Here is a 230,686-nt window from a genome sequence, read left to right on the forward strand (position 1 = left end):
TTGCGGGTGGCCGGATGGTAGATGTCGAACGGGATCTCGTGTTCCTTGTCGCCCCAGTCGTTGGTCAGATGGTTGTACATTTCGACCGGATCCCAGATGATGTAGGCGAGGAACGAGACGGTGTACTCGTGCATCGGGGTCGCACCGGTGACAGTGACCGTATGGGCCGCCGCGTCAACCGTCCAGTTCGCCGGGTCCACGACGGCGCCGGTGGTACGGTCGACGACCTCCCAGTATCTGGCCGGGTCGGCGTCGTAGTTCGGAGTGAGCTGTTCGGCGAAGAACCCGACCATGAGGTCGATGGTCACAGTGTCGGTTTCGGCGAGTTCGCGCTGGGTGAGCAGATAGACCTGCGGGGTCTCGTCCATGTGCAGGGTGATCCACTCGTTGTGGGCGCGAGTCGGGAAGTACGCGCTGTAGATCTTCTTGCCGAGCGCGCGCACGGCGTCGTCGAGCTGGGTGCCGTCCGAGTTGCGGATCGCGTCCGCGCCCCACAGGTCGGCAAGCTCCTTGGTCTTCTCGGCGAAGTTCGATTCGCTCGGAAGGGTGAAACGTCCGGTGGTCATGAAGTATTGCTCCTTTGCAACGATTCTTGGCTCCCCTTGCTAGGGGAGCTGTCAGCCGAAGACTGACTGAGGGGTAGCCGCACCCCATATGTTCGACACGTGTTCCCTCCCCCAGTCAGCTTCGCTGACAGCCCCCTCATCTGAGGGGGCCAAGGAGGAAATACGCAATTAAGGACTCGCGCTGCGCTCGGGCTCAATGCTGCCTTCGCTTGCCTATCGGCTCGCTCAGGCTGACGCTACGGGAAGCCCACCGGGCTTCCCGCTTAACTCATCAGCCTTTAACGGCACCTGCGGCGAGGCCGGCCTGCCAGTAGCGCTGGAGGCCGAGGAAGAGGATGATCACGGGCAGCACGCCGAGCAGCGCGCCCATCATGAGGGCGCCGCGCTCGTTGAACGTGGCGAGCGAGACCATGCCGTACAGGCCGAGCGTGACTGGCTTCAACGTGTCCGCCGAGATCATCATGAGCGGCAGCAGGAAGTTGTTCCATGTCGCGACGAACAGGAACAGGAAGATCGTCACCATCGCCGGCGCGAGGATGCGCAGCACGATCGTGAAGAAGATCCTCGCCTCGCTGGCACCGTCGATGCGCGCGGCCTCAAGCAGTTCGTTCGGCACCGAGGTCTGCGCGTACACGCGGCCAAGGAAGAAGCCGAACGGCGAGACACAGCACGGGATGATGACGGCGAGCATCGTATCGGTCAGGTGCATCGCGTGGAAGATCGAGTACTGCGGGATGGTCAGCAGCGCGGCCGGCATGAGCATGCAGCCCATGATGACGCCGATGGCGAGGTTCTTGCCGCGGAAGTTGAACTTGGCGGTGGCGTAGCCGGCCATGACGGCGACGAGCGTGCCGACCGCGGCCGAGACGCCCGAGTAGATCAGGGAGTTCAGCACCCAACGCCAGAAGTTGCCGCGCGTCCAGCCCAGTAGCTTGCCGTAGTTGGTGGCGATCGCGTTCGGCAGGCCCTCAATACCGACGGCGAACCATAGGCCGTTGCTACCGGTCATCTGACTGGGCGTCTTCGTGGACGCGATGACCGCCCAGTAGATCGGGAACAGGAAGTAGATGAGCGTCAGCACCAGCACGACGATCGTGACGGTTTTGACGGCCGCGGACGGCTGCATGGAACGCGGCAGGTCGTTGGCATGCAGGTCGCGGATGCGGTCGGCCTTTTTGCGCGCGCGCAGGGCGGCGCGCTCCTTGGGGGTCATGCTGCTCATTCCTGGTTCACCTTCCTTTCTGCGAGGGCATACAGCGCGGCGAGGATGCCGGCGATGAGCGCCATGACGATGGCGATGGCGGAGGCGGGGCCATCGCCGCTCGGGGTGAGGGTGCCGCGCGAAGTGTAGAGGGCCATCATCATCGGCGTGAACGACTTGGAGATGCTCGGGTCGGACACGGACATGATCTCCGGCTCGTTGAACAGCTGGATGGTGCCGACGATCGACAGCAGCATGGCGAGCAGGGCGGCGGCGCGCACGTTCGGCAGCTTGATGCGCATGGCGATCTGGAATCCGTTCGCGCCGTCGATGCGGGCCGCCTCGTACAGGTCGTGCGGGATGGCCTGCAGCGCGGCGAGGAAGATCAGCATGTTGTAGCCGGTGAACGTCCAGGTGGTGATGTTGGCCATCGAGCCGATCACGATATTCTTGGCGAAGAAGTCGACGTTGATGCCGATGGCCGCAAGTCCCTTGACGATCGGCGAGATCTGGCCGTTGTACAGGAACACCCAGATGATCGACGCGACGACTCCGGGGATCGCGTACGGCAGGAAGTAGCCGAGGCGGAACACGGTGACGCGCTTGACGATGAACGAGTCGAGCAGCATGGCGAGCGCCAATGCGGCGATGATCATGAACGGCACCTGGATGAGCGTGTAGAGCAGCACGCGGCCGATGCCGGACCAGAACGCGTTGGAGGTGACGACGTACTGGAAGTTCTGCAGTCCTACGAACTTGTTGACGAGCTTGCCTCCGCCGTACGCGCCGCCCCCTTCGGCGACCTGACGGAAGAAGCTGGAGTAGATGGCCCAGACGATGGGCAGGATGAAGACGAGCGCGAACAGGATGGCGAACGGGGCCATGAAGCCCCAGCCGGTGCGGTTCTCGCGCTTGGCGGCGTCGGAGCGCTTCGGCTTGGACGATGGTCCGGCCTTGGTGGCGTTCGCCGCATGCGTGGTGTCAGTCATGGGAACGACCTTTGCTTTCGAAGATACGATGCGATGCATAAGGAAAGGCCGGAGCGTTGGACTCCGGCCTTTCTTCAGATGGTGTGGGAACGGCTGTCATCTGCCGGAAAAGGACCGGTCAGCAACCTGTTCGTCACTCCTTGACGGACAGGTTGAGGTTCTTCAGCGTGTCGATGGAGGTCGTCTGCGCAACGGAGAAGATGTCCTCGACCTTGCCGGAGCCGTCGACGGCCTTGGCCGCGGTCGTGTTCATCGCGGTGGCGACGGCGGAGAAGCCCGGCATGTAGGTGAAGTCGCCCATGTTGTTGTTCGCGGTCTTGAACTCGGCCATGATGTCCTGGCCGCCGAAGAACTCGGCCCACTTCTCGGGGGTCTCGGCGTCGGCGGTGGTGGCGGCCGGCACGAGGCCTTGGGAGACGAGATCGGAGATCTGGGTGTTGAACCAGTCGAGGAACTCCATGGCCTCCTTCGGGTGCTTGGAGGTCTTGAGCACCGCGACGCCGGAGCCGCCGTCGGGACCGGTCTTGCCGTCGTTGCCGAACCAGTCGCCAAGCTGGGCAACCTGCCAGTCGCCGGCGCCGGTCTCGCCGGCGGAGGCCATGAACAGCGGGGCCTCCCATGCGGCGGCGACGGTGCCGATCAGCGAGCCGTCCTGCAGCGAGGCGTCGAAGGAAGCGTCCCAACGGGCGTTGGTGGTGGCGGCCTTCGCGTCGATAAGCTGCTGGTAGAGGTCGGCGACGGCCTTGGAGCCGTCGGTTTCGGTGTTGACGACCCACGCGTCGTCCACGACCTTGTACCAGCCGCCGGAGGCGCCGGCCAGGCCGGAGATCATGTTGCCGGCCTCATCGGGCTGGTAGGACATGATGTACTTGCCCGCGGCCGCGGCCTTCTTGGCGGAGGCGATCATCTCGTCGGCGGTCTTCGGCACGGAGATGCCGAGCTTGTCGAATTCGGCCTTGTTATAGAAGTAGACGAGAGGGCCGGTGTCCTGCGGCAGACCGAAGTACTTGCCGCCGACCTGCATGAGCGAGTACGGGCCGGACGCGAAGTGATCCTTGTACTGCTCGGCATACTGGGTGACGTCCTGCAGCATGTCCTTGGTGAAAACTTCGGGAAGCTCGGCGTAGCCGACCTGCGCCAGATCGGGCGCGTTGTCGTTCTTGACGTCGGTCTCGAGCTTCTTGATCATCTCGGAGGCCTTGCCGTCGAACTTGGTGGCCTTGACCTGGATTTCGGGATGCTCTTTGTTCCACTTGGCGACGATGTCGTTGACGAGCACCATGCCGTCGTTGTCAGGCAGACGATGCATGTAGGTGATGTTCACCACGCCGCCGTCGGACGAGTCGCCGCCCGCGTTGTTGTTGTCGTTGGTGGTCGAGCCGCAGCCCGCGAGTCCCACGGACAGTGCGGCCACCGCGGCCAGGGACGCCATCATTCGTTTGTTGACCATTGTTCCTACTCCTCTATGAGATGGGAGCCACCGCTTCGTTGCGGCAACTACGATGTAAATATAGAGGCTTGACGGTTATTTGTCAACTATCTTTACATGAACAGCGTGTCATCGGTAAATCCGCGGAATATCAACGATATTTCACATTACACACCGACCTAAATACCATAAGTTAATTAGCTTTACTATAACATCGTTAACAATAATGGCGGGGTTGCGCCGGCCAGTCTTCTAGTCAGCCGATGCAACCCCGCCACCGCAACCTGACGGATACGCGCAAACGCCCCGCATCACGCATGGGCCGCGGCCACGGCGGCCCGCACGACATAGCGGTCAGTGCGTTCGAGCGGCGTGTCACCGCCGCCACCGGGTCCGCCCTGCGCCGACACCAGCGTCTTGGCCGACAGGTGCACGGCGTCCACGCCGGTCGAGCGGATATCGCCGATGCGGTCGACCTTCACGCCGCCACCGGCCTCAATCTGGATGCGGCCTGCCGCGTGATGCACCAGCGCGCGCAGCCGGTCAAGCCCCTCGGGCACGCTCGGCGCGCCGCCCGACGTGAGCACACGGTCGTAGCCCAGCTCAATCAACGTGTCGAGCGCCAAGAACTGGTCGGGCACCATGTCGAACGCGCGATGGAACGTAACCTGCACGTGGCGGTTGCAACGCCGGGCCTCCTCGTGCGCGGCATCGACCAGTTGCGCGGCGAAGTCCACGTCGATGCGCCCGCTTTCCGCCAGCCCTCCGACCACCACGCCCCGCGCGCCGGCGAGAATGGCCGATTTCACGTCGATCAACTGTACCCGCTTCTCGCGCTCGTCGAACACAAACGATCCGGCCCGCGACCGGATGAGCACCTGCACGCCTTGAGGCACCCCCACATGGGCGCACAGCTGGATCATGCCGTAGCTGGGCGTCAGCCCGCCCGTGGCGCCGAGCGCCGAACACAGTTCGATGCGGTCCGCCCCTTCCTGCAACGCGACGACGGCACCGTCGACATCCTGCACTGCGATTTCCAGCGTCGTCATCTTCTTCTCCTTAACATCCGCGCCGTCAGCCCCGACGACGCCAGCAATACCGGTTCTGCCAGCGTATCATCGTCCGTCCGACCCACGGCCCGGCACGACACGCCGAACGGGTTCGATTTGGCACTCGAGATTAACCGCGTTAATATATCAATCAAGTTCAGATTCAAGGAAGATGTGCGACGAAGCTGGACACAAGGAGGTGAAGGACACATGAACGCAACCGCGACCGCATCGCAGGCATCCATTTCGGAATCCAACCGTTCCCGCATCCTTCAGCACCTCTATCATAACGGCATCAGCTCGCGCGCGCAGATCGCCAAGGCGCTCGAACTGACCCCCGCGGCCATCACCAAGATCACCGCCCGTCTGCTGGAAGCCGGCATCATCACCGAGACCGGCGACCTCGAAGGCATCAAGAACCGCCGTTCCATCGGCCTCAAGCTCGACACCGCGCTGTTCCACGTCGTCGGCGTGAAGTTCGCCCGCAGCCTCGTGGAGATCGGCCTGTTCGATCTCGCTGGCAACCGCATCAGCCTCGAGGATCTGCCCACCGTCAGCGACAGCACCATCCCCGCCACGATCCGGTCCATCCACGAGCACGTCAACCGGCTCCTCGCCGCCGACGACGAGATCGTCGCGATCGGCATCGCCGTACCCGGCCCCTACCTGCGCGACCAGGGCCGCACCGCCGTCGTCTCCTCCATGGCCGGCTGGCGTTCCGTCAACTTCATCGAAGAATTCGCCGACGCGTTCCCCGTGCCGGTCTACATCGAGCAGGACGCCCGCGCGGGCGCGCTCGCCCAGTATCTGTTCGACCGCGACAGCACCTGCGAGAACCTCGCCTACTACCTGATCGGCGAGGGCGTGGGGCTGGGCGTGATCGACAACGGCCGGCTCATCGACGGCGCCCAGGGCGCCGCCACCGAAATCGGCCACATCAGCGTCGACGTGCACGGCATCCCCTGCGACTGCGGCAACGTCGGCTGCCTCGAACGCTACTGCTCCGCGGTGGCCGTACACGAGCAGATCGTCGCGAACGATCTCGTGCCGGGCGCCGCGAACATGACGCACACCGAGGCATGCCGCGCCCTGTTCGCCGCCGCGAACGACGGCGACGAGCGCTCGCTCGATCTCGTGCACCGCATCGGCCGTTACGCCGGCTACGGCTGCGTGACAATCCTCAACGCCTACAACCCCGAGCGCATCGTCATCGGCGACATCGTCTCCGAAGCCGGGCGGCCACTGCTCGACGCGATCCTCGAAACCGTGGCCGAACGCGCGATTCCCGACATCGCGCAGGCCACCACCATCACCCTGTCGCCGCTGCCCACCGACGCGACCGTCACCGGCGCGGCGGCCGTGGCGATCACCGAATTTTTGGAGCACCCCTCGGTGTTCTTCGACGACGTCTAACCGCGTCGCCGGCCTACACGGCAAACCCCAAACAACCAACTGTCGACGCCAACCGCGCCAACCATAGAAAGGAACCATCATGTCCAAGCCAATCGTGCTGTCCCTCGGCGAACTCCTGTGGGATATGCTGCCCACCGGCAAGCGCGCGGGCGGCGCCCCCGTCAACTTCGCCTACCACGCGATGATGAACGGCACCGAAGGCTGGTCCATCAGCGCCGTCGGCGAGGACGAGCTCGGCGACGAGCTGCTCGTCGAGGCCGAGAAGGCCGGCATCCACACCATCATCCAGCGCAACGCCTGGCCGACCTCCACCGTCGAGGTCGCGCTGAAGAACGGCATCCCGGAGTACACCATCGTCAAGGGCGTCGCCTGGGATCACCTGCTGCTCACCCGTCAGCTCATCGAGGTCGCCGAACAGGCCGACGCCGTCTGCTTCGGCACGCTGGGCCTGCGCTCCCAGGAGTCGCACGACACCATCGTCGAGCTGCTCAAGCACACCAAGGCCTCCGCGATGAAGTTCTTCGACATCAACCTGCGCGGCGACCACTACTCCAAGGAGCTCATCGAGGAGCTGCTCGGCTACGCCACCGTGTTCAAGATCAACGACGCCGAACTGCTGCTCCTGCGCGACATGTTCGACATCCGCGGCACCTCCGACGACGAGGCCTGCCGTTGGTTCATGACCGAATACGGCCTGGACTACGTGATCCTGACCGGCGGTTCGACCTTCTCGACCATCATCTCCAAGAACGGCGAATCCTCCACGCTCAACACCCCGCACGTCGAGGTCAACGACACCGTGGGCGCCGGCGACTCCTTCTCCGGCACGTTCACCGCGAAGATCCTGCTCGGCAGCACCCTCGCCGAGGCCCACCGCGCGGCCGTCAACACCGCCGCCTTCGTGTGCACCCAGGCCGGCGCGTGGCCGAAGTACCCGGAAGTCATGCCGGACTACCTCGCCGAAGCCGCCGAGTGACGCAGTACGGTTCCCGTGGACGCGCGCATCGCCACGCGCCCACGGGAACCGTTCGGGCCGACGATGACGCCGGCCCCTCCCCTTTCGTTTCATCGAAATTCAACGCGAATCCCCCTTTTCCTAGGCCATTCGCGTCCCCGAACCAGACATCGTCAGTCGAAAACCCAACAATCACACAAACAAAGGAGTAATCATGGCCATTCAGGACACCGTCACGGGCGTGCAGCACGTCGGCATCCCGACCACCGATCTCGAAGGCACCATCGCCTACTACGAGAAGCTCGGCTTCACGTGCCTCGGCATCTACCCGAACGGCGAGGACCGCTGCACCTTCCTGCGCCTGAACAACCTCACCCTCGAGGTGTGGACGATGGACCCGACCCCGATGGAGAACGGCGCGATCAACCACTTCGCGCTCGACTCCACCGACATCGAGGCGTCGTTCGCCGAGGCGCAGAAGCTCGGCCTGAACTTCGTCGAAGGCTCCATCCAGCACATCGACACGTTCTGGGAGCACGGCATCCGCTACTTCAACGTGCTCGGCCCGAACCACGAGGTCATCGAGTTCTGCCAGATCATGTAGCCGCACGCCCGCCGCAAGCGGGTCGCACCGGCCTTTCCCCATCACACCACGCCGGCGTCCACGCAGCGTCGCGAACGCCGGCGAACCATGACACCAGTGTTTTCCAAAAAGGGATTTAAAAAGGGATAACAGGGATTCACTATGAGCAACACAACCTCCGCAAAGACGCCGTGGGTGGAGAGCCCCGACGGATACCTTGACCGCACGCCGGTCCTCCAGTTCGCCATGACCTCAGTGCTGTTCGCCTTCTGGGCGATCGCCTCCAGCCTCAACGACGTGCTGATCACCCAGTTCAAGCCCGTGTTCGAGCTGACCGACATGCAGACCGCCCTCGTGCAGAGCGCGTTCTACGCCGGCTACTTCATCATCGCCATCCCCGCCTCGCTGTTCATCAAGCGCACCAGCTACAAGGTCGGCATCATGACCGGCCTCGCGTTCTTCGCGCTCGGCTGCTTCATCTTCTTCCCGGCCTCACGCCTGATCACGTACGAGATCTTCCTGTTCGCCATCTTCGTCGAGGCGATCGGCCTGAGCTTCCTCGAGACTTCGGCCGACACGTACGCCACGCTGCTCGGCCCGAAGCGCCTGAGCACGCTGCGCCTGAACGTCGCGCAGACCATGAACGCGCTCGGCCTGCTGACCGGCGTGCTGCTCGGCAAGTACTTCGTGTTCCAGGACTCCAACCTGCACACCGAGATGGAGAAGCTGCGCAAGACCAACCCGCAGGCCGCGCTCGACCTCGCCTCCGAGCAGCTCGGCCGCACGCTGCAGCCGTACATCGTCGTCATGATCGTCATGCTCGTGTTCATCGTGCTGTTCGCGATCGTCAGGTTCCCGAAGTGCCGCCCGCAGACCAAGGAAGGCGACGTGGCCAAGGCCACGCTCGGCGAGACGATGACCTATCTCGGTCACAACGGCCGCTTCTGGCAGGGCATCGCCGTGCAGTTCATCTACATCGGCGCGCAGACCGGCATCTGGTCGTTCACCATGCGTCTGGCGCTGAACGTGTCCGAACAGGCCGGCGCCCCGATCTCCGACCGCGAGTCCGCGAACTACATGATGATCAGCTACATCATCTTCTTCGTCGGCCGTATCTCCGCCTCCTACTTCCTGTCGAAGTTCCGTGAGACGCGCGTGCTCGCCATCTACATGATCGTCGGCTGCGTGGTGCTCATCGGCACGGCCTTCGTGCCCGGCATGGCGTCCGTCTGGCTCGCGGTGCTCGTCTCCCTGTTCCTGGGACCGGGCTGGCCGACGATCTACTCGCGTACGCTCAAGACCGTCGAGGACCGCCGTCACACCGAGACCGCCGGCGCGATCATCGTGATGGCGCTGGTCGGCGGCGCGATCCTGCCGATGGCTCAGGGCGCGCTCTCCGACGCGGTGAACATGCAGTTCTCGTTCATCCTGCCGGCCATCGAGCTGCTCATCGTCGGCCTGTACTTCGTCTCCGAATTCAAGCGCGACAAGTACACCCCGGCCCAGCTCAAGGCCATGACCGAGGACGGCGAGATCGCCAACTGATCCGCCCGGATCGCCGGTCTTCCGCCTTCCCCAAGCTCCACCACTCCCCTTGCCGGTATCGCTCCCGGCAAGGGGAGTTTTTCGTATCCTGCGTGATGCGTGGCGTGTCGGACTACTAAAGCGGTTTAGAATAGTGCCGTACCAATTGATTAATCTCGTTAACAAAGAAGTTGGACCGGATATGACCTACACCGAAGTACCGCAGTCCGTCGCCGCGTTCATGCAGCGCATCACCGACCTGTGCGGCACCGAACACGCACGATGGGCCGAGAACTTCAACGCATGCTTCGCCAACACGCTGCTCACCACCGTCAAGCGCCACGAGGACGGCACCACGTTCCTGCTCACCGGCGACATCCCGGCCATGTGGCTGCGCGATTCGACCGCGCAGGTGCGCCCGTACCTGGTGATCGCCAAGGACGACCCGGACCTGTCCGACATGATCGCCGGACTCGTACGCCAGCAGTTCCGCTTCATCGCCATCGACCCGTACGCGAACGCGTTCAACGAGGAGCCGAACGGGCACACCTGGGACCCGAACGACCGGTCGGACTTCTCCAGCCCGTGGCTGTGGGAGCGCAAGTACGAGGTGGATTCGCTGTGCTATCCGATCCAGCTCGCGTGGCTGCTGTATCAGAATACCGGCCGCACCGACCATTTCGACGCCGGGTTCGTCGCCGGCGTGCGCCGCATCCTCGACGTGTTCGAGACCGAGCAGGACCACGCGGCGCGCTCATCGTACTTCTTCGTGCGCGACTGCGACATCCCCACCGAATCGCTCGCCAACGACGGCAAAGGCTCCCCCGTGGCCGTCACCGGCATGACATGGTCGGGATTCCGTCCGAGCGACGATGCCTGCACGTACCACTATCTGGTACCGGCGAACATGTTCGTCGTCGTGGTCATGGACTATCTCGAACGCATCTTCGGCGGCGGCATCCTTGACGACCCCGAGATCGCCGCTCGCGCGAAGACGCTGCGCGGGTCGGTCCGCGACGGCATCGAACGGTATGCGAAGACCGTCAACCGCGACGGCGAGACGATCTGGGCGTTCGAGACCGACGGACTCGGTCATTACAACATTATGGACGACAGCAACGTGCCGAGCCTGATGGCCGCTCCGTACCTCGGATTCTGCGAGCCGGACGATCCGACGTATCTGGCGACGCGACGCACGCTGCTGAGCGACGAGAACCCGTACTACTACGAAGGCAGGCATCTGCGCGGCATCGGCTCGCCGCACACGCCGCCGCGTTACGTGTGGCCGATCGCGCTGGCGATCGAGGCGATGACCAGCGGCGATCGCGACGTCGAGGAACGGATTCTCGATCGGCTCGTCGCCACCGACGCCGGCACGCACCTCATGCACGAGGGCATCGACGTGGACGATCCGACGAAATACACACGCGAATGGTTCAGCTGGTCGAACATGATGTTCTGCGAGCTGGTCATGGACTACTTCGGCATTCGCGTCACACGATGACGGTATTGTGGAAAGCGTTTTCCGTATTATTCGGTAACGGCGACATCGTGGCGACCGGGCAGCGCCGGACGCGCGAGACCGTCACTCCATCCAAGGAAGGAAAGATATGAGCACCAATCCCAAGTACACGCTCGACACCGAGGCCAACCGCATCTTCATGGCGTCCGAAACGTATGAGCTGCTGAATTTCGGTAAGGGCTTCCCGGCCGCGGTCGGCGGCTCCGGCTGGCTGAACTCCGACGGCACGATCGACCCGTCGCACGGCGAGGAGACGTGGATTACCAGCCGCATGGCGCACGTCTACTCGATCGGCGAGATGCTGGGCTACCCGGGTGCGGGCGAGCTGGCCGACAAGGCGCTCAATGGCCTGACGGGCGTGCTGCACGACGACGAGAACGGCGGCTGGTACCCGCAGGTGCATGAGGACGGCACCCCGGAGCCGGGCAAGGTCTGCTACGCGCACGCGTTCGTGATCCTCGCCGCGTCCTCCGCGCTGCTGGCCGGCCGCCCGGGCGCCAAGGAGCTGCTCGACGAGGCGCTGGCGACCTACGACAAGCACTTCTGGGATGAGAAGATCGGCCTAGCGGTCGATACGTGGAACACCGAGTTCACCGAGCTCGATCCATACCGCGGCCTTAATGCGAACATGCACACCACCGAGGCGTTCCTCGCCGTGGCCGACGCCACCGGCGACAACTCCTACCGCGTGCGCGCCGGCCGCATCATCGACCATGTGATCGGCTGGGCCAAGGACAACGAGTGGCGCATCCCGGAGCACTTCGCCTCCGACTGGACCGTCGAGCTCGAGTTCAACGCCGACAAGAAGGACGACCAGTTCAAGCCGTACGGCGCCACCCCGGGCCACGGCATCGAATGGGCGCGTCTGATCACGCAGTGGGCACTCAGCTCGTTCGCGAACCTCGACGGCGCAGCCCCCTACATCGAGGCTGCCGAGCACCTGTTCGCCCGCGCCGTGGTCGACGCGTGGAACGCGGACGGCACCGTGGGCCTCGCGTACACGACCGATTGGAACGGCAAGCCGGTGGTCACCGACCGCATGCACTGGACGCTGGCCGAGTCGCTCAACACGTCCGCGACGCTCTACGCGGCGACTGGCAAGGACGAGTACGCGCAGTGGTACGCCACGTTCGCGCAGTACGTCGACGAGCATGTGATCGATCACGAGGGAGGCTCGTGGTTCCATCAGCTCGACAAGGACAACCACGTGATCGGCACCGTGTGGCCGGGCAAGTCCGACCTGTACCACGCGTTCCAGTCCACGCTCATCCCGTTCCTCGACCCGGCGGTGTCCATCGCCACCGCGGTCAAGAACGCGCAGTGATCCGACTTACCTCTCCCTTTCCTCTATGACGGGAGGGCGGCACCGCCTGACCAGCGGTGCCGCCCTCCCGATTTTTGTATGCGATCAGCGTTCGGAAGACATGTTCGACAACATGCTTCCGGCACGGCTCAGTACGTCTTGATGCCGAGATCGATCGTCAGCACGATGCCGGCGATGACGGCGGCGACGCGCATGACGTTCGCGGGGATGTGCCGCGTGATCGGCGGCGCGATGTAGCCGCCGATGAAGCAGCCGATGCACAGCATGATCGCGGCCGGCCAATCAACCACGCCGCGCACGATGAACACGACGGACGCGGTGATGTTCGCGCCCGTGCCGATCAGCGTCTTCAGCGCGTTGATCTTGTGGAACGGGCCGATCTTGGCCGCGTCGAGCACCGCCAGCGCGACGGTGCCGGCACCGGCGCCGAAGTAGCCGCTGTAGACGGCCACGGCGACCACGCCGAGCCACACCCACCATTTGTCGTCGCGCAACGGCTGGACGGGCTGGTCCAGAGCGCCCGGCGTCTTGCCTTCCAATTGCGCTTGCGCCGCCGCGGCGGCCTGCTTGGCCTGCATGCGCCCGCGTGGGTTGAACGCGATCACCAGCGAGCTGAACAGGATCAATGCCGGCGCGAGGTATTCGAACACCTTCGGGTCAAGGGCGAGCAGCAGGATCGCGCCCAATACGCCGCCCACCGCGCCGATCGCAATGTATACGACGGAACGCAGCGTCTGACCCTTGAGCTCCTTGCGCGCGCCCAACATCCCACCGATGCCGGTGCCGACCACGCCGACCGTATTGGTGGCGTTGGCCAGCACCGGTGGGATGCCGAGCGCAAGCAGCGCCGGATAGGAGACGAGCGAGGACGCGCCCACCGCATAGCCGACGAATCCCGCGCCGACGCCGGCCAGCAGGATCAGCAACAACGTCAATATCGAAAATCCCGCGACCACAGCAGCCCTCCTCCGATACTTGCGGCCAAGTTGCCGCAACCTTGAGCGAGGATACGCCACTCAGGTCTTTCCCGTCCGTTTTGCGCGGTATATGGACAGGCTCCAGTATGCCGAAATGGGCGAAATCGAATTCGATTTCGCCCATTTCGGCATACGAGGTTACCACACTACGATGGCGTGGATCAGTGCACCGGCCAGTACGGGGCCACTTCCCGGTCGAACGCGTCGGAGACGCGCTTGGCGACCTCGTCGAACGGCGTGTTCCACACGGTCTGGTTGAAGATCTCGCATTCGATGTCGCCGCGCCAGCCGGTGGCGGCCACGGCTTCGGTCAGCGGCTTGAAGTCGATCATGCCCTCACCCATGTAGTGACGGCTCAGCAGCACGTCCTTCTCGAACGGCGTGCGGTAGTCGCACACCTGATAGGTGGCGATGCGGCCTTCGCGGCCCGCTCGTGCGATCGAATCGAGCACCTGCGGATCCCAGAAGATGTGGAACGTGTCGACGGTCACGCCCACGGCCTTCGGATCGAACGACGAGGCGATGTCGAGCGCCTGGCCGAGCGTGGACACGCACGCGCGGTCGGTGCAGTACATCGGGTGCAGCGGTTCGATGGCGAGCGTGACGCCGGCATCGAGCGCGTCCTTCTCGAGTTCGAACAGCGCGTCCTCGATGCGGCCGCGTGCGCCGGCGAGGTCCTTGGAGCCTTCTGGCAGTCCACCGACGACGAGCACGAGCGCCTTGCAGCCGAACGCGGCGGTCTCCTCGATGAGCTTGCGGTTGTCGTCGATGGAGGCGCGGCGGGCCGGGCCTTCGGGCATGGTGAAGAAGCCGCCGCGGCACATGGTGGACACGCGCAGGCCGGAGTCGGCGACCATCTTGACGGCTTCCTTGAGGCCCACGGCCTCGACCGGCTCGCGCCACAGGCCGACGCTCTGGTATCCGGCCTTGGTGAGCGTGTCGATGGTCTGCTTCAGGTCGGCGTGCTTGATCGTCGCCTGGTTCATGGACAGAATCGGATTGGTCATGATTGCAACATCCTTTCAATGATTGTCACGTCTGCCGAGCGTTGGAATTACTGTCATGTCGACCGAGCGTCAGCGAGCGGAGACATCTTTGCAGCGGTTTCCTTCCGCCGCTTCGTCATCGGCCGACATAACGCCGATCAGCGAATCCCGTTGATGGCGAGGAACGCGTTCCAGCGTTCGGCGGCGAGTTCGAGCTGCTCGAACGCACCGCAGTCGTTGGCAAGTTCGACGACGCGGCTCAGGTTCGGCAGGCTGCGCGCGGACTGCAGCCCCCCGACCATCTGGAAGACGGGCTGGTGGCCGTTGAGCCAGCTCATGAACGAGACGGAGGTCTTGTAGAACTCGGTCGGATGGACGAACACCTGCTGGGCGAGCGCCTGCGTGGGTTCGAGGATGCGCAGGTATTCCGCTTCGTCGCCGCGATCCAATGCCTGGATGGCGGCGGAGGCGTGCGGGGCGAGCACGCTGAACGCGCCAAGCAGCGCGTTGGAATGCATGACGACGCGGCCGCCGGTGCGCGGGTCGTCCTGCTCCGCGTCCTTGATGAGGTCGACGTAGTGGAAGTCGTCGCCGGTGAGCATCATCGTGCCTTCGGGCAGCATAGCGCGCATGTAGCGTTCGGAGTCGGCGTCGAGCAGCGACATCTTCACGCCGCGCACCTTGCCCGGATTGTGTTCGATGATGGTGAGCACGGTCTTGGACGCCTCATGCCAGTCGGAAGAGCCGAAGTAGCCGTGCAGCTGCGCGTCGAAGACCTCGCCGAGCCAGTGCAGGATGACCGGCTGCTTGGCCGCGCCGATCACTTCGTCGTACACCGTGATGTAGTCGGCCGCGGACCGTGCGGTGCGGCACAGGTGACGCGAGCACATGATGACCGGACCGTCGCCGGCCTCCTCGCACACGTTCAGCTGTTCGAGATAGGCGTCGACGATCTGGGCGAGCGTATAGTCGCCGCCCTGCTTGAGCTGGTCGGTGTTGACACCGACCGACACGAGGTCGGCGACGCTTCTGCCCCAGCCTTCCTTGGCCGCGTATTCACGGGCGGCCGCACCGGAACGGCGCATAAGCTCGGCGGTGGCGGCCCAGTCCATGCCGAGATTGCGCTGCGCGGTGTCCATACAGTCGGCGACGCCGAGGCCCCACGACCAGACCATGCGACGGAAGCCGATCGTCGCATCCCAGTCGACTTCGGCCGGCCGGCCCGGCGTGTTGTCTGCCCATGCGAGCGGCACGACGTGCGCCGCCGCGTAGGCGACGCGCGAGGTGAGCGGGCGCGTCGGCTTGGCGAACGCGGTGGCCGGGTTCGCCTCGACCGTGCGCGTCGCGCCGTTCTTGTCGATCAATGTGAATGCAGTCATATCATTCCCTTCCATGCAGCAATCCCATACGTCAATCCAACGAACCGGACTTCGCAATGTGCGCGCGGGCATCGTGATCGCGCGCACATTGCGAAGTCGGCCCCTCGTCTCGCGTCGCCGACCACGCCGATCAGCGGATCAGTAACGGCCTTCCGGAACCAGCACCTTCGCACCCTTGGCGGCGGATTCGTAGCCGAGTTCGGCCAGCCGCACGCCGCGCGCGCCGGAGGCGAAGTCGTACGGGTAGTCGGTGCCTTCGGCGAGCGAGCGGATGAATTCCTCCCACTGCGCCTTGAAGCCGTTCTCGAACGTCTCGTCGGTGTTGATCTCCTGCCAGCCGGCCATATAGTCGTGCGGATCCGGCACGTCCGGGTTCCAGAACGCCTTCGGGGTGACGTCGCGCACCTGGATCTCCGCGCCGAACAGGCCGACGACAGCGGAGCCGCGCGTGCCGTCGATCTGGAATTCGAGCAGTTCGTTGCGGTAGACGCGCGTGTTCCACGAGGAGTTCATCTGCACGGTGATGCCGTTGTCCAGTTCGAAGATCGCATAGGCGGCATCCTCGGCGGTAGCGTCGTACTTGTTGCCCTGCTCGTCCCAGCGTTCGGGGATCTCGGTCTTCGCCTCGGCGTAGACGGACTTGATGTGGCCGAACAGGCCCTCGATCACGTAGTTCCAGTGCGGGAACATGTCGGAGATGATGCCGCCGCCGAGTTCCTTCTTGTAGTTCCAGCTCGGGCGCTGCGATGCGCGCCAGTCGCCTTCGAACACCCAGTAGCCGAATTCGCCGTGCACCGACAGGATGCGTCCGAAGAAGCCGGAGTTGATCAGGCGGCGCAGCTTCAACAGGCCGGGCAGGAACAGTTTGTCGTGCACGACGCCGGTCTTGACGCCGGCCTTCTCGGCCAGTTCGACGAGTTCGCGCGCGTCCTCATAGGTTTCGGCGATCGGCTTTTCGGTGTAGATGTCCTTGCCGGCGGCGATGGCCTTCTTGATCGCGTCCGGTCGGGCGGAGGTGACGAGGAAGTCGGCGTACAGCGGGTATGCCGGGTCGGCGAGCACCGAGTCGAGGTCAGTGGTGTACTTGAGGCCGCCGTGCTTCTCGGAGGCTTCTTTGAGTTTGGATTCGTGGCGTCCGACGAGGATCGGATCGAGCTGGACGCGAGAGCCGTCCGCGAGTTCCACGCCTCCCTGTTCGATGATGGGCAGGATGGAGCGGCACAGGTGCTGCCGGTATCCCATGCGTCCGGTCGCACCGTTCAGAATCACGCCGATGGTCTTGTCTGCCATGTCCGTTCGTTTCCTTTCATTGATTGCGGCTTTGCAGTCACGGTCTTCTGTCTTGCGCTCAGCCGATGCCGACCGGCGGCGATCCGTCGCACAGCTTTTCGGTAAGCGCTTTCCATTGCTTACCAATATACACACCGGCAACCTGTTGGGCAAATCACAGAAACGCCGACGGCAGCACGCATCTCCACATCAATCCTCGATCGACAGTCTCGGTAAGCGATTTCGAAAACATATGTTCTCGGCAGGCATAGGGCACGTCCTCCCAGCATCGCGGCCTGCAACGAGCCACTCGCACTGCGCAAAGGCGATCGTGAGCGCCTACGCTTCATGGCCTTCATAGCAGACCAATGGATTGCATTCCGGACAACCGCGAGCAGGTCAGGAAATACGATCCAAGGCGCAGAAATCACCTGCGGAGGAGCAAAGAAGACGACCGTCCCGCACACCACGCGCACACCGCGATTCATCTAGGGTCCGGCAGCGCCCGGGGTGCAAGGCGAAAACCAGGCATTAGCACGACATGTCCGGCACAGGGTGTTCAACAAGGCTGGGCAGAGACCGAAACGGCATCGCCTGAATAAGAGAACCTGACGCGCAGGAGGAATTACGGCTCGCACGCCTTTCGCCCCTGGCGCGACTTTCCGGCCAATCTTTTACAAGTCGTATAATATTTGGCATCGGTTTTGATATGGAGGGGTCATGGGCGAATATGTGCGGCATGGGCAGCGTCAGTCGGATCTGATTCTCGACTGCGCCGAGGATCTGTTCCTGCGGGACGGCGTGGATGTCGTGTCCATTTCCGACATCGCCCGGGCCAGCGGTGTTTCCAGGCCCACCGTCTACCGGTATTTCAATACCAAAGAGGATATCTTCTGGGCGGTGTATTACCGCTTGCAGTCCTCATGCATGAAGGAGCTGACGGAACGACTGACCGCAGCGCCGGACACGTATCACCGATTCGTCGCCTACGTCGAGGTCATGTATAAGACGTTCGACGGGAACGAGCGTTATCTACTGGCCCAGGACATCTTCATGAGCAAGTACATCCGGGCCAGCGAGGATCCGCATGCCACGTTCTGGGACAATCCCTACAACACGTCGGGGATCCGCCCGGGCGGGATCATGCGCTATTTCGTGGATTTTCACGACGGGAGCGTAAAAGGTTCCCTCGATCCGACGACCACCGTCGTGTCGTTCGCGTATGGGGTGTCGTCGTGCATGGCCGTGTGTTTCAAGAGCCGCCGGGCGATCCCGGTGAAGTACGGCGTGGATCCGGTGGACGTGCTGCGCACCCAGATGACGTGGATGCTGGATTCGGTCAGGGCGTGAGCCCTTGGGAGCGTCTATTCGTCGACGAGGCGTGCGCGCACCCGGTTCACGGTGTCGTCTCCCACGCCGCACGCGTGCAGGTACGCCTCGACGGATCCGTATCCGTCGACGTATTCGTAGGCTTGGCGGATGGTGTTCGCGTTCGACAGCATTTCGGGCGGGATGTCGTCCATGTCTATCGGATAGTCGGAGGCAATCGAGTCAAGGAACCGTTGGTCGTTGAGGATGTACGACTGCGTGGTCTGGTAGTTGGCTTCGATGTCAGCGACCTGCACGCCGGCGATCATCAGCAGGAGCATTGACAGCACGCCGGTGCGGTCTTTGCCGGCCGCGCAGTGGAAAAGTATGGCCCCGGCGGGCGCCTTGTCGCCGATGTATTCGATGAGGTTCCTGACGACGTCCTTGCGCTGGTCAAGCAGTTGGACATAGAAGTCGCCGATCGTATACGCGTTGCCCCGGTCTCTGAGTTTGACGGTCGCGTCGTCGATGTCGCCGACCATGAACGATATGTGATGGTAGTCGATGTCGGGATCGTCTTTCATCACGTCCGGGTGTCTGACGGTTTCCTCCTCGGAGCGCAGGTCGATAACCGAGCGGATCCCGTAGTCGCGGAGGGTGGCCACGTCGGCGGGGCTGAGCGTGGACTGGTCTCCCCCGCGCAGGAATCTTCCCCATCGCGTGGCCAGCCCGTCCGAGGTGGGGTATCCCCCCAGGTCGCGTACGTTGCATGAGTTCTCGAGCGGTATGCGTCGCAGCGGTGTCGCGGATCGCATGTCTTGTGTTCCTTTCTATGTCAGTCGGTTTTCATGGCCTTGCGGATTGTGAGCGAGAGGGCTTCGAAGAGCATCATGGTCAGGTAGACGACGACGATGATCGTGCTGATCTCCGCGTAGTCGAAGCGCATGATGGCCTTGTTGAGCATGCTTCCCACGCCGGTGACGCCGAGCATGCCCAGGGATATGCCCGCGGCTACATCGGTTTCGAAGCAGATCGCGACCCATGCGATCAGCTTCGGCATGACGGATTGTGTCACGCCTTTGAGCGTGATGTCGTGCCATCTCGCGCCGGTCGCCTTCAACGCCTCGATGTGGCGGTCCCCGTCCTCTTCGAGTGCTGATACGAAGCTGCGGGTCAGGTATCCGACCGTCGGGAACAGCAGTCCGATGACGCCGCCGGTGTTGCCGAATCCGACGGCGGCCACGACGATGAGCACCCATACGAGCATGGGAACGGCCCTGATGACGGCGATCACGGCCTTGATGGCCGCGGCCAGTATGGGACATGGCGTGGTGTTGCGTGCCGCGAACGTGGCGAGCACGTAGGCGATGAGGGCGCCGATGACGAGCGCCGCGAACGCGAGGCTGATGCTGATGAGGGTTTGCAGGACGATTTCGGGTATTTTGGCGGGTGCGAACGCGATCATGCGTCGCGCCACGCTGCCGAAGTTGCCCAGGCGTTTGGTGAATTTGCCGATATCGAGGCCGACGCCCCACAGGCTCACCGCGAACACGGCGATTAATGCGATGGCCGCGAGGGTTCGTCTTGCGATGGTGGCGGGACTGGTGATGGTGATGTTATCGTTCATTTGATGCTCGACCTTATCGTGTTCGTCATGAGTTCGGTGATCAGAACGATGGCGATGACGATGATCATGATCGCCAAGGCTTCCCGGTATTTAAACAGCCTGATGGCGGTTTGGATCTGCACGCCGATGCCTCCGGCGCCCACCATGCCGAGGATGGTGGAGGCACGGATGTTGAGCTCGAACGAGTAGAGGGTCCAGTTGACGAACGCGGGCATGAACATGGGCATCAGGCCGTGCCAGAGGATCTGCGCGCGGCTTGCCCCGGTCGCGGCCAGCGCTTCGCCGGCGCGTCCGGACAGTTCGGTCAGACTTTCACCGTAGCTACGCGCGAGGAAGCCGAGAGATGAGACCGTCAGGGCGAGCAGGCCGACGATGTTGCCGACTCCGAACGCGTAGACGAACAGGCTGGCCCATACGAGGACGGGGATGTTGCGCATGAGGGATGCTATCGCCCGCGCGAGCCATCGCAGCGGTTTGAACGGGTTCGCGGCCTCGCTCATGAGGATGCCCAAAGCCAGGGCGAGCAGTGTCGACAGGTAGGTGCCAACAACGGCGAAGAGCACGGTCTGAATCGCGTATGGCAGGTAGTGCGCGATGTTCGTGAAGTCGGGAGGGAGGAACTTGCGGGCGAAGAAGACCGCGAATTGCGGGAACGAGGATACGATGTCGACGGGTTTGACCTCGAGGTATGCGAGGGCGGCCAGGAAGGCGGCGAGCAGACCGGCCGCAGTCAAGCTCCCCCGGTATCGGCCAAGACGCTCGCTGATCGTCGGGTTCATGGTCTGGCCCCCTGCAGCGTCATTTGCTCCTCCTTGCCTTCGTAGATGGAGGCGATGGTCTTGTCGTCCAGTCCCCTTGGGGATCCGTCGTAGACGATGCGCCCCTGTTTGATGCCGATGATGCGGGTTGCGTATCGTTTGGCGAAGTCGACCTGGTGGAGGTTGACCAGGCAGGTGAGATTGCGCTCCCCGGTGGCCTCGACGAGCGAGTCCATGACGACGTGGGCCGATTTCGGGTCGAGGGACGCGATGGGTTCATCGGCGAGCAGGAGTTTGGGGTGCTGGATGAGCGACCGGCAGATGCCGACCCTTTGTTTCTGCCCGCCGGATAGGTCGCCGGCCCTTTTGTGCATCTGGTCCCTGAGACCGGTGTGTTCGAGGAGTTCGGCGGCCTCGCGGATGTCGTCGCGAGCATAGAGTCCGAGCAGACTGCGAGCGAACGTCATCCGGCCGAGGCAACCGTGCAGCACGTTTTTGATAACGCTGGTACGGTCGATGAGGTTGTAGTCCTGGAACACCATGCCGATGTGGCTACGTTCGATTCTGAGCGCCCGCCCTTTGAGAGTTTCCATGTGGACACCGTCGAAGACCATGCTGCCGGAGGTGGGGTCGATCATCCTGTTGATGCATCGGATGAACGTGGATTTGCCGGCGCCCGAGGGACCGATGACTACGACGAACTCGCCCTTGGCGAAGTCGGCGTTCACATCGTCCAACGCCTTGGTTTTGCCATCGTAGGTCTTCGACAGGTGCCGTATGGACAGGAGCGTGTCCTTGCCCATCATTTGCTCCCGAGGTCGATATGGAGCAGGTCGAGGAGTTCCTTCGAGGATTTGTAGTCGTCCTCGGTGACGGGCACGAATCTGATGTCCTTGCTGCCGTGAACGGTCTCGAAGTATTCGGGGTCGTCGTAGGAGAGGAAGAACTCCTTGAGCTTCGCCTTGAGGTCAGCGGGCAGGTCCTTGCGCACCACATACGCGGGGTTCGGGATGGTGTCGGTCTTGTCGATGACCTTGATCTTCGACGCGTCGAGCTGGCCGGCCTTCTCCATCTGGGTCATCACGCTGGCCGCGACCGCGGCGGCGTCGTAGTCGCCCATTTCGACGCCCTTGGCGGAGGTGGTGTGGTTGCCGGAGAACGCGACGGTGCTGAAGAAGTATCCGCCGGATTCGAGCTTGTCGGGGTCAAGGCCGAGTTTCTTGACAAGGTACGCCTTCGGGTACAGGTAGCCGGACGAGGACGCCTGATCGACGAACGCGAACGACTTGCCCTTGAGATCCTTGAGACTGTTGATATCGCCCCTGTCCGCATTGGTGATGAACGCGGTGTGGTAATCCTCAGCGGTCGGCGTGGACACGAGCAGTTCGGCTCCGGCCCGCTCCTTGGCCTGGAAGTAGCTCATCGGACTGACGAGCATGACGTCGACCTTCTTGTTGGCCATGCCCTCGACGCCCGCGGTGTAGTCGGCGTTGTCGAAGCTGTCGACCTTGATGCCAAGAGCCTTCTCCATGGCTTGCGCGAACTTCTCGTGTTCGCCGTCCGTGCCCGGGTTGTTCTCATTGGGCATCTGGGCGACGACGATGTGGTCGGGCCAGTCAGGATGCTCCTTGTTCGCGGTCGCTGCGCCGGCCTGCGTGCAGCCGGCCAAGATCATGGCCGCGGCAGCCATGACGGCGATGGCTGCGATGGTTTTGCTCAGGTGTTTCATGGGATTCTCTTTCCTCTTGTCGTTCACCTTGCAAGACCAAATATACGATACAAATTTTTACATGGTGTAAGAATTTGTTGAATGGGACATGAACATCTCGGCAACGCCCGATGCCGGACTCCACCAAGGCTTCCCGTCGCCGCCCGTTTGCTCAACGGACGCCCGGCGCCGAATTGGTTGCAGCACATGGGGATCCGACCAACGCGCAGCCACGCGAGCTTGACATCGCCCGTCATTAGGTTTAACGTAAAACACAGTTGTTGAGTAAGGCGTGACTGTTCACGCACGTCAAAGGAGAGACTCGTGGGCCAGCTGATGAAACCGTTGACGTTTCTGCTGATCATCCTGATCGGCTATCTGCTCAAGCGTGTCGGCCTGTTCGGGGCGAAGGACTACCGCATCATGCAGGTCGTGGTGTTCGATGTGACGCTGCCGGCGGCGATCCTCGTCTCGTTCGCGACGAACCCGCACAGCGTGGACCTGCTGTGGGTCACGCTGTTTGGCTTCCTCGCCGCGTTCGTGCCGGTGCCGTTCGTGTTCTGGGCCACGCGCAGACGTCCGGTCGCGGAGCGCGCGTTTCTCATGCTCAACTCGTCCGGCTACAACATCGGCAACTTCTGCTTCCCGTTGCTGCAGGCGTTCTACGGTTCCGGCGCGATCGTGACCGGCGCGATGATGGACATCGGCAACGCGGTCATGACCACCGCCGGCAGCAACGTGATGACCACCACGCTCCTGCACGTCGACCCGGGCCGGCCGATCACCGAACAGCACGCCGGGGACGCGCCGACCCTGCCCGCGCCTCCCCGACCGGCCACGAAGGCCGGCCGCCGCGCCGCACGGCTCGCGCAATTCAAGGCGATCATGCTCGGCTTTCTCAAGTCCGGCCCGTTCGACATGTACATGATCATGACCATCGTCGTGCTATTCGACCTGCCGATCCCGACGCCGCTGGCCGACGTGCTCACGCCGCTGGCGGACGCGAACCCGTTCTGTTCGATGCTCATGGTCGGCATGCTCATGGAACTGCCCGGCAGCCGCGACGACGTGCGCGACCTCATGCAGGTGATCGGCTGGAGGATCCCGTTCGGCGTGCTCTTCGCCCTGGCCGCGTGGTTCCTGCTGCCGCTCGACCCGGTGACGCGTCAGGCCGTGGCGCTCATGTGCTTCGCGCCGACCGCCGTGTTCTGCACGCTGTTCACCGACCGCGTGCTCGGCAACGCCAGACTCGCCGGCTTCACGCTCGCCACCACCAGCATCACCGCCATGGTCCTCATGACCGCACTCCACATGCTCATGCAATAGCCCCCGCCACGAATCGGCCTCCGGTACGCCGCAGACCGTCCGCAACCACAAAACGTCCACCAACCACAAAACGTCCACCAACCATCCAATCAAACCAAGGAGAATCATCATGACCACCTGCCATATCACCGTCGATGCCGCGCAACTCACCGGCACGCTCGACCGTTCCTGGCGCTACATCGGCTACGACGAGTGCAACTACACGTACATGCCCGAAGGCAAGGAACTGCTCGCCAAGTTCGGTGCGATGCCCGACGCGCCATACTACGTGCGCACGCATTTCATGTTCTGCAACGGCAGCTGCCACGGCACGCAGAAGTTCGGCTCGTCGAACATCTACCGCGAGGACGCGAACGGCAACGCGATCTATGACTTCACGTACTACGACCTCATCCTCGACACGATCCTCGCCACCGGCAACAAGCCGTTCGTCGAACTCGGCTTCATGCCCGAGAAGCTCGCCGATCCAAAGTACAAGGAGCAGCCCGAGCTGGGCGGCGTGAACCACTACCGCGAGGTCGGCTGGACGTATCCGCCGGAAAGCTACGACAAGTGGCATGACTTCATGCTCACCGTCGCACGGCACTTGGCCGAACGGTACGGCGAAGACGAGATCAAGACCTGGTATTTCGAACTGTGGAACGAGCCGGACATCTTCTACTGGGCCGGCACCGACGAGGAATACTGCAAGCTGTTCGACTACACCGAGCACGCACTGCACGAGGCGCTCCCCTCGGCCAGGCTCTCCGGCCCCGCCTGCACGAGCGTCTACCTGCACAACGGCGGTCGGCGGCTCATGCAGGCCTTCCTCGCGCACTGCCGCGAGGGGCATAACTCCTGCACGGGCGGCACCGGCGCACGGCTCGATTTCATCACGTTCCATGCAAAGGGCGCGCTGCTGCCGAGCGACGACATGGCCGCCAAGTCGGTACCGAGCGTGGGCAGCCTTGTCCATCAGACGGAACTCGCGCTGGACGTGATTCGCGACGAGGGCTTCGCCGACCGAGAGGTCGTGATTTCGGAGGCCGATCCTGACGGTTGGGCGGCGGGCGGCATCGCCGACAACCCGAACATGCGCTTCCGCAACACCGAGTATTACGCGTCGTGGGTGGCGGCCGCGTACACGCGTCTGCACGAGCTGTGCGTGAGCCGCGGCGTGACGGTACGCCCGCTCGCATGGGCGTTCATGTTCCCGCAGGAGGAGTGTTTCGCCGGCACGCGCACGTTCTCGACGCTGGGCATCGACAAGCCGGTGATGAACACGTTCCGCATGTTCTCGCAGCTGGGTGGGCGCACGGTCGCGTTGCACAGCGACTGCGAGGCCGACGGATCGTTCGACCGCAGGCTGGTCGCCGATTTCGACGAGAAGACGCCGACCACGTACACCGGCGAGGGCGCGCAGACGGTGATCGCCGGCGTGGCGACGCGCGGCGGACGCGACGACGATGACGCAGCCGATGACGCGCTGCGCGTGCTCGTCTACTCGCACTGCGACGACGTCGACCTGCACGAGAGCCACGAGGTGGCGCTCACGATCGACGGCCTGAAGCCCGGGCAGTACCACGTGACCCACCAGCGCATCGACCACGACCATTCGAACGCGCACACGCTGTGGCTGGCCGAAGGCAGTCCGAAGTATCCGCAGGGCGAACAGTACGACCGTATCCGCAAGGCCGGCGCACTGCAGGAGCTGGGGCCGGAGCGGACCGTGACAGTGCCGGCCGGCGAGGCCGCGGCCACGCTGCGGTTCGCGATGCCGACGCACGCCGTCTCGCTGCTGACCGTGACCCGCAAGTAACCTGCGAGCGATCCGTCACCGACCGCGATTGACCATGACACGACCTGCATGTGCCGCTTCGACGCATGCAGGTCGTTTAAGATGAACGATATGAACGAGCAGCACGAGCACGCGGCCGATTCCGCGGATATGTCGACGCCGGTCACCTTGGCCGATATCGCCAAGGCGACCGGCTTTTCGCAGATGACCGTGTCCAACGCGTTGCGCGGCAAGCCGAACGTGAGCACGGCGAACCGCGAGCGCATCCGTCAGGTGGCGCGCGAGATGGGCTATCAGGCGAATGCGGCGGCCATGATGCTACGCAACCGTCGCAGCGGCATCATCCAAGTCGTGGTCGACGATTTCGAGGTGCCGTTTCATGCGCGCATCGCCAAATATCTCACACAGGAGGCCGTCCGGCACGGCTATCAGGCCGTGGTGCGCCAGTCGTCGAGTTCCGAACGCGAGGAGATCCGCGCGATCCGCCCCGATCCGGGACTGGTGTACGACGGCATCATCCTCGATGCTCCGAACATCACCGAGGATCAGGTGATCGGCCATGTGCAGGGCAAGCCGGCGCTGGTCATCGGCGATTGCGCGTCGTTCACCCGCGTCGATTCGATGGACACCGCCTGCGTCGACGGCGTGACGGAGGCTGTGGAACACCTGTGGCGGCAGGGTTGCCGTTCGTTCCGCATCTTCGGCGCGCAGCGTCCGTCCGGCCAGTCATCGGCGCATGAGACCGGCAAGGGGTTCGGCGTACGGCGCACGGCGGCGATCGAGGAGACGCTGCGTGCGCACGGCATTGAACTGGCGGCCGCACAGCGCATGGACTGCGAATGGACGATGGCCGGCGGACGCGATGCGACGCGGCTCATGCTGGATGATCCCGCGTGGAAGGCGGATGTCGCCGCCGGCCGGTGCGTCGGCATCGTCTGTCTGTCGGACGTGATCGCGTTGGGCGCGCTCGGCACGCTGGCGGCGGCCGGCGTGGCAGTGCCGGGCATGGCGAAGATCACCGGCTTCGACGGCATTGAGATGACGAAATATACGAATCCGCCGCTGACGACGGTCGAAATGGACGTACCTGCGATGGCCCGCACGGTGATGCGGCGCATGATCGCCATGGTCGAGGCCCGGGCCAAAGGCGAGCCCATTCCCCCAACCTCGCACGAATCGATCCCCTACCGGCTTATTCCCCGCGCCTCCAGCGTGCTATCGTGACGGATATCGCGGCAACTGCGCGCATATCACGGCAGCTCACCGGCAAACAGTCATTAACGGCATCACAGCGTATCCGTCATGTCATGTCTCGCGCACCAGACGAGGCAGCGAATCGACGCGAATCATCGACGCCGTGGCGATGACGCCCAATATCACGCCGCAATAGGCGGCGATCATGCCTCGCAGCGCCACATCACACCAGATCGTCAACGCGTCGCTCGTTCCGGAGGCCGACGGAGCGAGCACCATCGCCAGCAGTCCGCCGACACTCAAGCACGCAGGCAGCATCCATCCCGACACCGTGGCCGCGACATGCAAGGCGATCTGCGCCACACCGGCGCCGAAGTGCCGTTCCATCGCCAGCTCGACCAGTCTCGTGCGCACGCATACCGCACCGATCGCGGCGAACACGATCAACGCGATCAGCGGCGCGAATCGACTCGGCCGCTCGGTATAGTCCTCGGAATCCGGCGGAGTGGACGACAACAGAGGGTTGAGGTTCGTGGGCAAGATCACGTCCGCGATGCCCGGAGCATCCGTTCCGGCATCGGCGACCGCGGCGTACAGCGCGTCGCGTATCGAAGCGGTCATCGGCCACGCGCGCACCCAGCAACTGTCGAACATGCCACTGCGTTCGCTCGCCGGCGTATCGACGAACATCACGCTTGCATACTGCGGCTGGCGTCCGTCATTCGGCCAGTCATAGATGCCGGTCACGGTCATGCCGCCGCCATTGCGCATATGCAGTTTGTCGCCGACACCAAGGCCGAGCCGGTCGGCGATGCCACGCGCGACGATCAGGCCACGACTGCCCTCAACGTCGAGGATCGGCGATGGATCGGAGGATGTTTCGTACGCAACATAGGGTGCGTCAGGCAATGCCAGAACGGTGACCGGCTCCGTGACGCGTATCGCCATCGCGCCTTGGACGCCGGAAATGGATGTCAGGTTGCCGCATGCCGCACCGTCGATGCGTTCCGGAGCGTTGACGATCATGATGTCGCCTCCCGCACGACGGTATGCGGCGGACCCGTCGAGTAGCTGCCGCACGTTGAGCGCATCGGATCCGCAACATAGCAACAGGATGATGACCGCGGCCACGAACCACAACAGTGGGTTGCCGACCGAACAGTGAAGGTCTCGCGACGCTTCGGACAGTGGCCAAAGCCACGGTCGGTTGCGATGTTCCGCAGACCTATGGGACATCCGATGATTCCGATTGCCTGCGCCGTTCATTCCAATGCCCCTAAATCGAGTACATCGTCGCAGGCGGATCGCAGTTCGCCGTCATGTGTGGCGACGACCGCGACGCATCCGAGCGCCGACAGCTCCCGAATGCAGGAGATCACCGTGCGCGCGCTGGCACGGTCGAGGGACGCGGTGGGTTCGTCCACCAGCAGCATGTCGCAGGATGTGGCCACGGCTCGCGCCAGCATCAGCCGCTGCGCCTCGCCGCCGGACAGGCTTCCGTAATCGTGCCTCGCAATCTGCGCCAGGCCAAAGCGCCGCAGTATGACCCACGCATGGCCCTCTGCGGTACTGCGCGGCAGTCCATGCACCATCATCGGCAGCACGACATGGTCGATCACGCTGCGTCGGGACACACCGATCGGTTTTTGCGGCACCCAGTTGAACGAACTGATTCCACGTTGTTCCACCTTCCCCTCCGCCGGCGTCAGCCATCCGGCAAGCAGGGCCAGCATCGTGCTCTTGCCACATCCGGACGGCCCTACCAACGCATGCACGCGTCCGGCATCAAGTTCGGCGTTCACATGCCGGAACAGGAACCGTCCCGGATCATACGCATAGCCCACTTCGCTCAGCACGACGCACGGCTCCGCATCCTCAGTCATGAGCATCCCCCGACGTTGGGCGCAAGCCGTACGTCGCCGTCCGGTACGGTGCCATCCATGGTCTGGATATAGGACCGGCCAAGCATCGAGCCGACGACGCGCACCGGTAGTGCACGGCCATCGATCACCACACACGCCTGGCTGTCGCTGCCGGGGGTCGTGCCGATGGCCGAGGCCGGCACCACGCCCACTTCCACCGGTGTACGCAACGCCCATTGCACGCTGATCTTGCGTACCCCGTTCTGAGAACCGCTTGACAGAAACGGCAGGGAACGAGAAAACGACGTGAGGTCGGAGATCTCTCCCGTGTCACTGATGTTGAGCCGTTCGTCACCAGCCAATACCACGCGTTTGCCCGAGGCGACGCCCGATGGCAGGCTTTCCGCCTTGGCCGATCCTGCGACAGCGGGCAATACGGCGATCGGCTCGCCTTGCTGTAGTTCCTGGCCGAGTACGGCGGGACATGTCGCCACGCTCACCGTGTCGGCAGGCAGCCATGCCATGTCCGTAGTACGGATCGTCGTATAGTCATCCGGCAGCGGATGGCCGACGTTGGCGGACACGGTTTTGAATGCCTCGATGGTGTCGTTCGTGATCGTGTCGCCGGAAAGCGTTCCGGCTCGTATTGCCGTCAGCGCATCGTTCAGTGATGCCGCGTCCTCACCGCGGGCACCCACCGGTAGGTCGCGCCAGAACGGTTGTTTGGCGGCCAGCATCAATACGCCTCGCCCGTCGATAGATACCAGCGATGTGCCTGATGAGAGCACGGCTCCCGGCTCGCATGACGATGCAGTGACCATGCCGGATCGCGGTGCGGTGACCGGCGGCATGGCGATCTCCTCGGCGTCGATGGTGATCGAACGGGCGTCGTCCGTCGTTCTGCGTTCGATGGCGATCGAGGCGTTTGGGTCGGCGGCGGACAATGATCGCGGCGTATGCGGGGCGACGATGATCGACGCGGTCCCTGCGCCAAGCAATATGCAGGAGACGGCCAGCAGCGCGGTCATCTGGCGGCCCGGCATCCGTTTCCTGCCGGCACGCGACCGTCTCCCGGGATCATCGTTCCCGTAGTGTTCACCGTCGCCGACGACATGCTTCCTCAACCGGAACATCGGTCTCACCTGCCGGTCAACGGCGAATGCGCGATATGATGCAGCGGATCGTTGACGCATTGGTCTAACTGCCGCTTGGTCGGACTGGCCTCGTCCAACGAGTCGTAATCGGACAGCGGACTGGTGCCATTGTCCACCAGCCGTTCAAATTCGTCGTAGGTGTATCCGGCATCCAGCAGACCTTGCTCTTGATAGCACTGGAATCGGTATGGTTCCAAGTCGACGTCGTCGGGGTTGCGTACCGCCTGGTAATACACTTCCTTGATGCTTTCATATCCCGTATCTAGGCCGCATGTCGTGCTGATATCGGCTCGCTGCTCCTGCGTATATCGGTCGTTTTCCTTCTCCACCAACCCTCCTCCGTTATCTCCGAACCAGTAGTCGACACCGACCTTGAGCCCGTATTGCGCATAGCAGTTGATCGAGCGACGTTCAGCCTCGTTCATTTCGTCCGCCGTGATCCTGCGGTCGGCGATGACTTCACGAATGAAATCGGCGTGCGTCCATGCCGCGTCGTCCTTCAGCGTCGCGACATACGAATCGGTCAACGTGACCGTATCCGTATATCCCATATACGTCAGTTGGGTTCCCGACGGCGCGGACCCTTCGTCCACTTTGACGCTTCCATTCGCCTCGGCCGAAGGAGCCGCACCGCCGTCGCCGCCGACGACGGTCGCACCGCAACCGGAACAGCACAGCACCGCTACGGACAAGGCCGCAAGTTTCCTGAAAAACCCATGCATAACAAAACCCTACACCAAACGATCAGGTGAAATGCGGGAGGCATCGTGCAAGCAGGCCAATGGATACGCGGTCCTTCACGCCATCGGACACACGCACGCCTTCGTCGGCAAGGCCTCGGATCACGCCAAGCGCCAACGTGTCGTTGCAGCACACCAGTCCGTCCGCGTCAAGCCGACCACCGCGAGCCAGTTCACGCCCGACGTCGGCGGCACAAAAAAGTGGCGGTTTTCTCTCGCTGACGGTACCGTCAGCGAGAGAAAACCGCCACTCGGACGGACATATGATGGCGACGACCGTTTGGCGCTGGCGGGCCATCATCATCGGCGAACCGCGAGTCAGTATTCCTCGCGGTACTTGAGCGGCTTGCCGGCGGCGGCGCGGGCGACCTCCTCGGCCACGTTGAGGCCCATCGCATGCAGCTCCGAACCGGTCGACCCGGCGATGTGCGGGGTGAGGATCACGTTCGGCATATCCCACAGCGGCGAGTCGCTCGGCAGCGGCTCGGGCCAGGTCACGTCGAGGATCGCGTTGATGCGGCCGGTCTTGAGTTCGGCGATCAGCGCATCGTGGTCGATCACGCGGCCGCGCGCCGAGTTGAGCAGCGTCGCACCGTCCTTCATGAGCGCGAGTTCGCGCGCGCCGATCATGCCACGCAGCGGCGGGATGTCTGGCGCGTGCAGCGAGACGATGTCGGACTGGGAAAGCACCGTGTCGAGGTCGGCCTTGGTCGCGCCGTACGAGGCGGTTTCGTCTGCGGACATGTCGATCGCGTAGGCGAGCACATCGAGGCGGGTCATCTGCAGCATGGTCATGAGGCGGCGGCCGATGCGCGAGGAAGCGCAGACCAAGCCGACGGTTTTCTCGTAGTTGCCAACATTCGCGAACACGCTTTGCACATCGACCCAGGCTCCCCATCCGCGCTGTTCGTGGTACATGCGTTCGGCGCGGAAGAACTGCTTGTTGGCGAGCAGGATGTTCGCGAAGCAGTATTCGGCGACGGGCAAACCGTTGAGGTATCCGGAGTTCGACAGTTCGATGCTGCGCGCCTTGGCGGCCTGTTTGGCCGCATCGTCGGTGAAGATGCGGGCCGCGGCGCCGCTGGCCGCGAAGATGCCCTTGAGGTTCGGCATCGCGGCGAGCACCGCCTCGTCGATCAGCTGTTCGCCGCCCCAGCCGGTGATGATGTAGTCGGCTTTGGCGATGCGTTCGGCGTTCGCGGGGTCGCGGAAGTCCGTCACGACGACAGGCTCGCCGGTCTCGTCACGGTCGTAGTCGGCGACGAGATCGAGCTCACGCCACGCGTCGGTCCCCATGATCTTGCCGATCAGATCGGCCGGCCGGAATGAGAACACGACGAACGGTCTGCTTTCCCGCTGCGTTCCGGCAATGTCCGACGACTGCAATGACTCCTGCGCCATACTATGCTCCTTTGACGATGGTCCCTCAGACCGACAAGATTCCTAAAAGCTGGCGTGCTTGATTATATGCCGACTGAAAACGCTTTCCAGCGCGTTGCCATGTCTTGCATACGGAGGTTGCCCGCCATCCGGTTCCCGGGATTGTGCGGAAACAATCCCGGGAACCAGCCCATGCGCATATGAACATGCCACCGCCCGGAATTTCAACGATTCGCGTCTGGCCAATGTGCATTATTGTGCGGTTTTCGGTTCCCGGGATACAAGCCGTCAATCCCGGGAACCGCCCCCAACCCACGCAAGCCGCCACGACAACAAGCCAGATCAGGACCGCTCGCCTACAACAGGGCCGCAGACCTTCACAGGCTCCTTGGCCGGGACAAACCAGCAGTGGCGGTTGATCAGGTTGACGATCTGGCCGGTGATGACCGCAGCGACGACCGTGCCGAGACCGAGGCCGTCGATGCGGCCGAAGAAGACGAGCGACATGACACCTGCGATGATGACCAACGAGACGTCGAACGATTCGACGGCAAGTCCGGTCAGGAAGCAGATGATCCGCTTGACGATATATGGCATGTTCGTTCCTCTTCCATACGTGTGCGTCCGTCGCCGACCACCGACCATCACAGGGAACCACCAGCGATTGCATCGGCGCGGATATGTCAACCGATCGTCACTATAGCACAGTTTGGGAAGCGCTTACCATAAATAAAACTTGATCATATGAACTTATATAACATAAGTGAGCTATCTAACAGCAACCGCTTACCCGATGATCGGCGCGTCACCGACGCACACGGCTTCCAGCCGCCGCGACTGGTGCTTTGTCGGGCTTAATGCGAGGGGTTTGACGCTCCCTCAGTCGGCTTCGCCGACAGCGCCCCGCAATTGCGGACGGCCTGCGGCCGCGCCATGTCGGCTCGCTGTCGCTCGCACCTCGCCTACAAACGCCGCCGGCGTTTGCTTCACGGCTCGGCCCTCAGCCGAGGGAGCCAAGAATAACAATGCGTCAATTCAAGCCCGGCAAAATGCTAGTTCACGGATGCGGCATGCTCGGAATCGCGCAGACACGGCCTGCCCTGCACCACCTCGACGCGCGACGGCGGCAACGCGACCCGGCCGCGGCGCGAACGGATCTGCTCGTAGAGCAGACGGAACGCACGCTCCCCCATTTCATGGAAGTTCTGCGTGTAGCTCGTCAGCGCCGGCTCCCACATCGGCGCGAAGCTGCGGTTGTCGAAGCCCACGACGCTCACATCGTCCGGCACGCGGCGGCCGGCTTCGCGCAGGCCCTTGATCACGGCGATTGCCGTCTCGTCGCCGCCGGCGAAGATCGCGGTCACATCGGCACGCCCGCCCAGTTCGCGTCCGGCGCGCACCGCAGCGTCCAGGTCGCCATCCGCCACCACGACCGGCTCCGGGACCGTAAGGCCGCGCTCCTCAAGCGCATCGCGCCACCCGTCGGCGCGCGAATTGCCGCTCTCCCCCTCGACCGGACCCACATAGCGCACGTCACGATGCCCCAGATCGAGCAGATGCATCGTCATCCACCGGCCGCCGTCACGTTCGGCGTTGATGATCTGGTAGTCGCCGTCGCCGAATCCGCCGCCGACGACGACCAGCGGCAGATCCTTCGGGACGTGCTTCAGAGCCTCGACGCCCGAACGATCGTATTCGTAGACGATCACGCCGGCCGGGCGCACCGCCAACCCCATGCGCACGCGCGCGGCGACCGAACCCATGTCCTTCTCGTCAAGCGAAACGATATTGAGCAGAAACCGACGTTTGCGAGCCGCGGCCTCCGCACCGTGGTTCGTCGCCGACGTGGAGAACGCATCGGGGTTGGCCGCGAACACCGCCACCGTGTCCATCTCCTGATTCGACAAGGCCCGGGCGACGGCGCTCGGTTCGTAGCCGAGCTGTTTGATGGCCTCGGCGATGCGGCGTCTCTTGTCCTCGGCGACGTTGACGGTGCCGTTGAGGTAGCGCGACACGGTGGGCGCGGAGACGCCGGCCAGCGCGGCTACGTCCTTGATGACCGGCCTGCCATGGTCCGCATTCCTCGCCATATATCGTCACCTTTCCGTTCCCGGTCGCGCATGTTCTCCGGCAATCCGTCGCACGGCGGCACCGTTTCGCCGTGCGTCACGCATCGTCCGGCGTCGTTTCAGCGCGCAGATGCCGCCGCCTGTCGCCGTCCGACCCCGCACACTTCGCCCGCGGCGATATCCGCGAGGCCCCGGCATTGCCGAAAACCATTGTAATCATTGCGAAACGCCGAAGTCGAACCGCGCCGCTTGCCACAGTCGGCGATTCACGCTATTATGAAACCGGTTTCAGAAATGAAGCCGAACATAAGTAACTGCGTACGTCAAACGATTTACGCACCAACGAAAGGAAATATTATGTCTCTCAAGGATTCCATGATGCGCGGTCTGGCTATGTACGGCATGAGCGCGATGGCCAAGTCCGCTCCGGCCAGCAGCAAGGTGCTCAACGACATCATCAACGCCGCCAACGACGAGAAGATCGCCCGCTGAGTCGCGAGCCCCCATCGGCTCACGAAACGACGATCCGTATGCATAACTCAATACGACATAACCGAACAACAACTGAATAAACGGACAACGGCGTCCACTACATTTTCAAGACTTTCCCAAAACGACGAGGCGGATTCGCACCAGCGAACCCGCCTCGTTTCGTCATACATCATGCGCCATGCATCATGCGTCGTGCACGCACGGCCGTCAGTCGCGACCGATGCGTGAGCCGAAGAACGCGTACCACGCGTCATACAGGAACAGCGGCACCATCGCGAGCATCGCCATCTCGATGCCGGCCGCATCCTGGATGACGCCGAGCACGAACGTGATCACCGCGCCGCCGACGATGCTCATCACCACGATCGACGAGCCGGTCTTCGCCGCCGCGCCGGTAGCGCCGCGCAAGGTCAGCGAGAAGATCGTCGGATAGCCGATCGAAACGAACAGGAACGAGACGAGCAGCGCGATCACGGACACGCGTCCGAGACCCAGGAAGACGACGACCATGAGCGCCGCGCCGATCAGCATGTACCAGCCGAGGATCTTGGCCGGATCGAATCGGGTCATGAGCGGCGTGGTGAGGAACCGGCCGAGCGTGAACAGCAGCGCCATCACCGACAGCAGCGTGGTGGCCAGTCCGGTCGTGATGCCCGCACCCCAATGCTTGAGCGCATAGGCGGAGAACATCGCCATGCCGCCGGTCTGGATGCCGAGGAACACGAACTGCGCGAACACGCCGAGCAGGAAGTACGGCCGGCGCAGCAGGTTGGCGAACGAGCCGCTGCCCTGGTTCGAGGACGCGTCCGATGCGACGTCATCGTCGTCGCCCGGAGGGGTCGGCAGTTTGACGGCCACGAAGATGATGAGCAGCACCGCGAGCGCGATGCCGATCGTCAGGTAGATGCCACGCGTGTCGGAGAGGAACTTCGTCTTCGCCTCGTCGAATCCCGGTTTGCCGGGCGCGACGGTGTCGGACAGGATCTGGCCGAGGATGAGCGGCCCGACGACCGTGCCGATGCCGTTGAAACTCTGCGCGAGGTTCAGGCGGAACGATTCGCCCTTCTCGTCGCCGAGCTTGGTGATGTACGGGTTGCAGTTCGCCTCCAGCGAGGCCGCGCCGAGCGCGATGACGAACATGGCCAGCAGGAACAGCACGTAGTTGGACGTGCCGGTGGCGGGCGCGACGATGAACGAGCCGATTACGAACAGCGCGAGGCCGCAGATGATGCCGCCCTTGTATCCGAATCGGCGCGCGACGAGGCCCGCGGGGATCGCCATGACGAAGTACGCGCTGTAGTACGCCACCTGCAGCAGCGACGTCTGGGCGCTGTTGAGCTGCATGTAGTTGCCGATCGGCGTGTTGAGCGCGTTCACGAGGTTCATGGTCAGGCCCCACACGAAGAACAGCGAGGTGACCAGACCGATGGCGAGCGCGACCGCCGTTTTCGACTGCGATGCCGATGGCTTCTGCGGTGTTCGGCCGCCCGCGCGATTGTTGATGGTGTCGTTGTCAGTCATGTCGTCCGCCCCTTTCCCGTTGTCCATGATGACGCCAGACCGCCATCAGCCGCGCGAACAGCCGGTGCCGTCTGGGTCAATCCATTGTACAGAACGCCTCGAACCGGTACGACACGCGTTGCGGCAAGAAGGCGTGAGACAAGAAAAGCCCCGCACGAGGCGGAACTGGATCGATCAGGCGGCGAACGGTTATCGTCGCACGCCGATGACGGTGATGTCAGGGTCGGCGACCGTGGTGCAGCCGTCAAGCAGGACGGCGGGGCGTTCGTCGGGACGGATCGAGCGCAGCCCTTCGTTCATTTAGCATGATTATGCTAAATTAATAGACGGAGGTGATCCTTATGGCCGATCAGATGATCCGTCCCGTGTCGGATCTACGCAACAATTTTGCGGACATATCCCGCATCGTGCACGAGACAGGTGAACCTGTTTTCCTCACCAAGAACGGTTTCGGCGACATGGTAGTGCTCAGCATGGAAGCATACGAAAACCTGCAGCTCGACAGCCGGATATATGACATGCTGCTGGAAGGCGAGCGCGAAGCCGAAACCACCGGCAAGCGGTTTAGCCCCAAGGAAGCGATGGCATCCATGCGAGCCGCGATCGACGGAGCCATGCGTGTATAGGGTGGAGATCCTACCGAAGGCCGTCTCCGATATGAACGAGGCCGTTTCCTATATCATGCGCGAATCGGAAAGCCCGCATACAGCGGAAACATTGGCCGTTAACCTGAATGCGGCAATCGAGGGACCTGCCGACTTCCCATACTCTCACCCCCTATATATTCCGATACGGCCACTTCGGCACGAATACCGACGCGTCATGGTCGGCAATCACGCGGTGTTCTACTGGGTCGACGAGGCAGCCGCTACCATCACCGTCGCCAGAGTCATCTACGCCAAACGAGACTTGGCACGACATCTACGCTGACGGTTCCGCAGTACATCTCGATGTATCTCAATCTCCTGCTGTGGTATGACCGTCTCATTGGCATGCCGTTGTCGTTCATCCTTCCGCATGACCACATCCACGCGGCAGTCCGTCTACTCTGTAATAGAGACGCCACACACCGGTTCGGTCACACGGCAACCTACGCCGCAGCGGTGTGCGACGGCACACATGAGAGTCAGAAGAGACGAAGGGACCTTCGATGGGATACATCGCCTATTTCAGCCGGCCGTTCATGCTGGCGGTCGTGCTGTGGCCGTTCGTGTCGGCCGTACTTACGGTGCCGGTGCTGGCGCTGCTGTACCACCGCTACAACCGCATCCGCTTCTCGCAGGCGCTCGTCGCGTACGGCACGGTGCTGTACGCGATCGGCCTGCTGTGCTTCACGCTCTACCCGATGCCCGAGGACCCGGTCGCCTACTGCGCCGCGCATCATCTGGCGCCGCAGCTCAACCCGCTGCAGTTCATCAGCGACATCCGCACCGACGGCCTGGCCGCGATCATGCAGCTCGCGTTGAACGTCGTGTTCTTCCTGCCGCTCGGCTTCATCATGGGCCGCGTCTTCCGCTGGCCTCTCGCCGTGGCGCTGCCGTTCGGCTTCATGACGAGCCTGATGATCGAGACGTTGCAGCTGACCGGTTTCCTCGGCTTCTACCCGTGCTCGTACCGGCTGTTCGACGTGGACGATCTGATCACGAACACGCTGGGCGCCCTGCTCGGTTTCGCCGCCGCACGGCTGTTCGACCGTCTCGTGCCGCCGCGCGCGAACGATCTGACGACGGTGACGCAGCCCGGATTCCTGCGCCGCTGCATCACGTACGCGATCGATCTGACGGTGATCACGGCCGTGGCGCTGCCGACGACCATGCTCGTCACGGTGCTGTACGACATGGTCGTGGTACGCGATATCGCGACGTGGCAGTCGATTCCGGTCGTCGGCCATGTGTTCGGCAACGACGTCACGTTCTCCGATGCGGTGACGCTGGTCGCGCTGCTCGTCTTCGAACTGCTGGTGCCATGGATGCGCGGCGGGCGTACGCTCGGCGGCGGGTTCACGCACATGACCTGCGAGACGCGGCCGCGTTCCGGCTGGCGGCGCGTGCTGTTCTATGCGGTACGCACGGCGGTGTTCGTGATCGTGATCTTCATGCGTCTGATTCCGCGGGCCGGCCTGTTCACGCTCGCGCTGCTCATCTTCTACTGGGTCAAGAAGCAGATGCCCTACGACCTGCTGCCGGCGGACGCCGACACGACGTCGCAACAACCGGCGGATGCTCAGTCATCAGCGTCGAACATGGCGACCATATAAATCGGCAGGTATGTCACCCGACCTACGATCTCAACGTTCGTTTCCGCCAGCACGTATGCCTCGTCTATGCCGCAGTTCGGCGAATCCAGCGCATGGTCGAGCGACGCGTGGGTCCGATACGACGATCCGGATTTGATCTCGAATACCAGCACGCGCCCTGCGGCTGTTTCGGTTACGAAATCAAGTTCTCCCATGCGTTTGCTGGCACAGTAGTATGTGGCGAATCCATGCGAGTTGAGTTCCTGCGCCACCGCGTTCTCATATACGCCGCCAACGTTCATGTTGGTCTTGCCATCAAGCAGATCGATGGATGCGCGCTTGATGAACGTACCGGTCAGCAGTCCGACATCGGAATAGAACAGCTTGAACCGGCTGTCGTTCTTCGAGATGAGCAGCGGATGCCTTGGTTCCGTCGCATTGTATGTGGCGATCGCCACGTCCGCATTGATCAGCCACAGGAATTCGTCCGTCACCTGATCGAACCTCTTGACGTTCTCGATCGAGCTGAATTTGAACCGCTTGCTGGTGCCGGTCAGTTCGCTGGGAACAAGGTCGTAGATGTTCTGGATGACCAGCCGGTTCTCCTTGGGCGCATATTTGGCGATGTCCCGCTTGTATACGCGGATGATTTCGGACTGAGACACGCGCACCTGATCGATGGTGCCGTTCTTCAGGAACGCGTTGACCGCATCGGGCATGCCGCCAACCAATAAATAGCGGTGGAACAGCTTCAGCAACCGTTCATGAATGAAATCCGCCACCGGCGTGCGATCGGCGAATGCCTTGCGTGCCATCCGCCATGCTTCTTCCGGCAAACCGTTAGCCCAGCAGAACTCCTCGAAATCCAGCGGGAACATCTCAACCTGCGTGAGATACCCCCCAGGCAACGCATCCACGCCTTCCAGTTTCACCCCAAGCAGCGAGCCGGACAGAATGAAGTCGTACTCGCCCTTGTCGATCAGCAATTTGATATGCTCCATCACGTTCGGACATTCCTGAATCTCATCAAGGAATATGGCCGTCTCGTGAGGCACCAGCGGAATGCTGGCGACCACGGAAATACGAAGCATCAGATCGTCTGCATCCGTCGCCGCGGCGAACGACGAGCGTGCCGCACTGTCATCGGCAAGATTGATCTCCACTCGGCTACGGTAATGCGCCTGCATGAATTCGCGCACCAGATACGTCTTGCCGATCTGACGAGCGCCCGTGACCAGCAACGCCTGCTTCGACTTGTCCCGCTTCCAGGACTCGAAGCACTCGTACGCCTTGCGTTTCAATGCCATGTATCAGACGCCTTCCACCCGCGTATCGTATGGGTCCCATATACATACTACGACTGACTGCATTTTTCTACAATTTGACTACCCGGTTTTTCGCATTTTTCATAATTTCATATACTTGTTTTTTACACTTTTAACCATTTTCAACAAGCCTATTTCGACACTTTCGACACTTTCCGCAACATGACGAATTCATGTACGATCGATGCCTCGTCATTCTCGTCATTGAGTTACGGCCGTTTCGGAGACGAAAAAAGGCCGTAACCCAGCAATGGTCCCGTCATTGAGTTACGGCCGTTTCGGGGACGGAAAAAGGCCGTAACCCAATGACGGACTCGTTGTCTTGTTGAGTTACGGCCTGATGGATCGGCGGATGATGGCCGATCCGTTGCGTCGCGCGCGGGATCGGCCGTACATACCGGATCAGCTGCGGATCACAGCTGGGATTCGGCGGGCAGGGCCTCGATGGCCTTGCGGGCGGCGACGAGGGCCTCCTCGAGCGGCTCGACCTGCGGATACCAGCGGCGCTCCCACTCCAAGGAGAGCGGGCCGGTGTAGCCGCCGTCCTTCAAGAGCTTGCAGCATTCGGCCAGCGGCACACGGCCGGTGCCCTGCAGCACCGGGGTCTGGTCGCCCGGGAACGCGCAGTCCTTGATCTGCACGACGCCACGGCCGTTCACCAGATACGGTTTCAGATACTCGAACGTGGCGGCCGGCACCTCGCCGACGCGCCACGGGTGGGCCAGATCCCAGATGGAACCGGCCTGGTTGCCAGGAGCAAGACGATCCAGATAGTAGTGGATGATCGCGTTGCGCTCGCCGTTGGTGTGGCTGTCGTGCGTTTCGATGAGCGGCTGCACGCCGAGCTTGTCGGCGGTCGGCAGGGCGCGGGCGATGATCTCGGCGCCGCGCTTGGAGACGCCGGCGAGGTTCATACCCTTGGGCAGCACCATGCCGGGGAGCCTGTCCGGGTCCCAGCTCGGCTCGAGCGGCGCGGTCGGGAAGACGCGCACGTACTTGGCGCCGAGCACGGACGCCATGTGCAGGCAGTGTTCGAGGCTGGCGACCAGTTCGTCGTCCTCGCGGTCGGTGTTGCACACCTGCACGCGCGAATCGACGCCGAAGATGGTCACGCCGGCCTTCTCGGCGAGTTCGTCGCGCATGGCCTTGAGTTCGTCGTCGGTCGAGGCCATCGTGAACTTCATCTCGTCGCCGACGGCGACCTCGATCTGCTTGACGCCGGTGTTCTTGAACGTGCGGGCGAGTTCGTCCATCGTATCGTACGGTGCGCCGAGGGTCGACGCGGCCAGTTCCCATGTCATGATTGATTCCTTTCGATTGTGCCGTCGGCGCGGCGGTCTCCCGATTTGCTGGCGGTCGCGACCGCCACTATCGCGTGAGGTTCAGCAGTCGTGTGACCTGTTCTGCGGTGCGGGTGACGTTGGCTGCGGCGTTGCGCAGAAGGTCGTCGAGGCTAGCCGCGCCGGGTGCGGTGCCGAAGACCGCGTCGATGCCGATTTCGTGGAGTTCCTCGATGCCGTCGCCGATGTGCCCGGCGATGGCGATGACCGGTTTGCCGTGCCGTTTGGCGGTGGCGGCCACGCCGGCCGGTGTTTTGCCGAATTTGGTCTGGAAGTCGATCGATCCTTCGCCGGTGAACACGATGTCGGCCCATTGCGCGGCTTCGTCGAGTCCCGCACGGTCGATCACCAGGTCGATGCCCGGACGGAATTCGACGTGCAGAAAGGCGAGCAGCGCCGCGCCGATGCCGCCGGCGGCTCCCCCACCCGGCAATGCGGCGACGTTCGAGTCCAGTTGGCAGCCGGCGACCTCGGCGAAGCGGGTCAGTGCACAGTCGAGCAGCGCCACGTCATCCGCGGATGCGCCTTTCTGCGGTCCGAACACGGCGCTGGCGCCGTTGGGACCGGTCAGCGTGTTGGTCACGTCGCATGCGGCGATGATCGTCACGCCGTTCAGTCGCGGGTCGAGTCCGCTCATGTTGATCGCCTCCAGCTTGGCGAGCGCCGCCCCTCCCGGTTCGAGATCATGACCGTTCGCATCGAGCAGTCGCGCGCCGAGCGCCTTGAGTATGCCGGCGCCGGCGTCGTTGGTGGCGCTGCCGCCGAGGCCGACGATGATCGTCGTCGCGCCGGCGTCGAGCGCGGCCTTGATGAGTTCGCCGGTACCGTATGACGTGGTGATCAGCGGGTTGCGTTCGTCGGGCGCCAGCAGTGCCAGTCCGCTTGCTTCGGCGGTTTCCACGACGGCGGTCGTGCCGTCGCCGAGCAGTGCGTATCTGGCGGCGGTCGGACGGCCGAGCGGGTCGTGCGCGATGGTGCGGCGCATCTGGCCGCCGGTCGCGTCGGACAATGCCTGTGCGGTGCCTTCGCCGCCGTCGGCCATCGGCACCATGCGGATGTCGGCATGGGGGTCGGCCTGTCGTATTCCCTGTGCCATCGCCTGTGCGGCCTCGTTGGCGGTCAGGCTCTCCTTGAAGGAGTCGGGAGCGCATACATATCGCGTCATGGCTACCAGCCTACCGCACGACACGCCGGAACGGAAAGCGCTTACCAATATATATCCAGCAAACCACTGTCGCAAGCCAAACGAAATACACGGTATACTGGTAAACGCTTAATACTGTTTTCCGAAGATGCGCAAAGGACAGTGACACCGTGGCAGAGCAGAACGACAAGACGGCCGCCCCCGCAACGCTGATGGACGTGGCGAAAAAGGCGGGCGTATCCATCGCCACCGCGTCCCGCGTGCTCAACGGCAGCACACGCAAGGTGCGCAACGATTCGTACGTGAAGGTGATGGAGGCAGCGAAACGGCTCAACTACCGTCCGAACGCCTACGCGCAGGCCGTGGCCAAAGGCACCGCACCGAGCATCGTGCTGCTCGTCTCCGATATCTCCGACCCGTATTTCGCCTCCGTCTCGCAGGCCGTGGTCAAGGCGGCCGGCGAGCAGGGCATCGCCGTGACGATCGGAGTCGCGGCCGGCCCCAAGGAGGAACTGGAGGCCGTGCGCAAGGCGGTGGCAACCCGCCCGCGCGGCATCATCATCTCGGAAAGCGAATACGTGGACTCCCCCGAACGCAAGACGCTGGAGGCGGAGCTCAAGCAGTACGAGGCGTCGGGCGGCCGCGCGGTGTTCATTATGAACCGCAATCTGCCGTTCCCGGCCGTGGATGTGGCCAACGAGGTCGGCGCGCGCGCGATCACCAAGCTCGTCGTCGACTCGGGCTACCGCAGGCCGGCGATTCTGAAGGGCGACGACAACCATCGCTCGTCGCGCGAACGTCTGGCCGGCGTGATGGATGTGCTCGCCAAGGCCGGCATCGATGTCGATCCCGCGGCGGTGGTCAACGGGCGGTTCAGCCGCACCGAAGGATACGCGGCCGTCATGCAGATGGTGCGCTCCGGATTATTGACGGCCGGCGATGGCGCGGCGTACGGCGGGGCCGGCGTGGATTCGATCATCGCGTTGAACGACGTGATGGCGATCGGCGCGATGACCGCGCTTCGGGCGAACGGCATCGAACCGGGACGCGAGATCGGCATCACCGGGTTCGGCGACATCCCCTATTCCGCGGACGTGCATCCGTCGCTGACCACCGTGCATCTGCCGCTGGCGGAAATGGGCCAGGCCGCGGTCGGACGCATCCTGGCTGCGCCGGACGATACGGACGGCACCGTCTCCACGCAGTCCGCGAACCGGCTCATCTTCGTGCAGAGCGCGCCCGACATCGTCCTGCGCGAATCCCTGCCAAGGCGCTGACCAACCCGTCACCGGCGGCAGAGTCTCCGCCCCGCGGCATCCACCGGCCGCCGTCCGGCATCATGCCGCGAACCGCAGCCGGTATTCCTTGGGCGTCGCGCCCAGTCGCCGCCGAAACACGCTGATGAAGTAGCTCGCCGAGGAGAAGCCACAAGCCCGCGCGATTTCGGCGATCGAGCCATCGGTGCCGGCCAGCAGACGCTTGGCCTCCTCGACGCGCCGCTCGGTCAGGTATTCGTTCGGCGTATGGCCGACGTACCGTTTGAACAGCATGCAGCATTGGCTGCGACTGACCCGTCCGGCCGCCGCGATGTCGTCCAGACTCAGCGGAGCCGCGAACCGCTGTTGGATCAGGCCCGTCATATTGAGCACGTCGATACGGCGACGCTGCTCGTCGGCATCCCGATCGTCATCGTCGCCGGAGGAGCCGAACCGATCAAGCACCGCGTCGAGCAGTCCGATCGCGGTGGCGACGGCGGGCAGCGGATCGATCGGCGTCCCGCTGTCAGCGGCGGCCTTTCGCCGATCGCCACGCAACTGCACGACCAGCCGGTCGATGCCGGCCAGCACGTCGAATTGCCATGGCACGTTCGGCGACAATCGCATCGCATCGTCGCGATGCTGGTCGAACGCGCGTTCACAGCGCGCGGCGACATCTCCGGTCAATGATTCGACCAGCGACGGGCTGATCACCGCGCACGAGAACCAGCTTTCGAGACGTCCGGGAGAGAACCCATAGTGCAGTCGGTTGGCATTGACGACGAGTCCCTCGCCCGGCCGCAGCACGAACACCTCGCCGTTGACGAAATAGTGCAGGGTGCCGCTGATGACATGGATGTATTCGAGATCGCGATGCCAGTGGCACGGGCATCGGTAGTCGGCGTAGATCGACAGTGGGTCGCGCGACGCGTAGATCGGCAGTTCGGCGAGGTTGTAGCGGACCCGTTCCGACAGATCGGACAGCAGATCCAGACGCTTGTGCGTAGACTGCGGCATCGCGGACCTTCTTTCGTGCGGATGGCCGATATCGGCTGTTTGTACGATTTTGATATTACCATGACCGGTTTTGCTACCAATCAGCCATCACGCAACATACGGAAACATATCATAATAAATAACTTCTTACTGCAGCAGAAGATACGAACACAGCACCGAATCACACCGTCCTGTAGATGATTCCGCTATCTATGGGGCATACGTAAGGAGTATCATCATGTCTGGTTTCCACGGTCTCATCGCACGTATCGCGACACTGTTCAACGAGGGACTGGCCGATTATTTCCGCATCTGCCGCCAGTGGATGCGCGAGCAGCTGGCCAACCCGGACGAGGACAACTGGCTCGCCATCTGGTACCCGGCATCGGTTGCCGACATGGCATGAACCGCACCTTCGCCACACCCGTTTGACCATACCGACGTCTGGCGTACGACTGTACGCATCGCCGTGTATGGTCAAACGCATGAGCGACGGCAGACAACAGTCACGACGGTTCGACCCCGAACGCAAGCAGCGCATCATTGACGCCTGTCTTGACGTGATCGCCGAACGCAGCGTAAGCGGCACGTCGCACCGCATCGTCGCGGCCGCGGCCGGAGTGCCGCTCGGGTCGATGACCTACCATTTCGACGGCATGGCCGACCTGCTGCATCAGGCGTTCGACCAGTACGCGCAGCAATGCATCGACCGGTTCGCCGCGCGCATGGCCGGCGCGACGAACACCGACGAGGCCTGTGCGGCGATCACCGAGCATATCGCCGGAGCCGATCTGCTGGGCTCGCAGCGCGATCTGAACATCAACCTCGAGTTCTATACGCTGGCGGCCCGCGACCCCGCATACCGGGACATTTCCGAACGGTGGATGGCCGCCAGTCGCACGCAGATCGAACGGGTCTTCGACCCCGCGACCGCCGTACTGCTCGACGCGATGATCGAGGGACTGACCTTGCACCGGGCGCTGGGCACCACGCCGATCGACCCCGCCCTCATCGCCGAGGGCGTGCGCCGCCTGATCCGCGGCAGGTGATTTCACAGCATCAACGTGCGCTGCTTCGCACATCACCCCCTCCCCTGTCATCGTACCGCCGGTTGGGCGATCCTCGGCATGAGGTTCGTCCAACCTGCCGTCGTCGTATCAGCCGCCCGTCACTCGGGGCTCTTCAACGCGCCGACCATGTCGATGCGGTCGAGCGACCGGTTCGTCGCCGCTTCGACCAGCACCGTGAACACGAGCGCGAGCACGGCGGCGGCCGCATAGCAGTACCAGGCCACGTTCGGTACGAGATTCATGCCCGGCAGGTCGAGTTTGCCGATCAGGAAGCCCAGCAATCCGCGCCCGCACGGCAGACCGACCGCGATGCCGATCGCCGCGAGCAGCAGCATCTCCTTGTTCACGTAGCCGTGCACCTCGCGTCGACGGAATCCGAGCACCTTGATGGTGGCAAGCTCGCGTTCGCGCTCGGAGATGTTCGTGGAGGCAAGCGTGTACAGCACCACGATCGCGAGGATTGCGGCCATGACGACGATGAAGCCGATCATGACGAAGAACATGAGGAAGCTCTTCGAGAAGTCGCGTTCCTGTTTGGCGGAGCTTATGACCGACAGGTATTCGCCGTGCTGCGCGAGGTCGTCCGCGAACGCGATGTTCTCGTCCATGTCGTCGGCGTTCACGTTGACGAGATCGGCGTTCGCGGCGAAATCCGCATCGAACGCACGCTCGTATGCGGACTCGGTCATGACGACGAGATTGCCGGTGTAGTACTGCGCGACATCGACCACCGTGACGTCAACGCTGTTGGCCATCGTGTCGGTCAGAGTAACCGTGTCGCCGTCCGCAAGCGCGAGTTTGCGCGCGGCATTGACGGTGACGATCACGCCGGCATGGTGGTTGTGGCCGGCATTGTTATCCGGCAGCGCGATCGGGGTTCCGGCCTCGGTGTGCAGTTCGAGGTAGCCGTTCAACGACTCGCCGTCCGGGATGACCATGAGTTGTGCGCTGATCTTCGCGTCGTCGGCGGAATCGTCGCCGGCCGCGTCCAACGTCACGTTGCCCAGCTGCAGCGGCAGGGTCGATGCGACGCGCGCGTCGTCGTCCAGTTGCCGTTGCGCATCGTCATGGTCGGCGGCGGAGGTGACGGCCATGACGTCGTACGGCGCGATCTCGCGGTGTTGGCGCGGCATGAGCGTGAGCGCGGAGCTGCCCATGCCGAAGCCGGCGGTCATGAGCGCGGTGCAGCCGAGCACACCGATGATGACCATCAGCGCGCGCGACTTGTAGCGCAGCAGGTTGCGGGCGGTCACCTTGCCAAGGAAGCTCAGATGGTTCCAGACCAAGCCGACGTGTTGCAGGAAGATCGTGCGGCCGGCCTTGGGAGCCTTGGGACGCATGAGTTCGGCCGGTTCCAGCCTGAGTGATCCGGCCGTAGTCGCAGCGGCCGCCCCGGTGATCGTCACGACGAACAGCAGCACGCCTCCCACCGCGAGCCTCCAGTCCACGAGCAGCGGATAGCCCGGCAATACGTAGAGGCTCGAGATCAGGCGCCGCGTGAACACGAACGGCAGACCAAGCAGACCGAGCGCATCGCCGAGCAATCCGCCGAACAGGCAGGCCGCGCCGGCGTACACCAGGTATTTGACCATCGTCTCGCCGCGCGTGTACCCCAATGCCTTATAGGTACCGATGAGCTGGCGATCCTCCTCCACCATGCGCGTGACGGCGGTCAGGCTCACCAACAGCGCGATCACGAGGAACAGGACGGGGAACAGCGTGCCGAGACGCATGATCATCTCGCTTTGGGTGTTCACGTCCTCCCAGCTGGTGACGGAACTGCGGTCGCTGATGATCCATTTCGCGTCGGGCAGTGCGGCGACACCGGCTTCGATCTTGGCCTTCGCGGCGGCGAGCTGTTGTTCGGCGGCGGTTTTGGCCGGCAGCCCGTCGGGCAATGCGTCGACCTTGGCCTGCTGTTCGTCGAGCCTGCTCATGGCCTTGGCGAGCGCGGCGTCGCGCACGGCGTCGGTGCGCGCCTGTTCACGGGTCTTTTGGATGGATTCGATCGCGCTCCTCGTGTCGGCCACAACGCCCAGATAATCGTCGTCGTATGTGTTCATCGCGGCCGCGTCGGCGACGGTGAGCACGGCGGACGTGTACGGCACGTCGTCGCCTGCGGCGAGCGAGTCGATCGTGACGACCATCGGATATACGGTTTTGCTGCCGGAGACGAGCGTGAGCGGGCCGGACGGGTTCACGATGTCGTTCGGGTCGATGATCGCGCCGACGATCGTGTACTCGCCGTTTGCGAAGGTGCCGGTCGAACCGGTCGCATCGTCCGGCGTATCGTCCGACGACGGGTCAGACGAACCGACCGCGGCCGCCGTCATCGAATCGTCCGGTTTGAATTCGAGCGTGTCGCCGATCGACTTGCCGGCATCGTCCAGATACTGCCGCGTCACGGCAATCTCATGACCGGATTTCGGCAGACGGCCGTCGGTCACGTACGGCCGGTCGATGCCGCGGTCGTTGAGCGAGGTGACGGTGGCGGACGCCTGTTTGCCGTCGATCGTCGTGGTGACATTGGCCGCGTATTCGCCGGCCGCGTCCTTGATGCCGCGTACTGTGCGCAGTGCGGCAATGTCGTCGTCATCGAGTCCGAGCGTGGAGACGATCGCGATGTCGTGCATGCCGGTTTCGTCGAAGAACTCGTCGAGTCCAGCCCGGATGTCGCGGCCTACCGAGTTGAGGCCGCCGAGCATCATCACGCCGACCGCGACGATCACCGTCATCGCGGCGAAACGCTTGCCGTTGCCGCGGATCGCGCGCCACGCGTCCTTCCAGAGTGCAGTTTTCCTCATCGCGACTCCCCTACCATTCGATATCCGCGATCGGAGTCGGGCTCGGGTTCGCCTTGATCTCGGTGACCTTGCCGGAACGGAAGCGGATCAGCCGGTCGCCCATCGGCGCGAGCGCGGAATTGTGCGTGACGAGCGCGACGGTGATGCCGCGATTGCGGCAGGAGTCCTGCAGCAGTTGCAGCACCTCCTTGCCGGTGTTGTAGTCGAGCGCGCCGGTCGGCTCGTCGCACAGCAGCAGTTTCGGGTTCTTGGCGAGCGCGCGGGCGATCGAGACGCGTTGCTGTTCGCCGCCGGACAGTTGCGCGGGGAAGTTGTTGAGCCTGTTGCCAAGACCGACCTTCTTGAGTGTCTCGCGCGCGTCGAGCGCGTTCGGGCAGATCTGGCTGGCGAGTTCCACGTTTTCGAGCGCGGTGAGGTTGGGAACGAGGTTGTAGAACTGGAAGACGAAGCCGACGTCGAAGCGGCGGTAGTCCGTCAGCTGCGCCTCGTTGGCCCTGGTGATGTCCTTGCCGTCGAGACGCACGGAGCCGGAGGTGGCGCGATCCATGCCGCCGAGGATGTTGAGCGCGGTGGATTTGCCGGCGCCGGACGCGCCGAGGATGACGGCGAGCTCGCCCTGTTCGATGTCGAACGTGGCGTGGTCGAGCGCCAGCACGGCGGATTCGCCGCTGCCGTATCGGCGGACCACGTCGTGGAATTCAAGGAATGACATGTCGATCGTGCCTCTCTTTGCGATTGACCGTTGCGATTGACTGACGCATTGGATTGCGTGCGATTCCAAGAAATACATCAGTCTGTCGGGTAAATAAATCCACGTAATCCGACATTATGTAGGGTTTGGCGGCAGGATCGGCCACGCGGCATCGAAAACACGATATCGTGTTGAGTTAGCCGATCACTCAACCAGGAGACGACATGGCACGACCGCGAGCCGAGGAACCGGGCGCACCGCAAAAGATGCAGGATGCGTTCTGGCGTTTGCTGGAGGACAAGCCGTATGCGCAGATCACCATCAGCGACATCACGCGTGCGAGCGGCCTCAACCGCAGCGCGTTCTACTACCATTACGCCAACATCCCCGAACTGGCCGACGACGCGATCGCCGCGATCTACGAGCAGCCGGACATCACCGCATTCATCATGCACGTCATCCGTCAGGACGAAGGAATCGACGGCATCCGCGACTATGCGCTCGCTTGCCTATCCTCGCCGCAACGCATCCGCAGCATCCGCCGTCTGTCGCTGATCGCCGGGCCGCACGGTTCGGCCGGACTCGCGACGCAGCTCAAAACCCATGTCGTCGAGATCTGGCTGACGGCGCTCGGCCGCGATCCCGCCACACTGAACCCCGGTCAGCACATGCTGCTGGAGTTCGCCTCAAGCGGCATGCTCGGCGTGCTCGCCAAGGCGCCAGCCCTGCTCACACCGGACAACGTCGAGTGGCTCAGCCGTTCGATCATGCCGAGCATCGTCTCACAGCTCATCAATTCGCTCAGGACCGGCGGCGACGAGCCGATACGCAAGGAGCCCGACGCGTAGACGATACGTGTCGGGCTCCCGTCCGCGGCGATCGGCGGCCGCTGCTCACGCAGCCTACTTCATGAGTTTGCGCAGCACGTACTGCAGGATGCCGCCGTTGCGGTAGTAGTCGGCCTCGCCGGGCGTGTCGATGCGCACGACCGCGTCGAACTCGGTCTTCGAGCCGTCGGCGTGCGTGGCGGTGACGTGCACGGTCTTCGGTGTCGCGCCGTGGTTGAGCTCCTCGATGCCGTCGATGTCGTACGTTTCGGTGCCGTCGAGGCCGAGCGACGTGTAGCTTTCGCCGGCCGGGAACTGCAACGGCAGCACGCCCATGCCGATCAGATTGCTGCGGTGGATACGCTCGAAGCTTTCCGTAATCACCGCGCGAACGCCCAGCATGAGCGTGCCTTTGGCCGCCCAGTCGCGCGATGATCCGGTGCCGTACTCCTTGCCGGCGAGCACCACGAGCGGCGTGCCGGCGGCCTTGTAGTTGAGCGACGCGTCAAAGATCGTGGACGGCTCGCCGGTCGTGAAGTCGTAGGTGAAGCCGCCGGGCGTGACCTCGTTGCCGGTGGAGGCGAGCAGCAGGTTGCGCAGGCGGATGTTGCCGAACGTGCCGCGCACCATGACCTCGTGGTTGCCTCGGCGCGAACCGTAGGAGTTGAAGTTCTTCGGCTCGACGCCGCGTTCGGTCAGGTACTTGCCGGCCGGGCTGGACGCCTTGAACGCGCCCGCCGGAGAGATGTGGTCGGTGGTCACGGAGTCGCCGAGCAGGGCGAGCACGCGTGCGCCGTGGATGTCGGCGACCGGGTCCGGCACGGCCTTCATGCCGTCGAAGAACGTCTGGCGGCGCACGTACGTGGACTTCGGGTCCCATTGGAACAGCTCGCCTTCGGGCACGTCGAGGCCCTTCCAGCGATGGTCGCCCTCGAACACGGACGCATAGTCCTTGAGGAACATCTCACGGCTGACGGTGCCATTGACCACGGCGGCGACCTCCTCGTTGGTCGGCCAGATGTCCTTCAGGTACACGTCGTTGCCGTCCGGATCCTTGCCGAGCGGCTGCGAGGCGAAGTCGAAGTCCATCGTGCCGGCGAGCGCGTACGCGATGACGAGCGGCGGCGAGGCGAGGTAGTTCATCTTGACGTCCGGGCTGATGCGGCCTTCGAAGTTGCGGTTGCCGGACAGAACAGCGGTGACGGTCAGGTCGTTCGCGTTGATCGCCTCGGAAATCTCCGGCAGCAGCGGGCCGGAGTTGCCGATGCAGGTGGCGCAGCCGAAGCCGACGAGCTCGTAGCCGAGCCGGTCAAGATCGTCCTGCAGTCCCGCGGCCTTCAGGTAGTCGGCGACGACCTGCGAGCCGGGGGCGAGCGAGGTCTTGACCCACGGCTTCGGGGACAGACCACGCGCGACCGCGTTGCGGGCGATCAGGCCGGCGGCGATCATGACGGACGGGTTGGACGTGTTTGTGCACGAGGTGATGGAGGCGATCGCCACGTCGCCGTTGGTCAGATCGAAATCGCCGCGGAAGTCGGTGGACACGGCGACCGGCTCCTTGACGGTCTTCTCGGTCTCGTACGCGGGCAGCGTCTCCTCGAACGTCTGCTTGGATTCGGACAGCACGATGCGGTCCTGCGGGCGCTTCGGGCCGGCGATCGACGGCACGACGGTGGACAGGTCGAGTTCCTCGTATTCGGAGTACTGCGGTTCGACGTAGTTCGGATCGGAGGCGTCGCCCCACAGCTTGTTGACCTTCGCATAGGCTTCAACGAGCGCAACCTGCTCGTCCGAACGGCCGGTGAGGCGCAGGTAGTCGAGCGTGACCTGGTCGATCGGGAAGATACCGCAGGTCGAGCCAAATTCGGGGCTCATGTTGCCGATGGTGGCGCGGTTGGCGAGCGGGACGGACGCGATGCCGTCGCCGTAGAATTCGACGAATTTGCCGACGACGCCGTGCTTGCGCAGCATGTCGGTGATGGTCAGGACCACGTCGGTGGCGGTGACGCCTTCGGGAATGGAACCGGTGAGCTTGAAGCCGACGACGCGCGGCACGAGCATGGAGATCGGCTGGCCGAGCATGGCCGCCTCGGCCTCGATGCCGCCGACGCCCCAGCCGAGAACGCCGAGGCCGTTTTCGGTGGTGGTGTGCGAGTCGGTGCCGACGCACGAGTCGAGATAGGCGAGCTGGCGTCCGCGCTCCCCCGCCTTCGTCATGATGACCTTGGCGAGGTATTCGATGTTGACCTGGTGGATGATGCCGGTTCCCGGCGGCACGACGCGGAAGTTGCGGAATGCCTGCTGGCCCCAGCGCAGGAACTGGTAGCGTTCGCCGTTGCGCTGGTATTCAATGTCCATGTTCTGCTCGACCGCGTCGGCGACGCCGTACTTGTCGATCTGCACGGAGTGGTCGATGACCATGTCGGACTGCACCTGCGGGTTGATGACCTCGGGGTCGCCTCCGAGCTGCTTGACGGCGTCGCGCATGGTGGCGAGGTCGACGATGCACGGCACGCCGGTGAAGTCCTGCATGACGACGCGGCTCGGCGTGAACTGGATCTCGTGGCTGGGCTCGGCGTTCGGATCCCAGTCGAGCAGCGCTTTGACGTGTTCGTCGGTGATGTTCGCGCCGTCGATGTTACGCACGAGATTCTCGACCAGCACCTTGAGCGAGTACGGCAGATGGTCGATGCCGGGCAGGTCGGCAATCGAATAGTAGTCATAGTCCGTGCCGTTCACGCTGAGCGTGGACAGCTGGTCGTCGCGTACGGACATGTTCCCCTCCGGCTTCTAGGACTGTAATCGGTAACGTCGCCGATTATCTGCCCTTCACAATACCGGCATGTTACCGTGGCTCTGGCGTGTCGGCTTGCCATGTGAGATAATCCGCGCCGCCGCGGCGACGATCACATGGCACAGGACGAACACGGCGGCCGACAGCAGCAGCGCGACGGCGGTGGCGGTGATCTCACGGCCGGTGGGCACCTCAAGCGCGAAGAAGCTCGCGACGAACGGGATCAGCATGCCGATGACGCCGGCCGCGGCGAACGCGGCGACGAGGATGCCACGCCACGAATTGAGCGGCTGCGCAACGCGGGCGAGGACCAGCACGCCGAGCACAAACACGATGATCGCGTTCGTGGCGCGCAGGCTGGCCAGATCGGCGGCGTTCTCGACATTCCAACCCATGATGGACGGCAGCATCCACGACGAACACAGGACGGCCAAGGCGATCGCGAGCCCGCCGGGCAGGGCGAACCGGACGACGCGGTGCAGGAACCCGGGGATGTAGCGGCGAGTGTTCGGCGCGAGCGCGAGGATGAACGCCGGCATGCCGATCGTGAGCGCGCCGATGTAGGTAATGTGCCGGGGCAGGTACGGGAACGGGATGGCCGTGAGGACCACGCCGAGCGAGATGAGCGCGGAGTACACGGTCTTGACGAGGAACAGGCTGGCGACGCGTTCCATATTGGCCATGACCTGACGGCCGCGGGCGACCACGTCGGGCAGATGGCTGAATCTGGAATCCACGAGCACGACCTGGGCGACGGCCTTGGTGGCAGGCGCGGCGTTGCCCATCGCGATGCCGAGATCCGCCTCCTTGATGGCCAGCGCGTCGTTGACGCCGTCGCCGGTCATCGCGACGACGTGGCCGTCCACGTGCAAGGCCTGGACGATGGCCTTCTTCTGGTCAGGCAGGACGCGGCCGAGCACGTCGACGGTTTCGAGTGTGCGGGCCAGTTCGTTGATGTCGCTCGGCAGCTTCCGCGCGTCCATCGCGACGGGCGTACGGTCGCCGGTCAGACGCACCTTCCGTGCAATCGCGCCGACCGTGACCGGATTGTCGCCGGAGATGATGCGGCAGCGCACCCCCTGCTCGCGGAACCATGCGAGCGTGCCTTCGGCATCCGCGCGGATCCGCTCCGCGCACAGCACCAGCCCCACCGGCCGCGCCTGCGGATTGACCGCCGCCTCGGCCTCGTCTCCACCTTTGACGCTGGCGGAGCCTCGGCTCGTCCCGTAATTAAGGACGGCCTGCGGCCGCGTTTGGCTGGCTCGCCTGTCGGCTCGCACATTGCCTGCGAACGACTCTGTCGTTCGCTGAACGGCAATGTCCCGGCTGAGGGAGCTGTCACGGCCACGCCGTGACTGAGGGAGGGCACACCCAACCACCTCAGAAGTCACTGTCGCGATCAAGAGCACACGGTTGCCGTCCGCGGCGAGCGCGTTCACCTGCGCGAGCACATCCGCGTAGTCCCCGTCGAGCGCGTTCAGCAGCACCTCCGGCGCCCCCATGTACCAGGTCGTGCCGTCTCCGTCCGTGATTGAACTCCACTTGCGGGCGCTCGAGAATGGCACTCGCGCGGCGACCTGCCCCGCACCGAATCCTTCCCCTCGCAGTCCGGCGAGCACCGCCTGACCGGTGCCGTTCGGTTGTTCCTCGTTCGCCAGGTCGTACAACGCCTGTTTCGCCGTCCGTTCGTCGCAGTCGGCGTCGTCGAGCATCATCACGCGGTCGAACGCGATGCCGCCGTCGGTCACCGTGCCGGTCTTGTCGAGGTTCAGGCAATCCACGCGGGCCAGTGTCTCCACCGATTCGAGTTCCTGTACGAGCGTATTGTGCCGGGCCAGCCGCATAGCGGCGATCGCGAAGTTGAGCGAGGTGAGCAGCACCAGTCCCTCCGGGATCATGCCGACCACGCCGGCGACGGCCGAGACGACCGCCTGCCGCCACGCGCCGGTCGAGATCGCCGCCGACCAGCCGCCGACGGTCTGTATCTGCGACCAGATGAGCAGCGCACACAGCGGCACGACGAGGAACGTCATGAATTTGAGGATCGTGTTGATGCCCTTGTTGAGGTCGGACACGGTCTTCTTGTATACCTTAGCCTGTGCGGTCAGGCTGGCCGCGTACCCGTGTGCGCCGACCGCGGTCACGCGTGTCAGCGCCATGCCGGAGACGACGGTCGAACCGGAATACACCGCGTCGCCGCTCTTCTTGCGCACGGTGCGTGACTCGCCGGTGAGCATCGATTCGTCGAGTTCGATGCCGTAATCGTCCACGACTTCGGCGTCGGCGGGCACCTGGTCGCCGGAGCGCAGCCAGAGCAGGTCGTCGAGCACGATGCCGTCGTGGGAGACGGTCGTGTCCCGTCCGTCGCGGTGGACGACGTAGTCGGCGGCGACAAGGATGGACAGTTTGTCGAGCGTGCGTTTGGCCTTGAGCTCGGTGACGATGCCGATGCCGGTGTTGATGAGAATCACGAAACCGAACACCGCGTCGCGCCATGAGCCGGTGAGCAGCACCATGACCATCGCGGCGAGGATGATGCCGTTGAACAGGGTGAACACGTTGGCGCGCACGATGTCGGCGACCGACCGGGATGTGGAGGTCTTCACCGTGTTGACGCGCCCGTCGGCGACGCGTTCGGTCACTTCGGCTTCGCTCAGACCGGTTTCGGATGTCTGCGGCATGGAAAGACTCGCGCTCATGCCCACCAGCCTACCGCGCCCGTCCGTCCGCGCACTCATCCTGTGGACGGATGTGGAGTCCCGTGTGATGCGGTTCGGCTACGGTCGGTTCAGTTCGGTCGCGTTCATGGTGCTGACCATGATCTCGCGCTCGTGCGGCTTGTCGTCCATGATGTCGGCGAGCGCCTGGGCGATCGGCTGCGCGTCCGCCGCACGGTCGTTGAGCGTCAGCGTCGCGGCGAACAGCGTCTTGTCGACGGGCGTGTTCGTCGGGTCGAGCAGCGCGACCGGGATGCCGGCGCCGCGGGCCTTGCGCAGCACGTCGTTCCAGTCGTCCGTGTTGTCAGAACCGAGCTGCAGGCCATTGATCACGATGACGGTGGCCCGTCGGTCGATCAGATCGGTCACGCCCCGCCGCGCGGTGGCGTCCGGATCGGACATGTCGGCGACCGGCACGTACACGGCGTTCACGCCGGCCGTGTCGAACGCGTCCATCGCCATCCTGTCCACATCGGCGCTTTGCGCGGCGCCGACCAGTCCGATGAGCATGTCCTGCTTGATCTTGCCGATGTGTGCGACCTCGGGTTCGCTGTCCTGCGTGTCGCCGACCGCGCGACCAGCCGGCTCGCAGGCGGCCAATGTCAGGCAGGCGGCCATACAGGCCAGCGTGGCGGTCAGGCGACGGAACACGGTTCGGCTCATACGCTCGATCCTACTGCATTCACGCGCGGCGGAACAGCGCCACCGTCTCGACGTGGTGGGTCATCGGATAGATGTCGAACGCGCGCACGTCGGCCAGTTCGTAACCGAGTTCGCGCAGCGTGCCGGTGTCGCGGCCCAGGCTGGTCGGGTCGCATGCAATGTAGATGATCGAACGGGCACCGGAGGCGGCCATCTGGCGGCAGACCTTGGCCCGGGCGCCCGCGCGTGGCGGGTCGAGCACGATCAGGTCGGGATGTGCGAGGTGTGCGGGCACGTTGGCGAGGGTTTTCGCCACGTCGCCGCATCGCGCGTCCACGTCGGTCAGGTTCAGGTGCCGCAGGTTGCGTTGCGCGCTCTTGACGGCCGTGCGTCCGCCCTCGACGCTGAGCATGCGCGTGCGCGGCGTGACGAGCGTGGCCAGCGGCAGCGTGAACAGGCCGGAACCGGAATACAGGTCCCAGATGCAGGCGGACTGATTCTCGCCGATCTCCTGGCGGGCGAGCGAGATGACGTGGTTCGGCAGGGCGATCGGCGCCTGGCGGTGAATCTGCCAGAAGCCGTTCGCGTCGACCGTGTATTCGAACGTGGTGCCGGCGATGTCGGCGCGTTCGACGAGCCGCTGGCTGCCGGAACGCAGTTCGCCGTCGACGAGCACGGCGTAGTTATCGGCTTTGTCGTTCGTTTCGGATGAGGGACGCGGTTCGGGTACGGACAGGCGGATCTGCGAGCCGGGTTCGAAGCCGCCGTCCCAGATATGCTCGCGTTCGGCCACGGCGAGCAATGTCTTGGTCGCGAGCGGCATCGTGTCGATCGGCACGCGCACGTGCGAGCCGCGTCGGCGCATCGAGGGCTTGCCATTGTCGTCGGCGATCATCTCGATGCGGGTGCGCCAGTGGAATCCGCCGAGCGCCTCGTCACCATCCATGCGTTCGATCGGCACGGGCACGTCGATATGGCCGAGCCGACTGAGCTGTTCGGATACGGTGACGGCTTTCCAGCGCAGCTGGCCGGGCAGACTCACGTGCACGAGATCGGCGCCGCCCACGCCGCCGTCCATCGCGAGGGGGCCGGCAAGCGGCCACGCGGGGGCCACGCGGTCCTCGCTCGCCTCGATCACTTCGGTGACCTCGCCTGTCCAGAAACGGTCGTCGCGGTCGTGCGGCTCGTCCAGCGTCACGCGCACGAGCTCGCCGGGCAGGGCGAAGCGCACGAAGACGACGCGTCCGTCGATATGGCCGACGCACCGGCCCTGGTCGGCGTAACGTTCGATGCGCACCTGAACGTCCATCACGTAGTACTCCTTGCGGTCTGGTTGTCCGGACAAACGGGGTATCCGGTTACTGGTTGTCTGTCTGCGCGGCAGCCTTGTGACGGTGCAGCGGGGTGGCGATGATGAGGTACGACACCCAGATCGCGAGCGCCCAGAACGGGATGCCCATGAGCAGTCTCGCCGTGCCGAGCAGGGCGACATGGTCGGTCAGATACAGCGGCACCTGCACGAGTAACCGAAGCGCGAACACACCGATCCACAATGCGGTCACGATCATGTATGCGCGTTTGAGCGCGCGGTCACGCATCCAGTCGTTGAACCATGCCTTGAAATGCTCGGTGGGCAGGGACCGGATGAATTCGATCATCAGGCCGAGGCCGGGCACGCGCACGATCAGCGACAGCGTGAGCAAGACCAGATACACGGCGTTCGAGATGAAGCCGAACATGTAGTAGTTGCGCGCCTCATGGCTTTTCCACGCCCAAATCAGACAGATGCCGACCGCGATCAGGCCACTCAGCGCGCCCATCGCGGACTGGCGTTGCACGAGCCTGGCGACCACCTGGATCACGGCCAGCGCGGCGGAGACGGCGATCGTGAGGTTCAGATCGCTGGTGACGATGAACATCACGACAAACATGACGCCCGGTAGCATCGATTCGACGACGCCGCGCGGGCCGCCGATCGCGTCGATGACGGAGAAATCACCGCCGTCGCCCACGTCGGCGAGCGAGGCCATGCCGGTGCGTTTCTTCTGGTTCTCTTCGGCCATATCGGCTGATGCGGTCCGTCAGCGGACTTCAGAGAACATCGGGCCGCGCGAGAGCGTGGTCTTGACCTCGACCTGCTGGTCGGTGTCGAACGGGCCGTCTGGCCTGTTCGGGATGTCCTTGAGGTGCTCCTTGCCTTCCGTCTCGCCCGCGGCGGCCGCGGCGGCGGCCTTGCGTTCGGCCGGGGCGACGGGCGGGTGCATCGGGATCAGGTCGCGCGGCGCGAGAGGCTCCTCGCCGCGGTCGACGACGACGTCGACGAAGAACTTGTTGAGCGCGATCGTCTCGTCGGCATTCGGATCGGTCGCGGCGGTACCGGAGAAGATGCCGCGCAGCATCCAGCGCGGGCCATCCACGCCGACGATGCGGGTGACGAGCACCTTGCCGCCCTTGAGCTGGACCGGCAGCTTGATCTCGGTGCCGAACACGCCCGGCTGTTCGGTCGCGCCCTTGTTGGCGGCGATCAGGTCGGCGCGCACGTCGTCCCACAGGCCGGCGCTCTTCGGCGCGGCGAACGCCTCGATCTCGAGGCTGGACGTACCGTAGGAGATAGTGGAGCCGAGGATCTGCTGGTCGGCGCGGCTGGCCTTGAGACGCAGCGACAGGCCCTGCAGGTACGGCAGGTAGTATGCGCCGAGGTCGAGGTGCATGTCGTAGTCGATCACGTCCTCGTCGTTGACGTCCCACGGGCCGTATTCCTCGCCGCGACCCTCGTATGCGCTGACGATCTCGGTCGGGTAATGCTCCTCGGCGGTTTGGGCGGCGGCCTCGTCGGCGGTGTTTTCGGTCTCGTCCTTGGCCTCGTCGGCGGCCTTCTCGGCCTCGCGCTCAGCGGCGTCCTCGTCCTGGTGCTTCTTCTTGCCGAATCCAAACAGTCCCATTGGTGTTCCTCGTTTCGTTATGCGGTTGCAACCTCGACTAGCGTAGCACTACACCTTGTGATTGGCTGTCAGCGGTGCGGATCATCCGGCGGCTAGACGATATGCGCCGCTGAGATCCCCGTCAGCGGTGCATATCGTCTATCGGACAGCGGAAATCACACGTCATAGGTGATCGTCAGCGGCGCGTGGTCGGACCATCGCGCGTCGTAGGTGGGCGCCTTGTCGATCACGAACCCGCGTGCCGTCTCGGCCAGTTCGGGCGTGGCGAACTGGTAGTCGATGCGCCAGCCGACGTTGTTGTCGAACGCGCGGCCGCGCTGGCTCCACCATGTGTACGGGCCTTGGATGTCGCCGGCGAGGTCGCGCATCACGTCCACGAACTCCAGCTCCCCCAGCCAGCGGTCGACGTACCTGCGTTCGGCGGGCAGGAATCCGGCGTGCTTCTCGTTGGCTTTGGCGTTCTTAATGTCGAGCGGCGTGTGCGCGATGTTGAAGTCGCCGCACAGCACGGCCTGACGCCCGCCGTGCGCCGCCTCGTCGCGCAGCTGGCCCATGCGCACGAGCATGGTGTCGAGAAACCGGTATTTCTGCTGCATCTTCACCGGGTCGTCGGTGTTGCCGGCGTGTACGTACACGCATGCGACGGTGATCTCGTAGCCTTGCGGCGTGCGGATGTCGGCTTCGATCCAGCGGCCCGAGTCGACGTCCTCCTCCAGTCCCGGCAGGCCGTACCGACGTGCGACGACCGGCAGGTCGGACAGCAGGGCGACGCCGGCTCGGCCCTTGACGCGGCAGATCTCGTTCATCGAAGTCAGTTCGGCCGGATCGGACACGGCCCCAGCGGTGGCGTACTCGAAGCCGAACCCGCCGATGATGCGGTCGATGTCGGGCTGCGGGGCGCGCACCTCCTGCATGCACCAGATGTTAGGGGTGTTGCGGCCTGCCCAATCGGCGATGCCCTTGCGTTCGGCGGCACGGATGCCGTTGACGTTCGACGTGGTGATGGTGATGGTCATGCGGCTCATGATACACGCCGCATACCAAAACAGGCTCCCCTTATGCGTCAAGGGGAGCCTGTCAGGGCGTATTGCGATTCAGGATCAGTCGAGGCCGAGCTGGAGCTTGCCGCCCGGGATGGCGTCGAGCAGATCCTTGGTGTACTGCATCTTCGGATGCGCGAACACCTCGTCGGTGGTGGCGTGTTCCACGAGCTTACCGTGCTGCATCACCACGACCTCGTCGGCGATCTGGCGGACGACGGCCAGATCGTGGGTGATGAACAGGTAGCTCAGACCCTGCTCGGCTTGCAGGTCGTTGAGCAGGTGCAGCACCTGGTCCTGCACGAGCACGTCGAGGGCGGAGACGGCCTCGTCGCACACGATCACATCCGGGTTGAGGGCCATCGCTCGCGCGATTGCGATGCGCTGGCGCTGGCCGCCGGACAGCTCGTTCGGGTAACGGGTCATTACGGACTCGGGCATCTCGACCATGTCGAGCAGCTCGCGCACACGCTTCTGGCGGCTCTTCGTGTCCCCGATCTTGTGGATGCGCAGCGGCTCCTCGATCGAGCGGTAGATCGAGTACATCGGGTCGAGCGAACCGTACGGGTTCTGGAACACCGGCTGCACGTGGCGGCGGAAGTCGAGCAGCTCCTTGCCCTTGAAGCCGGCGATGTCCTTGCCTTCGTAGGTCACGGTGCCGGCGGTCGGCTCGAGGAGCTTCAGCACCATGTTCGCCACGGTGGACTTGCCCGAGCCGGACTCGCCCACGATGGCCAGCGTGGAGCCGCGCTTGACGGAGAACGAGACGTCGTCGACGGCCTTGAACATCTCCTTCTTGCGCGGGAGCTTGAATTCCTTGGTCAGGTGGTCGACGGTGATGATGTTCTCGCTCTTTTCGAGCGCATCCTCTCCGACGACGTGGTGCTCGAGCAGCGCGTCCGCGTTCTCGCCGCGCTCGTGCGCGGAGATGATGCGCTGGGATGCGAGCGACGGGGCCGCGGCAACGAGACGCTTGGTGTACGGATGCTGCGGGTGCTGGAGCACCTCGAGCGACGGGCCGGATTCGACGACCTGGCCCTTATACATCACGACGATGTGCTGGGCGCGTTCGGCGGCCAAACCCAGATCGTGGGTGATGAACAGCACGGCCGTTCCCAGCGAGTCGGTCAGGTAGTGCAGGTGATCGAGGATCTTCTTCTGCACGGTCACGTCGAGCGCGGAGGTCGGCTCGTCGGCGATGAGCAGCTCAGGGCGGCACGCGAGGCCGATGGCGATGAGCGCGCGCTGGCGCATGCCGCCGGAGAACTCGTGCGGGTACTGGCGGGCACGGGTGGCCGCATCGGGTAGGCCGGCCTCGGACAGCAGGCCGGCGATGCGGTCGTTGAGCGTGGAACCGGTGACGTGCTTCTTGGCGATGACCCATGCGTCGTCGTCGGCCACGCCGGCCTTGATGAGGTCGTCGGCCACACGCCAACGGGTTTCGGAGCCCGGCACCCACTCGTCCTTGAACGCCTTCATGAACGCGTCGGCCTTCTCGCCGGTCACGCCGATCTTGGCGAGCGCGTCCTTGGCGGCGTCGAGCAGCGCGGGCAGCTCGGCGGAACCGATGAACGTTTCATCGTCGTTGGACTTGACGGCGACCTCGTCGCCCGCCAGGGCCTTCGCCAGCGCGGAACGCTTCTCGTGCGCCACGTCCATGCCGTTGGCCTTGAGCGCCTCCTTGACCTGGGTGCCGATGCGGTACACCGGGTTGAGGTTGCTCATCGGGTCCTGCGGGACGAGGCCCATCTTGGTGCCGCGCAGCTTGTCGAACTCCTTGGGCTTCAAGCCAGCGATCTCCTGGCCGTCGAGCTTGATGGAGCCGCCGACCACGTGGCCGGTGCCGGGCAGCAGGCCGAGCACAGCCATGGCGGAAGTGGACTTGCCGGAGCCGGATTCGCCCACGATGGCCACCCACTGGCCAGGGTAGACGCTGAAGGAGGAGTCGCGCACGGCGTGCACGGCGCGGTTGTCGTCGGTGGTGAAGTCGACCTTGAGGTCCTTGACTTCGAGCAGCGGGCCTTGGGCCTTCTGCATCTCGACGAGCTTCTCGTTGCTATTCGTAGTTTCCATGTCACTCATCCTTCGAGACTCAGGCCGTACGGCTCTTCGGATCGATGGCGTCCTTGACCGCGTCGCCCATCATGATGAAGCTCAGCACGGTGATGGCCAGCGCCACGGACGGGTAGAACAGCACCATCGGGTTGGTCATCAGGTTGGTCTGCGCCTGGGAGATGTCGCCGCCCCAGCTGACGGTGGTGGTCGGCAGACCAATGCCGAGGAAGCTCAGCGTCGCCTCGGACACGATGTAGGAGCCGAGGGAGGTGGTGCCGATCACGATGATCGGGGCCATCGCGTTGGGGATGATGTGGCTGAACAAGTTGCGCATCGGAGTGGAGCCGAGCGCGGTGGATGCGGTGTTGAACTCGAGGTTCTTGGCCTCCATGACCGAGCCGCGGGCGATTCGCGCGGTGGACACCCAGCCGAAGAGGGCGAGCACGAGCACGACCTTCCAGATGGAGCTGTTGGTGCGGAACATCTGCAGCACGACGATGGCGCCCAGCAGGAACGGGATGGCGTAGAAGATGTCGATGATGCGGCTCAGCAGGGCGTCGACCCAGCCGCCGAAGAAGCCGGCGACCGCGCCGATGAGCGTGCCGACGAGCACGACGATCAGCGTGGACATGATGCCGACGGACAGCGAGGTGCGCGTGCCGTACACGGTGCGGGCGAACACGTCGCAGCCCTGGAAGTCGTAGCCGAACGGGTGGCCCGGCTCCGGGTCGCCCAGTGAGTTGTCGAGGTTGCAGTAGTTCGGGTCGATCTTCGTGAACACGCCCGGGAACAGGGCGACGAACACGATGAAAACGATGAGGATGCCCGAGACGATGAACAGCGGGTTCTTGCGCAGCGTGCGCCACGCGTCGGCCCACATGCTCGAGGCCGGGGCGGATTCGTCGACCTTGTCGACGTCCTGCAGCGGCGTCTCCTCGATCGGGGCGACGTAGCGCTCCTGGCCGGGCAGCACGACGGTTTCGGGGAAGGTCTTGGTTTCGTCAGTCATGATGCTTGTCCTCCTCTCGATCACGCGTAACGAATGCGCGGGTCAAGGGCCGCGTACAGCAGGTCGACGATCAGGTTGCAGATCACGAAGATCAGCAGCAACAGGGTCACGATGGACACCACGAGGTTGCCTTCGCCCTTGAGGATGCTCTGGTAGGTCAGGAAGCCGACACCGTGGATGTTGAAGATCTGTTCGGAGATCATCGCGCCGCCCATGAGCGCGCCAAGATCCTGGCCGAGGTAGGTGACGACCGGGATGAGCGAGTTGCGCAGGACGTGGCGCACCATGACGGACATGTTGCTCATGCCCTTGGCGCGCGCGGTGCGCACGTAGTCCTCGGCGATGTTCGAGGAGATTTCGGAGCGGGCGAGGCGGATGATGTACGCCATCGACACGGAGCCCAGGACCATGGCGGGGAACAGCAGGTCGAAGAAGCCCGGGTCGGAACCTGCGGTCACGGGGATGAGGCTCCACTCGACGCCGAGGAAGTACTGGCCGGCGAAGCCGGTCACGAAGGTCGGCACGGAGATGAGCAGCAGGGAGATGAGCAGGATGACGGTGTCGTACCACTTGCCCTTGTTCAGGCCGGAGACGATGCCGAAGATGACGCCGAAGATCGCTTCGAAGCAGAAGGCCATGATGCCGAGCCTGATGGTCACCGGGAACGCGCGGGCGATCTCGTCGATGACCGGCTGGCCGGCGAACGTGTTGCCGAAGTTCAGCGTGAGCGCGTTCTTGAGGAACAGCAGGTACTGGATGATGAACGGCTTGTCGAGGTTGTATTCGGCGCGGATCTGGGCGGCGACCGCTTCGTTGACCGGCTTGTCACCGAACATCGCCTTGACCGGATCGCCCGGCAACGCGAAGACGAGTGCATAGACCAGCAGCGTCGCGCCAAGAACCACGGGGATCATCTGCAGGATACGTCGCAGAAGATATTTACCCATCGGTTTCTCCTTATTCTTATGGATCGGCCGTGATAACGGAAAGCCTGAAGGCATGGGAAAGATACCCGGCCGATCGCCAAGTACCTCGTTAGTCTACCTTATGGTTTGACTTGAATGTTTCGTGGGGATGACGTGAAGATGAAATACGACATCCGCATGTACCTATATATAAGGAACGGGGAACGGAATCGCTTCCGTTCCCCGTCTCACTACGTGGTCAGTTCGACCGTATGATCAGAGCAATCACTCGGACTTGAGGGTGATGTTCTCGTACATCGGCACGTTCTGCCAGTTGAGCTCCAGGCCCTCGACGTTCAGCGAGGCGACCGCGACGGCGTTGGAGTAGTACAGCGGGATGGACGGCAGATCGTTGAGCAGGATCTCCTGAGCCTGCTGGTAGATCTTGTTCGCATCCTCGGTGGAGGTGGCGGCGTACGCCTTGGTCATCAGGGCGTCGAACTCCTTGTTCTTGTAGTCGCCATCGTTCGAGCCCTTGCCATCGGCAGCGGCGGAATCGTACAGCTGGTACAGGAAGTTCTCGGCGGACGGGTAGTCCGGCTGCCAGCCGGTACGGAACGCGCCCTTGATCTGGCGATCAGTGACGGCGTTACGGAACTCCTGGAAGGTCGGCATCGGGTTGGTGGCGACGTCGATGCCCAGGTTGTTCTTCAGCTGGTTGACGATGGCGTCGTAGATCGGCTTGGCGCCGCCGTCCGCGTTGTACGCGAAGGTGAGCTGACCGTCGTACTTGGAGATCTTGTCGGCCTTGGCCCACAGTTCCTTGGCAGCGGCCGCGTCGAACTTCAGGTTGTCAACGCCCTTGAGGGAGTCGGAGTAGCCCGGGATGAGCGGGGAGGTGAAGTCGACGGCCGGGGTGCCGATGCCGTTGAGGACCTTGTCCGTCAGCTGCTCGCGGTTGATGGCCTTGGAGATGGCCTGGCGACGCAGCTGGCCTTCCTCGGTGGTCACGTCGAAGTGCTCGAGGTTGGACGGGATGGTGAAGGTCTGGGAGACGGAGCCGGCCTTGTTGTAGGCCTGCAGCTTCTTGTTCTTCTCGAAGGTCTTGGTGGCGGAGGCCGGGACGGACTGCATCACGTTCAGGTTGCCGGACTGGACGTCGGCGTACTGCGCGTCGTCGTCGGTGTAGATCTTGAAGGTGATGCCGTCGTTCTTGGCGGCGTCGTTACCCTTGTAGTCGTCGTTCTTGACGATCTTGATTTCCTTGTTGTGGTCCCAGGACTCGAACTTGTACGGGCCGTTGCCGACCGGCTTCTCGCCGAAGGCCTTCGGATCCTTCCAGAAGGATTCCGGCAGCGGGGCGAACGCGGAGTAACCGACCTTGATCGGGAAGGTCGCGTTGGGCTGGTTCAGGTCGACGACGAAGGTGGTGTCGTCCTTGACCGTCAGGCCGGACAGCTGCTCGTCACCCTTGAGCTTGTCGGCGTCCTGCAGCTCGTCGAAGCCCTTGATGGTCGAGAAGAAGGAGGAGGACTTCTGCGCGTTCTTGGCGTTCGCGCCGTAGGACCAGGCCTTGGTGAAGGATTCGGCGGTGACCGGCGTGCCGTCGGTGAACTTCCAGCCGGACTTCAGCTTGATGGTGTACTGGGAGGCGTCGTCGTTCGGGGTGATGGACTCGGCCACCTCGTTCTGCGCGTTGCCCTTGGCATCGAAGGACACCAGGCGGGAGAACAGCAGGTCGATGACCACGCCGCCACCGGTCTCGTTGGTGTTGGTCGGGACGAGCGGGTTCTGCGGTTCGGAATCACCGGCGGTGATGATCATCTTGCCGCCATTGGCAGCGGTGTTGCTGGCGTTGTTGGAAGAGCCGCAGCCGCTGAGCAGCATGGCCAGAGAGCAGGCAGCAGCCGCGAAAGCAAGAGCTTTCTTCTTCATGAATTTCTCCTATTCCATTGATGGGCCGGCCCGCGTCCCGTCTTCCTGCCGCTTATGCAGCAGTTTCGGACGGACGAACCGACTTACGCAAAAGGGTTGACCGCCCGTCCCGCCGAGCCCAATCGGCCCGGCTTCCCGGATCGGCCAACCCCTTTGCTGATCAATCCTCATTGTGTCCCATATCCTCGTCATGCGCCAGTTCGTTGTCCGTAACGTGGAATGACGCCGATCTTAGGCGATCTCACCGATCTCGTTATCGCTAATCGCCCTGCAAATCATAAGGTTTCGTTCATCTTCGACCGATATGCTACGTATTTTCGGCTCATCATTCGTTCCACGAAAATCGTCATTCGTGTTACGCCCACGTTAACTATGCGGCAAGGTCACGCCCGCGGGAACGCCTGCGCATACCGGGCCTTCAGCTGTTCGATCGACACGTGCGTGTAGCGCTGCGTGGTCTTAAGCGAGGAGTGTCCCAGCATCTCCTGCACCTCGCGCAGGTCCGCTCCCCCGTCGAGCAGATGCGTGGCGGCGCTGTGACGCAGCGCGTGCGGGCTGATGTCCGGCACGCCGGCCGTCCGCGCATTCCGGTGCACGGTCTCGCGCACGATCCGCTGGTCGATCCTGCCGCCCCGGGCGCCCACGAACAGCGCGTCTCCGCAGTCGCCGGCCAGCGCCGGTCGGCCGTCGCGCAGCCAATCGGTCATCGCCTGCGCCGCGGGAGCGCCGAACGGCACCACGCGCTGCTTGTTGCCTTTGCCGGTCACCTTCACCGTCCGGCTCGCGAAATCCACGTCCCGTATGTCCAGTCCGGTCAGTTCGGCTACGCGCATGCCGGTTGCGTACAGCAGTTCCAACATCGCCGCATCACGCAGCCTGACCGCGTGCCGCCGCAATCCACGTTCCGACCGGCCGTCCGCTTCCCCACTGTCATCGTCCTCGGCCGACCGGGCCTCGCCGTCGGCCTCGTCCATGAGCCGTTCGGCCTGCGCTTCGGTGAGCACCGCCGGCAATGTGTCGGCGATCTTCGGCGTCATGATCACCGCTGCCGGATCGGCCGGCATGCGCCCGTGCTCGTGCGCCCATACGAAGAACCCGCGCACCGCCACGACCTTGCGGGCCATACTGGAACGCGCATGCGTGCGCGACTCGTGCGCCATCCACGAACGCAGGTCGTCGGTCGTGATCTGCCCCAACTCGTCGATGCCGCGTAATGCAAGCGTGTGCAGGCACGAGCCGACATCCGCACGATACGCTGTGAGCGTATTCGCGCTCAACCCCTTGTTGGCCTTGAGATAGGCGAGGAAAGCGGCCAGCTCGTCGTCGAATGCCATCGCTGTCCTCCCCCGGTCACCATACCCGTCTCCTTATACACTATGCATAGCATCATCGACGGGAAACGGGGACGATATGGGACGTCATTCTGCCACGCACAGCACATCATCGGCATCGATCGGAGCAGGGGCGTCCCGCGGACCGGCACGTGCCCGAATCACGCCCGCCGGCCAGGACGGGGACGAGGTCGTCGCCCGTGCGATCGACCTGACCAAGACCTACGGCGACAAGGATTCGCAGGTCGTCGCGCTCGACCACGTGAATGTCGAGTTCATGCGCGGGCAGATGACGGCGATCATGGGACCGTCCGGTTCGGGCAAGTCCACGCTCATGCACTGCATGGCCGGACTTGACCAGCCGACGAGCGGCAAGGTTGTGGTCGAAGGGCTCGAGGTGTCCTCGATGAACCAGCGGCAGCTGACCAGGCTGCGCCGCGACCAGATCGGGTTCATCTTCCAGTCGTTCAACCTGGTGCCGACGCTGACGGCCGAGGAGAACATCCTGCTGCCGTTGCAGATCGCGAAGCGACCGATCGATCTCGACTGGTTTAACAAGGTGGTCGACGTGGTCGGGCTGCGTTCAAGGCTCACGCACCGGCCGAGCCAGCTGTCCGGCGGCCAGCAGCAGCGCGTGGCCTGCGCGCGTGCGATCATGGCGCGGCCGAGCGTGATCTTCGCGGACGAGCCGACCGGCAATCTCGATTCGCATTCGAGTCGCGAAGTGCTGGGATTCCTGAAGGATTCGGTGCGCGAGTATGGTCAGACGATCGTGATGGTGACGCACGACCCGCGCGCCGCCTCGTATGCGGATCGCGTGCTGGTATTGGCCGACGGCCGCATCACGCAGGATCTGCGGCACCCGACGTATGACGAGATTCTCGAGGTGTTCGCTGGCGAGGGCGATGAGGCGGCGGAAGATTTCTCCGCTCCGCTGCGCTCCGGTCGAAATGACAATGAGGATACGACTCCTGGCGAACCTTCCCCGTCATCTCGCTCGAGAGACCTTCTCCCGTCATCTCGACCGAGCGCACCCTCCCTGTCATCTCGACCGAGTGCAGCGAGCGGAGAGATCTCTTCCGAGGAGCGCGCATGATCCGCATCGGTTTGCGCGACGCCCGCGCCCATTTCGGCCGCTTCATCATGTCGATCATCGCGATCGCGCTCGGCGTGTCGTTCGTGGTCGGCTCGTTCTGCTTCCGCGAGATGATGGGCAATCAGGTCGACCAGATGATGGCCTCGAACTCCGACGCGGACGTGTATGTGCGCGGCAGCAAGGAGGACAAGACCGCGGACGACATGATGGCGATGTCGTCCGGATCATCGTCTTCATCTTCATCATCGTCGGCATCCGGCTCGTCGTCCTCGTCCGACGCATCCAAGACCTATAACCGCATCGACGCGTCGCTGGCCGACACGATCGGCAAGGTCGACGGCGTGAAGACCGTCGCGATCACCTACTCCGTGTCCGGCATCGTGCTCGTCGGCAAGGACGGCAACGCCGCGTCGACCACCGGAGCGCCCACGGTCGCGCTCGGTCTGAGCCAGGGCACGTGGCGGTCGGCCACGCTCACCGACGGCCGTTGGGCGAAGGCCAAGAACGAGGTCGCGCTGCATACGTTCGCCGCCGAAACCGCGGGACTGAAGATCGGCGACACGACCAAGCTCGTCTATCCGGACGGTGCGGCCGACGTGAAGGTCGTCGGCCTGTTCTCCACCGATTCCAGCCAGGCCGGCGCGATCATCGTCGGACTTGCGCCGAACGTCGCCAAGGATTACTTCCAGCAGGAAACCGGTCAGATCAACATGGTGCGCAACATCGGCGTCTACGGTTCCGCCAACGATGGCAAGCCGCTGACCGTCGCCCAGCAGCAAACGCTCGCCGACCGGATCAACAAGGCATTGCCGGCCGGGTCGAAGGCCCGCGCGGTCACCGGCCAGCAGGTGCGCGACGACAGTGCGGCGGCCACCAAGAAGGCGCTCGGCTTCATCCAGCCGCTGATTCTGATCTTCGCGGTGATCGCGCTGTTCGTCGGCTCGTTCATCATCGCGAACACGTTCTCGATGATCGTGCGCGAGTCGATGCGCGGCTACGCGCTGCTGCGTTCGGTGGGCGCCTCCCCCATGCAGGTGTTCTCCACGGTGATCGTGCAGGCGATCGTGCTCGGCCTGACCGGTTCGGTGTGCGGCATCGGACTCGGCTGGGGCATGGTGCGACTGATCGTGTTCGGCATGGATCGGATGGGTATGCCGATGACCGGCGCGGTCGACCCGAGCGCGTCGGATATGCTGGTCGGCTTGGTCGTCGGCGTGGTGGTGACGTTGCTTGGCGCGGCGCTGCCGGCGCGGCGTGCGGCGATGGCCCCGCCGATTCAGGCGATGAACGAGACGGTGAATCCGGAGAAGCCGGTGTGGCCACGTGGCGTGGCGGGCATGCTGATGATCGCGTGCGGCGCTCTCTCGTGGCTGTTCTGCTGGCGCATCGCATTGGCGAAGGCCGATGATACGGTAACGATCTCGCCGTGGAATTGGCTGAATGATTGGGGTATGTCACTGGGCACCGGGTGGCCGCTCGGCGTGGGCGCTGGACTCGTGGTGTTGGGCGTGATCGTGCTTGCCCCGGCATTGGTCGGGCCGACGAGCGTGGTGCTCGGCTGGATTCCGGCGCACGTATTTGTCGTCACCGGCCGACTGGCGATGCGTAATCTGGCGCGCAGCAAGCGGCGTACGGCGAACACGGCGGCCGCCTTGTTCGTGGGCGTGGCGATCGTAAGCTGTCTGGGCGTGGTCGCCTCGTCGGCGAAAGCGTCGGTCGCGGGCATCGTCGACAGCGGTCTCAAATCCGATTTTTCGGCCATGTCCGCTTCGAGCGGTCGTATTCCCGACGCCGCGATCGACGCGATCAAGAAGACGGACGGCGTAGGTTCCGTCTCGCAGTCGCGCATGCTGCTCGGTGTCACGTACGGTTCCGGCGACGACAAATCGTCCGCGATGACGTTCGCGGAGCAGCCGTCGCTGTTCACCGAAGTGTTCGCGCCGGTCACGAATGCGGGAGACGCGGATCGTGCGCTGCGAGACGGAGAACTGGTCGTCGGCATTACGGTCGCCAAGGACAACGGCTGGAAGGTCGGCGACACGGTCACGGTCAACGGCCGGCAGATCGTGGTCAACGAAGAGGCGACCGCGAAGGCGCAGGCCGAGTATCAGTCGCAGGTGCAGCAGAAGATCGCCGGTTTGCAGACCCAGGCACAGACGCTGCTGGCGGCCGGCGACACGGCCGGCGCACAGGCTAAGGCCGCCGAGGCACAACAAGTGGCCGAGGATGCGAAGAACGTGGATCCGTCCACGCTGGTGAAGACGAAAACCGTCGAGACTCATGTGCAGGCGAAGGTCGGCGCGATCATCGAGAACTCGGTGTACCGGTCGATGGTGCTCATGAACGATGCGCTGGCCGGCAAGATCGCCAACGAGTACACGATGTTCACGATCATGCTATTCATCAATGCGAAGTCCGGCGTGGATACGGCCAAGCTGAAGACGCGGCTGGTCGACGCGGTGAAATCGTATTACGTGGTGAACGTGCAGGATCGCGAGGAGTTCAAGTCGACGATGAGCACGATGGTCGATCAGATTCTCATTATCCTGTACGCGTTGCTGGCGTTGTCGATCGTGATCGCGGTGTTCGGCATCGTCAACACCTTGGCGTTGAGCGTCTCGGAGCGTACTCGTGAGATCGGTCTACTGCGGGCGATCGGCACGTCGCGCATGCAGGTGCGCGGCATGCTAGCGATCGAGGCGGCGATGATCGCCGTGTTGGGCACGCTGCTCGGCGTGGTGGTCGGCACGGGCGCAGGCGCGGTGATCCAGCAGGTGTACCAGTCGAACGGTCTGGAGAAGCTCAGCGTGCCATGGGGCCAGTTGGGCGCGTTCCTGGCGCTGTCGATCGTGATCGGCGTGATCGCCGCCCTGCCGCCGGCCCGCCGCGCCCTCAAGGTCCCCGTCCTCAACGCCGTCGCCACCGACTGATCGGCTGTCGTTCCCCGATTGAAAATGATTACGGCCGTAACCGAGTCACATGGTCCGATCATGGACTCAGATACGGTTGTTATTGCGTCAAAAGCAACCAAATCACCTTGCCGTTAAGCAGGCGGCAGCGCATATTCCATCACGTATGACGCTGGCGGAGCCTCGGCTCCCTCGGCTGAGGGAGCTGTCAGCCGTAGGCTGACTGAGGGAGCGTCGCGGCCGGTAGGCCGCCAAACAAACACCGCATCGCGCAACGCGCGATACCACATGCAATACACGCGCCAACATATTCACCTCGTCTCCACGTTGAGGGGGCTTTGACGGGTTACGATGGAAGACACGTTCATCGCCGAAGGAGGCCATCATGCCGATTCCCAATGAGATTCCCGCCCATGCGCGCGTAGTGGTGCGCGTGTCCGAAGGCGTTGATCCGGTCGATCATCGTATGAAGTACCGCGACTACGTCGGACACGTGCTCTCGTGGGACGGGCATTTGCTCGAACTGTCGCGCGACGCCGCCGCCAACGGCTCACGCCCCGCACAACGGGTAAGCATCGACGCGGATACGATCATCACCCTGAAGCCCGTCCCCGAACGGAATTTCACCCGCCCGTAGCAGTCATGGGCACGTGCAGGTGCGGTCCTACACCGCGGAGCGCACCTGCACTCGAACGGCATGGTCGCTGGCGAATCCGATGATGTGTTCGCCACGACGCGCAGATGCCAGCAGATCGGTCTGCCAGTGCGGCGGATCGAATGGCACGTCACGTTCCTCGTAGCACACGGTTGCCGATCGCTGAGCCATCTTGTAGTCACGGAATGGCTGGCCGTCTGTAAAGAAGCGGGTCATCGCATCGTCGTCACCGTAGTGCAATGCATCGGCCACGGCCGTCAGACGAACAGCCACCGACCGCAGCAATGCCTCCACGTTCGCCGCGTCCTCGTCGACCATCGCCCTCGTACGGTCGGGGTCGGTCAGCGCGACGCGCGTCATGTCACGCCATGATCCGGCGGCGAGCGCGGCGGCGATGTTGCGGTTCGGATCGTCGGTCAGCTGGTTGATGAGTGCGGTCGCGACGACGTGCGGCATGTGCGAGATCAACGCGGCGGCCTGATCGTGCACCGTATCGTTGAGTACGATCACACGGTTGCCGACGCCTTCGGTGATGAGTCGCATCACGGTATGACAACGCGCGTATGCAGTGTCATCACGCACGGTGACCGCCCACAGCGCATCGTCATACAGTGCCGGATCGGCGGCCTGCCACCCGGACAGTTCGTTGCCGGCCATCGGATGCGCGCCGACGTAGCACTCCTCCAGTCCGGCTGCTTCGACTTGGTCGCGCACCATGCCTTTGACGCTGCCCACGTCGGTGAGCGTGGTCGCGGCCGGATCGAGTACCGGCTTCAATACGGCCAGAATCGCCGGCATGGCCTTGAGCGGATTGCATAGTACGATCACGGCCGGTTTCGCCGCGGCCAATTCGGCCAACGTCGGTACACAGCGGATACCGTCGGCCTCGGCCTGCGCATACGGATGGTCACGATGATTCCATGCGATCGTTCGCACGCCGCGCCGCACGAGCCGCCGCGCCAACGAGCCGCCGATCAGGCCGAGTCCGACGATGCCGACGGTCATATCGGTCATGCCAGCCGAATCCGTACCGTCATGCACATTTTCGACGGTCACACGAACATCACCGTTGCGTACGTTGTCGTTCCCAGCTACCACAGCAGCTCCTTTCGTGTCGTATCGTCGTCCTGCCACGCATTGCTCGAGTCATTCACATTATCGGAGTCAAGCCGCACTCCCCCGTTGGGCAGCGACCATGCGTAGACGGGCGGGCTGGGCCGTTCGCGGCGCGGGTAGACGGCCAACGTTTTCACCCAGTCGCCATGTTCGGCGACTTCGGTGAGCACGGCGCGGAAATGCTCCTGCCACGGCGCGGCATCCATCGTCGCGATGAAGCTGTATGTGCCGTCGCGTCCCTTGATCGGGCGGGAGATGAAGCTGGTCATGTTCAGGCCCGCGTCGCGCAGTACATCAAGCAGATTGGCGAGCACGCCCGGACCGGTGTACAGCGGGATGAACGCGACGACGGATTCGAATTCGGTCGTATCGGCCCGCATCCTCGCCAACAGTTCCGCGACCTCGTCGCGCGGAGCGAGCACCAGGAATTCGGTGTGCGCGCCCGGATAGTCCTCGACCGCCGTGGCGACGCGGGTCAGCCCGTACAGTTCGCCGCAGATGGATGGGCCGAGCGCGACCTGACCGGGTTTGAGATCGCGGCAACCGGCGCCGTTCGACGCGGCCGGCACGGCTTTGAGATGATGGTCCGCAGCGAATCGCCTGCACTGTGCGAGCCCGTGGGGGTGCGCGGTGATCGTCGTGCAGTTCGCGATCAGTTCGTCGGCATAGGATGCAACGACCTGATTATTATCCGCGCCGTGATCGTCGGTCTCGCCGGCCCTGACAAACGCGTCGAACGACACGTCCACGCCGACCCGGGCGAACGCGGCCACGTTGCGCGAGTCGATGAGCGCATCAAGATTCGGCACGACATAGCCTTCGATGTTGTTCTCCCACGCGATCACGCCCCAATCGCCGCCGGTCTGCACGGCGTCGAGGATCGCGGTCACGTCCGGTTCGGCGGCGAGCGTGATGCCGTCCGGTTCGAGCGGGCGCAGCACAGAAGCCGCGCTGATCGCCGCCTGATGGGTGAACGTGCCTTGCGGGCCGAGATAGTGCAGTATGCGGGTCATGAGATCACTGTTCCTGAGATGCGGAGTCGGACCGATCATTCCCAGTCACAGCATCGCCGGACGGATCAGATTGCGTATCGTCGTACGCGTCATCGGTCGAGGCCGATTCCCCATCGTGTTCGGACGAATCCGCAGTCGTTGCCGAATCAAATGTTGCGGTCTGTGCGGTCTTCGGCGCGTCGAGGCGAAACCATGTCGGAGGCATGAACGCGAACGCGAGCTGCACAATAATCATGCCGATCAGCCACAGGTAGCCGGCCTTCTGGCTGAAATACGGCATGCTGTCGCTGTTGAATCCGATCGGCGTGAGCGCGTCGTTGCCGCTGCCGGCCGCAATCATCCATGCGGTCGTGGTCGAAGCGATCAGATGCATCGCCAGTCCGGTGATGCCGCACCGCGAGCGGGCGCACCATGTGGACAGGCCGAGAATCATGTAGGCGAGCACCAGCCCGTACGGAATGTTCATCGACGCGCCCATACGGTGCGCGAACGTGCCGATCACCGCCGCGCCGACGCCGGCCGCCACGGTGATGAGCAGCCGAACCGGATACCCGAACCGGTACGACCACGGCAGCTGTTCGATGTCGCTTGATGCCCTGTGCAAAGTCATGCGTTCCAGTATAGGAAAAGGGACCGCATTCGCGATCCCTTTCGCTCAATTCATGTCCGAATAATCAGGACTACTTGTTGGCCTGGTTATTCTGCTGAGCCGTGAAGCGGGAGACCCGGTGGGTCTCCCGTAGGCGAAGTGAGCGGGCGCGCTACAGGCGCCCGCGAAGGTCGTCAGAACAAGCAGGTCACTTCGTGGCCTGATTGTTCTGACGACGCTGCTTGGCGCGCCACTTGTACCAGTCCTCGCGGCCGAGGATGATCTTGCGCACGCGGATGGATTCCGGCGTGACCTCGACGCACTCGTCCTCGTTGGCGAAGTCGAGCGACTCCTCGAGGCTCATCTTGACCGGCGGGGTCAGGGTTTCGAGCACGTCGGCGGTGGAGGAACGCATGTTGGTCATGTGCTTGGCAAGCGTGATGTTCACGTCGAGCTCGTCGGGCTTGTTGTTCATGCCGACGACCTGGCCCTCGTAGACCTGCGACTGCGGTTCGACGAAGAAGATGCCACGAGCCTGCAGACGCTGCATGGCGTACGGGGTGGCCACGCCGGCGCGGTCGGAGACCATCGAGCCGTTCTGGCGAGTGACGATCTGGCCGGCCCACGGCGCGTAGCCGGCGGACAGCGAGGAGGCGATGCCGGTGCCACGGGTGGCGCTCAGCAGCGCGGTGCGGAAGCCGATCAGGCCACGCGACGGCACGGTGAACTGCAGACGCACCCAGCCGGAACCGTGGTTGGACATGGAGTCCATGCGGCCCTTGCGGTCGGCCATGAGCTGCGTGACGGTGCCCATGTACTCTTCCGGCACGTCGATGGTGGTGTTCTCCATCGGCTCGTTGATCTTGCCGTCGATGGTCTTGGTGACAACCTGCGGACGGCCGACGGTCAGCTCGTAGCCTTCGCGGCGCATCTGCTCGGCGAGCACGGCCAGCGCGAGTTCGCCACGGCCCTGCACCTCCCACGCGTCCGGACGGTCGGTCGGCAGCACCTTGATCGACACGTTGCCGATGAGCTCGCGGTCGAGACGATCCTTGATCATACGGGCGGTGAGCTTGTGGTCCTTGCCTTCGCGGCCCGCGAGCGGAGAGTCGTTGACGCCGAAGGTCATGGAGATGGCCGGGTCGTCGACGTGGATGAGCGGCAGCGGCTTCGGATCGTTCGGGTCGACGATGGTCTCGCCGATCATGATGTCGTTGACGCCGGCGACGGCGACGATGTCGCCCGGGCCCGCGGATTCGACGGGCTGGCGCTCGAGACCCTGCGTGCGCAGCAGCTCGACGACGCGGAAGTTCTCGAGCGAGCCGTCCACGCGGGACAGGCCGTAGTTCTTGCCCTTCTCGAGGGTGCCGTTGTAGATGCGCACGAGGCCGAGTCGGCCGAGGAAGTCGGAGGAGTCGATGTTGGCGACGTGGGCCTGCAGCGGCGCGCCTTCCTCGTACTCCGGGGCCGGGATGTACTTGATGATGTCCTCGAAGAGCGGCTCGAGGTTGTCGTTGTCCGGCAGGGCGCCGTTCTCCGGCTGGTTGGCGGACGCGTAGCCGGCCTTGGCGGCGCAGTAGACGACCGGAAGGTCGAGCAGGTGATCGAGGTCGAGATCGATGCCTTCCTCGACGACGTCCTGCGCAAGGCCGAGCAGCAGGTCGGTGGATTCGGAGACGACCTCTTCGATGCGGGCGTCCGGACGGTCGACCTTGTTCACGCACAGGATGACCGGCAGCTTGGCCTCGAGGGCCTTGCGCAGCACGAAACGGGTCTGCGGCAGCGGGCCTTCGGACGCGTCCACGAGCAGCACGACGCCGTCGACCATCGAGATGCCGCGCTCGACCTCGCCGCCGAAATCGGCGTGGCCGGGGGTGTCGATGATGTTGAGCGTGATGCCATCCGGGTAGCCGTACTTGGCGGCCAGCGGGCCGGTGTATTCGACGGCCGTGTTCTTGGCGAGGATGGTGATACCCTTCTCGCGTTCGAGCGCGTTGGAGTCCATCACGCGATCCGGCACTTCCTCACGCTCGTTGAACACGTGGGACTGCTGGAGCATCGCGTTCACCAGCGTGGTCTTGCCGTGATCGACGTGCGCCACGATCGCCACATTTCGAATATCACCACGAACCGCCATCGAAACCTCTCTTAATATCGATTGTCGTTGCTTGCGTAATTCTTCGGTACGGTAATTGGTTCACCTATATGCACACAAACCGTCACAAGCATACCCATACGCTTCGACCTGCCGGCCGAGATGCGCGAACGGAACGGGGCCCGCCCAGCGTGCGGCGCTACAATGCTGCGCGATGGCACAGGTTAGGGATACGAAACGTAAGACAAGCAAGGCATCGGCAATGAGCGAGAAGACCAAGCCGGGCAGCGAGGGCACTCAAGACAAGGCGAAGACGACCGCGAAGCAGACGCGCGGCGGCACGGCCGGCACAGCCAAATCCAAGAAGACGAAGACGGCCAAGACCGCGGCGACGCGCAATACCAAGCGCAGGGGCGCAAGCAAACGTCCAAAATCCGCACGCGGAACGAGAACAACAAGGGCGGCAAGGATCACAAGCCCGAAACAATGGTGGGCCAAGGCGACGCTCGGCCAGAAGATCAAAGCCACGCTGGTTTCGCTGGTCACGATCATCTGCGTGATGGCGCTGGCGATGGGCACCGTTCGCTTCGTGCAGTGGCGCATCGAGGTGCGCGCGGCCGAAGCGCGGCAGGCCGAGCTGGTGAAGACCTACGACTTCGATCCGGGCGACATCATCTCCGACGGCCAGTTCTTCAACGCAAACGCGTTGAGTCAGGCCGAAATCCAGTCGTTCCTCGACGAGCAGGGGGCCGCATGCTCCGGCAAGGACTGTCTCAAGTCGAAGACGTTCGACACCACCGACCAGCCGGCCGACGAATACTGTTCGGCGTACGCCGGCGCCAAGCACGAGACGGCCGCGGCGATCATCTACAAGGCCGGCAAGGCGTGCGGCATCAGCCAGAAGATCCTGCTCACCGTCCTGCAGAAGGAGCAGCATCTCGTCACGGCCACCGAGATCACCGATTTCCAATACAAGTCCGCGATGGGACTGAGCTGCCCGGACGACGCGAACTGCGATCCCGAATACGCCGGATTCTTCAAGCAGGTGTACGGCTCGGCGAAACGCTACCAGTACTACGTCGCGCATGAGGACCGGTACGGTTACCACGCGAACGCGCTGAACTTCATCCAGTACCATCCGAACAAGGCGTGCGGCGGCACGAACGTGTTCATCGACAACAAGGCGACCGCATTGCTGTACATCTACACGCCGTACCAGCCGAACGACGCGGCGCTGGCGGCCGGCGTGGGCGAGGGCGACGCGTGCTCGAGCTATGGCAACCGCAATTTCGCGATCATCTACCAAAGCTGGTTCGGCTCGATGCGGTGACGGCGGTGCCGCTGCCGGACTTGTCCGACGGACCGGCGGGCCCGTTCGGCGGCGGGTCGCCGGCCCGGAAATCACAGGAAATCGCGGTTTGATATCACAGCTCAATCTTGGGGCTGGCCGCGAGCAGCGTGCGCGTGTAGTCGGCTTCGGGATAACGCAGCACGTGGCCGGTCACGCCGCTTTCGACGATATGCCCGTGCCGCAGCACGGTAATCACGTCGGACACCTCCTGCACGATGCCCAGATCGTGCGTGATGAACAGGCACGCGAACCCGTGTTCGAGCTGCAGACGGCGCAGCAGGTCAAGCACCTTGCGCTGCACGGTCACGTCGAGCGACGAGGTGGGTTCGTCGGCGATGAGCAGCGACGGGTTCAACGCGAGCGCGCGGGCGATGCCGACGCGTTGGCGTTGGCCGCCGGACAGCTGGTGAGGGAACCGGTCGGCCGCGTCGGCGGGCAGTTCGACCTGATCGAGCAGTTCGGCGATGCGACGGCGCTTGTCGGCTTCGCTGAAGCCGCCCTGTACGCTCATCGGTTCGCTGATGCTCCACGCGACCGTCTTGCGCGGGTTCAGTGCCGAACCGCTGTCTTGGAACACGTATCCCATATGCGAGAGGATCTCACGCTTGCGCCGGCCGTGCGCCTTGGCGAGATCCTGACCGGCGATGAGCACCGATCCGGAACTCGGAGCGAGCTGGCCGGAGATGACCTTGGCGATCGTGGTTTTACCGGCGCCGGATTCGCCGACCAGCGCGCGGGTGCGGCCGGCGACCAGGTCGAACGAGATGTGTTCGACCGCGGCCTTGCCGTGCCGGTAGGAGACGGCGACGTCGTTCAGCGAGGCGATCGTCTCGCCTCCGGCGAGCGCGGCGCTCTCCTCGCTCTGTTCGTCGGCGGGCGCACCGGCACCGGCGACACGTTCGCCGACCCGTGCAACGCCCTCGCCGCGGGACCCGCCGTCCGAGCCGTCGTCGGCAGCATCATCGTCATCCACGTGCAGTCGCGGCACGGCGGCGAGCAACATCTTCGTATAGTCGTCGGCGGGCGCGCGGAACACGTGCTCGACACTCCCCTGTTCGACGATCACGCCGTCGTGCATCACGTACACGTCCTGCGCTGCCTGCCACACGACGCCCATGTCGTGCGTGATGAGCAGCACCGCGAGGTCAAGTTCCCGGGCCAGTGAGGAGATGAGTTTCAAAATGGCCTGCTGTGTGGTCACGTCGAGCGCGGTGGTGGGTTCGTCGGCGATGAGCACCTTCGGCCGGTTGATGATGGCCATCGCGATCATGACGCGCTGCAGCTGCCCACCCGACAGTTCGTGCGGGTACGACGACCAGACGCGTTCGGCGTCCTCGAGGCCGACCTCGCGCAATTGTTCGAGCACCTTGCGCTTGCGTTCTGCGGCGCTGAGGTTCTTCTGGTGGTATTTGAGTGATTCGGCGACCTGCATGCCGAGCGTGAACACCGGGTTGAACGCTGTGGACGGTTCTTGGAACACGGTGCCGATCAGCTCGCCGCGGATGCGTTGCAGCGGCGCGTCGGCAGCCAGCAGGTCGATGTCGCCGCCGGATGCGGACGGGTCGCCGATGAGGGCCCGGCCGCGTACGGAGGCGACGGACGGGTCGAGTCTGGGCAGGGCCATCGCGCTGACCGACTTGCCCGAACCGGATTCGCCGACCAGTGCGGTGATGCGTCCGGGGAACAGCTTGAGGCTCACGCCGTGGGTCACGTCCCGTCCGTCGAAGCTGACGGTCAGGCCGTCCACGGTCACGATCGCGCGTGGTTCGTTCATGATGCTTGGCTCCTGTTCGCAGTCGGCTCGGCACGGGGTGCCGCAAACGGTCGGATGGTGCAAGGCGTGCGCGCCGGGTGCCGGGCTGCGGAGCCCCGGTACCCGACGCGCACGCCAGGATCGGCGGATGCCGGACTCTAGTTCGCGCTGACGAGCGAGACCTGCGTGTAGTCCGGGTATGCCGGGAAGTCGCCGATGATGAAGTTCGTCACGTTGGATCCGTGGATGAACGTGTTGTGCGAGTAGATCAGCGGCACGACCGGCGCGTCGGCCATGATCTTCTTGTCGACTTCGGCCCAGGTCTTGCCGGCCTCGGTCTGGTCGACCGTCTCGGTGGCCTTCTTGATCAGGGCGTCCACGTCGGCGTTCGCGTAGCGGGCGAGGTTGTAGTTGCCGCCGCCGATCTGCGAGGAGTCGAACAGCGGGGAGATGTTCGCGTACGGGGACGGGAAGTCGGGCTGCCAGCCGGAGATGACCAGATCGTAGTCGCCTTCGTCGTTGGTGATGGCATCGGAGTACACGTCGTCGTTGAGCGTCTGGATGTCGACGCCGATGCCCGCGCGCTTGAGGCTGGTCTGGATGGACGACGCCTTCTCCGCGTTGGCGGACGTAGTGACGAGCTTGAGCGTCGGCACGCTCGTGCCGGACTCCTTGATGAGCTGCTTGGCCTTGTCGACATCGCCGGTGGAGTCCGCCTTGTACAGGTCATATTCCTCGCGGCCAGCGATGCCGGGCGTGATGAGCGTGGTGGCGAAGCCGCCGGCGATCTCGCCGCCGGACGCGGTGCGGTACGCCTGCTTGTCGACCGCGTATTCGATGGCCTGGCGCACCTTGAGGTTCGTCACGCGCTTGGTGTTGATGGCGAGATATTCGAGGGCGCCGTCGCCGCTGGTGGCGAGCAGCTTCTTATAGGTCGGGTTGGCCTGTGCCTGGGCGAGCTGCGCGGCCGGCACGAAGCCGGAGAGGAAGGAGTTCTTGCCTTCGCCGGTGCCCTGCATGATCGACTGCGCGGCCACGGAGGTGTCCTGGCCCATCTTGAACACGATCTTGTCGGGGCCGGCGGTGCGCACCTCGTCGGTCTTGGAATCCCAGTACTTGTTGCGCACGAGCACGGCCTGCTTGCCGGCCTCGTTGGATTCGACCATGTACGGGCCGGAGGCGACCGGGGTCTTGCCATAGCCGGACGAGGGGGCCTTGCCGTTGGGAACCGGGGTGAACGCGGCCAGCGAGGCCACCCACGGCCAGTCGCCGAACGGAGCGTTGAGGTGGAAGACGATGGTCTTGTCGTCCGGCGTCTCGATCGAATCGAGTTCCTCGCCGTCGTACGGGCCGTGGTAGTCCTGCGCGCCTTCCAGCAGCGTCTTGTGGTAGCTCAGGCCGCCGGTCAGCGAGTCGGCGAACGAACGTTCCAGGCCGTACTTGATGTCCTTCGAGGTGATGGCGGTGCCGTCGGAGAACTTGAGCCCGTCCTTGAGCGTGTACGTCCAGGTTCGGCCGTCGTCGCTCGCGGTGCCGGTGTCGGTGGCCAGGTCGGGCACGACCTTGGTCTCGCCGTTGGCGGTCACCTTCCATGCGGTCAGGCGGCGGAAGATGTAGCCGTTCGACGTGGTCGGCAGGCCCTGGCTCTTCGCCGGGTCGAGATCCATCTCGGTGCTGGACGTGAGGATATTGAGCGTGCCGCCCTTGACGGTCTCGCCGGTGGCGGAGGTCGTCGTGTCGGTCGCGTTGTTCGCGCCGCAGCCGGCCAGCGCGAGCACGGCGGCGCATACGCCGGCCGCAAGCGCCTTCAAGGCGATTTTTCTGGTCATGGTGTTGGTTTTCCTCTCTTGTTTCTGTGCTGTTGGTTTCTCGGGAAACCGGTCGCAGCCGGTTCCTTCAAAGGTGTGACAAGGCGCAGGGGCTGCGAGGTAAGGACGGCTGAGGCCGACTCCCGCAGCCCCGCGGCTCAAGCGTTCGCCAGCGTGACCCTCGGGTCGAGCAGGCTGTAGCAGATGTCGACGATGAGGTTCGCCACGATCACGAGCACCGCGGCGAACAGCGTCGCGCCGACGAGCACCTGTAGGTCGAGATTCGAGACGGAGTCGAGCAGCAGGGCGCCGAGTCCCTGCATCGAGAACACCTTCTCGGTGAGCACCGCGCCGCCGAGCAGGCCGCCGAGGTCGAGTCCGAACATGGTCATGACCGGCAGCATCGCGTTGCGCAGCGCGTGCTTGAATACGATCACTGATTCGGGCACGCCCTTGGAGCGTGCGGTGCGGATGTAGTCCTGGCTCAGTTCGCCGATCATCTGCGTGCGGGTGACGCGCGTGTAGCCGGCGGCGCTGAGGATCGCGAGCACGAGCCACGGCAGGATGAGATGGTAGAGCCAGCCGGCCGGATCGTCGCGGAAGTTCACATAGCCGCCGGACGGGAAGATCTGCAGGCTCAACGCGAACGCGATGACCGTGAGCAGGCCGATCAGGTACGACGGCGCGGACACACCGACCACGGATAGTCCGAGCAGCGTGCGGTCGATGAGCGTATCGCGCTTGAGCGCGGCCCACACGCCGGTGGCGACGCCGATGACGAGCCAGAGCACCGCGGCGCCGACCGCGATGGACGCGGTGACGGGGAACCGGTCGAGGATCAGCTGGGTGACGGATTCGTTAAGCCGGAACGAGTAGCCGAGGCAGGGCGCGCTGCACACGACGGCCGCGCCGCCGGTGCCGAACGTGCGGCCGGCGAAGATGCCGGCGATGTAGTTGCCCATCTGCTCGTACCATGGCTTATCGGTGCCCATGAACGCGGCGACGCGACGCAGCTGTTCGGGCGTGCACGGCTTGCCGCACGACAGCTGGGCGGGGTTGGTGGGCAGGAGGAAGAAGATGAGGAACAGCGCGAGAGTAATGAGCAGGATCACGATGATCGAGCTGGCGACTCGCTTGCCGATGTATTGCAGGATTCTCATGCACGCACCCCCTTGCGCGGGTCGATGGCGTCGCTCAGGCCGTCGCCAAGCAGGTTGAAGCCGAAGGTGAGCAGGAACAGCGCCATGCCGGGGAACAGCAGGTACATCGGGTCGACGAGCGCCCACTGCACGGCGTCGGAGATCGAGCGCCCCCACGAGGGGGTGGGCGGGTTCATGCCCACGCCGAGGAACGACAGGCCGGCCTCCGCGCCGATGCGTCCGGGGATCGACAGCGTGATGTTGACGATGAGCAGCGGCAGAAGGTTCGGGAGCACTTGGTGCCACAGCACGTGCGCCGGGGACGCACCCATCACGCGGGAGGCGACGGAGAAGTTGCGCTTGCTCAGCGTGAGGGTCTGTCCGCGCACGAGTCGCGCGATGCCGGGCCAGCCGAAGAAGCCGAGCACGAGCGTGAGCAGCAGCGGGCGCGGGAAGCCGGACGGGACGACGGCCGACAGCGCGATCGCGAAGATCAGGAACGGGAATCCGAAGAACACGTCCATCGTGCGTGAGATCAGCGAGTCGACCAGTCCCGGGAAGTATCCGGCGACCAGACCCAGCGCCACGCCGATGACCAGCGAGATGATCGAGGAGAAGACGCCGATGCCGAGCGAGATGCGCGTGCCGTAGGCGACGATCGAAAACAGGTCGACGCCGCGCAACGGCGTGACGCCGAACCAGTGCTGCGCGCTGATGCCGCCGCCGAATCCGCTCGGCACCGAGGCCGCGCCGAGCGCTTCGGGATGCTCCGCGTACGGGTCGTTGCCGGTGATCGCGGACAAGGGCCCGGCGAACACCGCCAGCAGCACGAACAGCAGCACGATGCCGCCGCCGACCACGATGGACGGCCGCAGATAGGGGGACGCGGCCTTGCCCGCCGCACGCCCGGACGATGCCGAACCGGCCGCCGCCGTCGCTTCCGTCATAGTCGTTCTCCCTGCTTTCCCGCGTCCGACCGCCTGCCGCAGCCACCGGTATTCGAATCCGGATGGAGGCATGGTCGGCTCGCGTGTTTTGCAAAAATCTAGAGCGTTAGTTAAGCACTCTTCGACATGCGGACACGCTGGACGCTTATCGATTCTTCTGATACCCCGTTATCGGGGCATGTGTTGCAAGGGTACGGCATGATCCGCCGCAATGGGAGATCCGGTCTCGTTTTTTCGTCGTTTTACGCCGCGAGAAGAAAAACGGGCGGCCGCACGTAACGGTCGCCCGGGTTGGGTCAGTGTTCGATACGCCGGCCGACATACGGTCGCATGAGCATCGTCGTGACGACCGCACACAGCGAGAAGATCGCGCCGAACGGTCCCAGCCAGGTCAGGCCGAGCGTGTCATTGACGACGCCGCCCACCGCCGATCCGATCGCGATGCCGATGTTGAACGACATCGAGTTGAGTGACGCGGCGAGGTTCATCGAACCGGGGTGCGATTCGGCGGCCACGTCCATGTACAGCACCTGCGACGACGCGTTGAACAGGTACATGAACATGCCAAGCACGATGAGCAGCACCGCGCCGTAGAGCGGGATGACGCGGGCCAGCGCGAGCGAGCACAGCAGCACGCCGTGCGCGAGGAACACCCAACGCAGATGATAGAGCGGCTCCACTCCCCTGCCGTGTTCGGCGAGCTTGCCGGCGTGCAGGTTGCTCCACAGGCAGGCGACGCCGTAGACGACCAGGCCGAGGCTCAGGTACTGTTCAGGGATGCGCACCTCGTCGCGCATGATCGGCGTCAGGTACGTATAGAACACGTAGCTGGAGCCGGCGCCGAACACCACGGCGAGCACGCCGAGCCAGATGCGACGGTCGAAGAACAGGCGGAACTGCGAGAGGAAGCCGACCTTCATGAGATGGCTGTTGCGCGGCAGCACGGCGACCATGAGTGCCATGAGGATCACGGTGAGCAGGTCGATCAGGTGGAACGTCCAGCGCCAGCCGAACGTGTTCGCGATCCACGTGCCGACCGGCACGCCGACGACGGATGCGATCGAGAAGCCGGAGAACACCCATGCGATGAACTTGGTGCGGTACCGGTCGACGGTGATGTCGGGCGCATAGGTCATCGCGATGGCGACGAGCGTGCCGGAGACGAGCGCGATCATGACACGTGCGACGACGAGGATCGCATAGTTCGGCGCGAACGCGCACAGCACGTTGCCGGCGAGGAAGACGCCCATGAGCGTCATATGCGTGGCGAAGCGCGGGAATCGGGCGGAGATCGCCGAGCCGAGCGGGGTGACGGGCGCGTAGACGAACGCGAACAGCGAGACGAGGTTGCCGACCGTGACCTCGGAGACGGACAGGCCTTTGGCGATGTCAGGCAGGATGCCGACGACGATGAACTCGCTCATGCCGAGCATGAAGCTGATGGCGATGAGCACGACTACCGGAAGCGTAAAAAAGCGGGTGCCGGAGGCACCCGCGTTCTTGGAAAGAGCCATGCGAGAATACTACAACTTGGGCAGGTATGTCTTGAGCTCGTACGGCGTAACCTGGCGACGGTACGCGTCCCACTCCTGGCGCTTGTTGCGAATGAAGTACTCGAACGCGTGCTCGCCGAGCACGTCGGCCACGAAGTCGGACTTCTCCATGATCTTGAGCGCCTCGTCGAGCGACTCGGGCAACGGCTGGATGCCCATCGCCTGACGCTCCGCGTCCGTGAGCTCCCACACGTCGTCGCTGGTCGGCTCACCGAGCGTCATCTGCTTGTCGATGCCGTCGAGACCGGCGGCCAGCAGCACCGAGTACGCGAGATAAGGGTTGGCGACCGGGTCGAGAGCGCGGAACTCCATGCGGGCCGAATTGCCCTTGCCGGGCTTGTATTGCGGGATGCGCAGCAGGGCGGAGCGGTTGTTGTGGCCCCAGCAGATGTAGCTCGGCGCCTCGTTGCCGCCCCACAGGCGCTTGTACGAGTTGACGTACTGGTCAGTGACCGCGCAGATCTCCGCCGCATGGTACAGGATACCGGCCGCGAACTGGCGGGCCGTCATCGACATGTTGAACTCCTGGCCGGCCTCGTAGAACGCGTTCGCGTCGCCCTCGAACAGGCTCAGATGGGTGTGCATGCCGGAGCCCGGCGCATCGGCCAGGGGCTTGGGCATGAAGCTGGCGTGGATGCCGCGCTCCAGCGAGATCTCCTTGACCACCGTGCGGAAGGTCATGATGTTGTCCGCCGTCGTCAGCGCGTCGGCGTAGCGCAGATCGATCTCGTTCTGGCCGGGGCCGGCCTCGTGGTGCGAGTACTCCACCGAGATGCCCATCTGCTCGAGCATGTTCACGGTGGCGCGGCGGAAGTCCATGCCGGGGCTGCGCGGCACGTGGTCGAAATAGCCGCCCTCGTCGATCGGGGTGGGGGCCTTCGACCAGTCGTCCTGATGCTCGAACAGGTAGAACTCGATCTCGGGATGCACGTAGAACGTGAAGCCCTTCTCCTTCGCCTTGGCGAGCGCGCGCTTCAGCACATGGCGCGGGTCGCCGAGCGACGGCTCGCCGTCGGGCGTGAGGATGTCGCAGAACATGCGGGCGGTGCCTTGGGGGCCGCCGCGCCACGGCAGGATCTGGAAGGTCGACGGGTCGGGCTGGACGATCATGTCGTCCTCCGACACGCGGGTCATGCCCTCGATCGCCGAGCCGTCGAATCCAAGCCCCTCCTCGAACGCGGCCTCCAGTTCGGCCGGCGCGATCGCCACGGACTTCAACGTGCCCAGAACATCGGTGAACCACAACCGAATAAAGCGCACGTCGCGTTCCTCGACCGTGCGCAGCGCAAACTCCTGCTGTTTATCCATAACGACCTATGGTTCCATTCGCGTGTTACGAACCTCGTTAACAAACCGGGGCCCGATGCCAATCGGCCGGCGACGGCGTTCAACGACACGCGGTAAGGTAGTGCCTGTGAGTGTGAGCGAGAGCAATATTCTGAAGACGGCCAATGCCGACCATCCGATCATCGACATGACGTCCTGGCGTCAGGCCCCGACCCCCGACGAACGCGAGCAGGCCGGTCTGGACCGCCGTTTCCGCGTGCCGCTGGAGAGCCACGCGCTGTGGCAGGTGAAGGAGAACCGTCGTGACGTGATCGGCCTGCTGGAGGAGCAGTCGCGCCAGCGCGTGGCCGATCTTATTCCGCTGCGTTACCAGCGCATGAGCGTGTCCGCGTTCACGTTCTACCGCGGCACGGCGCTCATCATGGCGAACGATCTGGCGCGCACGCCGGTCACCGGCATCCCCGTGCAGGCGGTGGGCGACGCGCACATCGGCAATTTCGGCATGTTCCGCTCCCCTTCGCAGCGCCTCGTGTTCGACATCAACGATTTCGACGAGACGACGACCGGCCCGTGGGAGTGGGACATCAAGCGGTTGGCCGTGTCGGTGGAGATCTGCGGACGCGCGAACGGCATCCGCAAGCTGGAACGTCGTGAGGCGGTCAAGCGTTGCGTGCATTCGTACCGCGACCATCTGCAGCAGTTCTCGCAGATGGACTATCTGGATGCGTGGTACGACCACATCGACGTGGAGGCCGCGCTCGACCATTACGAGCGCACGGTCAACGGCAAGCGCAACCGCACGCTACGCGACGCGGCGGCGAAGGCCGCGATCAAGGACTCCAACCGTGCGGCCGCCAAACTCACCTACCGCGACGGCGACAAGTTGCGGTTCCGTTCGAAGCCGCCGGAGCTGACGCCGATCAACGAACTGCACGACTACGCCGATTTGGAGGCGCTGCAGGGTCGTCTTGAGACGCTGTTCAACAGCTACCGTCATTCGCTGTACGAGGATCGCCGCCATGTGCTGAGCCATTACACGTATCATGACACGGCGCGCAAGGTGGTAGGCGTCGGCTCGGTGGGCACGCGCGCATGGGTGTCGGTGCTGACCGGCCGCGACATCGACGATCCGCTGATGCTGCAGATGAAGGAGGCGAACGAGTCGGTGCTCGAACGGTTCGTGGGCCGTTCGAAGTACGCGACGCACGGCGAACGCGTGGTGCAGGGGCAGAAGCTGATCCAGTCGACGGCGGATGTGCTGCTCGGCTGGGCGAGTTTCATGGCTGAGGACGGTCACAAGCGCGACTATTACGTGCGTCAGTTCTGGAACGGCAAGGGATCGATCGACATCGATCATCTCAACGATCTCGCGTTGTCCGATCTGGGCCGCATGTGTGCGCGGTGCCTGGCTCACGCGCACGCGCGTACCGGCGACCGCATCGCGATCGCATCGTATGTGGGCGAGGACGAGACGTTCGATGAGGCGATCGCGTCGTTCGCGTCGGCCTACGCGGACCAGAACGACGCCGACTACGCGCTGTTCAAGCAGCTCATCGACTCCGGCGAACTGCCCTGCGCGTCCTGATCACCAGCGATTCATGATATGGCGAAGCCCGGCTGCTCATATGAGGAGCCGGGCTTCATTATGTCTCACTTCGCGACTTCGAGAGCTTCCTCGAGGGTGAAGGCGCGGGCGTACAGGGACTTGCCGAGGATGGCGGAGTCGACGCCGAGACCGGCCAGCTCCTTGATCGCGCGCAGGTCGTCGAGCTTGCTGATGCCGCCGGACGCGGTCACCTTGGCGTCCGTGCGTTCGGCGACCTCGCGCAGCAGGTCGATGTTCGGACCGGACATCATGCCGTCGCGGGCCACGTCGGTCACCACGTAGCGCGAGCAGCCGACCGAGTCGAGGAACTTCATCGTCTCGAACAGGTCGCCGCCTTCCTTGACCCATCCGCGGGCAGCGAGCGTGTGTCCGCGCACGTCGAGGCCAACGGCCACACGCTCGCCGTACTTGCGAATCACGGAGGCCGTCCAGTCGGGATTCTCGAGTGCGGCGGTGCCGATGTTCACACGTGCCGCGCCGGCGTCCAGGGCGGCGTCGAGCGAGGCGTCGTCGCGCACGCCGCCGCTCATCTCGATGTTGACCTTGTCGCCAAGTTCATGCACGATCTCGCGCAACTGGGCGCGGTTGTCGCCGGTACCGAACGCGGCGTCGAGGTCGACCAGATGAATCCACTGCGCACCGGATTCGACCCACGTGCGGGCCGCTTCGAGCGGCGAGCCGTAGTCGGTTTCGGAACCGGATTCGCCTTGGCGCAGACGCACGGCCTTGCCGTCGCGCACGTCGACAGCGGGAAGCAGGGTAAGTGACATGATGATAGCCTTTCTTGATGTTCGGGTCAGAACGTGGCGATCCAGTTGCGCAGCAGCTGCGCGCCGGCTTCGGCGGACTTCTCCGGATGGAACTGCGTGGCGGACAGCGGCCCACGCTCGTAGGCGGCCACGAACCGGCTGCGTCCGTACGTGCACCAGGTAACGCGTTCGGGGGCGTCGCCGAAGTCGATCTCGTACTTGGCCAGGTCGCCCGGATGCACATCCGTCGCCGCATACGAGTGCACGAAGTAGAACCGCTCGTGTTCCACGCCGTTCATCAACACGGAGCCTTCCGGCGCCTCGACCGTATCCCAGCCCATGTGCGGCACCACGTCCGCATCAAGCAGGTCGACGCTGCCGCCGATCAAGCCGAGTCCGGCAGCCTCGTGGCCGCGTTCGCGCCCCTGCTCGAACATGATCTGCTCGCCGACGCACACGCCGAGCACCGGCCGGCCGGCGCGCAGACGGTCGGTGACCACGCGGTCGCCGGACATCTCCTTCAGTCCGTCCATGCACGCGGCGAACGCGCCGACGCCGGGCACAACCAGGCCGTCGGCTTCAAGCGCCTGACGGTAGTCGGAGGTCAGCGTCACGTCGGCGCCGAGGTTGGCGAGCGCGCGCACCATGGAGCGCACGTTGCCGAATCCGTAGTCGAAAACCACCACTGATGTCATGTTGTTCTCCCGTGCTGTGTGATTGCTGGCGGAGCGTTGGCCGCCCGTTCGCGATTCGTTATTGGATGCTGGATCCGCCGCGGCCGAATTTGGTGTGTTCGGCGAGGATCTTCATGGCGGCGTCGTGGTCGTAGTCGGAGGATGCGACGATCTTCACGCCCTGCTTCTTAAGATCGGTCAGGGTGGAGATGCCGAGCATGAGGTCTTCGACGAACGGCGGGGTCGCGCTGAACAGGATCGGCGGGGCGAAGGTCTGCGCGGGCTTGCCCTGCAGGTAGAGCGTCGCCTCGAGTTTGTCGGCGCGGTTCACGGCGAGGATGACGCTCATGCCGGATACGACGATGGTCATGTCGCGGGCCGCGGCTTCCGGTCCGTCGCCGTCGAGGTTGCGCAGCACGGCGATCGCGCCGTCCGGAGAGCCGATGCAGTCGGCGGAGATGTCGGACAGCTGGCAGAACGCAGCGAGCAGTTCAGCGGAGGCGATGCGGGTGATGACGACCGCGACCTTGGCCTTGTTGCCGAGCAGACCGGCAAGCTCGTCCTCGAATTGCGCGGACAGGTCGGTCCGATCGCCGCCGGCGGTGTCGGCCGAGGCCACGCCGTCGTCGTGCGGATCGCTGGAATCGTCGCCGTTGCCGGAGTCGTTGAACTCCTGTTCGAATCCGGCGAGCGCGGCTTCGAGTTCCTCATCGCTGAACGAGGTGCCGTTCGTGTCGCGCGAACCGTTCGCGTCGTTCAGGCCGAAATCATCCGGGTTGAACTCGTCCGGCACGTTGAGGTCGTCGTCCTTGTTCGTGTCGTCGTTACGGTCGTCGGCCATCACAGCGCGCCCTTCGTGCTCGGGATCAGGCCTTCGATGCGAGGGTCGGGTTCGATCGCGAACCGCAGCGCGCGCGCCAGCGCCTTGAATTCGGCTTCGGCGATGTGGTGCGGGTCGCGGCCGGCGAGCACCTGCATGTGCAGGCAGATGCCGGCGTGGAAGGCGATCGATTCCATGACATGGCGTACGAGGGAACCGGTGAAGTGGCCGCCCATCATGCAGTATTCGAATCCGGCCGGCTCGCCGGTGCACACGCAGTACGGGCGCCCGGAGATGTCGACGACAGCCTTGGCGAGCGCCTCGTCGAGCGGGACGGTTGCGTCGGCGAAGCGACGGATGCCGCGCTTGTCGCCGAGCGCCTGCTTCAGCGCCTCGCCGAACACGATGGCCGTGTCTTCGACGGTGTGGTGCACGTCGATGTCGGTGTCGCCCCACGCCTTGATGGCCAGGTCGATGAGCGAGTGCTTGCCGAGCGCGTTCATCATGTGGTTGTAGAACGGTACCGAGGTGTCGATGCTGGTTTTGCCGGTGCCGTCGAGGTTCAGTTCGAGGTCGATGTGCGACTCGCTGGTTTCGCGAATGATGTGCGCGGTGCGTGCCATGTGTTGCTCCTTACACTGCTTATGTCTCGTATTCGAGACTACTCGGTCTGCGAGGTCTGTGCGGATGGCGCGGCGTCACTCGGCTTCCACGATGCGCAGCACCTCGGCGAGTGCCTCGCGGAAGCGGGCCATCTCGTCGTCGGTGCCCATGCACACGCGCAGCCAGCCGTCCGGGCCGACGACGCGGATGAGCACGCCGCGCTTCAACAGTTCGTCGAAGATGCTCTCGCGCTGGTCGAAGTGACCGCCGAAGAGCAGGAAGTTCGATTCGGAGGCGGCGACCTCGAGCGGCTGGCCCTTGTAGGTTTGGGTCGTGAGCCATGCGGCGGTGGCCTCGCGGGTCTCGCGCAGGTGGGCGACCTGGCTGAGCTGTTCGTCGGTGTGCTCGAGCGCGGCGAGGGCGGCGGCCTGCGTGACGGCGGAGAGGTGGTACGGCATGCGCACGATGCGCACGCAGTCGATGATGCCCTTGCTTGCGGCGAGGTAGCCGACGCGGGCGCCGGCGAACGCGAACGCCTTGCTCATGGTGCGACTGACCGCGAGGTTCGGGTGCTGGCCGATGAGCGTGACGGCGCTGGGCGTGCCGGGGTTGCGGAATTCGACGTACGCCTCGTCGACGACGACGATCGGATGCACGCCTTCGGCCGCTCCCGCGACGTCGGCGGTTTCGCACACCTCGAGGATGCGTTCGAGATCGGCGGGAGGCAGCGGCGTGCCGGTCGGGTTGTTCGGGCTGGTGAGGATCACCATGCTCGGCTTGATCTCGTGGATCGCCTCGATGGCGGCGTCCACGTCGAGCGTGAAGTCGACGTTGCGGTGGGCGAGCTTCCAGCCGGTGAACGTGTCGCGCGCGTATTCGGGGTACATGGAGTACGTCGGATCGCAGCCGAGTGCGGTGCGGCCAGGGCCGCCGAACGCCTGGAAGAGCTGGAGCATGATCTCGTTGGAACCGTTCGCGCCCCACAGCTGGTCGACGCTCAGGCGCGCGCCGGACTCCTTGGCGAGGTAGTCGCTGAACGCTTGACGCAGCGCGATGTGCTCGCGGTCAGGGTAGCGGTTGAGCGTGTGGGCGATCTCGCCGACGCGGCGCGCGATGGTGGCGCACACGTCGGGGTTCGGCTCGTACGGGTTCTCGTTGACGTTGAGACAGACCGGCACGTCGAGTTGCGGCGCGCCGTACGGCGTTTCGCCGATCAGGTCGTTGCGCAGCGGCAGGCTTGCCGGGATCGCGTTGGTTTCTTCAGTCATGCTTTTCTCCCCTGTTATCACGGTGATTCACCGCATGCATGCCGTATCATGTCGAGCGAAGCGAGGCCGAGCGAAGAAATCTTCCAGAGCATCCCTGCCTTGGAAGATTTCTCCGCTCGCTGGCGCTCGGTCGAAATGACACGGTTCCGATATGCCTTAGCGCAGGCCGGCTTCCTTCTCCTGCTCGCGCAGCGTAGCCTTGTCGTACGGATCCTTGACGAAGCGGGACAGCACGCATTCGCCGTGGGCCGGCAGATCCTCGGACACGGCGAACGCGTTGATACGCGCGGCGAGGGCCTTGAGACCCTCCTCGTCGTATTCGATGACCTCGACGGGCTTCATGAACGTGTGCACGCCGAGGCCGGCGGCGAAGCGCGCGGTGCCGCCGGTGGGCAGCACGTGGTTGGAGCCGGACATGTAGTCGCCGAGCGGGACCGGCGAGTAGGGGCCGCGGAAGATGGCGCCCGCGTTCTTGATGCGAGCCACGACGGCGTCCGCGTCGGCGGTCTGGATCTCGAGGTGTTCGGCCGCGTACGCATTGGCCGCGTCGATCGACTGGTCGAGGCCGTCGGTCAGCACGATCGCGGATTGTGTGCCGGACAGGGACGTGTGGACGCGTTCGGCGTGCTCGGTCTTCGGCACACGGTAGTTGAGGTTCTCCTGCACCTTGTCGGCGAGTTCCGGATCGTCGGTGAACAGGACGGACCCGGCGAGCTCGTCATGTTCGGCCTGGCCGATGAGGTCGGCGGCCACGAGGCTCGGGTTGGCGGTCTTGTCTGCGATGATGCCGATTTCGGTGGGGCCGGCGACCGCGTCGATGCCGACGAACGCGGAGACGAGCGACTTGGCGGTGGCGACGAAGATGTTGCCCGGTCCGGTGATCTTGTCGACCGGATCGCACAGCACCTCGCCGTCCTGCGGCTCGCTGCCCTTGGCGCCATAGGCGAACATGGCGATGGCCTGTGCGCCGCCGACCGCGTATACCTCCTTGACACCGAGGATGGCGCAGGTGGCGAGAATGGTCTTGTTCGGCAGACCCTTGTCGTTGTCGCGGGCCGGCGGGGTGGCGATGGCGAGCGACTCGACGCCGGCGGCCTGCGCGGGCACGGCGTTCATGATGACGGACGACGGGTAGACGGCCTTGCCGCCGGGCACGTACAGGCCCACGCGCTGGATCGGGATCCAGCGTTCGGCGACGCGCGCGCCCGGAGCCAGATCGGTGTGGAAGTCCTTCGGCACCTGGTTCTTGGCGACGGCGCGGGCACGGTGCACGGATTCCTCGATGGCGGCGCGCACTTCGGGGTCGAGCGTGTCCAGCGCAGCCTCGATCTCCTCTTCGGGCACGCGCAGGTGCTCGGGGCGCACATGGTCGAACTTCTCCTCGAAATCACGCAGGGCCGCGGCACCGCGTTCCTTCACGTCCTCGAGGATCGGGCGCACCAGGTCGGTGGCTTCGGAGGTGCCCATGGCGGCGCGCGGCATCGCGGCCAGCAGTTCGGCACGGGACAGTTTGCGACCACGCAGGTCGATGATACGCATGATGTTCTCGCTCATAACGCCCCATCGTAACAACGCGGCGCCACGAACCGCCGTCCAATGTCCGTTTTCACCCAAATCGTGAGACATCCCGCGTATTTCGCTGATCTCCGCTCCGCTTTTCCATCGGATATACGGATATAACGCTCCGACAGATGTTCCTTGAACTAGATGAGCGGCGCATCGCGTAAAGCCTGTGCGCCGGAATCGCCTATCGCCATGTCCGGAATGCCGATGAGCTTGATCGCCTGCGTAACGAGAGCAATGATATCCGGCCCTTCAGCAGTTACGGAACGGTACACTTCCTCGAAATCAAGGTTGCCATAGTCATGAACGATCCAATCACGGGTACCGGCGATGGCTTTCCACGCTACATCCGGCTGGGATGAGACAAACTGTTTCGACAGTTTCTTGACGTGCTCGCCGACTTGAGCGACCGCCATGGATACTGCATGCTGGCGAAGCTCATCCTCTTCAAATTGTTCGAGCGTGACCCCATTCAGAAACAACAACGCCAATTCAAGCTCATGACGTATCTGCAGCAGATGGATCAGATCTCGCCGAGGGTCAGTTCCGGAGTGTGAACCGCTCATGCTTGCTCCTCACTATCGATCGGCAAAATACGCAAAATCGGTTTGGACATCACGTTGCGCACGAATAATGAACGAATCATCTCATCATACGGCTTCTTCTCCGGCTGGGTGATGTAGTCGACATCAACCAGGTCGATATCGCGACCGAACGCATCTCGTAAGTCGTTTCTGAAATTCGACACCCTGCGTACGCGCATATCATCATGTGTGGTGCCGTAGATGAAGTCAACATCGGAATCCGGTCCCGCCTCACCGCTGGCCATCGAACCGAACAAGTACAGTTCGGTAATCCCATACCGACGTGCAAGTGGCCGTGCAAGCACGGCGATATCGGACGGCGAGAGAACCCTCTCCCCTCCGCTTGTCCGCACTGCCGAAACCGTTGCCGCTGTCATGGCTCCATCCTATCCTCACCGCTTCCTAGTCGTGTTTCATGTGATCGGCCCCTCGTCACCCCAGTGGGGCGACGGACGGGTAGAGGGCGGCGAAGCGGGGGTAGAGGGCGTCGTAGGCGCGGGCGGCGGCCGGGTCCGGCTGGTAGGTGGTGGTTTCGGCGACGGCTGCGACTAGGTCGGGGCGGTCGAAGACGAGCGAGGCGAGCGCGACGGCGGGCAGGATGTCGGCGTTGGCGAACACTTCGACCGGATGGTGCAGCATGTCGGCCATGATCTGGCACCATGCGGTTTCGCGCGCGCCGCCGCCGATCAGCGAGATCGAGGTCGGCGGCTCGTCGAAGCTTTCCATGCCTTGCCGGATGGAGAACGCGACGCCTTCGAGCGCGGCGCGCAGCATGTCGCCCGCACTCGTGGCCGGCGAAAGCCCCACGTAGGCGCCGCGCACGGTCGGGTTCATCACCGGGAACCGCTCCCCCACCAGATACGGCAGGCACAGCACGCCGTTCGCGCCCGGCGCGGCCGCCTCGATCAGATCATGCGCACGCTCATAGTCGCCGTTGGCGAACAGTCCGGTCGCCCAACGGTGCACGTCGCCGGCGTTGAGGAACGGCACCGCGTTGACGAATCCGTCCGTCACGCCGAACGCGAGGTTCGCGGCGCCCGGCTTGTTCACGAACGGTTCGGACGAGACGGTGGCGATCCAGCCGGACGTGCCGAGGTTGATGTTGTATTGGCCGGGTCTGGTGACGCCGCTGGCGAACGTGGTGGCGCCCGCATCGCCGATGCCGGCATATACGGCTGTGCCCGCCGCGAATCCGGTCTTCTCGGCCGCAGCGGCCGTCACCGAGCCGACGATGTCCTGCGGACGATGCAGTTCGGCAAGCAGCGAGGCGTCGATGCCGGCCGCCTCGCACAGTTCCCCGCTCCACCGCCCGGTACGGATGTCCATCGCGCCGGCGGTGGAGCAGGCAGCCACGTCGCCGATCGTGACGCCGGCGAGCCGTGCGATGAGATAGTCCTTGGAACTGATGAGCACGTGCGTGGTCCGTGCGAACGCGTCAGGCTCATGGTCGCGCATCCACATGAGTTTCGGTAGCGGCAGGCATCCTTCGAGTCGGTTGCCGACCGTGGCGAGGAACCGTTCGCGACCGCCGTGGTATGCGCCGGCGAGCGCATCGGCCTGCGTTTCGGCGCGTCCGTCCGAGTACAGGATGGCGTGGCGCACGGGTTTGAGATCGTCGCCGAGCGCGATGACGTCCTGCATCTGCCCGCTGAAGATGATGCCGGCGATACAAGCAGGGTCGAAATCATCATCGTCGAGCGCCGCGTCGCGCAGCATCGTATGCGCGACCTCGCACATCACCCGCCACCATTGCTCCGGGTCCTGTTCGCGCACGCCCTCGTCGACGATCAGATCGAGGTCGCCGCTCGCCGAGGCGACGATGCGGCCGCCGCCGTCCACCAGCGCGCCCTTGATCGCCGTCGTCCCCGCGTCGAACACCGCCGCATATTCCCGCATGTTGCGTTCCCTCCTGTCGTTGCCGTCACCGTGTCAAAACGTCAGGCGCATCTGGTGCCAGACGACGTCGCCGTGGGTGGAGTCGGAGATACCTTCATCTACGTAGCCGAAGCGGGCGTAGAAGTCGACAAGCCGATCCTTGCAGGTCAGTACCAGCCCGAGCCGTCCGGCCGCGCGCGCATCGACGATCACATGGCGCATGAGCAGGCTTGCGTAGCCTCGATGCCGCCAAGCCGGCACGGTATCCACACCGAAGATCATCTGCCAGTCGCCGTGCGGATCATGCCGAGACGGATCATCGTACATGTCGTCATCCAGATCACGGTCGTCGGTTGCGAACCCGTTGATGAACGAGATGATCGAACCGTCCTCACCGCACAACAGCCAAAAACATTCCGGATATGCGGCCAGCCGTGCATGGATCACCGCCGCGCTCGCCGCCTCAGCCGGCGGAAAGCACACCGACTCGATGCACGACAGTTCCACGGCATCCTCTGCAGTTGCATGTCGTATCGTCAGGTTCGCATCATCAGCCATCAGTTCATTCATGTCCACCATTTATATCGCATGATCTGCATGACAGATACGAATTATCCGCCCAACATCCATAGCGAATCGTCTTATCTCCGTAACGAATCGATCCTTCCGTCTTGTGCGGACAGCATACGTTCCACGAGATCGATCATCAGCTCTTTTTCCTCAGGGGCACTGACCGCGATCAACAATGCGACAGCGGCGAGGTCATTGTTAGTGATGACCGGTCTGGTGACGGCATCGAATGCATCCGCATTCCCGTCGAGAAAACTGACGAACATTGCGGCGGCCATGCGCTTGTTGCCGTCGGAGAACGGATGGTCCTTCACGGTGAAATACAGGAGATGCGCCGCCTTTTCCTCGACCGTCGGATACAGATCCTGACCGTCAAAACTCTGATATATCGCGCCAATGATACGTTCGAGCGCATCCCCACGTTCCTGTCCGAGCAGCGTGTCGGCAGGATACTCCTCGCGTAAACGCGCTGCTATGGCCCTCGCATCCGCAGATGTCAGTTCCCATACCGGTTTCGCACGCGGATCTGGGGCAAGTTCATGCGCATCATAGTCACGTAGCATGTCCAATCCCGGCAGATAACTTGATACGACATCCGCTATTCCCACAGCAAGATGGTCGCCGCTCCGGGAGAGTACTTTGACGACCCTCTCCAACTGCTGCAGCCGGTGCTCGTTGACGGCATATCCGTTGATGAGATACCTGTGCAATACATTGGTGGCCCAGCGACGGAAACTAGTGGCCCGCCGTGAATTGACCCTGTATCCAACCGAAATAACCATATCCAAGTTGTACACATTCACAACCCGACGGATACGACGGTCTCCTTCTATGCGAACTTGTTCCATTTTGGAACAAGTTGACCCGTCGAGTTCTCCGTCAGCAAGGATATTCCTTATATGTTTGGTCATTGCCTGGCTTTTCGTACCAAATAATTCCGCCATCTGCGCCTGGGTCAGCCATACAGTATCGCCTTGTACGCTGACTTCCAATTGCACGGAGCCGTCCTCGGCCCGATAGAGTTCGATGTCCCTGACCATGTCAGTCCTCCCCGTGAGATGAACACGCGACGCACGTGTTCCGGTCATTCGACAGTCACTCTCCGCATCTACTGGCACATCCAGCTGCGTCCCTCTTTATAGAACCCTATCAAGGCAACGAAATACGACACGCCACCGGTCACAGATGCAAATACAGGCGGGCAATCATGTCAGCCGGTGATCAGGGGGCCGAGCGCGTCGTCGGGGTCGGGGACGGGAACCTGCTGGCGGCGGACGGCATCCGACCATGACGATTGTTGTGCGGCGGGCGTGACGGATGCCGGCAGACCGCTCGCCCCGGCGGAGGCGGGGCACGGCACGTACCGGTAGACGGCGGCGGGCCGCTGGCGGCCTTCGCGCACCTTCTCCCCCGTCTCCTCGATCTGTCCGCTGGCGAGCATGCGCCGGCGGAAATTCGCCAGGTCGACGGATTCTCCGGTGATCGCCTCGACCACGCCGTGCAGCTGGCGCAGCGTGAATTCGGGGCCGACCAGCCGGGCGACGAGATCGGGGTATTCGATGCGTTCGCGCAGCCGGCGCAGCGCATGATCGATGATCTCGCGGTGGTCAAACGCCAGCTCGGGCAGATCGTCTTCCGCGAACCAGCGCACGTTGTCCGCTTCGGCGAAGTCGCGGGTCTCGGCCCGGCCGACCAGCGCCCAGTAGACGATCGACACCATCGGCAGCCCGCCGCGCGACCGATCGGGACCGCCGAACGTATGCAGCTGCTCAAGATACTGCGGATGCAGGTCGGTGGTCGATTCAAGCGCGAGATACGCGGACTGTTCGAGTGACAGGTCGGCGCGCAATTCGCCGCCCGGCAGCGCCCACTGCCCCAGATACGGCTGGCGCACGCGGCGCACCAACGGCATCCACAGGCGGCTGCGCCCGGTGCCGTCCGGCGAGCCGAGCGCCAGGATCACCACTGATACGCCGATTTGCGGCGGCTGATGCCGTCGCTCCGAAACGTTCCCATATCCCATACGGCAGTAATCTACTCTCCGGACGAGTCCTCGCTGGCCTCGCCGATCGCGTCCGCCGAATCCGGCAGGAACGGCGCGAGCGACGGCAGCTGGTCCAGCCCGTCCAATCCCATGTAGTCCAAGAACAGCGCTGACGTGCCCAGCAGCGCCGCATGCGATTCCGGGTCGGTGCCCTGCTCGCGGATCAGCCCGCGGATGGACAGCGAACGGATCACGCCGTCGGAGTTGACGCCGCGGATCGCCGCGACCTGCGCGCGCGTGACCGGCTGCTGGTACGCGATGATCGCGAGAGCCTCCAACGCGGCCTGCGACAGCCGCGCGGTCTGGCCGTCGGTGACGAACGACGCGACGATCCGTTCGAATTCGGCGCGGCTCGCATACTGCCATCCGCGCGAGGTGCGGCGTAGTTCGAAGCCCCGGTGTTCGGCCTCGTACTCGGCTTGCATGCATTCGAGTGTGTTCGCGATCTCCTGTTCGGCCGCGCCGATCACGCGTGCCAGATCGGCGGGCTGCTGCGGCTGGTCGGCGGCCATGAGCACCGCCTCGAGGCAGGCCCGCAATCCGCCCGGATACTGGTCGGCGGCCGATTCGGTCCGTGTCGTCCCGGTTCCGATGCCACCCGTCGTGGTCGTGGCGTTCATGTCGTTCGTGGCGTTCATATCGTCGCTCATGCAAAGTCCCTCTCGCTGATGTCCGCGTTGCCGGCTGTCTCACCCGTGCCGTCATGCACCCAGCGCACGTGCAGCGGCGCGTACGGGCCGTCCTGTTTGAATTGCAGTGCGCCCTGTTTGAAGAACGCGAGCACCGCCAGGAACCGGGCCACGATCTCGATGCGCGAGGCCGCGTCCTGCGTGAGCTGGGCGAAGGTGAGCGCCTCGCCGTCAGGCAGGGACGACAGCCGTTCGCGCACCAGATCGGCTTGCGCCTGCAAGTCGACCAGCGGCACATGCAGCTGGCTGGTGGCGACCGTGTCCGCGGGGGCGTCGGCGATGGCCCGCGCGGCGATGCGTGCCAGGTCGTCGGACCCGATCGTCCAGGTCAGTTCGGGCAACAGCGCTGCCATCGACGCGTCCAGTGCGGCCGGATGCGCGAACCGCCCGCGGTTGGAGTCGATCCGCGACCGGAAATCGCCCGCCGCGGTCTTGAACGCACGGTATTGCAGCAGTCTGGCGAACAGCAAGTCGCGTTCGCGCAACGCCTCCAGGCTCTGCTCGTCGCGGTCGCCGTCATCGCCGCCGGGCAGCAGCGCGGCGCTTTTCGCTTCCACGAGCACGCTCGCCACGTCGATGAACGCGCTTGCCTCGTCCATGTCGCCGGTCTTGTCCATGCCGCGCACGTAGTCGAGGAATCCTTCGGTGATCGTCGAGAGCGACACCTCGGTCAGTTCGAGCCGCTGGTCGGCGATCATGCCGAGCAGCACGTCGAACGGGCCGGAGTACACGTCGAGGTTCACACGGAATCCTTGCGCGGGTGCGGTCGACGAGTCGGAGTCGGAATTGGAGTCGGGACCGGATACGTGTTCATCGCGCGCGGACAAGGGCACGGATTCGTCGTGTCCGGACGGAGGCGTGGAAAGTCGTGGGGGCTCGGCGTCGTGGCTGGGCCCAGGCAAAACAGCATCGCTCATAAGGGTGTTCTGATGGTCGTGGTGTCCGTCGGCAGGCCCGTGCGGTCAGGCGATCACGCCGCGGGCGACGAGCTCGCGCGCGACCTCGCGGTATTCCTTGCTGGTCTTGTGGTTCGGCGCGAAGATCGTGATCGGCGCGGCGGCGACGGTGGAGTCGGGCAGTTTGATCGACCGTGAGATGACGGTGTGGAACACCTTGTCGCGGAACGCCTCGTAGATGCGCTGCAGCACCTCTTCGCAGTGCAGGGTGCGCGTGTACATGGTCACGAGCACGCCGTAGATCTCGAGCCCGGGGTTGATGCGGGTCTGCACCTTCTCGATCGACTGCATGAGCAGGGCCACGCCGCGCAGCGCGAAGAACTCGGCGGCCACGGGGATGATCACGCCGTCCGCCGCGGTCAGGGCGTTGACGGTGAGCAGGCCGAGCGAGGGCTGGCAGTCGACGATGATGACGTCGTATTCGTTGCGGATCGGACGCAGTACGCCGGCGAGGATCTGCTCGCGGCCGACCTCGGTGACGAGCTGTACCTCGGCGGCCGACAGGTCGATGTTCGCCGGGATGATGTCGAGGTTCTCGAATTCGGTGTGCTGGATGACCTCGTGCACATCCATGCGCGGGTTGAACAGCGCCGTGTAGATCGTGTTGTCGATGTTGTTCGCGTTGATGCCGAGCCCGACGCTGGCCGCGCCCTGCGGGTCGAAGTCCACGATGAGCACGCGACGACCGTACTGGCTCAACGCCCCGGCGATGTTGATGGAACTGGTGGTTTTACCGACGCCGCCCTTTTGATTGCACATGGCGATGACCCTTGCCGGGCCGTGCTGGTGCAACGGCTCCGGGGCGGGAAACGTTTCATATTCACGTCCAAGCAGATCGGTAGGCATAATGCCTCTCATCATAACATCAGCCCGTGTCGGCGCGCCGTGCGCGAACGGCTACCTCGCACGCGGGTGCGCGGTCAGATACGTTTCGATCAGGCCTTCGGGACTGACGTGCGTGTAGATCTGCGTGGTGGTGACGGACGCATGCCCGAGCAGCTCCTGCACGGTGCGCACGTCCGCGCCGCCTTGGATCAGATGCGTGGCGAAGGAATGGCGCAGCGTGTGCGGATGCAGCGGCTTGTCGATGTGCGCGCGTTCGCCGGCGAGACGGATGATCTCCCAGACCGACTGGCGCGACAGGCGGCGCCCGCGTTTGTTGAGGAAGATCGCTCGGCGTTCAGGATTGCCGTTGGAGACGCGTGCCTCCAGCGTCGGACGGGCGACGTTCAGATATCGGGTCATCGCCTCGCACGCGTAGGTGCCGAGCGGTACGAGCCGTTGCTTGGAACCCTTGCCCATGAGCCGGGCGACCCGAGCATCCAGGTCGATGTCGTCGAGGTTCGCGCCGACCGCCTCCGAGACGCGCGAGCCGGTGGCGTACATGAATTCGAGCAGCGCCTTGTCGCGGCAGGCGACCGCGCCTTCGAACGTGCCGGCCTGTGCGCCGTCGGGAACCGGGACCGCGTCGAGCAGGCGCGTCACCTCGTCCACGGTGAGCACGTCGGGCAGAGTGCTCGCGCCCTTGGGCGCCTTGATGCCGGCCGACACGTCGTCATCAACCGCATGTTCGGCCAGCGCGAACCGGTGGAACATGTGCACGCTGGCGAGCCGACGCGCCTTGCTGCGGGCCCCGTCGCCGCTCGTGTCAAGATAGGCGATGTAGTCCTCGACATCCTGTTTGCCGATGCCGTCCGGTTTCGTGATGCCGCGGCCGGCCAGCCAGGTCAGGTATTTGCCGAGGTCGGACTCGTATGCCGCGACCGTCGCCTTCGACAGTCCGCGTTCCACGTCAATGTGCGCGATGAACCGCTCGCACAGCCGTGTCAGTGCATTGTCGTTGTGTTCCATATCGGCCCATGATATGCGAGAACCCCGCACAATGGCGGGGTTCCGTTACACAATCAGTCCACCGGACTGTCGATTTCACGCCCGGCGTGCTGTCGCACGCCCTTCGCGGATGCCCATATTGCATCCGCTCACCTCGGCTATCGACAGTCCACTGGACTGTCGATTTCACGCCTCGGCAGGAGCGTTCACGTCGGCCGGCAGGGCGTTCTTGGCCTCGGCGACGATGGCCTTGAAGGTCTCCGGATCGGAGACGGCGAGCTCGGCGAGAGCGCGGCGATCCAGCTCGATGCCGGCCAGCTTCAGGCCCTGCATGAAGCGGTTGTAGGTGATGCCTTCGGCGCGGACAGCAGCGTTGATGCGCTGGATCCACAGCTTGCGGAAATCACCCTTGCGAGCCTTGCGGTCGCGGAAGTTGTAAGTAAAGGAGTGGAGCAGCTGCTCCTTGGCCTTGCGGTACAGGCGGGAGCGCTGGCCGCGGTAGCCGGAAGCCCTCTCGAGAACAACGCGACGCTTCTTGTGGGCGTTCACTGCGCGCTTGACACGTGCCATAATCTATTCCTCAGCTTTCTAAAAGTTTCTTCGCGAATCGGCTTCAGGCGGCTCAGCGGCCCAGCAGCTTCTTCATGACCTTGGTCTGCGACGGAGCCAGCACGGCATCGGCCTTCAGGGCGCGACGCTTGCGAGCGGACTTGTGCTCCAGGTTGTGGCGCATGGCGCTACCATTCTGAACCAGCTTGCCCTTGCCGGTGACGCGGACGCGCTTGGACGCGGCGGAATTTGTTTTCATCTTCGGCATTGCTGCCCTCCTTGTTGGTTACTTCTTTTCGGAAGTCGTGTTGTCTTCGGTGCCGTTGACCGCGGCCTTCGCCTCGGCTGCGGCCTGTGCCTGGGCCTCCTGCTTGGCGGCCAGACGTGCGGCCTGGCGGGCCTGGCGTTCGGCGCGGGACTGGTCGCCGCGGCGGCGCTGCTCGGACTGCGTGTGCACCTTCTTGCCCTTGGGCGCAAGCGTCATGATGATGTTGCGGCCCTCCTGCTTGGGAGCGGACTCGATGGTGCCGTACTCCTGCACGTCGTCGGCCAGGCGCTGCAGCAGCTCCACGCCGCCGATCGGGCGGGACTGCTCGCGGCCGCGCAGCATGATCGTGACCTTGACCTTGTCGCCGCCGCTCAGGAAGCGGGTGACGTGGCCCTTCTTGACTTCGAAGTCGTGGTCGTCGATCTTCAGGCGGAAGCGGATCTCCTTGATCTCCGCGGTGCTCTGGTTGCGGCGGGCTTCACGAGCCTTGATCTTCTCGTTGTACTTGAACTTGCCGTAGTCGATGAGCTTGGCGACCGGAGGCTTCGCGTTGGGTGCCACCTCGACGAGATCGAGGTTCGCTTCCTTGGCCAGGTTCAGGGCGACGGAAGTCGCGATGACTCCCACCTGCTCGCCGTTCGGTCCGATCAGACGCACCTGGGAGACGCGAATCTCGTCGTTAATGCGTGGTTCGTCGCTAATGATGACTCCAATCCTCATGTTCCTGCTGCGAAACAACCCGGATGGTCGCGATTCATCGCGCGGATTCATGGCAGACCGGAGCGGACGCCGTCAGGCGCCGTTCATATTCCATGCCGAATGCATGTTCATATGTGCCGTATCATCCCGATACGAATCCCGGCGTATCGCCGCCGGAACAGGCCATTGCCGTGAACCCGAGGCCATGAAAGGCTTCCAGGTGGGGGTTGCCCCGCTTTCTTGATTTCTCAAGCCTTGTAGATAATACCATACCCCTCGACCGGGCGTGTCGCGCATGGGGCCGCCCCGCCAGTGCGGCGTCCCGTCACTGCACGGCGCGCAGCAGACCGGCGATGCCTTCCTTCTTCAGCAGGTCGCGGTACGGGCCGGCCTGTTCGGCGATGATGTTGTCGATCGCGCGCATGCCGAGCACCTCGACCGGCGCCTTGTCGTCGGTCAGGATCGTCGCGTCCGCCTTGTCACGCGGATCGTCGACCTCTGTCATCCGTCCGGCCACCGCGTTCATCGTCGCGGCGAGCTCATGGCTGTGCGTGCGGTCGTATGCGCGCGTCTCCAGCGTTCCCGGATCGGACAACGAGTCCATGTCCTCTCCTTCCTTCATCGCGGTCGTCGCCCCGCTAATGTCCATCGTCTTGGCGAACAGTTCGCGGTTCGTCGTGTTCGGCACGTCGGCCGTGCGCACGTTGGCCGAACCGAACACGGTCGAGATCGTGTCGGTGAGCGCCTCGTTGATCGAACCGCGGCCGTCCGAGATCATGTTCATGTTGACGACCATCACGCCGCCGGGGTTGAGGTGCCGCTCCACCATCGTGAAGAACTCGGTCGAGCTCATCTGGAACGGGATGGTGATGTCCTGATACGCGTCGACCATGATCACGTCGTACGTGTCGCGGCTGGCGGCAAGCCACGCGCGCCCGTCGTAGGTCGACACGTCGATGTCGCTCGGCTCGTTGAAATACTCCCCCGCCAGCCGCGTGATCTTGCCGTCGATCTCCACGCCGGTGATCGCCATGTCCGGATAGTACTGGCGCAGCTGTCGCGCGTACGTGCCGGTGCCCATGCCGAGGATGAGCGCGGAGCCGGCATGGTCGGCGAGCGCGGGCGCGGCCAGCGCGGTGTCGTAGTACATGCCGGTCAGCCCGGGCTGTTTCATGGTGACGGACTGCACGCCGAACAGCACGTTGGTCGACAGGATCGTGCGGTCCGACAGGTTTTTGACCTGCAGGTAGTTGTAGATCGACTCGCCCTCGTACGCGACGATCGAGCGGTTCTCCCAGAACGCGAAGCCGGTCATCGGCGAGAACACGCCGGACAGGATGAAGATCACGGCCGCGACGGCGCAGGCGACGCGGCGCACGCGCGCGGCGAGGAAGTAGACGACCGGCAGGCACAGCAGGGCGCCGGAGAAGATGAGGAACGTGACGAACGTGCCGACGGCGGGGATCGTGACGAAGGTCGGCAGGAACGTGCCGAGGATCGAGCCGACCGTGTTGCACGCGGACAGCCGGCCGACGACGGACGCGTTGTCGTCGAGCGAGTCGGTGGCGAACTTGTTGAGGCCGGGCGTGACGGTACCGAGCAGGAACAGCGGCGGCACGAAGATCGCCATGCAGCTGACGAACGCGGCGATGACGAGGAAGTTCGTGGAGACGGAGACGATGAGCAGGCCGGAGATCGCGATGATGAGATATTTGCCGACGAGCGGGATCAATGCGATCCAGACGGCTGCGACGAGGATGCGGAAGTACAGTTTGTCGGGGTTCGGGTCGCGGTCGGCCCAGCGGCCACCGAAGACCGCGCCGAGCGCGAGCGCGATCATGATGGTGCCGATGATGATGGTCCACACGATCTGCGAGCTCGAGAAATAGGGTGCAAGCAGTCGCGACGCACCGAGTTCGGCGGCCATGACGGCCATGCCGGAGAAGAATTCGGTGACGTACAGGAAGATCTTCGATTTGAGGATCGGCCGTTCGTTCTTCGCGTTCGCCTTCGCCATATGCTTCCCCGTTCTCGTTCGCCCGTTGCCGACATCTTGCGAGACTACACCACAGCATTCCTTGCCGCACTGCCCGATATCGCCGTGAGCGAGGCGTAGAGTGGTGCGCATGAGCGAACAGACTTGCGTGATTTTCGGAGCCGGCGAGTATTACGCCGACCGTCCCATCGTGCCCGAGGGCGCGTTCGTGATCGCAGCGGACGGCGGGCTGGACCATACCCGTGCGCTCTCCATCCGTGCCGACGTGGTGATCGGCGACTTCGATTCGCTGCACGGAGGACGGCCGGCCGATGCGGAGCATACGATCGCGTTGCCGAGCGAGAAGGACGATCCGGACATGCTGTCCGCGCTCAAGGTCGGCTGGTCGCACGGCTGCCGAGAATTCCATATCTACGGCGCGCTGGGCGGGCGCATCGATCACACGATCTCCGGCATCCAGCTGATGACGCTGCTCGCGCATCACGGTGGCATCGGGTTCCTGCACGGCGACGGCACGATCGTCACGGCGATCTGCGACGGCGCGTTGTCGTTCCCGGCGCACGAGGCCATGCCGGGCCGCATGGTGTCGGTGTTCTCTCATGCTGATGTCTCGCGCGGCGTGAACGAGCCGGGACTCAAGTACGAGCTGATCGACGGCACGCTGACCAGCGACACCGTGCAGGGCGTGAGCAACGAGTTCCGTTCCGGGGTGCCGGCCGAGATCAACGTGCACGACGGTACGCTGATCGTCACGTTCCCTGCCGAGGCTCCGACGCCTTCGGTGACGCGCTATCGCGAGTTCGGCGGCGATCTGGGCGCGCTCGACACGCATGTCTCCCCCATCCTCGTGAAGTGAGCTCGGCAGCCGGTCACTCGCCGTGGGAGCAATGGCATGTGAGCGTTCACGAAATGTTTGCCCAATAAGCGAAAACACGCCCGCGAATCGTTGCCAATAGTACAGACGACGCATTAGAGTGGGTCATGTTGGTAAACAATGGCCTTGTGTGTGTTCGCGCGCAGGGTCACCCTACAAGGGAGAATTACATGACAGTTAAGATTGGTATTAACGGCTTCGGTCGTATCGGTCGTCTTGCCTTCCGCCGCATCTTCGATCTGCAGCAGAAGGGTGGCGAGGCCGCCGATATCGAAGTCACCGCTATCAACGATCTGACTTCCCCGTCCGCTCTCGCCTACCTGCTGAAGTACGACAGCACTCACGGCACCTTCAAGCACGCTGACGGCACCCCGGTCGACGTCAAGGCCACCGACTCCGCCATCGTCGTGGACGGCAAGGAGTACCCGGTGTACGCCGAGCCGGATGCGAACAACATCCCGTGGGTCAAGAACGACGGTGTCGAGTTCGTCCTCGAGTGCACCGGCTTCTACACCTCCGCCGAGAAGTCCCAGGCTCACCTGAACGCCGGCGCCAAGAAGGTCCTGATCTCCGCCCCGGCCAAGGACGCCACCACCCCGACCGTCGTGTTCGGCGTGAACCACGAGATCCTGAAGCCGACCGACAACATCGTGTCCGCCGGCTCCTGCACCACCAACTCCATGGCCGCCATGGTCAAGCTGCTGAACGACAAGTTCGGCATCAAGGTCGGCTTCATGACCACCGTCCACGCCTACACCGGCACCCAGATGATCCTGGACGGCCCGCGTGGCAAGAAGTCCGGCCGCGACCTGCGCGCCGCCGCCATCAACACCATCCCGCACTCCACCGGTGCCGCCAAGGCCATCGGCAAGGTCGTGCCGGAGGTCAACGGCAAGCTCCAGGGCCACGCCCAGCGCGTTCAGGTTCCGGACGGCTCCATCACCGAGCTGACCACCGTCCTGAACACCGAGACCACCGCTGACGAGATCAACGCCGCGTTCAAGGAAGCCTTCTCCGACACCCCGTACTACGGCTACAACGAGGATGGCATCGTCTCCGGCGACATCATCGGCGACACCCACGGTGGCGTCTTCGATCCGACCCAGACCGACGTCAACACCGTTGACGGCGTGACCATGGCCCGCACCGTTGCCTTCTACGACAACGAGTACGGCTTCACCTCCAACATGGTCCGTACCCTCGAGTACTTCGCTGAGATCTCCGAGTGAATCCGTGCGGGTTCGCCCGCTGATTCATAACGAATCGATCTGGTAGAGGAAAGCCTCGCCCCGCCCCGTGCGGAGCGAGGCTTTTTGCGTGATGAAGCATGACCGACCGTACGGCGGCGTGTTCAACCCGCGCTGTAGCACGACGACTCTATAGTGGGGCGATATGAGCAAGAAATCCAAGAACGAGAAGGGCAAAGGCTCGACACCGGCGACCGTGCAGCTGGAAAAAGCCGGTGTGCCGTTCGAGACGTACGAATACGAGCATTCCAACGACCATATGGATGACGGCTACGGCGTGGAGGCGGCCACCAAGCTCGGTTTCGACGAGCATCAGGTGTTCAAGACGCTGATGGCCGACACCGGTTCCGAACGCGTGGTGGGCGTGGTGCCGGTGAGCGGGCATATGGATCTGAAGGCCCTGGCCGCGGCGGTCGGCGCGAAGAAGGCCGCGATGGCCGATCCGAAGGTCGCCATGCGTGAATCGGGGTATGTGGTCGGCGGCATCTCCCCGCTCGGCCAGAAGGTGCATCACAAGACCGTGCTTGACGAGAGCGCGCTGCAGTACGACCGCATCCTGCTGTCAGGCGGCAAGCGCGGCTTCTCCATCGGCATTGCGCCGGCCGATCTCCTCAAAGTACTGAACGCCGTCGCCGCCCCCATCGGCACCTGGTGACGGATTGCCCCGACATATCAGCATCGCAATGATGCCGGCAGAGCCTCGGTTCCCTCGGCTGAGGGACATTGCCGTAAAGCAAATAGCAGAGCTATTTGTAGGCAATGTGCGAGATGACAGTCGAGCCAGCAAACAAGCCAGCCGTAGGCTGTCCGTAATTGCAGGACACTGTCAGCGAAGCTGACTGAGGGAGCGTCGCGGCCGAAGGCCGGCAATAACACAGCATCGTGCGACGCGCGATTCTAGTGCATGCCACGTATGACGCGAGTGGCGGCTTGCTCTCGCCGACCGACGTCGGTCGGCGAGAGCAAGCCGCCACTTGGGATTTACCGGCCATCCATCCGATCAGATCACGCTGTATTCCTTGAGCAGCGTGGTGATATCGGTGCCGTCGAGCTTCTTCAAGACCTTGCCGAGCACCGCGCGCTCCACGAAGTTAAGCTTCATGTCCGTCACGGGCGCACCGTCGCGCAGCTTGACGGTCGCGTTGAGCAGGTTCCTCACGTCGTAGACGCTGCCCCACACCTCGGGCACGCCGCGGTCCACGTCGAGCAGCGTGTAGACCGCCTCCATGCCGGTGCGCATCGAGTATTCGGTGGTGAAGATCGTGTCGCGTGGCGTTTCGGCGAACTGGCCGAGGAACGCGAAGTTGACCGCGCCGTCCGGCACGACGTCCGGACGGTCGCCGGCCGCGCGCGGCATGAAGAACGCGGTGATGTACGGCATCATGACCGGCACCGTGTTGGCGTGCCGCTTGGCGAGCGCCTCGATCTTGTCGGTCGGGACTCCCATGTGGTAGAGCCACTCCTCGCAGATCTCCTCGCCGGTGCATTCGGTCATCGGCTTCTTCACGTAGTTGCCGGGCTTGTCGGGGAATAGGCCGTACACCCATACGCACAGCTGGTCTTTGGGCTGGTCGCGGAACTGCTGCTGGCGGTTGAGCGTCCAGCTCATGAGCCAGTTGGAGTCGGTGACGGTGACGATGCCGCCGGTGACGACGTTGCCGGAGAACGGGTCGCGCTTGCAGATGCGCTGGATGTACGGCGGGATCTCCTTGTCCAAGGTGGTCACGGTGGCGCTCATCCACTTGGTGGCCTGCGGGTCGGAGCAGAACGTGTCGGGGTGACCGAAGCTCGGATCCTGCTTGGCGATGCGACGCCACATGTCCCAGCCTCCGCCGGGCTTCAAGTCCGGGTTCCACGGGGCCGGCGAGTTCTGCGAGCCCATCGTGGAGTTCTCGACGCAGCCGCCGTTGGTGATGAACACGTAATCGTCGGGCGTCAGGTCGACGGACGACTTGTCGCCGTCGTGGTCAAGGTCGATGCGCACGGCGATCTTCTTGGTCGGCGTGGAATACGGATTGCGTTTGAACACGCCGGACGTGGCCTGGATCTTCAGTATCGTGTCCTGACCTACGCCGGTGTGCTCACGCTTGGGACCATCGCCGCCACCGATCGCGAACTCGACGTTCTCGACCTTGGTGTTGTAGTGGAACTGCACGCCGTGCGCCTCAAGATACCTGACCATCGGCAGGATCATCGACTCGTACTGGTTGTAGCGGGTGAATCGCAGCGCCGAGAAGTCCGGCAGACCTCCGATGTGGTGGATGTAGCGCTTGATGTACAGCTTCATCTCGAGCGCGGAATGCCAGTTCTCGAACGCGAACATGGTGCGCCAGTACATCCAGAAGTTCGAGTTCAGCACCTCGTCGTCGAAGAAGTCGGTGATCGGCTTGTCATACAGGTCCTCGTCGGGCGTGAAGAACAGCTTCATGATCTCCATCGACGCCTTGTCCGTGAGTCCGAACTTGCCGTTCGTTTCGGCGTCGTGGCCGAGATCCTTGGTAGCGCGGCACAGCGAGTAGTTGGGGTCGCGCTTGTTGAGCCAGTAGTATTCGTCGAGCACGGAGACGTCCGGCGTTTCGATGGACGGGATGGAGCGCAGCAGGTCCCACATGACCTCGAAGTGGTTGTCCATTTCACGTCCGCCGCGCATCACGTAGCCGAGGCCGGGGATTTCGGCGCCGTCGCACGCGCCGCCGGGCACGGAGTCCTTCTCGAAGATGTGGATGCGCTCGCCGGGCATCTGTGCGTCGCGCACGAGATAGCATGCGGCGGACAGTGCCGCGAGCCCGGTGCCGATGATGTACGCCGACTTGTGCTCGACGCCTTCCGGCTTGCGCGGGCGGGCGAACGCTTCGTAGTTGCCGTTGGAATAGTACATGTTCCGCCTCCTTGACGGTGGAGTTGACATCACGTCAACCTTGACTCGATAGACATGATGTCGCATTTTCTCGACTCCCGCTATAGACACTAGCCCGTGTTGTGTCGAAAATCCAGAGGCCGCCCGGTTCATCGTGCCGAACCGGTATGCTCGTATGCGATATCGCAATCGAATGGATCTTCAGACAGTAAGGAATCCCATGGCACTGACCAAGAAGCAGACCAAGCAGCTGCGCGCGCTGGCGAACCCGCTCAAGCCGCTGCTGTTCATCGGCAAGAACGATCTGACCGACGCGGCCGTCAAGCAGGCGTCCGAGACGATGGACAGCCACGAGCTGCTCAAGATCGCCGTGCAGGACGGCTCCGGCCTGACCGCGAAGGAGGCCGCGGAGAGCCTCGCCGGCCAGATCGGCGCGGAAGTGGTGCAGGTCATCGGCAACCGCTTCGTGCTCTTCCGCCGTTCCAAGCGCGACGACATCGAGCACATCCAGCTCGTGCGCGAGTAATCCTCGTCACAATCCACACGGCTCCCGCGCGCCATGCCGGGAGCCGAACCATACCCGCCGGCCCACCGACCTATAATCTGACCGCAAAGGAGCATCAGATGACCACCACCCAACCGCACGAACCGTTCGCCATCACCCACGCCCAAGTCGTCACCGGAGACAGGGCCGGCACCACGCTGGAGGACACCACCATCCTCGTCGGCCGCACCGGCCGCATCGAACAGGTCTCCCCCAGCATCGCCACGCCCATCCCCGACGGCTACCGTATGCTCGACGCGACCGGGAAAACCGTGATGCCGGGACTGATCAACGCGCACGTCCACCTGTTCTCCGACGGCCGCCCGCTCAACCCGAAGATGGCCACGCCGCGCGGCCAGCGCATCACCGCGTCGATCATGCATTCGCCGGTCGGCAAGCCGTATCTCAAGGCCCGGGCCAAGGCGAGCGTCACGACATTGCTCAATTCGGGCGTCACCACGATCCGCACGCTCGGCGACGTCGGCTATGAGGCGGTCGAGCTGCGCGAGAGGATCGGCGACGGCCGCATGACCGGTCCGCGCATCCTCGCGTCCGGACCGCTGCTGGCGATTCCGGAAGGCCACGGCGCTCCCCTGATCGCGCTGACCGGCGAGAGCCCGGACGACATGGCCCGCAATACGCGGGAAAACCTCGAGCATGGCGTGAACGCGATCAAGATCGCGGCAACCGGCGGCGTGACCGACGCGCAGCGGCCGGGCGAGGCCGGCAGCCCGCAGATGGGCGTCGATCAGATGCGCGCGATCTGCGACGTGGCGCATGAGGCCGGCGTGATCGTCGCCGCACACGCGCAGAGCCCGGAAGGCGTCAAGCGCGCGCTGCTGGCCGGCGTGGACACGATCGAGCATGGCAGCGAACTCGATCCGTCGATGATCGAACTGTTCCGGCACAACCCGCATGCGCTGCGCGGCTGGTCGGCGTTGGTGCCGACGATATCCGCCGGCCTGCCGATGACGCTGCTCGATCAGCAGACGACCGGCATCACGGACATCCAGCTGGCGAACGCGCGCACGGTGGTGGCCGGCATGCTGGCCGGCGCGAACGACGCGCACGACGAGGATCTGCGCGTGGGCGTCGGCACGGACACGGCGATGACGTTCGTGACGCAGTACAACACGTGGCGCGAGCTTGATCTGCTGGTCAAGCGGGCCGGGTTCACGGCGGCCGAGGCGGTGCACGCGGCGACATTGGGCAATGCGGAGATTCTCGGCGTGGATGATGTGACCGGGTCGATCGAGATCGGCAAGGCGGCCGATCTGCTCGTGCTGGAGGGCGATCCGCTGCTCGATCTGCGCGTGCTCAAGGAGCCGGTGCTGGTCGTTGCGAACGGCTCGCCGGTCTGGCACCCGAAGGTGCGCCGTTTCGACGACATCGACGCGCTGCTCGACCGCGCCTACCGCGAGTAGGCGATCGGCCGAAATACGGGAATCGCCCGCATCTCCTTGCCGGAGTGCGGGCGATTTCCGTATCGGCGTCTCGATCGACGGGCCGGATCAGATGTTGCCGCGTACGTGCTGGTCCGCCCACGACTGGGAGTGGGTGAACGTGGCCGGGTCGGCGCTCACGTTGCCGTGCGGATCGTGCAGCGCGTCGATGGCGGCGAGTTCGGCGTCGGTCAGGTCGAAGCCCGCGCTGGCGAGGTTCGCCTTCATGCGCTCCACGTGCTTCGACTTCGGGATGATGATGCGGCCCTCCTGCGTGTGCCAGCGCAGCACGACCTGCGCCGGGGTGACGCCGTGCGCCTTGGCGGCCGCGACGACCGGCTCGGATTCGATGTCCTTGCCGTGGCCGAGCGGGCTGTAGGCTTCCGCGACGATGCCGTGCGCCTTGCAGAACGCGAGATTACCCGGCTGGCTGAAACGCGGGTGGACCTCGATCTGGTTGACGGCCGGCGTCTCACCGGAGTCGTCGATCACGCCGCGCAGATGCTCAGGCAGGAAGTTGCTGACGGCCGGCACGCGGATCGCGCCTTCGTCGCGCAGCTTGAGCAGTGCCTGCCAGGTCTCCTTGTAGAAGCCGGCCGCGGCGAACGGCCAGTGGATCAGATACATGTCGACCACATCGACCTTGAGCTTGCGGCGGGACTCGTCGAACGCGACCATCGCGGAATCGTAGCCCTGGTCGCAGTTGCGCAGCTTGGTGGTGACCCACACCTTGCCGGCCATGCCGGTGGCCTTGAGCGCGTCGCCGACCTGTTCCTCGTTGTAGTAGGCCGCCGCGGTGTCGATGTGACGGTAGCCGATCTCCAACGCCTCCTCGACCGCGCGCTGCGTGTCTTCGGGCGGGATCTGGAACGTACCGAAACCGATCTGCGGGATCACCGAATGGAACTTGTCGTTCAACGTGATCTCAGGCGATGCCGCAACGCCGTTATCCTCAGCCATCATTGCCCCTTTCAGCATGACATGTCCTATGCAATCACCATGCTATACCCGATATGGCATACAAAACAATCGGATGGACACGCGACCGGCCGAACCTCCACGGCAACGATCACCGCACCGGATGCTCGATCAGATCACGTTCGATCCACGCCATCACCAGATCGGCGAGACGGTTCACCTCGTCGTCGCTCAACGCGCGGCCCTTCGGGATGTGATGCCATTTCTCGATGCATCCGCGGCAGCAGGTGGCGGTCGCGTGCTGCGCGGTGAATACCGGATGCCCGCGCCACGGCGTCTGCCGTCCGTCGTTCCTCGGCTCGGCGTCGCCCACCCGCGCGCGCAGCATCTCACGCGCATGCCGGTCGATCACCGCCTTGCCCTTCGCCCGCGCGTACGCCCGGTCCTTGTCGGACAGCACGAACTTCGCCCGGAACGCCGACTTCGACAGTCGTTCCAGCGTCTGCCCGATCCAGCGCGATTCGTCGCCGTTCGTTCCGTACGACCGGCCGTTTGCGCCGTTCGTACCGTTTACGCCGTCCATATCGTCATCCATGCCATCTGCCATAGTTCAGGCATATCGCCGCCTCTGGTCAATGCGGGCGCAGGCCATAGTCGCGCTCCTCCGCGCGAACCGTCACGAGCGGGGGAAACATCGCCGGACGACGAAACCGGACCGCCCGTCACGCGGCGGGCAGGCAGCTGGGGCCGAACAGCATCTTGATGTCGGCGAACAGCGCGGTGTCGCGTTTGATGCGGAACCGGTCGCCGAACGTGAGCACCTGCGCGTTGCCGTCGTCGTCGAGCACGGCGAGACGCACCTCGCACAGTCCCGGATGCGCGTGCAGCACCTGCGCCAGACGGGTCACGTTGTTGCGTCCCAGCGCCATCTGCGGCAGGGTGATCAGCAGCGGCCGTTCGTCGGCGGCCTCCAGGGTCGGCACCTGCATTTCGGTGGCGCGCATGCTCACCGTTTCGTCGCGCACCTCGACCTGTCCGCGGATCTGCACGATCTGGTCGACGGCGAGGTCGGCGAACGCGGCTTCGTACACCTTGCCGAAGAACATGCACTGGATCGAGCTTTCCATGTCTTCGACGGTGACGATCGCCCACGCGTTGCCCTTCTTGGACACGCGTCGGTCCACGCCGGTGATCAGTCCGGCGATCGTGACCTGCTGGCCGTCGCCCATCGTCTTCGCACGGTCGATCAGATGCGCGATCGACATTTCGCGCAGGTTGGCGAGCACCGACTGCATGCCGGACAGCGGATGGTCGGACACGTACAGGCCGAGCATCTCGCGTTCGAAGTTGAGCTTGGTCTTCTTGTCCCATTCCTCGATGTCGGGCACGTTGACGACCGCGTCGCCCATCGCCGCCGCACCGCCGTCGTCGTCATCGGCGAACAGGTCGAACTGACCTTCCGCCTGCTTGCGTTTGATGCCGACGACCGAGTCGATCGCGGCCTCGTGCACGGTGAACAGCGCACGGCGGTTCGGATCGATCGAATCGAACGCACCGGCCTTGATGAGCGACTCGACCATGCGCCGGTTGAGCGCGCTCAGCGGCACGCGGCGGATGAAGTCCATGAAGTTGACGTACTTGCCGCGCGGCCCCTCGCGTTCGGCGATGATGTCCTTGACCGGGGCCTCGCCGACGTTGCGGATCGCGCCGAGACCGAAGCGCACGACGTCGCCGACGGCGGAGTACTCGTACACCGATTCGTTGACGTCCGGCGACAGCACCTGAATGCCCATACGGCGCGCCTCGCCGAGGTAGAGCGCGGTCTTGTCCTTGTTCGTGGACGCGCCCTGCAGCAGGGCGGCCATGAACTCGACCGGATAGTGGGTCTTGAGGTACGCGGTCCAGTACGAGATCAGGCCGTAGGCGGCCGAATGCGCCTTGTTGAACGCGTATCCGGAGAACGGGACCAGGATCTCCCAGATGGCCTCGGCGGCCTGTTCGGAGTAGCCGTGCTCCTTCATGCCGGCGAAGAACGGCACCTTCTCCTTGGCCAGCACCTCGGGCTTCTTCTTGCCCATCGCTCGTCGCAGCACGTCTGCCTTGCCCAGCGAGTATCCGGCGAGGATTCGCGCGGCGGACTGCACCTGCTCCTGGTAGATGATCAGGCCGTAGGTCTCGTCGAGCACCTGCTTCAACGGTTCGTCGAGCTCGGGATGGATCGGCGTGATCTTCTGCAGGCCGTTCTTTCGCTTGGCGTAGTTGGTGTGCGACTCCATCGACATCGGGCCCGGTCGGTACAGGGCGATGAGTGCGGAGATGTCGTTGAAGTTGGTGGGCTTCAACGTGCGCAGCAGCGAGCGCATGCCGTCGCCATCGAGCTGGAACACGCCGAGCGTGTCGCCGCGCGAGAGCAGTTCGTAGGTGGCCTTGTCGTCGAGCGGGATCTTGGTATGGTCGATGCTGCCTTTGCCGTTGAGCTCGATGTTACGGATCGTGTCGCGGATGGTCGTAAGGTTGGACAGGCCGAGGAAGTCCATCTTGACCAGGCCGAGCGTTTCGCAGGTGTGGTATTCGAACGTGGTGGTGACGGTGCCGTCGACGCGTTCGAGCAGCGGCGACGTGTCGGTGATCGGCTCGGAACCCATGATCGTGGCGCACGCGTGCACGCCGGTCTGGCGGATCAGGCCCTCGATGCCCTTGGCCTCCTCGGTGATGCGCTTGGCATCCGGATCGGAATCGTACAGTTCGCGGAACTCGCGCGCCTCGGCGTAGCGTTTCGCGTTCGGGTCGAAGATGTCGTGCAGGCTGATGTCCTTGCCGCCGGTGGCGGCCGGCGGCAGCGCCTTGGTGACCTTCTCGCCCATCGAGAACTCGTATCCCATGATGCGGGCGGAGTCCTTGAGGGCCTGCTTGGTTTTAATGGTGCCGTAGATCACGCACTGCGCGACCTTGTCGTGGCCGTACTTGTCGGCCACGTATTCGAGCACCTTGGCGCGGCCGTCGGGGTCGAAGTCCACGTCGATATCAGGCAGGGAGACTCGTTCCGGGTTAAGGAAGCGTTCGAAGATCAGACCGTGCTTCAACGGGTCGAGTTCGGTGATGCCCATCGCGTAAGCGACCATCGCACCTGCCGCGGAGCCTCGGCCCGGGCCGACCATCACGCCGTGCGACTTCGCCCAGTTGATGTAGTCGGCCACGACGAGGAAGTAGCCGCAGAACTGCATCTGGCAGATCACGCCGCATTCGTAGTCGGCCTGCTTGAGCACCTCCATCGGCGGATGCCCGTCGTAGCGCTTCTCGAGGCCCTCCTCGACCTTCTTGAGGAACAGCGAGGTCTCGTCCCAACCTTCGGGGCAGTCGAACTGCGGCATGAACGCGCCGTCCTCGTGGTCGTCGAAGATCACGTTGCAGCGTTCGGCGATCTCGAGCGTGTTGTCGCACGCCTCCGGGAAGTCCTTGAACAGTTCGCGCATCTGTTCGGCAGACTTGATGTAGTAGCCGGAGCCGTCGAACTTGAACCGGTCCGGGTCGTCGAGCCGGCTGCCGGAGTTGATGCACAGCATCGCGTCCTGCGCGTCGCGGTCCTCCTCGAGCACGTAGTGCGAGTCGTTAGTGGCGAGCAGCGGCGCGTTGAGTTTCTTCGCTATGGTGAGCAGGTCGTTGGTGACCTGCGTCTCGATCTTCAGGCCGTGGTCCATGATCTCGATGAAGAAGTTGTCGCGGCCGAAGATGTCCTGGAATTCACCGGCGACGCGCAGCGCGTCGTCGAACTGGCCGAGGCGCAGACGGGTCTGGATGATGCCCGAGGGGCAGCCGGATGACGCGATCACGCCCTTGGAGTACGTAGAGAGCACCTCCTTGTCCATACGCGGGTAGCGCGCCACGCGGCCTTCGAGGTTGGCCACGGACGAGGCCTTCATGAGGTTGACGAGGCCTTCGTCGTTTTCGGCCCACATGGTCAGGTGGGTGATCAGGCCGCCGCCCGACACGTCGTCGCTGCGCTGGGCTTCGGTGCCCCAGTGCACGCGCGACTTGTCCTGGCGAGCGGTCTCCGGCGTCACGTACGCCTCGATGCCGATGATCGGCTTGACCCCGGCGCCGACGGCGGTGCTCCACAATTCGTATGCGCCGTGCATGTTGCCATGGTCGGTGATGCCGACCGCGGGCATGCCGAGCTCCTTGACCCGGTTCACCAGATTCGGGATCTTCGACGCACCGTCGAGCAGCGAGTAGTGCGTGTGATTGTGCAGATGGACGAAGCTCTTTCCCGATTCAGTCATGCGTTCCACCATACCGCATGCCCTTGGCGGGGCATGGCGGCACGGCTTCGCTGCCAGATGAACCGGCGCTGGGGCTGTGTTGGGGCGGCGGCTCAGACGAACAAGCTCATGTCGCTGGTCTCGCCGGCGCCGAGGAACGTGCTCACGCCGCCGAGTTCCACGCCGTCGATGAGCTCCTCCTTGCGGATGCCCATGATGTCCATCGACATCTGGCAGGCGACGAGCCGCACGCCGTGGTCGGTGGCCTGCTTCATGAGTTCCTCGAGTGAGGCGACGTTCTTGGATTTCATGATCCAGCGGATCATCTTCGCGCCGATGCCGCCCATGTTCATGCGGCTCAGGCCCAGCTGCTTGGTGCCGCGCGGCATCATGAAGCCGAACATGCGCTCGACGAGGTTCTTGGCGACGCGCATGTGCTTGGGCTTGCGCAGGATGTTCAGACCCCAGAACGTGAAGAAGATCGTGACCTTGCGGCCCATCGCGGCCGCACCGTTGGCCATGATGAACACGGCGATGGTCTTGTCGAGGTCGCCGCTGAAGACGACGAAGGTCTTGTCGTGCAATACGTCGCCGCCGGCGGACGCCGATGCCGTGGACTGCGGCACGGCGGCGGTCGTGTCGCCGGTCGGAGCGCCCTTCTCCAGTTCGGCATGGATGACGCCGTCGCCGCCCTCGCGCGTCAGGCTGAGCAGCGTGTTGCCGGTGCGTTCGGCCCATACCGCGATGTCGGAGCAGAACGCGTCCTCGGTGGCCTCGACCGCGAGCTTGGTGCCGACCGGTTCGGGGCGCAGCGCGTCGGCCACGGCCACGATCGGGCCAGGGCATTTGAGGCCCTTCGCGTCGATGTGCAGCATCTTGGGCGCGGCGTTTGCGGCGGGAGCCGTCTTGGGCACAGTCGTATCCGCAACCGCGTTGTCGACCGTCGCATCGTCCGCGTATCCGGCGTCGCGCAACGCGGCGAATCCGCCGTCCAGGTTGATCGCCTCATAGCCGCGGTCGGTCAGGATCTCGCACACCTGCTCGCTCCAGTCGCCCACGCGGCAGAACACGACGACCGGTTTGCCGGCCGGCACCGAGCCGAGTCGCTGGCCGATCTGGTCGAACGGGATGTTGATCGCGTCCCTGACCGGATGCACGATCACCTCGTCCGGTTCGCGCAGATCCAGCAGCGTGACCGTGCTATGGTCGAGCGCGGCGAATTCGGCCGGCATAATGTGCCGGTATTCGTCGCCTGATTCGTCTCCCCCGTGCAATGCGATGGCCATGTCATTCCCCTTCCTTGACTGTCGTATGCGGTATCTCAGATGGCGCAGGCCGGCTGGACGTACCGTGCCGGGTCGAGCGCGGTGATGCCCGGATGCTCGCCGCACACCGCGCATTCGGGCACACGTTCGGGCAGCGGCACGCGGCGCACGTTCATGGTGAGCGCGTCGACGGTGAGCATGCGGCCGATGAGCGGCTCCCCCACGCCGACGATGAGCTTGACCGCTTCGGTGGCCTCGAGGCTGCCGATCACGCCGACGACCGCGCCGAGCACGCCCGCCTCCTTGCAGGTCGGCACTTCGCCCGCCGGCGGCATTTCCTCGAAGATGCAGCGGTAGCAGGGGCCTTCGCCGGGCACCACGTCCATGAGCTGGCCGGCGAATCCGACGACGCCCGCGTGGATGAACGGTTTGCCGGCGAGCACGCATGCGTCGTTGATGAGGAATTTCGTGGCGAAGTTGTCGGTCGCGTCGATGACGAGATCGTACGGTTCGATGAGCGCGGCGATGTTGCCGGCGTCGACGAGTTCATTGTGTTCGTCGACGGTCACGTCGGGGTTGAGCGCACGGATGGCCGCGGCGGCCGACGCGACTTTGGGCTGGCCGATGCGGGAGGTGGTGTGGGCGATCTGGCGTTGCAGGTTGCTCAGGTCGACCACGTCGCCGTCCGCCAGTCCGATGCGGCCGACGCCGGCGGCGGCGAGGTAGAGCGCGACCGGCGAGCCGAGGCCGCCCGCGCCGATGATGAGCACGCTGGCGGCCAGCAGCCGCTTCTGCCCCTTCGCGCCGACCCCTTTGAGGATCAGATGCCGGGCGTAGCGTTCCAGCTGTTCGTCGTTCATCGCCATATCCGCGCTCCCCTTCCGCCGGTCAGGCCGGCCGCAATCAGCGAATCCTACTTCTGCAGCAGCGATTCGGGCGACTTGTACGCCGGGCCGTCGGACACGGAGTTCGCGAACGCGCGCAGCGTTTCAATCGACGTCTTCGCGGCGACGATCTGCTCGCGTACGCGCAGCGGCGACGTGCCACCCTTGCCGTTGCGGGCGGAGACGGAACCCTCGGTGGAGAGCACCTCACGCACCTGCGGCGCTTTGTCGGCCGGCAGGAAGTCCTTGAACACGTCGATGAAGTCCTCGTCCGTCAGGTCCCACAGCTCCTGGCCGCGGCCTTCGGCGATCTTCACGCACGCGCCCGACAGCTCGTGCGCATGGCGGAACGGCACGCCGTTCTTGACGAGCCATTCGGCGATGTCGGTGGCCAGCGCGAAGCCGGTCGGCGCCTCGGCCTCAAGACGGTCGTGGTCGAACTGCATGGTGGCGACCATGCCGGTGAACGCAGGCAGCAGCACCTCGAGCGTGTCGACCTGGTCGAACACGGCCTCCTTGTCCTCCTGCAGGTCGCGCGCGTACGCGGTGGGCAGGCCCTTGAGCGTGGCGAGCAGGCCGGTCAGGTCGCCGATGAGGCGACCGGACTTGCCGCGCGCAAGCTCGGCGATATCCGGGTTCTTCTTCTGCGGCATGATCGACGAACCGGTCGAATACGCGTCGTCGAGGCGCACGAACGCGAATTCCTGCGTGTTCCAGATGATGATCTCTTCGGAAAGACGGCTGATGTCGACGCCGGTCATGGCGGCGATGAACGCGAATTCGGCGACGAGATCGCGCGAGGCGGTGCCGTCGATCGAGTTGGCGGTCACGTTCGAGAAGCCGAGCTCGCGGGCGACCGCGACCGGTTCAAGGCCGAGTGTGTTGCCGGCGAGCGCACCGGAGCCGTACGGGGACGCGTCGATGCGCTTGTCCCAGTCGGCGAGGCGCTGCACGTCGCGCAGGATCGGCCAGACGTGGGCCATGAGCTGGTGCGCGAGCAGGACGGGCTGGGCGTGCTGCATGTGGGTGCGGCCGGGCATGACGGTGCGGCCGGCGGCGACGGACTGTTCGATGAGCGCGTTGGCGAGGGCCAGCAGGAGCTTCGCGATGACGCGGCTGTGGCGGCGCAGCCACATGCGGATCAGGCAGGCGATCTGGTCGTTGCGCGAGCGGCCGGCGCGCAGCTTGCCACCGAGTTCGTCGCCGGCGATGGCAAGCAGACCGCGCTCGAGCGCGGTGGCCTCGTCTTCGTCGTCCTCGATCGGGGCGAACGCGCCGGAGTCGACACGGCGCTGGAGCTCGTCGAGCGCGTTCTCCATGCGCTGCAGCTCGTCGGCGGTGAGCAGTCCCGCGCGGCCGAGGGCGCGCGCGTGGGCGCGCGATCCGGCGATGTCGTCGTCGGCCAGGCGCCAGTCGAACTGGGTGGACTTGCTCAGTCGGGCGAGTTCCGGCGACGGACCGGAGGTGAAACGACCGCCCCACAGGGCGAGATGCTCGGTGTTCTGCTCGGCGCTGTCAGCCATGCGTGTTGCTCCTTAGCTTCTGGTGCTGTTGCTGTGCGTGGATAAGCGGGTAGGCTTCTCATGCTCGTAAACCATGAAAAGCCTACCAGTCTCCGTAACCATTCATGCGAGTGCGATCACGCGCTTACTCATCCGCGTCGATGTCGTATCCGCCGCCGAGCACGAACCTGGTCAGTATGCGGCGTACTTCGCGGTTCGCCTTGGGTTGCGTCAAAACCGTGTGCCGCATCTGCTCAAGCGCGGCTTTCGCTCGCTTCTTGTCGACGGATTTGACCAGCGCGTCGAACCGCCCATATTCGTTGAGCGTCAGTTCGGTGACATGTTGCATGAGAAGTTCGTCGAGCAGCGACCGGTCGACGCCGGTGCGATCCACGAGCTTGTCGATCTGTTCGTCTTTCTCGCGCCGTGCGTACCGGGTGATGTAGTCGCGCAAGGTCATGCCGGGGTCGAGGTGCACGTCGCCACGTTCGACATCATGCAGGAACAGTTCGGCGAGCCGCTGCTCGTCGGCGGATAGTGCGGCGAACGAACGATGCAGTTCCTGCGATGCAGCCTCCAGCTCGGGACTGTTTTCGGCGAGCGCTTTGAGCCATTTGTCGAAGTTGGCGTTCATGTAATCGGTGTCGATGAGTCCAGTGTCGATTTCGGTGAGATAGCCTTCCAACTCGTACGGAGCTTCCGTATCCTCGGAGCCTGGGTCATCCCCGTCTTCGTTGTCATGGTCGTCGAACAGTTCCTTGTACCGCTGTGCGAGGATCAGGTACGTACGTTCGTCGATCTGCGGCTGAACCGTGGTGGTCTTGCCGTCTTCGTCCACGCACTCGAATGTCGGCGTGTCCCATGTGAATCCCTGTATTTTGGCCGCTTCGAGCGCCTTGTTGAGTTCCACGAACTCCTTGGCGAACTTGCGTTTCGCTTCCACGGATTGAGGCAGTTGTGCAAGATCGCCCGCACCGGCCGACGCGAAGACGTCGCGGATTTCGGCGAGACGCTCGTCCATGGCCTTGACGTTGTCGGGAAGCTTTTGCACGAACAGGTCGAGCGGACGGTCTCCTGAATACAGTTTGACCGCGGCTTTGATGTTCTCGCGCATGGTGTGCGGCTCGCGGTAGTAGCGAATCGTGCCGAATGGCTTGTCGGGTCCGAACAGTCGGTTGGTACGGCTGAAGGCCTGAATAATGCTCTCGTATCTGATGATTTTGTCGAGGTACAACGTGTTCACCCATTTTGAGTCGAAACCGGTGAGCATCTGGTCGACGACGATGAGCAGGTCGAGCCGTGCGTCGCGGTTCGCGTCGATGGTGCCGTAGGGGGCTTTGTGCGATAGTCGCGAGGAGATGTCCTTCTTCATCGCCGGCCAGTCCACGATGCCGAAATGTTTGCCGTACGTCGTGTTGTAGTCGGTCATGATTTCGGCGAGCGCGTCGCCTTTGACGGTCGCCCCGTCGTTGTTGTCGATGTTTGGGTCGAACAGGGCGGTGACGCGTAGTTGCGGAGCCTGCTGTTTGAACAGGTGATAGTAGTTGATCGCTTCGGGGATGGAGCTGGTGGCAAGCATGGCGTGAAACTTGCCGCCGTGGCTGAGCACGGGGAATTGTTCGATGATGTCTTTGACGACCATGCCGGCGTGCGGTTTGCCGATGCCGTATTCGCCCGTTCCGAGGCATCCTTCGATGCTGGGTGCTTGGTTTCCGGCCGCATCGACCGCCGACGCCATGGGCATTTGGCGTTTGTCCATGTAATGCTTGTATACGTCGGCCTTGTCCGGGTCGTTGAGCGCTTCTTCCACGCTCGAGGCCTTTGCCTGGTGCAATGCGACGGCGAGCCGCACGTCGGCGTCCTTGTAGGTGGTGACCATGGTCGGGTCGAAGCCGAGCACGTTGTGGTCGCGGATACCGTCGGCGATGCTGTAGCGGTGCAGGCAGCCGCCGAAGATCATCGCGGTGGTGGCATGCTTCTTCTGGTTTTCGTCGAGGATCGGCGTGCCGGTGAAGCCGAAGAACATCGCGTTCGGGAATGAACGGCGGATGTCCTGCAGCATGTCGCCGAACGTGGAGCGATGACATTCGTCGACGATGAACACGACGCGTTTGGCGGCAAGCCGGTCGAGTTCGGCTTGCGTGACGCCGCGTTCGCCGAGTTTCACGTTGCTCATTTTCTGGATGGACGTGACGATGAGCGTGTCCTTGGGATCGTCGCTGGAAAGTTTGTCACGCAGCACGCCCGTGTTTTCGGTGCCTTGCACGTCATCCTCGCTGTCGGCGAAGGACTGGTATTCCTTGAGCGACTGCGTGCCGAGTTCGATGCGGTCCATGAGGAAGATGACCTTGTCGGCGTCCTTGGAGTCGGCGATGAGCTGCGCCGACTTGAAGCTGGTCATGGTTTTGCCTGAACCGGTGGTGTGCCACACGCAGCCGCCCGGTCGGCCCGGCACGGCAGGTCGGGCATCCCAGTCGCACTTGCGTACCGCGTCGGAGATGGCGGATGCGGCGTAGTACTGGTAGCTGCGCAACACTTTCAGGCATCCGTCTGCCGAGTCGGCCACGGTGTAGAAGCCGATGAGTTGGTGTGCCATCGGAATGGACAGGAGTTTCGCGCAGAATCGCTTCCATTCGTCTTCGCCGGGGTGCTTGCCGCCGCAGATGGGCTCGTTGTTCCAGTCTGCCCAGTGGAAGTAGTAGCTCGGGTTGAACCGGTCCGCGCCCGGATTGGCGAAGTACACGGCATCGTCGGGGTTCATGGCGACGAATACCTGCACGAGCCGGAACAGTCCGGCGAACACGCCTTCGTGTGCGTATTTCTCGATCTGATTGGTCGCCTGGCTGACGGGCACGCCGCTGCGCTTCAATTCGATGTGGATGAGCGGCATGCCGTTGATGAGCAGCACGAGGTCGCCACGGCGTGAGTGGAGCATCGCGTTCTTGGCCGGGTAGACCGGCTGCTGCGCGATCTGGTACGTGCTTTTGCCGCCGGCGATCTCCTGCCGGTCGTAGATGTAGAGGCTGACTTCCTTGCCGAAGTGCGCCTTGTCCTGTCCGTTGTCGCGTTTGATGGAAACGGTGCGGCCATTGACGAACGAGTTGAGCGCGAGCGGCGTGCGCAAGGTTTCGATCTGTTCAATGATCTGCGCCATCTCGCCGTCGGTCAGCGGATATTGACCGAGCTGGTCGATGCCGCAGTTGTTGCGATAGAGGATGGATTTCCAGTTCTCGAGCAGATCATGTTCGGTCGGATACTTGAGCACGCCGTCCTTCCATCCGTGCTGTTGCAGCACGGCGATGACGTTCTCCTCGAAGTCTGCTTCATTGTCGAAGATCATGATCGATTCCTTCTTCGTATTGCTTATTGCGCGTCGGTGCGCAGATGACCTGCGGCTAGCGATTCGTTGCTGATCGGCACGGCGGGATCGCATGGCGACGCGATACGCCGGAATATCGCTTCCAGCATCGTGTAGTTCTGGTCTTCCGCCGCGAGTCTGCTGGCTTCGTCGTTCTCCTCGCCGCTGACGAGACGCCAGTCGAGATCGTATCCGGCATCATGGCACAACAGCGTCCAGAACAGGCGTTGCACGCGGCCGTTGCCTTCACGGAACGGATGGATGAAATTGTAGTTGTCGTAATGGTAGGCCAGCCGTTGCGCGAATCTCGGCGGATCAAGACCGGCAAGCATGTTGTCTTTCCACAGTTCTCCCTGCGCCCAGCCGACGCCCATGTCAATGTTCGTCGACGGCAGGAAGAATTCGGCACCCTCGACGTTTTTGCGGATTTCCACGGTGCGGATCTCACCGGCCCAGTCATAGATGTCCTGGAACAGGATGCGATGCAGCATACGGAAGTCGTCCAACGATCCGCTCATGTGCGGAATCGGTCTGGTGAAGAACTCGTTCATGCGCAACGCGACGAATTCGCCTTCGGCGTTCTGCAGTTCGTCGTAGGTCGTCGCGCCGACCAGATTACGCAGTATGCCGGTCCGCCGATCGACATACGGGTCGACGAACCGGTCAGGCATGAGCGGCGGCTTCCGGCTCGTGCTTGTCGACCTTCCAACGGCGCTTGGTTCTGGTCATAAGCTCCTCGATGGTGAAGTCGCCGTCGACATACTGTTCGGCATCACGCCGGAACTCGGCGGAGACGTAGGCACCTTCCATTTCGCCGGAATGGATGGCCTCTTCCATGATGCGTTTGCGATCCATGATTCCTCCGATTCCTAAACGAACATCTTATCGAGCAAGGATTTCTTGATATTCTGTAGCAACATCAACTTACGCTGATGAAGGGTGATGAGGGCGTCGAGCCGCGAGAAGAACCGGCCGATGGCCTGCTGCTCGGCAAGACCAGGAGCCGGGACGGACAGCTCCATCACCTTGCTCTTTGATATATTGAACCGCGAAATGCCCTGCGCCAGCAACGTCATCTGCGCTCTGACCTCGGACGATCTCAACATATACGCCAAGTATTTTGAATCAAAAGTGCCATCTTGCCTATAACCGAAACAGAAGCTGTTCAAGTAGACATTCGGCTTATTGACAGGCCAAACAGAAGACATGCCGACTTCCTCGGGCGTCTCCGAAGACACCGTAAACAAGGCATCACCTCGTCTGACCTCGTTCTGACGATGGTCGATCTCGATTGCCTCTAGACGATCTGCATCCGCAACCGGGTTATCAAATACATTCGTGTAAGGAACAAAACGAGCCTCGCCATGTCCGAAATCTTCCTTCGCCTTGCCCGACAACCCCGAATATGTCGTTCCGCAATCCCCCAACTTACGCTGTTCCCAAGGGTCAGTAAAACCGGAGAAACGAATACGCGGCGCCAACTCACCCTCTCGAGGGAACATCTGTTCGAGCATCGACTTCTTCAGCACAACCAACTTGTCGTACTTACGCTGATGAAGGGTGATGAGGGCGTCGAGCCGCGAGAAGAAGGAACCTATCCGTTTCTGCTCCCCAGCTGAGCAGACAACGACCTCTGACTCATTGATTGCCTGCTTAGACAGACTCGGCAATCCTGTCGATTCATCCTTGCTTTTCCAGTCAGTATTCAGGAAAAGACAGAGCGCAAAATTCAAATCAACATCGTTGCACGGAATCGCATAAAACAGCGTATCCACAGTCCAAAATGGCGCGATAAGTTTATACGGACGGTCGATAGTGCCTTTTCTTCCGATGCCAATGGCGTCCACGTCATACGACAACGCCTCACTGACACTCGTCATGTAACCGCCTGTTCCGTAAACCGGAATATCACCCTCGGAAAGATGTTTGTAGTCACGGCCACTGCAAACATCAACTATTTCCTCCAACTTACGCTGTTCCCAAGGGTCAGTAAAACCCTGAAAACGAATCGAAGGTACGTTCGAATCAGCCATCTCACTCACCTCCCAGCAGGGCCTTGAGTTCGGCGATGCCGGCCATGTCGAATTCGTCGCCGGTCAGCTGGTCGAGCATCAAACCAAGTTCGCGCTCGGCGTCATGAATCTGACCGCACACGTCGGCGTACGTGGTCGCGTACTTCTCGTTCAAGGCCGCGACCTTCGCCACGAGTTCATCGAGTACGGCGGTCGGCAGCGCTTCGAGTTTGGTCTGCAACGGTTCGATCCACTTGGCGCTCAGCAGTTCGGTCGTCTGTTCGTCGGTCAGATGCTCGATGACCGTCGCGGTCTTGTCTTCCAGCGCAGCATTGAGTTCCTTGATGGCCTTCTTGACCGTCTTCTCCTCGTCGATCAGTCGGTTTGCGGCCACGATCGTACGGTCGAAATCGGTGTCGGGATGCTTGCCGACCGCCTTGGCGGCCTTCTTCACTTCGGCCGGCACGAACGCGTCGCCGTCCTCGTTGATCGCATCCGAGCTCTTGTCGTCCTCGTCCACGTTCTCCAGCAGATCGTTCAGTTCCTGCCCGATCTCGCTCAGACGACGTTCCTGTGCGTCGATTTCGGCCAAGTCGGCCGTCATCAGTCGTTCCTGCACGAGCGAGAACGGCAGAATATGACCTCGCCAGCCGTCCTGCACCTCGACATCCTTGCCGCCCTTTTTCTTGACGGTCATGTTCGCGTCGACCTTGCGCACCGCGTCGAACCCTTCGTTATGCAGTGTTTCCAAGTCGTCGGCAATCGTCTTCCAACCGTCCACGAACACCTGGTACGCGGCGTACGCGTCCACCAGCGGCACGTCATGCAAACGACGGAACAAATCATCGGCCAGTTCCTCCGGCTTGCTGGCGATATCCACGTCGGCGTATCCGTCGATCAGTTCGCCGTTCAGGAACGCGCGGTAATCGGCGAAACGCTGCCGATACTGCTCGACGTACTGTTTTACTTCGGCATTGCCATACACCGTGTCTTTTACCGAACCGCCATTCACATGTGCGATATGACCGTTCTTCATGTCGAACAGCTGCGACTTGAGGCTCGGGAACACATTCCAGTAACTATGCAGCGCATCGATCTCCTGCACCGGCACACCGCCGAACATCGTGGCGTAGACGTCCCACTGCTCGGCGGGTTCGGACGAATCCACGTAGCGCGGAATATTGAGGTTGTAGTCGTTCGCGCGAATCTCGTCGATGCTCACCAAGCGGCTGAACTTGTCGATCGTCTGCGAACCGGTCACCGCGTCCACGATACGCCGGATGTCGCACGCGCGCAGCTTGTTGTTCTTGCCGTCCTTCGCGAAACCCTTGGATGCGTCCACGATAAGCACATGGTCGTCGTCGCGATGCTTGCGCAGCACCATCACGATGGTGGGGATGCCGGTGCCGAAGAAGATGTTCGCCGGCAGACCGATGATGGCCTGGATATGGTGATGCTCCACGAGATTCTTGCGAATCGCGCCTTCCTCTCCCCCACGGAACAGCACGCCGTGTGGCAGGACGATGCACATCATGCCGTCGTCGCGCAGATGGTACAGGTCATGCAGCAGGAACGCATAATCGGCCTTGGACTTGGGTGCGATGCCGTATTCGAAGCGGACGTCCTCGCCTGGTGCCGGCGGCTCCCAGTTCTGCGAATACGGCGGGTTCGAGACGACCGCATCCACGAACAGCGGCGTATACGTTTCGTCGCGAGTCTCATCGGAATCGAACCACGGCCAGTCGGCTTTGAGCGTATCGCCGTTGCGGGCGAAGATATTGCTGGGCAGGATGCCGCGCATCACCAGGTTCATACGCGTGAGGTTGTACGTGTTTTCCTTGAGTTCCTGCGCATAGTACTTGATGCCGTTCGGATTGCCGTTGCGGCGGGCGACGGCCTGACCGATGTGGATGAGCAGCGAGCCGGAACCGGACGTGGGGTCGTAGATCTCGATCTCGTCGCGGCCCTGCAGATGCCATGCGATGATTTCGCTCATCAGTTGGGAGACCTCGCTCGGCGTGTAGAATTCGCCGGCCTTCTTGCCTGCGTTGGAGGCGAACTTGTCGATCAGGTACTCGTAGATGTAGCCGAGGGTGTCGTAGCCCTCGCGGCTGTCCATCGGAATGTCCTTGATGAGGTAGATCAGGTCACGGGCGGCCTTGGAACGGCTGCGCTCGTCGGTGCCAAGCTTCGACAAACCGGTCTGGAGCGTTTCGAAAATACCGGCGAACACACGCCGGTGCGCAGGGTTGATGTTGCGCTCGAACGCCGACAGCGCCTCACGCACATCGGCAATGGTGAAGTCGGAGCCTGAGGCGATCCATGTGGAGAACAGGTTGTCGTAGGAGATGAAGTAGCCGCACAGCTGGCGCACATCCTCCACGGTTTCGGTATCGTCCTCGACCAGTGCGGGCAGGTCCTCATCGGTCCAATCATCCTCATGCAACCGTGCCACCAGCGTTTCCGAGAGGAACTTGTAGAAGATAAAGCCAAGAATGTAATCCTTGTACTCGTTCGCCTCGATCTTCGAGCGCATCCGATTGGCCGATTCCCAAATCCTCGCGGCGAGCTGCTGCTTATTCATTCATATGCTCCTTGTTCCTGTACACTTCATCGAGAGTCTTGCCTTGATCGTTCACCCATTCGGTCCAGCCATTTTGGCTACCACCGAGAACGAACACTGCGGCCGTGGACGGGCTGGCGAAGGTCACGTCATGGTCAAGCTTCGCCTTGCCTTTTTGACTGCCGAAGAGCTGCTCGCGGGCGGCGATAGCTCCTCGGTTCTTGATAATGCCGCGTCTCAGTTCAACCTCGGAACCGGCAAGGACGGTAAACCGCCCGGTTACCTTATCGTATTTCCCGGTTGCCGAGATTCCGTTCTTCTTGGTGTGAAATCCTTCGCTCACATGCGCCGCGGTTTCCGAACGATTGAGATCATAACCGAGGACTTTCATGCGAAACAGCATGCTCTCGTGCAGCTTCTCGACCCGTTGCTCTTTATACGGGTTCACATGCGGACTGGGAAGATACGTATTATCCGTCTCGTATGAGCCGTTTCGCTGGACAAAGTCAATCGCTTTCGCCTCCAGGGCGTCCAACACATCCCTGTCGATGTTGATGTCGCCGTCAAGGAACATGACGGCCTTGTTCCAGAACTCCTTCTTGGCCTTATGGTCTTCAAGACGGGCAAGCCCCTGCGTGGTCTGCCCGGCATACACGCGGCCGAGCACGCCGTGGTCCTCATCCAACAGGTAGTACACGCCCCGTTCCGGCACATTTGGCAGTCTCTTTGCTTCAGCCAACTTATCTCTTGGAACCACGATGGTGACCAACGACTCGCCTTCCACACGGCAAATGCGAATGCCATCCGGATCATTGTCGATAAGCTGCATGGTCATGGTGGTGAGATGAATCATCGCTCGCCATCCTTGATCAGCTCATTGATGAGGCAGACCCTCACGAATGCCGAGAAGCTCATGCCGCGAAGCGCTGCGGCCTCCTTGGCGGAATCCCGGAGATTCGCGGGAATACGCATGGTGACAGGAACCGTATCACCATCGACAAGGTACGCTCGTATCTCGGTTTCCCCAGCGCCCTTTTCTATGAGGTTTGAATAAGTCATCGCCTCGCCGCACTTTCAAACTGCAATACAAATGCATTCATTATACGTCTGCTTGGGAACAGCGTAAGTTGGGGGATTGCGGAACGTTTCATCGTGGTGAACGATTCACTGCCGCTGATTATGTGGATGAAGGCATCCCTTGTATTCACTATGGCGAGATTTACACAAGTTATGGTGACACTGCTTATGATGTCTTTTCTCATCTTCGCATCGATATGGCAAAATCTCTTCGATACGCCCATCCGGGAGATTTGATAATTGCCGCAACGAGTGAAAATGTTGAAGATGTATGCAAAGCTGTTGCGTGGCTTGGCGATTGCAATGTCGCGATTCATGATGACAGTTACGCCTTTGCGCATGATGGCGATCCGGTTTTCTACTCGAGTCTGTTCAAAACGAAACATTTCTATGATCAGAAGGCTCAAGCGGCGTATGGCGTGAAGGTAATGCGTGTCGGTTCCGTGGCTCTGGAACGCATGTCTGTATCTGTACCGTCGCTTGCCGAGCAGCGGGCCATCGGCCGGTTCTTCTCTCGTCTTGATGCCCTTATCACCCTTCATCAGCGTAAGCGCCAGAAACCGTTCGACGGCGTTGAAGCTGGCGGAGCCTCGGTCCCCTCGGCTGAGGGCCGAGCCGTGAAGCAAACACCGGCGGTGTTTGTAGGCGAGATGCGAGCGACAGCGAGCCGACAGAGCACGGCCGCAGGCCGCCCGCAATTGCAGGACGCTGTCAGCGAAGCTGACTGGGGGAGCGTCACGGCGCGAAACGCGCCGCCAACAGCACAGCATCGCGCGCAGCGCGATACCTTACATCAACGTCGATAACGCCCGCATCACAATATCCACGTCCTTGTTTTCCAATTCGCGGATGACATGCAGATACGTATCCTGAGTCGTGTTCATGCTCGCATGCCCAAGCCGCTTGGAAACGCTGGCAATGGAGACTCCGGCAAACAACAGTAACGACGCATGCGTATGCCGAAGCCCGTGTATCGAGATCACCGGCACGCCGACTCGTTCGCAATGCTTGGCGAGAATGCCGTTCGCCGTTGAGTTGTATACTTTGCCGCCATCCTTGACGAAAATGGGCTTGCTCTCCGGCAATGCTTTCAGCAGCGCCGACAGCTGCATGATGAGCTGCCAGTCAAGTTGCACCTTGCGAACGGATGAGGCGTTCTTCGTCGGGACGAATCCACCGCCGTTCTTGTAATCCCACGTCTTGTTCACGGAAAGCGTCTGGTGCACGAAATCGAAATCATTCGGGGTCAGACCCAGCGCTTCCGAAAACCGCAGTCCGGTCTTCGCGATGAGCAGTATCAGCCAATCCCAGCTTGGCTCCGCGCCAAGCGTGAGATCGGCGAGGATCGCGTGCAATTCGAACTGGTTGAGATACTTCTGCTTCTTCTGCCGGGGCTGCTTCCCTTTGATGATGACCTTACGGGTAGGGTCGCGCTGGATGAATCCTTCGTCGACGGCATCGAGAATGGCGCCCTTCAACTGGTGATGAAAGTCCATGGTCGTTTGCCGTTCGTGATATTCGGCATAGCCGTTGATGAGTTTCTGATAGCTGACTCGGTCGAAATCGGACAGTTTGAGATCGGGGATGAGTTTGGCGAGCCATGCCTGCGTGATCCTGTATTTCTTCATCGTCACGTCGCGGATCGCGCCTTCTTTGTAGACGCTGACCCATTGCGCGTAGTAGTCGCAGAACAGTGTTTCTTGCTTGGTGTCGGTCATGATGAGTCCTTCGTTATGGATATTTCGACTAAAATTGGGTTATAACCTAAGAAAAATGGCAATGGAGAAAGTTTATTAGGTTATAATCGGAAAAGTAACCTTAAACTATAGCTATACTGGTTTATGACCGTCAATCCTGGCGGGATGAAAGAAAGGGCTCTACCATTATGTCCCACCTGACTTTGCCTCGCCCGGACTATCTTGCCGTGATCGAACCCTATATCGACGCTCCGCTGGTGAAAATCCTTACGGGAGTCCGTCGTTGCGGCAAATCCACGCTGATGGGGCAGATAGCAGACAGACTGACGCAGCGCGGCGTCGATCCGCGACGCATCATCAGATACTCCTTCGACTCCATGCAATATGACGGTTGGAGCGCGGCGGAGCTGTACCGTCAGCTGTCCGATGCCCTGCCGTCAGCGGATGCAGATGAACCCGCGCGTGCTTACCTGTTTCTGGACGAGGTGCAGGAAATCGACGGCTGGGAACGCGTGGTCAACTCTCTGATGTCGGAGCACAACGTTGACATCTATGTCACCGGATCCAATTCAAGGATGATGTCGTCGGAAATTTCGACGTACCTGACCGGCCGATACATCGCCTTCCGCGTGTTTCCCTTGTCGTTCCGAGAGTATCTGGGATTCTGCGACGAATACGGAACGGGAGACGGAGACGGCGACACGCACCGCCGTCTCGGCGGATACATACGCCGCGGAGGATTCCCCGCGACCTGTCTCACCGCATATACGGACGGCCAGGTGTATGCGATCGTCCGCGACATCTACAATTCGACGATCTTCACCGATATTGTGCGCCGCAACAGCATTCGCAAGGTCGACCAGCTGGAACGCATCGTGAGATACACCTTCGACAATATCGGGCGAACATTCTCGGCATCGGGCATAACCAAATATCTTAAGAGCCAGAGCCGTTCCATCGATGCGGAAACCGTCTATTCCTACCTGAGGAAACTCGAATCGGCCTATATTCTCCATCGCTGTTCCAGATACGATCTGGAAGGCAAGGAGATTCTGAAAACGCAGGAGAAGTTCTATCTGGCCGACACCTCGTTGCGGTATGCGGTGCTCGGATATCGTCCGGACAGTGTCGCCGCCATGCTGGAGAACCTCGTGTATGTCGAACTGCTGCGCCGTGGATGGCAGCCGTGCATTGGTAAAATCGGAACCGCTGAAATCGATTTTGTCGCCAGTAAACAGGATCGCGTGATGTACATTCAGATCGCGCAGACACTAGGAGACCAGAGCACGCGGGATCGCGAATACGGACGACTGCTGAGCATCCGCGACAACCATCCGAAATACGTACTGTGCACCGACGAATATGCGGAAGGCAATTACGAAGGCATCATCACCATGCATGTCGCCGATTTCCTGTTATCGGACGAGTGGTAAATATCAGCTTACGCTGATGAAGGGTGATGAGGGAATCGAGGCGGGAGAAAAACCGGCCGATGGCCCGCTGCTCGGCGAGCAACGGCAACTGAATAGGCATAGCAGCAAGCTGCTTGCCGGATATCTCAAGAAAGGTCGATCCGGATGCTTTCTCTTCCGCCCATTTCTTAATACGAGCACTCATCGAATAGATGAAATAGACATCTGCATCTGCACCGATAACAAGAGACTGGAATCCTTGATTCGTGCATGCAGATCGGCGTAGTATAGCCGTATTCCCAATCCCAGCACGACTTGTGAAAAGAATCGTCTGATCTTTCGGTAGCATCTTCGCAGAGCAATTCTTAAACCCTTGCTCGGTGATCCGTCTTACACTGCCATCGGCGTAGATTTGTTCTCCCAGTTCGACGGGCGAATACCAATCAATATCACCATCCCAGTAATCAGGATTGCTCGTGTCGGGTGTGCCACCTCCAACAATTTCAGCAACATCACCCAACTTACGCTGTTCCCAAGCAGATGGGGAAGGCTGGCTGCGCGGATATGCAAAAGACCTCTTCGCATGGTGCGAAGAGGTCTTGACGCTACGTACGGTCGGTCAGCGCGCGGGAAACGTCACTCGACGGCGTTGTCCGGGACTTCGATGCCGTTGCCGAAGCGGACGTCGCGGGCGGCGGCGACGCGGGACGGCAGGCCGTAGATGTCGATGAAGCCGTTGGAGGACTTCTGGTCGAAGGTGTCGCCGGAATCGTAGGTGGCGAGCTTGTAGTCGTACAGCGAGGCGTCGGAGCGACGGCCGGTGACGACCGCGCGGCCGCCGTGCAGGGTCATGCGGATCTCGCCGGAGACGTACTTCTGCGTCTCCTCGATGAACGCGTTGAGCGAGCGCACGGCCGGGGAGAACCACTGCGCGTCGTAGACCAGCTCGGCCCAGCGCTTGTCGATGTCGCGCTTGATGCGGTGCTGCTCGCGCTCGAGGCAACAGTTCTCGAGCTCCTGGTGCGCGGTGATGAGCGCCACGGCGCCCGGCGCCTCGTACAGCTCGCGGGACTTGATGCCGACAAGACGGTCCTCGATGAGGTCGATGCGGCCGATGCCCTGCGCGCCGGCGCGGCGGTTGAGCTCCTCGATGGCCTGCAGCGGGGTGACGTCGCGGCCGTCGATCTTGACCGGAATGCCCTGCCTGAACTCGATGGTCACCTCGTCCTCGACCGGCGGGAAGGCCGGATCGTCGGTGTAGGAGTAGCAGTCCTTGGTCGGCGCGTTCCACGGATCCTCGAGGAAGCCGGTCTCGATGGCGCGGCCCCACACGTTCTGGTCGATGGAGTACGGGGACTTCTCGGTCTGGGTGATCGGCAGCTTGTGCTCCTTGGCGAACGCGATCTCCACGTCGCGGGTCAGCGACAGGTCGCGGATCGGGCTGATGGCCTTGAGCGTCGGGTCGATCGAGGCGATGGACACCTCGAAGCGGACCTGGTCGTTGCCCTTGCCGGTGCAGCCGTGGGAGATCGTGTCGGCGCCGAACTGGTGGGCGGCGCGCACGAGGTGCTTGGAGATGAGCGGGCGGGAGATGGCGGAGACCAGCGGGTACACGCCCTCGTACATGGCGTTGGCCTTGAGGGCCATCATGCAGTACTCGTTGGCGAACTCGTCGCGGGCATCGACCACGTAGGATTCCACGGCGCCGCAGGCGAGCGCGCGCTGCTTGATGGTCTCGAGGCTTTCGCCGCCCTGGCCGACGTCGAGGGAGACCGCCACGACGTCCTTGCCGGTGCGCTCCTTGAGGTATGAGATGGCGACGGACGTGTCCAGGCCGCCCGAGTATGCGAGTACGATGCGCTTGTTATCGCTCATGATTGCCTTTCTGTAAAAGTCAGCTGATGCAAGTATATGCACATGCTTGTATATTTATGCATTCGGCGTGGCGGGCGTATCAGTTTTTGGACGCGATGGACAACAGCCATTGTGCACGGGCCTCGGCCGTCTCGTCGTCGGAGCAGATCACCATCACGGTGTCGTCGCCGGCGATCGTGCCGAGCACGCCGTCGATCGGCTGCTTGTCGACCACGCTGGCCACGTACTGCGCAGCGCCGGACGGCGTGTGCACGACGATCAGGTTCTTCGCCGCGGCCACCGACGTGACCAGGCCTCCCAGCACCTTCGCCATCTGCTGTTCGGCCTTCTCCCCGATGCCGGCGGCCTCGTGCACGGCATGATCGCCCACGGTGTAGGCGATCGTGCCGTCCTTGAGCCGCGTCTTCATCGCGTTTATCTCGTCAAGATCACGGCTGAGCGTGGCCTGCGTCACGTCGATGCCCTCATCGGAGAGAATGCCGGAGAGCTGCGACTGCGACGTGATGATGTGGTTGAGCAGGATCTCCTCGATCACGCTCAACCGCGCGGCTCGCGTCGCGGGACGCTGCACCGGCGTATTGGAGTCATTCATGCGAGCAGGCTTTCGTCGCCGCGCTGCTGGCCGACCAGCCAGGTCAGGAGCGCCTTCTGCGCGTGCAGACGATTCTCGGCCTCATCCCACACCACGGACTGCGGGCCGTCGATCACCGATGCGGTGACCTCCTTGCCGCGGTAGGCGGGCAGGCAGTGCTGGAACAGCGCGTCCGGCTTGGCGAGCGCCATCAACTCGTCGTTGACCTGGTAGTCCCAGAACGGCTTGGAGCGAATCGCGTACTCCGCCTCCTCGCCCATCGAGACCCATGTGTCGGTGAAGACGCAGTCGGCGTCGGCTACGGCCTCGCGCGGATCGGTGGTGACGAGGATCGAGCCGCCGTTCTCGGCGGCGATGCGTTCGGCGTCCTCCACGATGTCCTTGCGCGGCAGGTAACCGTACGGTCCGGCGACGCGCACGTGCATGCCGGCGACCGCACCGGCCAGCAGGTAGGAGTTGGCCATGTTGTTGGCCGCGTCGCCCACGTAGGCGATGGTCTTGCCGGCGAGCGCATCCACGCCGCCGCGGAACTGCGCGATGGTCAGGAAGTCGGCGAGCACCTGGCAGGGGTGGAAGTCGTCGGTCAACGCGTTGACGACCGGGCATGTGGCGTATTTGGCCATCTCCTCGACGCGGTCCTGGCCGAAGGTGCGCCAGACGATGCCGTAGGCCATGCGGGTGAGCACGCGCGCGGTGTCGGCGACCGGCTCGCCGCGGCCGAGCTGGGATCCGGACTTGTCGATGACGAGCGGATAGCCGCCGAGCTCGGCGACTCCGATGGAGAAGCTGGAGCGGGTGCGGGTGGAGGGCTTGTCGAACAGCACGGCGACGGCCTGCGGGCCGGCGAACGGCTGCTTGTAGAAGCGGTTCTCGCGGAACTTCATGCCGAGTTCGAGGACCTGCTTCTGCTCCTCATGATTGAGATCGTCGTCGCGCAGCATGTGGCGAAGCTGACCGGTCATTGGATACTCCTATCAGTCGTTTCAGTCGTTGGGAAGATCGTTGGGGATGCGGGCGAGGATGGCGACCGCCTGGTCGATGTCCTCGGCGGTGACGTTGAGCGGCGGCGCGAGACGCAGCGCGTCGGCGGCGACCGCGTTGACGATAAGGCCGTGTTCGAGCGCCCAGTTCATGGCCGCGTGGGCGCATGGATGGCCAAGCTGGATCGCGTCGAGCAGGCCGCGGCCGCGTACGGATTCGAACAGCGGGTTGTCGGCGGCCATGATGCCGTCGCGCAGCTGCCTGCCACGCTCCTCGGCGTTGGAGACGAGATCCTCGTCCTCGATCACGCCGATCGTGGCGAGCGCCGCGGCGGCACCCAGCGGATTGCCTGCGAACGTCGAACCGTGCGATCCGGGCGTGAACAGAGCGGAGAGCTTGGAACCGAAGGCGATCATGCCACCCATCGGGAAGCCGCCGGCGACGCCCTTGGCGAACGTGACGATGTCGGGCACGATGCCGCCGGAGAGGTCCTCACGCTGGAAGGCGAACCATGCGCCGGTGCGGCCCATGCCGGTCTGCACCTCGTCGATGATGAGCAGCGCGCCGTTCGCGTCGCACATCTGGCGTGCCTTCTTCACGTAGTCGGCGCCGAGCGGGCGCACGCCGGCCTCGCCCTGGATGAGCTCCATGATCACCGCGGCGACCGGCCCCTTGCCGTAGTGGCCCTGGCCGGTCTGGGCGAACGCCTCGTACAGGGCGACCGGGTCGCCGGCCTCGACGAATTCGATGTTCGGCACGAGCGGCTCGAACGGCGTGCGGATGGCGGGTTTCCAAGTGGCGGACAGCGCGCCGAGCGTGCGGCCGTGGAAGCCGTGGGTGAGCGCGATGATGCGCGCCGGCTTGCCGCCGATCGAGGGGGTTGCCCCCGGCAGCGTGCGGCCGTAGAGCTTGGCGAGCTTGATGGCCGCCTCGTTGCCTTCGGCTCCCGAGTTGCCGAAGTAGACGTGCGAGCCTTCCGGCGCACCGGCGAGCTTGACGAGCTTGGCGGCGAGTGTGATCTGCGGTTCGGTGGCGAAGTAGTTGCTGGTGTGCGCCACCTTCGCGGCCTGGCGGCTCACGGCCTCCACCCACTTGGGATGCGCGTAACCGATCGAGTTGACGGCGATGCCGGCGAGGAAGTCGAGGTATTCGTTGCCGTCGACGTCCCACACATGCGCGCCCTGGCCGTGGTCGAGCACGCGCAGCGGCGTGCCGAACACGTTCATGTGCACCTGGGAGTACTCCCCCAGCCACTTGGAATCCTCGGATCCCAACGTTTCCTTCTGCTCAGTAGCCATACGAACTCCTCATTTCGACACCGTCCTCGGGCACGACCATCGTGCCGATGCCCGCGCTGGTGAAAATCTCGTTCAGGATGGAATGCGGCTTGCGGCCGTCGATGATGTGCGCCTGCGGCACACCGCCGTCGATGGCGCGCACGCACGCCTCCATCTTCGGGCGCATGCCCGATTCGAGGTCGGGCAGCATGTCGCGAAGGTTCTCCACGCCGATGCGGCCGATCAGCGAATTGCGGTCGGGCCAGTCGGCGTACAGGCCGTCAACGTCGGTCAGAACCACAAGCTTGCGTGCGCCGAGCGCTGCGGCGAGGGCCGCGGCGGCGGAATCGGCGTTGACGTTGAGCACTTCGGTCGCGTCGTCCTCGTTCGGGGCGACGGAGGAGACGACCGGGATGCGACCGGCCGCGATGAGATCCTCAACGGCCGACGCGTCGACGCTCACCACGTCGCCGACCAGGCCGACGTCGGTAGGTTTGCCGTCGATGACCGGCCTGCGCTGCATGGCGGAGAACAGGCCTCCGTCCTCGCCGGACAGTCCGACGGCGAGCGGGCCGTGCGCGTTGATCAGGCCGACGAGCTCGCGCGACACCTTGCCGGTGAGCACCATGCGCACCACGTCCATCGCCTCGGGAGTGGTGACGCGCAGGCCGCCCTTGAACTCGGACTTGATGCCGAGCGCCTTGAGCATCTGCGAGATCTGCGGGCCGCCGCCGTGCACGACGACCGGGTGCAGACCCACCTGCCGCAGGAACACCATGTCCTCGGCGAAGCACTGCTTCAAGTGGTCGTCGATCATCGCGTTGCCGCCGTATTTGACGACGATGCGCTGGCCGGCGAACTCCTCGAGCCACGGTAGCGCCTCGATGAGCACTTCGGCCTTCTGGTCGGCGCGCAGGTCGGTGTGCACGTCGAAGTGGAAACCAGGTCCCTTGATATCAGCCATTGGTCTTGTCTGTCAGCTTTCGTAGTCGGCGTTGATGTGGACGTATTCGTGGGTCAGGTCGTCGGTCCAAACGGTGGCTTCGGCGTCCCCGGCGTTGAGGTCGATGTCGATGTGGACCTCGCGCGGGGTCATGTCGACCTCGCTGCGGTCGCGGCCGGCGCCGCCGTTCTCGCAGATGCGCACGCCGTTGACGTCGACGGTCACCTTGGCCACGTCGTAGGGCGCCACGTCGGCGGGCACGGTGCCCAGCGAGGAGACGATGCGCCCCCAGTTCGGGTCGTTGCCGCTGATCGCGCATTTGAGCAGGTTCGATGCGGCGACCGCGCGGCCGCAGGCCAGTGCGGCGGCTTCGGTGGTGGCGCCGGTGACGCTGATGCGGATGTCGTGGCTCGCGCCTTCGCCGTCGCCGACGATCTGGCGGGCCAGCGACGCGCAGGCGGAGGCGACGAGGTCGTTGAATTCGTCCGGGTCGGGTTCGACGCCGGAGGCGCCGGAGGCGAGCAGCAGCACCGTGTCGTTGGTGGACATGCAGCCGTCCACGTCGATGCGGTTGAACGACGTGTTCACGCCGGCGTTCAGCGCGGCCTGCAGCTGGCCCGCGGACACGACGGCGTCGGTGGTGATGACGCACAGCATGGTGGCCAGCTGTGGGGCGATCATGCCCGAGCCCTTGACCATGCCGCCGATGCGCCAGCCGGCCTTGCTTTCGAGCTCCACGGTCTTCGGCTTGGTGTCGGTGGTCATGATGGCGTGGGATGCGTCGGCGCCGGCCTCGGCGGTGGCGGCCAGCGCGCCGTAGGCGGCCTTGGCGCCGGCGAGCACATGGTCGAGCGGCAGCAGTTCGCCGATCAGGCCGGTGGAGCATACGGCGACGTCGGCGGCCTTGGCGTTCACGAGTGCCGCCACGGTTTCGGCGGTGGCTTCGGACTGGCGGTATCCCGCCTCGCCGGTGCATGCGTTCGCGCCGCCGGAGTTGAGGATCACGGCCTTGAGCCGGCCGTCGGCGACCGCCTTGCGCGACCACTGCACCGGGGCGGCGCAGAAGCGGTTCGAGGTGAACACGCCTGCGGCCGCGTCCAGCGGGCCGTTGTTGACGACGAGTGCGAGGTCCTTCTTGCCGGCGTGGGCGGAGATGCCCGCCACCACGCCTGCCGCGGAAAATCCTTGTGCGAATGTGACGCTCATGGTGCTACTCCAATCTTGGTCAGGCCCGCGTCCTCCGGCAGGCCGAGTGCGATGTTCAGCGACTGCGCCGCCTGGCCGGCGGTGCCGCGGTTGAGGTTGTCGATGGCGGCGAACGCGATCAGGCGGCCGGCGTTGCGGTCGGTGACGACCTGGACGTGCGCGGCGTTCGACCCGATGACGTTGGCGGTGGCCGGCAAAACGCCCTGCGGCAGTACGTTGATGAATTCCTGCCCGGCATAGGCGTTCAGCCAGATATCACGGATCTCGTTGTCGGACATCGAAACGGCCTTGTCGGTCATCGGCGCGGAAACGACGGCGAGGATGCCACGCGACATCGGCACGAGGATCGGCGTGAAACCGAGTGCGAAACCATTGGCGGCCGAGGCGCCGAGGCCGGCCGCGTGCGCGAGGTTCTGTAGGATCTCAGGGATGTGGCGGTGCGTGCCGCCCACGCCGTAGGGCACGGCCGAGCCGAACGCCTCAGCGGCCAGCAGGTTCGTGCGCTTGAGGTTCTTGCCGGCTCCCGAGTATCCGACCGCCAGATCGGCGACCAATCCCTTGGTCTCCACGAGTCCTTCGGCGACGCCCGGCTGCATGGCCAGTGTCGTGGCGGTCACGTTGCAGCCAGGCCCGGCGATGCGCTTGGCCCCGGCCAACCGCTCGCGCTGGCGGCGATACTCGCCGGAGGCGTCCTTGCCGAGCAGCAGTTCGGGCATACCGTACGTCCAGTGCTCGTAGAAGTCGCCGCCGTAATAGGCGTCCCATGCGGCACGCTCCTCGAGACGGTGGTCCGCGCCGAGGTCGACGACCACGGCCTCGGGGTCGAGCTGCGCGGCCAGGGCGCCCGACGCGCCGTGCGGCAGGGCGAGGATGATCACGTCGTGCCCGTTCAGCACGTCGGCGGTGGTGTCCTCCACGGTCAGGTCGGCCAGCTGCGGGATGTGCGGCATGTGTTTGCCGAGCTTGTCGCCCACCGACGAATGGCCGGCGACGCACGTCACCTCGAAGTCGGGGTGTGCGGCGAGAATGCGCAGCGCCTCGCCGCCGGCGTATCCGGTCGCCCCCGCCACGGCCACGGTATATTTCGCCATATCGTTGCTCTTTTCCTTGACGATCACGAACAAGCAGTCACTATACACTTTATGCAGTACATTGCATAACTATGCAGTGTTGTGGTATCGGCATGCGAAACCACGCCGCAGGGGCGGGTGAGCACGACGGCACGCCCCCGAATACGACGAAGCGCCTCCCCTGATCGGGAGAGGCGCTTCAGGCACAGGTTCCGTTCCGCCGCGTCACGCGCTGACCGTGCCGCCGGTGCCGCCGTCGCCGGTCTGGCTTTCGAGCATGTCGAGCATCTGCTGGTAGTAGTCGAACATGCTCATGCCGTTGACCGCGAGCCAGATCACCATGATCGTGTAGAACACGTTGATGAACACGGCCGCGAAGCCCAGCCAGAACCCCTTCATGTGGAAGAGCCGGGTACGCCGCATCGAGGCTGCGCCCATGATGGCCGGCAGCACGGGCAGCGGGAACAGCAGCGCACACACCAGCGAGAAGATCGACAGCATGTCCCAGCGCCCGTACAGCGGGTTCTGGTTCGGATCCTCGACGTCGATGCCGTTGATGTAGCGCGGCGTGTGCGGCGGCACCGGCTGCTGCCGGTATGCGTTGCCGTACGGCTGTCCCTGCCCGCCGTTCTGCTGTGCCGGCTCGTACGGGGTGCCGATCTGTGCGGGGCCGCCGAACGGCATGTATTTGCCGGTGGGTTCGCCCTGATACTGGTTGGGCGCAGGTGTGGCCTGCTGCTGCCCGTTTGCGGACTGCTGCTGGGCCGCCGGCTGCTCCTGCGGCTTGCCGTAGACGTAGGGGTCGTATCCGGCCGGATACTGGTTTGCCATCGCACCGTATTCCGGCTGCTGGTACTGCCCGTACTGCGGCTGCTCGTCCGGCTGGTCGCCGTTGTTGGTCTGGGAATCGGTCATGGTCTGGGAGGTCCTTACTGTTGGTTGAAAAATGGGGCTTCCCGTCTTGCGGGCAGCCCCATCCCTCATCGAAGATCACGCACGCAGCTGCGCGCCGAGTTCGCCGGCCTTGTCGACGATCGCCTTGCGGATCGCCTCGCTGTCGTCGGCGGTCAGCGTCCTGTCGGGGGCGCGGAACACGACGGCGAACGCGAGCGACTTCAGGCCCTCGCCGATCTGGTCGCCGGTGAACACGTCGAACAGTTCGATCGATTCGAGCGCGTCGCCTGCGGCCTCGCGGATCACGGCCTCCAGCTGGGCGGCGCTCACCGCGGTCGGCACGGTGAAGGCCAGATCCTGCTTGACGGGCGGGAACGTGGAGATCGGCTTGGCCTGCACGGGCTTGCCGTCGAGCGTGGCGAACAGCGCGTCGAGATCGAGCTCGAACGCGGCGGAGTGTGCCGGGAAGCCGAGCGCCTCGTTGACGTGCGGGTGCAGTTCGCCGACCATGCCGACGAACGTGTCACCGGCCATCACGCGTGCGGCGCGGCCGGGATGCCACTGGGCGGGCACGTCGGCGGCGGCCGGCTGGTCGAAGGTCAGGTCGGCGCCCAGACGGTCGGCGATGCGGCGCACCGCCTCGACGGCGTCGCTCCAGTCGACGGCGCGCTTGCCGCCGAGCCAGCCGGCGTTCTCGGCCAGGCCGGTCAGGATGCCGGCGACGTGCATCGGCTGCTTGGGCAGTCCGGCATCAAGTGCGGCGAGCTGCTCGTCGGTCGGCTTGATGCCGCCGGGCAGGGCCGGAATGGCGGGCGCGTTCGGATCCCACAGGTAGACGTGGCCGATCTCGTACAGGGCGATGTTCTCGAGGCCGCGGCGCAGGTTGAGCTGCACGGTGCCGGCGAGGGTCGGCAGGATGTCGCGGCGCAGGTACGGGCGGTTGCCGGCCAGGGGGTTGGCGACCTCGACGCTCACGGGCTTGATGGTCTCGGGATCGTACGAGAACTCCTTGTATTCCTCGTCGCCGATGAACGGGTAGCTCAGCGCTTCGACCATGCCGTATTCGGCGAGTTCGTTGGCGACCTCACGGCGATGGCGCTGCTCGGAGGTGAGTCCGACCGTGCCTTCGACCGGTGCCGGCGGCACGGTGACCGGGATCTCGTCGTAGCCGACGAGTCGGGCCACTTCCTCGACCAGGTCGCACGGCTCGTTGAGGTCCGGACGCCAGCTCGGCGCGGTCACGGAGAACTCGCCGTTGCCGCCGCCGGCCACGCGGCAGCCGATGTCGGTGAGGATGTCGCTGATGCGGTTCACGTCGAGGTTCAGGCCGGCCACACGGGCGACCTCGCTCGCCTTGAAGTGGATCGGGCGGCGGAACACGACGTTGTTGACGTCGGTCGGATGTTCGCTCGGCTCGCCGTCGCCGTAGCGCGACAGCAGCTCGGCGGCCATCTGGGCGGCGGCCGGCTGCAGCTGCGAGTCGACGCCGCGCTCGAAGCGACGAGACGCCTCGGACGGGATCTTGTGGCGACGAGCGGAACGGGCGATCGTCACCTGGTCGAAGTGCGCGGCCTCGAGCAGGATGTTCTTGGTGTCCGCGGTGACTTCGCCGTACAGGCCGCCCATCACGCCGGCCAGGCCGAGGATGCGCGAGCCGCGTTCGCCGTTCGGCGAATCGGTGATGAGTAGGTCCTCGGGGCTCAGATCGTGGTTCTTGCCGTCGAGCGTGGTGAGCTGCTCGCCTTCGCGGGCACGGCGCACGACGATCGGGCCTTCGATCTTGTCGAGGTCGTAGGCGTGCATCGGCTGGCCGAGGTCGAGCATCACGTAGTTGGTGACGTCCACGGCGAGCGAGATGGAACGCATGCCGGCACGTACGAGGCGGCGGCGCATCCAGTTGGGCGTGTGGGCGGCCGGGTTGAAGCCGCGCACGGCGCGCGCGTAGTAACGGTCACAGCCGGGCACGCCGTGGATCGGGTTGTCGTCCTCGATCTGCACGTCGATGTCGGGGGTGACGTTCGGGTCGCCGGTGACTGCCGGGGCCTTCTCGTTCAGTTCGATCGCCGGATCGACGTAGGTTGCGCCGGTCGAATGATGGTATTCGCGGGCGACGCCGCGGTAGGAGAACGCGTAGCCGCGGTCCGGGGTGATGTTGATCTCGAGCAGCGGCTGGTCGAGGTGCAGCAGGTGCATCGCGTCGTCGCCGGGCTTCAGGGCCTCGTATTCGGCCGGGGTGAAGCCGTAGTTGCGCAGCAGGATGATGCCGTCGTGGTTGTCGCCGAGTCCCAGCTCGCGTTCGGAGGCGCACATGCCGTTGGAGATGTGGCCGTAGGTCTTGCGCGGTTCGATCTTGAAGTCGCCGGGCAGCACGGCGCCCGGCAGGGTGACGACGACCTTCTCGCCGGCGGCCATGTTCGGCGCGCCGCAGATGATGCCGCGCGGCACCTTGTTGCCGTTCTCGTCGGTCTCGTTGTATTCGGGGCCGACGTCGACGTGGCACCAGTTGATGACCTTGCCGTTCTTCTGCGGTTCCGGGGTCGCGTCGACCACGTAGCCGACGACGATCGGGCCGGTGACCTGCGAGGAGTGGATCTCCTCTTCCTCGAGGCCGACCTTGACGAGGTCCTTGGCGAGCTGCTCGTAGGTCAGGCCTTCGGGCACCTCGACGTGGTCCTTGAGCCAATCGATATCAATCATGGGCATGGGCTATCTCACTCCCCCATCACAAACTGTTCGCTGAATCGCACGTCGCCCTCGACGAGGTCGTGCATGTCGTTGATGTCGTGGCGCAGCAGCAGCGTGCGCTCCACGCCGACGCCGAACGCGAAGCCGGTATACACGTCCGGGTCGATGCCGGCGGACTTGAGCACGTTCGGGTTGACCATGCCGCAGCCGCCCCATTCGAGCCAGCCCGGGCCGCCCTTCTTGTCGGGGAACCACAGGTCGAGCTCGGCGCTCGGCTCGGTGAACGGGAAGTAGCTCGGGCGCAGGCGGGTCTTGGCCTCGGGGCCGAACATGGCGACGGCGAGCTTGTCGAGCACGCCCTTCAAGTCGGCCATCGTCAGGTGCTTGTCGACGGCGAGCGCCTCGCACTGGTGGAAGACCGGCGTGTGGGTGGCGTCGAGCTCGTCGGTGCGGAACACGCGGCCCGGGGATGCGATGTACAGCGGCACGCCGCGGGTGATCAGGGCGCGCACCTGGTCGGACGAGGTCTGCGTGCGCACGACCATGTTGCTGCCGACGAAGCCGGCGGCGTCCTTGGCCTGGTTGCCCTTGACGTAGAACGTGTCCTGCATCTGGCGTGCCGGATGGTCGGGGCCGAAGTTCAGGGCGTCGAAGTTGTACCATTCGGTCTCCACTTCGGGGCCGGCGGAGATCTGCCAGCCCATCGAGGTGAAGAAGTCCTCGATGTCTTCGATCACGCGGGAGATCGGGTGGCGCGCGCCGAGCGGCTTACGCTCGACCGGCAGCGTCATGTCGACGGTCTCGGCGGCCAGGGCCTTGGCTTCCTCGTCGGCCTTGACCTGCGACTCCTTGGCGCCGAACGCGCGGCCGAAGTCGGCGCGCAGCTTGCTCATGAGCTTGCCGGCGTCCTTCTTCTGGTCGACCGGCAGCGCGCCGATGGCCTTGCTGGACTGGGTCAGCGCTCCGATGACCTCGCTTTTGATGGCTTTCAGTTCCTCCGAGCTGGAGGCGTTCTCGATTTTCGCTATGCCGTCGTTGACCGCGTCGGTCACCGCTTGGGCATCGAATTGCACTTCTGCCACGAGCACCCTTTCCTTGACTTGCATCATCGCATGTTCGAAAACATGCATTTTTCAAGCATTAAACCAACTTCACATTGTCCCTATACGACTCGACATAGGGGCGTGTGAAGGCTCACGTGCGTCGTATTGCCGCCGTCCCGACGCGTCACCGGGTCATGGCCAGGCTCATGAGCATCACCGCGGCGGACGTGCCGAGGTTGAGCGATTCGGCCTTGCCGTACAGCGGGATGGAGACGATGCGGTCGCACTGTTCAAGTACGGTCTGCGGCAGTCCGCGCGCCTCGTTGCCGAACAGGATCGCCTCGCCGACCGGGCTTGCGCCGGCGGCCAACGCGTCACGGCGTTCGGCGAGCACGTCCGGCAGGGATTCGGGGCTACGCCGCTCCGTGCCGTACACGTCGGCCGCGACCACCGTCATGCCCTGTTCGCGCGACCATGCGAGAAACTCGTCCGTTCCCATCGTTACAACGGGCAGGTGGAACAGCGATCCGGCGGTGGAACGGATGACTTTCGGGTTGAACGGATCCACGCATTCGTCGACGAGCACGACCGCTTCGCATCCGGCCGCGTCGGCCGCGCGGATCACCGTGCCCGCGTTGCCCGGGTCGCGCACCTGCCAGAACGCGGCGACGAACGGCTCGCCGTCGCCGTCATGCCTGGCGTCGTCGTACCGCAACGCCTCCCGCATGGCATGCAAGTCGCCCACGGCGGCGATGCCCTGCGCGTCGGAGCTGATCTTCGCCATGACCGCGCGGGTCGCCTTGTGCACGTAGATGCCGGACTGCAATGCTTTGCCGGCGATCTTCGCGATCACGGGGTTGGCGAACGGCGAATCCGGCTGGTCGCCGTTCACCTCGACATAGAGATCCTGCACCACGTCCGGATGCCAGGTCACGGCCTCGCGCACGGACTGCGGCCCCTCGATGAGGAACCGGCCGGCGCGATCGCGGCTGCGGCGGTTCGTCAGATCGGCGGTGCGGCGGATTCGTTCGGCCTTGACGTTGGCCAGTACTTCTGCGGAAATCGGCATACCCGCTACCCTACCCCATCCCCGCTATGTGCGCGGGGACGAGGAGAACGGGCCCAGTTCCGACCGAATCAGAACCGTATGCGGCCGGCGAATCCCGACCTGCGGATCAGTACGCGCCGGCGATCGCCTGGTCGAGGTCGGCGATCAGGTCGCGCGGGTCCTCCAGGCCGATCGACAGGCGGATCAGGTTGTCGGTCACGCCCGCGGCGCGGCGGTAGTCGTCCGGCACCTCGCGGTGCGTGATGTTCGCCGGGTCGACGATCAGCGAGCGCGCGTCGCCGATGTTCGGCACGTACGAGAACAGCTTGGTGCCGTCGAGGATGCGGCGCACGTTGGACGCGTCGCCGTCCACGAGGAACGAGAGGATCTGGCCGACGCCGTTCGGCAGGTATTTGGCCGCGAGCGCGTACTGCGGCGTGTCGCCGAGGCCGGAGTAGTTGACCTTGACAACGTGCGGGGTGCGCGTCAAGTGGCGGGCGATCTCGGTGGCGGTGGCGACCTGGCGGCTGACGCGTTCGGGCATGGTCTCGAGGCCCACGAGCGTCAGGTACGCGTTGAACGGACTCTGCACCGCGCCGAACGTGCGCAGGTACTTGATGCGCACGCGGCGGATGAACGCCTCGGCGCCGAACTTGTCGGCGAAGCTGCGCGGCGTGCCGTCGCCGTCGGCGATGACCTGCTGGAGGCGGGTGAACTGCGGGAAGCGTCCGTTCGCCCAGTCGAAGCGGCCGGCGTCGATGATCGCGCCGCCGATCGCGTTGCCGTGGCCGGTGATGCCCTTGGTGGTCGAATGCACGACGATGTCGGCGCCGAATTCGATCGGGCGCAGCAGATACGGGGTCGGCACGGTGTTGTCGACGATGAGCGCCACGCCGTGACGGTGCGCGACTTCGGCGAGCGCTTCGATGTCGGCGATCTCGGTGCCCGGGTTGGCGACCGTCTCGGTGTAGATCGCTCGCGTGTCGGGCCCGATGAGCGATTCGACCTCGGCCATGTCGTTGATGTCGTGCACGAAGTCGGCGTGGATGCCAAACTGCGGCAGGAAGTCGTCGAGCGCGTCGACCGAGGCACCGTACAGGTTCTTGGAGGCGATGATGCGTCCGCCGCCCTCGCCCGCGCACATCAGCGCGTAGGAGACGGCCGCCATGCCTGAGGAGACGGCCACGGCGCCGACGCCGCCTTCGAGCGCGGCGAGCCGCCGTTCGAGCACGTCCACGGTCGGGTTCGCCACGCGGGAGTATTCGAATCCTTCCGTCTCGCCGGCAGCCAGCGCCCGGCCGCGGTCGGCGTATTCCAGATCGAACGCGGCCGAGGCGTAGATCGGCACGCTTGCGGCGCGCGCGTTGTCCGCCCGGTCGTATCCCGCATGGATGGCCGCAGTGCTCAGATCCGTCATGATTGATGTTCTCCCCCGATGGTGTGGATTGATGATGGCAACCGCCATATTATGCGTCATCGCGTCCGCCATCGCCACATCCGTCTTGAATCGCGTCACATACCGGAACCGCGCGTCTGCCCGCTGTCGCCGTCGGCCGTTACCGGCCGCAGCCACGCCGGTCATGGATCCGCGCCGATCGATGGCACAATGGTGTCTGACAACGTCGCCTGAAGCAAAGGAGCATCCATCCATGACCACCGTCGCCATCGTCGGCTGCACGCATGCCGGAACGTTCGCCGCCACGTCGATCCTGAAGCAGCATCCCGATTGGACCGTGCACGTGTTCGAGCGCAACGACTCGCTCTCGTTCCTCTCGTGCGGCATCGCGCTGTGGGTGGGCGACCACGTGTCCGATCCGAAGAGGATGTTCTATTCGTCGCCCGAGGCGCTGGCCGAGGCGGGCGCGACGATGCACATGCGCCACGACGTGCTCGACGTGGACGTGACCGGCAAGACGCTGCACGTCAAGGATTTGGAGACCGGCGAGGTCGCCGAGTACGCGTTCGACAAGCTGGTGGTCACGACCGGTTCCGCGCCCGTGATCCCGCCGATCGACGGGTTGGATGCGGCGATGGAGGCCGGCACGGTGATGCTGTGCAAGAACTGGAACCATGCGCTGGCGATCAAGGAGCGCGCGAGGAGCGCGAAGTCCGCGGTGGTGATCGGCGCGGGCTACATCGGCGCGGAGCTGGCCGAACAGTTCAGCGAGATCGGCGTGAAGACCACGCTGGTCGACGCCCTGCCGCGCGTGCTGGCGAACAATTTCGACGCCGCGATCAGCGACGAGGTCGAGCATGCGTTCGAGAGCCACGGCGTGACGCTCGCGCTCGGACAGAAGGTCGTCGCGTTTCATCCGGCCGCCGGTTCGGACGGCGTGGACGGTTCCGGCGTGACCGTCGTGACCGAGCAGGGCGAGTACACGGCCGACGTGGCGATCCTCGGCGCCGGTTTCCGCCCGAACACCGAGCTGTTCCGCGATCAGCTGCGCATGCTGGGCAACGGCGCGATCGTGATCGACGACTACATGCATGCCTCGCTGCCGGACAACACGGTGCTCGAGGACGTGTTCGCGGCCGGCGACAGCGCGACCGTGCGCTACAATCCGACCGGCGCGGACGACTACATCCCGCTCGCCACGAACGCGGTGCGGCAGGGCCTGCTCATCGGAGAGAACATCGTGTCGGCCGTGAAACGCTACCCGGGCACGCAGGCGACGAGCGCGGTCCAGCTGTACGATCTGGCGATGAGCGCGACGGGGCTCACGCTGGGAGGTGCCGAGAAGCGCGGCATCGCGGCCAGATCCACGACGATCACGCAGGACTATCGTCCGGACTTCATGCTCACGACCACGCCAGTGACGGCGACGATCGTGTGGAGTCCGGTCACGCGGCGCATCCTCGGCGCGCAGTTCCTGTCGAAGCACGACATCTCGCAGGCCGCGAACGTCGTGTCCGTGGCCATCCAGGCCGGGTTTACGATCGATCAGCTGGCCGGCGCGGACCTGTTCTTCCAGCCGAACTTCAGCCAGCCGATCAACTTCGTCGGCGCGGTGGCGATCCAGGCGGTCGCCGAAAGCTGAACCAAGTCAGGCCATCAGTCGTTCGGCGAGCGCGCGGAATTCGCGCCCGATGCCGTCGGCCCGCAGCGCGCCTTCGGGCGTGAGCACGGCGGGCCGGCCGGCCTCCCCCGTCTCGCGCAGTTCGGGTTCGAGCGGCAGCTGCGCCATGAGCGGCACGTCGTAGCCGAGCGCGTCGGTGAGCTGTTCGGAGACCCGCTGTCCGCCGCCTTCGCCGAAGATGCGCAGTTTTTCGCCCTTATGCTCGTACCAGCTCATGTTCTCGACCACGCCGCGCACCTTCATCGGCACCTGCAGCGCGACCAGACCGGAGCGCACAGCCACGTCGGACGCGCTCGGCTGCGGGGTGGTCACGACCACGAGTTCGGCGTTCGGCAGCGCCTGAGCCACGGAGATCGCCATGTCGCCGGTGCCGGGCGCGAGGTCGAGCAGCAGCACGTCGGGTTCGCCCCACCACACGTCGGCGAGGAACTGTTCGAGCGAACGCTGCAGGCGCGGGCCGCGCCACAGGATCGCCCGGTCGGCGCCGGCGAACATGCCGATCGAGATGAGTTTGACGCCCCACGCGGTCACCGGCATGAGCATGCCGTTCAAATTCGTGGGCTGTGTGTGCACGCCGAACAGCTTCGGCAGCGAGAAGCCGTAGATGTCCGCGTCGATGGCGGCCGTGTCGTAGCCGAGCGCGGCGAACGTGGCGGCGAGGTTCGCGGTGACCGACGATTTGCCGACGCCGCCCTTGCCGGAGGCGATCGCGAAGATGCGGGTCTTGATGCCGGGCTTGTTGAACGGGTTCTGCTTGCGTTCGGCCTTGAGGTCGGCGACGAGGTCGGCGAGCTTGTCGTGGCTCATCGACGTGACTTCGATGTGCGGGGTGAGCCGCGCGTCCGGGTAGGAGGCGACCGCGCCGTTGATCTGGTTGGTGATCGTCTCGCTCAGCGGGCAGCCGGGCACGGTCAGTTCGACTTGGATGGTCACGTCGTAGGCGGGCTGACCGTCGGCCGTCGCCCCGCCCGTCCCGGCCTTGCCGTCCGCCGGCACCGCGTTGATCGCCGCGATCATGCCCAGATCGGTGACCGAGCGGCCGAGTTCGGGGTCGATGACCCTGCTGAGCCGCTCGTAGATGGCCGCCTCGATGTGCCGGGTGTCTGCTGTCATATGTCGTCCTCCTTATTGCCTCACCTAGACTAGCGTGAGATCGCACGGCATGCCAGAGGCAGTCATCCCGGGAACCGGGGCCGGGCAAAAACGTTGCAGGAGCCGGGAAGCGTAATGCAACATGCCGCGGATGGTCTCATCAGACATACCCGCCAGCCACGCCATGATATCCGGTCTAATGCTCTATCTGGTTTCTCTCACTTCTTGGCTGTATGGTATCGAGTCGCACGGCCCGTTCCAATCTTCCTAACCAGCCCAGCGTCAATCATCTCCCGCAGCAGTTTGCCTGCACTGGATTGTGCAAGACCGGTCACCTGTTGGATTTCGCTGCGGGAGGCACCTTCCTGCCTTGATACGAGTGATAGGACGGTTCGTCGCCGTTCATCAATCGTTTCGCCCGATCGTAGATATTGATCATCCGCGACTGTCCTCAGACTGCCGCGATCTGCCGGATATGGACGCGCACTGGGATTATGGGATGGCAGCACCAGTCTGAACGCGTTATCGCTGATCTGAAATTCCGGCTGAACGGGTTCCGAGCGATAGTCATCGATGATTTTCGGCACCCCCGTGCCATACGCCTCGACCCATCCCAGACGGTACAGGATCGATGCGAGTCTCGGGTTGCGCTGCAACGAGGTGCCCAGCATCATATCATCCTTGGTCATGCCCGCGGGCAAACCACCGAAGTTCACGAATTCCACGCGATCATCGAACACACTGACCAATCCGGGACCCGCCAGCGAGTAATCACGGTGCACCACAAGGTTCAGTAATGCCTCACGCAACACGGACGGCGAATAGTCACGATGATCCACACGCCGCAGCGCCCCGTCGAACGTCGAACGGGTCGAGTTGAAACGGCCTATGTATTCGGCCACTCCTTGGAACTGACCAAACAACGAACCCGTGAACTCCTCACGACTGTTGAACGTCGACTTGTCCGTGCCCTCGAACACCGCAGCCTTGATGGAAGCCGCGCATTGATCGGACAACAGCCATGCCAGGTTAGTGTACGTTCCAGCGTCATTGATCAATCCCAACGTACGCTTGGACTGCTCAGTGAAAGCGATACCCGTCTGCGCGAACACCGATGATGCCCTATCGAACGTCAATGATTGCTCCACGCTTTCCATCTGCTCGAACGAGAGGCCGGCGGATTCCCTGATCATTGAGAGAATGGCCGTCTCACTGGCTTGAATCGAGCCGGCACCAAGGCGAATGTACACTCCGGCAGGCCGAGGGCCTTTGTCGCTGAGATAGTACGGACGATTCGTGCCCGGCCGGATGCCCACTGTCACCACATCCATCCCATCGCGTTGGACCGGATAGATCGACGTGAAACGGGCCAGATCGGGGTGTACTCCGTTACTGATCGACTGCATGATCCTGAGCATGCAATCATCGACGTCATTCACTCCCACGGCCTTGCCGTCATCATTCACACCGACGAGGATCGTTCCGCCTCCGGAATTCGCAAACGCGATCGCGGTTTTCTTCGCGCTGTCATTCCAATCGGTTTTGAACTCGAGATACTGGCCTTCGCGATCTTCCATCTGCTATCTTCCTGCTGTTTTCTGCTACTTTTCTGCCACTATAGCAGAAAAGTAGCAGAAAACAGCACGCATCTTTGCCGGCAGCAAGCACAGCACAAGCAACTGGAAAACCATGCAGTCGGTGTGTCTGCACCGCACCGTGGATCAGACCTCGCCCGTCTCCAGCAGAGTGGCGAACTGGGCCTCGTTCAGCATGGGGATGCCAAGCTCCTCGGCCTTGGCGGCCTTGGAACCGGCGTTCGCGCCGACAACCACGTAGTCGGTCTTCTTGCTCACCGAGCCGGCCGCCTTGCCGCCGCGCTCGATGATCGCCTCCTTGGCGGAGTCGCGCGAATAACCTTCCAACGAGCCGGTCACGACGACGGTCTTGCCGACCAGCGTCTGCGGCAGGTCGCTCACCTCGGCCGAGCCCACGCCCACGCCGGCACGCTTCCACGCGTCGAGCACGGCGCCGCGCCAATTGCCCGGCTCGCGCGCCTCGGCGAACCATGTCACCACGGATTCGGCGATCTCCGGCCCGATGCCGTCGATGGCGGACAAATCTTCCGCGCTCGCCTGCTCGATCGCATCCAGCGAACCGAACGCGGAGGCGATGAGACGCGCGGTGGGCGGGCCAAGCCGGCGGATGGACAGCGCGACGAGCACGCGCCACAGGTCGGCGTGACGCGCCTTGTCCATTTCGTCGAACATCTTGCGCGTGTTCTCACCGGGCCGGATGATGACCGGCACGCCGGTCGCCACTCCACGCACGGTTTTGTGGTCGACGCGCACGACGACCGCGTCGGCCGGCACGTCATAGTCGGGGTAGTGCTGCCGACCCGCATCGACCTCGATCTTCGCTTCGCCACGTTCGGCCAGCTGTTTGGCCGTGAGTTTCCTTGCCGCGGTGGGCGCGGTCCAGAACGCGGGCACCTGATGCCACAGGCCCGAGCCGCCGATCCGCTTGCGCACCTTCTTCTTGCGCCCGTTGGCGTCAACCGTCTCATGCACTTCGATGATCGCGGCCTCACGCCACACGCGCACGTCCTTGAGGTCGGCGGCGGTCAGATCGAACAACCCGGCCTCGCTGGAGAGCACCGGCGTCTGCACGGGCGGCAGTTGCAGCCCGGCGACCGGTTCGTACGGTTCAGGTTCCTCGCCCGGTTTGACGAGGATCTCGGTGATGTTCGGCGCGTAGGTCGCGACCGAATCCGGCCGGTTCTCCTCCGGATTGGTCAATGCGATGGCCGACTGGTCGCCCAGATGCTCGATGTCGAACGCCTTGCGCGAGGCGAGGTTGATGATGCGTTCGGTCAGCTGCGCGGGGCAGCTTTCCACGTTCGGGCAGCGGATGTCCTTATCGCCTTCCTTGGCGGGCGCGAGTTTCGCTCCGCACGACGGACAATACTCGGGCATGACGAACTCGCGCAGCGTGTCCTCGCGCCCCTTGCGGCGTTCCAGCACCGGACCGACAAGTTCGGGGATCACATCGCCGGCTTTGCGCACGACGACCGTGTCACCGATGAGCACGCCCTTGCGTTTGACCTCGGACGGGTTGTGCAGCGTGGTGCGCGCGACGGTCGAGCCGGCCACGTACACGGGTTTCAATACGGCGACCGGCGTGACGCGGCCGGTGCGGCCGACCTGCACGGTGATGTCGAGCAGTTCGGTGTTGACCTCCTCGGGCGGGTACTTGTACGCGATCGCCCAGCGTGGTGCGCGCGAGGTCGCGCCGAGCGCACGTTGGAGGCCAAGATCGTCGACCTTGACGACGATGCCGTCGAGCGCGTGCTCGATGTCGCCGCGATGCTCGCCGTAGTAGTCGATCATGTCGAGGATCTGCTGGAAGTTCGTGACGGTGCGGTTGTGCGGCGAGACCGGCACGCCCCACTTGGTGTACAGCTCATATGCCTCGGACTGGTCGTTGACCACGTCGTGCGAGCCGGCCGCGCGCCCCGCGCCCCAGCGCAGCGTACCGATGCCGTGCGCGTAGAAGCTGAGTCGCCGGGTCGCGGTGATGCGCGGATCCTTCTGACGCAGGGAGCCGGCGGCCGCGTTGCGCGGATTGGCGAACGGGGCGCGGCCGGCGTCCTCCTGTTCGTCGTTCAACGTGCGGAAGTCGTCCCAGCGCATGAACACTTCGCCGCGGATCTCCACGAATTCGGGGATGTCCTCGGCCGGGCCTCCGAGGTTCGCGGGGATGGAGCCGATGGTGCGCACGTTCAGGGTGATGTCCTCGCCGGTCACGCCGTCGCCGCGCGTGAGTCCCTGTTCGAGCACGCCGTTGCGGTAGATGAGGTTCAACGCGAGACCGTCGATTTTGACCTCGCAGCTCATCGGCAGCGGCTTGGATTCGGGCCAGTCGAGGTCGCGGATAACTGAATCGTACCAGTCGCGTAACTCCTCGATCGAGAACACGTCGTCGAGGCTCATCATGCGCGACGGATGACGCACGGATGCGAAGTCGTTGGAGAACGTGCCGCCGACGCGATGCGTGGGGCTCTGCGGCGAGTCAAGCGACGGGAATTCGGCTTCGAGCCGTTGCAGGCAGCGCAGGCGAGCATCGTAGGCGGCGTCGGATGAGACGGGCGCATCGTCGATATAGTAGGCGATCTGGTCGGATTCGACCCATGCGGCCACTCGCGCCCACAATCGTGCGGCGGCCTCGGACGACATCGCGGCGACATCGAGCCGGTCGAGTCGCATCGCGTCGTCGTCGGTCGGCTGCAACGCGGCGATCCATGGCTCGCTGCCGGGCGCGAACCGGTTCAGACCGGTATCCTCCACCACGGCCGGGGCAGCGGCGGTATCGCCGTTGCCGTCCGCGGGCGTGTCGAAATCCCATGCCAGTTGTTCGTCCGTCATGCACCCTCCATAATGATCGATCGCACACCAGTCTACCGGTGGAGTCTACCGGTGGCTGCGCTGAGCCCGTCAGCGCAGGACTCGCGGGCGTCCTGTTCGACGGAATCGCTCGGTGTGCCCCCTTAAAGATCGGCTAGACTGACATCACCGGCCAAAGGAGGCTCTTATGGATATCTTCACCATGCTGCTGTTCGTGCTGCTGGAGATCGTGCTGATCGCGATCGGCATCGTCTGCCTGTTCGCACCGAATACGATGTGGCGCATCGAACATGTCCTGAGCGTGCGCGGCGGAGAGCCGACCGACTTCTATATCACGATGACCAGGATCGGCGGCGTCGTGGCGTTGGCCGCCGCCGTCATCCTGCCGTTCCTGCCGATGATCCTTCACTGACGGCCTTGGCGGTGCGGCCGCCGAGCCAGCCGCACCGCCGTTCACGCGTTGAGCGAGCGCAGGAACTGGGCCTGGATCACGTCGATGCCGTCCGCGTCGTCGTCGGCCATGCGCGCCCACGCCACCGACAGGGTGCGGGCCGGCACGAACATGCCCTCGTCCACGCTCACACGCGCCGCGTCGCGGATGATGCCGCCGACCTCGGTGCGCGGCCAGACCGGCAGGTCGTGTGCGGCGAGCACGGATTTGGCCGCCTCGACGCTGTCGGGAACGGGCACGCATTGCGAGTCGGCGCGCGCCATGAGTTCGCGCAGTTCGCCTTCGAGCGCGCCGATCTGCCCGGGGCTGATGTGGTCGCTCATGATGTATGCGGCGGCCGCGGTCGCGAACTGGTCGTGCATCCACTCGCAGTAGGCGAACCGGTAGTAGGCGAATGCCGCATCGTCCCGGTCGAGCGCCACCCGCAGGGCGTTCAGGCAGGCGGCGCGCGCCGAATCCCAGTCTTCGAGCCGTGCGAGCTGCACGGCAAGTTTCAGGTGCGACAACGGGTATGACGGCGCGTACGAAACCATCGCGTTCAGATGCGGCAGGGCGGCCTTCGCGCCCTTGATCTGGGCGAGGATGTCGGCGACCTCCATGTGCGCGTAGAACAGGTCGTCGGGGATGAGCACGGTCTGCTCGCCCGGCGTGGCGAACAGCCGGTTGTAGACGACGCGTTCCGCATATGAGTTGAAATAGCGCGGCACGCCGGGATTGTTCGCGTACATGAGGTCGAGCCGTTCGATCTCGGCCTCCATCACGTCCATCGCCCGGTCCATCTGGCCGGAGAACAGCAGGTCGTGCGCCTTGTTGCGTTCACGGTCGATGCCGGCTCCCAGCTGGAAGGTGATGTCGGGCGTGTCACGTCCGTCGATGAGCGCGCTGGTGACCTGCGGGGCGAGCGAACTCAGCTCGGGGTCGCCGATGCGGTCGATGAGGCGCATCGCGCGCTGCGCCTTCTCGACGGACGGCATGGCGGCGTCGGCGGCCAGACGGTGGAATTCGGCGACGCCGCGCTGCAGCAGGTCGGCTCGCTGGATCGACAGTCCGGTTTCGTCCGCGGTGCCGAACACGCGGGCGACTTCGGGGCTGAACGCGGCATCGGACAGTTCCGGCTCCTCCTGCGATCCGGCTGGCGCGAACCGGCTGTCGCGCAGGTCGAACCCGGCTTCGGTAGGCGCGAGCGCACCATGCTCGTCGAAGCGCAGGTTCGCACCGAACGCGCGGTACGTGTCGACCGGGTGTTCCAGACCGTCCTCGTAGAGCCGGGCCAGCAGGTCGTCGCGGTCGAATTCGACGGTAACCATCGTGCGCACGGTCGGGCTGGTGCGCAGCGCGTTGAGTGGGTCGGATGATTCGTCGGATGCACTGCCGGACGTGTCGCCGCCGAGGTCGTTGAACGCGCCCATCGGATCGTCGGGATTGTAGTCGTCCGCGATCGCGGCAGAGTCGGTGTCGTCGGTGTTGGTCGACGGCATGGCGAAGGACACTTCGTCGAGGTCGATGCCGCGCATGAGATCCTCGAACTGGCTGTCGACGCTTGACTGGTCGTCGCGCCCGGTCTGGCCTGTCTGACCGGTCTGACCGGTCTGGTCGGTCCGATCCGCATCGGCCGGGGTCTGTTCGGCCATGCCGTCGCCGGACGCGATGCGGTCAGTGGCGCCGTCGGCCTGCGAGGTCGCGCCGGTCGCGGCCTGCGAGGCGGGATCGGGGGTCGCGTCGTCGTGCGAGTCCTCGACGGGGCGGGGCAGGCTGAGCGACGGGTCTCCATGGAAGTCGCCGTCCTTGGGGTCTGCCTTCGTGCCGCCCAGTCCGATGTCGCCGCGGCGCACGCGCTCGAACGTGCGCAGCATCTTGCCGACCATGCCGGAGATGGCGGAGTCCTGTTCGGCCACGGCCTCCTCGAGGCCGATCGAGTCGATGTGCAGCGAGACGCGGCGGATACGCTCGTCCGCTCCGAACAGCAGCGTCGCCATCATCAGGCCGACGCGCAGGTTGTAGTCGGCGCTCATCGCCGCGCGGTCATGTTCGTCGAGCGGTACCCACATGTGCCGTTGCGCGTCGTAGCGGCTGCTCGGCATCATCGACGGGCCGGAGGTCGTGAATCCGATCGCGGCCTGGCCGTCCGCAAGGTTCGAGCGGAATTCCACGTCGAAGCGGAACGGCAGTCGCAGGCGGCGCAGCAGCGTCGACACGGTCTGCCGGTACAGCCATTCGGAAGGTTCGCCGGTACGGGCGAGCGGGTCGGGATGCTGTTCGGCGAGGCGTTTGCTGACCGCGCGCGCTTCGTCGGCCAGCCGCAGCACCGCGTGGCGGTCGTCGCCCATGCCGGATGCCGGGTCGACGGCGTTCAGGTCGAGGTCTCCCACGCTGGCCTGAACGCTGGCCGCCGTTCCGGCAGGACCCGGCCCGCCGACGTTGCCGTTGCCGTTCGCGTCGAAGATGAACGCCGGGTCGGGTTGGAGCACGCCCAATGCCGGATTGTCGAGCAGCATGCGGTCGATCTGCGCGGCCTGCGCGCGCGTGACGGTATCCTCGATCGGCGTGAGCCCCTGCCGGGCGTTGCGTTCGAGCCATGCGCTCACGTTCGCGAACCGGTTGAGGTTGCCTTCGATGCGCAGCGTCTGCAGGATCGCGGGGAACTGCAGGTTGCCGTTCCAGGTCAGGAAGTAGCTGCCCGAATACGTGGACGTGTACAGGTGCAGTGGTTCCGCGCCGTGCACCGCGTCGAGCCCGGTGGCCGGGTCGAGCGCGCCGGCCTCGTGCATGAGGTCGGAGAAGTGATCCTCGAGTCCGGATGCGCGCATGCCGTGCGCGCGGGCGTCGAGCGTGTCGCGCAGGCAGCGGCGGATCGCGCCGATCGGCGCCTCGCGGTTGAGCCTGCGGAAGATGTTGCCCGAACCGAATCCGATGAGCAGACCGTTCATGGCCGGCAGGAAGTACGTGGCGAAGAATGCGATCGCGATCGCGTCGCGGTATTCGAGATCGTAGCGCATCGAGCCGGGCAGTTCGGCGCGCACCTGTTCGAGCGTGTACCGGTTGCCGGTCTTGAGCCAGGAGGCGAGCCAGTTCATACGGCCGGCGTCGTCGCGGCCGATGATGCCTCCCTGCACGCAGTCGAGCATGCGCGGGCCGGACTCGCCGTGCGAGCCGTGCGAGCCGTGTCCGGACTCCGCGCGCGCCGCCGCGTGATGGCCGAACCGCGGACCGTCCGGCAGTCGGATCGATCCTTCCTTGCCGAACTGGAACCGCGCCTGCATGTTGTACGTGTCCATCGCCGGATCCTCGCCGGCGAACACGCGTCCCTTGTCGTCCGCTATCGCGACCTGCGCGAAATGGTCCCGGTCGCTGAACGCGCCGAGCGCAAGCACGCTGCCCTGCCGGCCGGGCAGCTGCACCCAGCCGAACCGCAGCGAATCCTCCTCCTGCCAGACCAGCTCGTCGAACACGTGCCGTTTGACGAGCGGACCGAGTTCGACGGCATGGCCGGCCAGCACTTTGGGCATATCCTTGCCCGCGTCGGCCGTATGCGTCGCGGAGAACGGCGCGAGCGGCGTCCTGCCGCCGAATGCGGCGTCGCCGAGCGAGCGCACCAGCCTGCCGATCGCGGCCGGCACGCCGCGGCCATGACTGTGGTGTGGTGTGCGTTGGAACATGACCCACATTCTTCCAATCCAGCCCGACATGAAGCCTATAGAATAATGGAGTGCCTTCAACATTCCGCCGCCCCATCGTCCGTCCGCGCACGCTGCTCGTCACCATCGTGGCGATGCTGCTGATCGCGCTGCTCGAATGCTTCGCGTTCAACCTGCCGTTCTGGGCCACCCTGTCCGCCAGCACCGACACGTCGGCCGCCGCGAACACGCTCGGCCCCGGTCTCGAACGCACCGAGAACGGCCTGCTGCGCGTCACCGACCCGACCGGCGCATGGCTCGAGGTCAAGTCCGACGGCACGTCGCACTACGCGCGCGTCGATCTGGCCGACGAGACGATGCGGCTCATGAACAGCAAGACGCTCACCGACGATGCCAAACCGGCCGCCGTCTTCCACCTGCGGTTCGACGCGAACGGCACGGCCGGCCGCACGCAGGCGATGTCATTGTGGTCGCCGCGCTCCCTGTACCCGCGCACCGAGGCGAGCGGCACGATCCGCGTATGGGTGCAGGAGCCGAAGGGCACGCTCGTGCCGATCGACGCGGTGCGCGCGAACGTGCGCGTGCCGTTCCAGTGGAGCTGGACGCGCGTGGTCGTGCTCGCCGCCGCAGTGCTCCTGTTGCTGCTGTGGCGGCCAGGCTCGCGCCTGTGGCGCACGCCGCTCGACCCGTCCGACCGCAGACAGCGCATCGCGCTCGCCGTGGTATTGGCGGCGGTGGCCATACCGACGATGAGCGCGGTGGTGTGGATGGTGTCGGTGTTCGGGCCGATGGTGTTCCACAACGAGAATGGCTACACGTACGACTACGACCAGTACGCGCATGTGGCCGACGCGCTGCTGCACGGCCGGATCTGGCTTGATCTCAAAGTGCCGGCCGAGCTGGCAGTCGCCGACGCGCCGCACAGCATCGTCACACGCAGCCGTCTCATGGCCGACGGCGTGACGCCGATCTACTGGGACTACGCGTACTACGACGGCCACTGGTATTCGTATTTCGGCGTGGTGCCGGCGCTGCTGCTGTTCGTGCCGTACCAGATGGTCACCGCGTGGATGGCGGACGGCGATCCGCTGGGCGTCAACGGCCGGATGCTGCCGACCGGCGCGGCCGACCTGCTGCTCATGTATGGGTTCCTCGTGTTCGCATGCCTGATGGTCGTCCGTCTCGTGCACCGGATCGCACCGCGCGCCTCGGTGGCGAGCACGTCGATGGCGATGGCCCTGTTCCTGGTGTGTTCGAACGCCTGCTATCTGTGGTTCCGCACGAATTTCTACTCGGTGCCGATCGCCGCGTCGATGATGTTCACCTGTCTCGGTCTGTGGCTGTGGATGGGCGCGATCCGGCCGCAACGGCACACGGGCACGGGCCGAAGCCCGCGCGACGGTCGCACGCTGTGGCGGATCGGCGGCTCCGCTCCCCTGTCGCTGCCGCATCTGGCCGGCGGCGCACTGTGCATCGCGCTCAACTTCGGATGCCGGCCGCCGTTCTCGCTTGCCGCATTGCTGGCGATCCCGCTGTTCTGGCCGCAGATCCGCGCTCTGGCCGATGGTCTGCGTCGCCGCACGATCACGCTGCGCCACGCGCTGGCCGCGCCGCTTGCGGTCGTCGCACCGGCGATTATCGTTGTGCTCCCGCTTATGGCCTATAACAAGGCGCGGTTCGGCAGTCTGTTCGATTTCGGCAGCGCGTATCAGATGACGGTCACCGACATGACGAGCTTCCGTCTGCCGGCAGCCGATATCCCGTACATGATCGTCTACTATCTGTTCCTGCCGTTGCGGTTCACCGGCGTGTTCCCGTATCTGGCAATCCAGCCGACGCCGCTGCCCGAATGGGGGTTCACCGAGGCGATGGTCGGCGGCCTGTTCATCACCTGTCCGCTGGCATTGCTGGCGTTCGCGCTGCCGCGGATGCGTCGGCGCGTCGCCCGACCGTATTGGGCGACGCTGATGTGCGCGCTGGTGATCGGACTGCTGCTGGTCGTGGTCGATATCGTCGAGGGCGGCATGGGATGGCGGTACATGTGCGATTTCGGTTGGCTGATCGCGATCGCGGCGATGCCGGCGTTGCTGCGCGTGGTGGAGGGCCGGGCCGTGTTCGAACCGTGGCTGTACGACGATCTGGATGATTCGCCGTACAGCCGCACGCCGATCTGGCGGCATGGCATCCGTCTGCTGGTTATGCTCGTGCTCGCGGCGATGCTGGCCGTGACGGTGCTCTCATGCTTCGTGCCGGGGCGCGACGATTCGCTCGACCACAACAATCCGGGCTTCTTTTATGACATCCGCTCCTGGTTCACGCTCCTCGGCCTGAACTGACGTCACATATCCTGAGTAAGACGTGTCATTTCGACCGAGCGCAGCGAGCGGAGAAATCTTTTCCCGCAACCGTTCCGAAAGATTTCTCGACTCGGCTCCGCCTCGCTCGAAATGACACGCAGAGGCAGACAACCAAAAACCGACGCATCCAGCGAACCATCAGCAAACCACCGGCGGTTTCCCTGCGGTTCACCGGAAGTTTTCCAAGACTCGAGTCATACTAATGGACGATAGCGCATCATCCGATCATCTGTTACGAAACGAAGACCCGTCCCCATGAAGAACGTCATCCGGCTCAATCCGACCGTCAGAACCAATGTCATCCGCGGCGTCGCGGCCACCGTCGCCGTCATCGTCACCGTCGTGCTGTGTCTGCTCACGCAGGACAACGTGAGCGCCACGATCAAACAGAACCGCATCGAACGGCTCAACGCGCAGATCGCCAACGTATACACCGCCGACTACCAGCAGATGGCCGACGAAAACCTCGCCAAGGCGCGCGACAAGGAGACCCACGACGTCGACAACATCTTCGTCGCCGACAATCCGTACGGCACGAACACCACGTCGCTGTACGTCTACTTCAACTCGCGTTACGAGACCGCCGTCACGTACACCGTCTCCGCCGCCGGCTACCCCGACTTCACCGCCACCGCCAACCAGGGCGAGGACTACACCACTGAACACGAGTTCCTCGTGCTCGGCCTCATCCCCGACGTGGAGAACACGATCACGTTCACGCTCACCGATTCGGGCGGCGTGAGCACCGAATACACGATCACACATCAGGGCCCGTCGCTGCTCGGCACCGAGGCCGTGCGCCTCGAACAGACCGACGGCAGCCTCGAGCCGACCGCCGCGTTCACGTCGGCCGGCTCGTCGTCCACCGCCGCCGCATCCGCGATCACGCAACAGCTCGGCAACGGCCTGTACGCGATCCTCGGCAACGACAGCGACGAGCAGGACTTCATGTACTACTACGACGCGTACGGCGTGCTGCGCGGCGAAGTGCCGGTCAAGTACTACCGTTCGCACCGCCTGCTGTTCGACGACGACGGGCTCATGTGGTTCTCCGCGTCCACGCACACGATGGTCGGCATGAACCGGCTCGGCAAGCTCGAGAAGATCTACGATCTCGGCGGCGACTTCATCCTCCACCACGACTACGCGCTCGATTCGGACGGCAACATCGTGCTGCTCGCCACCGACTTGAGCCGCGACGACCACGCCGTGCAGGATCAGGTCGTCAAACTCGACACCGATACCGGCAAAACCACGCTGCTGCTCGACTTCGGCACCATGTTCGCCGACTACAAGTCCACCACCGACCACTCCGGCATCGACGAATCCGACCCGACCGCCACGAACCGTTGGGACTGGCTGCACTGCAACACCATCCAGTTGCTGCCCGACGGCTCCGCGCTGTTCTCCGCACGCGAGACGTCCACGATCATCAAGGTCAACGACCTTGAGGGCACGCCCACGCTCGCGTACATGATCGGCGAGCAGAGCGTGTGGGACGGCACCGAATACGCCGACCTGTTCCTCACCAAGGACGGCGACTTCGGCGACACCGGCGGTCAGCATTCCATCACGTACGTGGCCGACGACTCGCTGGCGGACGTCCAGTACTACCTGTACATGTTCGACAACAACTACGGCTACGCGATGACCCGCCCCGACTACGACTGGACCGTGATCGACGGCATCAGTACCGCCGGATCGTCCAAGGACAAGGACTCGCGCTCGCAGTACCGCCGCTATCTGGTGGATGAGAACGCGGGCACGTACGCCGAGGTCGCCTCGTTCGACGTACCGTACTCGCCGTATGTGAGCTCGGCGCAAGAGCTGGGCAACGGGAACATCCTGATCGACACGGGCATGCAGGGCCTGTTCGGCACGTACACGGCCGACGGCGAGCTGCTCGCACAGTACAGGATGGAGCTCAACACGGCGTACATCTACCGCGTGTACCAGTACAGCTTCAAGGGCTTCTACTTCGCGTAACGCGCGCCAGCGCCCCGCCACACCGCCCCCCCTTCGCGATCTCCTCGCGGCCCCTCGCTCCCCTCACCCCCCAGGTCACACTCCGTTCCGCGCCGCGGAGCGTGACCGGGCGCGGGCTGGGTAAACCGTCGATTCTGCAAAACCCTTATGTTCCAACGGTTTACAAACACGGTCATGACTCACAATCCGCTCCCGGTCACGCTCCGCGGCGCGAGGATGTCAGGCCGTTGCATCGTGCATCGCAACGATCCCCTGCCGACTACACTGGGGAGTCATGGGACTGTTTGATTCGTTGTTTGGGGGACGCACGGCGGCCGATCGCCCGTCGTCGGTGACGTTCGTGATGGACGGGGCCGGGCACCGGTACGAGGACGGCAACGTCGGGTTGCTGCCGACGACGCTCACGATCGGACCGGATACGCGGCGCGTGGCGGTGATCGGACTGAACGGATCCGGCAAGACGACGCTGCTCAAACTGCTCGACGGCGCGCTGACCGCGAGCGTGGGTACGGTGGCAGTGATGGCGCATCGCGGCGACGAGACCGGCGACGACGCGACCGACGACAACGAGACCGATGCGGCCGCCAGCAATAAGGCCGCCCATGACGGCGATGTGCTCAATCCCGCGATCAAGCGCGATCTGAAGCGCATCGAGGATCTGGTCGGCCGCGTGCGTCGCGAGGAGATTCCCGACAGTTACTATCGGGCGAAGGACATCCGCGAGGCGATCGACCTGCCGTTGAAGAAGCACAAGGTGCCCGAATCGGAGCGGCAGCAGATCATCGGCGACCTGTTCGCTCATTTCGATCTGACGTCGGTGGCGCGCGAGCCGGCCAGCGCGTTGGACAGCGAGAAGCGGCATCTGCTGGCGATCGCGTCCGCGCTGAGCTTCTCCCCCGCCGCGATCGTGGCCGACGAACCGACCAAAGGACTGGACGAAATCGGTTCGGCGCATGTGGCGCGCGCGTTGTTCAGTTACGACAGGCAGGTCGTGTTCGCCACGCACGACATCGATCTGATCCAGCGCCCCGAGTACGCGATCGACCGCACGCTTGTGCTGGACGACCACCAGCTTGTCTTCGACGGCTCCCCCGCCGACGCCGCCGCGTTCTACACCGATCTCATCCGCAAAAAGTACGAAGCCGCCAAAGCGTCACGCCAGTAGGCTCAGCATCGTCAGCATATGAAGCTGGCGGAGCCTCGGCTCCCTCGGCTGAGGGAGCTGTCAGCGAAGCTGACTGAGGGAGCGTCTGCGGCGCGGCATCGCGATGTCTATCACAGCAATCCATTGACCGTGTCGAGCACGACGCGCACGTTGCGTTCGAACTCCTCCGGCTCCGGCAGCAGCGAGATCGCCAGGTAGCCGTTCGACGTCATGTCGAAGAAGTATCCCGGCTGACCGGAGACGCTGTGCCGTTCGATCATCGCGAGCACCAGTTCGTTCTCGTCGATCACGCTCGGCACGCGTAGCAGCACGTTCCAGCCGCCTTCGGCCCGCAGCACGCTCACGAATCCTTGCTCATCCGCATCGAGCAACCGATGCAGCAACGCGAGATTGCCGCGCACACGCTCGCGCACACGGTCCGTCTGCGAGCCGGCCGCATCCAGCAATGCCGGAATCTGCCGCGCGATGATATCGCTCATCGGCAGATAGTCGTCGGCGATCACGTCCAACCGTCGCTGTGCTTCGGCCACGTCCGCATCCGGCCCGGACACCTGGATCCAGCCGACCTTCGCATGCGGCGCGGCGAGCATCTTCGAGAATCCGTCCAATGCGAACGTAAGCACGCCCGGCTCCCCCGCCAGCCGCGCATTGCCGTCGAACGGTTCGAGCGAATAATCGTAGAACACCTCGTCGGCGATGATCGCGACGCCCCGTTCACGGCACAACGACACGATGCGTTCGCGTTCGGACGGTTTGACGTACGATCCGGTCGGATTGTTCGGATTGATGAGCACCAGCGCACGAATACGTTCGCCGTGCTCGCCGTTCAGCAATGATTCCAGTTCGGCGACGTCGATGTACCAGGAGCCGTCGAACTGCAACTGGTATTCGACCGTGTCCACGCATTCGAGCCGTGCGATCGACTCGATGAGTGGATAGCCGGGCTTCGGCGCGAGCACCGCGTCGCCCGCGTCGCACAGCAGTTTGATCAGCCACGAGTAGGCTTCCGACGTGGAACTCAAGATGTACAGGCGATCCGGGTCGATGACCGAGGTGGTCGCGCCGTCTGCTTCAGCGACAGACGCGCCGCCGGCATCGTTCGCCGTGCCCGTGCCATAGGTCCGCGTCAGGAACGAGGCCAATGCCTCACGTGCCGCACGCTGCCCGCGCGGATCGGCGGTGTAGACCTCCGGCACCAATGCCGGGGCCAGTCCGTGCCGGGTCGGGTTGGAATCGTTGAGCTTGCCGAGCGTCACGCCGTCCCGCTTGCACCGGGCCTCGGCTGCGGCGATCGGATTGGGCGCACTGATATCGACTCGTGAGGAAAATCGCATGGCTGTCAGTCTAGCCACGCATCACGAAAACCCGTCAGTCACTCGTGGCGGAAAACGCTCACTGACAGCCCACTCAACGAGCGAAAACCGCCACTCCGACCACGTCGTGGCAGAAAACGCTCGCTCACGGCGATCTCAGCGAGCGTTTTCCGCCACGAGGGAGAGCAGCATCGCCCATATGGCAGCAAAAAGGCTCCCCACAAGGGAGGAGCCGGTAAGGATTTACGCGCGAACCGTCGTCACTGCTTGGTGCTGGCGTAGTAGGCGGCGCCGACGATGCCGGCCTCGTTACGCAGCTTGGCGGGCACGATCGGCGTCTTGATGTCGACGTACGGCAGGAACTTGTCGCTCTGACGGCTCACGCCGCCGCCGACCACGAACAGGTCAGGGTTGAAGTACTTCTCCATGAGACCGTAGTACTTGGTCAGTCGCTTGGCCCACTTCTTGTAGCCGAGCTCCTTCTGCTCGCGGATGGCGGAGGACGCGTACTTCTCGGCGTCGAGGTGCTTCTCGTCCAGGATGATGTGGCCGAGTTCGGTGTTCGGCACCAGCGTGCCGTTCATGATGAGCGCGGTGCCGATGCCGGTGCCCAGCGTGGTCGCGATCACGAGGCCGTTCTGTCCCTTGGCCGCACCGTACTGCTGCTCGGCCAGACCCGCCGCGTCCGCGTCGTTGACGACGACGACCGGACGGCCGCACGCCTCGGAGAACACTTCGGTCACGTCCACGCCGATCCACGACTGGTCGAGGTTGGCCATGAAGTCGAGCTTCTGGCCGGGCTTGATCGGGGCCGGGAATGCGATGCCGACCGGCGCGGAGACCGGAACCTCGAAGTGATCGAGCTGCTGGCGCACGATCGCCGCGACCGCCTGCGGGGTGGAGACCGCCGGGGTGAGGATCTTCAGACGAGGCTCGGCGAATTCGCCCTTCTCGAGATCGACCGGAGCCGCCTTGATGCCGGAACCGCCGATGTCCACGCCGAAAGCCTGCGCTGTTTCAATCATCATTGACCTCTCTTTCCGTGACTTTTCCGCGGAAAACGGAAAAACGATATCGAACCGGTATGGGCATTGTATAACGCGCGTTGGTCGACACGCGTCATTGATTCCACGGCAGAATCGATTCAATCCGTGCGTGGACGTGGGATAATCGGCAGGTATGGAACATACACAACTGATTGACGCAGTCAATATCCGCACCGCGGTGCGCGCGTACGACAAGGATCCGGTCGACGACGATACGGCCCGCCAGCTTTCGATGACGATAGACGCGGTGAACACGCTCGCCGAAACCAACATGCAGCTGATCCTGAACCAGCCGAAGGTGTTCGCGGCGGCGAACGAGTCCGGCCATCTGAAAAACGCGGCGAACTATATCGCGCTGGTCGAGCCGAAGGACGATCCCGTGGCCCGCGAGCGCGCCGGTTTCTACGCCGAACGGGTCACGCTAGCGGCCACATTGCGCGGGCTCGGCACGCTGTGGGTCGGTGGCAGCTGGGATCGCGAGGAAGCGGCGAAGCACTGCCGGATCGGGAAGAACGAGGAACTGTACCTGTGCGTGGTGGTCGGCTATCCGGAACATCACCTCGCGTATCAGGCGAAGTCGTATGACGAACTGACCGAGTTCCAGCGTTCGCACCGGCCGACGAAGTCGTTCGAACAGTTCACGGCCGGCATGAGCGATGATGAACGCGCAGCCTCGCCGGACTGGTTCAGGGCGGGCGTCGAGGCGGCGATGAAGGCGCCGAGCGCGATGAACCGTCAGCCGGTCACGTTCACGTACCATGCGGCGGACGATACGGTGGCGGCCCATTTGGACCCGAACGAGGATTACCGCGAGACGTTGAACGACTTGGGCATCGCGAAGCTGCACTTCCAGATCGGCGCCGGCACCGGCGAGTGGGCATGGGGCGACGGCGGCCTGTTCATTCACAAGCGGTGACCGGCAGCGCCGTACCATACGCGTGCCACGTGGCAGAAAGCGCTCACCGATCCCCCGATCAGCGAGCGCTTTCTGCTATGCATGACGGCTGTGCGCCGTACGACCGCACGATCATACGATCGACCGTACAGCGGCACCCTACTTGAGCGGCGGCATCGGCTTCCAGTTCGGATCGTGCATGAGCTTGCGCGAATCCCACCAGCCCTTGGCGATCTGCACGAGACCGGTCTTCACATGTTCGCGGTCGACCATCACGAGACGGATGACCTCCTTCGCGGCGGTCGCCGCCGTGCCGAGCGCGAACAGGAACGGGCGGAAGTCGCCGTGCGCCATGAAATAGCGGGCCATGTAGCCGCGGTTGCGCATGATGTGATACCGGTTCATGTCGGAGGTCGAGTTGAGCTGGCGCAGGCCGGCGATATCCCAGTTTCCGATCTCGCGCGTGCGGCGCAGCACGACGTCGGGCACGATGATCGGATTGGTGACCTTGCTGGCGAGGTAACCGTAGATCGTGTCGTCCCAGTAGATGAAGAAACGCGGGTCGGGCAGACCGATCTTCTCGACGACGCGGCGGCGGAACAGACCGCCTTCGAAGCACAGCGTGTCCATGACGCGGTAGCCGGCGCGGCCGAACGCGGCGGGCGCGATCGGGTTCGGGATGCCGAGCGGCACGATGAAGTCGTACTGCCAGTAGAACGGGCCGCCGTCGAAGTCGTATCGGCTGCCTTGGATCACGTCGTGGCGCGGCGTCCATTTGGCGAGCTTTTCGATGCCGTCGGGTTCGACGGCCACGTCGTCGTCCATCACCCAGAACCATTCGGCGCCGAGTTCGTGCGCCTTCTTCACGCCGGCGGAGAAGCCACCCGCGCCGCCGAGGTTGGCGGTCTGCGGCGCATATACGACGCGTGTCTCGTTGCCGCTCGCGTCGGCCACAGTGGCGCCCCACTGCTTGGTCAGGCGGGCGGAGAAGTCCTCGACCATGCCGCGCGTCTCGTCGGAGTGCTCGTTGTCGACAATGACGATGCGCCACGGCGCGACGGTCAGCCGTTCGATCGAATCGAACAGTTTGGTCAGCAGCTGCTGGCGCTTGTAGGTGACGACGACGATCGCCAGTTTCTCGATACTCTTCTTTGCGGCATGCTTTTCGCTCATAGGTTCCATTGTATGCACGACCATGAGCAAGGGCTGACATCCGTAGCAGATATCAGCCCTTATGCCTCACTAAAAAGTGGAGTCAAGCCACTTATCGGTATCGATGCAGCCCATCCAAAAAAAGCTTTGTTTCGCCGCCGCTGATGGTGGATGGTTCGCACGCTTCATCGACACTGTCGATTGTAACACCGTGGCTACCCGCTCCGATACGATGACCAATGTCGCTTCTGTCCAGTCGCACGGACTTGAGCGTCCCGTCCTGGATATCAGGATGAGCCACTGCCGCGCCAGCGGCTGTTGGCGTGGCCTCACTAAGGAGCACAGCAATGTGCAAGTCAAATGAGGAACCGCCACAAGGAGACTTGTGGCTATTCATGACGGTGATTCTGGTAATCATCGCAGCAAAGATCGATACGATCACCGCTGATGCCATGTGCATGATCTTCATGATCTATGTCATGGCGATGGATTACCTGCATCGTCGGTAAATGGGTCGGTGCTCTTGGAAGCGAGAGCACCGGTTCCTCATTGATCTGAGACTCGTCGCCCGCGGCGCAGGTCGCGGATGATGAGGGCGGCCACGGTCAGGGCGATGGCGGCGAGGGCGATGATGCTGACGGCGGCGCCGGTGTTGGCGGGGTTTTTCGGCGTGGACTGGTTGCCCGGTGTGGTCGGCTCGTTCGGTTCGCTCGGCTTGTTCGGATTGCTCGGTTTCTCGGGCTGAGGCGCCGGGTTCGGCGGGGTGACGGTGCCGTTGTCGGAGAACTTAGGTTCGGCAGTGACTGCCAACGTCAGCGTGCCGCCGGTGGTTTCGGGCACGGCGATGAGGAACGGGTCGCAGCTGTATCGTTTGTTGGCCGATGCTGCTGCGGTGCGGGAGATCAGATAGATGCCGGGTTCGAGATCGGTGAAATAGGCGCGACCGGCGGCGTTGGAGGTATCGCTGACGGAGTACAGCTTGTGTTTGACAGCGTATGCGTCGAGTTGCTTGGCTGCCGTGTTGAGTTCGGATGACGTGAGTTTGGCCCACGACTGATCGAACTTCGAGAATGACTTCAGCGTGTGGAATGCGCGAATCGTGCCGGTTTCGGCGTTGAGATCGGCGGATGCGATGCGTACGATGGCATACGTGTCGCCGGCGAGGGCGGTCTGATTGGCGGTGTCGCGATCCCATTGCGCGTCGATGGTGATGCTGCCGTAGACCGTGGCGGCCTGCGCGGTGCGCGCGGGTGTCGTGATGAGTGCGAACGTGAGCACGGACAGTGCCGTGGCGATGGCAAGGAGCACGCCGCACAGGCGCACGGCGATGCCTCGTCGCCCATCCATCTCAGCCATGTGTGGCTCTCCTTTCAATCAAGTATTTATTGTGTTCGGCGTAAAAGCTGGCGGAGCCTCGGCCCCCTCAGTTGAGGGGGCTGTCAGCAAAGCTGACTGGGGAGTGTAAAAGCTACGGAACGTTCCTTGGCTTCTACGCTCCCTCAGTCATGCTGCGCATGACAGCGTCCTGCAATAAAAGACAGCCTTGCGGCTGACTATTTGCTGGCTCGCCTGTCGGCTCACACATTGCCTACAAACAGCTCTGCTGTTTGCTTAACGGCAATGTCCTAACCGAGGGAGCCAAGAAAATCACTGCGCGCTATGCTGCGCACGCACGTGTCGCTCGCTCCTCCACCGGTATACGCGCCATCCAATGAGCAGCACGATCAGTCCGATGGACGGCAGCAGGTACTGCAGCGGAATGTCGACGTGGAACGTCGGCTTCGCCTCGCTCTCCTGCTCGGGCGTATACGGGATGCGATGCGCGCGCACGAGCAGCCGGTGCGTGTTGACCGCGTACGGCGTGCACGTGATCAGCGTGACCAGGTCCTTGCCGTTTTCGATGGCGAGTTCCTTGGTGTCGGTCGGCAGGACCGTGGTGATCTTGTCGACCTGATAGGCGTAGGTGTCTTTGAGAATCTTGATGTAGAACCGGTCGCCCTTCTTCATCAGATTCAGGTCGGTGAACAGTTTCGCCGTGGGCAGCCCGCGGTGCCCGGAGAGCGCCGCGTGCGTGGATGCGCCGCCGACCGGCAGCGAGGTCTGTTCGAGGTGACCGACGCCGACCTGCAGCACCTCCTCGGAGGTGCCGTGATAGATCGGCATGGTTTCCTTGAGCCGCGGAATGGTGAGGTAGCCCATCATCCCGTCGCCGTTCACGTTGAGGAGTTTCATGTACTCGGCGTCCGTCGCCTCGGTGTCGACCGCGCCGGCGAGGGCGTCGGTCAGTCCGGAGCTTTCGGCCGCGAGTTGCTCGTTGTATTTATGGGCGGCGGCGAGTATCTGCTGATACTGTTCGTCAGTCAGCGAGTCGATCTTGGAATCGTAGTTGCCGACGACGCGGGACGCGTTCTTCATGACGAGGAAGTTGCTGATCGTCGGATAGAACAGCACGAGCAGTCCCACCACGATGACCACCAGCGGCATCAAGCCGCGCAACTTCTTACCCATGAATCTCCTTATACGCATTCCTTGCGGAACTCGTCGCCTCTATTTTCCAAGGACAATCCTAGGAAAGCTGGCGGAGCCTCGGCTCCCTCGGTTGAGGGAGCTGTCAGCGAAGCTGACTGAGGGAGCGTAGAAGCCAAGGAACGTTCCATAACTTTGACGCTCCCCCAGTCAGCCTACGGCTGACAGCCCCCTCAGCCGAGGGGGCCGAGAGGTGTCAGCTACTTGGTCGACTTGCGGTTCGACTTGACGTACCAAGCCGTACCCAGCGCCACGATCAGCACACCGAACACGGAGAACAGGATCGTACCCATACCACCGGTGGACGGGAGGGTGAGGCCCTTCTTGTTCAAGAACGGCACAACCGGCTTGTCCTTGGTATCGGTACCGGTAGCGGTAGCCGCATACGTACCATCGGACTTTGGCGTGTAGTAATCGATCTTCCAGTCGGTCAGACGCTTCGTGTCCTTATCGTAGTTGGCGGTGATCACGACCTTGATCTTGTGATCCTGCTTGGTGTAACCACCGGCAGGCGCGGCGGATTCCTCAAGGTAGTACGTTCCCGCTTCGAGGCCGGAGTAGGTGATACGACCGTAAGCAGGAGTCTCGATCTCAGACTTAACCTGATTCTTTGTATCGGAATCTTCCTTCTTGTCATCAGACGTGGCAAGTCGCGCGGTCGTGGCGGTGGAGCCAGTACCGGCATTCACGACAAAGTCGATCGGAGTCGCGTCAGCAGCAGCACTCTTGTAGAGCTTGAACTTGGCGCCGGCAAGACGCAGAGAGGACTCGTTGTACGTGTCACCGGTGTACTTGTCTACGGTGAAACCAAAGGTGTGGACTTTGACGATGCTCGGCACGGAGGTGCCAGTGCCATCGGACTTCGGATCGTTGCTGTACTCGACAGTCGCGGAGTTCTGGTTACCGGCGTTGCCGATCTCCGCATCCGCGTTCAGTGTCGCAGAATACTCAACGGTGATGGACTTGCCAGCATAAGTGTCCTTATCGCCGAAGTTAGCCTTGAAGTCGTTCATCTCGACAGTCAGCGTGTTGCCATTGTCCTTCGATGGGTCGGTCACCGTGTAGTACGTCTTGTCGGCAATGTTCTTCAGTTCGGTGCCATCGACCTTGACCGTCACAGAATTGACGGTGTAAGTGAGGCCCTTGGACAGGGTATCGTGGAACAGGAACTTGTACGTGGTGTACTCGGTCATATCCGGCACGGTGGAGGTCAGCGTGAAGTTGACGGTATCGCCGATGTTCTTGTCGTCGGCCTTGTTGTGATCCTTGTCATCAACGGTCTTGTCGACGGTCGGGAATTCCTTCTTCAGGTTGATCGACACGTTCGGATCAGTCACGTTCGCGAGAATCGCGTGGGACTTGCCATCGATACCCAGCGGAGCACCCTCACCGGTCGGCGGAACAACAAGATAGTAGCCAAGATCAAGCTCACCAATAGTGACTGCCGCCTTCGCGGTGCTATCAGTAACAGCAGCGGCCGCAGAGCTTTCGACCAGCTTAATGCCGGAATCCGTCTTCTGCGCCCAAGCAGAAGCAAGATCGGCAAACGTGGCAAGATCCTCTTCGGACAGGCCCTTGATGTAAACCTCCGCCTTCGCGGACACATTAGCGTCCGTCACACCTTCGATGCCAGGACCACCGTTAGCCTTGGATGCCTTGAAGAAGTCCTTCCAAGCATTGTCCAATGCATAATCATAAGTGCCATTGTTATCATTATCCGTGGCCGTGAACATCTTCACGTACTTCACGGTCTTGCCGACAAATGCACTCTGGGCAGAGGTGACCGTCAGCGTAGCACTGCCGGCCGCGGTGGCGGTGACGGCGCCGAGCCCGGCGGTGCCGAGCATGGTCGCAGCGGCGATGATCACCGCGGCGAGTTTCTTGATCAGTGACTTCATCACTGTTCCTTTCTCCTTGGTTTCCCATGATTTCCGGTTGTCTGCCGGAAAGGACGGATTGGACATTGGGTTGCCCGCCACCGAAGCGGCGGAAATCTTAGGGAGCGCTGGTCGCGCTGTGTTATTCCGATCGTGCAAGCTCTCACTTATGTCATTTCGAGCGAGGCGAAGCCGAGTCGAGAAATCTTTCAGGGGCGTTGCCGGCAAGAGATTTCTCCGCTCGCTGCGCTCGGTCGAAATGACACAAGAAGAATCACGCTCGGTCGAAATGACAGGATGAAGACCACTCTCGGTCGAAATGACGGGGAATCTACGCATGATGCTTACCTCGCTTTCGGCGAGCGCCGGTCTTGCCGGTGTCATGCAGGTACCATGCGGTGCCGAGTCCGAGGATGATCACGGCGAGCATCGCGATCCACTGCGTGCCCGAGCCGCCGGTGTTCGGCATTTCGGTCACCGTGTTCGTCACGGTCGCCACGTATTCCTTGGAGTCGTAGGAGACGTTCACGTGGTATCCGGCTTCGGTCGGCGTCTTGTCGTAGTCGCGCACCGGGTCCTTGCCCGGGTAGGTCATGGCGATCTCCTTGACCGTGTACGTGTAGTAGCGCACGGTCTGCGTTCTGTCCGCGGCCGTGTCGATGAACGCGACCGGCAGTCCGGAGATTTTCTTGCGCCACACATCGGCGTTGCCAGACGACGCGTTGGACTTGTCCATCACCACGTTCCACGGGTTGCCCTGCTTCGTGATGGTTGCGCATTCGTCCGTGGAGCAGTCGATCGTCTTCGGGGTCACGGTTTTACCATTCGCATCCGTATACGTTGCGGTGATCCGCAACGTGATCGACTGCGGACGCACGACCTTCGCACCGGCGTCTTTCCACACCTTCTTCAAGGTGAGGTCCACGGTCTGGCAGCCGTCCAGACCGCACGGGTCCTGGCCGTCGTCCGGTTCGGGCGTGAGTCCTCCGTTGTTGTCGGTCACCGCCGTGCCGAGCATGAGATCGGCCTGAGCGGCGGACACGTACACGGCAAGTGGTTCGGCCTTGTTCGTGCCGTTCTCGCTCTCGTCGTTCACACCGCCCACGTTGTTGGCCATCACGGCGTCCTTGTAGTCGGAGAATTGCTGGATATCGGGATTCGTGTACTGGTTGGCGGTACCGGGCACCAAGCTACGGGCCAAGTGCGCCACGTCGTACCGGTTGAGATGCAACTTCAGCACACCGCTGGTACCTTCGGAACCTGTGGAACCGGTACCGTCATCCATATGCGAGCCAAACGTGAACTGTTTCCTGTCCTTGGTGAGCGCGTACGACCAGTTCCACGGCACGTCACGGTAGATGTGGTACGTGTTGCCGTTGCCTTCGATGCCGTACACCGTGTTGAAGTCGTAGACGGATTCAAGGTTCGTCTTGCCGGAGAACGGACCGACCAGACCGCTCGTGCCACGGATCGTGTCCGCGTAGGTCATATCGTTGTTCTCGAGCAACCCCTCGTCGTTCACGGCCACAAAACCGCCGGCGTAACCAGTCTTGAGATCCTTCGTGCCATCGGACTCCTGCGTCGCTCCCCCGCCGAACACGTCGTAGCCGTCCGAAATGCCCTGGACCAAGGACGTATTGATCTTCGTGCGGTTCGCCTTGATGAGCTGCACCTTGACGTTGTCGACGTCAGAGGAATTGACACCCTTCTTGGAGCATCCGACGGTGACGTGCGAGTCGCCGATGAAGATGTCCGCCGTGTCGTCCGTATCGTCGTCTTCAGTGCCATGCTTGTCGAGCGCGACGCCGACCTTCAATCCGAGCAGGTTCACGTACAGCGCATTGCCGTCGGTGAACAGTTCCAGATCGATGAACTCGGTGAGCCGGCCGAACTTCTGTTCCTTCCAGTCGTCCAGCTTGTTGCCGATGTTCTGGATCTTGTCGACATACAGGATATCGAGCAACGGATTGACGATGTACTTAAGCAGCAAGTCCACCAGTGCCGAGTTCACACCGGCATCCACCAGATACGCCTTGGTGGTTTGTCCGACGAAGCCGCCGGCAATTTCGCCGCTGGACACCTTCTTGAGATTCGTGACCTTGTCTCCGGAAATGCGGGACAGGTCCGCATACCCGACGAAGCCGCCGGCAATTTCGACACCCTCGCGGTCTTCCGCCGTCAGCAGTTTATTGCGACCATACTCGGCACCATCATGCGTGGCGGTGACGGTATATCCGGCATTGATTCCGGTCACCGTCGAATCTTCGACGTGCGACCCCCAGATGTCGAGCACTCCTGCGGTTAAGCCAGCCAACAGGCCGTTCGCGACCTGCGCCTTGCTGGCGTCGACCGTGCCGGACTTGCCGAGATGGCCGATGAAGCCGCCCACGTAGTTCAGACCGGTGACACTGTTGAGGTTGGTAACGCCGGACTTCTTGACGGAGCCATTGATCAGTCCGCCGCCAAAACCGCCGGCGGAACCGGTGAAGCGGGTGGTGTCGAGCATGCCGGACTTGTTGGAATCGTGCGCCTTGACCTGGATGCCGTCGGCCACGCCTTTTACTCGACCGTCGTAGATGAACGTGCGGAACGCTTCGAGCACGCCGACGTTGCCGACATTGAGCAGCTTGAGTACCAGATTCGTGTCCTCAGTGGTGCCGGACGTGCCGCCGCCTACGGAGGCGACGGACGACACGTCGGCTAGGCCGAAGAAGCCACCGGCGTACTGGCCTCCTTCGACGGCTCGCAGATCGGATACCGTGTTCTCGGACGGATCGTTGGACGTGTCCGTTGCAGTGCCAGAACCCTTGGCGGAGTTGCGGTCGCCGAGGATCGCGGCCTGCAGCGAGCCCGCGAAGCCGCCGGCCGTGACCGCATACTTGGTGGTCGCGACTGCCGAGTCGCCGGTGCCGGTGGCCAGGGTGTACTTTCCTTCGACCGTGTAGCCCCACGCCGTATCGTCCGCGCTCACATGAGCGCCGCGAATGGTCACGACCGTGGCCTGCAGCAGGTTCACCAGGTGCGCGGGGTTCGCGTTGTTGATCAGGGAGTTCAGCACGATCTGCAGGAATCCTTCGGACGCGTTGGTGTCCACGTCCGCGGTCGAGCCGGAGACGGCAAGTCCCACGTAGCCGCCCACGTTGTTGGTGCCGGACACCTTGCGCAGGTTGGACACGTCGGCACGGGCCGCCTTGGCGTCGCCTTCCAGCTTATTGCCATTGGAATCAAGGTCGCCCCAGATCTGGCCGCCGACCGTCATGCCGACGTAACCGCCGGCGTTGCCGTTGCCGTACAGAATCTCGGTACCGGTCACCTTGACCGTCATGCCCTTGCGGTAGCCGACCACGCTGGACGACTTGATGACCGGCACGAAGATCTGTGGCATACCAAGCAGCGAACCGAGGTCCAGATCGACCAGACCGAGCAGTTCGACGCTGCCGAACTTGGCGACCGAACCGGCTTCCATCGAGCCGACGTAGCCGCCGGCCGCACGCATCGCGGTGACGTTCTTGACGTCCTGCGACTGGCCGTCGGTGATCGTGCCGGTGCGCATAAGACCGACATGACCGCCGGCCACACCGGAGTCGCGCAGGTTCGCGCCCAGCTCGTAGCACTTCGCCAGCGCATCCTTGTCGTTCTTCGCGGCGGCGATGCACTTCTGGCGTGTTTCCGTATCGCCTGCGAACTGGCCGCGACCGGCGATCACGTTGAAACCGAAGACGTAACCGTTCAGGAACTCATCAAGAGCAGTCTGATCCGCAAAGGCCTTCGCCTTCCCGGCCTTGGTAACGTCGGTGAATTCCTTGCCGTATGCACCGTACTTGCCGATGTTGTCGACCCATGTCTGCCACTGGTCGAGGCTCACGTTGCGCAGCGGACCGGTCACACGGGTGTGTTCCTCGGTCGGGTAGACCAGCTGGAGCGCGCTGACGATGCCAGCGGCTTTCACCAGACCACCGAGAACGGAGATCGTACCGGCATCCGCGGTGTCGGCGGCTTCCATGAATCCGGTGAAGCCGCCGGCGAGTTCGTGGCCGTAGACGCTGCGGATACGTGCGGCATACGCCTCATGCTGGGTCACTGCGGCTCCGGCGATGCTCGACCATGCCTTGCTGTTGTTGCCCCAAACATGGCCACCACGGTTATGGCCGACATAACCGCCAGCCATGCCTCGGCGGGTAGTCGTGTCGGATGCGGCTTGAGCACGCACTGCACCGCCGCAGATCACGGCATCGGTAGAACTGTTACGGATGGTCGGCACGAAGGTCTGAATCGCGGATGCCGCATTGCTCGCGTCAAGCAGGAACTTGAACACGTTACCCTTGCCCAGTACGTTGGCGGCGGCACCGGGCTGCATCGTGCCTACGTACCCGCCGGCGGCAACCTGGCCGAAGATATAGACGAATTCGTGCGCGTTCGAGTTCTGAATATGACCGCCTTCGATGTCGCCGACAAAACCACCGGCCATGCCAAGCGGATCAGACTTGTTATCCGCACCGATATGATCGGCCGCGCTGGAACGCACCGAATAGCCGCCGGTGCCGCCGGTCACGTCGGAATGTTCGATGGTGGAGACGACCACGTCAAGCACGCTGAGGATCTCCTGCACATTGATTTCACCGACCGTGCCTCCGAGCAGATCAAGGCCTTCGCCCACGGCGGCGGTGGAACCGATGTCCATCTTGCCGATATAGCCGCCGGCATATCGTGCGGAATCCACGGCGTAGGAGCTGCCACTACCAAGATAGGTATTGCTGATAGTGGCAGCATCGGTCGTTTCCAGATTCTTGGGAGCCTTCACCGTCGTATGACGCAGCTGCGTGACCGACGACGTGCTCACCTGCACGCCGGAACCATAGCCGATGAAACCACCGGCGGAACCGGCGTTGAGGTCGGTGGTGCCGTCGCCGGCGAGTCGCTTGGCCAAAACGGTGAAGCCGTAGTCCCCGTTTTCATTCACGGAATCCGGATCGGCGGAAGCAGCCTTGAACGTATCAAGGTCGGACTTGACGCCTGCATACAAGATGAACGGTACGTAACCGGAAACGAGGCGCAGCAGGCTGGTGATATCGACCGTACCGAGTTTGCCGAGCAGGCTGATGCCGCCCTTGCCGGCCGTGGCAAGCGCACCGGACACGACCTTGCCGCCGAAGCCACCGGCATACGCGCCGCCGGTCACATGGTCGATGTTGATGACCGCCCACGGGCTGGCCTTGACCTTGGTCTGCAGCTCCTCAAGAGTGGCATCTTCCTTAATCTCGTCGGCGGTGAACACGTTGATCTTGCCGCTTTCGAAGTTTCCGGCGAAACCACCAGCGATATCACCCTCGACGTAGCCGCCGTTCACATAGGACACAGTTGTGTCCTTATAGTTCGGGATGAGGTACGGCACGGCACCGAGCAGGCCGTTGATGGACAGCAGCTTGGCATCCTTCAGTCCCGGCAGCAGACTGGTGTCTTCGGAGTCGTTGATCGCGTCAGCCAATCCGCCGGTGGTGGAATAGCCGACGAAACCGCCCGCAGTAGCGTCGGCATGCTCGGTATCGGCAGTTACCGACTTGAGGTTGGTCACATGCGCATCGATGGTCTTGGTACTGTTGGCCTGACCATAGAAACCACCCGCGTTGTAGTCGTTGGTCTCACCGGCCGTGTTCTTGCCTGTGGCGGTGACGGTGAACCCCGCCCCCACGCCGGCAACACTCGCATTGCGGACCTCCACGGAGGAATACTTCGCCACCGACAGCAGACCGGAAACCTGAATGAGACCAAGAAGGTTGATACCCTGCGTGCCCACGGTATCGCTCGGGCCGGTGAAGCCGATATAACCACCGGCTTCGCCCTGCGCCTGAACACCGGCGAGATTCGTCAACGGCACATTCTGCACGTTGCCGCCGGTTGCGAAACCAATGACGCCGCCGGCATAACTTCCATTCGCCGAAACCGTCAGGCCATTCGTGGCGTCGCCTTCAACGGTGACATTCGACAACTCAAACGTCGCGAACTGATTGTCGTCGCCGAGCGTGGAGGGAAGATCTTTGAAAGCTTTTTTGAGTTCCTCAGTGATATCCCCGATAACATCATTGATGTTCAGAACACCATTGAGCAGCGCCGCAACGGCAGCCGGCTTCAGTGAGCCTGCGACACCACCCGCATATGAGCCGCCAGCCGTCACCGAGTGCGCGCCCTTGATAGATGTTGAGCGCGGGGCCGGGAACGCGCGCGGATTGTTGTACTTCCACAACGCGAACTTCTCGAGGTGCTCTTTCGAGGAATCGCCGATCACCGTACCGTCACCGGCACCGATAAGACCACCCGCGTAGTCTCCTTGAGCGTTCACGTCGATGGTTCCGTCCATCTGCGTGCCAAGAATCGCGGATGGGCTCACGCCAGCAAGACTCAGCAGGTCACCGGAATTGTTGGTGTTAAGCGCGTTGCCTTTCAACAGGTTGGCGACGAGGTTCACCACGCTCTTGACCACGGTCTTGCTGGAATCGTCGGCACTGCCCAGGTCAAGGGCCCAACCGACGGATGCCTTGCCGGTGAAACCGCCCGCATATGATTCGTCTTTATCAGTGTCCTTGTTCTTGGCAGCTTTCACGGAGACAGTACCGGATACACCGTCGTTCACCGCATAGGAATTGGCCATCGCGCCGGAGAATCCGCCGACGTACGAGATCGCCTGCACGTGGACGCCGCCCGTGGCAGTCAGCGTCGATTCCTGAATGAGGCTCTGCGGCTTAAGTGCCGACAGTAGATCCACGTCCAACGACTTGAGCAGGCCACCGATCGCACCGTCACGAGTGACGCCGGCAAAACCGCCCGCATACATGTTCGCTCGAACAGTGAACGCATTCTCGCTGGAAACAGCCGAATTTTCGATGATCGTGCCGGACTGCATGCCGACAAAACCGCCCGCGAAATCGGAGTCGGCATTGCCCAGGGTGACGCCCGTCTTGAAATTCGTGACCTTGGACCCGGAAATAACGGGGTTGTCATATCCAGTAGGAATAAGGCTGTCCAGCCCAAGTACACCAGACAGCAGCCAATTCACCAAATCACCGGCACCCAGATATGGGATAAGGTTAAGGATTCTGGTCAATAGCTGGGTCAGATCACCCAAAGTACCGGAAAGAACCACATCATATTGGGTGGAGCCTTCCGCATAACCGACGAATCCGCCCGTCATATTCTTGACATTGAAAACCGAGACATTCTCGACCTCGCATGCGACAACATGCGAGTCCCCATAGATACGGCCTGCAAATGCCCCCGTAGCAAAATTGGACGGATTCTCCGCATGCAGAGTCAACAGTTTCTGAAGATTGAGCTCAATGTGAAGAAGCTTCAGCAGATTGTCGAGAATCCAGCCGAGTCCCTCGGTAATAGTACCCAAAAGAGTGGCGTTGTCCTTCGCTTTCGAGGACTCGTTCGAGACAGTGACATCGCTGAGTTTTAGATTGGCGACGGTTACACGTCCAGACCCTAACAGCTTGCCGGCCGCAAATGTCGTAGCGGGCGAGATCGATGCAAAGAAGCCGATGCCCTGCTGATTCTGGGTATCCAGTTCGCCGGTCTGATGAACAACGACATTGCTGATGACGGGCTTCGCAACGTTTTCGTCTTTCACGCCAAGGCCATCATCGGCAATCTGCTCAAAAAGATTGCCCTGAGTATCGCCATTCGCAGCGATCGCACCAACCACGGTCCCGGAGAACATGAGCGGGATCCAGTTCGTATTGTTTGCGTTCTCTGCGTTCTTGGACAGGTCGATGTTGCGGAAGATGATGTAGTTGGCTGTGGATGTATACGTCTGACCGGTAACCGCGTTGGACGCCGCAACCTCGGCACCTTTATCGTCAAGAGTGACGTAATGGTATTTGCGATCTCCCACCTTGGGGAACGCGCCACCGTTGTCATCGCTGTCGGCTTTTTTGTCACGCAACGTCGCGTCCGAATTAAGATCGGCATCGCCTGAATACACCTGAGTCTTTACATCAGGAATATCCACCCAGCAATCACGCTTATATGTAATGCCAAGAATGGTCTCCGTGCAACCGTTCTTCTGGTATTCCTCGGTCTCAATTTTCCAGATCGGCTTGATGACTTTCTTGCCCGAACCGATCGCGCGCAGCTGCTGCTCGTTGCCGATGAGGATGTAGGTTTTGCCGGCGATTTCCTTGGTGACCTGGCCGGCGAAGTCGCGGCCGTCGAGGGTGGCGTCGGCGTCGGCTTGGGCGGCCGGGACGGCATCAGCGGTGTCGGCGGACTGATCGGACGCGTCGGCTGAAGCCCCAGAATCCTTGGACTGGCCGGCGTTCGTCTGATCGGCGGACTCGGTGTCGGCGTTGTCGGACGTGTTGGCGTTGTCACCAGTCTGAGAGACATCGGCGCTGTCGGCGGCGTCATTGGTCCGCACGGTCTTCGTTTCGCCGGAGGTCAGGCCGTTGCCGGAACCGAACACGTTGTCGTTCGTGAATACAGTATTACTGTCGTTGTTGAACGAGTCATTCGTACTGGTCTGGTTCGCGTTGTCGGCGGCGTCATTCACATTGGTTTGAGTCGAGCTGCCGGCAGTATCGTTCGTATTAGAGGTATCGGTCGCGTTGTTGGCGGCTTCGGTCTCGTTCGTGCCGTTCGTATTAGCCGTATCGTTCGCATCGGCCGTCTCGGCGTCAGCCGTCTCAGCCGCACGCGGCTGGGCGAGCGATTCCGCCGCGGACACGACAGTATTATCGGTCACGACCTTGCCGTCGGAGATGACGGTCACGCCGGAACCATCGATCGAATTGAGAACGCTATCATTTTGTGCGTATGCGGACGGCACCATGCAGGTCAGCGACAGAGCAACGGTGACGACGGCTGCGACGCCACGACGTAGGTACGGTGACGCGAAGTCCACGCCAGCCCTACGGCCAGCACGCGTGCGGAGGTTTTCACTCCGGGACTTCCGACTCATCATCGCACCTTCCGGTCTTACGAACAACGTTCGCTTCTTCGTGAATGCGATGCCATGATTACCCCCCCCCCGAGACACGAAAACCAGACAAAATCAGTCCAAAAATCTAGCTGCTACGTAGATCAAACCCCTGTTGCGCAAACGTATTCATTTCACCGATGCAACATTTGGCAAGCGCTTGCCATTGGCTACTTATCTTGATAAGTCAAAACCGTTCGAGACAACTGATATATAAATGTCAACAATTCACCTGCACACGTATTCAGAATGTGATCTAGGCGACACGCCGTCCCCCCGATTCCCCGATCACCCACCGACCCATATCCCGCATAGCGAACACCGCCAGCGCAAAATCCACACTCCCGCGTATACATAGGCACGTAAGTTTCAGGGAAGGTGAAAATCCTTACTGGCGGTAAACGCGCGGCCGACACCATAACGGCCGTTCAAGCGCAAGCCCGCGACCCGCGCAAGCGGCTGATCCGGTGAGAATCCGGGGCCAACGGTTACAGTCCGGATGGAAGAAACGGAGCTCGATATGAGTGTCTCTTCGCATACCACCAACGCCACTTCTACCGCCGCCGGCAGTGCTTCGTCGCGCCCGGACACCGCGCACTCGACCGGCGTGGCCGACTCCGGCCGCTGGTCCACCCGTCGCATCGCCATGTACGCGCTGTTCGTCGCGCTGGCGATGGCCACCAGTTTCGTGGAGTTCCCGATCATTCCGGGCATCCAGTGGCTCAAGTACGACCCGTCCGGCATCGTGGCGCTGATCGCCGGCTTCGCGTTCGGCCCGGCCGCCGCCGCGATCGTGAGCGTGCTCGGCTTCGTGCCGCACCTGTTCATGGATCCGTGGGGCACACTGATGGCCGTGCTCGTCGCGCTGTTCCTCTCCGTGCCGGCCGCGATCATCTACCGCAAGAACCGCACGCGTAACGGCGCGATCATCGGCCTGATCGTCGGTGCGGTGTGCGCGCTGGCCGTCGCGATCGTCGGCAACCTCATCGTCACCCCGATCTACGCACACATGACCGTCGCACAGGTCGCGGCGCTCATCGTGCCGGCCCTGCTGCCGTTCAACCTGCTCAAGTTCGTGATCCACGGCGTGGTCACGTTCCTGATCTACAAGCCGATCACCACGCTGCTCGACAAGTAGTCCACGAAAGAACCGATAAACGGTCCGATTCCACCCACTTTTGGTCTCTGCAATGGTCTGAACGGCTCATGGATGGCCGAAAGTGGGTAAATCTGGACTCAAAATCTCACTGAATCTCAAAGGTGGGTATTTCGGTACCATTTACGACCCGTATGACCGGGTTAGTGGTACGTAAATACCCACCTTTGAGATTTCCCGCTTTCTTGAGTCCAGATTTTCCCACCTTTGAGATTCTGCGGAATTATGAGTCCGGATTGTCCCACCTTCCGCTTCCTGCCACGCTCCAGCCCGTCACGGGCTTCTCCCAGCCCCATTCACAATCCATCTCCCAGTCCCTTTCCCATCACCGACCGACATCATTTCGAGGAGTCATGATCGAACCCGCAGCAACACTCACCGGTATCCGTTTCAGCTATGACGGCGGCGCAAGCTGGGCGTTGGACGGCGTGGACCTCGTCATCGCGCCCGGTGAATACGTGTGCCTGACCGGCGCGAACGGCTCCGGCAAATCCACGTTGGCTCGCCTGATCGCCGGACTCGCCGCGCCCGACGCCGGCGATATCACGCTGCTCGGCCATCACGTGTTCTCGTTGGGCACTGCCGACGGGTTCGGCGCGAATCCCGCGGAATACCGGACGGCCCGGCGCGGCATCGGCGCGGTGTTCCAGAATCCGGAGGACCAGCTCGTCACCACGGTGAGCGAGGACGACGTGGCGTTCGGTCCGGAGAATCTGGGATTGGACCGTTCGACAATCGGTTCGCGGATCGACGAATCACTGGATGCGGTCGATATGGCCGCGCATCGGTTTGACGATCCGACGAGGATGAGCGGCGGACAGCAGCAGCGCGTGGCGATCGCCGGCATGTTGGCGATGCACCCGTCCATGCTGGTGCTGGATGAGCCGACCGCGATGCTCGACCCGGCCGCAAGAGCCGAAGTGATGCGGATTCTGGACGAGCTGCATGCGCAAGGCACGACGATCGTGCATGTGACGCATCACGATGACGAGATGACGCGCGCGACCCGCGTAGTGCGGCTGGAGCAGGGTCGGATTGTTGCCGATGAGCCATCGCCGGTCTCCCCTGTCGTTTCGATCGCGCAACCCGACCCTGTCATGTCGGCTGAGCGACCCAACCCTGTCATCCCGTCCGAGCACCGCCCCCCTGTCATTTCGACCGAGCGAAGCGAGCGGAGAAATCTTCCACAAGCAACCACGCCGGAAGATTTCTCGACTTCGCTACGCTCCGCTCGAAATGACAACGTCATCATGCCGGGAAACGACACGACGGCTGACAACACCATAGTTGTCAGTCATGTGACCTACCGGTATGCCGGAGCCGACTCCCCTGCGCTCGACGATCTGTCGCTGACGGTGAAAGCCGGCGAGGTCGTGGCGATCATGGGCGAAAACGGCGCCGGCAAGTCCACGCTCGCACGCCTGATCTGCGCGCTCGAGAAGCCGCAGTCCGGGTCGATCGCCGTCGCAGGCATCCCCGTGGCTGAAGATCGCGGCAAGCGCCCGCCTCGCACGCTCGGCCGCAAGCAGCGCGAGACGTTGCGCCGTGAGGTCGGATTCGTGATGCAGCATCCTGAACGGCAATTGTTTGCAGACACGGTTGCCGAGGATGTGGCATACGGGCCGCGTAATCAGCGATTGGGCGAGTTCGAGGTCGCAGCCTGCGTGGATGAAGCGATGCGGATGCTGCATATCGAGCATCTGGCCGATCGCTCGCCGTTCAGCCTGTCGGGCGGCCAGCAGCGGCTTGCGGCGATCGCCGGCGTGATCGCCTGCCGGCCGCGCGTGCTGGTGATGGACGAGCCGACCGCGAGTCTTGATGCCGATGCAAACGCACGTATTCACGAGTTGATCCGCACGCTCAAGTCGCAGGGCGTGACCGTGCTCATCATCACCCATTCGCTCGATGAAGCCCACGCCGTCGCCGATCGCATCATCACACTGAGCGCACATGAGAGCGGTCACAGTTCAACCGCGCCGTCACTCGACCCGTCCAAGCAATATTCTTCTGTCATTTCGACCGAGCGCAGCGAGCGGAGAAATCTTTCACTCCCCGCTGCCCCTACCGATTCCGCGCAACGCGATATCACTTCAACATCCGCACATCCCGTACATACAGCATCGTTCATCGCCAAGCTTGACCCGCGTGTGAAGATGGTGGCGTTCCTCGCGATGATGTTCACCGCGTTCGCCATCAACACGCCGGCGCAGCTTGCGCTCGGCGCGGTGCTGGTCACGGGCATCGTCGCGGCGTCACGTATCAATCCGCTGCGATTGCTTGCCTCCGTGCACATGTTCCTGGCGATGTTCGTCGTCATGGGCGCGCTCAATATCTTCTTCGTACGCACCGGCATCACGCTCGCCCAGTTCGGCCCGATTCCGATCACCGACGACGGCGTGACCATCGCCATCCTGTACGCGCTGCGATTCGCGCTGGTGATCATCCTCGGCGCGGTCATGCTGGAGACGACCACACCGACCGAACTGACCGACGGATTCGGCTCGCTGCTCTCGCCGCTGTCGCGCATCGGCCTGCATACGCAGGAGATCGCGCTGGTGATGAGTCTGGCGTTGCGGTTCCTGCCAACGCTCGGCTCTGAGGCGAAGGCGATCGCCGACGCGCAGGCCGCCCGCGGCGGCAGTATCGAAACCGGCTCGCCCACCGCCCGTCTCAAGGCGATGACCGCGCTGTGCGTGCCGATGTTCGCCGGCGCGATCCGTCACGCCGACAATCTCAGCCTCGCGCTCGACGCGCGCTGCTACGAGGAGGGCATCCGCCGCACCCATTGGCACGAACTGCGCGTTCGCACGGCCGACCTCGCGTTCGCCGCGATCACCGTGATCTACATTGTCGCTCTGGTTGCGATTCCGGGGTTGTTGTACTGATTGGGGTGGAATCGCGCGTCGCGCGATGCTGCTTGTGTTGGCGGCACTGACGTGCCGCGACGCTCCCTCAGTCAGCCCTACGAGCTGACAGCTCCCTCAGCCGAGGGAGCCGAGGCTCCGCCTCAGTCACTGCGCGACTGGAGCGGTCCAGGCGTAGCCGACGGGGGCGTCGCCGTCGGAGCGGGTTTTGTAGGTGACGTGGATCTGTTTGCCGCCGAGCACCGTGTCGCAGAAGTCGAGCACGACGGACCAGTCTTCGGGCGTGTAGGCGTGGCCGCCTTCGCGGTAGTGGATGCCGCAGCGTTCGGGCACGCCTAGGAACCGGTACACTTCGCTGGCCGCCAGCCACGAGACCTGCGTGCCAAACTGGTTGGCCGCGCCGTCGTCCAATCCTTCGACCACGATCAGGCCGCGCGGCGCGGTGCATGCGGCGAGCGTGTTCGCGTCGAACGGCATCTCGCACTCCCGGTATGGCCGCTCGCCGTCCGGCGTGCCGTATGCGGCCGCTTCGGGCACAACCCAGTGCGGGAACCAGTTCGCCATACGTCCGATGCGTTCGAAATGGCCATATCCTTCGCCGAACCGGTTGCCTTGCAGCCGCATCGATCCCATGCCGCCGCAGCCGGAGCCGGCCGGTGCGGTCACGGCCACGCGCGTGTCAGTCAGGCCGCAGCACAGCGCGGTCTTGCCGAACCGTGAGTGCCCGGTGGCGACGATCCGATTCGCATCGATGCAATCGCGGGTCAGCAACCAGTCGATCACGCGGCTTTGCAGCCACGCCCATACGGCGAACGCATGCCACGTATACCCCGGGTACGCGCGAATGCACGGACTTGCGAAGAATCGTTCCGCGTCGTCGGGCGCGGCCTCGTCGATCTCGAATCCGGCGACCGCATACCCGCGACGCGCCGCTTCGCGCAGCATACTTTCCTCAACGCACAACCCGCAGCAATGATCGGGAGCAGCGTAATTCGGCAGCACCAGCGCACCAACTGGCTTCCCGTCATCCGCAGGCCGGCACACGTGCACGTTGAACGCGATCGGCACCCCACCCGGCGTATCGGCAATCGTCAACCGCACCAACTCAAATACGGCCTTACCGTCCAGCACCGGCGAACGATCCAAGAACTCGGCCGCGACCTGACCGGCCGCCGGCGCGGGCGGCATCGTGCCATACAATCCACGCAACGCCAGGCCAACCAAGTACTCGCGCTGCGCCGGCCACTGCTCCCGCGTGCGAATCCGCTCCCCGTCCGGCCCCTTGAATGGGTCAGGCAGCAGCCAATCGCCACGCATGGCCGTAGCGTCGTCGATCTTCTTTCCATCACCATCAGTCGTCTCTGCCATCTTGCATCCCCCATTCATGCGATCATCCGCAACACCGGTATGCGATCGAACTTCTGCGGCAGTCGCCTGCCCCGCCCAGTTCCGCAATCTCCGAAAAGCCGAGACGCAGCATTCCGCCAAGCTCATCGCATCCACCAGTCTAATCCGTCTCGCAACGATGCGAAAACGTTCGACCAGAAGTCACCTCACAGCATACTTATGGCGTGTCGCCCGCCGCCCGCGCAACAATGTCATGACCGATAATCTGATTCACAACGACACCATCGATACCCTCCTCAACCGTCGCTCGATCCGCGCGTTCAAGCCGGAACCGCTCGACGAGCAGACCATCGCCACGCTCGAAACCGTCGCACAGCACGCCGCGTCCAGCCAGTTCCTCAACGACTGGTCCGCAATCCGCATCACCGATCCGGCACTCAAGCAGAAGATGGCCGAATACGGCCATCAGGCGTACATCGCGACCGCTCCCCTGCTGTACGTGTTCGTGTTGGACGAGCACCGCAACGCCGCCATCGCCAAGGCGAAGGGCATCGACACGGACTCCGACGAGTTCACGCTCAAGACCAGCTACCGGTTCGCGCAGGCGCAGAACGACGCCGTGCTCGCGCTGCACGCGATGGAGACGGCCGCGTTCTCGCTCGGTCTGGGCTGCGTAATCCTCGGCTCGCTGCTCAACGACGTGAACGGCCTGATCGACTCGCTGAACCTGCCCGAATACACGTATCCGGTGCTGGGACTGGCTATCGGCAAGCCGGATCAGGAGCCGGCGTTGAAGCCGCGCATGCCGCGTTCGATGCAGTTCTTCGAGAATACGTACCCGTCCGACGAGGCGGCGACGCTCGAGCCGCTCGCCGAATTCGACAAGGCAGTGCACGAGTATTACGACCTGCGTCACGCCGACCGTCCGGTGGACGCGTTCAGCGATCAGATCGCGAAGAACGCGACGGCTGACATGGCCGGTCATGCGATGGCCAAACCGGTCGCCGCGCAGGGCTTCCGTCTCGATCGCTGACATCGCGGCACGACGCCGGCCACCGGAATCAGCATCCAGGATCGCGACCGGCCGTCGACTATTGCCAACCAACCGATATCGACGGCCGATACAGCCGCATCGGTCGCGATCCGCCCATCTATGACCGCAGGTGACTCCCCGCCGGATCACCTGCGGTTTTTGTTGTCCGTTCACCGGCGCGTTGCCTGCGAACAGCACGGCCGCCCGCCTATACTTGGGCGAATGGACAACACATTTGTTATTCGCAGCATAGTCAATGAAGATAGTTCTGCAACCGTCAGCGATTACGGCGCGCACGTGGTCAGCTGGACTCCCGCCGGCGAATCCGCGGTCGTCTGGCAGCCGAAGGCGATCTACCTGAACGAGGGCACCGCGATCCGCGGCGGCGTTCCGGTGATCTTCCCGTGGTTCGGCAAGGGCTACGAACATGGGCACATGACCGACCGTGCGCCGAAGCACGGCTTCGCCCGCGTGAGCTTCTGGCATGCCGACACCGACACGATGACGGATCGCCACGTGCTGTACACGCTGGATTCCGCCGACATTCCCGCCGACGAGCTCGCGCAAATCACGGACGGCGAGAACCCGCAGTTCCACGCCGAATACGACGTGTCGGTCGGCAAGGAGCTGACGATGGCGCTGACCGTGGAGAACACGGGCGATACGGCGTTCACGTACGAGGCGGCGCTGCACTCGTACTTTCATGTCGGCGACGTGTGCTGCACGCAGATCTCCGGACTGGTCGACACACATTATTACGACGCGGCCGACGGTTTCAAGGAACGCGAACAGACGACGAGCCCGCTCACGTTCGACGGCAGCATGGTCGATCGCATCTACGATTCGCAGAACACGCTGCTCATCCACGACGAGGCGCTGCACCGTACGATCATGGTTTCGAAGACCGGTTCCGAGGCGACCGTGGTGTGGAACCCGGGCGAGGAGGCCGGCAATGCGATCTCCGATCTGGCGCAGGGCGAATGGCGTGACTTCGTGTGTGTGGAGGCCGCGGCGAACCGTGACCATGCGATCACGCTTGAGCCGGGCGAATCCCATACGCTCAGCCAGACGGTTGTGATCAAGTAGCGAAGACCGTATCGATCTCTAGCAGCGTGGCGACGACCGACAATCGGCACACTGCCGGAGATGACGAAGGCCGGCCGGACCATGGTTTCCCGTGGTTCGGCCGGCCTTCGTCATATGGTCAGATATGCCAGATCTACGATCGGTATCGCAGGTCTCAGCGCTGGCGCGCGGCGCGGATGCGGAATGCGGCGACCAGCGAGATGATCGAGATCACGCAGATCACGATCATCGTGGCGAACACGCATGCGCCGCCGACCGCAGTCGCGTGGCGGAACGCGGCCGATCCTTCCTCGCCGGCGCCGGCCTGTGCCACGCCGAGGATCGTGGAGAACAATGCGGTGCCGACCGCGCCGCCGAACTGCAGCGAGGTCTGGAACACGGCGTTGCCGTCCGGCGTGAACTCATGATCGATGCCGCTCAGTGCGCTGGTCATGATGTTCGAATAGCCGAGCGCGTAGCACAGGCCGAAAATGAAGTAGAATCCGGCCAGCAACCCGGGCGTCAGATGCATGGAGAAGACAAGCAGCAGCACCGGCCCAAGCGTGGCCGTGCCGATCGCGGCGAGCACCGGTCGAGGCGCGCCGAACCGATCGTAGAGCATACCGCCCACGGGAGCGAAGAACGCGCCGATCAGCGCGCCCGGCAGCACGAGCGCGCCGGCCACGAACGCAGACGTGCCGAGCGACATCTGCGCCACGTTCGTGATCACGTATCCGAAACCGATGCCGTTGATCGGCATGAGCAGATACGGCAACAGGTGCAGCAGCACGACCGGATCGCGCAGCCAACCGAGTCTGATCAGCGGCGAGAACGAACGTTTCGACGACCAGCCGAAGAACAACAGCGAGCCGACGCCAACGACCAGACTGACCGCGGCCAGGATCGCGGAGCGAACCGCGCCGGATCCGCCGGACACGGCCTCGCCGACCGCCACGCCGGCCTGGTTGAGCGAGAAGATCAGCCCGCACAAGGCAAGCACGATCGCGGCGAACTGCAGCGGGTTGAGCTGGGCGGCCTCGGTCGGGCGGGTCTGACGGATGCACTTGAGACCGACCGGCAGGGACAGCAGCAGCACGATCGGAATGACGATGACGAAGATCGCGCGCCACGGCAGCACGCTGGAGATCGCACCGCCGACGGTCGGGCCGATGGCCGGCGCGACGGTAATGACCAAGGAGCCCACGCCCATGAGCTGGCCGACCTTGGAACGCGGCGCCTGCTGGAGGATGATGTTCATCATGAGCGGCGTGGCCACGCCCGAACCGACTCCCTGGATGACGCGTGCGAGCAGGATGAGCGGGAACGCGTGCCCGACGATCATGATGAGCGAGCCGGTGACGGCCAACACGACGGCCGCGATGAACAGCGTACGCAGCTTGAACCGGCGGTTAAGGTACGACGACAACGGCATGGTGGCGGCCACAACAAGCAGGTAGATCGTGGTGATCCATTGCACGGTGGCGGTGTCGACGTGGAATTCGACCATGAGCTGCGGGAACAGCACGGTCATGACGGTTTCGGTGAGGATACCGACGAAGGCGAGCGAACCGACCGCGACGATCGAGCCGATCAGGCTCAGCGGGATGCGTTCGCCGGGTTGCGTGACGGCCGCGGAGCCGCTCTTGAGCGCATTGGACGCGTGTGCACGCGCGGCGCCGGTATTCGTGGTATGTGTGATGTCGGTGCGTTCCGTTTCGGTATTGCCTGTCTGATGCGTCGTAGGCGATTCCATGCGTACTCACGTTTCTTGTCTCTCAACGCTCATGACGGCAGTCGCATGGCGGCGACCACATGCGGTCATGATATCTGCGGAATGTGGTTTGCCAACCGTTCGGGCGTCTTGTCTCGACGGATCGCAACCGGTGTTCGGTCATCCGTTTCCGACCCTAACCACCGCACACCTTAGTCGATCATGCTGGACAATCACGCCGACCGGACGATACGGCCGTGCATCTCGTTTCGGGGAGCGTTACTCCCCTTCGTGAAGGATTTTGCGGATCTTCTCCAGTCTCAGCTTCACCTCATGCTCATAGCCACGGTCGTTGGGATGATAGTATTCCCGCCCGCGCAGCTCCTCGGGCAGGTATTCCTGCGGGGCGACCGCGCCGGGCCAATCGTGCGCGTACTTGTAGCCTTCGTGGTTGCCCCACTCCTTCATGAGCTTGGTGGGCGCGTTTCTCAAATACAGCGGCACCTGGCCGATCAGCCCGGCATCCACATCAGCGAGCGCGGCGTTGATCGCGTTGTAGCTGGCGTTGGATTTCGGCGCGGTGGCCACGGCGATGGTCGCCTCGGCGAGGATGATGCGCGCTTCGGGCATGCCGATCATCGCGACGGCCTGCGCGGCGGCGACCGTGACTTGCAGGATCTGCGGCGCGGCCATGCCGACCTCCTCGGCGGCCGCGATCATGATGCGCCGGGCAATGAAGCGCGGGTCCTCCCCCGCCCGCAACATGCGCGCAAGATAGTGGATGGCCGCATCCGGGTCGGAGCCGCGCATCGATTTGATGAACGCGGAGATCACGTCGTAATGGTCGTCGCCGTCCTTGTCGTAACGCACGGTCGCCACGTCCATCACCTTGCTGACGATGTCGGGCGTGATGATCGGACGGCGCGCGCCCTTCTTGCGTTCCTGGTCTCCGGTGGCAGCGCCCGCCGCGGCCTCGAGGATCGTCAGCGTCTTGCGCGCGTCCCCGCCGGCAAGGCGCACGATCTCGTCGACCGCCTCGTCGGTGATCTTCACCTCGCCCTTGAGCCCGCGCTCGTCTTCGACGGCACGGGTGATGAGCAGTTTCAGATCATCCGGCTCGAGCGATTCGAGCTTGACGACGACCGACCGGCTGAGTAGCGGCTTGATGACCGAGAAGCTCGGATTCTCGGTGGTGGCGGCGATGAACGTCACGTCACGGTTCTCAACGCTGGGCAGCAACGCATCCTGCTGGGATTTGGAAAAGCGGTGCACCTCGTCGATGAACAGCACCGTCTCCTTGCCTTCGGCGACCAGACGGTGCCGGGCACGGGCAAGCACATCTCGCACGTCCTTGACGCCGGAGGTGACGGCCGATAACTCCTCGAACGCACGGCCGGATTGCTTGGCCACGATATACGCCAACGTGGTCTTGCCCACGCCGGGAGGCCCGAACAGGATGATCGAACTGGGAGCGGTCAGAGACCCGCGCGAAGCGGGATTGGCTAGACGACGCAACGGACTGCCCTCGCCGAGCACCTGCGATTGCCCCACCACCTCGTCGATGGTGTTCGGCCGCATGCGCACCGCCAGCGGGCGCGTCATCGCCTCGTCGCCGCCGGCACTCGCCTCAAACAGATCGTTGTCGCTCATGCAGTCCACCATACCCCAAGACTCGAACATTCGTTCGAGTCGGAGTGTTTGGCGGTGTACCCGTGGTCGATCACTCGCCTGCGGTGGCGTCCGACTGCGTTGCGGTGCCGGCGTTCGTGTCACCGGATGCCGTGCCGGATTCCTGACCAGCCGTGCCGTTCGCCGTTCCTTCGGTGGTTCCGGTGCCCGAACCGGAGCCGCCGGCGCCGTTCTCGGTACCACCTTCCGCGCCGGTGCCGCCGTTTTCGCCGGCACTTCCGGTGGCTCCCGAATCGGTGCCGGGAGTCGTGGTCGTGCCGGAACCGGTGTTGCCGTTGCTGCCCGTGTTGCCGGCATTGCCCGAGTTGGTGGCGCCGCCATTGCTCTCGGATCCGGAGTCGCCGCTACCGGTGTTGGCGTTGTTGTTGGCGTTACTGTTGGCGTTGTTGTTCGCGCTGCCGCCGTTGCTTGAATTGTTCGAATTGCCGGCGCTGCCGGAGTTCGTGGTGCCGCCGGCGTTGCCGGTGTTGGCGTTCTGCTGCGTCTGGGACTGCTGGGACTGTTGCTGCTGTTGCGCCTGCTGCTGGGCTTGCTGCTGCGCCTGCGCGGCCGCCTGCTGGTCCGCCTGTGTCTGCGCGGAGGCGTTCACGTCGTCGCTGGCCGTCTGCAGCGCCTTGAGCGCCGCTTCCAGCTCCTTGACGGTCGGCTTGTCCTTCTTGAGCAGGTCGCTCGCCGATGTGATCGCCGTCTGCAGCGTTTCACGCGTTGTTTCATCCGCCACGGCACCGAGCGTGTTGTCAAGCAGCGTCTGCGCGTCGGTCACGGCGGCGTCCAACTTCTTCTTGGCTGCGTCGCGTTCCTCATCGGTCTTCTTCGTCTGGCTCTCCGTCACCGCGTCGGCGGCCTTGGTCAACGACGTCGCCAGCTCTTTCACCTTGTCGGTCGCATCGTTGACGGCGGCGGTCTGCTTGGTCAGATCGTCCACGCTGGCATCGGTGCCGCATTCGCTGACAGCCGAGAGGTTCTTCGCGTTGCTGACGACGGTCTTCAGCGTCTCGACGGTCGTCTTGTCAACGACTTGGCTGGCAGTGACCTTCTGCGTGACGACGGTGTCGTTGAGTGCAGACTGTAACGCGTCGGCCGCGTCCTGGTACTTCTGGTACGCGCTCTGGCATGCGGCCAGCTTGGACGCCTGCGTCTGGTCGGATTGGCGACCGTTCCATACATGCGCGCCGCCGATGGCCAGCGCGATGACCGCGACGAGCGCGACACCGCAGATTGCGATCATCTTCGGATTGAATCGGCCGGACGCGGCTGCGGCGGCCGTTCCCCCGACGTTCCCCGCATGTTCCGCGGCGCCGGAGGAAGCGCCTGCGCCCGTCGCGGCGCCCTGCGGAGGCATGATCGGCCCTGTCTGCGAGATGCCGGAAAAGTCCTCGGCGCCGGCGTCGACCACGTTGCTGCTGCCGATGATGTCGGCCGGCGCGCCCGGTACGGCGTCATCGCCCGGCAGCGCCGGATTCAGCGGCAATGCCTGGGTCATGGGCGGATTCGGCACCGGCGGGGTCGGCGGCATCACTTTGGTCTGACCGTCGTCGACGGCACCGGCCGCGATGGTCGACGGATCGCCGATCACCATCGTCGGCGCCTCATCGAGGGCCGTCTCCTGACCGGCACCGGCCGTTCTGCCGGGCTTCATCACATTGTCGGTCGTCGCAGCCGGCATCACGCGGGTCTCGCCGTCGTCCGCCGCGTTTGCGGCATCCGCGGCATCCGCGGCATCCGACGCATTCCGCGCACTATTCGCCGCATCATCGGATCCGTCGGCACCGTCCACGCCGATCGGCTCCAGTACGGGCTTCACGTCATCGTCCACCGTCCACTGGCCGCCGATCGGGGGAATCGAAATCGTCGGAATGTCGGTCGGCACGTCGTCGTTCGGTAGTAACGATGTCGGCGCATCGTCGGACAGCACGCTGGGCACCGCCACCGATCCTGTCTCAATCGACGGAAAGCTGAAATCCACCACCGTTTCAGGCTCTTCGGGTTCCTTCGACACGTCGAACGACAGATCCGCCTTGTCCAGGCCGCTCGTACCATCAACGGCCGGGTTCACCACACCGTTCCCATCCGTCTTCACGCCGGCGTTCTCGTCGTCCCCCGCCGGATTCACCACATCGTTTGCCACTGTTGTTCGTCCTTACTCGCTGCCGTGACCGACTACACTCGTGGTTCATCATAATAGGGGGCGTGCAACAAGTCGGCCCGTTCGCTCGCGGATCGGCGCACGGGCCGCATTCCGCGCCACGCATCGGCCCGCGTATGCCACAGGCCGTCTCAGACAACGCTCAGGAAACGTTCACGAACATCGTACCGACCGGGCAGGTTCGATCCAGTCACGATCCAGCCCGCTGCCACGATGACGCGGTTTCATAACGGTATCGGATCGCCCAAGTTCGATCCGCAAGGAAAGCACAAGACCATCAACCAAACGGAACCGCGCCGGACGCGCCCGTCCAGACGGACGCCCGCACGGCACCCGCGCAAAGGATCATCATGTTCGTAGTGAAAAACGCATGGCGAAACGTCATACGCAACAAGGGGCGCAATATCCTGATCGCCATCATCGTCGCGATCATCGCGGCGGCGGCCACCATCGGTCTGGCCATCCGTCAAGCCGCGGTGACCGCGCGCGAGACCGGCCTCGAGAACACCACCATCACCGCGCAGATCAGCTTCGACCGCAGCAAGGCGATCAGCGAGATGCGCGAGTCGTCCAGCCCGTCCGACTCCGACTCGTCCGACAGTTCCGACTCCGACTCATCGTCCTCGTCCGGCTCCAAGCCGGACTTCGACGCGATGCGCGAAGCCATGAGCGACAAGCAGCTTTCGCTGTCCGACTACGAAAAGTACGCGAAAGCATCCAGCGCGGTGAAGTCGACGTACTACACCGAGACCGCGGGATTGGCCGAAACCGACGACGTGCAGCCGGTCGAGGACTCCACGTCGTCGTCCAGCTCGTCCTCCTCGTCCTCATCATCATCCGATTCGTCCGATTCCAACAGCGACTCCAACGACGACAATAAGCAGTCCGGCGACGGCCAGCAGGGCCAGCCCGGCGGTGATATGGGCGGCGGCATGGGCGGCATGACCATGACCTCCGGCGACTTCTCGCTCGTCGGCTTCTCCTCCGACGAGGCCGTGGCCAACGCCGAGAACGGCACGTTCACCATGAGCGACGGCGAGGTGTTCGGCTACGACTCCGATTCGGACGGCGACGTGATCATCTCCAAGGAACTCGCCGACTTCAACAACCTCAAGGTCGGCGACACGTTCACGCTCGAGAACACGAGCGACGAGGACACCACCTACACGTTCACCATCGTCGGCATCTACGAGAACAGCACCGAGTCGTCCAACCAGATGGGCGGGCCGATGGGCTCGACCGCATCCGACCCGGCGAACGCGATCTACACGTCCGTCTCCACGCTGAAGTCGCTCGGCCTCGACTCCGACTCGACGACCTCCTCCACCGATTCGAACGGCAACACGACCGAGACCGCGGCCGCGCAGCTCAACTACACGTACGTGTTCTCCAGCAAGGACGACTACGAGCAGTTCGTCTCCGACGCTGAGAAGGCCGGCCTGAGCGACGACTACACCGTCTCCTCCGCCGACGTGGAACAGTACGAGTCCAGCCTCGTGCCGCTCGATAACCTCGCGCAGTTCGCGCTGACGTTGCTGTGGATCGTGCTCGGCGTGGGCGCGGTGGTGCTCGTGGTGCTCACCCTGTTCAACGTGCGCGAACGCAAGTACGAGGTCGGCGTGTTGACGGCGATCGGCGTGAAGAAGGTCAAGGTGGCCGCGCAGTTCACGTTCGAGCTGCTCGTGGTCACGATGATCGGCCTGGCGCTTGGCGCGGCGGGCGGTGCGATCGCCTCGGTGCCGGTGTCGAACCAGCTGCTGGCCGCGCAAGTCGAACAGCAGGAGTCTCAGGCGTCCAGCCAGAACGCGCAATTCGGCCGCGACATGCAGGGGCCGGGTGCGCCGGGCGGCTCGTCATCCAGCTCTTCTGATTCGTCCGACTCCGATTCGTCCAGCAACAGCTCGTCGTCTGACAGCTCGTCGTCCACCGAGTCGAACTCGAACAACGCGCCGAGCCAGCCGAGCGGCAACGGCCCGCGCGGCATGATGGGCCAGGCCGTGAACTACGTCTCCAGCGTGAACGCGACCGTGAACCTCAAGATCGTCGGCCAGCTCCTGCTCATCGGCCTCGGACTGACCCTGGTCGCGGCGCTCGTCGCCGTCGTGTTCGTCATGCGCTACGAGCCGCTGCAAATCCTCGCGGACCGCTCGTAATCACCGGCCCATGGCTCCCCTCCCGCCGAGGGGAGCCATCCATCACACTTCATCGCACAAGGACTTTCATCATGACCGAACCAACCCCTATTCTCGAACTCGACAACGTCAGCTACTCGTACACCAAAGGCGGCAAGAAGGTGCTGAACAACATCAGCCACACCTTCCGCACCGGCGAGGTGTATTCGATCACCGGCCCGTCCGGCGCGGGCAAGACCACGATGCTCTCGCTCATCTCGGGCCTGACCTCCCCCACCGGCGGCAAGGTCGTCTACAACGGCAAGGACCTCGCCAAGCAGGACCGCTACGACTACCGCAGCCACGACATCGGCGTGATCTTCCAGAGCTTCAACCTGCTGCCGCAGCTGACGGTGGCGGAGAACATCATCCTGTCGATGGACGCTTCGGGCAAGACGTTCGACAAGCCGAAGAAGGACATCGCGGTGCAGCTGCTCGAACAGGTGCACCTGCCGGCCGAATACGCGAACGAGCGTATCCTGCACCTGTCGGGCGGCGAACAGCAGCGCGTGGCAATCGCACGGGCGCTAAGCTACGATCCGAAGGTCGTGGTGGCGGACGAGCCGACCGGCAACCTCGACATGGCCACGCAGGACGACATCATGTCGATCTTCCGGTCGCTGGCCCACGACGAGGACCGCTGCGTGATCATCGTGACGCACAGCCCTGAAGTGGCCGCCGCCTCCGACGAGGTCTTCGAGCTGGCCCCGCTGCGCCGTCATCGCTGACCGGGTTTCGTGATGCATGACGAGAAACTCCCCGCGAGTATACGCTCTCGCGGGGAGTTTCTCATCATGACGGCGACGGCAGGCTGACGATGCGAACCGATTATGAGAGCAGCGGCTGGTTCCAGAAGCCGGTCTTGATGGCGACCGCCAGCGCGAACACCGGCACGACCACGGCGATCACATAGCCGACCGCATCAATGCCATGCAAACGGGAAACACGAGCCTGCGAGCGAGGCCGGTCGGAGCCGAAACCGCGGGCCTCCATCGCGGTGGCGAGCTTGGTGGCACGGCGAATCGAGAGCACCAGGAGGCCGAACGCCTGCGCCATCGCGCGTTTGACCGCGCCTTCGTCGCCGAGGCCGCGCGAACGGCGCGACAGACCGAGCGCACGCCAGTCATCCTGCAGGAGGGTGAACATGCGCATGCCGGCCAGACCGCCGTACACGAATCGGGACGGCAGATGCACGAGCTGGACGAGTCCGTCGGCCAGATCGGTCGGGTCGAGGCCGAGAATGAGGATGACCGATGGCATGGCGATGGCGAGCACGCGCAGGAACATCGCGCAGCCGAGGTACAGGGAGCCTTGCGTGACGTGGATGACGCCGAGCTGGAGGTAGCTCGCGCCGGACGCCTGGCCGTACAGCACGATGGAGATGAACGCGCCGGCAGCGCCCACCCAGATCGGCCAGGTCTTGCGGCAGACGGCGAGCGGGTTCACGCCGCCGATCCACAGCAGGATGAATTCGAGGCCGAGCGCGATGGACGCGCTTACCACGTCGAGGCTGAAGAACATGGGGATGCACATGATCAGACCCATCGCGAAGCGGGTGACCGGGTTGAGTCTGGAGACGAACCATGACGGCGACGCCGGTTTGGCCGCCTCCACGCGTTCGGTCGTCGGCGTGACGTGCACGGTCGCGACGATGTCTCCGTCATGGGAGTCCGCCCCATCCACGTCATTCCGGCCGGAGCCGGCCTCACTCATGTCATTTCGACCGGAGCGAAGCGGAGCGGAGAAATCTTTCCGGACGCCATCACGCGAAAGAAGATTTCTCGACTCGCTCCGCTCGCTCGAAATGACAGGGTGAGGACCATGCTCGCTCGAAATGACAGGGTGAGGGCCATGTTCGCTCGAAATGACAGGACGGGAGCCATGCTCGCTCGAGACGCCAGCGCGCAGACCGTCCTGTGTGAACATGATGCGGCGGGCGCCGAGCGCCTCGACGAGCGGTTCGTCGTGCGTGACCATAATGACGGAGGAGCCTTCGTCTCGCGCGATGGCGATGAGCCGCATCATTTCGGTCCATGTGGCGAAGTCCTGGCCGAACGTGGGTTCGTCCATGATGAGCACGCGCGGCGCGGCGGCTAGCATGGACGCGACCGAAAGCCGTCGTTTTTCGCCGCCCGAGAGCGTGTACGGGTTGGCCGGCGCGAAGCGGGTCAGGCCGAGCCGGGTGAGCATGTCGTCGGCGATGCGGTTCGCGTCCTCGTCCGTTTTGCCCATCGATGTGGGGCCGAGCGCCACTTCGGCGCGCACGCTCGCCGTGGCGAACTGGTGCTCCGGTTCCTGGAACACCATGCCGACGCGCCCCAGCAGTTCGCGGCTCTTCCATTCGTGCGGGTCGTCGCCGCGCCCGGTCGGCACCATGTCGGCGCTCACACGCACATGCCCGGCGATCGGCGGCAGCAGTCCTGCCAAGGTGAGCGCGAGCGTGGATTTGCCCGCGCCGTTCGGCCCCATGAGCGCATACACCTCACCGCCGTAGAACTCGAGGTTCACGTGTTCACCGAGCGCCTTGCCACGGCCGAACGACAGGTCGTCGGCGCGCAGCACCGGCTCGCCGGCATGTTCGGGGTCGATATGGGATGCCGGGTTCAGCGGCCGCATTGCCCCGTCCGGATCGCGATACTCAGTGGGGATGCGACGGCCGGGCACCCATGCGCCGCCGGCCGCGAGCACGTCGCCGACCGTGGAGAAGACCTCGTCGGGCGTGCCGTCGGCGATCACGCCGCCGGTCAGATCGTCCGGATCGGGTTTGCCGAGCACGATCACCCGGTCGATCAGGTCGAGCCATACGTCGATGTGATGTTCGACGACGATCATCGTCTCATGCGTGGTTTCGAGCACATGCCGAACCGCGTCGTGTACCTCGCGCACGCCGGCCGGGTCGAGGTTCGCGGTCGGTTCGTCGAGCAGCAGCAGTCCCGGATGCATGGCGAGCACGCCGGCGAGCGCGAGTCGCTGGCGTTGGCCGCCCGACATGTGCTGCGTGGATCGGTCGAGCGCAAGATCACCGAGTCCGACGATATCCAATGATTCGTGCACGCGCTTCCAGATCTCGTCGCGCGGCACGCCGAGGCTTTCGCAGCCGAATGCGGCGTCGTCGCCGACCCGTTCGAGGATGATCTGCGAATCGGGATCCTGCAATACCAGTCCGGCGCGGCCTCGTGCGGCCCGCGCGTCAAGCCCGTCGACAGTGAGCGTGCCTTCCTCTTCGCCGTCGTCGGCACCGCCGAGCACGCCGGCGAGCGCAGCCATCAACGTCGATTTGCCTGCGCCGGACGCGCCGAGCAGCAGCACGCGTTCGCCGGGCCGGATGTCGAAGTCGACGTGCCGCAATGCGAAGTCGCGCCGCGTGGTGTGCCGCCATCCCCAGTCGTGAGCGCTGACCGCGGCCGGCGCGATACCGGTTTGCGGAGTCGATGCGATGGCAGGCATGGTATCGGCCGTGATGTCAGACGCACCGTCGGCCGCGGGATCGTCAGGGGAAGAACCGGTCATCGAATGCTCGACCATTGGATCGTGCCTTTCCTCTGGGACGTCGGCCGGATGGCCGAACGCCAACGAATATCAGGCACGGGAAGGCGACGTCCGTGCGCCGGCATTACCCGGTCACGTTCAATCGGTCGGGACGAATCCCATCTCAGCCATGCCGTTACGGACAGTATTCGCAACGGTTCGCAGCTCCCGTGTCAACCCCACGAGCATAACCCACCCCGGAGTCAAGGTCACCGTGTCTTGAAGTAGCGGAAGAGTTGGGATTCGCGGACGAATAGTCCGGCGAGGACGGCCGCGAGCATGCTGGCGGCGAACAGCGCGAGCGGCGCGCGTATCGCAGACAAAAGGATTGCAACGGGGTCGCCGGCCGCCATGCGCCAGCAGTAGGCGGCGATGAGGCTGCACGCCGATATGGTCCCGAGCCCGCTCCACGTGAGCGTCTCCAAGCCGATGCCGAGCAGCTGCGCGCCTTTGGATTGGCCGCAGTGCAGCGCGCCCGCGTATTCGAGCCGGCGTCTTCGCACGCCCACGACGCCGATCAGCAGTCCGGCCGCGAGTCCCGCGCAGGGCATCCACCGGGTCATGCGGCTCGTGTACGAGTCGTGCGCGTCGTAGTGCGAGTCGAATCCCTTGTTGACCGCCATGACGCCGGCCTGGCCACCCGTCGACTCGCCGGAGACGATCACGGTCGAATACAGCAGGTTGTCGGTCTGACCACTGGCGGGCCATTGCCTGGCCCAGCATTCGCCGAACGGCGCGGCTGACGCGGATACCGGCACGACGAGCGCGTATGCGAGACGCGTATCGCGCCCGTCGTTGGGCCATGCGAACACGCCCGCCACCGTGGCACCGCCGTGGTCGGTGGCGAGCCGGGAACCGACCGTCAGGCCGAAATCGTCGGCGAGATCGGCGGACACCCAGATGCCGGACGCGTCGACCCTGTCCGATACCGGCGTGGATGACGCGTTCGCCTGACGGTCGCCGGCGGCGAGAATGCGCAGCAGTCCGGGCGTGACCTCGTACGACGCGATGTCCTTGCCCGGCGTGGACAAGGGCGTGATCTGGTCGCCGGCACGCAACACGCCGGACGCGTCCGGGCCGTTCGCCGCGTCCGGCAACCGGTCGCACACGGTCCCGTCGATCAGATCGCCGGACGCGATGATCATGCGCGTGTCGGCCAGCGCGTTGATGCGCGTGACCGCCTGCGTCTCCAGGCCGACGACGCCCACCGCCTCGTAGCCGCCCAGCAGCAGTCCGGAACAGAGCACGGCAAGCATCATCGCGACCGCATGCGTGGTGCCCGACGCGATGTCGCGCACGCATTCCGAGACGATCGAACCAAGCCTCATGACACACCACCCCGCTCACCCGCATCACCACCGGCCGGCATGTCCGTATCCTCGCCGGGACGCGGCGCGTAGTCGGCCAGGTCGATCACGCGGCCGCACGCGTCACGCGTGTCCGGATCATGCGTGGCGACCAGCACGATCATGCCCTGCCCGGCCAGATTGCCCAGCACATGGCTGACCGAACGCGCGGTGCGCGTGTCCAACTGCGCGGTCGGCTCGTCCACCAGCAACAGATCCGGCCTTGAGCACACCGCACGCGCCAGCATCAGCCGCTGCGCCTCCCCGCCCGACAGATCCGAGAACCTGCGGCCGGCCGCGTACTCCAGATCGAACAATCCCATCGCGGCCAACGCCTCAGGCTCCGCGTCACGCCGACGCATCCCCTTGGCCAACAAGGGGAACACGACATGATCCAACGCGGTACGCCGCGCGACCCCGTACGGGTTCTGGAACACCCAGCCGACACGCTCCACGCCCACGCGCTCCACCGTGCCCCGATACGGCTTCTCCCAGCCCGCCAGGATCGACAGCAACGTCGATTTGCCACAGCCCGAAGGCCCGCACACCGCGACCGTCTGCCCCGGTTCCACCGTGAAATCCAACCGTTCGAACAACACGTCCGTGCCCGGGAACCGATGCGCCAGCCCATGCGCCGTCACGCGTCTACCCTCACCCCGCGCAGTCCCCGGCACGATCCGCGGGACCACGACGTCGTCCGCGGCGCCTCCCGCGCCACCGGCCGCCACGCCGCGCATCACCGGCAGCTTTCGTTCGCGATGCGGCTGCCGATCGCCACGCGGGCGATCGACGACACGTCAGGCCCGCCATCCCCGGTCCGCACCAGGCTCGCGCCCAGTTCGGAACCCACGATCGACACCCTCACCACGTCAAACGCGCCCGCATCATCCGGGGAATCGTCCCTCGGCACCGCGACGCAACCCTGTGTACCGTCCACGCCGAACACCGCGCCGGCCGGCACGCGCAGCACCGTCACCGGCTCGGCCAACGCGAGCGACGCGCCCAACCCGGCCGCCAGCGTCGCCTCGTCCATCAGCCGGTAGTCATCGCTCGCCGCGACCCTGTCCAGGAACGCCGCATCCGTGATCTCGACGGACCCGGCCGGCAGCGTACCGGTCTGGCCGAGCACGCTGACCGTACGATCCATATCCGCCGCCCGCCCGTTCTTGACCGTCAATTTGGTCAACATGCCGGGCACCTGGCCGACCGCCATGCCCGCCGTCACGCCGACGCCCACGACCGCGTCCCACGAGCCGACCCGCACCGACACGGCCGGAATCCACAACACGTCCGCGATCCGCAGACCCCCGTCCGACGTGTCGCCCCGATCGTTCATCAACCGGCGCACGCCCTCGGACGTGTCCCACAGATACTCATCCGAACCAGGCACGCCACCATACCCCAACCGGTTCAGCTCGTTATTCAACGCGAGCACGTCATCGCCCCTGTCCCCGACGACCAGATCACGATACAAGGGAGTGGCCGTGCCCAACGCGACCACCACACGATCGTTCACCCTATACGCGGCCTTACCCGACTCCAAACCGCCCGCGGACCAGTCCGCGGTCACCGTGCCCGACACGTTGCCGACCAGATCACGCGCCGACGACACCGTCGGAACCAACGTCACCTGCTGCGAACCCGCATACTCCTGCACGCCCACCGGCACGCTCGTCACCTCCCCAGCGGCACCCAACAACCCCGGAGCACGATCAGGCAACCACAACGCACACGCCCCCACCGCCAACGACACCGACACAACCACCGCCAGCAACACCCACGTCACAGACAGACATCCGCCGCGCCGCCGAATGTCCCGGTTCGTCGCGGCACCCTTGCCGTCCTTGTCATCATGAGACATCTTCTTCCCTTCCGTCAGACCGGAACACCCCTATGACAACGATTGCACGACTCGCCCGCGACGCCCGAAGGCAGCCGCCGTTTTCCGTAAGAACCATATCCCGCAATGGCATGGATTCACCCTCACCACAATTGCTCTTTGTCGTCCCCGGGACGATACGACAACATGTTGTTGGCGACTTCGCACGATTGCACGTCGGGATTGCTTCGGTCAAATGAATATGGATCGTTTTGTCCGTCGTCGCGCTTATGTTCATCATCATAATCTTCGCGCGAATAGGTTCTAGGAACCAGACCATTGCGATGCAGACAATCCACAAACCCGTCCTCTATGTTTTCGTAAAGATTCGGGTTACCCTGTTGGACCCCGTACACGTCGTCCACGTAGGAGATGTACTCATCAAAGCACTCACCGGAATCCTGCTCGTATTTCTTTTCCTGAGCCTCGGTTCCCGCCGAACGCGCGGCCTCGGCAAACATACCGTTGGAATACTTGATGAGCTTTAATCCGGTGTATCCTTTGCCGACCATGCAGGTCTTGTATCCGGACCATGCCTGCTCATAGTCAGAAGTCGACACGCTTCCTGACTTCAATGCACGGCGCAGTATGTCCCGCTGGAAATCAGAAAGATCGGGCATATCTGCAAATCCTTCGATATATGAGGAAAGCGACGATGCCAACTTTCCGGAAGGCGCGGCATTGCCATCGTCATCGGCAACAGTCGCGCCTTCCCCGCAACCGGAAAAAAGCAGTATCATACACATCATGTACAGGACGATCACTCGTCCTGTACATGAGCCAAGGTCATTCCTCATAATCACCATTCCTCATAGCAACGAGTAATCCGCGAGATCATTCACATACGTCTTACCGCCGTAGACCTCAACGTATACCTATGGAAGCTCCTCGCAGCAAAGATTTTTTACGGATATTCATGAGAAACCTCTTCCTTCGAGATTGTTTCGACCCATATATTGTTTGACAAGATATGTGCGATACGCAACCCATCGTCTACTGCTTTTGTGTAGAGATAATAGAGGGCATCGCCGTGGTTCATACACAAATGCAGTACTGGCCTTTTGCTCGGGAACAACCTCCGCCATATAATGTCACAAACCTATCTAGGAGGATATCGTGTCAAAGTTTCTCATTGCTCTGCTAACGATTGCATTGTCCTTCGGTACGACGGCACCAACCAACAGCAGCCCCAGCACGCTCGAAACCGCATATTCCGCCAGCCTCTTCGTCGTCTGTCCGCCATATCTGTGGTGGTGGTGCGGCAAAAGATCCTGACAACGTCGGCGTGGCATGATTCGGCAGCCGCAAGCGTCGTCACTCTGGCTGGCAGACAGCCAACCACCTGTGTATTACCGACGAGTAGCCATCGTTGACAACGATCCGCGATCGTTGGCCTCCCTGCGAACGTTGATCAAGGAACAACTTGCTCGATCTTCGGTGATATGGACCACTGCGAACGGCAGTGAAACCGTACAATTATGCTCACAAACCGAGACCATGCCGAATCTGCTCATGCTCGACATGTCCTTGGAAGGGCTGCAGGGACCGGAAGTGATCAGACGAATTCGCAGAGTCTCCGGCAATACCGCGATTCTCGCCATCACCAGTTTCTCCTTGCCGAGATACACATATAAGGTTCAGCGCGCGGGAGGGCAGGGCATAGTCAGCAAAAACAACGAAAATGATATACTCAATGCCGCAGCCGCATTACTGTCCGGACAAGTGCAAAACGGATTTGAATCCCCCAAAATGGCCCATATTCGCATCACTCATGAGCAGTCCACGCAACCTGCTTTGACCATCAGGGAAGCGGAGATCATCGACCTCGTTGCGAACGAGGGACTGCTTGACGCAGAGGTCGCCACAACGCTCGGCATATCCGAAGCCACGGTACGAAAACATATGCAGAACATCATGACCAAACTCGGCGCCCGAAGCTCCCGGCAGGCTGTGGCCTTATGGATGAACCGCAATGATTGCTGACCATCAGGAAATGATATGAACATGATCATCGCCTCGCTTTCCCGATACCGGATCTATCGGGTACGCGCGCTGCTTTCCCTCTTCGTGTTGCTGCTGTTCGTCTGGGAATGGTCGCAGTATCCACCACACGGCATGCTCGACACGATACTCGCCCTTGTTGCCGGCAGCGCCATCGCCCTGACGATTCCGTTCCCCATTCCGGCAAGCTGCTGCATCTTCGTCGTCGATATTCTAGTGACGATGCTGTCCGGAAGCGGCCCCACCACGATGTGGGCCTCGCTGCTCGCCATCGGTCTTATCGCCTATCACAGTTCCGCTGGTATCATTTGCGCGACGGTCGTGTGCGCATGTCTCGCGCAATACGTCATGATGCAGCTGCCGACTCCTCGCGATGTAGGCCGGGAAAGCATGTTCTTCTTCGGTCTGATGTTCTTCTTCGCCGCATTTGCCGGGAGAGCGCTGCATTGGCGAGAAGAGGCGTTCCAACACCGGCTGCAGACTGAGCGATTCAGGCATCGCGAACAGATCATGGAAGCCAATAATCATGCCGCTCAGGAGATACATGATTCCGTCACCGGCGATCTGTCGCTCATCGCGCGCACGGCTCAGCGGCAAATACGAATCGGATCACAGGAACGCGAGCAATGGGAAGCCGTCGAACGATATGCGATGGAAGCACTGACGGATGTACACCGTGTGATCGAACAGTTGGCGAGCACGAATGACGACGCCAACGAACAGCCACGGTCCGACGTGGCCGTATCGATACGCCGATTGATAGACGACAATGAGCAGCGTCTGCATGATGCCGGATTCAACGGACGATGCACCTTCAACGTGGATGATGACGCCGCAGCACTTCCTGACGGCCGACGCACTATCGCGATCGGGCTCATTCGCGAAATCTACGCCAATATCATCCGCCACGGCAATCCAAACGAATCGTACGAGCTTTCCGTAGTCTGGAACGTCCGAGGTATCGAAATCACCGAGTGCAACACCGTCGCATCGCAGGACGATCTCACCGACGGTCACGGCATCGTCCAATACCGCCAGTCCATCGAACGCATCGGCGGCGTTCTCGATTGCGAACGGAACGGCGGCGAATGGGTCACCTTCGCGCAAATTCCCGCCTGACTATCCCATCGGATCCCACACCGGATCGTCCATACCGCCGGATACCGAACCATTGGCGACCATGCACCCCCGCACATGCATATCAGAGAAATCGACCGATGACTCTCCTTCGCTTGCGGAACGATCCTTCTGGTATGTTTCCAGTGAATACTCCTTTGGCACCAGATTCTCCCGGTGCAAACAGTCCACGATTGCCTGATCGATGTCCATCCACAATGAAGAGTTGCCGACCTGCACGCCATACGTGGTGTTCACCCACCCGGAATACAACGCGGAGCACTCCCCTGTATCCCGCTGCAGACGCTTGTCCTGCGCCTTGCTCAACCCGCTGATATCCACGGATGCGACACTGACCATCCCATTCGGATAATGGATCAGTATCGGTTTGGTCCATCCCCGATCCACGATGCATTGCGAGAAGTCCGACCACACTCGCTCATAATCGGCGACCGTAATCTTCCCCCCGTTATCCAACGCCCGCTCCAGCACGGCCCGCTGTGAATCGGCCATCGGAGGATCGTTCGCCAGTCCTCCCTCAAGCTGACTGGATACGAATGATTCCGCAGAGGACGCCAGTTTCATGCCATCCGTCATCTGCTCCCCTTTGTTTCCATCCTGCGGTGATGCAGAAGGCTGCGGGTTCTCCATATTCACAGTCTGCCTTTCGCCGTCCATATCTGCCGGTTCAGAACATGCCGACAACCCCGTTATCATCCAAAATGTCAGCATTCCAATCCCAAAAAGAGATATGATTCTGCTCATCTGCTTCCCCATCATTTACAATAAAGTATTTATTCATCCGCACGTGGAATATTACAAATGGTTTATCTTTAACAATGATTCCAATAAGCCAGTATCAGCAAAGACTGTCGGAACCCTAAATATATAGAATTTATAAAGCTCATCCAGATTTTATATTAATACTGGCTTATCGGAATCTAATACATGAAAGTCTGAAGATAACGTCCGAAGTTTTGCTTATGCGGAATTTCATAGCAAACCTTTACTCTCAAATATCTGTATAGCGTGCAACTATATTGCTGTCAATTGGTACCGCGCTTGCAACATTGCTTCGACATGCCTTGTGGGCTTTACCTAAAATTAAGAATACAATACAAACAACATTAATATAAGAAGCCATCTACACAATATGAGTAGCTTCGCCGATCGGCAACCGGACCAAGCTTCGGTCCTGCCACAACGGCCGGTTGCGGGGCAAGTCACTGCTTCGTTGCACGACTTGCCCCACAACCAGCCGGGCACCGTCTACTTGCCGAGTTTGGCGAGCAGGAGTGCCTCGGTGATGACGTTGTGCTTCAAACCGTAGAGGCTGATGGACTCGTTCGGGCTGTGCGCGTTGGCCTTCGGGTCCTCCGGGCCGGTGACGAGCACCTGCGCGGACGGGAAGATGCGCTGCAGTTCGGGGATGAACGGGATGGAGCCGCCCTGGCCCTGGTTGATCGGCTCCACGCCGAACGCCTCGCGCATGGCCTCGAGCGCGTCCTTGGTGGCCTCCGCGTTCGGATCCATCGCCCAGCCCATGCCGTTGTCGGTGGGCTTGACCTCGACCTCGGCGCCGAACGGGGCGTGCGCGCGTAGGAAGTCCGCGAGCGCGGCCTGCGCCTCTTCCGGGCGCTGGCCCGGCGCGGTGCGCAGGGACAGGCGGAACGTGGTTTCGGGGGCGATCACGTTGAACGAGCCTTCGACCGGGTGAGCGTCGAAGCCGATCACGGTGATGCTCGGCTTGGTCCACAGTCGCGAGGCGAGCGATCCGGTGCCGGCGAGACGGTAGCCGTCGACCACGCCCGCGTCGGCGCGCACGCCGGCCTCGTCCACGTCCTGCTGCAGGCCGCCGACCGGCTCCTGCGCGAGCACGCCGGGGATGGCGAGGTCGCCGTTGGCGTCGTACATGGAGGCGATGAGCATCGCGGCGAGCGTGTTCGCGTCGAGGATCGGGCCGCCGTACTGGCCGGAGTGGACCGGGTGGGTCAGGGAACGCACGGTCACGTCCACGCCGGTGTTGCCGCGCAGGGACGTGGTCAGGGACGGGATTTCCGCGGACCAGTTGCCCGAGTCGGCGACGACGATCACGTCGGACTCGAAGTCGCTCTTGTGCTCTTCGATGAACGGGATGAAGCTGGCGGAGCCCATCTCCTCCTCGCCTTCGATGAACACCTTGATGTTCACCTTGAGATCGTCGCCCAGGGCCTTGAGCGCGCCGGAGTGGATGGCGATGCCGCCGCCGTCGTCCGCCGAGCCGCGGCCGTACAGGCGGTCGCCGACGGTGGTGGCGACGAACGGGTCGGTGTCCCACGCGGACGCGTCCGGCACGGGCTGCACGTCGTGGTGCGCGTACAGGAGCACGGTCGGGGCCGCCGGGTCGACGATATGCGAGCCGATGACCTCCCATGCGCCGGGCGTGCCGTCCGGATTGTGCGACTGGACGACCTTCGCGTCGACGCCGACCTCGCGCAGCTCCTCGGCCACGAATTCGGCGGAACGCTTCATATGCTCGCCAGTGATGCCCTGTGCGGAGACGGATTTGAGCGCGATCTTGCGTCCGAGCAGATCGACGATGCGGCCGAAGTCGGCTTCGACGCGCGAACGGATCTCATCGGCGGTGACTGATGCCATGATGCTCCTTTATATAGTGCGTGCAAACGGTATGTCTCAAGCCATTGTAGCGGTCTCGTCGGCGGGCCGGCGGCGTCGAGGCGTGGCCGTACTGTGGGCTGACATGACATGGAATCCGTTCAAGAAGAAGGAAGAGGCCGACAAGCCCGCGGACGCGCAGGCCAAGGCCGAACCCGCGAAGTCCCCGCAGGAGAAGAAGGGCCGTCCGACTCCGAAGATGAAGCAGGCCCAGGCGCAGAACATCCGCCCGCTGGTGCCGGCCGACCGCAAGGCCAGCGCGAAGGAGGCCAAGGCCCGTCTTCGCGCCCGTGAGGACGCCGAGTACGAGGCGATGCAGAAGGGCGACGTGGCCCATATGCCGAAGGCCGAGCGTCTGCCGTGGCGTGTCTACATCCGCGATTACGTGGACGCCCGTTTCAACCTGGGCGAGTTCTTCATCCCGGTGGCCGTGGTGATCATGTTCGCGTCGATTCTGGTGACGACCGTGGCGCCGCAGCTGTCGTTGCCGCTCATGATCCTCATGTACGTGTACCTGTTCGCCGTGATCATCGATGTGTGGCTGATGTGGCGCAAGCTCAAGGTGAAGCTGGTCGAGAAGTTCGGCGAGCGTTCCGTCGCCCGCGGCATGCGTTCCGGCTCGTACGCGTGGAGCCGCGCGATTCAGGTGCGCCGTTGGCGGCTGCCGAAGCCGCGCTATCCCAAGCGCGGGCATTTCCCCGAGTGATCGTCATGGCTCCCTTTACGGGAGCCATTTTTCTTATCAACTCTCGGCTCCCCTTGTTAAGGGGGGGGCTGTCAGTCTTCGACTGACTGAGGGGTAGCCAAAAGCTTCGGAACGTACCAGGGCTTCGACGCTCCCCCAGTTAGCTTCGCTGACAGCCCCCCTCAGCCGAGGGGGCCAAGAAATCGGCAAGGAGGCACAACGTGGAACAGCGTGTGGAACAATTTGACATCGCGATCGTCGGGGCGGGTCCGGGCGGCTATTCGACCGCGCTGCGCGCCGCGCAGCTGGGGCGCTCGGTCGCGCTGGTCGAACGCGACGCGACGCTCGGCGGCACGTGCCTCAACCGTGGCTGCATTCCGTCGAAGGCTCTTATCACCGCCACGCACACGATCGATACCGTGCATCGCGCGGCCGAGCTCGGCGTGAACGCGTCGGTCGATGGCATCGACTTCGGCAGGCTGCACGACTATCGTCTGCACATCGTCGACACGATGACCAAGGGCCTGGCCGGACTGCTCGCGCACCGCGGCGTGACGGTCTTCCACGGCGAAGTCACCGGACTGGATGATGCCGCGCCGGCCGGCACGACACCAGCCGATGCAACGCAATCCTCCTCCCCCGCCCGGCACACGCTCACCGTCACTGGCCGCGACAGCTCCCCGGTCGAACGGTTCGTCAAGGCCGGCGTCCCGCAACCGCTTGAGCCGACCGTCATGATCGAAGCATCCGACGTCGTCGTCGCGACCGGTTCGCGTCCGCGTCCGCTGCCGGGCATCGACTTCCGCGGAGCGCTCATCGACTCCACGCAGGCGCTCGAACTCGACGAGTTCCCGGCCAGCGCGGTCGTCATCGGGTCAGGTGCGGTCGCGCTCGAGTTCGCGTCGATGTGGGCGACGGCAGGCTGCGACGTAACGTTGCTCATCCGCAAGGACCGCGTGCTCTCAGGCTGGGACCGGCGTGCGTCGGTGACGCTCACGCGCGAACTGAAGCGGCATGGCGTGAAGATCGTCACGCACACGGCCGTCACGCAGGTCGACACCGGCGCGAACCTTGGCGCGACCGTGCACTACACGCGGCAGGCTGGTGCCGATCAGTCCGAACAGCTGACGGTGTGGGGCGAGATCGCGCTGGCCGCGATCGGCCGTGACCCGATCACCGACGCCGACTGGATAACGCGCAGCGGACTTACGCTGGATAATGCCGGCATGGTCGTCACCGACGACTTCGGTCGCACGAATCTGCCCGGCGTGTGGGCGCTCGGCGACATCACCGAAGGCCCCGCGATGGCGCATCGCGCGTTCGAGCAGGGCATCGTCGTGGCCGAGTCGATCGCGGGGCTCGACCCGAAGCCGGTGGACGATACGAGCGTGCCGCAGGTTGTGTTCTCCTCGCCCGAGGCGGCGAGCGTAGGGCTGACGCTCGATCAGGCGCAGGCGCGCGACGACCTGGAATCCGTGACGGAGACCGTGTATCCGATGCTCGGCAACGCGCGAATGCTCATGTCCGGTTCGGCCGGCTCATTGTCGATCGTGTCGGGTGCATACGAGGCTGATCCGGATACGCCGGTCGTGCTCGGCGTGCACATCGTCTCGCCGCTGGCTTCCGACCTGATCGCGGAGGCCGAGCAGATCGTCGGCAACCGGGTGCCGCTGAGCGAGGCGGCCCGTCTCGTCCACCCGCATCCCACATTCTCCGAAACGCTCGGCGAGGCGCTGCTCAAGGCCGACGGACGGCCGCTGCACACGCGCTGACGGCACGGCACCGTTACCCCGACGGCACGGCGATGTCGGGGTAACGGTGCTGGTAGAGTGGTGAGATAGTGTGTCAACCTTTGAAAGGTGAGGAATTACATGGCTGAGAAGGAAGCGAAGCCGAAGAAGAACGGCATGTTCGCGCGCATGTCCACGACCGTCAACCAGATCAAGCAGATCTACCAGTACACGGCCGCCGAAGACAAGTCGCTGCCGTGGATGATCAGCGTGACGCTCGCCGCGCCGGTCGTGCTGTTCATCATCCTGGGCATCGTGTTCCACTGGTCGGTGATCTCGTGGATTCTGCTCATGATCACCGCCGTGATGCTTTCCATGCTGCTGGGCACCATGCTGCTCACCAACCGCGCCGACAAGGTCGGCTATGCGAAGATCGAGGGCCGTCCGGGCGCTGCGGTCGCCGTGCTCAAGAACATCAACAAGGCCGGTTTCAACTTCCCGGAGCAGCCGGTGTGGGTCGATCCGAAGACCAAGGACATGATCTGGCGTGGCACCGGATACAACGGCATCTACCTGCTCGGCGAAGGCGACTACAACCGCGTCAAGAACGCGATGAACCGCCAGGAGGCCAGCATCAAGGGCGTCACCGCCGGCTCGCAGATCCCGGTCTACCGCATCTACGTGGGCACCGGCGCGAACCAGACCCGTCTCAAGGATCTGCGCAAGACCGTCGTCAAGCAGAAGGCGTACCAGCCCAAGTCCAAGCCGACCGGCTGGTGGGACACGATGTGGTACAAGATCAAGCCGACCACGCGCTTCATCCTTACCAAGAGCGAGCTGGACACGCTCAACAAGCGTCTCGACACCCTGCAGACCCGCGCCGGCTACGGTATCCCGAAGGGCATCGACCCGACGCGTCCGCAGCGCGCGAGCCGTCGCGCCATGCGCGGCCGCTGAGCTTGAGGCCGACTTTTCAGGGGTTGCGATCATTGCGATCGCAACCCTTTTTTCATTCCTGATCTCATTAATCGAACACGCAAACGGTCGCTTACGTAACATGCCGTAACACGGCAATCGCGTCATTCCGCGGCACAGGCCGACCGAACGTCCCTGATTCGCCGTCTCGAAACATTCTCGTAACCGAAACGACGAGCGGGCGAAACGCACATTCCTAGACTGTAAGCCTGTAAGTAACTTCACGAAAGGAGCGGTCCCGTGACCGAACTCAAGTCCAAGGAAGACGCCGAGGCCCTTATCAACAAGGAAGGCATCGAGTATGTCTCCGTCCGTTTCACTGATCTGATCGGCGTGCAGCAGCACTTCACCGTGCCGGCGAGCGAGTTCCTCAAGGACGCGTTCACCGACGGCATGCCGTTCGATGGTTCCTCCGTCGAAGGCTTCCAGGCCATCAACGAGTCCGACATGAAGCTCGTGCCGGACGTCACGACCGCCTTCGTCGATCCGTTCCGCAAGCACAAGACCCTCGACGTGGCCTTCTCTATCGTCGACCCGCTGACCGACGAACCGTACTCGCGTGACCCGCGTCAGGTCGCCGGCAAGGCCGAGGCCTACCTGAAGTCCACCGGCATCGCCGACACCGCGTCCTTCGCTCCGGAGGCCGAGTTCTTCATCTTCGACAAGGTGCGCTACGAGAACTCCATGCAGCGTTCCTTCTACGAGGTCGACTCCATCGAGGCCCCGTGGAACACCGGTCTTGACACCGAAGAGGACGGCACCCCGAACATCGCGTTCAAGAACCGCGTCAAGCGCGGCTACTTCCCGGTTCCGCCGATTGACCACACCCAGGATCTGCGCGACGACATGGTCGCCAACCTGCAGAAGGTCGGCCTGATCCTCGAGCGTTCCCACCACGAGGTCGCCGGCGCCGGCCAGCAGGAGATCAACTACCGCTTCAACTCCCTGCAGCACGCAGGCGACGACCTGATGAAGTACAAGTACGTCGTGCACGAGACCGCCGCTCTCGCCGGTAAGGCCGCGACCTTCATGCCGAAGCCGCTCGCGGGCGACAACGGCACCGGCATGCACTGCCACCAGTCCCTGTGGAAGGACGGCAAGCCGCTGTTCTACGATGAGAAGAACTACGGTGGCCTGTCGGACATCGCCCGCTGGTACATCGGCGGCCTGATCAAGCACTCCTCCTCCGTGCTGGCCTTCACCAACCCGTCGCTGAACTCCTACCACCGTCTGGTTCCGGGCTTCGAGGCCCCGGTCAACCTGGTGTACTCGGCCCGCAACCGTTCCGCCGCCATCCGTATCCCGCTGGCCGGCACCTCCCCGGCTGCCAAGCGCATCGAGTTCCGCGCTCCGGATCCGTCCTGCAACCCGTTCCTGGCCTTCTCCGCCCAGCTCATGGCTGGCCTGGACGGCATCCTCAACCACATCGAGCCGCCGGAGCCGGTCGACAAGGACCTCTACGAGCTGCCGCCGGAAGAGCACGCGGGCATCAAGCAGGTCCCGAGCTCGCTGGCCGAGGCGATGGACGCCCTTGAGGCCGACCACGACTTCCTGACCGCCGGCGACGTGTTCACCGACGACCTGATCGAGACGTGGATCGACATCAAGCGCGGCGAGATCGATCAGGCCCGTCTGGCCCCGACCCCGCTGGAGTACGAGCTGTACTTCCACATCTGATCTTCGGATTCAGATCGCTTGCAGAAGACCCCGACCGATTCGATATCGGCCGGGGTCTTCCCGTATGTGCCAGCGTCCGTCCGTTGATGGGCGGCGACGTCCGTGGCACGCGTGTGTCAGAAGCGGATCAGCGACTTGATGACCTTGCGCTGGTCCATCGCCTCGTAGGCATCTTGGATGTGGTCGAGATCGTATTCGCCGGTGAACACGCGACCGGGGTTGATCTCGTGCTTGAGCACCGCGTCGAGCAGACCGGACGCCAGATCATAGTGACGCACCGGGGCCGGGCCACCCTTGATGCCGATGTTGCCGTAGAACGTGCCCTGCGCGCTGATTTCCACGTTGTGGGGCAGTCCGACGCGGCCGATCACGCCGCCGCGGCGGATCAGGCCGATCGCCGTGTCGAACGACTGCTTCGATCCGACGCATTCGAGCACCGCGTCGGCGCCGTAGCCGCCGGTCATCTCCAGCACCTTATCGACCGCGGCCTGATCGCGTTCGGCGACGATGTCGGTCGCGCCGAACTCGCGGGCGACGGCCGCACGGTCCTCGTGCCGGCTCATCGCGATGATACGCTTCGCTCCGAGCATGTGGGCAGACAGCACGCCGCACAGGCCGACCGCGCCGTCGCCCATCACCACGGCGGTGTCGCCCGGCTTGACTTCGGCGGAAACGGCGGCATGGTATCCGGTCGACATCACGTCGGCGATGGTCAGCAGCGAGGCGAGCGTCGCGTCGTCGTAGTCGTCCGGCGAACCAGGCACCTTGACGACCGTGCCGTCGGCCTCGGGCACGCGCACATATTCGGCCTGGCTCGCGCCGAAATAGCCGCCGTGCGGGCACACGGACTCGAAACCGGCCTTGCACACCGGGCAGATGCCGCAGCTGTACGGGAACGGCAGCACCACGAAGTCGCCCGGCTTGACGGATTCAACTGCGGAGCCGGTCTGTTCGACCACGCCGATCGACTCATGGCCGATCTGCGCGTGGCGCGGATGGTCGGACAGTCCGCGGAAATACCACAGGTCGGAACCGCACACGCAGGCGCGCACCACGCGCACCACGGCGTCGGTGTCGGCCTCCAGCGCCGCTTTCGGCACCTCTTCGACGGCCATGCGGCCGGGTTCGACGAAGATCGCCGCTTTCATCATCGCGCTCATATCAATCTCCTTAGTTGATGGTCGAACGTTGGTTTCACGAACGCCTTCAACGCTAGGAAGTTCAAGCACTTGAAGTAAAGCGGGCGACACGCCGGGCCCGGCCGCATGGTCGGTTCGGTTCGGTTCGGATCGGATCAGGTAAGGAAGGAAGAGGAGGAGACGGGGACGATGGGGAGGCTTGAGTCGTGGTGGTGACAATGGTCGGGATGACCGGCCGGCGGCGCGGCGGTCAGGCGCGGCGGCTTGCGGCGGCGCGCGAGCGGATCTTGACGATCACGTACCACACGGCCAGCACGACGATGATCGCGGCGACCGCGACCTGGAACCGGTCGAGGAAGCCGAGGATGTTGCACCAGCTCGAACCGAGCAGGTAGCCGGCCATCACGAGGATCGTGTTCCATACGAGCGAGCCGAAGGCGGTGAGCAGCGTGAACCGCAGCAGGTTCGTGCGCGCGATGCCGGCGGGGATGGAGATGAGGCTGCGCACGATCGGGATGACGCGGCCGATGAGCACCGACGCGGAACCGTAGCGGGCGAACCATGCGTTCGCCTTGTCGATGTCGGACGCGTCGGTGAGCGGCAGTAGCGCGAACAGGCGGCGCATGCGTTCCGCGCCGATCGCGTAGACGATGCCGTACAGCGCCCACGCGCCGACCACCGAGCCGGCGGTGGCGCCGCCGATCGCCTCGACGAGCGTCATATGGCCTTGGGCCGCGGTGAAGCCGGCGAGCGGCAGGATGACCTCGCTGGGGATGGGCGGGAACAGATTCTCGAGGAAGACGGCCACGCCAGTGCCCAGACCGCCCATGACGGTCATGAGGCCGACGAGCCAGTTGGTGATCGCACCGATGAAACCGCCGGTATCGACGGGGCAGGACGTGATGGCGAGCGCGGGCGCCGCGATGGTGAGGGGTTCTGTGATCATGACCCTCACGCTACGGGGCGCCCGCTTAGGCAACGCTAACCGACGCGACACGCGCGACGCGTGGCGAGGATCGTCCGTCACCGTCCCACGTGCCGAACCGTATCCGTTGACGCGCGTCGGATCACACGCGCAGCACGACCTTGCCGAACACGTCGCCGCCCGCCACCTTGGCGAATGCGGCCGGCGCGTCGACGAGCGCATACGTCGAGTCGATCGCCGGATGCAAATCGGCGTGTTCCACGAACCGCAGCAGCCGCGCGAAGTCGTCGCGCGATCCCATCGTGGTGCCTTGCACGCGGATGTCCTGGAAGAAGATGCGGGTGAGTTCGGCGCCGGGCTGGTCGCCGGTCGTCGCACCGCAGATCGCGATCGTGCCGCCGGGACGCACCGATTTGACCGAATGGCTCCACGTGGCCGCGCCGACCGATTCGATGACCGCGTCGACCTTGCGCGGCAGTCTCGCGCCCGGCTCGAATGCCGCGTCCGCGCCGAGGCCGAGCGCACGCTCGCGTTTGCCGGCGTCGCGCGAGGTGACGAACACCTCGAGTCCGGCCGCATGCGCGAGCTGGATGGCCGCAGTGGACACGCCGCCGCCCGCGCCCTGCACGAGGATCGTGTCGCCGGGTTTGACGTTCGCGGATGTGAACACGAGCGAGTAGGCGGTCAGCCAGCTCGTGCCGAGCGCGGCGGCCTCCTCGAGGCTCAGGTTGTCGGGCTTGGCGAACACGTTGGCGCTCGGCACCTGCGTCTTCTCGGCCATCGTGCCCTGATAGCGCTCGGAGAGGATCGTGCGGCGTTCGCCGGGCATGACGCCCGCGTTGTCGGTGCCGACGACCGTGTACAGCACGACTTCGCTACCGGCCTTGAGTCCCTTGCGCACGGGGATGTCGTCGTCGAGGATACCGGCCGCGTCGGTGCCGAGGATCATCGGGGTCTGTTCGGCGGCCAGTCCCACGCCTTTGAGGCTCCACAGATCGTGATGGTTGATGGTCGCGGCCTTGACCGAGATAGTCGACCAGAACGGGCGTGGCTCGGGTTCGGGGCGTTCGCCCACCGCGAGTGCGTCCAGCGGGTGTTCGGCGTTGACGCCTGCTGCATATACGGCCTTCATTGGCCCTCCTTGTCGTCGGTTCCTTTCCTCGGCTCCCCTTGTCAGGGGAGCTGGCTCGCACAGCGAGACTGAGGAGTAGTCACAAGCTGAAACATTCTTCTGCCACTATACCGGTCTTGCCGAATGGATAAGGATGCGAAATCGCCGACGTCCTTGTTCACCACATGAATATACGGAGATGTTGCGGGTATTTGCGAGAATCGCCGGGCCGTACGGCATGCCATGCGTTAGGGTGGTGCATTTGGAACAGCGAGAAAGGGGCAACTGCGTTATGAGTGGTGGGATGTTGCATACGATTCACGGCCCCGCCGACCTGCACGCCCTTGACGCCTCGCAACTGCCCGCCCTGTGCGCGGAGATCCGCCGCACGCTGATCGCATACGGCCACCATCACGGAGGCCATATCGGCTCGAACCTCGGCATGGTGGAGGCCACAGTCGCCCTGCACCGCGTGTTCGATTCGCCGCGCGACAAGATCGTGTTCGACGTGTCGCATCAAAGCTATGTGCATAAGATGCTCACCGGCCGCGCTGACGCATATCTTGACCCGACCCGCAATGATGAGGTGACCGGCTTCACCAATCCGGACGAGTCCGCGCACGACCAGTTCGTGCTGGGCCACACCGGCACGTCGATCTCGCTCGCGTGCGGTCTGGCGAAGACGCGCGATATGACCGGCGGCCACGAGCACGTGATCGCGGTGATCGGTGACGGCTCGCTCAGTTCGTCCATCGCGTTCGAGGGACTGAACAACGCTGCCGCGCAGGGCGGCAATCTCATCATCGTGTTCAACGACAACGAGATGTCGATCGCGGAGGATTACGGCGGCATGTACGGCCCGCTCGCGCGCCTGCGCGAGTCCGGCGGCACCGCGGAACCCAATATCTTCAAGGCGTTCGGCCTGGACTACCGGTACGTGGAGGACGGCAACGACGTGGCCGCGCTCGTGGATGCGTTCACTGCGGTGCGTGACACCGATCATCCGGTCGTCGTGCATATTCATACGCGCAAAGGTCTGGGATTGCCGGTTGCGGACGGTACCGATACAGTCGATGCCGCCGCCACGACGACGTGTTCCGTGACTGCGGACGGTACGAATACGACGGATTCGTCGGCCGCGCTGGCATCCGGCGATGACGACAATGACAGCGATTCCGGCGACGCCGTCGTGGCCGCCGAGGATCTGGCGGTCACCGAAGGCCGTTGCGAGGCGAACCATTGGATCAACCCGGACAGCGCCGCCGGCCGTCCGCTCGGCGCACGCAAGCATTACGGCCAGCTCGCGATGGCCCAGCTGGAACGCCGGTTCGCCGCCGAACCCGGACTTGTGGTCATCTCCCCCGCGACCCCCGGTTCGAACGGCATCACGCGCGCGTTCCGTGCCCGCGCCGGCAAGCATTACGTCGACACCGGCATCACCGAGGAACACGCGGTCGCATTCGCGTCCGGCATCGCCCGCGCCGGCGGCCGCCCGGTGCTGGCCACATCGGCCACGTTCTTCCAGCGCACGTTCGACCAGCTGCAACAGGAACTCTCGCTCAACCACACGCCGGTCACGCTGCTCGACTTCGGAGGCGGCCTGTCCGGTGCGGACAACACGCATTCCGGCGCGTTCGACATCGCGATGTTCGGCAACATCCCCGGGCTCACCTGCCTTGCGCCGACCTCGGGCCAGTCGTTCCTCGACATGCTCGCGTGGTCCACGAGCCCGGCCAACGACTCCCCCGTCGTCATCCGCGTCCCCGGCGACACGATCCTCACCACCGAACGCGCGAACAATGATCACGTCGTCCTATCTTCCCGTCATTTCGAGCGAAGCGAAGCAACACAATGTCATTTCGAGCGAAGCGAAACGACACACGACTCCCGTCATTTCGAGCGAAGCGAAGCGGAGTCGAGAAATCTTGTCGGCGCGACGGCCCCTCGCAAGATTTCTCCGCTCGCTGCGCTCGGTCGAAATGACATGGACAAAACAGCTCATCCGTGGGAACGGTACCGCACCGATCACGCGGGATCCAAGGTCGCGATTCTCGCGCTCGGCAACGAGTATCCGCTGGGACGGCAGATCGTCGCCGCACTGGCCGACGGTCACGACGACACCGACGGTCACGCCGCGAACCATTCCCCGATCAACGCGACGCTGATCGACCCGCAACAGTTCTCCACGATCGACGAGGCCACACTCACCGCACTGACCGAGCATCACCGACTCATCGTCACGCTGGAAGACGGCCAGCTCGAAGGCGGCTGGGGAGAGAAGATCACCGCATGGTACGCGAACCACGCCGACTCCCCCGCAACCGCGCGCATGCGCGTGCTCAACTTCGGCGCGGCCAAGGAGTTCACCGACCGCGTCCCCCTCGCCAAACTCAACGACCGCTACGGCCTGACCGTCGCCCACGTCACCGCCCGCATCCGCGCCATGCTTGGCCGCTAACCACGTTCAGAAAGCGTCCAGAAAACTTCCAGAGGCTGTTGGCGAACCGGCCAGCCGTCCTTTCGCGACACTCCAGTGCACTCCACAGAAAGCGCCGTTTACTGGAGTCATCCAAGCGAAAGGATGCGATCATGAACAAGATCAAGCGCACAGCAGCCCGTCGTACCGGCACCGCAACCCGCGCAGCACTTGCCACACGACCGACGCTCGCGACCACCAAACTCATCGCCATCGCCGCGGCCGTCTCACTCGCCGGCGGCATGGCCGCGGGAGCCGGCACCGCCTACGCCGTCCGCCGCTCCGTTAACTCCTCCTCCGCCAACAGCATCACCATGAACGCGCCCGGAGGCATGGGCGGCGGCGCGGACACCATGAGCTACGACTACTCCGGCTCCTACACCGCCGCACTCACCGCGGACGGCAAGGAAGTCACCTCCTCCAGCGACACCACCACCGCCACCGATGCCGACCAGAACGCGGCGCTCGCCCAAAACGGCGGCACGCTCACCATCGAGAACGCCACCCTCACCAAGTCCGGCGACTCCGACAACGCCGACAACAACAACTTCTACGGCACCAACTCGATCTCGCTGACCGTCGGCGACGGTTCGAAAACCGTCATCTCCGGCAGCAAGCTCACCGCGTCGAGTTCCGGCTCGAACGGCGTGTTCGCCACCGATTCGGGCACCGCGCTCGTCTACGACACGACGATCAGCACCACGTCCGACAATTCGCGAGCGCTTGACGCGACCTACTCCGGCACGATCCTCGCCGGCAAGGTCACGGCCGACACGCAGGGCGACCACAGCGCGACCGTCGCGACCGACCGCGGCGGCGGCAACGTGTCCGTCACCGATTCCGAACTGAGCACGGCCGGTTCCGGCTCGCCGCTGCTCTATTCGACCGGCGACGTGCAGGTCAACAACGTGACCGGCACCGCGTCCGGCAGCCAGATCGCCGGCATGGAGGGTTACAACACGATCCTCATCAGCAACTCCACGCTGGAAAGCACGAACACCGGCAAGACCGGCTCCGACCCGATCGCCAACGGCGTGATCATCTACCAGTCCACGTCCGGCGACGCCGAGTCCGCCACCGGCGAGCACGCGACGTTCCAGGCGAAGGACTCCACGCTCAAGTCCGCGATCGAATCCGGCTCGATGTTCTACTTCACGAACACGACGGCCGACGTGGTGCTGTCCAATACGACGCTCGACTTTGACACCAGCAAGGCCACGTTGATCAACGCGTCCGGCAACGACGCGAACAACTGGGGTTCGGCAGGCTCGAACGGCGCGACGGTCACGTTCACCGGGCGAGACCAGACGTTGGAAGGCGACGTGACGGCGGACACGATCTCGTCGGTCGACCTGTACTTGCTGGAAGGCTCGACGTGGACCGGCGCGGCTTCGATCACCGAGAACTCGTCGGCCGCGAACGGCTCGACCAGCGACGCGCCGATCACCGTGAACGTTGACGGAACGTCGACGTGGGTGGTCACCAAGGATACGACGATCTCCGCACTGAACGTCGCCTCCGGCGGCAAAATCGTGGACGAGGACGGCAAGACGGTGACGATCGTCGCGAACGGCAAGACCGTGGTGTCGGGCGACAGCGACATCACCGTGACCGTGACCGGTTCGTATTCCACGACCGTCGATGCCAGTTCCGATACGGAACTCGCGACCGAGACGATCGACCGCTCCGACTTCGACAGCCAGTTCGGCACCAGCACCAGCTGGACGATGGCGTAACACTCCCTATTCCCTCAACCATCACATCACGCACTTCATACAACAAAGGAATCATCATGAGCAACGAGAACACCATCAAGAACACCGACACCACCACTGCCGCCACCGAGGCCACGACCCCGATCGAGTCGGCGAAGCGCACCGACTGGCAGTGGAGCCAGGAGGAAACGCGCGTCCAGCAGCCGGCCGTGCAGGCCACGACCGCCGCCGAATCTTCCGCCGAGACGCAGGCCGATCAGACCGATCGGGCCGACGCCCAGCAGGCCACGCCGCAGTACGCCGCGCAGGGGCAGGATTACGGCACCGCCTACGGTCAGCAGTATGGGCAGGCTTACGGCCAGCAGCCGTACGGGCAGTATGGCCAGCAGTATGCGCAGCCCGGCCAGCCGAACGGCGGCAACCCGTTCGCGCCGAACGGCCAGCAGCCGTACGGGCAGCCCGGCCAGCCGATGCAGGGTCAGGTCCCGGCCCCGCACCAGACCAATCCGAAGACCAGGTTCTGGGCGATCGTGGCCGGCGTGTCGCTAGTGTGCGGCCTGATCGGCGGCGCGTGCGGCGCGGCGATCGTGAACGCGGTCAGCGGCGGCAATGACGGCAACGGTTCGAGCCAGCAGATGCAGATGCCCGGCGGCGGCATGGGCGGCCAGTCCGGCAACTCGAACGGCGGTCAGTCCGGCAACGGCCAGATGGGTGAACCGCCGAGCATGCCCGGCAACGATTCAAGCGATTCCAATGGTTCCGGCCAGTCCGGCAACTCCGGTCAGTCCGGTTCCGGTAGCTCCAACGGCCAGTCCGGCAACAGCTCGTCCAACGATTCGAGCAGCTACACCGGTACCGATTCCGATTCGATCGAATCCTGATCATTAGTCAAGACGCGAGTGGGCCTCGCCGTGCATCACATCATGCATGGCGAGGCCTACTCGCGTCTTGCTGTCCCATCGCCGCCGGCAGAGTCGTTACAGAATGATCGCGGAGACGAAGGTGAGCGTGAGCAGCGAGCACAGCGTGGTCACAAGCACGAAGCCGACGCCGTATTCGGGCATGTTGTTGGTGCGTCCGGTGAACATGGCGATCGTGGTCATGGTCGGCAGGGCGGAGACAAGCGTGATCATGAGGATCATGTCGTGCGTGATTGGCATGGGCAGGAAGCCGGCGATCGCGTTGAGCAGCGCGTAGAAGCCGAGCGGGAACGCGACCATCTTGACCAGCATGCCCACGTACAGTTCGTAGCGTGTGAGCACCGTCCACCAGCGGGTGAGCGCGAACAGGCCGCCGAGATAGATGAGCGACATCGGGGTCGCCATCGCGCCGATCCTCTGCAGCGGGGCGAGCACGATCTGCGGGATCTGAATGCCGATGAGGATGAGGATCAGCGCGGTCATGTTGCCGACGAACGCTGGATTGACGAACCGTCGCAGCAGGGCGAGCACACGTCTGCCGAATGACGGTCGTGCCGAGCGTACGGCTGCGGCTGTTGCGGCTGCCGTCGTTGCGGTAACGTTGTCAGTCGTAGCCGGTTCTCCCCCATCATTGTCCGCACCGCCGTGCGTACCGTCCTTGACCGGATCGCACAGCCATACGCCGTACGTCCACAGGATCGTCTGGTCCACGAACGACATCAGCGCCACGAACAGCGCGGCCTCCTTGCCGAACAGCGACAGCAGGATCGGGATGCCGATGAATCCGGCGTTGCCGAAGATCATCGAGCATTGGAAGATATGCGAACGATTGCCGCGCAGCCGCAACACATGCGCGACGACAAAGAACACGGCGATCAGCAGCGCGTACATGATGATCGTGAGTACGATGTCGCCGCGGTTGTCGATGAGCTGTGTGCGGGTCGTGCCGTCCACCGCGTTCGAGAACACGAGCAGCGGGATGAGCACGCTCAGCAGCAACGAGCACATGCCGTTGAGCGCGGTCTGGCCGTACAAGCGCAATCGCACGCAGATGTAGCCGACCATGAGCATGATGAAGAAGCCGACCAACTGGCCGACCACGATTTCGAATTGTCCCATTTCCCTTGTTTCCTCTTCCTGACGAGCGCACCGCTCACTGCACGTACCGACGGCGCGCGTAGATGCCCCAGTCCGGCCGCGGCTCGTGCTCGCGGATGCTGGTGCGCACGTCGCCGTAGAAGTCGAGCTTGCGCAGCACGTGATCATAGGCGGCGTCGAGCGCGCGCCGCTGCTCCTCGATCGCCTCGCGGCGGTGCTCGAGCAGGGCCATCATCTCGTCGATGTGCCCGGCCTCGTCGGCCTCGTAGGTGAAGAACCGCTTGAGTTCGTCGATGGTCATGCCGGCGTCCTTGAAACAGCAGATCGAGCCGAGACGGTCGACGTGCTCGCGCCGGTAAACGCGCTGGCCGGTCGCGGTGCGGCCGACGTTCGGCAGCAGTCCTTGGTCCTCGTAGTAGCGCAGCGTCGACGGTTCCATGTGGAACCGATCGGCCATCTGCCGGATCGTGTAGGTCTCCTCACGGTCGTCGCAATCGGTCATCGTATCGTCTCCCCGGCTCGTCTTGCGTATCCCGTACGACTTTACTCGCAACGTTGCGACACGCCGACAGACGATTCTCGGTGCCACAATTTGCGTTCAAGCGTACTTGAAGCGCAATGATAGTACTAACAGCTATCGGACACGCGTTTCGTATGACAATATGCGACCGTGATACGAGCCGCACGTCCGGCAGCCGACGACCGTACACCAGCCACGACACCACCGTCGCGGCCGTCATCAATGGGAGGATGATATGTTCGAACCGACTTTCGACTACACGCCCGCAGCCACTCGCTACGATTCGATGCGCTACAACCGCTGCGGCACCAGCGGACTGAAACTGCCGGCGATCTCGCTCGGCTTCTGGCACAACTTCGGCGACATCACGCCGTACGAGCAGATGAAGTCGCTCGTCTTCACCGCGTTCGACCACGGCATCACGCACTTCGACCTCGCCAACAACTACGGCCCCGAGCCGGGTGCGGCCGAGAAGAGCGCCGGCCGGCTGATCCATCAGTACTTCGCCAAGCACCGCGACGAACTGATCGTCTCCACCAAGGCCGGCTACGAGATGTGGTCCGGACCTTACGGCTTCGGCGGCTCGCGCAAGTACCTGATCTCCTCGCTCGACCAGAGCCTCGAACGGCTCGGCCTCGACTACGTGGACATCTTCTACCACCACCGCCCGGATAACGACACCCCGCTCGAGGAGACGATGGGCGCGCTCGCGCAGATCGTCGCCAGCGGCAAGGCGCTGTACGTCGGCCTGTCGAACTACGACGGCGAGCGTCTTGCGAAAGCCAGCGCGATCCTCGACGAGCTGCACGTGCCGTTCATCATCAACCAAAACAAGTACAACATCCTCGATCGCACGGTCGAACGCAACGGTCTGAAGGACACGGCCAAGAAGCTCGGCAAGGGCCTGATCACGTTCTGCCCGCTTGAGCAGGGCCTGCTCACCGACCGCTATCTCAACGGCATTCCGGCCGATTCGCGCGTGGCGCACGATCCGCGCTTCCTGCACGAGGACCGCGTCGAGAGCGTGCATGCGAAGATCGTGGCGCTTAACGAGATCGCCTACCAGCGCGGTCAGACACTTGCGGAGATGAGCCTCGCCTGGCTGCTGCGCGACGACACGGTGACCAGCGTGCTCGCCGGCGCGTCCAAGCCGCAGCAGATCCTCGACAACATCGGCGCGCTGAAGAACACCTCGTTCAGCGATGAGGAGCTCGCAGCCATCGACAAGATCGCGCTCGGCTGAGCACGGAGGGTGTTTTCCGCGACCGCCAACGACGGCGGCACGGCGCCCACCCCTTTGCCAACACCCCTTACCGGTGCCCATGCCGGTGCATTTCATCTAACCAATGGACGATACGCACCGGCATGGACACATCAGATGGCGCATATCATCCAGGCGACAGACGACACGCACCGCTCACATTGTCGAACATATGTTCGACAATAGTCTGCATGACCGCCACTCGAACGTATCTCGCCATCGACCTGAAGTCGTTCTACGCCTCAGCCGAGTGCGCCGACCGCGATCTTGATCCGTTGACCACCAATCTGGTGGTGGCGGACGTCACCCGCACCGAGAAGACGATCTGTCTCGCGGTGTCCCCCTCGCTCAAGGCGTACGGCATCGGCGGGCGCGCACGCCTGTTCGAGGTCGTCGAGACGCTGAACCGGGTCAACGAGGAGCGTAGGATGCACGCACCCGGCCACCGGTTCACCGGCGCATCGTCCGACGCAACGAGGTTGGCGAACGATCCGCAGCTGAAAATCGATTACATCGCGGCTCCTCCGCGCATGTCCTACTATCTGAAGACCAGCGGGGACATCTACGGCATCTACCTGCGCTATGCGGCCGCCGAGGACATCCACGTCTACTCGATCGACGAGGTGTTCATCGACGCGACGCGGTATCTCAAGCTGTATCGCGTCACCGCGCACGAACTGGCACGTCGGATCGTGCAGGACATCATCGATGCGACCGGTATCACCGCAACGGCCGGCATCGGCACGAACATGTACCTTGCCAAGATCGCGATGGACATCGTCGCCAAGCATATGCCCGCGGATCGCGACGGTGTACGCGTGGCCGAACTCGATGAGGACTCGTACCGCCGTCTGCTGTGGGATCATCGCCCGCTCACCGATTTCTGGCGCGTCGGGCGCGGGTATGCGCGCCGGCTCGAATCCGTCGGCCTACTCACGATGGGCGATGTGGCGCGTTGCTCGCTGGGCCGTGCGAACGATTACTACAACGAGGCCCTCCTGTACCGTATGTTCGGTGTGAACGCCGAATTGCTCATCGACCACGCATGGGGCTGGGAACCTTGCGAAATCGCGGATATCAAGGCATACCGGCCCGCGGAGAATTCCCTGAGCAACGGACAGGTGCTGCATCGGCCGTATTCTGCCGATTCGGCACGGCTGGTCCTGCGCGAAATGGCGGATGCGATGTCACTGGAACTGGTCGACAAGGGACTGGTGACCGATCAGGTCGGCCTGTACATCGGCTACGAAGGCAAGGAGGGGTTCGAAGGTTCCGCGCCGGTGTCGACGAACCGCTATGGCAAGAAGGTACCGCGACCAGCAAACGGCTCGTTGGAATTGGACGAGTATACGTCGTCGACAACAACGATCATCGACGCGATGACGCGCCTGTACGACCGGATCATCGATCGGACGCTGATGGTGCGGCGACTCAACATGACGGTCGGCCGGCTGCGCCCGGACTCCGGATCCACGGACGGCATACACGCCGCAACATCGCACACGGCCGAACGCCATGAGGAGCAGCTGAGCCTGTTCGACGAGGTCGAACGGGAGGACGTCCGACACACCGATATGCGTCGCGAACGCAACGTGCAAGAGGCACTGCTCGCCGTCAAACATCGGTTCGGCAAGAACGCCGTGATCAAGGGCATGAATCTCGAACCGGACGCCACCGGCCGAGATCGCAACAACCAGATCGGCGGCCACGCCAGCGGCACCGCCGCCTCGCTGCGAGAAAACCGCCAACAGGCCAATAACCAATCCGGTGAACCGGCCAGTGGCAAGTCCATCCCGGTCCACTACATGTCCCCATTCGCCCAGCATCCCGATCATGACGACGCTACTCCATCAGAACTCCGACCCCGGTCAACGCTACGCATCACCCACCGATACGACGACATCATCGACTTGCCGCACCATGCCTCCGCCGAGCACCCGCCCATGACGCGTCTCAACCGCGCCGCCCAGTTCATGCCGTTCGCGGCGCTCACCGGCTATGATCAGGTGCTCATGCAATCTCTGCACGAGCGCGAAACCGCCATCCATGCCGCCGAGACCGCCGGCGACACCGACTGGGGCAGCTAAGTACAGCTAGCGTCTACCACATAGGGCACGCCCAGCAGCTCATTGCCGCCAGTCGGTGGTGCCGGAGAAGAAGCCGGAGATGCCGGAACCGGCCGAACCGGAGCCAGCGGGCGCGACTTCGTACATCTCGACGATGCGCGGGTCGCCCGACTCGGCGGCCATCTGCGTGAACAGGCGCTGCGCCTGCCAGCGCGACGCGCCCCAGATCAGATACCACAGCACGCCGGTGCCGAACACCATCATGAGCAGCGTCCAGTGGAACAGCCCGTACCCGTAGGCCACGAGCGCCACGGCGGTGATGAACAGGATGTACGCGCGGCGGATGCACAGCGTCACCGCATTGCGCATCACCGACAGATACCTCGCCTTCGGGTATTCCACGATCAGCACCATCGCGATCGAGAACGCGGCGAACAGGAACACGAGGCATACGGCCAGCGCTGGCGTGACGTACACGCCCCACGGGAACTGCGTGAACAGCGCGATGTTGTAGACGAGCGCGAACCCGACGAGCGCGCAGCTCGCCCCGGCCGCGAGCGCACGCGGGAAGAGCCGCGCATAGGCGCGGAAGTACGGGCGGAACATGGCGACGGCGACATCCTGGCGCACGTACAGCCCGGCGATCCAGTCGGGCGGGAACGCGGCCACCTCACCGTCGGGATGACCTCCATCGGCGCGGGCAACCTCGGCCTCCAGCATGCGCTTGACGCGCACCCGCGAACCGCGCGCGAGCAACGCCGGATGGTCGCGGAACATCGCGTACAGCGCCGCAACCGCCGGCGAGGAGAGCCCCGCGGCCGCGAAGTACAGCGGCCAGTAGTTGAGGTCGTTGACCACCAGCATGACGATCACGAGCGGCAGCGCGGCGATCAGGCAGCAGATGCCAGCCAGGATCATCACCACCACCGAGTTGACGATATGCATGAACGCGTCGGCCTGGAACCACTTGTTGGTCGCGTCGGGCGAGGCGTTGTTGTTGCTGCGGTCTTCTGAACTCATGATTGCAACCTTACTGCGTTGCGCGGCGGATGGCCGGCGGTGCGACGGATAACAGAAAAACGGTCTGCATGGTTACAGGCACACCATGCAGACCGTGTGTGGGTTTCGGCCGGCTCGGCGGCGCAAGGAGGATAACGCCGCCGAGCCGGCCGGCCGAGGGCCGAAGAGCCGATCGGAAGGAGGGATCAGCCCTTCATGCCGGAGGTGGCGATGCCTTCGATGAACTGCTTCTGGCCGATGAGGAACACGACCAGGATCGGCAGGATGGAGAGCACGGAGCCGGTCATGATCATCGCGTAGTCGGCGTTGAACTGGCTGATGAACGTCTTCAGGCCAAGCTGGATGGTCTGCAGGTTCTGGGCGCGCAAGTAGATGAGCGGGCCCATGTAGTCGTT

Annotated in this window: 178 protein-coding genes, 5 pseudogenes and 1 riboswitch (2 of these 184 only partly in view); of the genes and pseudogenes, 54 read left to right on the top strand and 129 right to left on the bottom strand. The window is 63.6% G+C overall.

What is annotated here, in order from left to right:
- From gnpA to KIH76_RS00805, 5 genes are all read right to left on the bottom strand, one after another.
- Positions 1-566 carry the start of a 1,3-beta-galactosyl-N-acetylhexosamine phosphorylase gene (gnpA, locus tag KIH76_RS00785; protein WP_219068716.1) on the bottom strand. The gene continues 1,684 nt to the left of window position 1, outside the view, so 566 of the gene's 2,250 nt are visible here — the first part of the coding sequence; the start codon lies at positions 564-566; its stop codon lies off the left edge, out of view.
- Positions 567-837: 271 nt separating this feature from the next.
- Entirely contained in the window at positions 838-1,788 is a 951-nt protein-coding gene (locus tag KIH76_RS00790; RefSeq protein WP_219068717.1) for a carbohydrate ABC transporter permease, read from the bottom strand.
- Positions 1,785-2,756 (bottom strand): carbohydrate ABC transporter permease, encoded by a 972-nt coding sequence (locus KIH76_RS00795; RefSeq protein WP_219068719.1) that lies wholly within the window; start codon positions 2,754-2,756, stop codon positions 1,785-1,787. Before KIH76_RS00795 ends, KIH76_RS00790 begins: the two co-directional genes overlap by 4 nt.
- 133 nt (positions 2,757-2,889) lie before the next feature.
- Positions 2,890-4,206, bottom strand: coding sequence for an ABC transporter substrate-binding protein (locus KIH76_RS00800; RefSeq protein WP_219068721.1), 1,317 nt, complete (start codon positions 4,204-4,206; stop codon positions 2,890-2,892).
- Between the two features lie 290 nt (positions 4,207-4,496).
- Positions 4,497-5,234, bottom strand: coding sequence for a copper homeostasis protein CutC (locus tag KIH76_RS00805; protein ID WP_219068723.1), 738 nt, complete (start codon positions 5,232-5,234; stop codon positions 4,497-4,499).
- A 210-nt stretch (positions 5,235-5,444) separates the two neighbouring features.
- On the opposite strand from KIH76_RS00805, the gene KIH76_RS00810 reads away from it, so the two are divergent.
- The 6 genes from KIH76_RS00810 (at position 5,445) to KIH76_RS00835 (ending at position 12,555) form a co-directional block, all read left to right on the top strand.
- Positions 5,445-6,647: an ROK family transcriptional regulator gene (locus KIH76_RS00810; RefSeq protein WP_219068725.1), complete on the top strand. Its 1,203-nt coding sequence runs from the start codon at positions 5,445-5,447 to the stop codon at positions 6,645-6,647.
- 79 nt (positions 6,648-6,726) lie between these two features.
- Positions 6,727-7,623 carry a carbohydrate kinase family protein gene (locus KIH76_RS00815; protein ID WP_219068727.1) on the top strand — a complete coding sequence of 299 codons (897 nt, stop codon included), beginning with the start codon at positions 6,727-6,729 and terminating at the stop codon, positions 7,621-7,623.
- A gap of 193 nt (positions 7,624-7,816) precedes the next feature.
- Entirely contained in the window at positions 7,817-8,206 is a 390-nt protein-coding gene (locus KIH76_RS00820) for a VOC family protein (protein WP_219068729.1), read from the top strand.
- Between the two features lie 141 nt (positions 8,207-8,347).
- Positions 8,348-9,730 carry an L-fucose:H+ symporter permease gene (fucP, locus tag KIH76_RS00825; RefSeq protein ID WP_219068731.1) on the top strand — a complete coding sequence of 461 codons (1,383 nt, stop codon included), beginning with the start codon at positions 8,348-8,350 and terminating at the stop codon, positions 9,728-9,730.
- 181 nt (positions 9,731-9,911) lie between these two features.
- Positions 9,912-11,213, top strand: coding sequence for a glycoside hydrolase family 125 protein (locus tag KIH76_RS00830; protein WP_219068733.1), 1,302 nt, complete (start codon positions 9,912-9,914; stop codon positions 11,211-11,213).
- A 106-nt stretch (positions 11,214-11,319) separates the two neighbouring features.
- Positions 11,320-12,555 (top strand): AGE family epimerase/isomerase, encoded by a 1,236-nt coding sequence (locus KIH76_RS00835; protein ID WP_219068735.1) that lies wholly within the window; start codon positions 11,320-11,322, stop codon positions 12,553-12,555.
- 128 nt (positions 12,556-12,683) lie between these two features.
- Here KIH76_RS00835 and KIH76_RS00840 read toward each other — a convergent pair whose 3' ends face one another.
- The 4 genes from KIH76_RS00840 to KIH76_RS00855 form a co-directional block, all read right to left on the bottom strand.
- Entirely contained in the window at positions 12,684-13,511 is an 828-nt protein-coding gene (locus tag KIH76_RS00840; RefSeq protein ID WP_219068737.1) for a sulfite exporter TauE/SafE family protein, read from the bottom strand.
- A gap of 182 nt (positions 13,512-13,693) precedes the next feature.
- Positions 13,694-14,539 carry a sugar phosphate isomerase/epimerase family protein gene (locus tag KIH76_RS00845; protein ID WP_219068739.1) on the bottom strand — a complete coding sequence of 282 codons (846 nt, stop codon included), beginning with the start codon at positions 14,537-14,539 and terminating at the stop codon, positions 13,694-13,696.
- 137 nt (positions 14,540-14,676) lie between these two features.
- Entirely contained in the window at positions 14,677-15,897 is a 1,221-nt protein-coding gene (locus KIH76_RS00850; protein ID WP_219068741.1) for a DUF993 family protein, read from the bottom strand.
- A gap of 138 nt (positions 15,898-16,035) precedes the next feature.
- Positions 16,036-17,187: a Gfo/Idh/MocA family protein gene (locus KIH76_RS00855; RefSeq protein ID WP_219068743.1), complete on the bottom strand. Its 1,152-nt coding sequence runs from the start codon at positions 17,185-17,187 to the stop codon at positions 16,036-16,038.
- 699 nt (positions 17,188-17,886) lie between these two features.
- Between KIH76_RS00855 and KIH76_RS00860 the strand changes: the two genes are divergently transcribed.
- On the top strand, positions 17,887-18,516 hold the full coding sequence (locus tag KIH76_RS00860; RefSeq protein WP_219068745.1) for a TetR/AcrR family transcriptional regulator: 630 nt from the start codon (positions 17,887-17,889) through the stop codon (positions 18,514-18,516).
- A gap of 14 nt (positions 18,517-18,530) precedes the next feature.
- Here KIH76_RS00860 and KIH76_RS00865 read toward each other — a convergent pair whose 3' ends face one another.
- Genes KIH76_RS00865 through KIH76_RS00885 form a run of 5 tightly spaced genes read right to left on the bottom strand, consistent with a single transcriptional unit; the run spans position 18,531 to position 22,588 of the window.
- Positions 18,531-19,289 carry a tyrosine-protein phosphatase gene (locus KIH76_RS00865; protein WP_219068747.1) on the bottom strand — a complete coding sequence of 253 codons (759 nt, stop codon included), beginning with the start codon at positions 19,287-19,289 and terminating at the stop codon, positions 18,531-18,533.
- 20 nt (positions 19,290-19,309) lie between these two features.
- Positions 19,310-20,101 (bottom strand): PhnE/PtxC family ABC transporter permease, encoded by a 792-nt coding sequence (locus KIH76_RS00870; protein ID WP_219068749.1) that lies wholly within the window; start codon positions 20,099-20,101, stop codon positions 19,310-19,312.
- Entirely contained in the window at positions 20,098-20,880 is a 783-nt protein-coding gene (gene phnE, locus KIH76_RS00875; RefSeq protein WP_219068751.1) for a phosphonate ABC transporter, permease protein PhnE, read from the bottom strand. The genes KIH76_RS00870 and phnE overlap by 4 nt, the downstream gene beginning before the upstream one ends.
- The gene (gene phnC / locus KIH76_RS00880; RefSeq protein ID WP_219068753.1) at positions 20,877-21,665 is read right to left on the bottom strand and encodes a phosphonate ABC transporter ATP-binding protein; all 789 of its coding nucleotides are present in this window, start codon (positions 21,663-21,665) and stop codon (positions 20,877-20,879) included. Before phnC ends, phnE begins: the two co-directional genes overlap by 4 nt.
- Positions 21,662-22,588, bottom strand: coding sequence for a phosphate/phosphite/phosphonate ABC transporter substrate-binding protein (locus tag KIH76_RS00885; protein ID WP_219068755.1), 927 nt, complete (start codon positions 22,586-22,588; stop codon positions 21,662-21,664). Before KIH76_RS00885 ends, phnC begins: the two co-directional genes overlap by 4 nt.
- Positions 22,589-22,891: 303 nt before the next feature.
- On the opposite strand from KIH76_RS00885, the gene KIH76_RS00890 reads away from it, so the two are divergent.
- From KIH76_RS00890 to KIH76_RS00900, 3 genes are all read left to right on the top strand, one after another.
- On the top strand, positions 22,892-23,893 hold the full coding sequence (locus KIH76_RS00890) for an AEC family transporter (RefSeq protein WP_219068757.1): 1,002 nt from the start codon (positions 22,892-22,894) through the stop codon (positions 23,891-23,893).
- Positions 23,894-24,002: 109 nt separating this feature from the next.
- Positions 24,003-25,691: a GH39 family glycosyl hydrolase gene (locus tag KIH76_RS00895; protein ID WP_219068759.1), complete on the top strand. Its 1,689-nt coding sequence runs from the start codon at positions 24,003-24,005 to the stop codon at positions 25,689-25,691.
- A gap of 81 nt (positions 25,692-25,772) precedes the next feature.
- Positions 25,773-26,894, top strand: a complete 1,122-nt coding sequence (locus KIH76_RS00900; protein WP_219068761.1) for a LacI family DNA-binding transcriptional regulator — start codon at positions 25,773-25,775, stop codon at positions 26,892-26,894.
- Between the two features lie 81 nt (positions 26,895-26,975).
- Here the strand turns inward: KIH76_RS00900 and KIH76_RS00905 are convergent, their stop codons facing one another.
- The 7 genes from KIH76_RS00905 to KIH76_RS00935 all read right to left on the bottom strand — a co-directional run bounded on the left by KIH76_RS00905 (position 26,976) and on the right by KIH76_RS00935 (position 34,090).
- Positions 26,976-27,995, bottom strand: a complete 1,020-nt coding sequence (locus KIH76_RS00905) for a hypothetical protein (RefSeq protein ID WP_219068763.1) — start codon at positions 27,993-27,995, stop codon at positions 26,976-26,978.
- A gap of 131 nt (positions 27,996-28,126) precedes the next feature.
- The gene (locus KIH76_RS00910) at positions 28,127-28,747 is read right to left on the bottom strand and encodes an ATP-binding cassette domain-containing protein (RefSeq protein ID WP_219068765.1); all 621 of its coding nucleotides are present in this window, start codon (positions 28,745-28,747) and stop codon (positions 28,127-28,129) included.
- The gene (locus KIH76_RS00915; protein WP_219068767.1) at positions 28,744-29,769 is read right to left on the bottom strand and encodes a hypothetical protein; all 1,026 of its coding nucleotides are present in this window, start codon (positions 29,767-29,769) and stop codon (positions 28,744-28,746) included. Before KIH76_RS00915 ends, KIH76_RS00910 begins: the two co-directional genes overlap by 4 nt.
- A 95-nt stretch (positions 29,770-29,864) precedes the next feature.
- Complete coding sequence (locus KIH76_RS00920) at positions 29,865-30,572, bottom strand: hypothetical protein (protein ID WP_219068769.1); 708 nt, start codon at positions 30,570-30,572, stop codon at positions 29,865-29,867.
- A 366-nt stretch (positions 30,573-30,938) separates the two neighbouring features.
- Positions 30,939-32,021 carry a hydroxyacid dehydrogenase gene (locus KIH76_RS00925; RefSeq protein WP_219068771.1) on the bottom strand — a complete coding sequence of 361 codons (1,083 nt, stop codon included), beginning with the start codon at positions 32,019-32,021 and terminating at the stop codon, positions 30,939-30,941.
- A 321-nt stretch (positions 32,022-32,342) separates the two neighbouring features.
- Positions 32,343-32,597, bottom strand: a complete 255-nt coding sequence (locus KIH76_RS00930) for a DUF6198 family protein (protein WP_219068773.1) — start codon at positions 32,595-32,597, stop codon at positions 32,343-32,345.
- 455 nt (positions 32,598-33,052) lie between these two features.
- Positions 33,053-34,090 carry a LacI family DNA-binding transcriptional regulator gene (locus KIH76_RS00935; protein ID WP_219068775.1) on the bottom strand — a complete coding sequence of 346 codons (1,038 nt, stop codon included), beginning with the start codon at positions 34,088-34,090 and terminating at the stop codon, positions 33,053-33,055.
- A 336-nt stretch (positions 34,091-34,426) separates the two neighbouring features.
- On the opposite strand from KIH76_RS00935, the gene KIH76_RS11665 reads away from it, so the two are divergent.
- Positions 34,427-34,561 carry a hypothetical protein gene (locus tag KIH76_RS11665; RefSeq protein ID WP_274608020.1) on the top strand — a complete coding sequence of 45 codons (135 nt, stop codon included), beginning with the start codon at positions 34,427-34,429 and terminating at the stop codon, positions 34,559-34,561.
- A 207-nt stretch (positions 34,562-34,768) separates the two neighbouring features.
- Here the strand turns inward: KIH76_RS11665 and KIH76_RS00940 are convergent, their stop codons facing one another.
- A complete protein-coding gene (locus KIH76_RS00940; protein WP_214372930.1) occupies positions 34,769-36,082 on the bottom strand; it encodes an MFS transporter in 1,314 nt (437 codons plus the stop codon).
- A 341-nt stretch (positions 36,083-36,423) separates the two neighbouring features.
- Between KIH76_RS00940 and KIH76_RS00945 the strand changes: the two genes are divergently transcribed.
- The 3 genes and pseudogenes from KIH76_RS00945 to KIH76_RS00955 form a co-directional block, all read left to right on the top strand.
- Positions 36,424-36,708, top strand: a complete 285-nt coding sequence (locus KIH76_RS00945) for a type II toxin-antitoxin system Phd/YefM family antitoxin (RefSeq protein ID WP_219068777.1) — start codon at positions 36,424-36,426, stop codon at positions 36,706-36,708.
- Positions 36,596-37,012: a type II toxin-antitoxin system RelE/ParE family toxin gene (locus tag KIH76_RS11720; protein WP_420829237.1), complete on the top strand. Its 417-nt coding sequence runs from the start codon at positions 36,596-36,598 to the stop codon at positions 37,010-37,012. The genes KIH76_RS00945 and KIH76_RS11720 overlap by 113 nt, the downstream gene beginning before the upstream one ends.
- Before the next feature lie 220 nt (positions 37,013-37,232).
- Positions 37,233-38,264, top strand: a pseudogene (locus KIH76_RS00955) (VanZ family protein); the annotation flags it as partial.
- Positions 38,265-38,305: 41 nt separating this feature from the next.
- Here the strand turns inward: KIH76_RS00955 and KIH76_RS00960 are convergent.
- The 3 genes from KIH76_RS00960 to KIH76_RS00970 all read right to left on the bottom strand — a co-directional run bounded on the left by KIH76_RS00960 (position 38,306) and on the right by KIH76_RS00970 (position 42,148).
- Positions 38,306-39,625, bottom strand: coding sequence for an ATP-binding protein (locus tag KIH76_RS00960; protein WP_219068783.1), 1,320 nt, complete (start codon positions 39,623-39,625; stop codon positions 38,306-38,308).
- A 431-nt stretch (positions 39,626-40,056) separates the two neighbouring features.
- Positions 40,057-40,944, bottom strand: coding sequence for a sugar phosphate isomerase/epimerase family protein (locus tag KIH76_RS00965; RefSeq protein ID WP_219068785.1), 888 nt, complete (start codon positions 40,942-40,944; stop codon positions 40,057-40,059).
- 67 nt (positions 40,945-41,011) lie between these two features.
- On the bottom strand, positions 41,012-42,148 hold the full coding sequence (locus tag KIH76_RS00970) for a glycerate kinase family protein (protein ID WP_219068787.1): 1,137 nt from the start codon (positions 42,146-42,148) through the stop codon (positions 41,012-41,014).
- Positions 42,149-42,297: 149 nt separating this feature from the next.
- Between KIH76_RS00970 and KIH76_RS00975 the strand changes: the two genes are divergently transcribed.
- Positions 42,298-43,404, top strand: coding sequence for a LacI family DNA-binding transcriptional regulator (locus tag KIH76_RS00975; RefSeq protein WP_219068789.1), 1,107 nt, complete (start codon positions 42,298-42,300; stop codon positions 43,402-43,404).
- Between the two features lie 60 nt (positions 43,405-43,464).
- On the opposite strand, the gene KIH76_RS00980 is transcribed toward KIH76_RS00975, so the two are convergent.
- Positions 43,465-44,400, bottom strand: a complete 936-nt coding sequence (locus KIH76_RS00980; RefSeq protein ID WP_219068791.1) for an AraC family transcriptional regulator — start codon at positions 44,398-44,400, stop codon at positions 43,465-43,467.
- Between the two features lie 217 nt (positions 44,401-44,617).
- Here KIH76_RS00980 and KIH76_RS00985 point away from each other — a divergent pair, with 217 nt between their 5' ends.
- A complete protein-coding gene (locus tag KIH76_RS00985) occupies positions 44,618-44,785 on the top strand; it encodes a hypothetical protein (RefSeq protein WP_219068793.1) in 168 nt (55 codons plus the stop codon).
- A 79-nt stretch (positions 44,786-44,864) separates the two neighbouring features.
- Entirely contained in the window at positions 44,865-45,428 is a 564-nt protein-coding gene (locus KIH76_RS00990) for a TetR/AcrR family transcriptional regulator (protein WP_236036732.1), read from the top strand.
- A 119-nt stretch (positions 45,429-45,547) separates the two neighbouring features.
- On the opposite strand, the gene KIH76_RS00995 is transcribed toward KIH76_RS00990, so the two are convergent.
- Together KIH76_RS00995 and KIH76_RS01000 are read right to left on the bottom strand one after the other, a co-directional pair.
- On the bottom strand, positions 45,548-48,253 hold the full coding sequence (locus KIH76_RS00995; RefSeq protein WP_219068797.1) for an ABC transporter permease: 2,706 nt from the start codon (positions 48,251-48,253) through the stop codon (positions 45,548-45,550).
- 10 nt (positions 48,254-48,263) lie between these two features.
- Positions 48,264-48,965, bottom strand: coding sequence for an ABC transporter ATP-binding protein (locus tag KIH76_RS01000; protein WP_219068799.1), 702 nt, complete (start codon positions 48,963-48,965; stop codon positions 48,264-48,266).
- A 203-nt stretch (positions 48,966-49,168) separates the two neighbouring features.
- Between KIH76_RS01000 and KIH76_RS01005 the strand changes: the two genes are divergently transcribed.
- On the top strand, positions 49,169-49,792 hold the full coding sequence (locus KIH76_RS01005) for a TetR/AcrR family transcriptional regulator (protein ID WP_219068801.1): 624 nt from the start codon (positions 49,169-49,171) through the stop codon (positions 49,790-49,792).
- A gap of 54 nt (positions 49,793-49,846) precedes the next feature.
- Here the strand turns inward: KIH76_RS01005 and acnA are convergent, their stop codons facing one another.
- From acnA to KIH76_RS01065, 12 genes are all read right to left on the bottom strand, one after another.
- Entirely contained in the window at positions 49,847-52,546 is a 2,700-nt protein-coding gene (gene acnA, locus KIH76_RS01010; RefSeq protein WP_219068803.1) for an aconitate hydratase AcnA, read from the bottom strand.
- A gap of 54 nt (positions 52,547-52,600) precedes the next feature.
- A complete protein-coding gene (locus tag KIH76_RS01015) occupies positions 52,601-55,264 on the bottom strand; it encodes an HAD-IC family P-type ATPase (protein WP_236036733.1) in 2,664 nt (887 codons plus the stop codon).
- Positions 55,265-55,342: 78 nt separating this feature from the next.
- Positions 55,343-55,945, bottom strand: coding sequence for a type 1 periplasmic-binding domain-containing protein (locus tag KIH76_RS01020; RefSeq protein WP_219068805.1), 603 nt, complete (start codon positions 55,943-55,945; stop codon positions 55,343-55,345).
- A 19-nt stretch (positions 55,946-55,964) separates the two neighbouring features.
- Positions 55,965-57,233: a class I SAM-dependent RNA methyltransferase gene (locus KIH76_RS01025; protein ID WP_219069159.1), complete on the bottom strand. Its 1,269-nt coding sequence runs from the start codon at positions 57,231-57,233 to the stop codon at positions 55,965-55,967.
- Positions 57,234-57,282: 49 nt separating this feature from the next.
- Positions 57,283-57,987: a DUF3159 domain-containing protein gene (locus KIH76_RS01030; RefSeq protein WP_219068807.1), complete on the bottom strand. Its 705-nt coding sequence runs from the start codon at positions 57,985-57,987 to the stop codon at positions 57,283-57,285.
- An 18-nt stretch (positions 57,988-58,005) separates the two neighbouring features.
- A complete protein-coding gene (locus tag KIH76_RS01035) occupies positions 58,006-58,866 on the bottom strand; it encodes a DUF3710 domain-containing protein (protein WP_219068809.1) in 861 nt (286 codons plus the stop codon).
- Between the two features lie 155 nt (positions 58,867-59,021).
- The gene (locus KIH76_RS01040) at positions 59,022-59,882 is read right to left on the bottom strand and encodes an exodeoxyribonuclease III (RefSeq protein ID WP_219069161.1); all 861 of its coding nucleotides are present in this window, start codon (positions 59,880-59,882) and stop codon (positions 59,022-59,024) included.
- 84 nt (positions 59,883-59,966) lie between these two features.
- Entirely contained in the window at positions 59,967-61,979 is a 2,013-nt protein-coding gene (locus KIH76_RS01045) for a dipeptide ABC transporter ATP-binding protein (RefSeq protein ID WP_420829238.1), read from the bottom strand.
- A gap of 19 nt (positions 61,980-61,998) precedes the next feature.
- Entirely contained in the window at positions 61,999-62,970 is a 972-nt protein-coding gene (locus tag KIH76_RS01050) for an ABC transporter permease (protein WP_219068810.1), read from the bottom strand.
- Positions 62,971-62,990: 20 nt separating this feature from the next.
- On the bottom strand, positions 62,991-63,917 hold the full coding sequence (locus tag KIH76_RS01055) for an ABC transporter permease (protein ID WP_219068812.1): 927 nt from the start codon (positions 63,915-63,917) through the stop codon (positions 62,991-62,993).
- A 243-nt stretch (positions 63,918-64,160) separates the two neighbouring features.
- Complete coding sequence (locus KIH76_RS01060) at positions 64,161-65,810, bottom strand: peptide ABC transporter substrate-binding protein (RefSeq protein ID WP_219068814.1); 1,650 nt, start codon at positions 65,808-65,810, stop codon at positions 64,161-64,163.
- Positions 65,811-66,193: 383 nt separating this feature from the next.
- On the bottom strand, positions 66,194-67,144 hold the full coding sequence (locus tag KIH76_RS01065) for a tyrosine recombinase XerC (RefSeq protein WP_219068816.1): 951 nt from the start codon (positions 67,142-67,144) through the stop codon (positions 66,194-66,196).
- 76 nt (positions 67,145-67,220) lie between these two features.
- Here KIH76_RS01065 and KIH76_RS01070 point away from each other — a divergent pair, with 76 nt between their 5' ends.
- From KIH76_RS01070 to KIH76_RS01080, 3 genes are all read left to right on the top strand, one after another.
- Complete coding sequence (locus KIH76_RS01070) at positions 67,221-68,237, top strand: ABC transporter ATP-binding protein (protein WP_219068818.1); 1,017 nt, start codon at positions 67,221-67,223, stop codon at positions 68,235-68,237.
- Entirely contained in the window at positions 68,234-71,167 is a 2,934-nt protein-coding gene (locus KIH76_RS01075; RefSeq protein ID WP_214372886.1) for an ABC transporter permease, read from the top strand. Before KIH76_RS01070 ends, KIH76_RS01075 begins: the two co-directional genes overlap by 4 nt.
- A gap of 364 nt (positions 71,168-71,531) precedes the next feature.
- Positions 71,532-71,783: a DUF6725 family protein gene (locus tag KIH76_RS01080; RefSeq protein WP_214372885.1), complete on the top strand. Its 252-nt coding sequence runs from the start codon at positions 71,532-71,534 to the stop codon at positions 71,781-71,783.
- Positions 71,784-71,810: 27 nt separating this feature from the next.
- Here KIH76_RS01080 and KIH76_RS01085 read toward each other — a convergent pair whose 3' ends face one another.
- The 4 genes from KIH76_RS01085 to typA form a co-directional block, all read right to left on the bottom strand.
- Positions 71,811-72,899 (bottom strand): prephenate dehydrogenase, encoded by a 1,089-nt coding sequence (locus KIH76_RS01085; protein ID WP_219068820.1) that lies wholly within the window; start codon positions 72,897-72,899, stop codon positions 71,811-71,813.
- Positions 72,893-73,930 (bottom strand): prephenate dehydratase, encoded by a 1,038-nt coding sequence (locus KIH76_RS01090; RefSeq protein ID WP_219068822.1) that lies wholly within the window; start codon positions 73,928-73,930, stop codon positions 72,893-72,895. Before KIH76_RS01090 ends, KIH76_RS01085 begins: the two co-directional genes overlap by 7 nt.
- A 4-nt stretch (positions 73,931-73,934) precedes the next feature.
- The gene (locus KIH76_RS01095; RefSeq protein ID WP_236036734.1) at positions 73,935-74,540 is read right to left on the bottom strand and encodes an alcohol dehydrogenase; all 606 of its coding nucleotides are present in this window, start codon (positions 74,538-74,540) and stop codon (positions 73,935-73,937) included.
- 187 nt (positions 74,541-74,727) lie between these two features.
- Positions 74,728-76,656 carry a translational GTPase TypA gene (gene typA / locus KIH76_RS01100; protein ID WP_219068824.1) on the bottom strand — a complete coding sequence of 643 codons (1,929 nt, stop codon included), beginning with the start codon at positions 76,654-76,656 and terminating at the stop codon, positions 74,728-74,730.
- A 220-nt stretch (positions 76,657-76,876) separates the two neighbouring features.
- On the opposite strand from typA, the gene KIH76_RS01105 reads away from it, so the two are divergent.
- On the top strand, positions 76,877-77,944 hold the full coding sequence (locus KIH76_RS01105; protein WP_236036735.1) for a hemagglutinin: 1,068 nt from the start codon (positions 76,877-76,879) through the stop codon (positions 77,942-77,944).
- Between the two features lie 94 nt (positions 77,945-78,038).
- Here KIH76_RS01105 and KIH76_RS01110 read toward each other — a convergent pair whose 3' ends face one another.
- From KIH76_RS01110 to glnA (KIH76_RS01135), 6 genes are all read right to left on the bottom strand, one after another.
- A complete protein-coding gene (locus tag KIH76_RS01110) occupies positions 78,039-79,739 on the bottom strand; it encodes an ATP-binding cassette domain-containing protein (protein WP_219068826.1) in 1,701 nt (566 codons plus the stop codon).
- A 137-nt stretch (positions 79,740-79,876) separates the two neighbouring features.
- Entirely contained in the window at positions 79,877-81,547 is a 1,671-nt protein-coding gene (locus KIH76_RS01115) for an ABC transporter substrate-binding protein (protein WP_219068828.1), read from the bottom strand.
- 137 nt (positions 81,548-81,684) lie between these two features.
- Positions 81,685-82,686 (bottom strand): ABC transporter permease, encoded by a 1,002-nt coding sequence (locus KIH76_RS01120; protein ID WP_219068830.1) that lies wholly within the window; start codon positions 82,684-82,686, stop codon positions 81,685-81,687.
- A complete protein-coding gene (locus KIH76_RS01125; RefSeq protein ID WP_236036736.1) occupies positions 82,683-83,612 on the bottom strand; it encodes an ABC transporter permease in 930 nt (309 codons plus the stop codon). Before KIH76_RS01125 ends, KIH76_RS01120 begins: the two co-directional genes overlap by 4 nt.
- Before the next feature lie 296 nt (positions 83,613-83,908).
- Complete coding sequence (locus KIH76_RS01130) at positions 83,909-85,126, bottom strand: MFS transporter (protein ID WP_219068832.1); 1,218 nt, start codon at positions 85,124-85,126, stop codon at positions 83,909-83,911.
- Between the two features lie 9 nt (positions 85,127-85,135).
- Positions 85,136-86,473 (bottom strand): type I glutamate--ammonia ligase, encoded by a 1,338-nt coding sequence (gene glnA / locus KIH76_RS01135; protein ID WP_163229816.1) that lies wholly within the window; start codon positions 86,471-86,473, stop codon positions 85,136-85,138.
- Between the two features lie 112 nt (positions 86,474-86,585).
- Between glnA (KIH76_RS01135) and KIH76_RS01140 the strand changes: the two genes are divergently transcribed.
- Positions 86,586-88,037 (top strand): DUF2252 domain-containing protein, encoded by a 1,452-nt coding sequence (locus KIH76_RS01140; RefSeq protein WP_219068834.1) that lies wholly within the window; start codon positions 86,586-86,588, stop codon positions 88,035-88,037.
- 65 nt (positions 88,038-88,102) lie between these two features.
- Here the strand turns inward: KIH76_RS01140 and priA are convergent, their stop codons facing one another.
- From priA to KIH76_RS01240, 20 genes are all read right to left on the bottom strand, one after another.
- A complete protein-coding gene (priA, locus tag KIH76_RS01145) occupies positions 88,103-88,828 on the bottom strand; it encodes a bifunctional 1-(5-phosphoribosyl)-5-((5-phosphoribosylamino)methylideneamino)imidazole-4-carboxamide isomerase/phosphoribosylanthranilate isomerase PriA (protein WP_219068836.1) in 726 nt (241 codons plus the stop codon).
- Between the two features lie 26 nt (positions 88,829-88,854).
- A complete protein-coding gene (gene hisH / locus KIH76_RS01150) occupies positions 88,855-89,502 on the bottom strand; it encodes an imidazole glycerol phosphate synthase subunit HisH (protein ID WP_214372867.1) in 648 nt (215 codons plus the stop codon).
- Between the two features lie 58 nt (positions 89,503-89,560).
- Complete coding sequence (locus KIH76_RS01155) at positions 89,561-90,322, bottom strand: hypothetical protein (protein WP_236036737.1); 762 nt, start codon at positions 90,320-90,322, stop codon at positions 89,561-89,563.
- Positions 90,322-90,924 carry an imidazoleglycerol-phosphate dehydratase HisB gene (gene hisB / locus KIH76_RS01160; protein WP_219068838.1) on the bottom strand — a complete coding sequence of 201 codons (603 nt, stop codon included), beginning with the start codon at positions 90,922-90,924 and terminating at the stop codon, positions 90,322-90,324. The genes KIH76_RS01155 and hisB overlap by 1 nt, the downstream gene beginning before the upstream one ends.
- Positions 90,925-90,999: 75 nt before the next feature.
- Complete coding sequence (locus KIH76_RS01165) at positions 91,000-92,172, bottom strand: histidinol-phosphate transaminase (protein ID WP_219068840.1); 1,173 nt, start codon at positions 92,170-92,172, stop codon at positions 91,000-91,002.
- Positions 92,173-92,328: 156 nt separating this feature from the next.
- A complete protein-coding gene (gene hisD, locus KIH76_RS01170) occupies positions 92,329-93,726 on the bottom strand; it encodes a histidinol dehydrogenase (protein ID WP_219068842.1) in 1,398 nt (465 codons plus the stop codon).
- A gap of 149 nt (positions 93,727-93,875) precedes the next feature.
- On the bottom strand, positions 93,876-94,301 hold the full coding sequence (locus KIH76_RS01175) for a HepT-like ribonuclease domain-containing protein (protein ID WP_219068844.1): 426 nt from the start codon (positions 94,299-94,301) through the stop codon (positions 93,876-93,878).
- Positions 94,298-94,696, bottom strand: a complete 399-nt coding sequence (locus KIH76_RS01180) for a nucleotidyltransferase family protein (protein ID WP_214372857.1) — start codon at positions 94,694-94,696, stop codon at positions 94,298-94,300. The genes KIH76_RS01175 and KIH76_RS01180 overlap by 4 nt, the downstream gene beginning before the upstream one ends.
- Positions 94,697-94,751: 55 nt before the next feature.
- On the bottom strand, positions 94,752-96,215 hold the full coding sequence (locus tag KIH76_RS01185) for a xylulokinase (RefSeq protein WP_219068846.1): 1,464 nt from the start codon (positions 96,213-96,215) through the stop codon (positions 94,752-94,754).
- Between the two features lie 33 nt (positions 96,216-96,248).
- Complete coding sequence (locus KIH76_RS01190) at positions 96,249-96,764, bottom strand: GNAT family N-acetyltransferase (RefSeq protein ID WP_236036738.1); 516 nt, start codon at positions 96,762-96,764, stop codon at positions 96,249-96,251.
- 71 nt (positions 96,765-96,835) lie between these two features.
- The gene (locus KIH76_RS01195) at positions 96,836-97,804 is read right to left on the bottom strand and encodes a virulence RhuM family protein/type II toxin-antitoxin system death-on-curing family toxin (RefSeq protein WP_214372852.1); all 969 of its coding nucleotides are present in this window, start codon (positions 97,802-97,804) and stop codon (positions 96,836-96,838) included.
- Positions 97,805-97,974: 170 nt separating this feature from the next.
- Positions 97,975-98,787 carry an NUDIX hydrolase gene (locus KIH76_RS01200; protein WP_214372851.1) on the bottom strand — a complete coding sequence of 271 codons (813 nt, stop codon included), beginning with the start codon at positions 98,785-98,787 and terminating at the stop codon, positions 97,975-97,977.
- A gap of 11 nt (positions 98,788-98,798) precedes the next feature.
- Entirely contained in the window at positions 98,799-99,428 is a 630-nt protein-coding gene (scpB, locus tag KIH76_RS01205) for an SMC-Scp complex subunit ScpB (protein ID WP_236036767.1), read from the bottom strand.
- A 26-nt stretch (positions 99,429-99,454) separates the two neighbouring features.
- On the bottom strand, positions 99,455-100,324 hold the full coding sequence (locus tag KIH76_RS01210; protein WP_420829239.1) for a segregation and condensation protein A: 870 nt from the start codon (positions 100,322-100,324) through the stop codon (positions 99,455-99,457).
- 135 nt (positions 100,325-100,459) lie between these two features.
- Positions 100,460-101,299 (bottom strand): ParA family protein, encoded by an 840-nt coding sequence (locus KIH76_RS01215; protein WP_214372849.1) that lies wholly within the window; start codon positions 101,297-101,299, stop codon positions 100,460-100,462.
- Between the two features lie 51 nt (positions 101,300-101,350).
- Positions 101,351-102,304, bottom strand: coding sequence for a site-specific tyrosine recombinase XerD (gene xerD, locus KIH76_RS01220; protein ID WP_214372848.1), 954 nt, complete (start codon positions 102,302-102,304; stop codon positions 101,351-101,353).
- A 165-nt stretch (positions 102,305-102,469) separates the two neighbouring features.
- On the bottom strand, positions 102,470-102,853 hold the full coding sequence (rplT, locus tag KIH76_RS01225) for a 50S ribosomal protein L20 (protein WP_152357323.1): 384 nt from the start codon (positions 102,851-102,853) through the stop codon (positions 102,470-102,472).
- A 52-nt stretch (positions 102,854-102,905) separates the two neighbouring features.
- Positions 102,906-103,100, bottom strand: a complete 195-nt coding sequence (rpmI, locus tag KIH76_RS01230; RefSeq protein ID WP_152357322.1) for a 50S ribosomal protein L35 — start codon at positions 103,098-103,100, stop codon at positions 102,906-102,908.
- 18 nt (positions 103,101-103,118) lie between these two features.
- Positions 103,119-103,820: a translation initiation factor IF-3 gene (infC, locus tag KIH76_RS01235; RefSeq protein ID WP_163232035.1), complete on the bottom strand. Its 702-nt coding sequence runs from the start codon at positions 103,818-103,820 to the stop codon at positions 103,119-103,121.
- A gap of 304 nt (positions 103,821-104,124) precedes the next feature.
- The gene (locus KIH76_RS01240; RefSeq protein WP_236036739.1) at positions 104,125-105,816 is read right to left on the bottom strand and encodes a spermidine synthase; all 1,692 of its coding nucleotides are present in this window, start codon (positions 105,814-105,816) and stop codon (positions 104,125-104,127) included.
- Positions 105,817-105,925: 109 nt separating this feature from the next.
- On the opposite strand from KIH76_RS01240, the gene KIH76_RS01245 reads away from it, so the two are divergent.
- From KIH76_RS01245 to ybaK, 3 genes are all read left to right on the top strand, one after another.
- The gene (locus tag KIH76_RS01245) at positions 105,926-106,651 is read left to right on the top strand and encodes a thiamine diphosphokinase (RefSeq protein WP_219068848.1); all 726 of its coding nucleotides are present in this window, start codon (positions 105,926-105,928) and stop codon (positions 106,649-106,651) included.
- Between the two features lie 188 nt (positions 106,652-106,839).
- Positions 106,840-107,898: a type I glyceraldehyde-3-phosphate dehydrogenase gene (gene gap, locus KIH76_RS01250; protein ID WP_163232039.1), complete on the top strand. Its 1,059-nt coding sequence runs from the start codon at positions 106,840-106,842 to the stop codon at positions 107,896-107,898.
- Between the two features lie 163 nt (positions 107,899-108,061).
- The gene (ybaK, locus tag KIH76_RS01255) at positions 108,062-108,571 is read left to right on the top strand and encodes a Cys-tRNA(Pro) deacylase (RefSeq protein ID WP_219068850.1); all 510 of its coding nucleotides are present in this window, start codon (positions 108,062-108,064) and stop codon (positions 108,569-108,571) included.
- A gap of 345 nt (positions 108,572-108,916) precedes the next feature.
- Here ybaK and KIH76_RS01260 read toward each other — a convergent pair whose 3' ends face one another.
- Positions 108,917-110,794, bottom strand: a complete 1,878-nt coding sequence (locus tag KIH76_RS01260; protein ID WP_219068852.1) for an oleate hydratase — start codon at positions 110,792-110,794, stop codon at positions 108,917-108,919.
- A gap of 199 nt (positions 110,795-110,993) precedes the next feature.
- Here KIH76_RS01260 and KIH76_RS01265 point away from each other — a divergent pair, with 199 nt between their 5' ends.
- Positions 110,994-111,299 carry a YhbY family RNA-binding protein gene (locus KIH76_RS01265; RefSeq protein WP_214372839.1) on the top strand — a complete coding sequence of 102 codons (306 nt, stop codon included), beginning with the start codon at positions 110,994-110,996 and terminating at the stop codon, positions 111,297-111,299.
- Between the two features lie 98 nt (positions 111,300-111,397).
- Complete coding sequence (locus tag KIH76_RS01270; protein WP_219068855.1) at positions 111,398-112,741, top strand: metal-dependent hydrolase family protein; 1,344 nt, start codon at positions 111,398-111,400, stop codon at positions 112,739-112,741.
- 87 nt (positions 112,742-112,828) lie between these two features.
- Here the strand turns inward: KIH76_RS01270 and KIH76_RS01275 are convergent, their stop codons facing one another.
- The 13 genes from KIH76_RS01275 to KIH76_RS01335 form a co-directional block, all read right to left on the bottom strand.
- The gene (locus tag KIH76_RS01275) at positions 112,829-113,722 is read right to left on the bottom strand and encodes an aldo/keto reductase (protein ID WP_219068857.1); all 894 of its coding nucleotides are present in this window, start codon (positions 113,720-113,722) and stop codon (positions 112,829-112,831) included.
- Positions 113,723-113,828: 106 nt separating this feature from the next.
- Positions 113,829-114,260, bottom strand: a complete 432-nt coding sequence (locus tag KIH76_RS01280) for a DUF4186 domain-containing protein (protein WP_219069170.1) — start codon at positions 114,258-114,260, stop codon at positions 113,829-113,831.
- Positions 114,261-114,399: 139 nt separating this feature from the next.
- Positions 114,400-117,969, bottom strand: a complete 3,570-nt coding sequence (gene dnaE, locus KIH76_RS01285; RefSeq protein WP_420829240.1) for a DNA polymerase III subunit alpha — start codon at positions 117,967-117,969, stop codon at positions 114,400-114,402.
- Positions 117,970-118,049: 80 nt separating this feature from the next.
- On the bottom strand, positions 118,050-119,222 hold the full coding sequence (locus KIH76_RS01290) for a DsrE/DsrF/DrsH-like family protein (protein WP_214372835.1): 1,173 nt from the start codon (positions 119,220-119,222) through the stop codon (positions 118,050-118,052).
- Positions 119,223-119,257: 35 nt separating this feature from the next.
- Positions 119,258-120,067: a thiazole biosynthesis adenylyltransferase ThiF gene (thiF, locus tag KIH76_RS01295; protein WP_219068861.1), complete on the bottom strand. Its 810-nt coding sequence runs from the start codon at positions 120,065-120,067 to the stop codon at positions 119,258-119,260.
- Positions 120,068-120,114: 47 nt separating this feature from the next.
- Positions 120,115-121,608, bottom strand: coding sequence for an argininosuccinate lyase (argH, locus tag KIH76_RS01300; protein ID WP_214372833.1), 1,494 nt, complete (start codon positions 121,606-121,608; stop codon positions 120,115-120,117).
- Between the two features lie 124 nt (positions 121,609-121,732).
- Positions 121,733-124,927 (bottom strand): type I restriction endonuclease subunit R, EcoR124 family, encoded by a 3,195-nt coding sequence (locus KIH76_RS01305; protein WP_214372831.1) that lies wholly within the window; start codon positions 124,925-124,927, stop codon positions 121,733-121,735.
- A 23-nt stretch (positions 124,928-124,950) separates the two neighbouring features.
- A complete protein-coding gene (locus KIH76_RS01310; protein WP_214372829.1) occupies positions 124,951-125,616 on the bottom strand; it encodes a Fic/DOC family protein in 666 nt (221 codons plus the stop codon).
- Positions 125,609-125,800 carry an antitoxin VbhA family protein gene (locus KIH76_RS01315; RefSeq protein WP_214372827.1) on the bottom strand — a complete coding sequence of 64 codons (192 nt, stop codon included), beginning with the start codon at positions 125,798-125,800 and terminating at the stop codon, positions 125,609-125,611. The genes KIH76_RS01310 and KIH76_RS01315 overlap by 8 nt, the downstream gene beginning before the upstream one ends.
- A 14-nt stretch (positions 125,801-125,814) precedes the next feature.
- Complete coding sequence (locus KIH76_RS01320; RefSeq protein ID WP_219068863.1) at positions 125,815-126,978, bottom strand: restriction endonuclease subunit S; 1,164 nt, start codon at positions 126,976-126,978, stop codon at positions 125,815-125,817.
- A gap of 1 nt (position 126,979) precedes the next feature.
- Positions 126,980-129,541: a type I restriction-modification system subunit M gene (locus tag KIH76_RS01325; RefSeq protein WP_219068865.1), complete on the bottom strand. Its 2,562-nt coding sequence runs from the start codon at positions 129,539-129,541 to the stop codon at positions 126,980-126,982.
- Positions 129,534-130,373: a GIY-YIG nuclease family protein gene (locus KIH76_RS01330; protein ID WP_214372821.1), complete on the bottom strand. Its 840-nt coding sequence runs from the start codon at positions 130,371-130,373 to the stop codon at positions 129,534-129,536. The genes KIH76_RS01325 and KIH76_RS01330 overlap by 8 nt, the downstream gene beginning before the upstream one ends.
- Entirely contained in the window at positions 130,370-130,579 is a 210-nt protein-coding gene (locus tag KIH76_RS01335; protein WP_214372819.1) for a hypothetical protein, read from the bottom strand. The genes KIH76_RS01330 and KIH76_RS01335 overlap by 4 nt, the downstream gene beginning before the upstream one ends.
- Here KIH76_RS01335 and KIH76_RS01340 point away from each other — a divergent pair.
- The gene (locus KIH76_RS01340; protein WP_219068867.1) at positions 130,567-131,403 is read left to right on the top strand and encodes a restriction endonuclease subunit S; all 837 of its coding nucleotides are present in this window, start codon (positions 130,567-130,569) and stop codon (positions 131,401-131,403) included. The two genes, KIH76_RS01335 and KIH76_RS01340, sit on opposite strands and share 13 nt — an antisense overlap.
- On the opposite strand, the gene KIH76_RS01345 is transcribed toward KIH76_RS01340, so the two are convergent.
- On the bottom strand, positions 131,386-132,315 hold the full coding sequence (locus tag KIH76_RS01345) for a site-specific integrase (protein ID WP_214372815.1): 930 nt from the start codon (positions 132,313-132,315) through the stop codon (positions 131,386-131,388). The two genes, KIH76_RS01340 and KIH76_RS01345, sit on opposite strands and share 18 nt — an antisense overlap.
- 167 nt (positions 132,316-132,482) lie before the next feature.
- Here KIH76_RS01345 and KIH76_RS01350 point away from each other — a divergent pair, with 167 nt between their 5' ends.
- Positions 132,483-133,727, top strand: coding sequence for an ATP-binding protein (locus KIH76_RS01350; protein WP_214372814.1), 1,245 nt, complete (start codon positions 132,483-132,485; stop codon positions 133,725-133,727).
- On the opposite strand, the pseudogene KIH76_RS01355 reads toward KIH76_RS01350, so the two are convergent.
- The 13 genes and pseudogenes from KIH76_RS01355 to KIH76_RS01415 form a co-directional block, all read right to left on the bottom strand.
- Positions 133,684-134,238, bottom strand: a pseudogene (locus KIH76_RS01355) (restriction endonuclease subunit S); the annotation flags it as partial. The gene KIH76_RS01350 and the pseudogene KIH76_RS01355 overlap by 44 nt on opposite strands.
- A gap of 104 nt (positions 134,239-134,342) precedes the next feature.
- Positions 134,343-135,581, bottom strand: coding sequence for an argininosuccinate synthase (locus KIH76_RS01360; RefSeq protein WP_214372812.1), 1,239 nt, complete (start codon positions 135,579-135,581; stop codon positions 134,343-134,345).
- A gap of 79 nt (positions 135,582-135,660) precedes the next feature.
- The gene (argR, locus tag KIH76_RS01365) at positions 135,661-136,173 is read right to left on the bottom strand and encodes an arginine repressor (protein WP_214372811.1); all 513 of its coding nucleotides are present in this window, start codon (positions 136,171-136,173) and stop codon (positions 135,661-135,663) included.
- Positions 136,170-137,135 carry an ornithine carbamoyltransferase gene (gene argF / locus KIH76_RS01370; RefSeq protein WP_214372810.1) on the bottom strand — a complete coding sequence of 322 codons (966 nt, stop codon included), beginning with the start codon at positions 137,133-137,135 and terminating at the stop codon, positions 136,170-136,172. Before argF ends, argR begins: the two co-directional genes overlap by 4 nt.
- Positions 137,136-137,156: 21 nt before the next feature.
- Positions 137,157-138,452 (bottom strand): acetylornithine transaminase, encoded by a 1,296-nt coding sequence (locus tag KIH76_RS01375; RefSeq protein ID WP_214372809.1) that lies wholly within the window; start codon positions 138,450-138,452, stop codon positions 137,157-137,159.
- Positions 138,442-139,395 carry an acetylglutamate kinase gene (gene argB / locus KIH76_RS01380; protein ID WP_214372807.1) on the bottom strand — a complete coding sequence of 318 codons (954 nt, stop codon included), beginning with the start codon at positions 139,393-139,395 and terminating at the stop codon, positions 138,442-138,444. The genes KIH76_RS01375 and argB overlap by 11 nt, the downstream gene beginning before the upstream one ends.
- Positions 139,396-139,407: 12 nt before the next feature.
- Entirely contained in the window at positions 139,408-140,580 is a 1,173-nt protein-coding gene (gene argJ / locus KIH76_RS01385; protein ID WP_214372806.1) for a bifunctional glutamate N-acetyltransferase/amino-acid acetyltransferase ArgJ, read from the bottom strand.
- Positions 140,577-141,671 carry an N-acetyl-gamma-glutamyl-phosphate reductase gene (argC, locus tag KIH76_RS01390; protein ID WP_214372804.1) on the bottom strand — a complete coding sequence of 365 codons (1,095 nt, stop codon included), beginning with the start codon at positions 141,669-141,671 and terminating at the stop codon, positions 140,577-140,579. Before argC ends, argJ begins: the two co-directional genes overlap by 4 nt.
- Positions 141,672-141,875: 204 nt before the next feature.
- Entirely contained in the window at positions 141,876-142,565 is a 690-nt protein-coding gene (locus KIH76_RS01395; RefSeq protein WP_214372802.1) for a hypothetical protein, read from the bottom strand.
- Positions 142,566-142,640: 75 nt separating this feature from the next.
- Positions 142,641-145,247: a phenylalanine--tRNA ligase subunit beta gene (pheT, locus tag KIH76_RS01400; RefSeq protein ID WP_219068870.1), complete on the bottom strand. Its 2,607-nt coding sequence runs from the start codon at positions 145,245-145,247 to the stop codon at positions 142,641-142,643.
- 8 nt (positions 145,248-145,255) lie between these two features.
- Positions 145,256-146,335 (bottom strand): phenylalanine--tRNA ligase subunit alpha, encoded by a 1,080-nt coding sequence (gene pheS / locus KIH76_RS01405; RefSeq protein ID WP_219069172.1) that lies wholly within the window; start codon positions 146,333-146,335, stop codon positions 145,256-145,258.
- Between the two features lie 121 nt (positions 146,336-146,456).
- On the bottom strand, positions 146,457-147,341 hold the full coding sequence (locus KIH76_RS01410) for a TrmH family RNA methyltransferase (protein WP_219068872.1): 885 nt from the start codon (positions 147,339-147,341) through the stop codon (positions 146,457-146,459).
- A gap of 106 nt (positions 147,342-147,447) precedes the next feature.
- Positions 147,448-148,737 (bottom strand): O-acetylhomoserine aminocarboxypropyltransferase/cysteine synthase family protein, encoded by a 1,290-nt coding sequence (locus tag KIH76_RS01415; protein ID WP_219068874.1) that lies wholly within the window; start codon positions 148,735-148,737, stop codon positions 147,448-147,450.
- Between the two features lie 232 nt (positions 148,738-148,969).
- On the opposite strand from KIH76_RS01415, the gene KIH76_RS01420 reads away from it, so the two are divergent.
- Positions 148,970-150,358, top strand: a complete 1,389-nt coding sequence (locus KIH76_RS01420; RefSeq protein WP_219068876.1) for an FAD-dependent oxidoreductase — start codon at positions 148,970-148,972, stop codon at positions 150,356-150,358.
- Positions 150,359-150,364: 6 nt separating this feature from the next.
- Here KIH76_RS01420 and KIH76_RS01425 read toward each other — a convergent pair whose 3' ends face one another.
- From KIH76_RS01425 to ligA, 3 genes are all read right to left on the bottom strand, one after another.
- Positions 150,365-151,510, bottom strand: a complete 1,146-nt coding sequence (locus KIH76_RS01425; protein WP_219068878.1) for an Mrp/NBP35 family ATP-binding protein — start codon at positions 151,508-151,510, stop codon at positions 150,365-150,367.
- 197 nt (positions 151,511-151,707) lie between these two features.
- Positions 151,708-153,066 carry an RNA-binding domain-containing protein gene (locus KIH76_RS01430; protein ID WP_214372795.1) on the bottom strand — a complete coding sequence of 453 codons (1,359 nt, stop codon included), beginning with the start codon at positions 153,064-153,066 and terminating at the stop codon, positions 151,708-151,710.
- Between the two features lie 144 nt (positions 153,067-153,210).
- The gene (gene ligA / locus KIH76_RS01435; protein WP_214372794.1) at positions 153,211-155,910 is read right to left on the bottom strand and encodes an NAD-dependent DNA ligase LigA; all 2,700 of its coding nucleotides are present in this window, start codon (positions 155,908-155,910) and stop codon (positions 153,211-153,213) included.
- 166 nt (positions 155,911-156,076) lie between these two features.
- Between ligA and KIH76_RS01440 the strand changes: the two genes are divergently transcribed.
- Entirely contained in the window at positions 156,077-156,301 is a 225-nt protein-coding gene (locus tag KIH76_RS01440) for a DUF6199 family natural product biosynthesis protein (protein WP_214372792.1), read from the top strand.
- A 41-nt stretch (positions 156,302-156,342) separates the two neighbouring features.
- Here KIH76_RS01440 and KIH76_RS01445 read toward each other — a convergent pair whose 3' ends face one another.
- Positions 156,343-159,846 (bottom strand): tetratricopeptide repeat protein, encoded by a 3,504-nt coding sequence (locus tag KIH76_RS01445; RefSeq protein WP_236036769.1) that lies wholly within the window; start codon positions 159,844-159,846, stop codon positions 156,343-156,345.
- 200 nt (positions 159,847-160,046) lie between these two features.
- Between KIH76_RS01445 and KIH76_RS01450 the strand changes: the two genes are divergently transcribed.
- The 3 genes from KIH76_RS01450 to KIH76_RS01460 all read left to right on the top strand — a co-directional run bounded on the left by KIH76_RS01450 (position 160,047) and on the right by KIH76_RS01460 (position 165,483).
- A complete protein-coding gene (locus KIH76_RS01450) occupies positions 160,047-162,311 on the top strand; it encodes a glycosyltransferase (protein WP_338023524.1) in 2,265 nt (754 codons plus the stop codon).
- A 276-nt stretch (positions 162,312-162,587) separates the two neighbouring features.
- A complete protein-coding gene (locus KIH76_RS01455; RefSeq protein WP_214372788.1) occupies positions 162,588-164,318 on the top strand; it encodes an aryl-sulfate sulfotransferase in 1,731 nt (576 codons plus the stop codon).
- 274 nt (positions 164,319-164,592) lie between these two features.
- Complete coding sequence (locus KIH76_RS01460; protein WP_214375117.1) at positions 164,593-165,483, top strand: ATP-binding cassette domain-containing protein; 891 nt, start codon at positions 164,593-164,595, stop codon at positions 165,481-165,483.
- Between the two features lie 110 nt (positions 165,484-165,593).
- Here KIH76_RS01460 and KIH76_RS01465 read toward each other — a convergent pair whose 3' ends face one another.
- Both KIH76_RS01465 and ppgK read right to left on the bottom strand, forming a co-directional pair.
- Complete coding sequence (locus tag KIH76_RS01465) at positions 165,594-166,817, bottom strand: pyridoxal phosphate-dependent aminotransferase (RefSeq protein WP_214375120.1); 1,224 nt, start codon at positions 166,815-166,817, stop codon at positions 165,594-165,596.
- A gap of 239 nt (positions 166,818-167,056) precedes the next feature.
- Complete coding sequence (gene ppgK, locus KIH76_RS01470; protein ID WP_219069174.1) at positions 167,057-167,821, bottom strand: polyphosphate--glucose phosphotransferase; 765 nt, start codon at positions 167,819-167,821, stop codon at positions 167,057-167,059.
- 154 nt (positions 167,822-167,975) lie between these two features.
- On the opposite strand from ppgK, the gene KIH76_RS01475 reads away from it, so the two are divergent.
- Positions 167,976-168,758 carry a nitroreductase family protein gene (locus KIH76_RS01475; RefSeq protein ID WP_219068880.1) on the top strand — a complete coding sequence of 261 codons (783 nt, stop codon included), beginning with the start codon at positions 167,976-167,978 and terminating at the stop codon, positions 168,756-168,758.
- Positions 168,759-168,896: 138 nt separating this feature from the next.
- On the opposite strand, the gene KIH76_RS01480 is transcribed toward KIH76_RS01475, so the two are convergent.
- The 6 genes and pseudogenes from KIH76_RS01480 to KIH76_RS01505 form a co-directional block, all read right to left on the bottom strand.
- The gene (locus KIH76_RS01480; RefSeq protein WP_219068882.1) at positions 168,897-169,910 is read right to left on the bottom strand and encodes a glycosyltransferase family 2 protein; all 1,014 of its coding nucleotides are present in this window, start codon (positions 169,908-169,910) and stop codon (positions 168,897-168,899) included.
- A gap of 91 nt (positions 169,911-170,001) precedes the next feature.
- Positions 170,002-170,358 (bottom strand): hypothetical protein, encoded by a 357-nt coding sequence (locus KIH76_RS01485; protein WP_214375114.1) that lies wholly within the window; start codon positions 170,356-170,358, stop codon positions 170,002-170,004.
- A gap of 77 nt (positions 170,359-170,435) precedes the next feature.
- A complete protein-coding gene (locus tag KIH76_RS01490) occupies positions 170,436-171,245 on the bottom strand; it encodes an isopeptide-forming domain-containing protein (RefSeq protein WP_219068884.1) in 810 nt (269 codons plus the stop codon).
- A gap of 294 nt (positions 171,246-171,539) precedes the next feature.
- A pseudogene (locus KIH76_RS01495) lies at positions 171,540-172,397 on the bottom strand (class C sortase); the annotation flags it as partial.
- A gap of 218 nt (positions 172,398-172,615) precedes the next feature.
- Positions 172,616-174,676, bottom strand: coding sequence for a SpaH/EbpB family LPXTG-anchored major pilin (locus tag KIH76_RS01500; protein WP_236036740.1), 2,061 nt, complete (start codon positions 174,674-174,676; stop codon positions 172,616-172,618).
- A complete protein-coding gene (locus tag KIH76_RS01505; protein ID WP_338023526.1) occupies positions 174,624-183,191 on the bottom strand; it encodes a cell surface protein in 8,568 nt (2,855 codons plus the stop codon). The genes KIH76_RS01500 and KIH76_RS01505 overlap by 53 nt, the downstream gene beginning before the upstream one ends.
- 436 nt (positions 183,192-183,627) lie before the next feature.
- Positions 183,628-183,781: riboswitch (FMN riboswitch) on the top strand.
- A gap of 5 nt (positions 183,782-183,786) precedes the next feature.
- Here KIH76_RS01505 and KIH76_RS01510 point away from each other — a divergent pair.
- Both KIH76_RS01510 and KIH76_RS01515 read left to right on the top strand, forming a co-directional pair.
- Positions 183,787-184,404 carry an ECF transporter S component gene (locus KIH76_RS01510; protein WP_219068888.1) on the top strand — a complete coding sequence of 206 codons (618 nt, stop codon included), beginning with the start codon at positions 183,787-183,789 and terminating at the stop codon, positions 184,402-184,404.
- Positions 184,405-184,775: 371 nt separating this feature from the next.
- Complete coding sequence (locus KIH76_RS01515) at positions 184,776-187,307, top strand: energy-coupling factor transporter ATPase (RefSeq protein WP_219068919.1); 2,532 nt, start codon at positions 184,776-184,778, stop codon at positions 187,305-187,307.
- A 126-nt stretch (positions 187,308-187,433) separates the two neighbouring features.
- Here KIH76_RS01515 and KIH76_RS01520 read toward each other — a convergent pair whose 3' ends face one another.
- A complete protein-coding gene (locus tag KIH76_RS01520; protein WP_219068921.1) occupies positions 187,434-188,654 on the bottom strand; it encodes a glucuronyl esterase domain-containing protein in 1,221 nt (406 codons plus the stop codon).
- Between the two features lie 244 nt (positions 188,655-188,898).
- Between KIH76_RS01520 and KIH76_RS01525 the strand changes: the two genes are divergently transcribed.
- Positions 188,899-189,666 (top strand): nitroreductase family protein, encoded by a 768-nt coding sequence (locus KIH76_RS01525; RefSeq protein ID WP_219069179.1) that lies wholly within the window; start codon positions 188,899-188,901, stop codon positions 189,664-189,666.
- Between the two features lie 222 nt (positions 189,667-189,888).
- Complete coding sequence (locus KIH76_RS01530) at positions 189,889-190,752, top strand: D-hexose-6-phosphate mutarotase (protein ID WP_219068924.1); 864 nt, start codon at positions 189,889-189,891, stop codon at positions 190,750-190,752.
- Between the two features lie 154 nt (positions 190,753-190,906).
- Here the strand turns inward: KIH76_RS01530 and KIH76_RS01535 are convergent, their stop codons facing one another.
- The 3 genes from KIH76_RS01535 to KIH76_RS01545 form a co-directional block, all read right to left on the bottom strand.
- Positions 190,907-192,484, bottom strand: a complete 1,578-nt coding sequence (locus tag KIH76_RS01535) for an MFS transporter (protein ID WP_219068926.1) — start codon at positions 192,482-192,484, stop codon at positions 190,907-190,909.
- Positions 192,485-192,721: 237 nt separating this feature from the next.
- The gene (locus tag KIH76_RS01540; RefSeq protein WP_219068928.1) at positions 192,722-194,092 is read right to left on the bottom strand and encodes a replication-associated recombination protein A; all 1,371 of its coding nucleotides are present in this window, start codon (positions 194,090-194,092) and stop codon (positions 192,722-192,724) included.
- Positions 194,093-194,162: 70 nt separating this feature from the next.
- On the bottom strand, positions 194,163-196,259 hold the full coding sequence (locus KIH76_RS01545; RefSeq protein WP_219068931.1) for a hypothetical protein: 2,097 nt from the start codon (positions 196,257-196,259) through the stop codon (positions 194,163-194,165).
- A gap of 368 nt (positions 196,260-196,627) precedes the next feature.
- Here KIH76_RS01545 and KIH76_RS01550 point away from each other — a divergent pair, with 368 nt between their 5' ends.
- Positions 196,628-198,430 (top strand): FtsX-like permease family protein, encoded by a 1,803-nt coding sequence (locus KIH76_RS01550; protein WP_219068933.1) that lies wholly within the window; start codon positions 196,628-196,630, stop codon positions 198,428-198,430.
- A gap of 71 nt (positions 198,431-198,501) precedes the next feature.
- Entirely contained in the window at positions 198,502-199,176 is a 675-nt protein-coding gene (locus tag KIH76_RS01555) for an ABC transporter ATP-binding protein (protein ID WP_219068935.1), read from the top strand.
- Positions 199,177-199,276: 100 nt separating this feature from the next.
- Here the strand turns inward: KIH76_RS01555 and KIH76_RS11725 are convergent, their stop codons facing one another.
- The 6 genes and pseudogenes from KIH76_RS11725 to KIH76_RS01580 all read right to left on the bottom strand — a co-directional run bounded on the left by KIH76_RS11725 (position 199,277) and on the right by KIH76_RS01580 (position 205,998).
- On the bottom strand, positions 199,277-200,374 hold the full coding sequence (locus tag KIH76_RS11725; RefSeq protein WP_420829244.1) for an energy-coupling factor transporter transmembrane component T family protein: 1,098 nt from the start codon (positions 200,372-200,374) through the stop codon (positions 199,277-199,279).
- Positions 200,363-201,895, bottom strand: a pseudogene (locus KIH76_RS11730) (ABC transporter ATP-binding protein); the annotation flags it as partial. The pseudogene KIH76_RS11730 and the gene KIH76_RS11725, both read right to left, overlap by 12 nt.
- A 290-nt stretch (positions 201,896-202,185) precedes the next feature.
- Positions 202,186-203,304: a hypothetical protein gene (locus KIH76_RS01565; protein ID WP_219068937.1), complete on the bottom strand. Its 1,119-nt coding sequence runs from the start codon at positions 203,302-203,304 to the stop codon at positions 202,186-202,188.
- Positions 203,301-203,963, bottom strand: a complete 663-nt coding sequence (locus KIH76_RS01570) for an ABC transporter ATP-binding protein (protein ID WP_338023527.1) — start codon at positions 203,961-203,963, stop codon at positions 203,301-203,303. Before KIH76_RS01570 ends, KIH76_RS01565 begins: the two co-directional genes overlap by 4 nt.
- 95 nt (positions 203,964-204,058) lie before the next feature.
- The gene (locus KIH76_RS01575) at positions 204,059-205,183 is read right to left on the bottom strand and encodes a hypothetical protein (protein ID WP_219068939.1); all 1,125 of its coding nucleotides are present in this window, start codon (positions 205,181-205,183) and stop codon (positions 204,059-204,061) included.
- Positions 205,184-205,305: 122 nt separating this feature from the next.
- Positions 205,306-205,998 (bottom strand): hypothetical protein, encoded by a 693-nt coding sequence (locus KIH76_RS01580; protein WP_214374835.1) that lies wholly within the window; start codon positions 205,996-205,998, stop codon positions 205,306-205,308.
- A gap of 493 nt (positions 205,999-206,491) precedes the next feature.
- Between KIH76_RS01580 and KIH76_RS01585 the strand changes: the two genes are divergently transcribed.
- Both KIH76_RS01585 and KIH76_RS01590 read left to right on the top strand, forming a co-directional pair.
- Complete coding sequence (locus KIH76_RS01585; protein WP_214374836.1) at positions 206,492-207,184, top strand: response regulator transcription factor; 693 nt, start codon at positions 206,492-206,494, stop codon at positions 207,182-207,184.
- 15 nt (positions 207,185-207,199) lie between these two features.
- Positions 207,200-208,321: a sensor histidine kinase gene (locus tag KIH76_RS01590; protein ID WP_214374837.1), complete on the top strand. Its 1,122-nt coding sequence runs from the start codon at positions 207,200-207,202 to the stop codon at positions 208,319-208,321.
- Here the strand turns inward: KIH76_RS01590 and KIH76_RS01595 are convergent, their stop codons facing one another.
- Both KIH76_RS01595 and KIH76_RS01600 read right to left on the bottom strand, forming a co-directional pair.
- Positions 208,322-209,083 carry a hypothetical protein gene (locus KIH76_RS01595; protein ID WP_214374838.1) on the bottom strand — a complete coding sequence of 254 codons (762 nt, stop codon included), beginning with the start codon at positions 209,081-209,083 and terminating at the stop codon, positions 208,322-208,324.
- A gap of 504 nt (positions 209,084-209,587) precedes the next feature.
- The gene (locus tag KIH76_RS01600; RefSeq protein ID WP_214374839.1) at positions 209,588-210,955 is read right to left on the bottom strand and encodes a dipeptidase; all 1,368 of its coding nucleotides are present in this window, start codon (positions 210,953-210,955) and stop codon (positions 209,588-209,590) included.
- Positions 210,956-211,058: 103 nt separating this feature from the next.
- On the opposite strand from KIH76_RS01600, the gene KIH76_RS01605 reads away from it, so the two are divergent.
- The 4 genes from KIH76_RS01605 (at position 211,059) to glnA (KIH76_RS01620) (ending at position 216,040) form a co-directional block, all read left to right on the top strand.
- Positions 211,059-211,679 (top strand): DUF3043 domain-containing protein, encoded by a 621-nt coding sequence (locus KIH76_RS01605; RefSeq protein ID WP_214374840.1) that lies wholly within the window; start codon positions 211,059-211,061, stop codon positions 211,677-211,679.
- A gap of 200 nt (positions 211,680-211,879) precedes the next feature.
- Complete coding sequence (locus KIH76_RS01610; RefSeq protein ID WP_338023528.1) at positions 211,880-213,430, top strand: FAD-dependent oxidoreductase; 1,551 nt, start codon at positions 211,880-211,882, stop codon at positions 213,428-213,430.
- A 99-nt stretch (positions 213,431-213,529) separates the two neighbouring features.
- Entirely contained in the window at positions 213,530-214,345 is an 816-nt protein-coding gene (locus KIH76_RS01615) for a DUF4191 domain-containing protein (RefSeq protein WP_219068941.1), read from the top strand.
- Positions 214,346-214,603: 258 nt separating this feature from the next.
- Positions 214,604-216,040, top strand: coding sequence for a type I glutamate--ammonia ligase (gene glnA, locus KIH76_RS01620; RefSeq protein WP_163229209.1), 1,437 nt, complete (start codon positions 214,604-214,606; stop codon positions 216,038-216,040).
- Between the two features lie 116 nt (positions 216,041-216,156).
- Here the strand turns inward: glnA (KIH76_RS01620) and KIH76_RS01625 are convergent, their stop codons facing one another.
- The 3 genes from KIH76_RS01625 to KIH76_RS01635 form a co-directional block, all read right to left on the bottom strand.
- A complete protein-coding gene (locus KIH76_RS01625; RefSeq protein WP_214374842.1) occupies positions 216,157-217,200 on the bottom strand; it encodes a zinc-dependent alcohol dehydrogenase family protein in 1,044 nt (347 codons plus the stop codon).
- A 229-nt stretch (positions 217,201-217,429) separates the two neighbouring features.
- Positions 217,430-218,125, bottom strand: a complete 696-nt coding sequence (locus tag KIH76_RS01630; RefSeq protein WP_214374843.1) for a DedA family protein — start codon at positions 218,123-218,125, stop codon at positions 217,430-217,432.
- Between the two features lie 121 nt (positions 218,126-218,246).
- Entirely contained in the window at positions 218,247-219,236 is a 990-nt protein-coding gene (locus KIH76_RS01635; protein ID WP_214374844.1) for a zinc-binding dehydrogenase, read from the bottom strand.
- 271 nt (positions 219,237-219,507) lie between these two features.
- Here KIH76_RS01635 and KIH76_RS01640 point away from each other — a divergent pair, with 271 nt between their 5' ends.
- The 3 genes from KIH76_RS01640 to KIH76_RS01650 all read left to right on the top strand — a co-directional run bounded on the left by KIH76_RS01640 (position 219,508) and on the right by KIH76_RS01650 (position 224,287).
- Positions 219,508-221,673 carry a 1-deoxy-D-xylulose-5-phosphate synthase gene (locus tag KIH76_RS01640; protein WP_219068943.1) on the top strand — a complete coding sequence of 722 codons (2,166 nt, stop codon included), beginning with the start codon at positions 219,508-219,510 and terminating at the stop codon, positions 221,671-221,673.
- Between the two features lie 131 nt (positions 221,674-221,804).
- The gene (locus KIH76_RS01645) at positions 221,805-223,427 is read left to right on the top strand and encodes an adhesin (protein ID WP_236036741.1); all 1,623 of its coding nucleotides are present in this window, start codon (positions 221,805-221,807) and stop codon (positions 223,425-223,427) included.
- A 56-nt stretch (positions 223,428-223,483) separates the two neighbouring features.
- A complete protein-coding gene (locus KIH76_RS01650) occupies positions 223,484-224,287 on the top strand; it encodes a hypothetical protein (protein ID WP_214374846.1) in 804 nt (267 codons plus the stop codon).
- A 96-nt stretch (positions 224,288-224,383) separates the two neighbouring features.
- Here KIH76_RS01650 and KIH76_RS01655 read toward each other — a convergent pair whose 3' ends face one another.
- Both KIH76_RS01655 and KIH76_RS01660 read right to left on the bottom strand, forming a co-directional pair.
- Entirely contained in the window at positions 224,384-225,445 is a 1,062-nt protein-coding gene (locus tag KIH76_RS01655; protein ID WP_214374847.1) for an AEC family transporter, read from the bottom strand.
- 34 nt (positions 225,446-225,479) lie between these two features.
- Complete coding sequence (locus KIH76_RS01660) at positions 225,480-225,926, bottom strand: MerR family transcriptional regulator (protein ID WP_214374848.1); 447 nt, start codon at positions 225,924-225,926, stop codon at positions 225,480-225,482.
- A 253-nt stretch (positions 225,927-226,179) separates the two neighbouring features.
- On the opposite strand from KIH76_RS01660, the gene KIH76_RS01665 reads away from it, so the two are divergent.
- From KIH76_RS01665 to KIH76_RS11715, 3 genes and pseudogenes are all read left to right on the top strand, one after another.
- Positions 226,180-227,187: an aldo/keto reductase gene (locus tag KIH76_RS01665; protein ID WP_219068945.1), complete on the top strand. Its 1,008-nt coding sequence runs from the start codon at positions 226,180-226,182 to the stop codon at positions 227,185-227,187.
- 209 nt (positions 227,188-227,396) lie between these two features.
- Positions 227,397-228,914 (top strand): annotated as a pseudogene (locus KIH76_RS01670) (Y-family DNA polymerase); the annotation flags it as partial.
- Between the two features lie 171 nt (positions 228,915-229,085).
- Positions 229,086-229,292, top strand: coding sequence for a hypothetical protein (locus KIH76_RS11715; RefSeq protein WP_214374860.1), 207 nt, complete (start codon positions 229,086-229,088; stop codon positions 229,290-229,292).
- Positions 229,293-229,331: 39 nt separating this feature from the next.
- Here the strand turns inward: KIH76_RS11715 and KIH76_RS01680 are convergent, their stop codons facing one another.
- Positions 229,332-230,291, bottom strand: a complete 960-nt coding sequence (locus KIH76_RS01680) for a hypothetical protein (protein ID WP_214374850.1) — start codon at positions 230,289-230,291, stop codon at positions 229,332-229,334.
- 185 nt (positions 230,292-230,476) lie between these two features.
- Positions 230,477-230,686, bottom strand: partial view of a carbohydrate ABC transporter permease gene (locus KIH76_RS01685; protein WP_214374851.1) — the final stretch only. The gene runs 693 nt beyond the window's last position; only the last 210 of its 903 coding nucleotides appear in the window; its start codon lies beyond the right edge, outside the window; its stop codon occupies positions 230,477-230,479.

This window comes from Bifidobacterium simiiventris (assembly GCF_019331715.1).
Lineage (GTDB): Bacteria > Actinomycetota > Actinomycetes > Actinomycetales > Bifidobacteriaceae > Bifidobacterium > Bifidobacterium simiiventris.

What these genes read in the sequence shown, in the direction of transcription:
- KIH76_RS01540 (WP_219068928.1), bottom strand. Translation starts at nt 194,092, where the DNA reads ATGAGCGACAACGATCTGTTTGAGGCGAGTGCCGGCGGCGACGAGGCG.
- KIH76_RS01165 (WP_219068840.1), bottom strand. Translation starts at nt 92,172, where the DNA reads ATGACTGAAGAAACCAACGCGATCCCGGCAAGCCTGCCGCTGCGCAAC.
- KIH76_RS01310 (WP_214372829.1), bottom strand. Translation starts at nt 125,616, where the DNA reads ATGCCTGACCGGTTCGTCGACCCGTATGTCGATCGGCGGACCGGCATA.
- KIH76_RS01215 (WP_214372849.1), bottom strand. Translation starts at nt 101,299, where the DNA reads ATGCCTACCGATCTGCTTGGACGTGAATATGAAACGTTTCCCGCCCCG.
- KIH76_RS01440 (WP_214372792.1), top strand. Translation starts at nt 156,077, where the DNA reads ATGGATATCTTCACCATGCTGCTGTTCGTGCTGCTGGAGATCGTGCTG.
- KIH76_RS01240 (WP_236036739.1), bottom strand. Translation starts at nt 105,816, where the DNA reads ATGGCGAAGGCGAACGCGAAGAACGAACGGCCGATCCTCAAATCGAAG.
- KIH76_RS01000 (WP_219068799.1), bottom strand. Translation starts at nt 48,965, where the DNA reads ATGTCATTCCTTGAATTCCACGACGTGGTCCGCCGATACGGCAGCGGC.
- KIH76_RS01395 (WP_214372802.1), bottom strand. Translation starts at nt 142,565, where the DNA reads ATGACCGATTCCCAGACCAACAACGGCGACCAGCCGGACGAGCAGCCG.
- KIH76_RS01350 (WP_214372814.1), top strand. Translation starts at nt 132,483, where the DNA reads ATGTCCCACCTGACTTTGCCTCGCCCGGACTATCTTGCCGTGATCGAA.
- KIH76_RS01635 (WP_214374844.1), bottom strand. Translation starts at nt 219,236, where the DNA reads ATGAAGGCCGTATATGCAGCAGGCGTCAACGCCGAACACCCGCTGGAC.
- KIH76_RS01060 (WP_219068814.1), bottom strand. Translation starts at nt 65,810, where the DNA reads ATGAAGAAGAAAGCTCTTGCTTTCGCGGCTGCTGCCTGCTCTCTGGCC.
- KIH76_RS01510 (WP_219068888.1), top strand. Translation starts at nt 183,787, where the DNA reads ATGAGTGTCTCTTCGCATACCACCAACGCCACTTCTACCGCCGCCGGC.
- KIH76_RS01660 (WP_214374848.1), bottom strand. Translation starts at nt 225,926, where the DNA reads ATGACCGATTGCGACGACCGTGAGGAGACCTACACGATCCGGCAGATG.
- KIH76_RS01415 (WP_219068874.1), bottom strand. Translation starts at nt 148,737, where the DNA reads ATGACGGATCTGAGCACTGCGGCCATCCATGCGGGATACGACCGGGCG.
- KIH76_RS00815 (WP_219068727.1), top strand. Translation starts at nt 6,727, where the DNA reads ATGTCCAAGCCAATCGTGCTGTCCCTCGGCGAACTCCTGTGGGATATG.
- KIH76_RS01630 (WP_214374843.1), bottom strand. Translation starts at nt 218,125, where the DNA reads ATGATCACAGAACCCCTCACCATCGCGGCGCCCGCGCTCGCCATCACG.
- KIH76_RS00830 (WP_219068733.1), top strand. Translation starts at nt 9,912, where the DNA reads ATGACCTACACCGAAGTACCGCAGTCCGTCGCCGCGTTCATGCAGCGC.
- KIH76_RS01090 (WP_219068822.1), bottom strand. Translation starts at nt 73,930, where the DNA reads ATGACCCGCATACTGCACTATCTCGGCCCGCAAGGCACGTTCACCCAT.
- KIH76_RS01070 (WP_219068818.1), top strand. Translation starts at nt 67,221, where the DNA reads ATGGGACGTCATTCTGCCACGCACAGCACATCATCGGCATCGATCGGA.
- KIH76_RS01275 (WP_219068857.1), bottom strand. Translation starts at nt 113,722, where the DNA reads ATGATGGCTGAGGATAACGGCGTTGCGGCATCGCCTGAGATCACGTTG.
- KIH76_RS01640 (WP_219068943.1), top strand. Translation starts at nt 219,508, where the DNA reads ATGAGTGGTGGGATGTTGCATACGATTCACGGCCCCGCCGACCTGCAC.
- KIH76_RS01485 (WP_214375114.1), bottom strand. Translation starts at nt 170,358, where the DNA reads ATGAAGATCATGCACATGGCATCAGCGGTGATCGTATCGATCTTTGCT.
- KIH76_RS01520 (WP_219068921.1), bottom strand. Translation starts at nt 188,654, where the DNA reads ATGGCAGAGACGACTGATGGTGATGGAAAGAAGATCGACGACGCTACG.
- hisD (WP_219068842.1), bottom strand. Translation starts at nt 93,726, where the DNA reads ATGAGCGAGAACATCATGCGTATCATCGACCTGCGTGGTCGCAAACTG.
- KIH76_RS00895 (WP_219068759.1), top strand. Translation starts at nt 24,003, where the DNA reads ATGACCACCTGCCATATCACCGTCGATGCCGCGCAACTCACCGGCACG.
- KIH76_RS00935 (WP_219068775.1), bottom strand. Translation starts at nt 34,090, where the DNA reads ATGGCGAGGAATGCGGACCATGGCAGGCCGGTCATCAAGGACGTAGCC.
- KIH76_RS01280 (WP_219069170.1), bottom strand. Translation starts at nt 114,260, where the DNA reads ATGGACGGCGTAAACGGTACGAACGGCGCAAACGGCCGGTCGTACGGA.
- KIH76_RS01645 (WP_236036741.1), top strand. Translation starts at nt 221,805, where the DNA reads ATGAACAAGATCAAGCGCACAGCAGCCCGTCGTACCGGCACCGCAACC.
- argH (WP_214372833.1), bottom strand. Translation starts at nt 121,608, where the DNA reads ATGGCTGACAGCGCCGAGCAGAACACCGAGCATCTCGCCCTGTGGGGC.
- KIH76_RS00945 (WP_219068777.1), top strand. Translation starts at nt 36,424, where the DNA reads ATGGCCGATCAGATGATCCGTCCCGTGTCGGATCTACGCAACAATTTT.
- KIH76_RS01345 (WP_214372815.1), bottom strand. Translation starts at nt 132,315, where the DNA reads ATGACCGACACCAAGCAAGAAACACTGTTCTGCGACTACTACGCGCAA.
- KIH76_RS01595 (WP_214374838.1), bottom strand. Translation starts at nt 209,083, where the DNA reads ATGAGCAGAATCATATCTCTTTTTGGGATTGGAATGCTGACATTTTGG.
- KIH76_RS00910 (WP_219068765.1), bottom strand. Translation starts at nt 28,747, where the DNA reads ATGACTGAGGATGCGGAGCCGTGCGTCGTGCTGAGCGAAGTGGGCTAT.
- KIH76_RS01035 (WP_219068809.1), bottom strand. Translation starts at nt 58,866, where the DNA reads ATGGGACTGTTTGGATTCGGCAAGAAGAAGCACCAGGACGAGGACGCC.
- KIH76_RS11725 (WP_420829244.1), bottom strand. Translation starts at nt 200,374, where the DNA reads ATGTTCACACAGGACGGTCTGCGCGCTGGCGTCTCGAGCGAGCATGGC.
- KIH76_RS01680 (WP_214374850.1), bottom strand. Translation starts at nt 230,291, where the DNA reads ATGAGTTCAGAAGACCGCAGCAACAACAACGCCTCGCCCGACGCGACC.
- KIH76_RS00960 (WP_219068783.1), bottom strand. Translation starts at nt 39,625, where the DNA reads ATGGCATTGAAACGCAAGGCGTACGAGTGCTTCGAGTCCTGGAAGCGG.
- acnA (WP_219068803.1), bottom strand. Translation starts at nt 52,546, where the DNA reads ATGTCCGTACGCGACGACCAGCTGTCCACGCTCAGCGTGAACGGCACG.
- KIH76_RS00940 (WP_214372930.1), bottom strand. Translation starts at nt 36,082, where the DNA reads ATGACTGACAACGACACCATCAACAATCGCGCGGGCGGCCGAACACCG.
- KIH76_RS00915 (WP_219068767.1), bottom strand. Translation starts at nt 29,769, where the DNA reads ATGCCGGGCCGCCAGATGACCGCGCTGCTGGCCGTCTCCTGCATATTG.
- KIH76_RS00790 (WP_219068717.1), bottom strand. Translation starts at nt 1,788, where the DNA reads ATGAGCAGCATGACCCCCAAGGAGCGCGCCGCCCTGCGCGCGCGCAAA.
- KIH76_RS01110 (WP_219068826.1), bottom strand. Translation starts at nt 79,739, where the DNA reads ATGAACGAACCACGCGCGATCGTGACCGTGGACGGCCTGACCGTCAGC.
- KIH76_RS01040 (WP_219069161.1), bottom strand. Translation starts at nt 59,882, where the DNA reads ATGACCATCACCATCACCACGTCGAACGTCAACGGCATCCGTGCCGCC.
- ligA (WP_214372794.1), bottom strand. Translation starts at nt 155,910, where the DNA reads ATGACGGACGAACAACTGGCATGGGATTTCGACACGCCCGCGGACGGC.
- KIH76_RS01500 (WP_236036740.1), bottom strand. Translation starts at nt 174,676, where the DNA reads ATGACACCGGCAAGACCGGCGCTCGCCGAAAGCGAGGTAAGCATCATG.
- KIH76_RS00965 (WP_219068785.1), bottom strand. Translation starts at nt 40,944, where the DNA reads ATGACATGGGAACTGGCCGCGTCGACCCTCGGCGCACCGTACGATACG.
- infC (WP_163232035.1), bottom strand. Translation starts at nt 103,820, where the DNA reads ATGAGGATTGGAGTCATCATTAGCGACGAACCACGCATTAACGACGAG.
- KIH76_RS01650 (WP_214374846.1), top strand. Translation starts at nt 223,484, where the DNA reads ATGAGCAACGAGAACACCATCAAGAACACCGACACCACCACTGCCGCC.
- KIH76_RS01155 (WP_236036737.1), bottom strand. Translation starts at nt 90,322, where the DNA reads ATGGCCGACGACCGTAACGACGACACGAACAAGGACGACGACCTCAAC.
- KIH76_RS00835 (WP_219068735.1), top strand. Translation starts at nt 11,320, where the DNA reads ATGAGCACCAATCCCAAGTACACGCTCGACACCGAGGCCAACCGCATC.
- KIH76_RS01325 (WP_219068865.1), bottom strand. Translation starts at nt 129,541, where the DNA reads ATGAATAAGCAGCAGCTCGCCGCGAGGATTTGGGAATCGGCCAATCGG.
- hisH (WP_214372867.1), bottom strand. Translation starts at nt 89,502, where the DNA reads ATGACATCAGTGGTGGTTTTCGACTACGGATTCGGCAACGTGCGCTCC.
- argC (WP_214372804.1), bottom strand. Translation starts at nt 141,671, where the DNA reads ATGGCGAAATATACCGTGGCCGTGGCGGGGGCGACCGGATACGCCGGC.
- KIH76_RS01305 (WP_214372831.1), bottom strand. Translation starts at nt 124,927, where the DNA reads ATGATCTTCGACAATGAAGCAGACTTCGAGGAGAACGTCATCGCCGTG.
- KIH76_RS01025 (WP_219069159.1), bottom strand. Translation starts at nt 57,233, where the DNA reads ATGGACGTTCAGGTGCGCATCGAACGTTACGCCGACCAGGGCCGGTGC.
- KIH76_RS00795 (WP_219068719.1), bottom strand. Translation starts at nt 2,756, where the DNA reads ATGACTGACACCACGCATGCGGCGAACGCCACCAAGGCCGGACCATCG.
- KIH76_RS00990 (WP_236036732.1), top strand. Translation starts at nt 44,865, where the DNA reads ATGAGCGACGGCAGACAACAGTCACGACGGTTCGACCCCGAACGCAAG.
- thiF (WP_219068861.1), bottom strand. Translation starts at nt 120,067, where the DNA reads ATGGCGATGAACGACGAACAGCTGGAACGCTACGCCCGGCATCTGATC.
- KIH76_RS01055 (WP_219068812.1), bottom strand. Translation starts at nt 63,917, where the DNA reads ATGGGTAAATATCTTCTGCGACGTATCCTGCAGATGATCCCCGTGGTT.
- KIH76_RS01265 (WP_214372839.1), top strand. Translation starts at nt 110,994, where the DNA reads ATGGCACTGACCAAGAAGCAGACCAAGCAGCTGCGCGCGCTGGCGAAC.
- KIH76_RS01195 (WP_214372852.1), bottom strand. Translation starts at nt 97,804, where the DNA reads ATGGTCAGGGACATCGAACTCTATCGGGCCGAGGACGGCTCCGTGCAA.
- ybaK (WP_219068850.1), top strand. Translation starts at nt 108,062, where the DNA reads ATGAGCAAGAAATCCAAGAACGAGAAGGGCAAAGGCTCGACACCGGCG.
- KIH76_RS01075 (WP_214372886.1), top strand. Translation starts at nt 68,234, where the DNA reads ATGATCCGCATCGGTTTGCGCGACGCCCGCGCCCATTTCGGCCGCTTC.
- KIH76_RS01480 (WP_219068882.1), bottom strand. Translation starts at nt 169,910, where the DNA reads ATGAGCGAAAAGCATGCCGCAAAGAAGAGTATCGAGAAACTGGCGATC.
- KIH76_RS01530 (WP_219068924.1), top strand. Translation starts at nt 189,889, where the DNA reads ATGGACAACACATTTGTTATTCGCAGCATAGTCAATGAAGATAGTTCT.
- KIH76_RS01475 (WP_219068880.1), top strand. Translation starts at nt 167,976, where the DNA reads ATGGAACATACACAACTGATTGACGCAGTCAATATCCGCACCGCGGTG.
- KIH76_RS00885 (WP_219068755.1), bottom strand. Translation starts at nt 22,588, where the DNA reads ATGAAACACCTGAGCAAAACCATCGCAGCCATCGCCGTCATGGCTGCC.
- KIH76_RS00980 (WP_219068791.1), bottom strand. Translation starts at nt 44,400, where the DNA reads ATGCCGCAGTCTACGCACAAGCGTCTGGATCTGCTGTCCGATCTGTCG.
- KIH76_RS01375 (WP_214372809.1), bottom strand. Translation starts at nt 138,452, where the DNA reads ATGGCTACTGAGCAGAAGGAAACGTTGGGATCCGAGGATTCCAAGTGG.
- KIH76_RS01445 (WP_236036769.1), bottom strand. Translation starts at nt 159,846, where the DNA reads ATGCCCAAAGTGCTGGCCGGCCATGCCGTCGAACTCGGTCCGCTCGTC.
- KIH76_RS01005 (WP_219068801.1), top strand. Translation starts at nt 49,169, where the DNA reads ATGGCACGACCGCGAGCCGAGGAACCGGGCGCACCGCAAAAGATGCAG.
- KIH76_RS01180 (WP_214372857.1), bottom strand. Translation starts at nt 94,696, where the DNA reads ATGACAGCGGCAACGGTTTCGGCAGTGCGGACAAGCGGAGGGGAGAGG.
- KIH76_RS01550 (WP_219068933.1), top strand. Translation starts at nt 196,628, where the DNA reads ATGTTCGTAGTGAAAAACGCATGGCGAAACGTCATACGCAACAAGGGG.
- KIH76_RS01515 (WP_219068919.1), top strand. Translation starts at nt 184,776, where the DNA reads ATGATCGAACCCGCAGCAACACTCACCGGTATCCGTTTCAGCTATGAC.
- KIH76_RS00870 (WP_219068749.1), bottom strand. Translation starts at nt 20,101, where the DNA reads ATGAACGATAACATCACCATCACCAGTCCCGCCACCATCGCAAGACGA.
- dnaE (WP_420829240.1), bottom strand. Translation starts at nt 117,969, where the DNA reads ATGGTGGAACGCATGACTGAATCGGGAAAGAGCTTCGTCCATCTGCAC.
- KIH76_RS01580 (WP_214374835.1), bottom strand. Translation starts at nt 205,998, where the DNA reads ATGAGGAATGACCTTGGCTCATGTACAGGACGAGTGATCGTCCTGTAC.
- KIH76_RS00820 (WP_219068729.1), top strand. Translation starts at nt 7,817, where the DNA reads ATGGCCATTCAGGACACCGTCACGGGCGTGCAGCACGTCGGCATCCCG.
- KIH76_RS01575 (WP_219068939.1), bottom strand. Translation starts at nt 205,183, where the DNA reads ATGTCTCATGATGACAAGGACGGCAAGGGTGCCGCGACGAACCGGGAC.
- KIH76_RS01565 (WP_219068937.1), bottom strand. Translation starts at nt 203,304, where the DNA reads ATGAGGCTTGGTTCGATCGTCTCGGAATGCGTGCGCGACATCGCGTCG.
- KIH76_RS00995 (WP_219068797.1), bottom strand. Translation starts at nt 48,253, where the DNA reads ATGAGGAAAACTGCACTCTGGAAGGACGCGTGGCGCGCGATCCGCGGC.
- KIH76_RS01590 (WP_214374837.1), top strand. Translation starts at nt 207,200, where the DNA reads ATGAACATGATCATCGCCTCGCTTTCCCGATACCGGATCTATCGGGTA.
- KIH76_RS00930 (WP_219068773.1), bottom strand. Translation starts at nt 32,597, where the DNA reads ATGCCATATATCGTCAAGCGGATCATCTGCTTCCTGACCGGACTTGCC.
- argF (WP_214372810.1), bottom strand. Translation starts at nt 137,135, where the DNA reads ATGACCGGTCAGCTTCGCCACATGCTGCGCGACGACGATCTCAATCAT.
- phnC (WP_219068753.1), bottom strand. Translation starts at nt 21,665, where the DNA reads ATGATGGGCAAGGACACGCTCCTGTCCATACGGCACCTGTCGAAGACC.
- KIH76_RS01605 (WP_214374840.1), top strand. Translation starts at nt 211,059, where the DNA reads ATGACATGGAATCCGTTCAAGAAGAAGGAAGAGGCCGACAAGCCCGCG.
- KIH76_RS01465 (WP_214375120.1), bottom strand. Translation starts at nt 166,817, where the DNA reads ATGCGATTTTCCTCACGAGTCGATATCAGTGCGCCCAATCCGATCGCC.
- KIH76_RS01585 (WP_214374836.1), top strand. Translation starts at nt 206,492, where the DNA reads ATGATTCGGCAGCCGCAAGCGTCGTCACTCTGGCTGGCAGACAGCCAA.
- KIH76_RS01330 (WP_214372821.1), bottom strand. Translation starts at nt 130,373, where the DNA reads ATGATTCATCTCACCACCATGACCATGCAGCTTATCGACAATGATCCG.
- KIH76_RS00850 (WP_219068741.1), bottom strand. Translation starts at nt 15,897, where the DNA reads ATGACTGCATTCACATTGATCGACAAGAACGGCGCGACGCGCACGGTC.
- glnA (WP_163229816.1), bottom strand. Translation starts at nt 86,473, where the DNA reads ATGGATAAACAGCAGGAGTTTGCGCTGCGCACGGTCGAGGAACGCGAC.
- ppgK (WP_219069174.1), bottom strand. Translation starts at nt 167,821, where the DNA reads ATGATTGAAACAGCGCAGGCTTTCGGCGTGGACATCGGCGGTTCCGGC.
- pheS (WP_219069172.1), bottom strand. Translation starts at nt 146,335, where the DNA reads ATGCAAGTCAAGGAAAGGGTGCTCGTGGCAGAAGTGCAATTCGATGCC.
- KIH76_RS00805 (WP_219068723.1), bottom strand. Translation starts at nt 5,234, where the DNA reads ATGACGACGCTGGAAATCGCAGTGCAGGATGTCGACGGTGCCGTCGTC.
- KIH76_RS01425 (WP_219068878.1), bottom strand. Translation starts at nt 151,510, where the DNA reads ATGACAGCAGACACCCGGCACATCGAGGCGGCCATCTACGAGCGGCTC.
- phnE (WP_219068751.1), bottom strand. Translation starts at nt 20,880, where the DNA reads ATGAACCCGACGATCAGCGAGCGTCTTGGCCGATACCGGGGGAGCTTG.
- KIH76_RS01245 (WP_219068848.1), top strand. Translation starts at nt 105,926, where the DNA reads ATGAGCGAACAGACTTGCGTGATTTTCGGAGCCGGCGAGTATTACGCC.
- KIH76_RS01175 (WP_219068844.1), bottom strand. Translation starts at nt 94,301, where the DNA reads ATGAGCGGTTCACACTCCGGAACTGACCCTCGGCGAGATCTGATCCAT.
- KIH76_RS01020 (WP_219068805.1), bottom strand. Translation starts at nt 55,945, where the DNA reads ATGAGCCGAACCGTGTTCCGTCGCCTGACCGCCACGCTGGCCTGTATG.
- KIH76_RS01270 (WP_219068855.1), top strand. Translation starts at nt 111,398, where the DNA reads ATGACCACCACCCAACCGCACGAACCGTTCGCCATCACCCACGCCCAA.
- KIH76_RS00855 (WP_219068743.1), bottom strand. Translation starts at nt 17,187, where the DNA reads ATGGCAGACAAGACCATCGGCGTGATTCTGAACGGTGCGACCGGACGC.
- KIH76_RS01360 (WP_214372812.1), bottom strand. Translation starts at nt 135,581, where the DNA reads ATGAGCGATAACAAGCGCATCGTACTCGCATACTCGGGCGGCCTGGAC.
- argR (WP_214372811.1), bottom strand. Translation starts at nt 136,173, where the DNA reads ATGAATGACTCCAATACGCCGGTGCAGCGTCCCGCGACGCGAGCCGCG.
- KIH76_RS00985 (WP_219068793.1), top strand. Translation starts at nt 44,618, where the DNA reads ATGTCTGGTTTCCACGGTCTCATCGCACGTATCGCGACACTGTTCAAC.
- KIH76_RS01615 (WP_219068941.1), top strand. Translation starts at nt 213,530, where the DNA reads ATGGCTGAGAAGGAAGCGAAGCCGAAGAAGAACGGCATGTTCGCGCGC.
- KIH76_RS11720 (WP_420829237.1), top strand. Translation starts at nt 36,596, where the DNA reads ATGACATGCTGCTGGAAGGCGAGCGCGAAGCCGAAACCACCGGCAAGC.
- KIH76_RS01125 (WP_236036736.1), bottom strand. Translation starts at nt 83,612, where the DNA reads ATGACGGAAGCGACGGCGGCGGCCGGTTCGGCATCGTCCGGGCGTGCG.
- KIH76_RS00900 (WP_219068761.1), top strand. Translation starts at nt 25,773, where the DNA reads ATGAACGATATGAACGAGCAGCACGAGCACGCGGCCGATTCCGCGGAT.
- KIH76_RS01105 (WP_236036735.1), top strand. Translation starts at nt 76,877, where the DNA reads ATGAGCGAGAAGACCAAGCCGGGCAGCGAGGGCACTCAAGACAAGGCG.
- KIH76_RS01600 (WP_214374839.1), bottom strand. Translation starts at nt 210,955, where the DNA reads ATGGCATCAGTCACCGCCGATGAGATCCGTTCGCGCGTCGAAGCCGAC.
- KIH76_RS01015 (WP_236036733.1), bottom strand. Translation starts at nt 55,264, where the DNA reads ATGAGCGCGAGTCTTTCCATGCCGCAGACATCCGAAACCGGTCTGAGC.
- KIH76_RS01030 (WP_219068807.1), bottom strand. Translation starts at nt 57,987, where the DNA reads ATGGCCGAAGAGAACCAGAAGAAACGCACCGGCATGGCCTCGCTCGCC.
- KIH76_RS01555 (WP_219068935.1), top strand. Translation starts at nt 198,502, where the DNA reads ATGACCGAACCAACCCCTATTCTCGAACTCGACAACGTCAGCTACTCG.
- KIH76_RS01185 (WP_219068846.1), bottom strand. Translation starts at nt 96,215, where the DNA reads ATGCGGGAATATGCGGCGGTGTTCGACGCGGGGACGACGGCGATCAAG.
- KIH76_RS01190 (WP_236036738.1), bottom strand. Translation starts at nt 96,764, where the DNA reads ATGAATGAACTGATGGCTGATGATGCGAACCTGACGATACGACATGCA.
- KIH76_RS01080 (WP_214372885.1), top strand. Translation starts at nt 71,532, where the DNA reads ATGCCGATTCCCAATGAGATTCCCGCCCATGCGCGCGTAGTGGTGCGC.
- KIH76_RS11665 (WP_274608020.1), top strand. Translation starts at nt 34,427, where the DNA reads ATGTCTCTCAAGGATTCCATGATGCGCGGTCTGGCTATGTACGGCATG.
- gap (WP_163232039.1), top strand. Translation starts at nt 106,840, where the DNA reads ATGACAGTTAAGATTGGTATTAACGGCTTCGGTCGTATCGGTCGTCTT.
- scpB (WP_236036767.1), bottom strand. Translation starts at nt 99,428, where the DNA reads ATGAACGCCACGACCACGACGGGTGGCATCGGAACCGGGACGACACGG.
- argB (WP_214372807.1), bottom strand. Translation starts at nt 139,395, where the DNA reads ATGGCTGATATCAAGGGACCTGGTTTCCACTTCGACGTGCACACCGAC.
- KIH76_RS00860 (WP_219068745.1), top strand. Translation starts at nt 17,887, where the DNA reads ATGGGCGAATATGTGCGGCATGGGCAGCGTCAGTCGGATCTGATTCTC.
- KIH76_RS01655 (WP_214374847.1), bottom strand. Translation starts at nt 225,445, where the DNA reads ATGGGACAATTCGAAATCGTGGTCGGCCAGTTGGTCGGCTTCTTCATC.
- KIH76_RS01315 (WP_214372827.1), bottom strand. Translation starts at nt 125,800, where the DNA reads ATGGATCGCAAACGCATCATGGAAGAGGCCATCCATTCCGGCGAAATG.
- KIH76_RS01120 (WP_219068830.1), bottom strand. Translation starts at nt 82,686, where the DNA reads ATGAGAATCCTGCAATACATCGGCAAGCGAGTCGCCAGCTCGATCATC.
- xerD (WP_214372848.1), bottom strand. Translation starts at nt 102,304, where the DNA reads ATGGAACACAACGACAATGCACTGACACGGCTGTGCGAGCGGTTCATC.
- KIH76_RS01320 (WP_219068863.1), bottom strand. Translation starts at nt 126,978, where the DNA reads ATGGCTGATTCGAACGTACCTTCGATTCGTTTTCAGGGTTTTACTGAC.
- KIH76_RS00865 (WP_219068747.1), bottom strand. Translation starts at nt 19,289, where the DNA reads ATGCGATCCGCGACACCGCTGCGACGCATACCGCTCGAGAACTCATGC.
- KIH76_RS01130 (WP_219068832.1), bottom strand. Translation starts at nt 85,126, where the DNA reads ATGGCTCTTTCCAAGAACGCGGGTGCCTCCGGCACCCGCTTTTTTACG.
- KIH76_RS01045 (WP_420829238.1), bottom strand. Translation starts at nt 61,979, where the DNA reads ATGGAAACTACGAATAGCAACGAGAAGCTCGTCGAGATGCAGAAGGCC.
- fucP (WP_219068731.1), top strand. Translation starts at nt 8,348, where the DNA reads ATGAGCAACACAACCTCCGCAAAGACGCCGTGGGTGGAGAGCCCCGAC.
- KIH76_RS01535 (WP_219068926.1), bottom strand. Translation starts at nt 192,484, where the DNA reads ATGGAATCGCCTACGACGCATCAGACAGGCAATACCGAAACGGAACGC.
- KIH76_RS01290 (WP_214372835.1), bottom strand. Translation starts at nt 119,222, where the DNA reads ATGGCCATCGCATTGCACGGGGGAGACGAATCAGGCGACGAATACCGG.
- KIH76_RS01430 (WP_214372795.1), bottom strand. Translation starts at nt 153,066, where the DNA reads ATGGAAGATCGCGAAGGCCAGTATCTCGAGTTCAAAACCGATTGGAAT.
- KIH76_RS00970 (WP_219068787.1), bottom strand. Translation starts at nt 42,148, where the DNA reads ATGACGCGATATGTATGCGCTCCCGACTCCTTCAAGGAGAGCCTGACC.
- KIH76_RS01625 (WP_214374842.1), bottom strand. Translation starts at nt 217,200, where the DNA reads ATGAGCGCGATGATGAAAGCGGCGATCTTCGTCGAACCCGGCCGCATG.
- KIH76_RS01115 (WP_219068828.1), bottom strand. Translation starts at nt 81,547, where the DNA reads ATGACCAGAAAAATCGCCTTGAAGGCGCTTGCGGCCGGCGTATGCGCC.
- KIH76_RS00810 (WP_219068725.1), top strand. Translation starts at nt 5,445, where the DNA reads ATGAACGCAACCGCGACCGCATCGCAGGCATCCATTTCGGAATCCAAC.
- KIH76_RS00845 (WP_219068739.1), bottom strand. Translation starts at nt 14,539, where the DNA reads ATGACCAATCCGATTCTGTCCATGAACCAGGCGACGATCAAGCACGCC.
- KIH76_RS01420 (WP_219068876.1), top strand. Translation starts at nt 148,970, where the DNA reads ATGACCACCGTCGCCATCGTCGGCTGCACGCATGCCGGAACGTTCGCC.
- KIH76_RS01490 (WP_219068884.1), bottom strand. Translation starts at nt 171,245, where the DNA reads ATGGCTGAGATGGATGGGCGACGAGGCATCGCCGTGCGCCTGTGCGGC.
- KIH76_RS01335 (WP_214372819.1), bottom strand. Translation starts at nt 130,579, where the DNA reads ATGACTTATTCAAACCTCATAGAAAAGGGCGCTGGGGAAACCGAGATA.
- KIH76_RS01260 (WP_219068852.1), bottom strand. Translation starts at nt 110,794, where the DNA reads ATGTACTATTCCAACGGCAACTACGAAGCGTTCGCCCGCCCGCGCAAG.
- KIH76_RS01065 (WP_219068816.1), bottom strand. Translation starts at nt 67,144, where the DNA reads ATGGCATTCGACGACGAGCTGGCCGCTTTCCTCGCCTATCTCAAGGCC.
- KIH76_RS01665 (WP_219068945.1), top strand. Translation starts at nt 226,180, where the DNA reads ATGTTCGAACCGACTTTCGACTACACGCCCGCAGCCACTCGCTACGAT.
- KIH76_RS01050 (WP_219068810.1), bottom strand. Translation starts at nt 62,970, where the DNA reads ATGACTGACGAAACCAAGACCTTCCCCGAAACCGTCGTGCTGCCCGGC.
- argJ (WP_214372806.1), bottom strand. Translation starts at nt 140,580, where the DNA reads ATGAGCGTCACATTCGCACAAGGATTTTCCGCGGCAGGCGTGGTGGCG.
- rplT (WP_152357323.1), bottom strand. Translation starts at nt 102,853, where the DNA reads ATGGCACGTGTCAAGCGCGCAGTGAACGCCCACAAGAAGCGTCGCGTT.
- KIH76_RS01200 (WP_214372851.1), bottom strand. Translation starts at nt 98,787, where the DNA reads ATGGGATATGGGAACGTTTCGGAGCGACGGCATCAGCCGCCGCAAATC.
- KIH76_RS00925 (WP_219068771.1), bottom strand. Translation starts at nt 32,021, where the DNA reads ATGGCGCAGGAGTCATTGCAGTCGTCGGACATTGCCGGAACGCAGCGG.
- KIH76_RS01460 (WP_214375117.1), top strand. Translation starts at nt 164,593, where the DNA reads ATGGGACTGTTTGATTCGTTGTTTGGGGGACGCACGGCGGCCGATCGC.
- KIH76_RS01455 (WP_214372788.1), top strand. Translation starts at nt 162,588, where the DNA reads ATGAAGAACGTCATCCGGCTCAATCCGACCGTCAGAACCAATGTCATC.
- pheT (WP_219068870.1), bottom strand. Translation starts at nt 145,247, where the DNA reads ATGCCCATGATTGATATCGATTGGCTCAAGGACCACGTCGAGGTGCCC.
- hisB (WP_219068838.1), bottom strand. Translation starts at nt 90,924, where the DNA reads ATGGCACGCACCGCGCACATCATTCGCGAAACCAGCGAGTCGCACATC.
- KIH76_RS00800 (WP_219068721.1), bottom strand. Translation starts at nt 4,206, where the DNA reads ATGGTCAACAAACGAATGATGGCGTCCCTGGCCGCGGTGGCCGCACTG.
- KIH76_RS01410 (WP_219068872.1), bottom strand. Translation starts at nt 147,341, where the DNA reads ATGCCGATTTCCGCAGAAGTACTGGCCAACGTCAAGGCCGAACGAATC.
- rpmI (WP_152357322.1), bottom strand. Translation starts at nt 103,100, where the DNA reads ATGCCGAAGATGAAAACAAATTCCGCCGCGTCCAAGCGCGTCCGCGTC.
- priA (WP_219068836.1), bottom strand. Translation starts at nt 88,828, where the DNA reads ATGTCACTTACCCTGCTTCCCGCTGTCGACGTGCGCGACGGCAAGGCC.
- KIH76_RS01095 (WP_236036734.1), bottom strand. Translation starts at nt 74,540, where the DNA reads ATGACTTTGCACAGGGCATCAAGCGACATCGAACAGCTGCCGTGGTCG.
- typA (WP_219068824.1), bottom strand. Translation starts at nt 76,656, where the DNA reads ATGGCGGTTCGTGGTGATATTCGAAATGTGGCGATCGTGGCGCACGTC.